This is a genomic window from Psychrobacter aquimaris, assembly GCF_016107525.1.
Lineage (GTDB): Bacteria > Pseudomonadota > Gammaproteobacteria > Pseudomonadales > Moraxellaceae > Psychrobacter > Psychrobacter aquimaris.
On the sequence record NZ_JABASR010000006.1, the window covers coordinates 1 to 199,424 of the forward strand.

Here is a 199,424-nt window from a genome sequence, read left to right on the forward strand (position 1 = left end):
TTCTTTGGGTTAGTATAACCTCTTAGCAGCTGTCCAATTTTATTATGCCACTACACTAGGACGTCTGATGGTTTTAGAGGTCTTATCGGTCAAACCTTCGAATACTTTACCAAAGCCTACCGTTGCGGTCGCAATAAGTGCCTTTTTAGAATTACCTTTATCATATAACTTGGTCGCGTATTCACCGATACACTCCCATGCTGGCCTACCAGAGGTTCCATCATTCTGATATTTTGTTCCGTTAGAAGTAATCATAGGAGAAGGCGCAGATAGGGACTCACAAGAGTTTCCAATAGATGACGCTCCACCCTCTAAACTAGAGTTCATTACTCCTCGCGTGTTTACTTCTGAATGAGCATTGTTAGGCTCACCATCAGTCAAAAAGTAAATACCATAACCGTCACACTGGTTTGGTACATCAGGTAGAGGAGATTGATATGTCAATTTATCCGGTTGTTTTTTAGTACTATCATCTGAGCGTGAAAAACCACTTGATGAATCATCAACCCAGTCTTGGGTATATTCTTTATAATAATAAGTAGTAGTAACCCCAGTCCACCAGTTTGTTTCTTCAGTAAGGCGATCATAATCCCAAGGAATACTTTGATTTTTATTAACGTTTTTTTCTTTATCAAAATTAGTACACTTGTAATACGTATGACCTTCAGCAACAGTTGTTTGAGAGCTGTAAGTATTACATTTAGAAGCGTTTATATTGTTTATATTTTTAGGCACTGACTTACCAATTTCTAGTTCTCTGGTCTCAAATTTACTCCTTTGAGTGGTTGTCCCTAGCATATAGGCACCCGCTTCTGCATAGGCATTGGCTATTGGCGTATATGTCGTTGCATCGAGGTCTTTTATTTTGTCAATAAGTATCTTTCTATTGACAAGCCTCAAATCGGCTACTGGTGTATCTATTTTGCCACCACCTGCATCCCGACCGCCAAAAAAGCTGCCTAAACCAATCTTATATTTAGTCAAATCGACATCACTACCGAATCCAGAAACGCTTTTAGGGTTAGCAAGCAAAGGAATAAGCGCCATTTTTAAACGTGATATGCGATCATAGTATTTCTTGCCATCTGTTCCCCACCTATATGTTACGTCGTATGATATAGTAGTATCTAAAGTACTCCCATCATCTTTGTAAATATCTACTGATTCGTCGCCGTTATAGTAAGAAGAATCAAAATCAACACTTGGGTAGTCGTTACGGATGTGAGAAATCTGCTTCTCATTCATGCTTAACGAGTTATCCAACATCATTAGAATCGAAGCATTTCCACCTATCGCACCCTGATAGATTTCGAGATCAGAGGTATGACCTGCGCTCGTTGCCATACAGCCCACGATGACAGTCGATATTAACTTCACACACCAGCCTTTGACAGCAGCATGGGCTTTATCACTTTTGATTCTTTGTAAGACTTTCATAATAGTTACCCATGTATGTTTAGTGTTGTAAAAATCGAGAACACTGTTTTTGTTAGCTGCCAGAGATACACTCAACACCAACAGGCTGATTTAGATAGGTTTGCTGCTGGGTTTGGAACGGAACGCTGAGTGCCGTTAGACAACTGTCTACGGTATCTGACCCTGTACGTGGTTTCTTCAGACAGCTTTCTATAGCAGACATTGGTTCTTGAGACAGGGCTGGTATGACTGAGGTGACATACCCAACAAAGGTAGTACACTCTATCGTCGTATTACCGCCGTTTTCTGGTTTGTCGAAGTTATTAGAAAACGTACCTACCACCTCTCTATTAAGAATGCCTTCCTCATCAGTAGCTACAGGTCGGACGAAGGTCATCTGCGTGATCACTCGACCTTCGCTGACATAGTCATTATCATCACTTGGATCACAGTAGCCGTTGTTTCTGTTGGTCAATAGTTCGCTATCTTTGTTAAGCTCACTAATCTCTAGAATACTAAAGAGCCTAGTACTGCGCGGTCGTACGCAAAAGCTCACTTCATGTCCCTCTCTTTGTGTCGCTGACATATAGCCTTTGAGCGTATCAACGTTACCACGACGCTCGCTTAGGATACGATCTTCTTTTTCCACTTTCATTAACGCGGCATCGTTTGCCTGAAACAAGAGTTTATTTACTTGATCTGCCGTTGCCACTTTTAAGTCCGTTGTACTTTGCCTTACCGCAATCGTACCCACTATCATAATCAGTATAAGAACAAACAGTACAACGATCAGTACTGCACCTGACTGACTGTGAGCAATAGGAAGTGTTTTAGGATACTTTATAGACAGCCGCTTTATCATAATCCACCTCTGGCATTACGTAATAGTATCGTACTCTCGTAGACGCTACGTAGATAAGTAGGGCCTGCAATAGCAGCTGGATTGAGCGTTGTACCTGTTTTATCTAATATGTTAAAGCTCAAGTCGCTATTAGACTGCTGGGTCGCTGTTGGGTTGTTAGAGCGTGACAATATGCCTATCTGCAAACTGACAATACGTTGGTCGGTTGCTAAATTGCCAGACGCAGGAATTGGCATGTAAGCGATATTTGCTCGATCAGGATAAGTGGCGAACCCCACACTATCTGATACCCCCAATAGCACTCTAAAATAATCGACATTGGGTATGATAATAGTGCCAGTCCCTGCTAAATTGTTAGCTTTTGTTGAAGCGGGTATGGCTGCCACAACAGGTGTTGTTGTAGTTACAGCTGGCACTTCCGGTACTATATATGTTGCGATATCAATACCACTAGCCTTCCCAGCAGTATCCTCATCATATTCATAGATTGCAGAAGCACAGGCCAGTCCTTCATCTCGCACAAAATAACGCTCAATCACATAGAAGTCTTTTGGTATACGAGACCCTTCACAATCAAATAACCCGTCGAGACCAGACTGATATTGAATGGTTAACTGATCACTAGCACCGATACTCAGATTACTGCTACTTTCTGTAGATGCACTACTAGATAGTAAGTCAGAGGATATAGTCTTTCTATCTAATACCAAACCTGATAAGTTGTCTGTTAGCCAGTTTTTGGGGCCATCACTTACAAGAGGTGTACCAGCCGGAGCAGTCAATACGACGCCACCTTGCGGGGTTAGATGGTTCATAAAAAACTCATCATGAGCGCTTGTTGACTTGGCACCATAATTGGTTCGTCTTAGGTGTTGCTGCATTTGAGAAAAGCCAAAAATAGCATTATCTTGTATTTGTGAGCTGGCCTCTTGACGACGACTATTCACTGAGCTGGTGTAAAAAATCTGCAATGCAGCAGCTGAAATCAGCAGACCAAGTACTAAGGCAATCATGAGCTCGACTAAAGTAAAGCCACTATCCTTTTTATGTACCAGTACAATCTTGGACCTTTTCTCAATAGAGTACGATGAGATTGACTGATAGTCCTGTAAACTCATATCATATCTCCATCATCATACAGGTGGACTTAGGATGGTAACTACCACCTGCTACCTTTACAACATCATCATCAGTAACTCGAGACGTCAAACAGTCTACATCTTCATCTGTACCAATAGTAGGAGTCGTATCTCCCCATGCTGATATCAAACAATATGAGTACATAATATTAGTGGCAGCATTAGCTCCTGAGCCACCAGTATTAGGACAAGGGTGCATCTGTATCTGAAAATCATAGTTCTGTAATTCAGCCTTGAGACTATAGCTTTCAGCTTCTGCTAGCTCTGTAGAGTTACATAACTGCGTCACTGTCACACCGTCCAAGCCACATTTTTTACTAGGTGCACTTGACGATGAATATGACTCATTAAGCCCAGTTGCATAATCTGTAATAGCAGCAGGGTTGGCATGAATTTGTTCTGCTATGTTTCGCATCATTACCAATGACTGGGAACGTTCAAACGATTCGTTAGTAGCTTTAATTGCTCGTCCTTGCAACGCGCTATAACCAAGTACGGCTATAGTAAGCAATAGCAGAGCCACCATCACTTCAATTAACCCCACCCCTGTCTGTGTGGATCTGCAACTCATTAACAACTCCCAGTATTCGTAGTAGTAATATTAGCAACCTTATTAAGACGAATTTCTCTAGGCGTCTCGTTGGTAGAGCCACTATCACAGATGGAATATAAAATATCGTCATCACCTGCAATTACTTTGTTAGGCTGAAAAGTAACCGTCGTTATAGCAATAGGAGGAGTATTTATAGTATTAACGGTCATAGTATTTTGATCATTTATATTGTAAGTAGATAATGTGTCACTATCATTTTGTAAAATAATCGTTTTAGGGTTGCTAGCGCTGTTATAGATAACAGCAATGTTTTGACGACGGATGATACTTTCAGCCTTTGCCTCTCTCAAAGCACTTTCTAAGGTAGCCGCAGTCGACTTCACTCTTTGGTTAGCCAATTGAGTACTAATACTAGGCGCTGCAATACCGACAATAATGGCAAGCACAGCAATCGTTACCATCAATTCAATCAGGGTAAATCCTGAGCTGGTTGCTCGTAGCTTACGTGGTAGATTATTTGTAGATGCATTCACATCAAATCCCTATTTATAACGGCAATTTTATAATAACTATTTTTTGTCTAATACTAATACTGAACCAAAAATATCAACAATGAATTCATATTTTCATATCATTTTTGCCAGTCTTTTTTATAGTTATTCAATCAAAATCCCGCAATTTTTGTTCCATAATATTTAACAAAAGTTTTGCATAGCAATAATAATAGCCATAGCAGTTATGCAAGCTATTTAGTAACTATCATTTTATGAGCGCTTCTATTGAGTGATAAGCACAATATATTGAGAATTAATAACAAATAGATATATATTAATTTAATAATATAGCGTTAAGGCAACATATTAGCAACATATTAGTAGTTTTCAGTAGAGAGGAACGGCTTTTAAGACTGATTTCCATGCGCCAAAGCATAGGCAGAAAGATGGTATTTATGATTGGCTTGATTATATGCCACTGTGACTGTTTCAGACGGGATAAGTAGTGTACGGGCCAATGCTTGCAAACTAGCGCCTGTGGTCGCAACATCATCAAACAATAATAAACGTTTCACAGGAGGCTTTTCGATTAACGCAAAAGCATTATCTAGATTACTCAGGCGCTCAGCACGTGTAAGCCCTTGCTGACTAACAGTGTCATCAATACGTGTTACACCATGCCATAAAGGTATCTGCCAATGCTTAGACAATTGCGCGGATAAAATACTGACAGGATCGAAGCCGCGTTTGACCAATCGTTGCTCGGTTGTTGGCATGGCGACAATCACGCTATTATCATGATGACAACCATGAGGACGTGGTAGCTGGCGTATAGCATGCAACAATAAAGGCAATTTGGTCATGTCTTCATGATGCTTAAAGGCTCTGATAGCTTGACGCAGTGGATACTCATAATAAGTCGCCGTTTGTATAGGTAGCGCAATACCAGCCGCAATGTCAACATTGAAGGGTTTCGGCAGCCACGCGATACTGTCATGACAATGTGAGCAGAGCAATCCGCTGTTAAGATGTTCATTGAGTCGCTGCCGAACATTAGCAAAAAATGAATGATCGTTTGGCAGGGTTTTTAGGGAATGCGGTATGGGGTCAGCCGTTGATGAACGGCTGATATTTGATGAGGAATTATTTCGGGATAGCTGATATTGTGAGGTGCTGCGATAAACACGGCATAACTGACAGCGTATATCCATATACTCTGCCAGCCATAGTCCAGTTTGATAAGGAGCTAAGCGCCGCATAAATAACCGTAATCGTCTATATTTCTACTAAAAACCTTTCCAATCATTCAGTACGATACCGAAACCAATAGAGGTGTTTTCATGGTTATAATCAATGATTGACTCGCCATAACCTTGGAACAATTGCACATAACCATTGACGTTTTCAGTTAATGGATAAATATAGTCAAGTTGTGCTGCACCTTTATTGGTGCTTGGATTATAGCGCAAAGTGCCACTTAGGCTTTGTCGATCAGGCAGGTCATATGAGAATTTGACATCACCGTAACCCATGTAGTCTTCAATATCAGGATTGTCTTCACTGCTGCTGCTCTCATTATTGACTCGAGCCCAAATACGCGGTACGACCGATAGCTTGCCCCACTCTGCCCCCGCCATCAGGTAAGCACGATTCCATGAACGTGATAACGGGTCATCTTGTCCATTAGAGTGATGAATGGCACCAGCGCCAAGCATACGAAGACGACCACCAAAAGGCAAGTCTGCCGTCACTGGCTGAGTCAAAAATATCTCAGGCTGATAGTCGGTGGCACGGAATGGTCGCGAGTTGTCTTCGTTGTAAACTTGCCAATGTGACTCTTGCGTATAACCAAACCATAAGTCAGCACTGCTATCAAATAAGTCTTCGGCGACTTTGGTCTTCAAAGATATCTGAAACTTCAGCTCCGTTTCACGTATATCATTAGAATCAAACGACTCTACATCTTGCGACGGTGTGCGTGGGTTTAAGTTGGGATCAAAGGTATAAAATAGTGGTAATACGTAGGTCGGACGGTATGGTCTGACGGTCCAAGTTCCACGCTCACTATTTTTATCGAGGTCATAAGACAAGCTGAGTGGGGTATATTTTTCGATGTCGGTCTGCGTGACTCCAATATTTTCTAAAACTTGTGCTTCTCTTTGCGTTAGCCCAACTGTGCCTAAACTTTCTGTCGTAGTAGGCCCGTTCTCGGCTGAACCAGTCGCTGTGGTATTCGCACCAGCAATGGTAGATTTCTCTTCTACAAAGACCACTTGCGGATTGCCTGAAAGCGTACTTTGAAATGTTTTTGCCAAATCTACTGGCTGCTTGGTCGTGGTGTAAGTCGGTGTTTTACCTTCTTCAGCGACTTTATCAAAGCAAGCCAAACGCGCAGCACTGGTCTGTACTTGGGTACATTCAAAAAATAATTTCGCTTGCTGAGCGATAAATTCTTTACTGACTACTTGGCGATCTTGCGCAGCTGTATTGGCATCCTGTGACACCTGATAATCTTCATACTCAAACGCTGCCTCCGGTACTGGTAACTCATTATAGCTCTGAGTTTTATCGGCAGCTTGGACTTGCACGGTAAAGCAGGTTAGCGCTAGACCAACAGCAATATTCAAATAATGCTTTTTCGTCTGAAGTAAAATATTTTGGCGCGCGGTAATAAGGGGCACAGTTCGGCGCTTTGCAGTGATATGGGAAAACATAAGTGTCCTTTGTCTAACTGACATTATCGCCAGCAGAGTATATGAGATAATGAGTATGACTATTAGCATCATCGCTAAAATAAGCGCAATGACATTCAGACATAGAAGTCAGCAATTACGATGAGTAATGCGCCTTCAGCATTGTTGCTTTATTGTAATGAAAATATGTGCACTATACTAGCGTTATCGCTGCACTATACCAATGTAAATATGAATAACCAATGCTAAACCAAATGCTTAGCGTCAGGATGACAGATAACCGTTGGTAAAAATAAAAGAGCCAACGTACTGTATGAATAGTACATTGGCTCTTTTGTATTGTTAAGCCTTTAGAAAAGACTTACTCATTTTATTAAGTATCAGTTATTAAGCATCGTCAATGTTTGTTCAAACTCTGAACGACCAATTTCGCCTACCTGTTGATTGGTCAATTGACCGTCTTGGTAATACAGCAATGCTGGCGGACCGAACAATTTATAGCGCGCTAAGATTGCTTTAGAGTCGTCAGTGGTTTCTGTGATATCCAGTCTCACCAGCTGCCAATCCTGCATCTGTGCGGGACGATTATGAAATAAGTTTTTATCCATAATACGGCACTCAATACACCATTCAGCAGTGACATCGACAAGCACTTTAGGGTTGGCGGCGATAATTGCATCTAACTCAGTCAGCGTCGTGACGGTTTTATCTGTTGTATTACTCATGGCTGATTGACCAATCGTCGTCTGCATCATCGGAGCAGCACTCAAAGATGCCAGCGGATGTAAGCTATCATCGTTACCCAATGCCGCGCCGATGATTAAACAAGTGGCCCAAATACCGGCGATTAACCCTAATGCTTGGGTCAGCATACGACCTTTACCCAACCAACTCCACGCCCACATCGCTACAACCATGAACCATAACGCCCATACCATCAGCATCACAGGCGAGATAAAGACACGCTCAATTAATAATAAAGCAACGGCAAAGAGTAATAATGCAAAACCTTGCTTGACCCAGTTCATCCATTCACCAGCCTTCGGCATAATTTTACCTTGGGTGGCACCAATTAAGATAAGCGGTGCGGATAAACCAAAACCCAGCATAAATAAAGCCGCAAAACCAAGTAGTGGACTACCAATCGTTGATACGGCAAGCAGCGCACCAAATAATGGCGCAGAAACGCAAGGCGATACTACGAGCGCAGATAAAAAACCAGCGATTAAACTACCGCCCGTACTACCAAGTTTGCTATCTCCTGCTTGGCTCAAGCCCTGCATTTTACTGCTAATAAATCTCGGTAAGCGGATGCTAAACAAACCCAGCATATAGAGTGCTAATAATACAAAAACGATAGCAAAACCAATCAAGATAATGGGGTTTTGTAACCAGCCGATAATGCCTAATGACTCACCAAACACAGCGATGACCGCACCCAAAATACCATAAGCTGTCGCCACACCAATGGCGTAACTGGTGGTGAGAATAACACCACGTTTCACCGTTGGGTTTTTCTCACGCGCAACGATATTGGCGACAATCGGTAACATCGGGAGTACGCATGGCGTCAATGCCAAACCTAACCCTGCTAAAAACAATAATGCCAATGCCAACCAAGGATGAGAAGCCAAACCAAAAGGATCGCTATCAGTGGCATTACCTCCAACAACGGTATTGTTGGTTGTCGCAGATACCTCACCTGTCGCAGTGCCATCTACCCCTTTTTCATCTGCACCAGAAATCGTATTGGTGGCGCCAAGCTCTCCATCTAAAGCCTCATCACCCAGCAACGCATAATCAATCACCCCATCATCAGTCAGCGCTTGTTCTGCTACCAGACTGTCGGCATTCGTCACATTTGCGGCGGCGGTGTTTTCATTATCCGTCAGACTACTATTAGCAGACTCTTGAGTAGCAGTGCTGGCGCTATTTCCTGCAATCTGTGCCGTTGTAGCAGCGATATCAATCGTCGTTTTAATTTTTTCAGGTGGATAGCATAGTCCTGCTTTGGCGCAACCTTGCCAGCCAATCACCACGTCAGCATCGTTCACGCTTTTGCCACTACTACTGCTCAAGGTCGTCGTAGCCACCATATTCGCTTGGTCAAATACCAGTACTTGCCCAAACGTTGGATCATCGATTGAAACTGGCTTTTGACTAAAGGTAAAAGGCGTAGCCGTCACACCAGATGGCAGCGTCAGTTTGATTTGGTCTTTATAAACATAATGCTCAGGCGTAATGTCAAAATTAATGGCCAAGCGCGTACCATTATTGGTCGATTGACTGCTATGACTGACTTGAAAAGCTTTGTCCACTGGCAAAAATTTCGATTGACCAGTACTTTTATCACTACTAAATAAATCACCGAGGCCAGCCGCTTGCGTGGTCATAGAGGTCGCGGTCAATCCTGTAGCAACCAATCCCGTCAGTCCAGTCGGTACAAGCCCTGTAAACAACGAGCTACTAGAGACAGCGAAGGCTAATAGATAAGATTTTTTGGACGAGCGATATACTATTAGCGATGGTTTTTTTGCTATTGTCTTGATGGACATGAAGAGCTACCTATTTATTACCTAATATTCTATTTATTACCAATATTTGAGTCGATCAGCTGGCGGTCTATTTGCGTGTCACCGCGATATCAACCGTGGTTTTGATTTTCTCTGGTGGATAGCACAGCCCAGCTTTCGCACAGCCTTGCCAGCCAATTATAATCGGTGCATTCTTTGCGCCTTTACCATTGTTGGTGGTCAGCGTCGTGGTTGCTACCATATTTTTTTGGGTAAAAACGGGGACTTTGCCAAAGGTTGGGTCGTCAATGGAGACCGGAGACTGGCTAAAAGTAAAGGGAGTTGCACTCACACCTTTAGGAAAACGTAGGGTAAGCTGATCTTTATAGATATAATGACCTGGCGTAATATCAAAATTAATAGATAAGCGCGTGCCCTTAGACGTCGCCTTGGTGCTACTGATCACTTGAAAGGCTTTATCAACGGGCAAAAACTTCGATTGCGAAGCACTATTATTAGCAAATAACTCGCCCAACCCTGCAGCTTGAGCGCTCATAGAGACCATCGATAACCCTGTCATCAATGACGTACTCATGATTGCAAATGCAAGTGCATGACGCACTTTAGAAACACGTTTTTTTGTGGTGACTGCTTGTGAATTAGGTAGGTTTGTGAACATGAATAATAACCTCTGCTGGCTGCTTTTAATGACAAATGATCGGGGCAATATGACTGGTATCAAACGTACAGCTTTATAGTGGAAAAATGGATGGCCTGATACTACCTATGAAATGCCACCTATGGAGTGCTACTCAATTTACTGACTGATAAAAAATATCAACCAATAAGGCATTATTGGTTGATATTTAGAGAACATTAGAGCGGTCTTAACCAATAAACATGCTATTGATTAAAAAATAGCTAGCGACCCATATTTTCATTACTCATCAGGCTAATGCTTATAATTGGGCATAAATATCAGCATCTTGACCTTCGCCGCCTTGCTGGCCATCTGCACCTAGCGAGAATAAATCATAAGGACGACCTTCACTGCCTGGAGCGACATATTGCATCTCGTTTTCCCAGCCATCTGTTGGGTAGCCACCTTTAATATAACCACCGTCTGGGTAGTTTTTGGCCTCTGCTGGCGGTGTGGTAAGTGCTTCTAGACCTTGAGCGGTAGTCGGGTAGCGCGAATTATCAACTTTATACATATCAAGGGCGTTAGATACTGTAGCAAGCGCTGTTTCAGTGGTCTTAACGCGAGCCTTATCACTTTGCCCCACCACTTTCGGAACAACTAAGCCTGCAAGAATTGCCAAGATCACAATCACGACCATAATCTCGATGAGGGTAAATCCAGACTGGTTATTACGCATACGCAGTGGCTTATTGGCACTCATATTACTTGCCTGAAACTGGTCGTCATTCATAGCACTTGTTGGCATGGTATTTACTTGAATTTTGTCAATTATAGTCATCGCTTTTGTCATCGCTTTTGGCATCAGGGTGATGTAAATAGTAAAAGTGGCGTTCAAGTAACATTAATGATCGGCGTATTAATGAGCACTGAAACGATTATCACTATAAACCATGATTTTATTTTTATCCAGCGCCGCCAGTATATTGTTATGAACCTTGACTTTTATAAGCATCAATATTAGTTAGGACGCGTTGATTAACATTGATAAGGATAACTTTTGACTGATGCTTACTATAGCTTGATGGCTGGTCTTACCATAGTAAAAACGTGACTCAGTCAACAATCTACAACAGTAAGCAAATCTTAAGAAAGCTAGCGCAAGATTTAGTAAGATGGCTACAATAGAAATGTGAGCGGGAGGCACACAGGCTCAGAGAATTTAAGCGCTCATTACCCTGCCAAATCATTCATATTTACGATTGGCAGCATCACTGCCATCACGATAATCATCACCACCACACCCATCAGCACTAGCATCAACGGCTCAAGTAGCGACAACAAGGTACTGATAAAGTTGGTGGCTTCCGCTTCCTGCATGTTAGCGGCGCGGCTGAGCATGTTTTCAAGCTCGCCTGAGTTTTCACCACTTTTAATCATTTGTACCATCATCGGCGGAAAGTATATGGACTTTTCTAGTTGACTCGATAAACTTGAGCCTTCTGTCACCCTATCAGCCGCAGTGATGATGGTTTTTTGAATGTGTAAATTGGTCGTCACCGCCGCACCAATATGCAGTGCCTCAATCAAAGGCACCCCCGAGCGTACCAATATCGCCAATGTACTGGCAAAACGTGCTGCATTAAGCCCTTTGGATAGCCGCGCCAATATCGGTAGTCTTAGCACAATGCTGTCTATCGCTAACTTACCCGCTTGCGTCTGCGCAAAACGATAAAACAAAAATGCCGTTCCGACCAATACTAGTAGCATCAGCCACCACCACTGAGTAATGAGGTTGGATAAGCTAAGGACAATTTGGGTAATGAGAGGTAGCGCTTGCTCGGACTGCTCAAACACTTTGACAATTTTGGGCACCACAAAACTCATCAAGCCCATAATCACGCCAATTGCCATCACCATCAGCACAATCGGATAGACCATCGCGCCTTGAATTTTCTTTTGCAATGCAAAGCGGTTTTCGGTGTAATCTGCCAACTGGTTAAGAATTAAATCCAAGTGACCTGACTTTTCTCCTGCCGCAATGGTCGCGATATATAGTGGTGGAAAACTGGCGGCTTGCTGTAACGCTCGCGCTAAGCTCAAACCCTCTAGCACATGCGAGCGCACGGCAAGCATGAGAGATTTGATGTGGGTTTTTGGTGATTGTTTGGCGACAGCGGCAAGCGTTTCTTCAAGCGGAATACCGGCTGCCAGTAACACCGATAGTTGACGGGTCAGCAATGCCAACTCGTAAGCAGACGGTTTTTTATAGCGGTTTTTATTCTGGTTTTGTCTATCATTGACGGCACTGACTTCAACGGGCGTCCATTGTTTATCACGCAGCTGCTGACGAACTTGTCGCGCAGAATCGCCTTCGAGCAAGCCTTTTTGCACACTGCCATGGTCATCTAACGCTTTATAGTGATAAGCGGGCATAGCAGCGAATATCCTAAGGTAGTCAATGAGAAAAGGTGATAGATAAGGACTCAGAAAAATGGGCTATTGAGACTTAATGGCTTAAAAAAGCGGCGTGGAGTCGCTACTGTCTGGCATCAAGCCTTGTAATAACAAAACATCTAAATGCTGCTGCTGCAGTTTTTTATCGAAATCATTGACCTCAGCAATGAGCATTCTCTCGATACGCTTATCACTGGCAAACACACTCAATCGTGCACAGATAACCGCCAATTGATAAATACGTTTTTTGCAATAACCGTCCAAACCTTGTAGCAATCTCACCATATGCGGCGTCTCTAGACTGGCGTATTCATAGTCACTCACGACCTGCGGACCAAGCGCCGTAACGCCATAACTGATAGACAGATGCGCGCAAAAATAGCAGCTAAATAAGTAGCCAACCACATGACCAATATAGTAGCCACGGTCATAGGTAAAACTACTCACGCCAAAGTGCCCAAGTACATAGCTATTTAGACTGCCTTGATCACGAATAGGCTTACTGTTCTTTAATTTGCCAACAGTAGCAAAGCATAGCGGGTTTCGTCCATCCTGAGTGGTCAGCTGCCAACCTGCTGGCTGCTGAGCTGGCATATGACGGACAATATCAGCGATGATATCATCGACCACATGCAGCTGCTGCCAAAGACGCTCTACTCCATCGGTATCCATCAAGCCGCGTTTATCAAGCTGCTGTGCCAGCAAGTATTGCTGATGTTCGGCGAATTGTAATTTGAGCGTTTGTACCAAATAAGTAGGCCGCGTGGCAGCGGATGCCATATATAACAATCGCGTACGCTCATGTTGGGTACGGTACAGTGCCACACGCTGCTCAGCAATATTGGTCTCGCTAGCAGTAGGCTGTTGCATATTGGTATTAGTGTTAGACAACTCATCAGCCTCAGCTTTGACTATTGCCTCTTTAACGACCGCCTCTTCAATATCTGGCAGCGTAAACAGTGACAATAACATGGCTTTGTCAGGTATCGCACCCGCCTTGTCTTTTTGACCACGTTTGACGTTGTTTGGATTCTTAATGCTTTGTTTTTTAGCGGACACAGCTGAGCCTTGTTGGCTATTGGCTCCTGCGCGTAGCTTTGCGATCGGTTCAGTCATAACATACCATCAGCAGCAAAAATAAATATCATTTAGAACAAACGATCTGACCACCATACAGTAACATATCTTACGCTAAAAATAAGCGTTTGCGCCTAGATGACTCATTATTCCATAGTACCTGAACACAAGCACATTGTCAGCTGTCCATCGTCAAAATAGTCCCTATCAACACCTGTCAACAATAGACGAAATATCTTCATAAAAGTCTCATACTTCACCATTAAAAAACAAAAAAGCGTTAAGGGCCTAATGGCAACCTTAACGCTTTTTTGGCGTGTTAACGATACGCTAAGCGATGTTTTGTTTTTGATATTGTTGGCGGTAGACTTTTGGTGATACGCCATAAATGCGCTTAAATGCTTGACTAAAAGTTGAGTCTGACGCATAGCCGACCAACTCACTGATACGGCCGATACTGTTTTGCTGCAAGCGTAGATATCGGGCAGCCAAGCGCAAGCGATAATCAATTAGATAGGTTAATGGCGGCATACCAACCGTATCTTTAAAGCGCTGCGCAAAGCTTGAGCGTGACATTCCTGCGACTTCAGCCAGCTTATGGATGGTCCAGTTTTGATTAGGGGCTTGATGCATCGCTGCTAACGCCTTGGTCAAAAACGGGTCTTTCATGGCTTTTAGCCAATTTTCTGTGGCCTCAGGCAAACTTTCAATATAAACCCGCAAACATTCAATCATCATAATACTTGCCCAATGATTGATAACCGCGGTCTTGCCCATGCGCTCACGCTCGGCCTCTAAAGTCAGTAATTTAATCTCGACATCAATAACTTCAAACCTACCATCAGACTCATCATTTATTTCAGGCAAAATCGGAGGCAGCACAGACAATAAAGGACGTATCATCTCTTTATCATACTTACATTCAATCAATATCAAAGACGAATTAGGATCACCATTACCATCGATATCAAGCGTATGTTCCTTACAATTGGTCAGAAACTCATCTAACGGTAGCGCATCGTCACCATTATGATCTAAGGCATAGCTCACATGCTTATGGGCACTGGGAATCATAATCATATCGCCAGCATGCGCCTGTCGCAGGCCATGGCCGACATCAATGCAAAAGCTCCCAGACATCACTAAATAAAACAAAATCGTATCTTGCCTAGTGATGGAATAAGACCAATTACCAGCCCCATTCAAACGATAATACTTGGTTTCAAACAAATGCACGTTTTGTAGCAATACGCTCAATGCGTCCATCAATCACTTCCTCAATAATATAAGATCCATATCAGCGCATCTTAGATAAACAATTACATTCCTACTATGCTCCTAGGCTTACTTAATCTATTCAATATATTTTTTAACTGACTTTTGACTTTCTTAACACTCGTATCATTTTCAATGGATCATTTCTTAGTGGAACGCCTAATGTGTCAACTGGCTTTAAGATCTTCTCATGATGCGTCACTAAAAGTATTGCATTCGTTATGCTACATAAAGGCGGTTAAAGAATAACAAAGCACGTACGGAGATAGCCAGCTTTTAGAAAAAGAAACCATAATAAAAATAAATGAGACAAAAGGCCAGTAAATCAATAGACAATCAAAGGGCTGATAAGTCTACAAATTTTAATCGCAGGGGGTAAGATAGATCAAAACCAATCATACAGACACAAAAAAAAGCCAAAAATGGCAAATATTATTATTTATAATAAGGTTTTTATAATGAGGTAAATCAAGAAGAGGATAATGCAGAATAAAATATGGGGCGACTGATGGGACTCGAACCCACGACAACCGAGATCACAACCCGGGGCTCTACCAACTGAGCTACAACCGCCATAACTATTGCCTGATAAGGCAAGATTTGCAGGCTAAATGGTGCGCCTGGCAGGATTCGAACCTGCGGCCACCTCCTTAGAAGGGAGATGCTCTATCCAGCTGAGCTACAGGCGCTCTTAGAGGACTTTTATATACCAAATCCAGCTTAAAATATAGTTTTTACTATATCAGAAACTAAACCATTATACATAAAAAAAAGCCTGTAAGGCTCTTAAAAATAGATGGTCGGAGTGATAGGATTCGAACCTACGACCCTCTGGTCCCAAACCAGATGCGCTACCAAACTGCGCCACACTCCGAAATTTCTATTATCACGATAGTTTGTTGATTAACTCGTTATTAGAAATGCAACTAACTTGTTAACGTTCCTTGCTATCGAGGTGCACATATTAAGGGGAAAAGCCGATGGTGTCAACACCTATTTTTAATTAATTTAAAAAAACTGCTAAATTATTTAAAAAACGCTCATTTATCATAAAAAACACTATGACAAATCCTTTTCTCCACGATGCTAAGTGCTACTTACTCATCGACAGCGCTCATTATACTCTATTCCAATCAGGAAGCAAGCTGCCGTTTATCGTACCAGTAAGAACATTGAACGGTACGAGCCACAATGGCGCAGGACTCACTTTCTCATCATCAGCAACATTATGGCTCTTATCATGGTTGTTAGGGCCATCAGTTTTTTTATAATCATGCACTTGTTGGCTGAGCGCAACTGGCAACCGCTCATTATCTTGTACTGGATAAACCAGCCACACCTGCCCTGCTTGATAGGCCTGAGCGTAACTCATCAATTGATAAGCATCGCTGGCACTAATGCTAGCTGTCTGCGATAAATGCTTCCATTTAATATCGATGACATGGCTATAGTGACCTTTTCCTCTAGCTTCGATGACCGCAGTGCCACTCTGATTTTGACAATTATCATCAGCATCAGTTTTATATATCAGCAAGTCAGGCCGTATAGATAGACATGCTCGCCCTTCTGCATCCGTTAGCCAGATACTTTGCGCTTGATATAACGGCTGATATTGTTGACTCACTTGCTGAAACATCGAGGCAATGCGCAGGCTTGCCCATTGCTCAAAGGCTTGATTCATATCAATCAGCAAGCATAAACGCGGAGAGGACAGATTTTGCTTGAATGGTTTATTTGGAGCAATACCATTACCTGTTGCCACATTGGACTGTCGTAGCAACCAATAAGCCATATCTAACAACTGCTGAGCAGCTTGTAGTTGCGGCGCTCGAAGCGGTTGAATGGCTAACTGACGCTTTGCTTGCTTGTATATCGACTCTAACTGTGTCAGCTCTTGATAACTCAATGCAGCTACTCGCTGCCAAGCCTGCAAAAATTTAGGCGCATCTGCTCTCGATAACGTTGATTGAAAAAATAAAGGCGTCAGCAAAATCAACGTACTCTTAATTAACCGATTACCTAGCATGTCTTGGCTCAATATACTGCTCTCACAGACAAACTTATGCGGCTGCATACTGTTATAGCGCAATTGTTCTTTGATGAGAAGTCGACCTTGTAGCGATGCTTGATTATCAACCTGCGTCTGATAGTGCTTGCTTGGTCGATAATGAGCGAGCCGCTGCAAAAACTGCGTGATAAGCCAGTCTGATAATGGCAGTACAGCTATCGATAGCGCCGCAAGTTGGCTGCTAAATTGGCCTAGATTTTTTGTATTGGGTAGCTTGTTTTTGGAATGACTGCTGTTGGTCAAATCCGATAGCATATCCTGCACCCATTGGCGAGTTTGCCTGATATCAAGGTGATGACTGGTATTCTGTGAAAGGTATGCCTGCTGTGGGACTTGGTCTCTAGACGTGTTTGCCGCTAGTTTGGGTAATATCTCAAGCGTCATGCCGCTGGGCAGTAAAATAATCCCTATGTAATGCCCTACTTTTAACTGCCACTGCCCTTGTCTGCGCTTAATGCTAAATACCGCAAACTCTTGCGCCATTAACCAATGGAAATCAGATACCTGTAAGAAATCATGCGCTGTCAGACGCTGGTGTTCAAACACAGTGATGGTATTGGCATCAAGCGCGTTAACGTCGGCACTGTTAATATTATGGGCTATGCCTTTATGATTGAAGCTTCTATTTAGCAACGCTGAGCACCTTATGGATATAAACGTTGATAGACAGCGGGTTTGGCAAACTCGCCTACCCCCGCAATGAGGTCGGTATTTATCTTATAGCCAGCGGTGCTCATAGACTGACCGAAAAATGCGTTTTGACCAGTAAACAGCTGATTTTGACTATTAGCATTCACTTGGTCATTCACACTGTTATTGATCGATGCGTGGCTATCATGAATAAACTGCGCTCGCAGTGGTTGCTGCTCATCTCTAAAAATATATTGTAAAGTACCTTCTTGCCCGCCAGTCGCTTGCATTAACTGCGGAATGATTTGTTCAATCAACACCGTTTGCAATTGTCCAAAATCAGTCACTGACCATAAAAAGGCATGACCCAATTGCGCTTCCATTCCCAATGTTTGAATAATGCGATTATTCAAACCGGTTAATAGCTTTGCCAAATCTATCGTTGCTGCTGGACTGTCAGTTTCTGAGTTTTGGGGTACTTGAATCATCGGTAATAACTCTGGCTGCGGTGGACAGTCGATAAAACGAAAGCGCCGACGTAATGCCATATCAAGTGGTGCTAACGAGTGATCTTGGGTGTTCATCGTAGCATAAATATCGACGTTTGCAGGGATGCTAAAAGCCCGTCCAGAATAGGCCAAATGAACGGTCATCTCGTTTGCCATGCCAGCCCGTTTGTCTGGCTCAATTAAACTAAGTAGCTCACCAAATACTCGTGACACGTTGGCGCGATTGATCTCATCGATTAAGATGGCGTAACGTTGCTCTGGATCATTTGCCGCCCGTTGGCACAGTTTTAAAAATGCACCATCTTGAATGACGTAACTCATTTGAGACGAGCTGTTCGTTGCATGATCGGACGCTGCCATGACAGGACGAATGCCTTCGACAAACTCTTCATAGCCATAGGCTTGATGGAAGCTGACCATAATAAAACGCTGCTGGCTAAAACCTTGATTTGGGTTAGATTGGCTTTGGTTGACACTGTTATCACGCTGCGCTTGCTGAAATTCGGCAAGTTGCTGCGATAGCTCTGTTAATAACTCAAGGCATTCTGGCAACAAATACCATGCACCGCTGTTGTCTTTATCAAAATAAGATTGGCTGGCACGGTTTTTATAAGTCACAGTTTTTGAATTGGTAGGGCTATGCATTTGTAGCACAGACCAAGCCGTATTGCTTAAGTTGTTCTCACGTGCATTCTGCGCCGCTTTCGCGACAAAAAACGCATGATTGACGATTTCAGGCACTTTTACCAAGTCTTGGTGTTTAGATTGAAAATCCAAAAGTACCAAGCATACGATTTCACGCCAGCTAAGCTCTTGCAATAGCTGCCCCAGCAAATCTGCCTCATCGGCTCTCGGCAGATAATCGGTATACCGCTTAGCAATTTGTAACAGTCGATAGGTTTTCCCCGTACCAGCAACGCCTGTATAAATGATATTGGTCGGCACATGAATTGACGTGTCAGGCATAGCTTCATCCAGCATATAAAAAGTAGATAAGAAAAATAATCAATAAGGTACGCTAAAATCTCATCATTATAGCGTGGCTGTCTCTATCGCATCCAGCAGCACTGTTTATCAAAGCATCTGAGTGATACGATATTGCTTTGATAAACAGTATTCTTAGCACCCAAAATGTCGTTACGTTAGTACTATTTTATAAGCGCAACAGTTCATGCTAATAATAGTAGGCAGACGACAGTTAATGTACCATAGTGAGCATGGCAGCTTACACAATAGACATCCTATCAGCTGCTATGATGAAATATATAACACCCAAAGCGCCATTTAATCTATCTACATTAAGGAATTTTGTATGTCAGGATTATTAAAAAAACTCCCTAGCAAGCTAACCAATAAATTGCCAGCCAAAGCCTCTGACAGCACAAGATCGCCCGTCGAAAAACCTAACAGCACGCTCAAGCCAATCAGCAATCAATTCACCAAGCTGTTATCTATTACCAAATACTTACCTGCAAGCGCACGCTCGAGCATCTTATCCAAAGCCTTTGGTAAAGTGGTGCCATACGTGGGCACAACGGGCGTCTATTATGAAACAGTCGAACCCAACCAAGTCATCGTGAGCTTAAACAACACCAAAGCAGTGCAAAATCATATTGGCTCTATTCATGCGGTCGCCATTACGTTACTTGCCGAAACAGCGACCGGTTTTATTTTGGGTTTAAACCTACCCTCTGACCGCGTACTATTAATTAAATCGTACTCAGTTAATTTTTATCGCCCGATTAAAAAGGGCCAAATTGCAGCAGTGGCGTCTTTATCGGATGAGCAGCGCTTAGATATCCTAAATACACCAAAAGGTGAAATGGTGATTCCGTGCGTCATTCATGACCGTGAGTCTGACAGTGATCGTGACCCTATCGTGGTTGAGATGACATGGGCTTGGATACCTAAGTCTGAATTAGAAGCACGCCGTCAAGGCAAAACCAGCGAAAAGCCGCTAGAATCTGACACTGAATCTGACACTGAATCTAAAACCGAAGCCGCAACCAAGCAAAACGACCAATAACTGGTTAAGAATACGTAAGGCATAATGTGCCATCTAGTTTGATGGGACATTATGTTTGTTAAATTTGTATAGCGCATTTAGAAAAATCGTGAAAAATAAACTTATAATAAGGAGACAACGATGTCCAAGATTACCCATAAATTGACCGCCCATTTAACTAAGGCTTTGCTAGTGAGCGCGTGCTCACTAGGTCTTACCATGACAGCTAATGCTGCACCAACGTCAAATACCGCAAATATAACTAAATCTAGCCCTGTGTTTCTTGGTGATGGTGGCAATTATCCTTTTTCAGAAGCAGTACGTGTGGGCGATACGCTATATATGTCTGGACAAATTGGTTTTAAAGATGGCAAATTGGTGAAAGGCGGTGTCAAAGCCGAAGCCAAACAAGCATTGGATAATATTAATGAAACCTTGTTAAAATACGGCTATCAGAAATCAGACATCGTCAAATGTATGGCGATGCTGACAGACATGGATGACTTTGACGATTTTAATAAAGTCTATAAAGCAGAATTGGCCAAACCTTATCCGGTACGTTCAGCCTTTGGCGTAGCTGAATTGGCGGCAGGTGCCAGTGTTGAAGTTGAATGCATCGCTGCAAAATAATAACGACGTAACACGTTAAATCATTAAGAGCACTGAAGTATTGAAAGCAGTAAAAGATGAGCATCAAATAACTGGCTACCAGAGCCAGTTATTTTTTTACCTGCTATACAGACCCTTTATCTGAGATAGATCAAACAATCACCAATGCATTCTAGGCATTTTATACAAGTATCGTGTCATCAACTAAGGCGCTCTCTTTCGTCACGCGTAGCACCTCTTCTAGCGTTGTACGACCTGCAATGACTTTATGTAGCCCATCCGCACGAATCGACGGTGTCTGCTGACGTGCGTACTCCTCTAGCTCATACTCAGCGGTATTACTATGAATCATACGGCGCAAGGTATCATCAACGGGCACCACTTCATATATTGCCGTCCGCCCTTTAAATCCTGATTGATTGCATTGATCACAGCCAACTGGTTTGGGTAGATTGATAGGTTTACTTGTCAAAACTTTAGCGCCATTCTCTGAAACTGGCACAATACCAATCTCAGTGAATAATTTAGCCTGTTCGCTATCAGCCACTTGCCAACCATGACAATGCGTACATAAAGTACGTACCAAGCGCTGGGCGACGACACCAATCAGCGATGACGACAATAAAAATGGCTCAACGCCCATATCTTGCAGACGCGTGACGGCACCAATGGCGGTGTTGGTGTGCAAAGTTGACAATACCAAATGCCCTGTCAAAGAGGCCTGTACGGCAATTTCTGCCGTTTCTAAATCGCGAATCTCACCAACCATGACCACATCTGGATCTTGGCGTAACATCGCACGCAAACTTTTGGCAAAAGTCATATCGACTTTATTATTAACCTGCGTTTGCCCAATGCCATCGAGCTGAAACTCAATCGGATCTTCAGCGGTCAAGATATTGCGGGTTTGGTCATTGAGGTCGGTCAGTGCTGAATATAGCGTCGTGGTTTTACCTGAACCTGTCGGTCCTGTCACCAAAATAATGCCGTGTGGGCGATGAATCAAGCGTTTTAGCTCAGTATAATCGTTATCAGACAGCCCTAAATACGTCATATTCAAGCGACCAGCTTGCTTGTCAAGCAGTCGCATGACCACTCGCTCACCAAAGCTCGATGGCAATGTCGATACCCGCACATCAACCTCACGACCTGCTAGCCTTAAGCTGATACGTCCATCTTGTGGCACACGCTTTTCGGCGATATCGAGCTTGGCCATGACTTTAATACGTGACACCAATAATGGCGCTAATTGGCGTTTTGGCGTAATGATTTCTTTTAATTCACCGTCGACACGAAAGCGGACGACCAAACGTTTTTCAAAGGTTTCAATATGGATATCTGAGGCATTTAAACGTATCGCTTCGGACAACAACGCATTGATGAGACGAATGATAGGCGCATCGTCTTGCTGATCCATCAGATCTTCAGTTTCAGGGACACTATCTGCCAAACTATCAAGATCGGGATGGTCTTCGAGTCCAGCGGCAATATGCTGCGACTCACCAGTATTGCCTGCATAAGCGGCATTCATGCGCTTTTCAAAGTCATCGGAGTTGATGCTTTCATAAGTGGGTATACCGCGTACACCTTGCTGCTGTAAAAATCGCACTGCCTCATTAATCGCTGATAATGGCGTGGCCTTGGTTAGCACCAAAGTTGCTGGCAGCTCAGGATCCATGGCAAGGATGACCAAAATCTGATGGCGTTTCGCAAAACTGTACGGCAGTTGCATCATAAAAGCGACCTGATAGATAAAGATAAACTCAGAAAGAAACTCGTGTCAAAGCGTGGCAAACGTATTATGCTTAACTGGCTAAACCGAAAAACACTACAAGTAAGATTGCATGATTTTGTTATAATAGCATTTTGTTTTACTCGCCATTAGGATTTTCAGTTATGTCAGAGAACACTAGCACTGCTACTCATCCGACTCCCCTTTTACAAGATACTTTTACGGTAGGGAGTCGTACCTTTTCTTCTCGACTGTTGGTCGGCACAGGTAAGTATAAGGATATGACTGAAACGGGCGCCGCCATTGGTGCTTCGGCAGCAGAGATTGTCACTGTTGCTATTCGTCGTACCAATATTGGACAAAACAGCAGTGAGCCCAATCTACTTGATGTAATTTCCCCCGATAAATATACTATTTTGCCCAACACTGCTGGTTGTTTCGATGCCGAGACTGCCATTCGTACCTGTAAGCTTGCTCGCGAGCTGTTAGGCGGGCATAATCTGGTTAAGCTTGAAGTATTGGGCGATGAAAAGACACTTTATCCGAATGTGATGGAAACGCTAAAAGCAGCCAAAGTATTGATTGATGATGGTTTTGAGGTGATGGTTTATACCTCAGACGACCCTATCGTCGCTCAAGAATTAGAAAGTATGGGCTGTGTGGCGATTATGCCACTTGGTAGCTTGATTGGTTCAGGTCTTGGTTTACTGAATCGTCACACCCTCAGCCTGATTATCGAAAATGCCAAAGTACCCGTATTGGTTGATGCAGGCGTTGGTACGGCCTCTGATGCAGCGCTGGCTATGGAGCTTGGCTGTGATGGCGTACTGATGAATTCAGCGATTGCCAATGCGCAAAATCCAGTCATGATGGCTCATGCCATGAAACATGCCATCTGGGCGGGACGAGAGGCATTTTTGGCGGGTCGTATGCCAATGCGCAAAATGGCGACTGCCAGCTCACCACAAACAGGGTACTTTTTTCAATAGCTATTAAATTTAATAACAATGATTGAGTTAATAGCATTTCATAAAAAGTCAGCTATAAAATAATAAGAAAAAAGTGAAGTAACTCTTACTCACCTTATCGTCATAAAAGGATTTATTATGCGGCTTCTCACAGCAGTCGACCAGTTGTTTTTGCTTCTTGAGTCGCGTAAACAGCCCATGCATGTTGGAGGTCTATTCTTATTCGAATTGCCAGAGAATTCGGATAGCGGTTTTGTTTGTCAATTGGTCAAACAGATGCAAGATTCTGATGTGTCGCCTACCTTTCCTTTTAACCAAGTGCTTGAGCATTTGGCATTTTGGAAAAAGGACAAAAACTTCGATGTTGAACATCACTTGCATCATGTTGCTTTACCAAAGCCTGCACGGGTTCGCGAGTTGTTGATGTATGTTTCAAGAGAGCATGGTCGGCTGTTAGATCGTGCCATGCCGCTGTGGGAATGTCATGTTATTGAAGGTATTCAACCAGAAAACGAAGGCGGCCCTGAGCGTTTTGCCCTATATTTCAAAATTCACCATTCGTTGGTTGATGGCATTGCTGCCATGCGCCTTGTCAAAAAGTCTTTATCACAATCACCGACAGAACCCGTAACGCTACCAATTTGGTCGTTAATGGCACGCCATCGTAATCAAGTCGATGCGATTTTACCCAAAGAGCGCTCCGCATTACGCATCATCAAAGAGCAAATATCTACCATTAAGCCTGTATTTACCGAACTGCTGGATAATTTGAAAAATTATGGCGATGACAGCTATGTCGGTACCTTTGATGCGCCGATGAGTGTGCTCAATAAACGCATCTCAGCATCACGGCGCATAGCCGCACAGTCTTATGATATTCAGCGTTTTAACGATATTGCTGAGCGACTGAATATTAGTAAAAACGATGTGGTGCTTGCTGTATGTTCTGGTGCCATTCGTCGCTATCTAATATCGTTAGATGCTTTACCTAGCAAACCTCTCATTGCTTTTGTACCAATGTCGCTGCGTACGGATGATAGTGTGGCAGGCAATCAACTATCCTTTGTACTGGCCAATTTGGGTACGCATTTAGACGATCCATTGAGCCGTATCAAACTGATTCATCGCAGTATGAATAATGGCAAACGCCGCTTTCGGCGTATGAACCAAGCACAAGTAATCAACTATAGTATCGTCTCATATGCCTGGGAAGGCGTTAATTTATTGACTGGACTGTTTCCCAAAAAACAGGCATTTAACCTGATTATTTCTAATGTTCCTGGTTCTGAAAAACCGCTATATTGGAATGGCGCGCGTTTGCAATCGTTGTACCCTGCGTCTATCGTATTCAACGGTCAAGCGATGAACATTACCCTTGCTAGTTATTTAGATAAGATTGAATTTGGGATTACTGCTTGTAGTAAAGCACTACCGCATGTACAAGAAATGCTTACGCTTATTGAAGAAGAGTTACAACTGTTGGAAACCACCAGTAAAGCGCTTAAGTTCCAAGGCATTACGGTTGAAGATAAAGGTAGCTATAAAGGTAATGATAAAACAAAAAAGCTGGCTCCATAACGGAACCAGCTTTTTAGTATTAAGTTGTCTCAATGATTATGCTTAGCTTAGGTGTTGCTTAAAACGCGTCACCCCATGTTGGGACAACCACTTGCATCAATGGCTTCAATAACTTAACGTTACAAGCAAAAATAGAGCCTGAAGTCATCGAGTTGTGCGCGCCTGTATGGTCAACCACCACACCACGTGCTTCAGTCACGATAAGCTCACCTGCTGCGATATCCCAAGGCTTGATAGACATCTCAAAATAACCGTCAAAACGACCTGCAGCAACATAGCATAAATCAAGCGCAGCTGAGCCTAAACGACGAACTTGACCGCCTGCTTCAGAGATCTTTTGCAAGCTTTCAAAATGCTGCTTGGCATAAGAAATGACTTCACCATTACGTTTACGCTCAAGCGGATGACCCGTAGTAAATAAACCACCGTCAATGGTTTTGCGCTCACTAACATTGATACGGCGTTGGTTTAAACGTGCGCCTTTACCACGACTAGCAGAGAACATCTCATCACGGACAGGATCATAGATCACGCCATGTTGGGTCACGCCTTTATGCTGCACAGCGATAGACACACAAAACTGCGGCACACCATGCACGAAGTTTTTGGTGCCATCTAGAGGATCAATAATCCAGCACCAATCCGCATCTTCACCGCGACCTTCTTGCATGCCAAACTCTTCACCCAAGTACGAGTGATTTGGATAGCTGGCTTTTAGGGTTTCAATCGTCAGCTCTTCGCTGAAACGATCAATACGCGTAACCAATCCATCAAGCCCTTTTGACTCAATATCCAACTCGATTTTGTGGCGGTTTTGATGCGCATATAAAATCTCTTTACCAACTTTTTCAGCAGTACGTGCTGCGATGACGACCATGGGTTCCATAAATAACCTATTTGCTTGATGAATGAATATAAAAAATAAGACTAACTCTGTGCCCACAACATGCCGATCAGCCGCCGCATCACACTGTATTTATACGATTAAAAAAATGCGCCATTTTAAAGCGATGACCGCATTATACTAAAATTGTTCGATAAAAAACGAAAAAAACCATGACGTTCGCTAAACCAACCCAAATTTTGGTGGTCATCACAAACTGCGTAAGTTGTAAAAAAGTCAGCACCTACGACTAAGTAGGCGTTCGCTCTATCGATCGAGCTTTTATCTATTTAACCAACACTCTGTCCAAATGACAGCTAAAAACCTTAAAAAATTTTAAAGATATAACTTACGATAGCAACTGTTTCAGCTGCCTTACCACACCTTTAATATCTAAACCACAATCAGCCATTTGCTCTGCTTGTGAGCCATGGGCGACAAAGCGATCTGGAATACCGATATTAATAATGGCGGGGCGGTTGTTTTTAAAGGCTGGCGATTCGTTAAGCAAATACTCATTTACCGCACTGCCCGCGCCGCCCATAATCATATGCTCTTCTAGGGTCGCGATGTGTGTAACACCTTGCTCTAACAGCTTTTCTAATAATGCAGTGTCTAAAGGTTTTACCCAGCGCATATTAATGACATGTGCCTGACAGCCTGATTCTATATCATTGTCAATCAAGCTTTCTACCGCTTGCTGAGCCGTCGCAACCATGGTACCAAATGCTAGTAGCGCCAACTTTTTAGGCGCATCATCATTACCTAATACCGACTCTACCACTGCCTCGCCAATGTTATAAGTCTGTGCCGGCGATGCGATAACTGCGCCAGTACCAACACCGCGCGGATAGCGTACTGCCGTGCAGCCTTGGTACTCATAGCACGTATTGAGCAAATGATAGCATTCGTTTTCATCTTTTGGCGCGGCAATCAGCATATTGGGCACGCAGCGTAAAAAAGCAAAATCGAATACGCCTGCATGCGTTGCGCCGTCTTCACCGACTAGGCCAGCACGATCAATAGCGAACATCACATCAAGGTTTTGCAAAGCCACATCATGAATCAGCTGATCGTAGCCCCGCTGCAAAAACGTCGAATAAATCGCCACAACCGGTTTAACGCCTTGGGTTGCCATACCAGCAGCCAGTGTGACGGCGTGTTGCTCAGCGATGGCTACATCAAAAAAACGCTCTGGAAATTGACGGGCAAAATCAATCATCCCCGAGCCTTCTTCCATGGCAGGTGTGATGGCAAGCAGCTTATCGTCTTCAGCGGCCTTATCACATAAGAATTGCCCAAATACTTGCGAATATTTTAACGCAGGTTTGGTGTTGGACACTGATTTTTCTGTGGCGACAGCCTGAGTATCATTCTTGACTTCGACAGGAAGCTTGCTGATAGCATGATAGCCAACTGGGTCTAATTCTGCTGGCGCAAAACCTTTGCCTTTGGTGGTATAAATATGGACTAAAACAGGGCCTTTCATCTGCTTGGCAAGTGACAATACCCGCAGTAGCTCAGGGATATTATGACCATCAAACGGACCAAAGTAGGTAAAACCAATCGCTTTAAATAAATTGTCTTCTAACTGCGGCACATCGCGCATCTCTTTGTGACGCTTACGGCGATCAAAGCCTTGCATATCAGGGCGCTGGCAGAGCACTGGCTCGCCTTCATCAGAGATATCGACCTGATACCCTGACTCCCACAGCATCGCTAAATGCCGTGAAAAACCACCGATAGAACAAGAAATCGACATATCGTTGTCATTTAAAACGACCAATAAATCCGCATCTTGTTGCACCGCATCATTCATCGCTTCAAATGCCATACCGCCAGTCATTGCACCATCACCAATGATACAAGCGACGGTTTGCGTGCGACCTTGATAACGCAGTGCTAAGCTCATGCCTAAACCAGCTGAGATTGAAGTCGATGAATGCCCAACACCAAAGGTATCGTAAACGGATTCTGCACGCTCAGGAAAAGCAGTCAAGCCATCTTTCGAGCGAATCGTCGCCAACTGATCACGGCGACCCGTCAAGACTTTATGAGCATAGGCTTGATGACCCACGTCCCAAACGATTTGATCTTGCGGTGTATCTAGTAGGTAATGCAGCGCAATGGTCAATTCAACCACGCCCAAATTGGCACCAAAATGCCCACCGCTTTGACCTGCTGAATACAATAGAAATAGCCGCAGCTCATCAGCCAACGTGATAAGTTGAGCGGTTGTCAGTGTATTAAGATCAGCTGGCGCTGCAATGCTATCCAGCAAAGGCGTATCAGGACGGACGCGTGGAATCACAGTATAAGTCTGCTGTAGATTCGACAGCTGGGCAGCAGAATCGACAGCTGGCGCAGATACGGACTGAGACTGTGGGAAATGAGGTGACTGCTGCATAAACCGTACGATACCTACCAATCTGCTGACAAGACAGCCTCTTAGCGCATAATGCTAACTAAGTGACGTCAATAATATCTACACCATTATTGATGTAATCGACCATATAACTGTTCATAAATTTATTCAGGCAGCCTTTATATAAACATATAAATAGCTGCGCGCCGCCGAATAGCACATACGCTACCGTCATAGACAGCGATGGAACATTGCTCTGACGCTTTCATAACAAGGGGTAATATTATGCCTGATTATTCTGCATCAATATCGGATGTTAGTGACGACATAGTAATGTAAGGGCAAAGACTTGTCACTGTATCCGTCAAAATAGTATGGCATAATAGCATTTATTTTTAATTGTCGCTTTAATCATCGTGCGTCGTTTGTGAACTTTGTGTGTTTTTATAAAAAAGACAATCAGCATGCACTATTTACAAACGGATTATACTGGCATCATCCTACTTTCATCATACAGCTAGGATGTCATCGCTGTTTTAATATGGTTAAAAAAGACCCTCTACCGCCACGCTTATCGGCTTATGCAGGATATTAATGTCATATCAATTTATTACTAGTGCCAAACTACCTACTCGTCACGGCGAGTTTGATATTCATATCTTCGAAAACGACGAAGGTCAAGAACATGTGATGCTGACTGTCGGTCTGCCTGTCGTCGATCAACATACGGCGGATAGCTCACCGAGTCAAACGGACACCACGCGAGCAGAAAAAACCATTCCATTGATTCGCATTCATTCAGAGTGCTTAACGGGCGATGCTTTTAGCTCATTAAAATGTGACTGTGGGCCGCAGCTCAACACGGCGATGCAAGCAATACAAGAGACTGGCTGCGGGGCTATATTATACTTACGCCAAGAAGGTCGCGGTATTGGTCTGACCAATAAGATTCGCGCGTACGCCCTGCAAGACCAAGGTCATGATACTTTAGATGCCAACCTCATGTTGGGCTTACCCGCTGATGCGCGCATTTATGATATGTGCGGGCCGATGCTAGCTCATATTGGTGTTGACGCCGTCAGACTCATCACCAATAATCCAGACAAAGTGGCTTATCTAACCGAGCACGGTATTAATGTCGTAGAACGCGTGCCTTTATTGGTTGGGGTGAACGATATGAATGCTGAATATTTAGCGACCAAGCGCGACCGCATGGGGCATTTATTAGACAAAGATTTCAATACCGCGTTACACCTTAATAAATAGACATCAATACACTAAATAAATAGATATTTTATGAGTATTCCAAATAGTGATAACCTTCCAAATCTGCCAGCGGCAGACTTAACAACGCCAGCCAATGACGACATCATGCGTGTGCGTGAATTTTTGGTCGATTTGCAGGCTCGTATCTGTCAAGCCTTAGAAGCGCAAGAGCGCGATGGTGGCGGTAATGCAACCTTTGTTCCTGATGACTGGGAACGCCCTGAAGGCGGCGGTGGTCGCTCGTGTGTCCTAGCAGATGGTGACGTGATTGAAAAAGCAGGTGTGATGTTCAGTCATATTCACGTACATAATTTGCCTGCTTCAGCCACTGCACGTCATCCCAATATCGCTGGTCGTAAAGCCCAAGCCATGGGCGTCTCATTGGTTGTCCATCCCAAAAACCCTAACGTCCCAACCAGCCATGCCAATGTGCGTTTGTTCGTTGCTGAAGCTGAGGGCGAAGACCCTATTTGGTGGTTTGGTGGTGGTTTTGATTTGACGCCATTTTATCCCGTACTCGCTGATTGCGTGCATTGGCATCAAGTCTGTCATGATCTGTGCGCGCCTTTTGGTGACAGCGTCTACCCTGATTTTAAGCAATGGTGTGATGAGTATTTCCACTTACGTCATCGTGATGAGCAGCGCGGTATCGGCGGCTTATTCTATGATGATGTCAATACGGAAAGTCGCGGCTGGGACTTTGAAACCTGTTTTAGTTTTATGAAGGCGGTCGGCAACGGTTATCTTGACGGTATCATACCCATCTTTGAGCAGCGTAAAAACGCCCCTTATACCGAAGCACAGCGCGAATTTCAGCTTTATCGCCGTGGTCGCTATGTTGAGTATAATCTTGTTTATGATCGCGGCACTCTATTTGGACTACAAAGTAATGGTCGTATCGAGTCCATCTTAGTCAGCATGCCGCCGCTTGCTAGCTGGCATTATCGTTTTGAGCCGACTGAAGGTTCGCCTGAGTTTGAATTGACCGATTTTTATCTAAAACCACGCGATTGGTTGACTCTATAGTTTGTGTGAATATAATAAAGACAAAGGCCTCTATTAGCTTGTCTTTAGAGAATATCAAGAAGGTCGGCTATCAACGCTGACCTTTTTATATGAGCGCAAATTTATATGAACGACAATCACTGACTCAAAAATTACGATGATATAACAACTAAATTTATGACCACTGCATAGATAACCGTTACAATAAGAACTATTGTTGGAAAAATCCTTTAGAAGCGAATGCGTTTCCAAAAGATCATGGAGTAATTTTTATAACAATACGCTTTATTCAAAAGCAGTGTTTAGAAGAAGCCTTTAAAGGCTGTTATTTAAAAACAGTATGTAAAGCCAGCGTTTATAAGCGCGTCTACTACTAGCCAATTTTACAGGAGTAATTCACATGGCACAGGTTCATACCAACCAATCATTAAAATCTATCTTTGGTATCACATTGATGGCAGCCGCCTTAGGTCTAACGGCGTGTAGCACTGCCACTGACCCTGACGTAAAAGCCCGTCAAGATAGTATGAAAAGCTATGGTGATGCGATGGGCGTCATGGGTGATATGATGAAAGCACCTGATACTTTTGATGCCGCCGTATTCAAAGAGCAAGCCGCATTTTTAGCAGAAAACGCTGCTACGCCTTGGAGTCACTTTGAAAATAAAGAAGCCGTTGGTAATGCCACTGATGCCGTTTGGTCGAATGCCGATGGTTTCCGTGCAGAAGCAGAAAACTTTCAAAAAGTCACTGCTGAGCTGAACGCTGCAGCACAAACAGCCACTAGCATCGATGATGTCAAACCAGCCTTTGGTGAAGTTGGCGCCAGCTGTAAATCATGTCATACTGATTTTAAAGCCAAAACTGACTAAATATTGCTAAATTGATGCCATAAAAAATCCGCCATGTCATTTGATGTGGCGGATTTTTATTTCGAAAATATTGTGTTAAAGACAGTTCTTTAAAATAACGCGCTAAACAAATTATTCTGTCGCAGCTGTAACATCCACTCGATTAATTGATCATTTGACTGGATCAACTGACATATTGGCTTATCAGCCGGTAAAGCTAGCCCATTAAATCTGCTTGTACAATTTCAATCCAGTAGCCATCAACATCTTTGATAAAGGCAACGTTTTTCATACTGCCATCTTCTGGACGTTTTTTGAATTCGACATTATTTTTATCAAACCAAGCAACCGATTCAGCGAGACTAGGCACACTAAAGCAGATATGTCCAAAACCTTGTGGCTCACCATTACCATCATGATAGCTAAAGTCAGCCTTCGTTTCGGTACCATAATTATGGGTCAATTCTAAGATACCGCGTTGACGGAATGCAAAGATTTCCAAATCATCACCCGCAGGCAAATTGTCGCGCTCGCTTTCGGTCAGTTTGGCTAAAAAATACAAATCAAAACCCATATCAGGGAATTTTTTTACCGCCAGCAAAGTCATGCCAAGGACACCAGTATAAAACGCTAACGACTTGGCAGGATCTTTTACCCGTAGCATGGTGTGGTTAAAAGTAAAACCTGTCGTCTGTGCTGAGATAGGCTGAACACCATCAGTATTTACGCTACTCGGCGGCTGCGCGATAAATGATTCGTTATTATTATCGGTGGCTGAGCCAGTATTTAATATAGACATAATTATCCTAATATTGACAAAATAGAGAGTTTAAAAACAAGCGCGTGAATATTTTTTTACGCGCTTGACCCTTTTATCATAATAAAAAATTGCGAAAGCATTGAGAGGGTTTTGTAAGAGCGCACACTTACCACGACCCATTTAACCGATGAATTAGCTGTCTAAGAAACGTACCTTGCCCGTCTCTAAATCATACTCCGCACCAACGACCAGCAATTGACCACTATTGGTTAAGTCCTCTAACGCCCGCGAGCCATGTTTGAGCTGGCTAACTGACATGCGTACATTGGCACGGATAGAACGATCAACCAACTCGTCTGCATCGACGTCTTGACCATTGGCAGTTGCAAGCTCATGCAAGTTATAGACGCTTGGGCGAATACGATCGACAATCGACTGCAAATTGGGCGAGTAATTTTTCTCAGGATTGATCAGTGTCTCGACACAAGCCGTGACCGCGCCGCAATGTGAGTGCCCAAGCACGACCACCAACTTCGTACCGAACTTTTCGGCTGCAAATTCAATCGAGCCAATCTGTGAAGGGGCAACGACATTGCCCGCGACTCGAATAACGAACAAATCACCCAAGCCTTGATCAAATACAATCTCAACGGGTACACGTGCATCAGAGCAACCCAGAATAATGGCCAATGGATCTTGATCCTTAACCAACTCAGGTCGTCTTTGCATCGTTGGGTCAGTGGTGGTCAGGCTATCTATATAGCGCATATTGCCTTCTTTTAAAAGCTCAAGCGCTTCTTGACCTGTTGTTGGACGTATATCGGTAGGCATGAGATATCCTTTATTATCAATAATATAAGAGTTATAAACAGCTTTACATACATGTATTCAAACATAGATTTGCGAATGGCTACTAACCTATCAGGCTCATTATATTTGTCGGCCACAAAGTAATTGTATAGGAATAAAAGCCAAAAAATGATAAAAAATTTTGTTTAAATGTCATTATACAAAAGCCTGTATCACTAGAAATATAGCAGTAGCTATCGCTGCCATGACGATACGACTCGCATAACTTATAACGAACTTGCACTAATTTATATCAAGGGTTTGTTATAATACGCAGCCACCAGACTGGGTTTGTACCCATCGCTGATACCCATATCAAATCACCTTGACGACAGTGTCCTAAATAAATAGCGGTACTGCGATGTCGGACACGTAGGAACAAACATTATGACCAATTCACCGCCCAATACGCACAGAATCTCTGTGTCATCTCCCGATGACAAGGTACTATTGCAACTGACTGGTCTAAAAAAAACCTATGATCAAACTGAAGTATTAAAAGACATCAATCTTGACATCAAGCACGGTGAGTTTTTAACGCTGCTTGGCCCATCAGGCTGTGGTAAAACAACATTACTGCGCCTAATCGCCGGTTTTGAGCAGCCAAATTCTGGAGCAATTTATCTAGACGGCGTGCAGATGGCAGGCTTGCCAGCGGATAAACGCCCCGTGAACACAGTGTTTCAGCAGTACGCCTTGTTTCCGCATATGAGTGTCGCGCAAAATGTCGCTTACGGGCTCAAACTCAAGAAAGTACCAAAAGATGAGATAAAAGCCCGCGTGCGTGAGATGCTGGCCATGGTACAGTTGGAGCATTTAGCCAATCGCAGACCACAAGACTTGTCTGGGGGTCAGCAGCAGCGTGTCGCCATTGCACGAGCCGTCATCAATCGTCCTAAACTGTTGCTACTTGATGAGCCACTATCTGCGCTCGATCATAAGCTGCGTTTACAAATGCAATCTGAGCTTAAACGGCTGCAACGAGAGCTTGGCATCACTTTTGTCTTTGTCACCCACGATCAAGAGGAAGCGCTATCGATGTCGGATCGTATTGCAGTGATGAAAGACGGCACGTTTCAGCAAATCGGTACGCCTATTGAGATTTATGAAACGCCCGCGAATTTATTTACCGCCAAGTTTATCGGTGAGACCAATTTGTTTAAAGCGGAAGTCAGAGGCGTTTATCCTGAGCAACCAGATCGCGACGGTCGCGTGACCAATGGCCGTATCGAAGTCGAAGTTTGTGAAGCTCAAGCGCAAGATGGCCCGACTACCTTACGCAATCTACGCCGTCCTAATTTTGCTAACGATGTACAAGTGGGCGATATCGTCAATTTATTGCTACGCCCCGAAGATTTACGTATTTATGACCCCAATGATAAAGAACATGGTGGCTTACTCGGGCGAGTGATTGAAAGCAACTATAAAGGCAGCACCTTAGATTCCATCATTGAATTAACAAACGGTCATATTATTAAGGCCTCCGAATTTTTTGATGAGGATGACCCAAGCTTTGATTACAAGTTAAATGAAGGCGTCAAAGTCTCGTGGGTCGATGGCTGGGAGTGGGTACTACCAGAAGACGGTACGCTTGATGATGAGGCAAATCGTCAATCTGCCAATTTAGCGGCTCAAAAGGATATTAGCTGATGGCACGTCCTAGCTTAGGCAGCAAAAGTCCTTTTCGTACCGCAACGCTATGGCTGATTTGGGGTTGGTTACTGATATTTGCGTTATTACCAAATATCTTGGTCATCGCTGTCAGTTTTTTGACCCGCGATAGCAGTGCTTTTATTAGCTTGCCTGTCAGCATCGACAGCTATATACGTATGATTGACCCGCTATATTTCGGTGTATTTATTCATTCGTTATGGATGGCAGGCATCACGACCATCATCTGTTTGTTACTTGGCTACCCTTTTGCCTGGCTGATATCCAAAGCCAAAACGCGTTGGCAGCCGCTGCTCATGATGCTGTTAATCCTACCATTTTGGACCAACTCTCTTGTGCGTACTTATGCACTCAAGTTACTGTTTGCCAATAACGGCTTGATTAATAAATCCCTACTGGCGATAGGTGTCATCGATGCTCCTATCGATATTTTATATACGCAAGGGGCGGTGATTGCTGGTTTGACGTATTTACTGTTCCCATTTATGGTGTTGCCGTTATACGCCGTATTTACTGACTTGCGCAATGACATGCTACTCGCCTCACAGGATTTGGGCGCATCAAAGACCCAGACTTTTTGGCATATCGTATTACCATTGACGACGCCTGGTATTATCTCAGGGGTATTATTGGTTCTGCTGCCGGCGATGGGTATGTTTTACGTCGCAGATATTTTGGGCGGTTCACGCAATTTATTGGTAGGCAATATCATCAAAAACCAGTTCTTGGATGCGCGTGACTGGCCATTTGGCGCAGCCGCCAGCGTGTTATTGACATTAGCAATGGCGGTACTATTACTCGCCTACCGTGCCAGTAGTCGCCGCATTGGCAAGACTGACTTTAATGAGGTGGCCTAATGTCTAATAGTTCACTGAATCATCAGCTGAATAGCTCGACGACTAAAAAAAGATCGTCTATTAAGATTGGCAGCATCGCGGCTAAAGGCTATCTTGGCCTCATTTATACCATGCTGTATTTGCCAATTATCGTCCTAGTCGTCATGTCATTTAATAAATCCAAAATCGGCTATAACTGGGGCGGCTTTAGCTTAAAGTGGTATGAGTCGCTGTTGAATAACCAAGCGATGCTCGATGCGTTTTGGCATTCTATTGTATTAGGATTGGTCGCAGCCACCGTCTCAACTTTAATAGGGACACTGACCGCCCTCGCGCTACATCGATATAACTTTCGCGGTAAAGGCTTACTAAATGGGCTGCTATTCGTATTGATGATGTCACCTGAAATTGTGCTCGCTATTTCATTATTAGCATTATTCTTATTGATAGGATTGCAATTAGGCTTTGTCTCGCTGCTATTGGCGCATATTACTTTTTGCTTACCGTTTGTAGTCATCACGGTGTTTGCACGATTAAGCAGTCTCGATGAACGCTTGATGGAAGCTGCACGCGACTTGGGTGCCAATGAATCAACGATGATACGTACGGTGCTTATTCCCGTCATTCTGCCTGCAGTGATGGCAGGGTGGCTACTGGCCTTTACCTTATCGCTAGATGATGTGGTTGTTTCTACCTTTGTCACTGGCCCTAGTTATGAGATTTTACCGCTACGAATTTATTCGATGGTACGGGTAGGACTCAAACCAGAAGTCAATGCCATTGGTGCCATTTTATTAGTTGCTTCGCTGATATTGGTCATTATTTCGCAGCTATTATTACGTCGACGCTAATTTATCACCGCGGATTAAATAATGACTTTGAATGAAAGTCAGTGCTATATCAATTATAATGAATTTTTCTCACCTTAGCGGTTAGGTCGTCTTATGCTAGAACTTCGTCATCTCAATACCTTAACCGCGCTGCGAGCACATGGTTCACTGGCAGCGGCTGCCGATGAATTGCACGTCACGGCGTCTGCCGTCTCACACCAGCTAAAAGAGCTGGAAAATTATTACGATATCAGCTTGGTCAATCGCCGAACACGCCCGCTCACTTTTACGCCAGCAGGTAAAACCGTACTGGCATTGGCAGATAGCATCATGCCACAAGTGACTCGCACCAAATCCAACCTTAAGCGCTTGGCCCATGGTCAAGCGGGTAGATTACGCCTAGCTTCTGAATGTCACAGCTGCTTTGATTGGCTCATGCCGATACTCAATCATTACCGCCGTGAGTGGTCTGATGTGGAGCTGGACTTTGCGACAGGCTTTGAGCCAGAACCGCACCACTTATTGATGGAAGATGATATTGATTTACTCATTACCACCAGCGATTTACCGATAGACGGTATCAGCTATCAGCCGTTATTCGAGTATGAAAGTCGCTTGGTGCTATCACCAACGCATGATTTGGCGGCGCAGAAATTTATTGAGCCAGATGATTTAATAAATGAAACTCTGATTGCGTATCCAGTGGAAGCCAAGCGCCTCGATATTATTGCCAACTTTATGACGCCAGCACAGGTGAGCTTTGATAGCATTCGTACCACAGAGTTGACGGCGATGCTGATTCAGTTGGTCGCGAGCGAGCGCGGTGTCGCGGCATTACCTGATTGGGTAGTCGCTGAATATGAGAAAAAAGGCTGGGTCGTCTCGCGTCCATTGGGTACAGGCGTGTATTGTCAGCTCTATGCTGCGACGCGCACATCGAGCCAAGATACCGCTTATATGCAAGGATTTGCGAGTTTATTAGAAGGGATAGTCAAACCGTTGTAGTGGTTTGTTTAACAGTGAGGCGTGGTAGATAGTCAGCGTGCCTGAGTCTTATGTCTTTATCTATACTTTCATAATCTACATTTTCATAAAACCAGCTTAAAAAAGTAAAATCCGATAGCGGTTGCTAGTAACGTCAATCCCACATGTAGCCCGACCAATCCCAAACCTGCTAGTAACTTACCAGCGTTGATAAAGGTAAAAACTTCTGCACTAAAAGTACTAAAAGTGGTCAATCCGCCCAAAAAACCGGTAATCACAAATAGTCGGACATTGGGCGATAGACCGCTGCCCACGCGCTCAAACCATACCAATGCCAGTCCTATCAAAAAACCGCCTAAGAGATTGGCACTGAGCGTGCCCAGTGGTATCCAACTGTGTAGTGGATTAAAGCGAGCCAACCATGCCCGCAGGCAAGCACCTATTGCAGCCCCTAGTCCAATAGCAAGCCACTGCATAGCTCATCCTTAGGTTTAATGAAGGTTAACAGATATAGTATTGAGCAAAGCCATCTTTACACTGCTGGTAGCTCAGTCATCGGCCAACGCGGCACACAGCTCACCGCCAAATCATCAGACTGTCCTGCTTGCAGGCGCTCATAACCGGCATAAGCAATCATCGCCCCATTATCAGTACATAACGCAGGCGGCGCATAATGCACAGTGGCATTTATTTTAGCAAGCTCACTCTCCAAAGTTTCACGTAAATGAGTGTTGGCACTAACACCGCCCGCAATTACCAATCGGCTCATTTCTACTTGCTTAAGTGCTTTGACGCATTTTTTCACCAGCGTATCAACGACTGCATGCTGAAAGCTGGCGGCGATATCAGCGCGAACTTGTGGATCGCTATCAGAGCTATTCCCTGAGCCTCCTGAACCATCTGTATCTTTAATAAGGTTATGCACGGCCGTTTTCATCCCGCTAAAAGAAAAATCTAATCCGCGATGTAGCATGGGTCTTGGCAAATTGTAAGCATTAGGATTGCCTGTTTCAGCCAATTTGGCAATATTGGGACCACCAGGATAAGGCAAACCTAGCATTTTGGCGGCTTTATCAAAGCATTCACCTGCTGCATCATCAATCGACTCACCCAATATTTCATATTGCCCGACACCACGTGCGGCGATGAGTAATGTATGACCACCAGATACCAATAACGAGACAAAAGGAAAGGCTGGTGGGTTGGCACCCATCAGCGGTGCTAGCAGATGTCCTTCCATATGATGGATACCAATGGCAGGAATATCCAAACCATACGCCAAACTGCGCCCAAATAATGCGCCCGTCATCAAAGCGCCAATGAGTCCGGGTCCCTTGGTATAAGCAATGGCATCAATCTCGCTTTTCTTTACATTACACTGCTCTAACAACTCATTAAGCAAAGGCACCAACTTACGAATATGATCGCGGCTGGCAAGCTCAGGCACAACGCCGCCATACAGTGCGTGCAGCTCTATTTGTGAATACAGGACTTGTCCAACCAGCCCTTGATTGTCACTATTCATCTGCTCACTGTCAAAAATCGCCAGACCTGTCTCATCACAAGAAGTCTCTAAACCCAATACTTTCATATTTTTGCCTTTATCATACTTTGGTCTGCGTATTATTTTTTACAACGTTGCCATCTTTTAGGGCGTGCCAAAAAACGTGCATAAAAAAACCGCCATTGTCAGTCACAATGACGGTCAGTTTAACAAATTTCAATGGTCAATATATCTTAATATACCGTATCAGCTAACTGCTTCAATCATGTAATCTACAGCCGCGTAAACTTGGGCTTCACTGACCTTATCAGTGGCTTGGGCTGGCATCTTATTAAAGCCTTTTGCCGAATGCATGTGCAGCGTCTCTGTGCCTTTAGCTAGACGCGGCTCCCACGCTGCTTTATCACCATATTTCGGCGCGTTCAGCAGCCCTCCTTCATGACAAACCTTACAGTTGGTCTCATAGAGCTTGGCTCCTGCATCCGCAGCCAACACTTCTGGCTCAGCAGAGAGTTCCTGCACTGGCTCGTCTTCAATGACCGTCGTTTCGGCATCTGCCACAGGTTTGACTATAGGTGTGTCTTCTACCACTACAGTTGTATCGGCAGGTTTATTGACAGTTGCAGGCTCTTCAACCGCTGCATTGTCACCACTACAAGCAGTTATTGATAATAGGACACTCAAACTGATGGTAGATAAGGCCAGTTTATTCATACGCTGCCGTTTATTCATCATGGTCACACCTCTATTCGATATTTCATGTTGATGACTGTTTATGACAGCGCATATTATGACAGCACATATTATGACAGCGCATAAATTTAAAACGTATCAAAACACAAACCGTTATTAGTTCGTAGCTGGTTCAGCGTCAGCAGTAGGCGTTGCCGCCGCATCAGCAGTAGGCATATCTGCACTATCAGCGACAGCCACATCAGTATCCGCATTGGCCGTTGCATCTGGCATATCCGTAGCAGTCGTACCTGCTTCAGCAGCTGCAGCGCCATCTACGCTGCCAGCAGCTTCAGTTACTGGGGCTGGAGCCGTTTCTGGGAACTCCATCTCTTCGGCTGGCGGTCCGTTTTTAAGCGCAAGTTCAGCGGCTTCATCAACGCGATCTTTTGCCAATACTTCATGCTCTTCCCCGCCACCACAAGCGCTCACGCTAACACCCAAAGCCATGATAAGTGCCGTGCTCAAAACCGTGTTCAATACTGTTTTTTTCATTCCAACATCCTCAATAAAATGCACATAAAATGGTTAATATGCTGACTATTATATGCAAATTATCATAGCATAAACTCCAGCCAAACCGTTATAGACAGTAGGGTTTTTTATTTACAGTGATTTTATACTTTGTATTTATAGGTTCATTGAAGCTGGAGCAAAAACATGAATCCTAACCACTTTTCTAACTATCTCTCCGCTTTTCGCCTTGCAACTTAATGATAAATATGGATTAATGTGCTAAAATAATTGACTTTATTGCTATTTTTTATTAAAATACCTGCCCTTGTGCTCGTGCGCAAGATTATCCTAGTTTGAGCTGATGCCTGTAATCTTGAGATATTACGGCTAAATACTAATACACAGCCAAACTAATGCCCTTATATCTCATCCTAATCGAGGAGTCTTCATGCCTGCAGTTAAGGTTAAAGAAAACGAACCAGTCGACATCGCTATCCGTCGTTTCAAGCGTGCTTGTGAAAAAGCTGGCGTATTATCAGACGTACGTAAGCGTGAGTTTTATGAAAAACCAACGCAAGTACGTAAGCGTAAAAAAGCTGCTGCCGTAAAGCGTTATAAGAAAAAATTACAACGCGAAACTATTCGTACTACTCGTATGTACTAATCGATAAGTCGATTAGCTAAGTACAAGTGCTACATTAACGCCACTGTTATCCATTGATATCAGTGGCGTTTTTTATGCTACAATTTTTATTATTATTGCTTAAAAATTTGAATAAATACCTCTTAACAAATAAGGATAATAACAATGAGCCAACTTAAACAAACTTTATCAGACAATGTCAAAGTTTCTATGAAAGCACGTGAGCTTGAACGCGTTAAAGTCTTACGCAACGTACAAGCAGTTATCAAGCAAATTGAGATTGACCGTCAAATAGAGCTGGATGATGCGCAAGTATTAGAGATATTGCAAAAACAGCTCAAACAACGCCATGAGTCATTGACTATTTTTACCGAAAACGGACGCGATGATCTGGCAACGAAAGAGCAGTTTGAAATTGATATCATCAATGAGTTTATGCCAAAACAAATGGATGATGCTGAACTTGCGGCCTTGGTCAATGCAGAAGTCGCTGCACAAGGCGCAACGTCTATGCGTGATATGGGCAGTGTGATGGGTGTATTAAAGAACAAAACCGCAGGACGCGCAGACCCCGCTCTTATCTCTAAGCTAGTAAAAGATGCGCTGCAAGGCTAGTACATAGTGTCATCGAAAGCTAATGACAACATCGTAACAATAACCGCCTAAGGCTCAAAGTCTTTGGCGGTTTTTACTGCTTTAATTTCTGCATTAATATTGGCAAGTAATGGACGGGCGCTACTGGCTTGAGCCGTGGTTTGTAGTTTTTCCGTCAATTGTTTGGCTTGCGTGAGCGACGTCAATGCACTTTCGTAACGACTACTCCACAGCTGGTCATGACTGCGATAGCGTAGCGCGTTAATGGTGGCAATATTTTTCAGGGACGCAGAATCGGTCGTTTTTGCCAGTTTTTCATTGGCCAATTGCAAGCTTTGCCACGCATAACGATCGCTTGGCTGCTGCTCGGTCAGGGGTTTAAGCAAGGCTTGGGCTTTAATTGGCTGATTGCTATTGGTGAGCGCTTCTGCTAAATAAAGACGCAGGTCACGACGCTCAGGATACAGACGCTGCTGGCTGGCTAATACGTCTGCCGCTTGTGACCATTTATTCTGTTCCGTTAGAATTTGGCTATGAGTAATCGACAGCAAAGGCTCTAAATTTTGACGCTGCGTAGGCGGTAATCGATTAATCTCAGCCAGTACCTCGCTTGCCTCTGTAAAGCGTTGCTGTTCGCCATACCAATTCATCAGAGCTAATTTGGCTCCTACGCTATTTTTAGCAGCCGTCATTAGCACTGTCTCTGAGGCATGTTTACCTGTACTCTGAACACGCCAGTAGAGCAAATCAAATAAAGCCTGATGTCGCTGCTGCTGGTTTAGTGACAATGCAGGATAATGCTGGGCTCGACTTTGTGCTTCACTTAAGCGCTCATTACTCAATGGATGCGAGCGTACAAAGCTTGGTAAAAACCGATTTTCAATTTGATTGAGCTGGCTGCGTTGATTCATCGTGGCAAAAAATCGCGGCATCGCCCTTGGGTCATAGCCCGCTTGGGTCATGATTTGCATGCCCACCCGATCGGCCTCGCGCTCATTATTTCGACTAAACGCCATGCTGCTATTCATCGTTGCAGTTTGGCTGCCCATCATGACTGCCGCCGCGGCATCACCATCGACTGCTGAGGCTGCAATCGCCGCCAGCATACCGCCTATCTGCATCAGCAAGGCTTTTTTGCGCTCATCAGCACCACTCTCGTAATGGCGCTGACTGATGTGAGCAACTTCATGAGCCACTACACTGGCAAGCTCATCCATACTACTAGCGGCCAATATCGTCCCTGTATTGAGACCAATAACACCGCCTGGTGCTGCAAAGGCATTGATACTTGGATTATCAATGATAACCAAACCCATGGGCGCTTGTTGCCTTGCTTGCGCATTGAGACGCCAAGTCATGTCTTTGACCGTTTCTTGAATCCAAGGATCATGCTCCATTTTGATGCGACCATTGACGTTCCGTAACGACCATTCGCCGAGCAGTTTGTTTTGATATTGCTCAGCGAAGCTCAAGCCTTGTCCGCGCAAGTTGGGCAAATCTAGCTCTTCTGAGCCGGTGGCTTGCCATGAGTTATAATTGGATGCCATCGCTTGGCTATTGCTACTATTGCCATAACTGCTATTGGCCGCTGTCGTCAGTGCCAATAAGACAGCTGACATTCCCACTCTAAGCGTGCTCGACACTGCGATAGATAAACCACTCTGTTTTCGCGGGCAGACGGGCGACTTGATCCCTTGCGAATAATGGGCGATCACATAGGTATTCAACTGATTCATAAGTGCTCTATCAAGCATCAACTGTCTATTAGAGTGGGACCTATTAAACTGGGGCAAGGGCGTATCCTCAAGTGAGTAATGACAACGTCTTCTCGACTATACGAGCTTGCTGATATAAGGTCAATTCTAGTCTGTATTCGACTACCAATAACTCAGCTGTCCGTCACTATTGTGCAACATGGCTTCAGCCAATCCCATATAAAATAGATATGGTCTCAGGCGCGCTCAGTCTACTATTTATAGTCCTTTTGCTCGCCTTCCTTGTATCCAAATTATCTTGCACAGACTACATGTGATTCTAATGAACCGAATGTGGCGTTGACTATATTCAACTGCAATTGCACACGGGCTATTTGGTATAATGGCATTTCATGACTATAGGGTCTGATCACTGCCGAGTGTCGTTTATGAATAACAGTCACTGTCAGTGCGAATTTGCGAATGTTTAACACGCCCTAGTACGAACCCAAATATTTATAAGGTTTATTTTATGTCTGCTGATAGTCAGTCAACCACCGTATATGCACCTTACTCTATAAGCTTATCAGCAAATTTTCCTGATACTGAACAGCAAGACATCAACAACCTGTTAGACTTGTTACCAGCACATACTGTTAATACAGATGATAAAGCGAATGAAACGCAGCCTATCGTTCATATCAAGCGTTTCGTCGATGGCCGCGGACTTTCTTGTCCAATGCCACTGTTAAAAACCAAAGTGGCACTACGTGACGTCGCAGCTGGCGAGTCGTTATACGTGGTCGCAACTGATGCCAACTCACAAGCGGATATCACCGCTTTTTGTCGACAAAGCCAGCAAGCAGATGCTGCAAATCAATTGCGATTAATCGTTAGTAGCATTACTGACCAGCCATCAGAGGATAGCTTATCAGCACAGTGTTTCGATACAATATATCACTTCATCATTACCAAAACTGATAGCAACTAAGCGTCGCTATACTTTACAATTACAACTATAAAGATTTTTATCTGACTCTTTGCGTCACTATTTAATCAAGGTCAAGAATATGGCTAATAATTCTACTGATACTGCAAAAACGAATAAAAAAGATGAGGCAGCTCCTATAAAAAACGAAGCACGTGATGCCGCATTAAAAGCTGCCGCACAACGTCCACCTTATGATGCCAGTGCTTTAGGCAATACTAGCACCCGTGACTTAGTGCCAGCGATGCCGACTCATTTGTCAGCGCCTGGGGTCAATTTGGGTGCCTATATCAATACTGTGCACCAAATCCCAATTTTGACACCGATCCAAGAACAAGAGCTGGCACATCGCTATTATGATGAAGGTGATGTGGAAGCGGCGCGTCTGCTCGTGATGTCGCACCTGCGTTTTGTGATTCATATTGCCCGCAGCTACTCAGGCTATGGCCTACCGCAAGCAGATTTAATTCAAGAAGGCAATCTGGGGCTGATGAAGGCGGTAAAACGCTTCGACCCCAACAAAGGTGTGCGCTTGGTTTCTTTTGCCGTGCATTGGATTAAAGCAGAAATCCATGAATTTGTGATTCGTAACTGGCGCATTGTCAAAGTTGCGACCACTAAAGCACACCGCAAGCTGTTCTTTAACTTGCGTAGTCTCAAAAAAACCAACAATCAGCTAACACTAGAAGAGGCTGATGCCATTGCTAAGGACTTAAATGTCACACGCAAGCAAGTGTTAGAAATGGAGTCGCGGCTTACCTCTTATGACGCCTCGTTTGAAGCGCAATCTAGCGATGATGACGATGGACGTTATGCACCGCAGCTATTTTTAGAAGATGGTATCGATCCTGCCGAGCAGTTAGAAGAAGAAGATTGGGAAGAAAACAACTCATCTGCATTGATCGCGGCAATGGATACCCTTGATGAGCGCTCACGCGATATCGTGGAGCAGCGCTGGCTTTCTGAGCAGAAATCAACCTTACACGAATTGGCAGCCGTCTACTCTATCTCAGCAGAACGCGTACGCCAAATCGAAAAAAATGCCATGGACAAAATCCGTGAGGCAATGACCATTGATAGCGTTATTTTGCCAGATGATATTCAGTAGCGATCACCTCTCAATAGTACTTGTCTTTCAACAGCGGTAGTTTTTAAATAATACGAGTTTGTCATGTTAAATTGGATAGGTATTGCGGCGATCAATATGGCCATTGCTGTCGCTTTAGGAGCATTTGGTGCCCATGGTTTAAAAAATTTAGTCAGTGGTCAGCAACTTGAATGGTGGCATACAGCGACACTCTATTTGTTTGTACATGCGCTCGGCTTGCTGTTAGTAGGTTTATTAATTCGCCTAAAATATCTCACGCAAACCACCGCATGGCTATTACAAATTGGCGTTATAATATTTGCTGGTAGCTTATATGCAATGACACTTGGTGCACCACTTTGGTTTGGCGCGATTACCCCTATCGGCGGTGTGCTAATGATTGTAGGTTGGCTATGGTTAGCGTTTTCAGCATTCAAGATGAACAATTTGGTCGCAAAATAGTCAGTCGAACAGACCACAAGTAAGCTACACTCTAGTACGCATAGAAGGATCTAAAATCATTAGGGAGTATACTTTATGAGTACCATTATCGTAAATGGTAAGAAATTACAGACTACCCATCAGACTGTGCAATTGGTCATCAATGAGCTTGGCCTTAGCCAAGGTCGTTATGCAGTAGAAGTCGATGGCGAGCTGATTCCAAAGAGTGAGCTTGCCCAATTAAGTATCGCTGAAGGTATGAATATCGAAGTGGTACAAGCGGTCGGTGGTGGCTAATTAGACAACATGATGATCTGTTGATTTGAAAATAAATGTGTTTAAAAATAAGTTTAAAAGAAATAACTGCTCATAAAAAAGACCTCAACGTAGCAAGCGTTTGAGGTCTTTTTCCTTTTTAGGCAGTGTCGTTTAGAGATATCTAAAATTGCGGCTATTTATACTAATTATTATTGTGTCAGCCGATAATCATCAAACCTTAGATATCTTAAACACCATAAACTCAAACTGCCGGAGCTGCGTCCTCTGCTATCAGATCTTCGTAACGTCCGTCACGTCCAGCACCCTGCGTCTTTTTGCTTTCTAAACGGGTTTTATACTTACGTACTTGTCTATCAAGTTTGTCTGCCATCTCATTAATGGCTTTATACATATCATCGTCAAGAGCTTGGACAAACATCTCTTTACCTGAGACTCGCATAATTGCTTCAGCCTTATGGCTCTTTTTAGCACCGCTGTTATCCAAAGATAAAATAACTTGAATACTTTGAATCTGATCAAAATGACGACCAACTTTCTCAAGTTTTTCTTGTACAGCTGTGTTCATAGCGTCGGTAACACTGATATGGTGACCACTGATAGAAACATTCATATTATTGTCCTTTTATTATGACTTACATTGTTGCTTACGATCAACAGATGAGCCAGCATTCCTGCTTTTTCACCCTGCCTTACCAACAATGAATGGTGTGTCTTTATTAATCAGCGCCTTTAATAATCTATACTGTTAGCAAAAATTGAACGTGTCCTTTTGTCGTCATTTTGACTAATGATATAAGTAAATACGCTAGATCGACACTTGGATTTCGTTGTTGGTATGACTCTAATTTGTCATGAATATCGAATAGTAGCAAGACAGTAAATTGTAATTAAATGTAATAAAAACAGTTGTTTCCTCAATGTTTCTATATAATCAAAAAATTTTATTTTTTATATCTTCTAAAAAACATACTAACAACAGCATTACCCTTCTGCTAACTCATTGAATTGTGACATTTAATACTTCTGTTTACGCTGAGTAGACGAACCAATATTCATTGCTTCACGATATTTGGCCACGGTTCTTCTGGCGATATCGATACCTTCGGAGAATAAACAATCTTTTATGCGACTGTCAGATAATGGCTTTTTGGCATCTTCATTGGCTACTAGTTGCTTAATCATGGCGCTAATGGCCGTTGATGAAATATCGCCGTCGGTACTACTGACGTGAGATGAAAAGAAATGCTTGAGTGAAAACAATCCCTGCGGTGTCAAAATTGTTTTACTGGTGGTTAGACGCGAGACGGTAGATTCATGCAAATCAACTTCTTCAGCAATGGCTTTTAAGATGAGCGGTTGCATGGCAGTCGCGCCATGCTGCAAAAACTCTTGCTGATAACGCACAATACTGGTCGCTACTTTTAATAGGTTTTGATTGCGCTCTTCAATACTACGAATAAACAATCTCGCATCGGTGAGGTTCTCACGCAGATATTGATTGTCGGGACTGTCATCACCGCGCTTCACCAAGTTGGCATATTCTTGATTGACTCTTAGCTTTGGCATGGTGTCAGGATTGAGGCGCACATACCAGCCGTCCTCTTGCGCCGATGTTTCTGAACTCGTACGACTATGATGACGACGTATAGGCGTAACCAACACATCTGGAATATCATAGCTTTCTGAAGATTGCATATAATCAGGCTGGCTACTTTGGAATAACAAACCAGGTGACGGATTCAAGGTGCGTAGCAAGTTAAGTGCGGGGGTAATCTGTTCAGGCGCGAGTCCAGTCCGCTCAGTCAGCGCTTTGATGTTATTGCTCACCAAATGCTCGCTAGCTGACAATAATGCTTGCGCTTCTTTTAGATAGTCAGTATTCGCATCGAGCTTGGACAACTGAATCGCTAGGCATTCACTGAGATTTCGCGCACCCACACCCAGCGGATCGCAAGATTGAATAATACGTAGGACGGCCATGACTTCATCGTGCTCAACAGATTCGTCCCATTGATAAAAACTTGCCATGGTATCGAAGCTTTGCAACAGCTCATCAATATCAAGCCGCACAAAACCCATGTCATCCATAGAATCCATCAGATAAGTTGCGATCAACATGTCCGCTTCTGAAAGATGCTTAAAGTTCAGCTGCCAGCGTACGTGATCTTGTATAGTGGCGGAAGTGCCGCCTTGATAACTATCAAAATCATCGTCATCTCCCTGATTTGAACGACTACCTAGGCTTGTCGCAGCAGACGCATAACTACTGGTTTCAAAACGACTATCATCATCGCTGTCCATCGAATAGTGGTCTACCGCGTCACCATCTATACTGGCTTGCTGTAATTTATCTAAGCTATCACTAAAATCCTCATCACTTTCAGAGTTGTGGCTATTACTCTCAGAGGTTGCACTAAATGAATCAGTACCAGTACTCTGATTCCAGCTATCAAGTGTCAATGACTCATCTACTCTATCGCCGCTGCCATACTCGTATTCATCTTCATCATCCTCAATACGTTCAAGCAATGGATTACTATCCAGCTTGGCCTGAACTTCTTGCGCAAGCTCAAGACTAGAGAGTTGCAGCAATTTAATGGCTTGCTGCATTTGCGGGGTCAGTTTTTGTGAGGTGCTCAGCGTGGTCGCCAATCCGAAAGACATACTCATGGGTGGCTTATTACACTCCGATACTGGTGATAGTCTATATATGTTGCCACTTAAAGTAGCGATTTAACGTTATCAGGACATGACGATAGCATTTTTCGTGGCAATTTTGCTATGATAATTTATAGACGGCCCGATACGCTTATTGCTCTCTACTTATAAAACCCTATAAATTTGACTGTTTTAGCATGAACCACTAAAAAATAAATAACCAAATCTTGTTGATAATAATAAGGCTATATAAAAAATACAAGGTAAATGACACTAAACCTTCGAGCCAATTGAACCACTCTTAACATTAACCGAGAATAATACGATGAATGACCAAGTAAATAAACCGCACCTTATCACTGCTGCGATTCAAATGAATAGCCAGCAAGACATCGAAAAAAACCTAGCGGCTATAAAAGCTGCCATCAGCGATGCCAGTCATCAAGGTGCCCATCTTGTTGTCTTACCAGAAAATTGCTGTAGCATGGGCGAGCAATTTGCCACCGCAGAGCGTTTTGATGCGCTATCAGCGACGATAGCAAACTATGCCAGTACTTACGGTGTCTATGTGCTGGCAGGCTCACTGCCCTGCTTTTATCGCCCTGATGGCGTTATCGTGCCTGATGGCAGACTGCGTCAAGTCAGTCAGCTATTTGCCCCTGATGGCACACAAGTGGCACGCTATGACAAAATTCATTTGTTTACCGCGACGGTAGCAGATAAACAAGGCAGCTATAATGAAGCAGCCACTTTTGAGCCAGGTACACAAACAGTCATTGCAGCGTTAGAGAGTGATAATGCTGCCTATCAATTGGGCATGATGGTGTGTTTTGATTTGCGTTTTCCCGCATTGGCACAGCGCTTACGTCAAGCAGGCGCTGATCTATTGAGTGCACCATCGGCATTCACTTATTTAACGGGTCAAGCACACTGGTCGCTGTTACTTCGCGCACGGGCGTTAGACAGTCAGTGCATGGTCATTGGCGCCGCACAAGGCGGCGACCATGTTTATAAAAACGGTGATATCCGTCAAACGTGGGGGCATACCACCATCACGGCTTTTGATGGCACGATTATTAACAGCTATGATGCAAGTGCACTAGATAAAACCACGGGTAACGAAAAAAACCAAGATTATGCCATGGTATTGGCATCATTAGACAAACAGACTCAACAGCAAGGCCGCCAAAAAATGCCCATTTTTGACTGTCATCGTTTGGCGTAAGTCAGTTTCAATACTGAATATTAAGTATTGAATATCGAGTGTTAGGTGGTATTTTTTTCAGTCCGTGTATGAGTCGCGCGCGGATGGGCGCGATCATAAACTTGCGTGAGTTTAGCAAAATCGACATGGGTATAAATTTGCGTGGTACTGATATCACTATGCCCTAGCATTTCTTGCACCGCGCGCAAATCACCACTGCCCGATAGCATGTGCGAGGCAAAACAATGACGCAATAGATGCGGATACATATTTTGTGCGATGCCAGCACGCGTAGCCGCAACTTTGAGACGCTGCTGCACTGCCCGTGTTGATAAACGTGTACCTAGTTTTTCACTAATAAATAGTGCGCTATCCATTTGCTCCACCCACAGATTACGATGCGGTAGATAACGGCTAATCGCTTCTGCTGCCTTTATACCTACTGGTACCAAACGCGTTTTATTGCCTTTACCTGTCACGCGCACGCGCAGGTCTGACAAATCCACATCGACCATATCCAACGCGACCAACTCACCTACGCGCAGACCGCTGCTATAAAGCAATTCAAACATCGCTTTATCACGTAGCCATAGGCGCGCTTGTTCGGGTGTATCAGGCATCTCTTGGTCAAGCAGCTGAGTGAGCAAATCAACGTCAGCGATAGACGGCAGCGGTCGAGGACTACGTTTGAGCTGATAGCCGGTCGTTGGGTTAATACGTGCCAAATCCTCTTCTATCAGCCAACCATAAAAATGACGAATGGCTGACAGCTCTTGCTGGACGCTGGCAAGTGCCAGTTTATCTTCATCCAAGCGTTGACTAATATGCTGGGCTAATTGGCGTTTATCGCAGCGCGTCCACGTCAGGCGTTTCCCACGTAAAAACAGCGCCAATTGGTTCAGTCCTGCAAAATAAGCGGTCAACGTATGCGGTGAGTGATTGCGCACTGACAAAGTGTTTAACCAACGATGCACTGGCGCCAACAAATCACGTAACGCGGCATCCGACTCTATGGCGGCGGCGTGCTCGACTGATAGCCATGCTTTTGACTCAGAATTTGACGTAGGCTCTATCGTCTGATTGTTTTTATTGGACATAGCCCTATTATCCATTATCCTTCTGGATTGGGCTTGATGCCCGCTTGCGCCATCAGACCATCTGGGCTAAATACGCCTTCGTAAACAAAGGCGGTCGGACCGGTCATCATCACTGAATAACCCGGCTGCCATTTGATGATCATACTGCCACCATAAAGCTGCGCGCGCACGTCTTCGCCTTCATCGAGCCAGCCTTCACGGATACCGATGGCCACTGCCGCACAAGCACCTGTACCACAAGCTTGAGTCTCACCGACACCGCGCTCGTAGACACGCAGACGAATATGACGCTGGTTCATCACTTGCATAAAGCCGACATTGACGCGGTCGGGAAAGGCAGGATGCGATTCGATGGCTTTGCCTAAAGTTTCAACGTCGGCATCGAGCACGTCATCAACTTTGATAACCGCATGCGGGTTACCCATATTGGCAACATAAAGCTGTACAGGAGTGCCATTTACATCGAGATGATAGGCGTTTTGGATTTTGGTCGTGGCTTTAGGGGTAAAAGGAATCTCGCTTGGTTCAAACTTAGGCTTACCCATATCGACTTCGACCCAGCCATAACGATCAGTAGTCAATGAAATGATGCCGCTCGCCGTCTCAACGCGCAGGCGCTGTTTAAATGACAGTTTACGTGCTTGCACAAAACGGGCAAAACAGCGCGCGCCATTACCACACTGCTCAACCTCTGACCCATCAGCATTAAAAATGCGATAACTAAAATCAACGTCAGGACGCATCGGTGGCTCAACGACGAGCAGTTGATCGAAGCCAATACCCAAATGACGGTCACCCAATAGTTGTACCAAATCCTTGGTTAACTCTAAGCGCTGGGTCACCAAATCGATGACCATAAAATCATTGCCCAGACCATGCATCTTCGTAAATTCTATTAGCATATCCTTGTTATCCTATCCTATTTTTATGTATGCCTTATATTAGCACGCTGTCAGATACAATCATAACTATCACCGCTATCAAATATTAAGTTAACACGATGCTAAATCCATCTTGTACAACCAAACTGATATCTTGTATTAAAGCATGCCATAAAAAAGCCCATCGTCATAAAGACAATGGGCTTTTTATCTAGCGCATGTCCTCAATCTGAACAGAAGCGTCTAAATGGGCTGAAAATGTCTAAATCTGTTGGTCACCGATTTATTTACCTTGCCACAATAATTCGTCTGCATATAGTGCTTCAATGGTTTCACGTTTGCGAATCAGTTGATGGCTATCATCGGCTACCATTACCTCACTAGCACGCGGGCGTGAATTATAATTGCTACTCATGGTAAAGCCATACGCACCAGCGCCTGTGATTGCTAAAACATCGCCTGCTGCGAGCGATAATAAACGGTCTTTCGCTAAAAAATCACCAGTTTCGCAAATAGCGCCAACAATATCCCATGGCTGCGTGCCTTCAGTATCGATGCCATTCTCCGGTAAGATACTAGGAATCACGGCCATTTCAGCTTGATATAATGCCGGACGAATCAAGTCATTCATTGCCGCGTCTACAATGGCAAAATTCTTATGCTCAGTTGGTTTGAGTACATCGACTTGGGTTAAGAGCACCCCAGCATTTGCCACGATACTGCGACCCGGCTCAAAGAATACCGTTAAGCCAAGCTCGCTAAGTTTCGGTAATAAAGCTTGGGCAAACTCATCGATAGATACTGGTGTCTCATCAATATAACGCACACCCAAACCACCGCCTAAATCGATATGACGCAGCTCGATACCTTTATCACGTAAGTTGTGTATCAGCTCAATCACTTTATCCAATGCCGCGACAAATGGCGCAACTTCCGTCAACTGCGAGCCAATATGACAGTCAATACCGACGATATCGATATGGGATAATTGCGCCGCTTGCTCATAGACGGCCACCGCATCTTCGTGAGTGATACCAAATTTATTGTCTTTTAAGCCTGTTGAAATATAGGGGTGAGTCTTGGCGTCGACATCGGGATTGACCCGTAGTGAAATTGGCGCAGGTTTATCCAATTTCTGTGCCACATCATTAATTAAAGTCAGCTCGCTGATTGACTCGACGTTAAAGCAGCCAATGCCTTGGGTCAGGGCATACTCGATATCGCTATGAGTCTTGCCCACTCCTGAGAATACAACGCGCGACGCCTCGCCGCCTGCCGCCAATACGCGCATTAACTCGCCACGAGAGACGATGTCAAAACCTGCCCCTGCTTGCGCCAATACACCAAGTACCGCAAGATTAGAGTTGGCTTTTACGGCATAACAAATCTGGTGCGTTAGACTGTCAAAGCTATCAGTATAAGCTTGATAGACATCCAAAATGGCTTGTTTTGAGTAGACATAGCACGGCGTATCGTAGTGTTTAACCACGTCATCAATACTCACCTGCTCCATATATAATGCACCATCGCGGTAATGCAGCGCGGGTAAATGGGCAGTTAAAGCTTGAGGATTAACATACAAGCCTTGATCAGTTTGGGTCGTGACGGATTTGCCAGTTTGTTGCTCAGAATGACTCATATAAACATCTCTAATTTCATCAGGTTACAAAGTTAAAAAAATCTTAGGGTGCACACCGAAATCTCGTTGACGGCATTAAGTTTTTAATCAAAATCAATAATCATTAGGGTCTTCACTGGGTTCTGGTAGCTTAAATTCATCCATTCCTTGATGACTATCATCTTGTATAGAGCGGCTACTACTCAGTATGCCAGCGCTATCCGTATCCGTAGCTCCTTGAACCGTCTGGCTGCTAGCGTCGGTGAGGTACAGATTGCCTTTTTGTCCGCAACCCGTCAAACCCATCATAACCACCCCACTGATGATAAAAGTGGAGATAACACGGTGGCCAAGACCAGCGACATTAGCGTGCTCAGTTTTTGAAAAGCGGTTGATAGTAAACATAGAATAGAGGACCTGTAACTTTGCAATGGCATGAGGATGATAAAAAAGAACGAGTCATAAAAGCGATAGGTCAAATCCTATAGAAAGCTAAATAAAAGCTACCACCATCGCTAAAAAATGAAAATATGACTGCTTTGAATAATAGCATTATTACATAATGCTGTGTGCATACTGAATATCCCTAACCAATAAATTTGATCGGGTTTGGTTTTGCTAAGCTTTACTAGGCTGTGCGACTGCCATTTACTGAGCGTGCGTTGATACTAATGGTCTTAATGTATCGCTATCATAGTTAAATAGCCTCTTATATTTACTTGGAAAAATTTCCTTACAATTTATTATTACCTATTACATTTCGCTGTAGTAGCCGACAAACACTAGCCACACTCAGTGTACATTTGTATTGTATATACGACATTTTGTCTATTTAACCCTTATAGTTATCGTGGTATAGCCATAAAACTATGGTACATTATGTTCAGACCTTGCGACTGTGTTGAGGCGCTAGTATGCGACTCAACAAGCACTTATCAATAGTGCCAGCCCAAGAGTGACCAGAATCAGCAATATACTTGCTTGACCTATGTCGGCATGGATGCGGCTGGTTTTTGTTTATTCAACCGGTACTCGTCTGTGATGAGTCACCATTTACAAAATACAATCTAAGGACAGAGTATGAGCGCCAGCCTAACCACCACTTTTGATGACAAAAATACCGAAACATCAAACCTAATCAATCCCACTTTAGTCCTCAACTGCGGTTCCTCTTCTATCAAATACGCGCTGATTAGCGAAGACAATTCTATTCGTATCACTGGTTTGGCCGAAAACTTAGGACTCGATACTGCTCGTATCAAACACACGACATTAAATGGTGATAAGCTGGAAATCTCTATCTCAGGTGGTCGTCATCAGTTAGCCCTACAAAAAATTCTTGAGCTATTAGAACAGTATCATTTCATCGCCGTTGGTCATCGCGTGGTTCATGGTGGCCGCGAGTACTCTGAAGCGGTTCGTGTCGACGAGCATGTACTGGACGAAGTAAAACGCTTAAAAATACTCGCGCCCCTACATAACCCTGCTCATGCTTTAGGTATCGAAGCGGTACAGGCGATTTATCCTGATATTCCTCAAGTAGTCGTCTTTGATACAGCCTTTCACCAAACCATGCCACCCGTTGCTTTTCGCTACCCACTACCAAAAGCCCTGTACGAAGAACACAAAATCCGCCGCTATGGCTTTCATGGTACGTCTCATGCCTATGTCTCAGAGCGTGCCAGTGAAATTACTGAGTCTAAAGGCCCACATGGCTGGCTTACAGCGCATCTGGGTAATGGCTGCTCGGCAACTGCCGTTTATGACGGCAAAAGTTTCGATACCAGTATGGGTCTAACCCCGCTTGAGGGACTCATGATGGGTACGCGTAGTGGTGATGTTGACCCAAGTCTACACATACACCTAAAGCGCCAGCTCGGTATGAGCTTGGAAGAAATTGATGCCATGCTCAATAATGAAAGTGGTCTATTGGGTGTCTCAGGATTGTCTAATGATTTACGTACGGTCGAACAAGCGGCGAACGAAGGTCATGCAGATGCCAAACTCGCTATCGAGATGTTCTGTTACCGCGTCGGTAAATATCTTGCCAGCTTAAGCTGCGCGCTGCCAGAATTCACAGGCATTGTCTTTACGGGTGGTATCGGCGAAAACTCAGTCACCACCCGTACCAGTATCTTAGAAGTGATGCGTCATTTTGGCATCAAAGTAGACGCTGACAAAAATGCGAGCTTGTTTGGTGGTAGCGAAGGCAGCTTCCACGCAGACGATAGCAGCATCGAGCTGTGGGTTGTGCCAACCGATGAAGAGTGCCGCATTGCCCAAGAAACACGTGAAGCATTGGGCTTACTCTAAGCTCAACACTTTTTATAAGTTGCTTATCAGCTTCTAGTCGTTTTATGAGCTTTTATTCATTATATGTCTTGAGTTGTTTTTTCTGCACAGCGCTTCTTATAAAAAGCATATGGTGAGAAGCGTGACGTTTTACTCATTCTAGCAAGGATGAAGTGAGCTTTAAAAATATAATAAACCGTAGGATACTTTATGCAAACCATTTTACTTGTTCCCATTAGCCGTGGTATCGGCGTGACATCAGCAGCACTGGGATTGATCCGTGCTTTTGATTACAACGGTATCAAAGCGGGCTTTATGAAGCCGTTTTTGCAAGACGATACATTGGATAAGCAGCGCAGCTTAGACAGCTCAAGCGCTTTAACCATGCATGCTTTTGGCTTAAACCCACCTAAATCTATCAGTCGCCAGCGCGTTGAGCGCATGCTGGGTGATGGCAACCTTGATGACTTAATGGAAGAAGTGGTCGTCAATTATCACACCCTTGGCGATGACTATGATGTGGTCATTTGCGAAGGCTTGGTACCAACGACTGAGACTTCTTATGCTTCACAAATCAACCGTGCAATTGCCCATGCGCTAGATGCCAAAATCGTTTTTGTCAGCACTGCTGATACCAGTAAACCTGCCTATCTGGCCGACAAGCTTGACGTCCATGCCCGCGAGTTTGGCGGCATGGTAAGTGATCGTACGCTTGGCTGCATCTTGATGCGTATACATGACTTGCCAAATACGCAAAGCACCTTAGAAAATCAAATCGTTGCCCCTGGTGAAGCGGTTGTGAGTTTGGATGAAGGCTTTATGCAAGAAGTCCAGCGTCTATCACCACATTTTAATACCGAACAGTTCCGCTTAATCGGAGTGGTGCCATTCAGTGATTCACTGTCGGTGCCTCGTACGTGGGATATCGCCACTGAGCTTGATGCCAAATGGCTCAATGTCGGTGAAGCTAAGTCACGCCGTATTAACCGCATTAGCCTAACCGCACGCTCGGTTGCACGCGTCGATGAGGTGTTTAAACGTGGCACTCTTATCGTCGTACCAGGTGACCGTGATGATTTATTATTGGCAGCTGGACTGGCTTGTATCAATGGTATCCCGCTGGCAGGATTGGTATTAACCGGTGGCGTCGAGCCGAGTGCGACAGTCGCTGAGCTATGGCAATCTGCCCTCAAAACAGGCATCCCTGTCATGAGTGTCGAAAGCGACAGCTATGAGACCGTACAAAGCCTCATGCACATGAGCTCAGAGATTCCAAGTGATGATACCGAGCGTGCGGAAGAAGTGGCTCGTTATGTCGCCGCCCATTTAGACCTTAGCTGGATCAAAGACTATTTTAGTCAAAATCATGAGCCGCGCCTCTCACCGTCTGCATTCCGTCATCAAGTGGTTAAAAAAGCGCAAAACGCCAAAAAACGCATCGTACTACCAGAGGGCTCTGAGCCTCGTACGGTTGAAGCAGCTTGTATCTGTCAAAGCCGTGGTATTGCCAATTGTGTACTGCTCGCTAAGCGTTCTGATGTCGAGCAAGTCGCCAAGAACCGCGACTTAGTGTTGCCAGAAGGTCTAGAAATCATCGACCCTGACACGCTTGATATGAGCAAATATATCGCCGCAGTGGTCGAACGCCGCAAAGGCAAAACTGGTGCAGATGTCGCTGCTGAATATTTAAAAGATACCGTATATCTAGGCACAACCATGCTACAGATGGACGAAGTCGACGGCCTCGTTTCTGGGGCGATTCATACCACCGCCAACACCGTCCGTCCAGCGTTTCAGTTGATTAAGACTGCACCGCAATACTCGCTCGTGTCGTCAGTATTTTTTATGCTGCTGCCTGAGCAAGTGGTTGTCTACGGTGACTGCGCCATCAATCCTGATCCGAATGCCGAAGAGCTAGCAGAAATTGCCATTCAATCAGCACAGTCTGCCGCCGCCTTTGGTATCGATCCAAAAGTCGCGATGATTAGCTATTCTACAGGCTCATCAGGAACTGGCGCGGATGTCGAAAAAGTCACCCGTGCGACCCAAATCGTCCGCGAACGTGCGCCACACCTAAAAGTCGATGGACCGCTACAGTATGACGCCGCTTCTGTCATGAGCGTCGGCAAGCAAAAAGCGCCTGACTCACCTGTTGCTGGGCAAGCAAACGTCTTTATTTTCCCAGACCTCAATACTGGCAACACCACTTATAAAGCCGTACAACGTAGTGCCAACGTTGTCAGTGTTGGCCCAATGCTACAAGGTTTGAATAAGCCAGTAAACGATTTGTCTCGTGGCGCCTTAGTCGATGATATTATCTACACCATCGCCCTTACTGCTATTCAAGCCGATAGCGACGCGATTTAATTGCGTTAAAATCTATGAGTAATCGCTCTATAAGTAACCGACTATCAAAATGATGGTCGGTTTTTTATTGGCTATGTTTATAAATGACTTTTTAGAAAAGTTTTCATAACGCATAATTAAGTGCTCATTTCACCTAGTATTTCAGTGCTTTTAATGACAGATGCCCGCTTGCCCTCTACAATAGCGCTATCATCGAAGCATTTAACTTAAAAAAGGTCAGCTGACAAAAGGGTGAAATGCATCAACGATAACGTGCATCTTATCCATTTTTACGCACTTATTTATGCCAAATACCAGTAAAAACCCTCAAGAAAATATACCTGCGCCAGCCATTCGCGCTTATCTTGGCGGCTCATTTGACCCTGTACATAACGGTCATCTACAAATGGCGATGACTGTTTATCAGCATTTGCTACCGATAGCCAAGCAGCAACAGCGCGCGCTGCACGTGTCACTATTGCCCAATGCGCGCTCCCCTTTTAAAGAAAAAAGCACCCATCCTAAACACCGTCTGGCCATGTTAAAGCTTGCGACACTCAATACACCGCTACAAATTAGTGAGCTTGAGCTCTGGCAAACACCGCCTGTTTATACCATCGATAGTGTATGCACGTTGCGCCAACGTTATCCGCATGACAGTTTAATATTCATCATCGGGATGGATAGCGCGCTGAGTTTGAGCAAATGGAAAAATGGCTTAGAGCTTACCGATTACGTCAATCTATGGATTTTTAATCGTGACAACAACTTTGTTATTAATAAAAATATCTTTGATATGAATACAAATTTTATTAATAAAGGGGTAATGACTCAGGATTTATCTGTTTTGCACACTCACTCACAATCTCAGTTACCCAAACAGCTGCAACCTCTCCTCATCGATGCGCCTATTGACTTATTAAAGCCTATGCCTCAAGCACTGACCGATAGCCGTCTCTTGAAAAACCCCCATCAAGGCCACATTTATATAGACTCGCGTCCTATCGCCACGATATCCAGTACACAGATACGCCAACAGTTGCAGCCAACAGAAAATCGATCGAATATAATACCCGCAGCTGCAAGGCAAATGACATCTGTAGCACCAATAAATGATATCATAGGCGATACTGCACCCAATCCATTAGCTAAATGGCTAAATCCTGCTGTTTATCAATATATTATCGCCCATCAGCTATATTCTGCTGCTCAATTCCGTTAAAATCGCCTTATCTTTGTCATTTTGCCTATCCTGTCTCTATGCGTGGCTGACGACATATGATGAGTCGGATAAGACAAATTGACGTTTTACCTTTTTATTTTTAATATTGACGATTCAAGAGATCAAAATTTATGACCAACACCATGACTGAAGAACGCTTAAAAGAATGCTTAGCCGTTGTTGAGACCGCTCTAGACGATATGAAAGCGAAGAACATCACTGTAATGAATGTAGAAGATTTGACTGACGTAACCGAACGCATCATTATCGCTGACGGTACCTCTAAGCGTCATGTACGCGCGATGGCTGACAGTGTCGGCGCTGAAGCGAAGCAAGCTGGCTTTATGCCACTTGGTCGCGAAGGTGGTATAGACTCTGACTGGACATTGATTGATCTGGGTGCTGTCGTCGTGCATGTAATGACGCCACAAGCCCGTGAGTTCTACGACTTAGAAGGCCTATGGTCATCACCTGAGCAATTGGCTGAGCTGGTCGCTGTACCGCGTGAAAAGAAAACCGCTGGTCGTCGTAACAAAAATAAATAAGCTTGTCAGTGACGATACTCGTTCAACATTGAAAAACGTACCGCCAAAAAGACCAGATGATTATTCTGGTCTTTTTTTTGTTCCGATATTTGGGCGTACTTGTGATGATAAAAAACTATGATGCGCTGTAATCTGTGAATTTTTGAATATAAGCTTAAATCAATGGGCTTATAAAAGTTGTATAACAGGACAAAAAGTCGATTTTTTCCAATTATTCCTATCTATTGGACAATATACTTAGTGGCAGTTATTTATCCATTAGGAACAACTATGAAAAGAGCAAATTACTACAATATCGAGCCTGAGCTAGTTAACTACTTGGTGGATCAAGAAGCACTGATCAAAAAAAAGGTAGAGGCGAGCTTTGGGTTAACAGTTTGGGAACTGGTGAAGTTAAGAGCGTCACAGTTAAATAAATGTGCTTATTGTTTGGCTATGCATAGTGCGCAAGCCCTAGAATACGGTGAGAGTATGAACCGAATTATTGCCCTTAGTGCATGGCAAGATGCGCCTCTTTACAATGATAAAGAACGTACAGCATTAGCACTTTGTGAAAAATTGACCCTATCACAGAATATTGATGATGACTTTTATCTCGCTCTTACTAAGGTATTTGATCAACAAAGCTTAGTTACTCTAACTGTAGCTATTAATGCTATAAATAGTTGGAATCGTATAGTCAAAATGTTTAAACCTACAGTCAAGTTTAATGAACAATAACCTATTACTTGAGCTTTATAGCCCAACAGGCGATATTGCTAATTATATACAAGCAATTTGGTTTGCTAACGCTCCATTTTCAGGGGAGAGCTGGCTCCCCTGCGATGGCGCGACAGGAGTTATATTCTTGATTTCAGGTCAGCTTGAATTAGCAGGAATAAGATTGCAACTGCCCTACTTTATGCAAACCATATCAACACAATCAAAAAAAGTAACGTTTACCAGTGGCACCGTTTTTTGCGGGATCAGATTTAAGCCTGCAGGACTTGCTCATCTACAAAAGGTTAACCACGCCCTAGTTGCCCCTGCAACCCTTACAAAGATTGCGCAAGGGCTTGATCAAGACGCTAACTTAGATTCGTTTATTGACTTGCTGTCGACGTATCTCAATGCGCCAAAAAAACCTCACCATACTATTGAGCAAACACAACAGTTAATTCACAATATAATTAACCTTACCCCGCTCAATACGGCCTACGACAATAGCCCTAAAGGTAAACGTCAGTTAGAACGTTACGTTAAAAACACCTGTGGGATCACTGCAAAACATCTTGCACGCATTTATAGAGTCAGACAAGCCAAACAATTTATCAAAGCGGACCCACAGTTGAGCTTGGCGCAACTGGCTCTTGAGTGTGGGTTTACTGATCAATCTCATTTAAACAACGAGTTCAATGCCATTTTACGAATAACCCCTGCAAGATATAGAAAGCTCATTCATAAATGAGATACTGCATTTTTTATGTAAAAATAAGCAGTTCTGTATCAGTACACGCACTGATAAATATTCTGAAAATGGTTCAAGATTAGGCTAAGATATCAGCAACCAGTCAGCCTTACTGCCTCAAAAAACAACCAACCATCAGAGCGGCTTATGAGCACAGAACCGATGATATCTACGCTACCAGCAACGGCACAAAGCAAGCCAGACTTTAACCAAGACCTGCCACTACATATCGCCAACTTAACCTGCGTCCGCGCTGGTAAAGCGATGCCATTTGCACGCGAAGAAATGAGCGCCATCGATAAATCGCCAATCAAAGCACCCGTCGCCGTCAACTTTATGGGCTTGACCACCGATGAGCAAGCCGATCGTAAGCATCATGGCGGCCCCTTAAAAGCCGTGCATCAACTGGCACCAGCGACTTACGACAAGATCAATGCAGAATTTGATTTAAAAGTGCGTGTCGGCACGCTCGGCGAAAACCTCACGACCGAAGCCGTCAATGGTCTGTCTGAGATGGATGAGTCTAACGTCTGTATTGGCGACGTTTATCAGTATGGCGACGACAAAATAAACGGTGAAGATAGCTTGCAACTGCGCATCGTGCAGCCGCGCCGCCCGTGTTACAAGATCAACGACCAAATCGGACAATTTACTAAAGTGCCCAATATCGCGGCATGGGTCAGCAAGCAAGGTATCTCGGGCTGGTATTTTCAAGTGGTGCGTGATGGGATGATTAACGCTGATTTGCCGGTCTACTTAGTCGAACGTCCTTATCCGTTTGCTACGTTAGAAAAGCTGTGGCAATTGTCTAACTCAAAAGAAAAGTTTGATGCTGAGGTGATTGAGCCATGGCTGGCAATTGAGTGTTTGGAGGAAAGTTGGAAAGTAATGCTTAGGAAGAAGATCTATAAAGGTTAAAAGACAATGAAAAACATAAGTAATTGGAAGTTTAAAAAATGGGTAAATTGGATTGAAAATTCCCCTTCCGATATGCCTACTGATATTTGGAATTATATTAATTTAGAAATTTATCCTGAAGATATAGAGATAATATCAACAATCTTGTTGCCAGTTACTTTTGAATATAAAGGAATTATTTTACTCAATATCGAAGGTATCTACGAGAAAGAAATCAGTGAGATGTATGATAAAGGTTTGCCAAACATGGCTAGCAAAGTTGAAGCTCAGGAAAGTATGAACAGATTAGTGGTAGACGATGTTTTCTTTAATACAGCTGATAGATCTAGTAATGAAACAATAATGAATGTGGCAGAGCTTATAAAGCATAATTGGGAGTATCATCTGATGAAAAAATATCCTAATAGACATTTCATAGTTGAGATTGTAGGGGAAAGTTTTTATCCTGTAGTAACCTTCTATGAGCCGTGACAATAGAACTGTTTATTATTCTATCTTTAAACAGGCTCAATTCTAATAGCATCTAAAAAAACATATTGATAATTTTCGATAATTTTAACCATTTTTTTATCAATATTGCTAACTAGCAATGGGACAGAAGGCTTAGCTACTAAACTATAATATGGCTGAGTTAAATCATCAGTATCATATACATATAGCCCTTTTTTTGTATAAAAAATAAATTCCTCAAGATTAGTATTATTAACAAATACATCTTGCTGTTCTATACAAAAACTACCAATGCTACCATTGTCTTCTAGACGGTTAAAATAGTCATAACAGTTCTCATAATTTTGCTCTTTTAGAATATTATTGACCAAAACCGAGGTCGTACCATTGCTAAAGAATGTGGCTAATTTACCTTCCTTATCAGAAGCAAACCAAGTTAAATCCCAGCAATCTAAGCTCTCTATACTTATAGACATAATTGAATCCGGTTCACTAAATTAAAAGATAATCTTATAGCTATCAAATTTAATATAAGAAACTATAGCGTATTTTATATTATCATTCCTAAACAGAGCATTTCATGGTAAAAAACATATTCTTAGCACTTGGCTTAGCCCTGCCTTTGATTGGCTGTGTGACCACGACCTCACCAGTGGCAACGACCAAAAACTACAGCGTCGACAGCGACACCTATCAATCGACTGGCAAAAGCCAGCGCATCAAAACCATCGTCCTGCACTATACGGTCTCAGACAATGAGCGCTCAATCAAAACATTGACCACTGGCAATGTGAGCGCGCACTATCTCGTGTTAGATAATGACGACGATAAAATTTATAACCTTGTACCAGAATCTGATCGTGCATGGCATGCAGGCGACGGTGGCTTTTCAGGTAGAACTATCCTCAACGATACTTCTATCGGCATCGAAATCGTCAACGCAGGGATTAAACCTGAATATCGAGACGCACTAAAGAATGGCAATATGGATTACCATCCTTATGAGCATTATGTTGCATTTGATGAATTGCAGATTAAAAAGGTCGCACAACTGGTACAAGATATCGCCAGACGCTATGACATCTCACCCAAAAATATCATCGGTCATGCAGATATGGCACCCTCGCGCAAGATAGACCCGGGTGCAAAATTTCCGTGGGAGCGACTATATTTCGATTACGGTATCGGCGCTTGGTATGATGAAGCGGACAAGCAAGAAATTATGAATCGGCGTACCTTGGTCGCGCCAAGCGTGCAGGAGATCAAGCAAGCCTTTCGCAAGTATGGTTATCAAATCAATAATAGCGACGAGTGGGACAAGCCCAGCCGTGATGTGATTTATGCGTTTCAATTGCATTTCAGACCGCAGCAGCCAACCGGTAATATGGATAGCGAGACCTATGCGATATTGCAAGCGCTAAATATGAAGTATGCTGGTCGGGATGATTTCTACTAAAATTAGGTATTAGCCATTAACAACCAACAATCTATCCATAACAACAATGAAAAAGGACATATTATGAGCACTCTATTTAGCGTCAATTTGAATAAACTCGCCTTAATCAGAAACTCTCGTGGCACAGATTATCCCAATCTGCTGTACTTTGTGAAGAAGTTGATTGATCTGGGTGTCAAAGGCTTTACTGTGCATCCGCGACCTGATGAGCGTCATATCAGATACCAAGATGTCTATGATATAAGTGCCTTTTTAAAAGATTATGAAGACATCGAGTTCAATATCGAGGGCAACCCGAACGAGCAGTTTTTATCGCTGATTCGCGAAGTCAAACCGCATCAATGCACCCTCGTACCCGACAGCGAAGACCAACTGACCTCCGATCATGGTTTCGATATCATTAAGCATAAAGATATGCTGTCAGCATTGAGTCGTGAGTTGCAAGGTTTTGGCACACGCTGCGCGGTATTTATCGATCCTGATATCGAGCAAATCAAAGCGGTCATCGATAGCGACGTACAAACGATAGAGATATATACCGAAGAATGGGCGCGCGCCTACAGTAATGGTAAGAACGACGACAATATGAATGTCGATGAGGTCAAGCAACGCTTTAGCGACTGTATTAACCTCGCCAGTGACAACGGCATTCGCGTCAATGCCGGTCATGATTTGAATTTAGAAAATTTAGCCCAATTGCTCAGTCTTGGTAATATTGCTGAGGTGTCTATCGGTCATGCATTTACGATTGAATCACTAGAGCAAGGCATGGATAATGTGGTGCGTCAGTATTTGACGATTTGTGCTTAACTCGCATTAATAAGCAAATAATTTGGTCTTATCTACATTGCTAATATCTACATCATCAAGCAGACTCTAATATCTAATAATAGTAAAAAAGGAATCTTTATGTATCAAGCCTTTCAAAAACACCTACAACAAGAAATCAGCGATATCCGCGCGGCAGGCCTGTATAAAAATGAGCGCGTTATTACCTCTCCGCAAGATGCGCTCATCACGATCGCCGACGGCCGTGAAATGCTGAACTTCTGTGCCAATAATTACCTTAGATTGTCTGACCATCCTGAGATTAAAAAAGCAGCTACCGAGGCCATTGAAGACTCAGGTTATGGCATGTCATCGGTACGTTTTATTTGTGGTACGCAAGATTTGCACAAGCAATTAGAGGCGGCGATTTCTCAGTTTTTTAATACCGAAGATACGATTCTTTATGCGGCCTGTTTCGATGCCAATGGCGGTGTCTTTGAGCCACTGCTGACCGCCGAAGATGCCATTATTTCTGATTCGTTAAACCATGCCTCAATCATCGATGGTGTGCGCCTGTGTAAAGCCGCGCGTTATCGCTATGCCAATGCGGATATGCAAGATTTAGAGACTCAGCTACAAGCGGCACAAGCACAGCGTTTTCGTTTGATTGTCACCGATGCCGTGTTTTCAATGGATGGTAATGTGGCGCCGATGGATGAGATTTATGCGTTGGCACAAAAATATGATGCCATGATCATGATTGACGAGTGTCATTCAGCAGGCGTCGTCGGTCGCACGGGTGGCGGCGTGACTGAATTGTTTGATCTACGTGGTGATATTGAGCTGATCACAGGTACCTTGGGCAAGGCATTTGGCGGTGCGATTGGCGGCTTTACGACGGGTAAAAAAGAAATGGTTGAGATGTTGCGTCAACGCTCACGCCCGTATCTGTTTTCAAACTCTATTCCGCCCATGATCGCGGCCGCTGGGTTAAAAGCGTTTGAGATGCTAGCGCAAGACAATACGCTACAAGACCAATTGCATGAAAATACCGCCTATTTTGTGAAGCAAATGCAAGATGCCGGCTTTGATATCAAGCCCACCGAATCGGCAATCTGTGCGGTGATGCTTTATGACGCCAATGTCTCGCAGCAAATGGCAGAGGCGCTGCTTGAAGAAGGCATTTATGTGATTGGCTTCTTCTACCCTGTCGTACCCAAAGACGAAGCTCGCATTCGTGTCCAGCTCTCTGCCGCCCATACTCGCGAGCAGCTAGACCAGTGTATCGCCGCCTTTACCAAAGTCGCTAAGCAAATGAAAGTGATTGATTAAGCATGGTTCGGTATTTATCTAGATTCAACAATAAAATGCAACACCGTTAAATAAGAGAAAAGTATGAAAGCACTGGTTAAAGCCCATGACAAAAAAGGCATCTGGATGCAAGACGTGCCAGAACCGACCGTCGGCATCAATGACGTAAAAATTAAAATTAAAAAGACCGCCATTTGTGGGACAGATTTGCACATTTATAAGTGGGATGAATGGTCACAAAATACCATCAAGACGCCGATGATTATCGGACATGAATACGTCGGTGTCATTAGTGAAATGGGTGATGGCGTCAAGCATCTTGAAGTGGGTGACCGCGTCACAGGCGAAGGCCATATCGCTTGCGGACATTGCCGCAACTGTCGCCGTGGTAAGCTACATGTGTGCGAAAACACCATAGGCGTGGGCGTTGACCGCGATGGCGCGTTTGCCGAATATTTGGTGATACCTGCCGATAATGTCATCAAACTCGATGAGCGTATCAGCGATGAGATGGCCGCCATTATGGACCCCTTTGGCAATGCCACTCATACCGCCTTATCCTTTCCGGTACTTGGTGAAGATGTGCTGATTACGGGTGCAGGGCTGATTGGGTCAATGGCAACCGCAATTTGCCGCTTTGCTGGGGCGCGTAATATTGTGGTCAGCGATATCAGCGATTATCGCCTAGAGCTTGCCAAAAAAATGGGCGCGACGATGACCATCAACCCAGCCAAAGGCGAAACCATCGAAGGCGCTATCGATACGTTAAAAATGCACGGCTTTGATATTGGGCTTGAGATGTCAGGCTCGCCTCAAGCCTTTGATTCGATGATTACTAACATGTATAACGGCTCTAAAATTGCTCTGTTGGGTATTTTACCTAACACCACCACGGTGGATTGGAGCAAGATTATCTTTAAGGCGTTAACCCTAAAAGGCATCTATGGGCGTGAGATGTGGGAGACGTGGTATCAGATGGAGCAAATGCTGATTAGCGGTATTGATCTATCGCCAATCATTACCCATCGCATGCACATCGATGACTTTCAAGAAGGCTTTGATATCATGGAAAGTGGACAATGCGGTAAGGTGATTTTAAGCTGGGATTGATTTTGGCGATTCAGTATTTAAGAAGTCGTGGCTAGCTTTTAAATTATCACAACTCGTAAAACGGCGCTGATTTCAGTGCCGTTTTTTTTGGATATTTAAAAGTGATAAGATTCATGAGTTGATTGCTGAAGTGTGAAGAGCGTTTAGAGGATGAGTAATTTTGATTAAATCACTCTGTATAAAAAAATGATCTTAATCGATATTTTTATTTTTTAACACATCATATGATGTTATAATTTATAAAAATTACATGGATGAAACTAATATGTACCAAGCACCACAGTATGAAATCTTCAGCGACCTAGATAGCCGCAACACAGATGGTGAGCTTATAAACAATAGCGAAGCTGTGGAAATTTTGAAGAATAAATTCGGTTTTACTCCTCAAGTCATTTTTGATGCTATTCAGAAAGCTGATCAAAATTTCAATATGAAAACTAAGGTAAACTGTGCAAGCGGTATAGCGCGTTGGGGTGACATTGGGGAAAACATAGCCCTACAATTAATTTCTAACGAAATCGAATTTAGCCGAGGTCAAGGACAACCTACATTAACCATCGTTGATAACAATATTCAAATTATTATCATGTCCAGTAATGACGCTTTAGGTAATATGAATTTGCCGATTTCCTCCAACTGTTCAAAAGGTATTGAGACGAAACACAAAATTGATATAAATAAATATAGAAATATGACTAGCGAGAAACTAGAAACTTGGGTTCTATATTATCCTTCAAGAAAACACGAAATTTATCAGGATGATGCTCCAAGTCTAATTTATGAACTTGCAAGACCAATGTCTTATATAGTAATGGATGATGGAAAAATTTTTCCAACTGACCATGATTGTAGATTGATGTTTTCTTCAGATTCAGAAAATGAGGTTCAGTCATATATGAGTGAGTTTGCTGATGAATCAGTGAACGAGGACTCGTTTGAAATTGGGTATAAAAATGCGAGCAATGAAGAGTAACTTTGAATTCAATAAGCGCCGTCTAAAAATAGCTAAAGACTTAAAGGGGAAAACAAATAAAGATCTAGCAAATATATTGTCATGTACTGAAGCTACAATTTCAAATTATTTGAACGAGAATAAACCTTCAGTACCTGATTTCGAAAAAGTAGTTAAGTTAAGTGAGTCATTAAACCTACCTTTTGACTTCTTTAACTCCACTTTCAAAACACAAGTAGTAGATGAGCAAATTTTCTTTCGTTCATATAGCCGTATAAAAGCTCAGTACAGAAACTCTGCACTTGCTTACAGTGAGTTTGCAATTCAAACCTTGGAGTATTTTGACAAAACAATATCTAATCTTCCCATTTTCCAAGGCTTCGATATTGATACTTTGGTTAATGAGCCTGAAAAAGCTGCTTTAACACTTCGTGGCGATTGGCAATTAGGTATTCTACCGATTAAAAACATTATTGCCCTACTCGAATCACATGGTATTGCAGTATTCCGTTTGCCAATGGAAGTAAAAGAAGTTGATGCATTCTCTTTTTATCATGATGGGCGACCTATAGTATTTTTGAATACAGCGAAGTCAGCAGAAAGAATGCGCTTCGATGCTGCGCATGAACTTGGTCACTTAGTTCTGCACAGTGATGATAAAAATGTACTTGAAAATATGAAGGACAAAGAGCACGAAGCTGATAGGTTTGCTTCCAGTTTTTTAATGCCGAAAGAAGCATTTGTAGTTATGGCTCCAAACAATCTAAATCTGCCGAATCTAATCAGCTATAAAAAATACTGGAAAGTGTCTCTTGCGGCTATGAACTATAACTTACACACTAATGGATTATTAACTGATTGGCTTTATCGTTCTAATTGTATCGAGTTTAGTAAACAAGGATATAATAAGTTAGAACCTGAACCTATTGAACGTGAACGACCGATTCTACTTAATAAGATTATTAAGGTTCTCTTAGAAAAAGAAGGTAGGAATTTTTATGAGAATATTGATTTTGGCTATCAAATTTTAGATGATATAACGTTCAAGTTAATTAGTGAAAACACTAAGCCTAGACTGAAGTTACTCTAAAAGCATTATTCAAAACACAAAAAAGGTGAGCTTTACGCCCACCTTTTTTTATGCTTACAACAATATTCTAAACGAACTTAGCCTATCTAAACCAAGCACGAGCGTTACGGAACATACGCATCCACGCGCCGTCCTCATCCCATTCTTCTGGTTTCCAGCTGTGGTTATACGCTTTTAGATTACGCTCAGGATGCGGCATCATGATAGTGACGCGACCGTCGGTGCTACATAGACCCGTGACACCGCCGAGCGAACCGTTTGGATTGAGCGGATAGGTCTCGGTTGGATGACCTTGGCTATCGACATAACGCATGGCGAGCTGACCATGGTTTGCCATACCGTCGATCTCTGTATTGTCTAGCGTGGCATAGCCTTCACCATGCGCCACCGCGATTGGCAAGATGCTGTCTTGCATGCCTTTGAACAGAATTGACTTGGTACGCTCGATTTTGACATTGACCGTACGCCCTTCAAAACGCGCAGATTTATTAGCGATGAAGCGTGGGAAGTTTTCTGCACCTGGGATGAGGTCTTTTAACTGAGCCATCATCTGACAGCCGTTACAGACACCCAAGCTAAAGGTATCAGGACGGGCGAAGAAGCGCACAAACTGCATGCGTAACTCATCATGGAACAAGATAGAGTTCGCCCAGCCAGAGCCTGCGCCGAGTACGTCACCATAACTAAAGCCACCACACGCGACCAGACCGTCGAAGTCACGTAGATTGATGCGACCGCTGAGTAGATCGCTCATGTGTACATCGACCGCTTCAAAACCCGCTTGGGTAAAGCCTGCTGCCATTTCCGTCTGACCGTTGACACCTTGCTCGCGGAGGATTGCGACTCTTGGTTTATTCTCACGACTGGCTAAATACGGCTCTTCGACCTTTTGATTCAGATCAAAGTTTGGCGCAGCGATCAGACCTTTATGGCTAGCATCAGCAATCAAGTCATACTCTTGCTGTACGCACGCTGGATTATCACGGCGGCGCGCGATTTGATAGCTGACCTGCGTCCATGCTTGCTGTAACTCAGTACGGCTAAAGCGTAGAGTATCATCACCCATGAGCGTTGGCGTTTGAATCAGTAGACTGTCTTCTTCAGAGCTTTGGCCGACGAGGCTGAGCATATCGCTGACGTTAAATTCTTCTGCCAATTGCATGAGAGCGGCGACGTTTTCTGGCAATACTTGGATGACCGCACCCAGCTCTTCACTGAACAGCTGACCGAGTAAGTTATCATCAGTCAATGACAGCTTGATACCTTGACGGCTGGTGAACTGCATCTCTGCGATAGTCGCCAGTAGGCCGCCATCACCGATATCGTGATAGGCGCTGATGACGCCTTGCGCGTTACCCGCTTGCACAAAGTTAAAGAAGTCGATCAAGTCGCTTGGCTGCGCTAGATCTGGGCAGTCATTACCGAGTTGGCTAAGCGTTTGCGCTAGGATTGAGCCGCCTAGACGCAATTTGCCTTTAGACAAGTCAATACGGTAAAACGCGCTGTCGCCATTGATGAGCTCAGGCGTTAGCGTTTTTGCCACATCAACGACAGGCGCAAACGCCGTCACGACCAAGCTCATTGGCGAGACGACTGATTTATCCGTACCATCTTCGTCATTCCAGTTAGCACGCATAGATAGCGAGTCTTTACCGACTGGGATAGCGATACCGAGTGCTGGACATAGCTCTTCGCCGATTGCGTGTACGGCATCAAACAACGCAGCATCTTCTGCATCATCGCCACACGCTGCCATCCAGTTCGCTGACATGGTGATATCAGACAACTGAGCGATACGCGCACCAGCGATGTTAGTAATGGCTTCACCGACTGCCAGACGTGCAGAGGCTTTTGGACTGATAAGGGCAACAGGCGTACGCTCACCAACACTCATGGCCTCACCAGTCATCGGCTGACCATCTAGCGCCACTAAGCCAGAAGCCGTCACCGCGCAATCTGACACAGGCACTTGATAGCGACCCACATACTGATCACGCACGACCATACCTGTGATGGAACGGTCACCAATGCTGATCAAAAATGATTTGCTAGCGACGGTTGGATGACGCAAAACATCTTTGATTGATTCAGCTAGATTAACGTCACTAAGTTCTAATACTGGTAACGTGCGCTCAGAACGCTCAAAGCTACGCTGCATTTTTGGTGTACCACCGAGCAGTACCTGCATCGGCATATCGACTGGTTGCTCAGCCAATAGCTCGTCATCAACGATTAGCTGACGGATATCTGTCGCCTCACCCAAGATGGCATATGGGCAGCGCTCACGGGCACAGATCGCATCGAACTGATCTTTGCTCTCTGGGCGAATCGCGAGCACATAACGCTCTTGCGCTTCGTTTGACCAGATTGCCATTGGCGACATGCCCGCTTCCAATGATGGAATCTTACGCAAGTTCAGATGCGCGCCCATTTCATGGTCATTGACCAATTCTGGCATCGCATTAGACAGACCACCTGCGCCTACATCATGTAGTGAGACAATTGGGTTGCCGTCTTTACTGTTATTACTGGCGTCTACATCATCACCAGCAAGGGCCCAGCAGCGATCGATAACTTCTTGGCAGCGACGCTCCATCTCAGCGTTATCGCGCTGAACCGAGGCAAAGTCCAAGCCTTCATCAAGCTCGCCACTATCGACTGACGATGCTGCCCCGCCGCCTAGACCGATTTGCATCGCAGGGCCACCAAGGACGATGAGTAAATCACCTTTTGTAATCGCATTTTTTTCAATCAAATTGCGTTTAATATTGCCGTAACCACCTGCCAACATGATTGGCTTATGATAGCCGCGCATCTCGCTACCATCTTTTGCCGCAGAGGTATCTAACTGAAAACTACGGAAATAACCGCATAGATTTGGACGACCAAATTCGTTTGAGAAGTTGGCGCTACCTAATGGTGCTTCGGTCATGATTTCAAGGCTGGTTGCCATACGATCTGGCGTACCATACGCTTGCGTGCTCAGTTGACCTGATTGCTCCCACTTCTCGCTAAGCTCTGGGATATGCAAATGTGACACATGAAAACCTGCTAGACCCGCTTTTGGCTTACCGCCGCGACCCGTCGCGCCTTCGTCACGAATCTCACCGCCAGAACCAGTCGCCGCACCTGAATACGGGGCAATTGCTGTTGGGTGATTGTGCGTCTCAACTTTCATCAAGATATCGATTTCTTCTTGGTGAAAGTCATAGGGATGGATTGCATTGGCATCCATCGCGTCCGTTGGGATAGGATAAAAACGCATGCCATCAGAACCCGCCATCACAGCAGCGTTGTCTTTATATGCTGATAAAATACCTTGCGGATTAGACTGGTACGTGTTTTTGATCATTTGGAACAGTGATTTTGGCTGTACTTCGCCATCAACTGTCCACTGGGCATTGAAGATCTTATGACGGCAATGCTCTGAGTTTGCCTGTGCAAACATCATCAACTCAACGTCCGTTGGATTACGCTTTAGCTCATTGACATACGCATTCATCAGATAGTCGATATCTTCACTTGATAACGCAAAGCCGAACTCGGTATTGGCTGACTCTAGCGCTGACTGGCCTTGTCCGATGACATCGATGTGATTCAGTGAGGCTGGTGCTTGATCGTCAAACAACTTACTGACATCATTTAAGTCATAGACCAAGCTCTGGGTCATACGGTCAAACAACAACTGCTCAGCGTCTACTGGTAGTTTTTCGCCTGCGTCACCATCAATTGTTAACGTATAAACAACGACACGCTCAACGCGATTGATTTTGATTTCACAGTTATTAAAGATATCGGTCGCTTTACTTGCCCATGGCGATATCGTACCAAAACGTGGCCCAACGATGACTTGTAGTTGGTTGTCTTGCGGCGTATCTAGCGTTGTTGATGAGTCAACCGCCAGTAAATCTAGCGCTTTCTTATGCTCGTCACCGCTCAATTCGCGTGATAGCACATAGACTTGCTGAGTCGTTATTTGACTAACATTTAGCTCGGTTTTTTGCTGGAACTGACTGATGAGTTGCTGCGTCTGAAAATCGGTAAGAAACGGTTGTCCGGCGATGGTCATCATAAAGGCATAATCCGTAAGATCAAGGCATCTCTGCCATGCTAAGTAAATGGTCTGGGTATTATAACAAGAAGACCTATAATAAGCAGGTCTAAACCGAGATAAATTGCTGATAAGTTGTGCTGTGCCGCTACTGGATATTTGTCAAATGACAAGCTTGCACTAAGGTCTATTGGTCACAGTTTTAAACATGTACTGACAAAATAGCCCCCTAAATACCTAGCGTCACAATTTTTACCTAACCCTTATACTCCTTACAAACACTCACATCGCATTACTGGGTACCTATATAAATGTAGGGTCAGAACTCGGTATTCTATTTGCAGTTGTTAGGGCGACGATTATTTCTAATACCTTGAATACGTTTAGCTCGAATAAAAACTACTACTATAAGCACTCAACTATTTAAGCACTATCATTCAAACATTATAAAGAAAAGGAAATCCTCTATGAGTAGACAAGACCATATCGATAAAGTACAAGCACTGGTAAAAGAAGTAAAATTTGCCATGATGACGACTCGTACGCATGAGGGCCATCTACATGCCTGCCCAATGACGACGAGCGAGACAAGCATTGGTGCAAAAGAGATTTGGTTCATCGGTGATAAAAGCACTGAAACTGTTAGCGACCTCGAAAAAGACCCACAAGTAAACTTGGCTTATGTCAGCCAAGACGCGAAAGACTATGTCTCAATCAACGGTAAGGCAGAATTGGTAGAAGACCAAGAGAAGCTTGATGAGCTATGGTCACCAATCTACAATGCGTTCTATGAGCAAGGTAAAGAAGATCCAAACGTACAGCTAATCAAAGTCGTGCCACATGGTGCCGAGTACTGGTTAAGCGGTAACTCAGTGGTTAATATGTTCAAAATGACCACTGCTGCCGTAATGGACGGTAAAAAAGCGACTAACTTGGGTGAAAACAACTCAGTGACGCTATAAGCTACATAAATCATAAATAGCAAAATACAAAAACGCCAGTGGCTAATGCGACTGGCGTTTTTGTTTTTGCTAAAGTGTGTTGTATTGTAGATTTAGCCGCTTTGCTTTAAGTACGGCCAAGCAGCTCTTAGATAAATCATCATTGACCATAACGTCAAAATAACAGCAGCAACCATCAATACATAGCCGATGGTTTCAAGCGATTGCCAGTTGAGCAGTAGCACGGTAATCGCCACCATTTGAAACGTCGTTTTTAGCTTACCGACATAGGATACTGCGACGCTGGTGCTTTTGCCCAGCTCTGCCATCCACTCACGCAGCGCTGACACTGCGATTTCACGCGAAATAATCACAATCGCGGCGATTGCCATAATGATATTAGGATGCCATTGCACCAAGATAATAAGTGCGGCTGCAACCATCAATTTATCAGCGACAGGGTCTAAGAAGCGCCCAAACGCTGACGTCACATTGAGCTTACGGGCAAAATACCCATCAAGCCAATCCGTAATTGCCGCAATGATAAAAACGCTGGTCAAGAGTAAATGGCGTAACAAGCTATCACTAAACTCGCTCATGCCGACCCGCGCAATCACATTGTCTGAGATAGCAGGCATACCAATCCCCATCGCAGGTGGCCAATAAGCAATCGCGACAAATAGCGGAATCATTAAGATCCGCGCGATAGTAAGATTGTTAGGCAAGTTAAAAATACTCTTGGTATTTTGCGTGCTTGGCGGCTCCTGCGTATGCAAATGCGTATTCTCAGTCATGGCAAACCCAGTTTCATATAGACTTAATAATGGTAGATAGCTTAGCATTTTTCGTGCAAGTCGTCATGCCATCTCTTTGGCTATTCAGTTATCAGTGATATTCGAATTTACCCATCATTTATAAATGACTGCGACCTATTAATAGCATTGATCATTATTAGGCATAGAGGCATTAAAGAAAAACCTTTATTCAAAACAATAATATAGATTTAGCCTTCTCATCTATCTGCTCTAAACGTAATGTCATGTAACCAAAATAGCCAAACAGTGGTCAATTGGGTTATGATGGCGATTGCAATAAAACACTTGTACACTTAAATATGTAAGTGAATATATTTATTACTTGAATGAGTCACGACTACCCCAATCTTATTAAATACAGTAGAAAAACGCAGAATAACAATAAGTCACCACCGCTGTCCCTGTAGTGCCAGCAATGAGTGCTACATGACTAGTTTTCCTCAGCCCACGGCTCCTCCTCCGTGGGCTTTTTTTTGCCTACAATTCATTTCTAGATAAATATTTATATATAAATGCAAAAACTCAAACAATCTGATCATCAGGTGAACATAATGATAGTCGGCAGCCTCCAAGTAAAAACCCACCTAATGGTGGGTTTTTACTGGTACAAATTATGCAGCAGCAGTGGCTTAATAATACAAACAAATATATTCAAAGCCGTACATCACTCAGCGTCATCGCCGTTATCTTAATTGGTACAGCGCACAACCATGCGGTACCAGCAGTACAATAGAATTTATTGTTATGATAAGACACGATCTGGGCAGTAAAATCATTGTCATTCTGATCTCTCATCGCCTCTTCGTCGCTACTATCATCTACTGCACACCAAATCTCTTGATAACCATGCTCAAGCATCGCACGTGTCAGTTCACTTCCTCTAAGCACTATATTCACCTTTAAAACCACGTACTATTTTATATATCATAATATGTGAATATAACTGTTTCTTATAGATTTGGATAGCATTATTTTTGGTTTCAACCGTAAAACTACCATACAAAGTTTTATTAATAATTAGTTACAGCTTTATATCGCTATAGACAAGCTCAGTTTTTTTAACTGGTATGGCGCATTGCCATTCAACGCCTTCTTTACAGGAGAATTTATCATTTTCAAAAGAAATAATGTGCCTTAGCGAATCATATTCAGCGCTATCGATACTAGCCATCGCCTGCTCGTCGCTCTCATTACTGACCGCGCATAAAACCTGCTTATCCCCTCGTGCGAGCATGGCACAAGTCAGCACACTACCTCTTAATCTGGTACTCATAAACTATCCTGTATTTTCAACAATTTATATATTTCTTGCTATATCATATAGATATAGAGATACTATATAGTATTGATTTATAGTCTCTTTAGTATTTAAGTGTATATGCACGTTAACTCATCGCACCCATCGCTTAGTGTTTTTTAACTTTAAAGGGCTCTGAGAATTGCAAAATCAAAAAGCCAACGACCGATAATATAATGGCAATCTCATAACGACCGTAAGCCACCGAAATACCGATGGCGCCCGTATTCCATAAGCTCGCTGCCGTGGCAGTGCCCTTTGAGCCTTTTTCATTTTTAAAAATCGCCCCACCACCGATAAACCCCATACCTGTGATGATGGCATACATGATTCTCGCTTCACCAGTAGCATCATAAATATCCATACCAACCAACATAAACGCGCATGAAGCAATGGTTACCAGTGGAAACGTCCTTAACCCCGCGCCGTTGTCTTTCATCTCACGATTAAGGGCAATCGGTAATGACAATATAAAGGCGATGCCCAACTGGAAAAAATGATAGCCCATCAGCTCTAAATCTATATCGAATCCAAACATCGTTATCACCTTTTCACATTAAGAAAAAACCCTTAAAGTCCAGTTTCGGATAGCGCAGTCGCTAAGTAAACTTTCGCCATCATTTTGCTTTGTTGATTGCCTCAACCGTCTGTTGCGCCATTTGATAGCAACTTTCGATATTGCCTTGTCCGCACCAATCACCACTGACAATCCATTGATGAGACTCGTCTATTAAGATGCCTAATGCTTTTTTATCACTATCAGTGACAGTGGCGGCATAGCGCCAACGATGGCAATCTATTTGGCTAGGAGCATGGTCATCGTTCCAATTCAATGCCTGCTTGGCAGCTGTTAATAACTGCGTTTTGATCGTCTCCATATCGTCATCGACATGCTGCTCTGACCAGTCGTTGCGCGCATGAATAGTGACACTGGGTAGCAGGTCATCGCGAGCAAGTTTTTGATGCTCGATAAATATTTTATCGAGTATAAAGTGATTGAGATAAGCCACATCCCAGCGTGGCGCTGCTTGAGCGCTTAACATTTTTGGTAATGTATCAAAATTATCCCAACCCAGCATCAGCGTATAACACGCCAGCATTGTTGGCTTAGAAATCTTGGCTTGCTCAGCAAAGCCGCTCTCTGCTATTAACTCTATGGTTTGACCGTTTGGCGCGGTACATATCACCCAGTCAAAGTGCCCTAGACTCACACCAGTCTCGTCAAATAGCTCAGTTTTTTTATCAACCTTTTCCGCTAGAGAATTATCATATTGAGCCAATGGCGCAACGCGGGTTTTAAATTTTATAGTGCTGTACTGCAACTCATCAGCCAGTGTACGCCCCCAACTGGTCATTTTTGGTGTACTGATATAGCGGGCTTGCGTGGTGTTCCATTGCTCTTTGATGTGAATATCAGGCGATTGAGTATCATTATTCGCTGGCGTGAGCTCAACCACGTTGGCGCACCATGGCTGTAGCAATCCCGTCTCTAACCAAGGCGTAATAAATTGCTTAAAACTTGCCGTCTTGGCCGTAAAAAACTGCGCCCCAAATGCCCATTGCCAGTTTTTACCAGTGGGGCTATCAGTACGATATCGAGTGGCTAAACGCCCTACGCTACGTGACTTTTCAAAGACAGTAATTTGCGGTAAGTGTGTTTGCGCACTATCTTGTGCTATGTTCTGAGCAAAGGCGCGCTCTAATAATGTGGCGGTAAACAGTCCCGTCAAACCACCACCAATGATAGCAATTTTTGGTGATTGTGTAGTGACAGCGTGCAAAGAGTGATTGGTCATAATGACAGTAGGCCTTATATAATGTGCGATAAAAAGGGAGTGATGACAATGGCAGGGGTATTTTAAATAATAGGATTATAGAAGATATTCAATCTTTAAAGTCTGCTGATATCAATATCGTCTGCGTAAAAAAGCCATGCTAGTTTTCATAACATGACTTTTCTGAACGCTAATCGTCTATTTACTGAACGTGCTTTTAATCGATAATTTAGCCTACTCTCCTCGCGCAGCTTTGACTACCTCAACCAGCTGATTAATCACCGAGCTATCCGCAAGAGTAGACAAATCACCCAAACCAACATATTGTCCTGCCGCAAGGTTACGTAAAATACGGCGCATGATTTTGCCCGAGCGAGTTTTGGGTAACGCTTCAACGATATGAATAGCATCCAAATTGGCAATCGGACCAATCTCAGCGCGAACATGTCGATTCAGCTCAGCCTTTAGCGCCTCTGTCTCTTTTTCACCCGATTTCAAAATGATAAAGGCACAAACGCCCATGCCGCGAATCTCGTGCGGCATCCCGACAATGGCGGCCTCCGCTGTCGCAGGATGCGCGACCACGGCGCTCTCAATTTCTGCTGTTCCCAGGCGATGCCCTGCGACGTTAAGCACATCATCGACGCGACCCGTGATCCAGTAATGTCCATCTTCGTCACGCTGCGCCCCATCACCAGTGAAATAATAACCGGGATACTCACTAAAGTACGTCTGTAAAAAACGCTCATGGTCATTATAAATGGTACGCATTTGCCCCGGCCAACTGCTGTTAATTGCTAGGTTTCCTTCAGCAGAGCCTTCTAGCATAGTACCGTCACTATCAACAATCTCTGGTTTGATACCGTACAAAGGATTCATCGCTGCGCCCGGCTTGAGGGCGACCGTGCCTGGTATCGGTGCCATAAGGATGCCGCCTGTCTCAGTTTGCCACCAAGTATCTACAATCGGACACTTGCCACCGCCGACGATATGATAATACCAGTCCCATGCTTCGGGATTGATCGGCTCGCCGACTGTTCCGAGTAATCGCAAACTTGAACGATCAGACTCCCGCACAAAGACATCGCCCTCCTTCATCATCGCTCGAATCGCCGTCGGTGCAGTGTACAGAATGGTCACATCGTGCTTATCGATAATATGACCGATGCGTGCCCATGTGGGGTATTCTGGTACGCCCTCGAACATCACCGTCGTCGTACCATTGGCAAGCGGTGCATAGGTTGCATAGGTATGACCTGTGATCCAGCCTACGTCCGCAGTACACCAGTAGACGTCATCGTCTTTAATATCGAACACATCTCGAAAAGTAGAGAGAGCATAGGTGATATAGCCGCCCGTGGTATGCAGCACACCTTTAGGTTTGCCAGTAGAGCCAGAGGTATACAACAAAAATAGCGGGTCTTCGGCATTCATAACTTCTGGCTCGCAATGTTCTGACTCGCCATCGACCAAGTTATGATACCAAACATCACGGCGACCACTCATCGGTACAGAATTGCCCGTACGATGAACGACTATGACGTTGGTCACGCTATCAGTGCCATCCATATCTAGTGCCCGATCGACATTGGCTTTGAGCGGCGTATGCTTATTACCACGTAAGCCTTCATCAGCCGTAATGATGATTTTTGAGCGACTGTCTATCAGGCGATTGCCCAAGCTCTCAGCAGAGAATCCACCAAAGACCACGGAATGCACAGCGCCAATACGCGTACATGCCAGCATCGCTATCATTGCCTCAGGTATCATCGGCATATATAGGGTCACGCGATCACCTTTTTTGACCCCAAGCTTACGCATGGAATTACCCAAGCGACAGACCGCTTCATACAGCTCTTTAAAGGAGATGATTTTGTGCAGCGAAGGATGATCGCCCTCCCAAATGATGGCAGGCTTGTAAGGATTTTTTTTGACATGGCGGTCGAGACAATTGACAGAGATATTCAATTCGCCGTCCTCGAACCATTTTATGCGAAAATCATCCAAATCATAATTAACGTCGCTAATTTTGGTTGGTTTTTTTATCCAATCGATCAGCTCGGCACGCTTCGCCCAAAAGGCAGCATTGGCCTCAGGTGATTCGATGGATTTCTCGTAATCTTCGCGGTATTGTTCAGCGGTGGTATTGGCAGCAGCGATAAATTCGGCCGCAATGGGGAATGATTTTTGAGTCATCGTATTTGTCCTTTTTAATTATTATGACCTGCACGCATAACTGTCGAAAACGACGGTATGTACAGGTGATAAGAGTCATCGTCCATAATGTGTGACACTCACGGTTAGTTTGACAAATAAGCAGAACGGTTGCAAGGTATCAACAGCCATTCATAACAATATGCCTATACAGCGGTATACTTGCTCACCCATAATATAATGTATTAATGAGGAGCAGTTTTGCATCGATTCGCATTTAATCTTGATATTGGCTCATTTAAAAGATGTTTTTATTTTGGCATCAATAAAGGTATCACCGTCCAGATATCAGATAACGATATGACATTTAATCCTTGTAACCTTGTATGAAATATGGACAATAGCTACACGCGAGATACAACGCCAAAATACACACTGCAACAAACCATATTATTGACCTGCTGCTATAAAGATAAGCCATCGGCTCTGTTGTTGATTTGATGACGGATTTGGTGGCTGGCTTTTTAAACCTATTATTTTATGAGACTACCATGAGCAATCACCGCAATGCATCACAATACACCCACTATGATGTCATCATCATCGGCGCTGGCGCGTCAGGGCTATACTGTGCGCTCACAGCGGGTCGCCGTGGTCGCCGCGTACTGGTATTAGACCATGCCAATAAGGCGGGCAAAAAAATCCTCATGTCAGGTGGTGGACGCTGCAACTTTACCAATTACTATGTCGAGCCTGAGCACTTTATCGGTGCCAATCAACATTTCTGTAAATCAGCGCTCAGTCGTTATCCCAGCTGGGAGTTTATCGGTATGGTGGCAGCACATAAAATCCCTTACCATGAGCGCGAACACGGTCAGCTATTTTGTGATGATTCAGCGCAAGATATTTTGACCATGCTCCTCGCGGAATGTACGGCAGCTGGCGTACAAGTAAAGCTGAATGCGCAGATTGACAGTGTACAGACTGTTGAAAATGACAAGAATGCCAAATTTGAATTACTGACCACCAAGCAGCTTAGTAAAAAAGAAAAGCAAGAGAGAAAAGAATCGACAAATCAAACCACACTGCCGCAAACAGGCTACCGCTGTGAGTCGCTCGTGGTCGCTACTGGCGGACTGTCTATTCCAACGATGGGAGCCAGCGGTTTAGGATATGAATTGGCGCAGCAATTTGGACACACGCTGATCGCAACCGATGCCAGCTTAGTGCCTTTTACCTTTACTGATAAAACTGGTGAGCTTATCCGCGCTTTGGCTGGTATTAGTTTGCCGGTCATCGCCAGCAATGAACGCATCTCTTTTAAATTGCCTATGCTGTTTACCCATCGCGGCCTCTCTGGCCCCGCTATGCTACAGCTATCGAACTATTGGCACACTGGCGAGACCATCAATATTAACCTGCTACCCGAGGTAGATGTCACCGATATTTTGCTTACACGCAAAAAATCACATCCACGGCAACTGATCCGCACTGTCTTGGCAGAAAACACGGACAATGCACTACCAAAAAAACTACTGGCAGCACTACAAACGCACTTGTGGGACGATATCAAAGACACCGAACTTGCCAATATTAAAGATGAGCGGCTGATAGAGCTTGGTGCAACTTTGAATGGCTGGCAGCTCAAACCCTCTGGTACAGAAGGCTATCGTACCGCTGAGGTAACACGTGGCGGCGTGAAAACTGATGAAGTCTCCTCAAAGACTATGCAAAGCAATTTGCAAGATGGCTTATACTTTATCGGTGAAGTGCTGGATGTTACCGGTTGGCTTGGCGGCTATAACTTCCAATGGGCATGGGCCAGTGGCTTTGTCTGCGGTGAAGTGGTTTAGCCTCATTTAATAATAACGATGTAGCATTGTTTCATGATAAACAGTGTTTATCGGCAGTGTCATGGTCGAATGTTAAACACGCCCTAGGAAGTCACTATTTTTATTCCACTTAAGTTGTCTTTTATCTACATTAGCTCTTGATAACTATCAAAATAAACACAATATAGATAGCTATAAATGTAGAATAACTTAACAGAAATTTTTTATTACAAAAATATGTTTTGTCTTATGAGGTAACAAATGCGTCCAATCAAGAATATTCATGGTGATAAAGCACCGCATTGGGTAGGTGACGGCTTTTATGTAAAAACCTTAATCAATCACCTTGATGATAGCCCTGATTTTAACTATAGCCATACCGACCCGTTTTTATTGTTTGATTACGGCACACCAACGACCTTTGACCCGAACCCTAATTATAAAACACAGCCTCATGGGATCGGACAGCATCCACACAAAGGCTTTGAAACCGTCACTATCGCCTACGAAGGTGAAATCAGTCATGCCGATTCAGTAGGCGGACAAGGGACTATTCAAGAAGGCGATGTGCAGTGGATGACCGCAGGTCGTGGCATCATGCACGAAGAGTTTCATTCGGAGGCTTTCGGTCAGCGCGGCGGCGTCTTTAGTATGGTGCAACTGTGGGTTAACTTGCCAAGTACGCACAAACTGACCGACCCAAACTATCAAAGCATCAAACGGGTAGACATGCCTATCGTTGAGTTGATCGACAGCCACAATCTTGACCACCAAACGACGATTGGTAAGGCGGCTATCATTGCTGGTACTTGGCAAGAAATAACAGGCGCGGCAAATACTTTTACCCCGATTAACTTATGGGATATCGAGCTGCATACTGCGGGCGCGACGACGCTAAAAGTACCCAATACTCACAATACGCTACTGCTGATACAAGAAGGTGAATTACTGGTCAATGGTACGTCAGTTAGTGCCGGTAATTTGATTCAATTTGATGCGCCAACTCAGCACCGTACTGATATGCAAGCTGAGCAAAAACCGGCTGCTGATACTATTGAACTGCTTTATCCTGCTACCGAAAACGGTGAGCAAGCACCTGTCAAACTCTTACTACTCAGTGGAGAACCTATCGGCGAGCCAGTCGCAGGTTATGGACCCTTTGTAATGAACACTCAAGAAGAGCTTCGCCAAACGTTTCGGGATTACCAAACGGGCAATTTTATTAAGTAGTTGAAATTCAGGCATTAAAAAAGCCACCTGACGGTCTTCGTCAGGTGGCTTTTTATTATGCGCTTATGTATGAGCTGACAAGGGTATATTTGACACGCCTTAAAGTTAGCTCATCATAAGGGCAACTGATCATCCATTACGCTTGGTTAAGAAATGGATAATCCGTATAGCCTTCAATACCACCACCATAAAAAGACTCTGGGTGCTGCTCATTGAGCATCGCCCCTGTGCGGATACGCTCAGCCAAATCAGGATTGGCAATATAGTCACGGCCGAAAGCGACGGCATCGATGTAGCCTGCTTTGATATTTTTCTCTGCTTTTCCAGCAGTATACCCACCAGCAGCGATGATCATATTATCAAAGGCATCACGGACACGCTGACGAAATGCATCGCTATAAGGGGTGCCACCTGCCCAATCCGGCTCTGACAGATGTAAATACATCACACCACGCTTGTTGATCTGCTCAATCAGCCAAATGTTTTCGTCTTCGTTGTAGCCTGCTTCTACATTGTTGAAAGTACCTAGCGGCGAGATACGAATACCAACATGATCAGCATCCCACGCATCAACACAAGCATCGATCACATCAAGTGTTAAACGCGCACGATTCTCACGGCTACCGCCATACTCATCATCACGCTGGTTGGTTTGCTCAACCCAAAACTGATGCAATAGATAACCGTGTGCACCATGAATCTCTACCCCATCAAAACCTGCTTCTTTAGCATTTTTAGTGGCCTGAGCAAAATCAGCGATGACTTGCTTAATCTCATCAAGTGTCGCTGGACGTGGCGGCGTGGCGTCTACACGAATGGCTTGATTGTCGCTATCGCGAAGTGAGGTACGAATACCAACATCAACATCAGAAGCAGAAATGGGGGCTTTACCATCCGGTTGTACGCTTTTGTGCGACACCAGACCGGTATGCCAGATTTGTACCACAATTTTGCCGCCTTTGGCATGGACATTATCAACGATAGTTTTCCACGCAGTGATTTGCTCTTGGGTATGGATACCCGGCGCGCCCGCGTAACCTTTCGCCTGAAAAGAAACCTGCGTCGCTTCAGTAATGATTAATCCAGCGCCCGCGCGCTGTGAATAATACTCCCCCGCAAATGGAGTTGGTACATCACCCGGTTCAATTGAACGAACACGGGTCAGCGGCGCCATAATGATACGGTTTTTTAAGGTCTGCGTACCCATTTTTACGGGTTCAAATAAATTATCGTGTGCCATAAAAAGCCTTACTTTGTTTGTTTTTATGAGTTGGTATTCATTATTATGATACTTATTACTCTTAAGTAATTTGATCAAACTCTGAAAACCTTCTAAGTTATTGGGTCAATAGAATGCATCGTTGCTTCGCTAATAGCTTAACTAGAAATAAGTGAAACACTACATTAACCAGCCATTTTCTTAATGAGGAATAGCTGCTTATATTCAAGTATAATTTACAAACAGATACATTTAATAAAGTTAATCTAAACTATTGGCATTGGATTTGGCAGTAACCTTCTCCATTGAAAAACATAAATAGCAGAATATTATTAATTACAAATAACTTGTACTCATAACCTCTCAGTCAAAAATCTACTCATCACCTATCCGCCTGAACGATGAATCAATCAAAGACCTTTATGACTTGAGCATCTTTTTAATAGACAACTCTAAAGATAGATACGTACCAAATAATATCACCATCGAGCCAATAATCGCTGGTGTGTCCAACGCTTCACCAAGCAGCAGATAACCAAAAATAATGGCAAAAATCGGAATCACCAAGGTAATACTGGTGGCGCGCATAGGGCCAATGCTTTTTATCAATTGATTCATAAAAATCAGAGCAATGGCGGTTGAAAATACGCCAATACAAATGACAGAAACCCAAGCAGTAAGGCTAATGCTTTTGCCATACGGGAATTCGTAGACCGCTATCGGCAGCATGATAATACTGGCAATGATAAGCGAACCTGCGGTAATAGCGACTGGTGAGACATTGTATAAGTAGTTTCTAGTGATATTGGCACCGACGGCATAACCGACACAGGCCAGTAACGCATAGCCCATTGGTAGCAACCCTGAACTTGACTCAGCACCCTGACCGCTACCGCCAAATAAATTTTCACTCATCAAAATAATCACACCGATAACACCGATGACTAAACCGAGAATTTGCTTTCTTGACAGTCTGTCTTTAAAAAAGGTGCTGGCGATGAAACCGCTCATCATTGGCACAGACGCATTGAGCACCGCCAATACTCCAGCGTTTACCGAGCGCGCTGAAAAAGCAAACAGGATAAAAGGAATAGCCGCAGAAAATAATCCAACCAGCGTCAACACTTTCCAATTATCCCGTATGCCCTCTCTGTTTTTTGGGCTGATTAAAACAAAAATCAGCATGGTCAGCCCAGCCAAGACCACACGCAGGCTCGCAAAAGCCAACGAGCCAAATTCAGGCACACCAATACGATAAAAAATAAAAGACAGCGACCACATAAAGGACAGTGTCATAAAAATAATGAGGTCGCGGTTAGACATGAGTGAATCCTATCAAGCGTTAGACGACTGCTCCTGACTTATAAAATGGCTGTTTATGAACTTCTCATTATCAAAAATTCATCATAAAAGCGCATTTATAAAAGGCTGAGTCGTAAAAAGTATCGTGTGATAAAAAAAACCTCGATGATAACTTTTTAATCGCTCAATGGGTGTTGTATTTTTTGTATTTATAGCCAATTTCTTCTACAAATTAACTTTATCCAAAATAAAATCAATGTCTTTATCGCCTCGCCCTGACAAATTGACCAAAATCGTCTCATCCGCTGACATATCTTTGGCGATTCTCATCGCATAGGCGATGGCATGTGCCGACTCTAAGGCAGGAATAATACCCTCAAGGCGCGATAATGCCATAAAGGCTTCTAAACATTCTGCATCAGTCGCCGACTCATAAGTGGCCAGTTTTAAATCTCGCAGATGCGAATGCTGAGGTCCAACCCCCGGATAATCAAGTCCTGATGCAATCGAATGTACGGGAGCTGGCTCACCTTTTTCATCGAGCAGCACGTAGCATTTAAAACCATGAATCTCGCCTTTCACGCCCAGTGACATCGTCGCTGCATGATTGGGGGTGTCCAAACCTTCACCAGCTGGTTCCACGCCGATTTTTTCTACATCTGCATCATCAAAAAATCCACTGAACATACCGATAGCATTAGAGCCGCCGCCAATACAAGCGACGACCTTATTAGGCAGCTTACCCGTTGTCGCTAAGAACTGCGCCCGTGCTTCATGTCCGACCACTGACTGAAAATAGCTGACCATTTCAGGATAGGGCGCGGGTCCTAGCGCCGATCCAATCGCAAACATGCTGGTATCTAGCTCATTAAGATAGGTCTCAAAGGCGCTATCGACCGCTTCTTTTAGCGTACCAGCGCCGCGCGATACAGGAACAATATTGGCACCCAAAATCTTCATACGGCTGACGTTTGGATGCTCCTTTTTAATATCGACCACACCCATGTGAATCTCACATTCTAATCCCATCAACGCCGCTGCTGTTGCCAACGCCACGCCATGTTGCCCCGCGCCTGTTTCAGCAATCACTTTGGTTTTGCCTAATTTCTTAGCTAATAACACTTCACCCAAACAGTGATTAATCTTATGCGCGCCCGTATGGTTTAAATCTTCACGTTTAAAATAAATCTGCGCGCCGCCGCAATGCTCCGTCAAACGCTGTGCATGATAAATAGGACTTGGGCGACCAACATAGGTCTCACGCAAGCGTTTCATCTCAGCGATAAAATCGTCATTTTTAATGATTTCACGAAAGCCTACTTCGATTTCTGCCATGGCTTTGGCAAGCTCAGGATGACCAATCTTGCCACCGAACTCTCCGTATAAGCCATCACTATTCGGTAATATTGATTGATGTAAACCGTAGCCATTGTTGGTATTTTGCGTTGTCATAGTTAAGCCTTATTATTGTAAAATGAGGATTAGTATTGGCATTTTTTCCGAATTATGTAGCATGTTTGATGATAAAAATATTTTTATGTATTTACGTTCTAGTACATTGAAACAAGATAGTAAGGGAAATTTCTTATTTGGTCAAGTTAAGGAATAAATCTAACAGAGTGGAACGGCTGATGAGTTTGGACGCGTCAAAGGGCACAAAAATATATACGTGCAAGATGGTGCATTAATCCCCAGTAGCGCTGGCGTTAATCCGTACGTGTTTATCACAGGATTTAGCGTAATATGGCGACTACTTTAAGAGAAGGTTTTGGGTAGAGCATTGAGGTTTTAGAATTTGGTTTTATATAAATGTTTTCAAACATTGGTTAAATAGTTAGTTACGCTATCTCTAACCTAACCTAACCTATGCACGCTCAAATTGTGTGGACAACCAGTTGACGATCCTAAATTTAGAGATATAGTTGGATTACCACCAAAGTATATGATGTAAGGATAGTTATAATGAAATATATCAAACACTTTGTAAATTCTTATGGAGAACATACTTGGGATTTTACGTACTACTATGATGAAGTAGTTCCTAAGATACTTAAACGTAGGGAGGATTTAAGCCCGATTTTATCAAGTGATTTAAACGGAATAGATAATAGAGAGAAGACGCTTAATAAAGGCATAATCAAGACGATTTATTATGATTTAGAAAATGATAGAATTTCGTTGAAGATCGAGCAAAGACAAGGCAGAAATTTAATAGAAATTATCTATTCTGATATTGTAAATATTAATATCAATTGTTGTATATTACCAATCACCATAATGGTACATGAAGTAGACGTAACGCCTGATAGCAATATCATACATTCACTATTTTTATTAGGTGATACAGAAATAGTTTTTGAATGCAAAAAAATAGAATTGAAGACTATGCCTCTTGAAAAAGTCACAAGTTAAGCTCGAAATTAACTATAGTTGCTAATTTTTCGCTGGCAGTATCCTTAATCTTCATTCTAAGAGAATAATGCAGTCAACGATTACTCGGTGGGTTACGCACTCGCTACACCAAACTTCAAATCTCATTAAGTTCTAATTCATACTATCAATGGTTAAACTGGGGAGAGGTTTAGCCCTGATAGTAGCGGTATCCTAACGCCGGCGATGGCGTTGCGGACTATGGCTGGGGGTGGTCGCTCGGATGTTGGAACGCCACCGGACAAACTAGTCCGCACGCCATCGACAAGTTAGATACAAGCGGATAGCAGGATAAGCTCCAACAACTATCCATTCCTCCAAAAAACTACAAATTACCTTCTCCAAAATATAATCAAAATACCCCGCTCTACCCCCAATATTCAAACCCTAAAAGCATCTTCCCTACCACACCCATTGAATTCAAATCTCGCATCAGCAACAATACCAGTATCTATTTATAATACTCAATCTAGAAAAACCATTCGAGAAAAAGGATAAATAATGAAACTGCGCATTTTAAAATCTGCCGTGACCAACCCTTGGTTTAACCTTGCGACCGAGGATTGGATATTTAATACGCTCGACCCAGACTCGCACACGCTATTTTTATGGCGCAATAGCGAGACCGTGGTCATTGGGCGCTCGCAAAACCCATGGGTAGAATGCAAAATCGATAAGATGGAAGCAGACGCGGTGTACCTTGCGCGGCGGCAGAGCGGCGGTGGCGCGGTGTTTCATGATTTAGGCAATACCAACTTTACCTTTTTATCGCCCAAAGATGACTACGACCAAGACGCGAACTTCACCATCATCATCAATGCGCTAAAAAAATTGGGCATAGAGGCAGATTTATCTGGGCGTAACGACATGCAAGTCGGTGATAAGAAAATATCAGGCAGCGCTTTTAAACATGCAGCGGATCGCAGCTTTCATCACGGGACGTTATTGGTCAATGCCAACATGCAAAAGCTCGGTGAGTATCTCAACCCGCATCCACTTAAACTAAAAGCCAAAGGCATTAAATCTGTACGCGCGCGCGTTGCCAACTTGGTTGAGTTTAATAGGGACATCGATCACGAGACGTTATCTGAGGCGATTATCGAAGCGTTTTGTGAATACTATCGCGACAAAGATTATGGCGACACTACGCCAGTAGAAGAATTGGATGAAGCGACGCTCGCAAAAGAGCCATCATTAAATAAATACTATGAGCAAATGGCGGACTGGAATTGGCGCTTTGGTAAGACGCCTGAATTTACCCATCACATTGAGACACGATTTGATTGGGGCATTATTGATTTGCACCTTGATGTGAAGCAAGCAGTGATACGCGATGTGGTTATCTTCTCTGATGCGCTAAACGTTGAATTAATTGACCTATTAAAAGACACATTGACGGGCATTAAATATGACAAACATGAGATTAATGCCAAGCTTGCTGAATTAGGTAAGGCTCATGCTGAACTGGCGGAGCAGATTGAGGATTTTGGGGAATGGTTGGCTTCTGAGATGGAAGGTTAGGAATACTCTTAAATGCACTGGTAAGATGGGTTGCACCTTTCTAACCCATCCTACACTTGCTAAATCAACGCTTATTTATTTAGAATATATAAATCATTCATTTTTTCACATTTACCTAATACAGATGACTTTAGCGTAGCATCAAGCTCTATAGCTTGAAGAAAGTTATCTATCCCATTGTTAACACAATTATATAAGGCAAATGTATCAACTAATTTAGTTGGTTTCGGGTAATTTTTTTCTTCAATTGAAATCTCTTTGTCTGAAAGACTTATATTTTGATAAAATGCTAATCTAAAATGCTTATTGCTATTGAAGTGTTTATGTTCAGCAGCACCCATATGTAAATGAGCACATCTAGCATTCCAAAGATCAATAGAAGTAAAACTTACAGCTGTTAGATCACAGTAAGTAAGTATCTATCCAATTACGAAAGTCTGAACCATCTGAAAACTCCGTTGATGATGTTAGCCAGCCCAGCTGATCTAAGTAAGTGAAGAACAGTGTTAAACTTTGTTTTTCGTATCCACGCTGATTCAGAATTGTCATAGACTCACTGAAAGAATTAATCATTTCTTTAAGCTTTTCCATAAATATTATACGCCTTTTTGATTTACACATTTATAAAGCATAGGGTAAATTATTTTTTTGTGTTTCCTAAATCCCCGCCGCAACCTCTGCTCCATCACGAATCGCACGTTTGGCATCCAACTCAGCAGCAAGTTTTGCACCACCAATTAGATGGTATTGCGCATCTGGTGCATCACCGACGTTTGGCATCAGCTCAACCACTGACTCTTGACCCGCACAGACAACGACGCTATCGACACGTAGCAACTGGCTTTGACCTTGGTTATTGGTGATCCAAATACCTTCATTGGTGATCTTATCGTACTGAGCACCTGATACTTGGATGACGCCGTGTGATTTGACATGGGCACGATGTACCCAGCCCGAAGTTTTATTGAGACCACTACCCAAGCGACCTTTGCTACGCTGCATCAAGTACACTTGGCGGATAGGTTTGATGGCTTCAGGCTTAATCAGTCCACCATCAGTTTGATAGTTAGTATCATTTGTCACGCCCCACTCTTCACGCCACTCTTCGATAGATTGCGCTTTTGGACGATAGCTTGGGTCTTTTAGTAATTCAGGGCCTAGCTCATCTAATGGCTGACCATGCTTGGCAGTCAGATATTCACTAACATCAAAACCGATACCACCAGCACCAATGACCGCGACAGTATCACCGACAGATTTCTCGCCAGAGAGTAATTCAGCATAGCTCATTACTTGTGGCAAATCCGCCCCTTCAAGTTTGCCAGCTAAGCTTCTAGGTACAACGCCTGTAGCGACGATAACGTGATGGAATTTGGCTTTCTCGAGCATGGCTTTCTCGACTTTGGTATTGAGTTTAATCTCAACGCCTAAGTGCTCAAGCTCATTAATATAGTAGCGAATGGTTTCAAAAAATTCTTCTTTACCAGGGATGACTTTGGCGTAATTAAACTGTCCGCCCAAGATGTCTTTTGCTTCAAATAACGTGACGTCATGACCACGTAGTGCGGCGACATGAGCGGCTGACATGCCAGCGACACCGCCACCGATGACGGCAACTTTTTTAGGTTTTTTGGTTTTCTTATAAACCAATTCTGTCTCATAACACGCTTGTGGATTGACCAGACAAGTCGAGCGTTTATTTTCAAAGGTATGGTCAAGACAGGCTTGGTTACAGGCGATACAGGTATTGATGCGATCGGCTTGACCATTTTTAGCTTTATTGACCCAATGGGCATCGGCTAAAAATGGACGCGCCATTTGAATCATATCAGCCTGACCACTAGCCACGATTTCTTCTGCCGTTTCTGGCATATTGATACGGTTGGCTGCCATCATCGGGATATTGATATGCTTTTTAATTTCAGCAGTGAAATCAACGAAAGCGGCACGCGGTACGCTGGTGACAATCGTCGGTACACGCGCTTCATGCCAGCCGATACCGGTATTCATGATGGTCACGCCAGCTTCTTCTAGCGCTTTGGCAACGGTAATTACTTCATCCATCACATTGCCGTCTTTGACCAAATCGATCACTGACAAGCGGAATAAAATAATAAAATCTTCACCAGCAGCTTCGCGTACGGCTTTGACGACATCGACCGCCAGCTTCATACGACCTTGAATATCACCGCCGTATTCGTCGGTACGTTGATTCACATGACGCGATAAAAACTGATTGAGCAAATAGCCTTCTGAACCCATGACCTCCACACCATCATAACCAGCTTGCTTGGCAAGTTTGGCCGAACGGGCATAATCTTTGACCGTTTGCTCGATGTTTTTAATGCTCATCTTACGCGGCTTAAATGGTGAGATTGGTGACTTAATCGGACTGGATGAGACGACAAATGGATGATAGCCGTAACGACCACTGTGCAAGATTTGCATGATGATTTTGCTGTCATATTTATGCGCCGCACGGGTCACACGCTGATGGTTTATTACGTCAGCTTTGGTATTCATAGTGCCACCAGCAGGGAGTAACCACCCTTCGCGATTGGGCGAAATACCGCCCGTAATCATCATCGCCACGCCGCCTTTGGCACGTTCAGAAAAATACGCTGCCAGCTTACCATAGTTATAAAAACGGTCTTCAAGCCCCGTGTGCATTGAGCCCATCACCATGCGGTTTTTAAGCGTCGTAAAGCCCAAGTCTAATGGCTCAAATAAATGCGGATAGTGTTCGTTGGTGCTGGCAGTCTCAATGGCATTGGCAGTACGGCTGGCGGACATATCATTTTCCTTATGAATGGTTTGTGGAAACGCTTGTTAAAGCTGGCTGGGCTTTTTAAAAGTTAAGATTTTTAAAAATTAGGCTCTTTAGAAATAGTTAGGCTATAGGACTTAACATCACTGGTATCGTAACACACCGCTATTATCATCAGCTATGCAGACAAGCGACTGATGAGTGAACACTATGTGCATTCGGCTGATTGCTCGTGTGGTCCAATATCAGAAAGCGCTAAAAACATACTCGCTTTTCACAGAGCATTGTCTATAATGGACGAACAAATATTTACCGTGAGTCATCTATCGGCGGGTTGCTACAAGGAAGATCAGCAAAAATATTAACGGCTTATCAAACAGTGATAAATAGCGAAGCCAACTTTATAGCAGGTTTGTAGCGTATTCACCGAATTATAAAAGCAAGATAAAGGACTATCCCTATGACAGACTTCCATACCGGTCTTGGCAAAAATGCTGCCAACCATCAACCACTTACCCCTATCGACTTTATTATCCGTAGCGCGCAAGTTTATCCTGATAAGACTGCCATTATCTATGACGATTTAACACATAATAATCTGACGCAAACGTGGCAACAGACCTACACGCGTTGTCGGCAATTGGCGGATGGTCTACGTAAATTAGGCATTGATAAAAATGACACAGTTGCAGTCATGATGCCAAACACTCCAGCCATGATCGAATGCGCTTTTGGGGTGCCCATGTCAGGCGGTGTGCTTTGTACACTTAACACCCGCCTCGATATCAACGCCCTGACCTTTTGTCTGCAACACTCAGAAGCCAAAGTGTTGATTCTAGACAGCGAGTTTGCTGAACATGCTGAAATTATCGATGAAACCTTTCCAAATCTAATCGTGATTCATGCGACAGATGCAGCGCTCGATATTGAACGTTTTGGGCAAATGAGCTACGAGGCATTAATCGCCAGCTCAGATAGTTTGGATAATTGGGAAAAACCAACAGATGAATGGGATGCTATCGCGCTCAACTATACCTCTGGCACGACGGGTAAACCCAAAGGCGTGGTCTATCATCATCGAGGTGCGACGCTCAATGCCGTCTCCAATATTTTAGATTGGGATATGCCCAAGCACCCTATGTATCTATGGACACTGCCATTATTTCATTGTAATGGTTGGTGCTTTCCTTGGACGATTGCTGAGCGCGCGGGCGTCAACGTCTGCTTGCGCAAGATTGACGCTGATTTGATTTTGCAGCTGATTACCAAGTATAAAGTCAGTCATTATTGCTCAGCACCGGTGGTGCACAATATGATTGCTGGCGGCAAAGCTGAATATAAAGACGCCATCAATCATGAAGTAAAAGGCTGGGTCGCTGGTGCGCCGCCGTCTGAAACCATGCTCGCCGCCATGGAAGCAATGGGTTTTCATATCTCGCACGTTTACGGTCTTACCGAAGTCTATGGTCCGGTCACCGTCTGCGCTGAGCAGCAAGAATGGGATGAGCTGGATGTCGCTGCTCGTGCGCAAAAGAAATCACGTCAGGGCGTAACGTCACACTTAATGACTGGGTTTGAGCTGTTTAAACAAGGTACCACTGAGCCGGTTGCCGCTGATGGCGAAGAAATGGGTGAACTGGCACTGCGCGGCAATATGGTGATGAAAGGTTATCTAAAAAGCCGTAAAGCCACCGAAGAAGCCTTTGCTGATGGTTGGTTCCGCACCGGTGATTTGGGTGTTAAATATCCTGACGGCTATATCAAAATCATGGACAGGCTTAAAGATATCATCATCTCAGGTGGCGAAAACATCTCAAGCATCGAAGTCGAAAACATCTTATATAAAATGCCAGAAGTCCAGAGCTGTGCTGTCGTTGCCGCGCCGCATGATAAATGGGGCGAAGTACCGGTGGCATTTATCGAGATTCATGAAGGCAGCACCTTACAGCGTGACAATGTGATGGAGCATTGCAAGCAGCATTTAGCGGGTTTTAAAGTACCCAAATATATTGTCTTTGCTGAAATCCCAAAGACCAGCACTGGTAAAGTTCAGAAATTTGAGCTGCGTCAAGCAGCCAAGTCATTAGCACACGAAACGCCAAAAGTAACAGCAAGCGCTAAGTAAGCTTTTATCATTAATATTAATAATACGGAAGTATCGTTAATATTAATGAAACATCATTGATGAAAATTGATAAAAAATGGTCAGCCTAACTGAATTAGGCTGACCATTTTATTGAGCTAAAAAAACCAAGCCAATATTAATTAAGCTTTGGCTCTAGCCATTGATATACCAACATCCCCACTATCATTGCTGGGATAAAGACATAGGCCTGCCATTGTCCTGTGCCGAGCAGCACGATACCGGGTCCTGGACAAATACCGACCAAACCCCAGCCGATACCGAACAGCATCGCGCCAATCAGCAGTTTTTTATTAATGGTGGTTTTGGTTGGCATCTCAATTAACGACCCAATCCAGCTGGTCTGTTGACGCTTAGCCAATTGTACACCGACTATCGCCACCATTAGACCGCCGCCCATCACCAGTGCTAAAGAAATATCCCATGCACCAAAGACGTCCAAAAAGCCCTGTACTTTAACAGGATCGGTCATGCCTGATATCAGCAGTCCAAAACCAAATAATAACCCTGCCAGTAATCCAATTATATTTTTTAGCATGTTTTTTCTCGCACCTAATGTGTTAATCCAAGCTGTTATAACCATCCGATATAAACAATATTCATCGCTATCTTCGCAACGTACTGTCTATGTGATTTTTAAATCAAACCCAAGACATGACGACCAAGATAAACGGTCACAATACCAAACAACATAAAGGTCACTGTCGCCGCCATCGAACGTGGTGAAAGTCGCGCATTACCGCAGATACCATGTCCACTGGTGCAACCTGAACCCAAACGTGTCCCAAAACCAACCAGTAATCCTGCCCCAATGAGCAGTGGCAAAGAGCTACTAATCTCTATATCGGGCAACGGTTTTACCAGACCATAAAGTAATGGTGAAATAACGAGACCAAATATAAATAACACCTGCCACATCTCGACGCGCTTGGGTTTAAGAAGACTTGAGAAAATACCACTAATACCCGCGATACGACCAATGCCCAATAGCAAGATAACCGTCGCAACGCCTAGCATCAGCCCGCCTACCAAGGAAATTGGCGTAAAGGTCTGCCAATCTATTTGTATACTCATAATATTTACCTAAGCCAATTTTTATCAAAACAGTTTTGAATTTCATTTTATATAAATACATTATATTATAAAATATAATAAATAGGTAAAAAAATACTGAACCCTCGTTACATAGGCTCAGTATTCTTTTTATTTAAAAAACATCTTATGAATTAAAGATATTATTTAGCCAATACTTTATCAAGTGCGCTTTCAAAACGTTGTACTGCACCGTCTACATCGGTCAATTTATCCAGACCAAATAGACCTAAGCGGAACGTTTTAAAGTTATCCGGCTCACCAACTTTTAGCGGTACACCAGCAGCAATTTGCATGCCTGTTTCGGCAAAAGCACTGCCTTTATGCATATCATCACGCTCAGTGTAAGCAACCACGACGCCTGGCGCTTCAAAACCTTTCGCCGCGACGCTTTCAATGCCTTTAGCGGCTAATACTTCACGAATACGGTTGCCCAATTGCCACTGCGCATCACACAATGTATCAAAGCCGATTTTTTTGGCCTCATTAATAGTATCGCGGAACTGACACAAACTATCGGTTGGCATGGTGGCATGATATGCGTGACCGCCATTTTCATAGGCGCGCATGACATTTAACCACTGCTTTAAGTCTAAGCTAAAGCTATCCGATTCTGTATTGTCTACTTTTTCGATTGCCGCAGCGCTTAGCATTACTAAGCCTGCACACGGAGTGCTGCTCCAACCTTTTTGCGGGGCGCTGATGAGGACATCAATACCCAAATCTTTCATATCCAACCACACACAACCTGAAGCGATACAATCAATGACCAATAAACCGCCAACGCTATGTACAGCCGCGCTTAGCGCTTTGATATAGTCTGATGATAAAATAATACCCGATGAGGTTTCGACGTGCGGCGCAAAAACTACTGCTGGTTTCTCTGCTTTAATTTTAGCAACGGCTTCATCGATATCAACGGGTGCAAATGGTTTTGGTGACTCGCCATCTTCACGATGTGCCGTCAATACCGTAGACGACTTGGCGATTTTACCTTTTTCTAAAATTTGCGTCCAACGATAGCTAAACCAACCGTTACGGATAATAAGGCAATCTTCATCATTGGCCAATTGGCGCGCAACGGCTTCCATTCCATAAGTACCAGCACCGGGTACAATCACCACCGCTTCGGCGTTATACACAGATTTTAGGTCGCTAGATAGGTCATTCATCACTTGTTGAAAGACTTTTGACATGTGGTTTAAGGCGCGGTCAGTATAGACCACTGAGTATTCTAATAAGCCGTTTGGATCAATATCTTGACGTAATGCAGTCATAGGAAGCTCCTAGTTTATAGTTAGATAGTTTAATTTTTCTCAAGCATTGGCTATAGCAAAATCCAGATACTCTCTTAAACCAACCTGCCTTAATACCGCTAACCAATCTAGACACCTACTGTTCGCCAACTTAGCCAAATAATGCTTCTATTAGATAACATGGTTGTTAAATAACGTTTTTGTTAAATAACGTTTTTGTTAAATAACATGGCTGTCAAATAGCATTGCTGATTAATAGCATAGTCGTTAGATTGCATAGCAGCTAGATACTACTATAGGTAGTATTAACTGAGTATTAATATTGGGTAATAGTCGAGAGCATGACGCAGGGTTGACGATATAGCACTTTATCCTAGCGCTATTGCCGTTGGTGATTGTGTTTTGCACGCAATGTTTTTATTGATTTTAGACAAAGTCGTACAGAACAGGTGCGCCATTATAGGGGCTACGCGGTGGTAGGCTAATAATGGTCGCTAACAACTGATGAGATGAATAGGCATCAAGCGAGAACATATACACTAGGGTTTTTAGAGAATAACCGCTCGCGTATAACAAAAGATTATCGTCGCTTAATATACTCATAACAGCTTGATATTAGCACTGATAATGCAGGTTGACAACGATATGTTTGCGCAATAATAACGTTTGCGCCACATACGTTTTTTTGATCATTAAATAACGGCTATCGACGTCCACGATGAGCATCTTGCAGCCCAGATACCACAAACTCTAGCAGCTCACTATCCCCTTCACGGGCAGCCTTGCGCATGAGCTTTGATGGTGCGTGGGTTAGCGTCTGCGTCAGGCGGCGTGACAGCTCGACGATAATATCTTCAGGACTGGCATTGTCCTGTTGTAGCTTGGCGATGGACTCATGCAGGAGTTTATCTACTTGGTCATGAGTACGCTCGCGATACTGCTGAATGTCTTTACCGACTTGGCGCACTTGAAAGCTGCGATCCATCTCAACGACCAATTGGCTAACGAGCAGTTCCGCATCGACTGCCGCTTGCCTACGCTGTTCGATATTGCCAGCGATCACGTGTTGTAGATCATCGACAGAGTAAAGATAAACATCATCGATACGACTAATGGTCGAGTCAATATCGCGCGGTACTGCTAAGTCAATCATCAACATGGGCTGATAACGACGTTGTTTCAGCGCGCGCAAAGTCATGGTTTTATCGATCAACACATCCATACTACCGCTACAGCTACTAACGATGTCGGCTTCTGCCAAAACTTGTGGTAACTCTTGCAGAGGTCTGACTTCTACCAAGTGACCTGCGCGGCGCAGCTCCACTGCCAGCGCTTCAGCGCGTTCAGGATTACGGTTGCAAATAATCACGCGACCGACGCCAAGCCCAGCAATGTGGGTGGCGACCAAACGGTTCATCTCACCTGCCGCAACAACCAACAAAGTACGACTGGGCAAATCATCAAATATTTGCGTCACCAATTTGGCGGCCGCATAGCTGAGCGATACCGCTTGTGCACCAACCTTAGTCTCGTTACGTACGCGTTTGGCAGCAGCAAATACTTGATCGACAATCCAGCCAAGCTGATTACTCAAAGCTTTTTGTTCTTGCGCGAGCTGTACTGAGCGCTTAATTTGACCGAGTATCTGCGGCTCACCCAATATCATAGAGTCAAGCCCTGCAGCAACTCTAAGCCAATGGGTCAGAGCGTGAGTGTCGCGGTGCACATAAAGATAGGGATCGACCTCAGACAGTGACAACTGCTTAAAGTCAGCAAGCCACGCTTTAATTTTTAAGATATGAGCACTAATGGCCGCCGAAGATGTCTGAGCACCGACCGCGCCATGAGTAGACACAGAGGAAATATCTTGCGGCTCTACTAGCTGCGGGACGAGCGCATAAATCTCTGTACGATTGCAAGTAGAAACAATCACACTGCCATCAGTAAAGGCCTCTAATTGTTTGAGAGCGACATTCACATCGTCACCTACAAGCGCCAAGCGCTCTCTCAGAGCGACTGGTGCAGTTTTGTGATTGACCCCAATGACCACTAATCTCATTATTGATAGACCATAAACATGACGCTCACCTGCCAGCCACGCTATCTCATTATTCTTGAAAGACAGTTGTAGACGACAGCGCTGAAAGGAAGACCCTAAAAGCCGATCATTATATCATTATTGCCAGCTTTAATTAACACTCAGCCATCGATGATAGCTATTTGCTTGTATCTGGGCACATGAGTAACAAATCAACTACCGATACGATTGTTAAAACCAATATCTGTGTTTTAGCGATTGCTCATAGAAATAGACATAAATCATTCGCTTACTTGACGTTAACTTGTTATATTTTCACAATATTTAGGCGGCGATTCATAACCAATGAAAGACTTCATTGATACAGGTTATCAGCCAATCCTATTTTGTTAGAAAGGATTTGGTAGAGTGGCTGCTACTCATGATGGAGTAACACGGGCACTATTGTTTATCCCATCGATCTGCTTTTATAATGTCAGGCATGGGTACTCGTTACCAATACTTAGGGTGTGTCCTCATTTTAAAAATGGAGATAAAAGTGAGAACAGGCCCTAGTATGAAATTATTAAAATAAAATTGTCTTATCGATATAGATAAACAATGGGCGAATACGGTTATCTATGATTTTTTTTGGGTCATTATTTCGATCACAACTTGCACATGACGACCAATCTAATCTGCGCGCGCTATTGCATGCGGTTATCGAACGTCTGTGCCAGCGTTATAAGCTAACCTTGTCGTTGGCCTTTTGCTTATGCTTAGGATCATCTTCCGTTCACGCCAGTCATCCTGATATCTCAATAGAAGCCCACGTACCCAAAATATCCGTTGCTGATAAGAATGACAAGGCAGTCAGTAGCGACGGCATTAATGATAACAGCTCAACGATACAGGCAACTGCTCCTACAAACGCACAGCCAGTAGAAAATGTCGCCAATATTAATGGATTAGCACCAACCACCTTATGGCAACCTGAACTCAAAGAGCCCAGCTTGTATGCTCTGTTGGATGCAGAATTTGCAGCAGATCGCGGTGATAAACAACGAGCGATTACTATCTATAAACAGCAAGCGTTTAAAGACGATGCAACCGCCGTATTTGAAAGAGCGCTCAGCCTTTCTTTACGCACTGAAAGGGTGGAGAAATCATTACAATTTGCCAAGTCATGGCAAGACCAAAATCCTGATCATGTGCCTGCTTGGTTTTATGTGGCGCATTTGGCCCTGCGAGCACACGATTATCTCTTAGCTGGCGAGACCTTGAATCGTATTTTGCGTTATGACCCTCGAGCAGACTTAAGCGAAATTCTTATCGGTATCTATCCAAACAATGATGAGGACAAACGTGAATTGCTTGCCGCTTTGCAACCACTAGATAGCGAGCAAAATGCCTCATTATCCGTATTGAAAGCAGGATTGCTTTACCAATTTAACGAGCCTGAGATTGCCATTGTCCATATCAATCGTGCGCTAGAACGCCAGCCTGACTATGAACCTTTTATTACGCTAAAGGCTGACATACTGCGCAAAATCGTCACGGCTGAAACAGTCGTCAATTATGTGAGCCAAGCACGCCTGCGTAATCCCGATAGTAAAAGTCTCTATCTATACGAGATTCGTTATTTGCTTGATTTAAAGCAAAGCCAAGACGCGTGGCAATTATTGCTAGACGCCCATGATCGCTTCGCTGATGATGCCGAGATTACTTTGCTGGCGGCATTGGTGAGCTTGGATATCGAAGAATATGACAGTGCCGATGAGCTACTCAATATGCTCGCAAAAAACCCCGCTTACCTTGATCAGGCTTACTATTACCTTGGTATCAGTGCCGAGCGTCAGCAGCGCTTTGACCAAGCCAAATACTATCTCAATGGTGTCATGCAAGAAGACTTGGTATTAGAAGCCCGTAGAAAAGTAGTGGCTTTTGAATTGCTTAACGACGATGTAGATGCGGCGATTGCTACTTTGGAAAAACTGCGTAAAGACTTTAACGTCTTTGCGCCAGATACCTTTGTGATGCAAGCCGATATTTTATGGCAGCAAAATGAGACCGAAGAAGCACTGCGCCTACTAACCAAAGCTGCTCGCAAGTATCCTGATAATGAAATGCTACTTTTTGCACGCGCCCAGCTCCTTGATGACAAAAACGACTATATCGTTAAGCGCACATTACTCAACCATTTACAGGCATTAGATCCTAACAACTTATCCTACCAGCTCAGTTATGCGCAACTATTGCTAGCCAATGAACGTAGCTCTGCACAAGGATTGGCATTGGCCACCGCCATCATTCAGATTCACTATGATGACCCACGTTATGATAATGAACTGCATCTGCAAGCGCTGAATGTGCTGGCTGGCAATGCATTGGCCAATGAAAGCTATCAACAAGTCATCGACTACCTACAAACCCCTTACGACGTGTTTCCTACCTTACGCTCTGGTACTTTGCTACTGCGCGCTTATCAGGGTTTAGGTAACAATGAAAAAGTCGAGGCATTACTCGCAGACTTGCAGCAGCGCTTCTCATTTGGACAGCACAACATCAGCGACCGTATACAACTCTACTGACCCGCCGTTTTATAGTGGATAAACTGTTAGGTGCTATGCTTACAAGGCACTCATAAGATGCTAACAGCCACGCATAACTGAGTAACATACAACCATTAAGCTAACCTTTTTTCGAAACAATGATTTCGTAAATTTGTCTATTTTTGAGGAAACATCATGTCAGTATTGGTCAATGCTAATAAGCCTAATAAATTGGCGCTATTCGCTGCCGTGACAACCGCGCTCGTCATCACGTCTGGTTGTCAATCACTAAAAACAGCCAACGCTACTAACCAACCCAGCGCGACCTTACAAGGTCAAAACGCTGAGCAGCCGCAAAAGCTTGAGAGCTTCAATATCACTGGAAAAATTGGTGTGACAATGCCTGCCAATGACACCACAGGCACTCAAGGTGGTAGTGCATTCTATGCATGGGGACAGCAGAATGATCGCTTTGCCATTGAGCTAATCGGTGCGCTCGGTATTGGTAAAACCAACATCGAATACAATGGTCAAACCGCCACTTTAGTCAGCGAAAAAACAGGCACCTTAACTGCTGATGATCCTGAAACTTTGCTCAAAAAAGCCACAGGTTGGCAAGCACCTATTTCACAAATGCCCTATTGGATATCTGGTCGCCCAGCGCCTTCCGATAGCGCACCACAGCTCGACGATCAGAATCGTTTAATCAGCTCAGTTAATGGTGACTGGAGTGCCAGTTTCGCTTACAAAGGAACTGACAAGTTACCCAGTAAAATCAGTGCCGTACAGCCACAAGGCAATAAAGTTGTGATGACGATCAATCACTAGTCCATCACCACTAAAAAATTAACCAGTATTGCTCATTACCATAGCCATTTATGACTGTACCTTATGATTAAAAAACATGATTAAAAATATAGCCGAAGCATCTGACTCTACTATCACGCGTTTGTCCCCTGCAAAAATCAATCTATTTTTGCACATTACTGGGAAACGTGCTGACGGCTACCACAATTTGCAAACGGTATTTCGTCTGCTTGATTGGGGCGATTATTTGCATTTTTCGATTGTGGATGATGCCGCTATTCCTACTACAGATAACAGATTAGATGCTACCAAACTCTGTCATCAACTTCTAGTATTGGCTGGTGCAGAGACTATAACTGCTGATATAGAGGACAACCTAATCTTTAAAGCAGCGCGTGCATTGTTAGCGTCTGCCATACAGTCAAACACTCTACCTGAGCAGTTAGCACAAGTGCATATCGCTTTAGATAAGCATTTGCCGATGGGTGCAGGCTTGGGTGGCGGCTCATCCAATGCTGCGACGACTTTACTTGCACTTAACGAGATTTGGCAGCTAAAATTGACTCAAGATGAGCTGATAAAAATTGCTGCCACTATTGGCGCAGATGTGCCAATCTTCATCTTTGGTCAGGATGCGATTGCGATGGGTATTGGTGAGGAGTTAACGACTATGGATTTGCCAGAGCAGCAGTATTTAATACTGACGCCTGATGCCCATGTGAATACTACCCAGCTTTTCGCGCATCCGAAACTACAACGAGATATCGCCGCGCTATCGATTAAAACCATCAAAAACCAGTCCAATGATTATGTACAATATTTAAACACGCCTTATCAAAATGTCTTTACCCCAGTAGTCACCAGCCTCGCCCCCGCTGTTGCAGAGGCTTTAGATTACTTGAAAGGATTAGAGGCGCAAGCACTGGGTACAGCACGGATGACGGGCTCAGGTAGCACAGTATTTTTGCCTTTGGATGCAAGTGTGATATCTGATAAAGCGCGTTTGGCAAAGTGGATTAGAAAGGCGCCCTGTCCTGCCTATTTAGTTCGTAATCTATGAGTTAGATTTGAGCTGTAGTGTGAAAATAAAATCATTATAAATACAGCGTAAAGGTTTTTATTGACCCAATACCCGTTTTATTTTTGACCTATTTTTTAATAAAAGCCATAAAAAGGCGCAAATGGCTTGCAAAATCTGAAAATTTAATTATAATAGGTCGCCTCAATAGGGGTATAGCCAAGTTGGTAAGGCATCAGGTTTTGATCCTGACATCCGTTGGTTCGAGTCCAGCTACCCCTGCCATTTTTTAGTACGAAGCGTTTGATATGCAATGATTATAAGCGGTTTATAAATAGCCACTTATCTTATTGACGTTGACAACGTCATCCCAGTTTCGGTATAGTTCGCAATGAACACCGCTAGGGAAAAGTTATGTTTTAAATGGTTCATCCGTTTATAATATAGCGAACAGGTCGTGACGCTATTCTAACAATGACTTTTATTAAAAGTTGCTATTAGATATCGACGTACACAGCCTAGACATTACAGGGGTATAGCCAAGTTGGTAAGGCATCAGGTTTTGATCCTGACATCCGTTGGTTCGAGTCCAGCTACCCCTGCCATTTTTTAGTACGAAGCGTTTGATATGCAATGATTATAAGCGGTTTATAAATAGCCACTTATCTTATTGACGTTGACAACGTCATCCCAGTTTCGGTATAGTTCGCAATGAACACCGCTAGGGAAAAGTTATGTTTTAAATGGTTCATCCGTTTATAATATAGCGAACAGGTCGTGACGCTATTCTAACAATGACTTTTATTAAAAGTTGCTATTAGATATCGACGTACACAGCCTAGACATTACAGGGGTATAGCCAAGTTGGTAAGGCATCAGGTTTTGATCCTGACATCCGTTGGTTCGAGTCCAGCTACCCCTGCCATTTTTTACTGTAATAGTAGTCATCAAAACTTTTCACCACTCTTTTCTGAATTTGAGCAGTTTGACACTGCTTAGCGGTCGCTGCTTGAGTCAATCAATAGGACTTCTGTCATGCCTTATTTGGCGATTTTTACGGGTAATGCCCACCCTGAATTAGCAAAAACCGTAGCCGATCATCTCCATATACCTCTTGGTAAAGCTGACATCACGCGTTTTTCTGATGGCGAAATCGCCGTAGAAATCAAAGAACACGTGCGCGGTAAAGACGTGTTTATCATGCAGCCTACTTGTGCACCCACCAATGATAACTTAATGGAAATCATGATGATGGCCGATGCGCTGCGTCGTTCTAGTGCGGGTCGCATCACAGCGGTTATGCCCTACTTCGGTTATGCCCGTCAAGACCGTCGTCCGCGTTCAGCTCGTGTGCCTATTTCTGCTAAAGTCGTCGCTGACATGCTAAACATCGTGAGCATCGATCGCGTGATGACCGTTGATTTGCATTCAGATCAGATTCAAGGTTTCTTTGATATTCCTGTTGATAATATCTATGGCACGCCTGTATTACTAAACGACCTACAAAAACAAGATTATGACAACATCATGGTTGTTTCACCTGATGTTGGCGGCGTGGTTCGTGCGCGTGCCATGGCTAAGCAGTTGGGCGATACCGACATGGCCATTATTGATAAACGCCGTGCCCGTGCCAATGAGTCACAAGTGATGCACATCATCGGCGACGTTCGTGACCGTGATTGTGTCATCGTCGATGATATGGTTGATACGGCAGGGACTCTGTGTAAAGCTGCTGAAGCATTGAAAGCAAACGGTGCACGTCGCGTTTTAGCCTATATTACGCACCCTGTCCTATCAGGCAACGCACTGCAAAATATCAGCGAATCTGCGCTAGACGAAGTGGTCGTGACCGATACGATTCCATTGTCTGACGCGGCAAAAGCCTGTAGCAAAATCCGCCAAGTAAGTATCGCACCGATGCTTGCTGAAAGCTTACGCCGTATCAATAATGAAGAATCTATCAGCGCCATGTTTGACGCTTAGATTTTTACTGAGAGCCTTGCCCTACTTTCTTTTGGCGATGCTCGTTATAAAATACTGCTCAAGCTTAAAAAAAGCGTCAAGTATCTTTACTTGACGCTTTTTTTGCTTAATGATTTTGTACAGTCATTTTGCGTAGGTCTTTATTATTACTACAAAATCACGTATAATGCGCGCCTGTGCTGACCGTTTGTTTGATGCAATCAGGTTGGCATTCTTAAAAGTGCTGATCATGCCCAAAATAACGAACACAATGATAGTAATTATCATGAAACCGTTGTTGTGAGCAAATGGCTAAAATTGTACATTATGAGTATTATTAGCAATAACGAATATGAGCAATGACACCTTTTAGCTATCATCACGTCTTAGTGGATTGGTCGCAAATCCACTTTTTTATGACCAGACACTTTCTCATTCTTTTTATAGGATTATATCCATGAGCATTAACCATTTTGAGCTAAACGCAGTTGATCGTTCTGCTGAACAACAAGGTAAAGGTGCGAGCCGCCGCCTACGTAAGCAGAATCTAGTTCCTGCTATTATCTATGGTGGCAACGAAGAGCCAACATCAATCTCTATCAAGATTAACGAGCTAGTAAAGTCACTTGAATTCGAAGCATTTTTCTCACACATTTTGACTATCAATGTTGACGGCGTAGAGCACCAAGCTGTTATCAAAGACTTGCAACGCCATCCTGCTAAAGGCTTCCCAATGCATGCTGACTTCCAGCGCATTGTGAAAGGTCAAAAAATCCACATGAACGTTCCTGTGCATTTCACTGGTCGTGAAGATGCGCCTGGTACCGCTGCTGCTGGTGTTCTATCAACGCTAGTATCTGATATCGAAATCATCTGCCTACCTTCACTACTACCTGAATATTTAGAAGTAGACGTATCTGGTATGGAAATTGGTGATTTGTTCCGTTTATCAGACATCAAGCTTCCTGAAGGTGTTGTCATTCATGAGCTTGAGCTAGAAGACGGCCATGACCGTACTATCGTTAACATGCAGCCACCAACCGTTGAAGAAGTTGACGCAGACGCTGAAGAAGTTGATGCTACTGACGTACCTGCTACTGAGCAAGGCACTGAAGACAAAGACGGCGAATAATAAACCGCCGTTACATAGAGCACGCGACTTAGCATCTACTATGTAATATAAGGTTTGTTTAGTCAAAAAACAGCAGGTGATAAATATCTCCTGCTGTTTTTGTAAGTACAGTTTGAAAAATAAGAGATGTGTTATCAACAAATAGCACAATCATAAATCTTATGCCTCATTTATTAAATTTAAGCAGGGTATTTTTATGGCCATAAAGCTTATTGTCGGTCTTGGTAATCCTGGTCAGCAGTATATGTTTACACGTCATAATGCAGGGTTTTGGTTTGTCCATCACTTGGCTCAACAGTTCAATATTACCCTCTCCCATGATAAAAAATTTCATGGAGTAACTGGACGTGGGCAGATTCATGGGCATGACGTGCGTCTATTGATGCCGCTCACCTTTATGAATAAGTCTGGTCAGTCAGTGGTGCCGATGGTTAAGTTTTATGGCATTGAAAATAATGAATTACTGATCGCCCATGATGAGCTCGATATTCCAGCCGGTAGTATCAAACTGAAGACGGATGGCGGTCATGGCGGTCATAATGGTCTGCGTGATATTACCCCTCATATCGGCAACGACTTCCATCGTTTGCGTATCGGTATTGGTCATCCTGGTCACAAGTCTAAAGTTAGTGGACACGTCCTCTCAAAAGCTGCGCCCGATGAACAGATTGCCATTGATAGCGCTCTGACAGCAGCGTTTGAAGCGCTACCATTATTACTAAATGGCGATATTGAAAAAGCACGTTCACAAATTAATGGCTTCAAACTGCCAGAATAAAATCATGCTTTAACCATAATAGCCTTTTATTTTAGCAAGTTATCCCCCATTAACCTTTTGATTTGAATCATTAATCTCAGTTACGCTAAGGAAGCAACCTATGCTACTTAATATGCTTAAATGCAAATTACACCGTGCGCGCGTCACCCATGCCGAACTTCATTACGAAGGCTCATGCGGTATCGATGGTGATTTATTAGATCTTGCTGGTCTGCGCGAAAATGAGTCTATCGATATCTACAATGTGACCAATGGCAAGCGCTTTCGCACCTACGCTATCCGCGCTGAAGCGGGTTCTGGTATCATCTCGCTAAATGGTGCGGCGGCTCACATGGCAGATTTAGGCGACATCGTTATCATCTGTGCCTATGCTCATTTTGATGAAGTAGAAGCGGCAACCTACCAGCCAAAACTGGTGTATTGCAACGAAGATAACACCGTAAAAGACACAGCAAACATCATTCCGGTACAAGTGGCTTAAAGCACCAGAACACCGAAGATTTTTGGATAAAGCAAGGATAAATAATCGACTAAGCTGTTGAAGTTATTCTTATTATCCAACCAAAACCGCTATGCTAATATGAGAGCTGAATCTCCATTCTGATTCAGCTTTTTTTATGCCATTTTTATATGGCAAATTCACATTTTATACCACTCTTAAAAGATGAAGTCGTCAGAAAAATAAATGTCAGTGCTATGTTTTTAGGCTAAATGAATTTGACACGGCTAAGCGTATTTTTAGGTTTGGTATTAACACTAATAAGGAAACAGACTGATGTGGTTGGCAGTTATTGCAGTATTGATCGGACTAGCTATTCTTGTTTGGAGTGCAGACCTTTTTGTTGATGGCGCCACTGCCTTGGCAAAAAAATTCAACGTCCCCAGTTTCTTAATAGGTGTGTTGATTTTGGGTGTCGGTACATCCGCCCCTGAGATGGTCGTGTCAGTATTGGCGGCACTAGAAGGCAGCCCTGATTTGGCATTAGGCAACGCTTATGGCTCAAACATCATCAATATTGCGCTGGTATTGGGTGCAACCGTATTGATTAGCCCTATTATCATTCGTAAGGGCATCATCAAGCGTGATTTACCTCTATTAGTATTGATTACTATGGTCGCCGCATGGCAGCTGCGTGATGGGCAATTAGACCAAGCAGATGCGATTGTGTTGATAGCGCTGCTGGTGGTGACTTTAGGCATTCAGATTGTACTAAGCTTACGTGAAGGCAACCATGAGCACGAAGGGGAACCCATAGCTGAAAGCGTCGATGCTGAACATATCGAACAAACCCTAACACGGGGACTAATCAGCTTAGTTATCGGCATGCTTTTACTGGTCATTAGCTCGCGAGCTATAGTTTGGGGTGCAGTAGAATTGGCAACGCTGTGGGGCGTGAGCGAACTGGTGATTGGATTGACGATTGTTGCTGTGGGGACCTCGTTACCTGAGCTGGTATCGAGCCTATCAGCCGCCCGTAAAGGCGAACACGACATGGCACTGGGTAATATTATTGGCTCTAATATATTTAACACCTTAGGCGTCGTTGGTCTCGCAGCGCTTATAGCGCCAATCACAGTCAGTCCAATTATCTTATCACGCGATATAGTGGCGATGGGATTGGTCACCTTATTACTCTTGGTATTGTGCGGGTTTGCCTTTATGAGTAAGCGTCCATTCGGTCGCACTTCTGGATCGACTTTGGTCTTATTCTTTGTCGGCTATACTTTATGGCTGATACAAACCGTCAACCTGTAACGCTTAGAGTGTATTAACAGACCTAAAAATCTATGAACAGACTATGGCGATGATAATGTGGTCTATTTTCCTTGCTTGCGATTTCTAATCACCCGCCATAGTCCTTCATTCTCTGTTTTTGGCATTTTTAAGGTAATGGTATTCGATAGCATATCTTGCACTGCGAGACCACGTGGGTTAAAGAGGCAAAAAGCATAGTTAAAGACAAAGCCCAAAAAGGCACTGGTCAACAGAACAGCACGCGAGCCATCGATGACACTACCAATGATACCAAATATAAGTGGCATGATACTGGCCGCTAAAATCCGCTTAAATGACTGTCCCCATGTTAGCAAATGACCATTACTATTGATCGTCTTTAACCGCCAAGTCTGCATACCTAATGTCTGCCCACCGCGACGCCAAAATATCCCATAGAATCCGACTAACGTCAGTATAAAAGACGGCGTCATAACAACGTTTTGATACCACGTTGGCAGCGATTGCGCTTGAGAAGAGTCTGTACCGGTATTCATGGTCAGCAATGTACCAATCACGGTTAGCAAGGTACCGACCAAAAACAACAACGCTAAAATCAACATGCCATCATAGAGAATGGCTGCCATACGGGTGCCAGGTTTAGCAATCGCTAGCTCTTCACTTTCAGAGGCATGGCGTGCTGATGCTTTAGTTTTAGCATAAGATTTGGTAGGTCGTTTAGGTAAACTTTTTGACATGGTACAAGCTCATAGCAAGCAGTGAATAGTGGCTCTATTGTACCGTAATTCACTGTACTATCGTACATTATCCTAAGATGCCGTAAGTCATATAACAATGTGGTATAACCATGTCGTATGACTCATCAGCTCATAAAACTATAACACAGAAATTGCAGACATAAAAAAATCGCCAAATTGTCATAAGACAGGCGATTATTTTAATGTTTCTTTAACTGGGTTAAAGAATTGATGATGCAAATGGTGCGCTTGGAGAGATTCGAACTCCCGACCCCTTAGTTCGTAGCCAAGTGCTCTATCCAACTGAGCTACAAGCGCGTACTTTGCACATCATTTACTGCGTTGTTAAGAAACAATTGCAGCAAATTAGGTTGGTTATTATATAGATAATTTCGCTTGTGTCAACATCTTTTTTTATTAAAATCAAATTATTTTTTGCTTTAATAAAATAGAAGATTATTAACGCTTTTATATCGCGTTACTACTCTACTAAAAACCGAATAAATGGAGGTGAAGGAGGGATTCGAACCCTCGATACGCGCAAACGTATGGTTCCTTAGCAGGGAACTGGTTTCAGCCACTCACCCACTTCACCAAACGATGTAAGACTTTTTAAGTTCTAAAAAATAGTATTATTGCTGATAATACGTCTTATCCCGTGGGCGAGTATTATAGCAAAGCCAAAACGAATTGCAAGCACTGTCTACGAATTTAATGCAGTTTTTATCATATTTATTTGTTTACATGGTTTCATAGCCTCTTGAGCAGCTCAAATATCAATAAAAACTAGTAAAACGATATTTAAGTTAGTCAGCACGCTCTGGGTTGTTGTTAATTGATTAATTAATGGATTGTCTATGTACCATCTCTCGCCTACTATGGCTTTTTTAGCAGTGGGTGTCTATAGTATTTGTTACTCATTTTAGATTATGTCAAAGGAATTTTTATGCGACCAGTGGTACTGTGTTTTTCAGGATTAGACCCCTCAGGCGGCGCTGGATTACAAGCGGATATAGAGGCCATCGGTCAAGCAGGTGCGCATGCTGCCATTGCTTGTACAGCTATTACCATACAGAACTCGCAGCAAGTCTTTGGTTTTGAAGCTTGTGCAGCAAATTTGGTAAAGGATCAGGCCACCGCAGTACTCGATGATTTGCCTGTTGCAGCTATTAAGTCAGGTATGTTGGGTACGACTGATAATATCGCTATGCTGACTCAATTGTTTGCCGAGCGCCTTATCACCGCTGATACGCCATTTGTATTAGATCCCGTATTGGTTGCCAATAGTGGTGGCAGTTTGGGCGATGAAAAGACGCTCGTTAGCGCATTTAGAGAGCTGTTACCATACGCGACCCTTATCACACCGAATACTCATGAGCTACGCGCATTAAGCGGTGAGCAAGACTTACATATTGGCGCGCAAAAATTATGCGCTCAAGGCACTTATGCCGTATTGGTAAAAACCTCACACGACTTTGATAGCGGCGATATAGAGCAGTATTTGTATATAAAGGGTGAGATGGTACATAAAAGCACCTTGCCGCGCTTAACAGGCGAATTTCATGGCTCTGGCTGTTCGCTTGCCAGCTTTATCGCTGGACGCTTAGCAATGGGTGATGCGCTTATCGATGCAGTAAGGGCCGCAGACAGCTGGATTACCCAGACGCTGCGTGCCGCTGATGCACCGCACCCTAATAATGAGCAAGCCCAATTAATACCCAATCGTTTTATAGACTTTCAGCATAACCGCTAAATGATCAATAAAAAAAGGGCGCTCTATATCTCGTAGAGCGCCCTTTTTTAGATAGCTATTGGTAATATTAGATAGCAGCTTTCAAGTGACCATTAATCCAGCTCAACCCAACATCGGCATGAAGCTCGCGGCAAAGCCACCAATAAACATCTCAAGCAAAATAAAAGCAATGAATGCGACCATTGGTGATAAATCAATCATGCCCAAGTTTGGCGTGATTCGACGAAATGGTGCCAAGATTGGCTCCGCTAAATTGACAATGATACCAATAATCGGATGCTGAGATTGGGTAAATACCACAATCCAGCTGACAATGATGGAACCAATGACGAGATAGCGACACATACGTAAAAAGTCTAATACCAAGCTGATAGTACCAGTGAAAAATAACGGTACAGGAGCGATACCTTTATGTGTCAGTGCTGCTTTTCCAGAGATATCGATCAAACGAATCAAAAACATCAAGACGATAGCCGCAATACTGATACGCCCTTGCCCGACGGTTGGAAAAATACGCCCAAACACGTCGACAATGTGCGTTGCTTTGTAGGCAGGCGCAATCATGGGATTGCTGGCATCCATCCCTGCAAATTGCAGCATAAAGCGAATAAACACCAACATCATGGCGAAGGTGGTGACCAAATCAAAGATTTGAAATAACATGTTGTTCATGAAGTGCTACTCAATGTGACATTATTAACAGGTTTTGGGATGACGACTGTCATTACTAGGTGCTTGGTATTGGTGCTTAATATTGGTGCTTAATATTGGTGCTTAATATTGGTGCTTAATATTGGTGCTTAATATTGGTGCTTAATATTGGTGCTTAATATTGGTGCTTAATATTGGTGCTCAGGCGCGTCATTCGCTTTTAGCAAATAACGCGCCTGAGATATGGATGATTATTTACTCATCTCTTCACTCAAGGCTTGGCTACGGTCATAGCAGGCCTGCATAGCCTCAACGATTTGACCACCGATATCATTGGCTTGCATTGACTCAACAGCGGCTTGGGTTGTCCCATTTGGCGAGGTGACCTTGCGACGCAATTCGGCAGGTGCATCCTCACTATTCATCGCCATTTTTGCCGCGCCTAGCATGGTTTGCATAGCGAGCGCTGAAGCCTGCTCTTTATCCAAACCTAAAGCCACTGCCCCGTCAATCATGGATTCAATGAAGTAAAACATATACGCTGGCGCTGATCCTGATACGGCGGTTACCGCATGCATGTGTTCTTCATTATCGACCCACATGACCAATCCTGATGCTTCCATCACCGCCGTTGCTAACTGCTTTTGTTCAGCAGAAATATTATCAGTACCGTACAGACCCGTTGCGCCCATTTGAATCATTGCAGGGGTATTTGGCATCGCACGGACGATATTGTCATAGCCACCCAACATGTCAGATAAAAGCTCAGTCGACAAACCTGCTGCCACTGAAATTACCAACTGCTTGTCTAAGACATCCGCAAAGCTACTGACTACCGCTTTCATCACTTGCGGCTTGACCGCCAGCACCACAATGTCAGCATCGATAATGGCAGCTTTTGCATCAGCAGTTGGATCAACCGTATTCAGTCCTTTAGCAGCCAATTGCGCGCGCGCTTCACTGCTAGGATCAGCAACGGTAATTAAACTCGGTTTGACACCGCAGCTAACAAGCCCGCTAATCAAAGCCTGCGCCATATTTCCGCCACCGATAAAGCTGATTTTCTTATTATCTAATACTGACATACATGTCTCCTATTCAAAAATCCAAAGGTACTCAAACTAACATAATGATAGGTAAAATGACACTCAGTTTACCATACTGCTACTGGCATCGTTTGATAAATTGACGGCATCTAACCCTGTCATACGCTCCGTTGAACCACAGAATTGCCATGGACTATTGCACAACCAAACGGTTAGATTAACAAGGGAATTATATAAAATCAGTGATGGGGACTAATATGTTTTTCATTCGTAAAGCCAACCCTGAGGATTATGCAAATATTGCTACCATTCACTTCAAAAGTTGGCATGCCGCCTATTTAGGTTTGCTACCAGCGTCCTATATCAATGATAAAAACACCTTATGTAAAAAGAAAAAAATGTGGCAGGGGTTGATGGCGCATCCTGATGTTATTGTCTGGATAGCATATGATGCTCATCATAATAATTTGGGGTTTATTGGGTACTTCACTAATCATAAAGATTATGAAATTACCACATTGTATGTTTTGCCCGACTATCAAGGATTGGGTATAGGTACTCAATTAATGACAGCATCATTACAAGCCCTCTTAGAATCTCATATCAATGCCCATTTTTCTTTATGGGTATTAGAAGCTAATGTAGCTGCTATTGATTTCTATCAAAAATTTGGCTTTGTAGGTAATGGCGAAAAGAGTGAAGAATGCTACAAAAATATGCAAATAATAGATATTAAAATGGTCAGAAAGCTTAATGCCCTGATGCCCTAGCCCTAGCCCTAGCCCTAGATAGCTTGACCTCCTAAAAGGTTTAAGTCACAAACATTAAAAAGCGTTATTTATGCTTAGACTGTTACTAATAACACTGTCGAAACTGCCAATATTGTCTGGTGTGTCTGTCAGCGATTTACTCACCCCTAACACCCAGCTCTCAAAAGGTGATACCAGCAATAATGGCCACTCTTTATCCTGCTGCACGGACACGGCGCTGACCACCACCAAACTCTCGCGTAACCATACAGGCACGCCAAGCGTTTGATATAGTTTCTTACCCGCTTGTGGACGTGATGCCAAGGCAGTTTGCACACGCTGCTGACGACCTAATGGCGCAAAGGTAATCTCAAGACTGTCATCATCACCTTGATAGCTGTCTAATAGTTCTGCCAAGATATCTGGCATCATCTGCACCTGCCAAGTGAATTTATTATCCCTGCGTAAGGTAACTGACACAGGCTGGGCAGACATTGTATTAATATCAGCCACAACAAGATTAGATAAGGGCTGCAGCTGTTTGACAAGCGGCAATGCTAACCACTTGAGCCACTCACTGCTTAAACGGTAAAGCTGCTGACGGTAGCGGCAAATCGTATAGGACTGCTTGCGACCTTGCCAAAAAAGCGCCGTTTGATGATCAGGATCATCACGTTGGCTTAGCATGAATACATCATCGACCAGCTGCTTAGCAGGCGGTAATGGTTCATCTTGACCCAACCAATGATGCAATAGTTGACGCTGACGATAAATGGGTAATGCTTTTAGCTTGTCTATATTTAGCACGCGATGTGCAGGTGGTAACTGTGATGATACTACCTCGGTCTGCTGCAAATCCTCTACCGCTTGCGCATTGATTATTAATTGGGCGTCACTCAATAGCTGCGCGCTACGGGCAATATTATCAATGACATTGGAATTATAGGTCGCCAATACTGGCATGATGTCGAGGCGTAGCCCACTACGTACATTATCACCAGCATCATTGGTCGGGTCATCGATATAAGGCAGCTTTAGGCACTGAGCATAATTGCTGATATTGGCGCGTTTGACCGTCAGCCAAGGTCGCCATAGTGCCATACGCTGTGCGCCCTGCGTTTGGATACGCCACGGCTGCATACCCGACAGACCATTCACCCCAGCGCCTTGAATCAGACGCATCAGCACCGTCTCTGCTTGGTCATCGGCATGATGCGCTAAGAGCAATACATCATCTTGATTGAGTTGCGCTCGCATGACGTCATAACGAGCTTGCCTTGCGGCTTGCTCATCATGACCATTCACTTGCGCACGCAAAATCCGACACGGTATCTGCTGCGCTTTTGCCCAATGAGCGACATGTGTCGCCCAAGTACCACTATCTACTTGCAAACCATGATTAACATGCAGCAACTGCGGTAAAAATGGCAACTTACCTTGGCGATAGAGCTGGACACACAGCGCAGCCAATGCTAATGAATCACGACCACCACTACAAGCCAGCCAAAGCCGTCGACCGTGCAGCTGTTCACCAAATTCAGCCATGCTGCTCAATAAGGCTTTTGCCAGATCGGCATCGACAGGCAAGTCTGCGATTGGCTTAATAGGATGCGAGAGAATTGCACTGCTGGTCATAATCAGCCTTATTTATTTAGCATGCATACATGAATTGACGTATAAATGAATGAGCCTATACATCAGTTACAGCATCAGTTACGACGTATATTAACAGCCACAAAAAAACGCGCCATAAAATGACACGTTTTATTTTAGCATTAAGACTAAGTCTCTAATAAGAAAAGCTTTGTATTCATTAATAGAGGCTTAGTAACAGAGGTGTCGTAGCAACCAATTAAGCAGGCAACATCACTTCTGAGTTAAAAGTTTTCAGCTTCTCATAACGCAGCTCACAACGCGCGTGTGCGTCTAAATCTTTAATCTCATCTAATTGCTCGGCAATAAGTGCTTTCAAGGCCATCATGACTGGTTGCGGCTGAATATGAGCACCTTCACCTTCTTCAATGACAGCATCAATTAAGCCCATTTGATATAAATTAATCGCGTTTAATTTCAAGGCTTCACTGGCGTCCTGTGCTTTCTCAGCTGTTTTCCACAGAATGGAGGCACAACCTTCCGGAGAGATAACCGAATAAATACTATTTTGTAGCATATTGACTTTATCACCAACACCAATTGCCAACGCACCACCTGAGCCGCCTTCACCGATAATGGTCACGATAATAGGCACTTTTAGGCTAGAGAAAACGGCGATACTTTCGGCAATGGCTTGCGCTTGTCCGCGCTCTTCAGCACCAATACCCGGATAAGCGCCTTGGGTATCAACAAAGGTCATCACAGGGATGTTAAAACGCTCAGCCATTTTGACCAAACGAATTACTTTGCGGTAGCCTTCAGGATTGGCCATGCCAAAGTTATGAGCAATACGCTCACGGGTGCTGCGACCGCGATGTTGACCAATCACCATCACAGGCTGACCATCAAAACGCGCCAGACCACCAAGAATGGCTTTGTCATCGGCATAAGCACGGTCACCGTGCAACTCATCGAATTCGGTAAACAGCTGATTAACATAGTCCATAAATAATGGACGCTTGGCGTGCCGTGCAAGCTGCACACTATCCCAGACAGTGCTCATAGACGCTTCCCTTTAATAATTATACTTAATGTATTTATGTTTAAGAATAATATCGTTATCAATTTTCAGATAATGAAAGTACAGTTGTAAACTCAATAGAAGCTATAGTAGCACATCTTAAATGGCATAACATTACTGACAAAGCCGCTTTTGTTACGTTAATCTGTAGCATACTCATTACAATAGTAACGGCATCGTGTTGATCGCTCAGTGCAAAGCAGCGCTGTCTAGGCCTCAACCACGCTCAGCGTCACGCCCCATTTAGCAAACTGCTCAATCTCAGTATGCAGATCCGGCAATAAGAAAGCATAGTGCTCACTGCTATCGGCAACGGTGATTTGCCAGCAATTATCATCCATGGCTTGTAACTGTAATTCTGGTAACTCATAATCGCTGCGGCTGTGATGCGCCAGTACAGCCAAACGTAGCAGCAGACAGAGATAAACGAGCTGATTACCACCGATAGTACAGGCCTGCTCTAACATATCGGCCTTGAGCTTACGACGATGATTGAGCATCAGCTGTGCCATGCGTTTTTGATCGACTTGCGAAAACCCTGGAATATCAGAATACTCAAGCAAATACGCGCTGTGCTTATGATAACTACTATGACTGATTGCCAACCCTATCTCATGCAAGAAAGCAGCACGCCTGAGTAAATCACAATCATCATTGGTAAGGGCGAGCTTCTCCTTCACTTGCTCAAATAAATGACGACTGGTTTTCACCACTTGTTTGGCTTGTTTTTTATCACCTGAATAACGCTTAATCAGCGCCAGGACACTGCGGTCACGAACATCTTCGCTAGCAAAGCGGCCAAGCATGTCGTACATCACACCCTCACGTAGTGCACCATCTGAGTAAGTAATGGTGTCTACACCCAGCACTTTCATCACCGCACGCAATACCGCAACCCCTGCTGGGAAGACTGCTTTGCGGTGTTCCTTAACGCCTTCTAAATCGATGTCGTCGACGTTGCCAATCTTAAGCAACAGTTTCTCTAACTTTTTGACGCCTTTATAAGTGATGCGCTCTTGCTCATCAGCCCAGCCCTTAGATACCAGCACATTACGTACTGCTTTAATCGTCCCACTCGAACCAACCACACTACTCCAACCCAATTTTTGATAGCGACCCTGAATTGCTAACACTTCTTTGCGAGCGGCTGATATCGCATTATTAAAGGCTTCTTTCGTGATTTGACCATCCGCAAAGTACTTTTGGGTAAAGGCCACACAGCCCATCTGCAAACTCTCGGTCAACAGCGGATCGAACTCTTGACCAATGATAAACTCTGTCGAACCGCCACCGATATCGATGACCAAACGCTTGTCACTACTGGCATTGGTGTGTGACACACCCAAATAAATCAAGCGCGCCTCTTCTCGTCCCGCGATAATCTCAATGGGCTTGGGTAAAATTTTATTGGCACGGGCAATAAAGTCATTGGCGTTTTTGGCTTGGCGTAAAGCGTTGGTCGCAACCACGCGAATGCGTTCGGGTGGCACCGAATCCAAACGTGCCACAAATCGGCTCAAACAGTCGAGACCTCGCTGTTCAGCTGCCGCACTTAAGATATTATTCTCATCCAAGCCTGCGGCGAGCTGTACTTTTTCAGACATAGAAACTACTTTTCGCACCTCACCATGGTCAAGACGCGCAATGGCCAGATGAAAACTATTGGAACCGATATCAATGGCTGCCATCATTTCATCATCAGCAAGTGGCGGATTTGTAAGGTAGTCAATAGGCATAATAGGAATCGTTACCGTGTTAGATAAAAGGGAGAGGATATGGGTTAAAAATCAGACGATTGAGCCATATAAACAGCACAGCTACACCAAATAGTGCCATCTATACAAAGATGCTCACGTATTTGACGCAATTTTCGCCATTAAAGCATTTATGCCAAACACTGGCAAGTGACCCAAATTCTAATTAAGCAGCAAGCGCATCACTAACAAAATAAAAAATGCGCCATAAATAGCCATTGCTTGTGTTAAGGATAGCGTTTTGCTACATTAAAAACGACCAATATTATAATAAATAACAGTTACTTAATGAAAGCATATCCGTTTCAGTAAAACAGAAAGCCCCCTAATTACTCGCCCTAATATTTATGCTCAATAAACGATTAGCAAGGAAGCTAAACAGATGAATCAAACTACCATACAAAACACCACTAAAAATGCTGATGCTCAAGCTGTCAGCAATGCTAAACAAAACATGATAAAAACCGTCAGTCCAACGAAGCAAAAATTTTATGACTTCTATTTAGCTGAGCACCAAAATATGGCTTGCCGACGATTGCACTTTGTCGGTAGTAGCTTTGGCTTATTAGGATTGGCAAAGTCGGTCAAAACTCGTTCGCCAAAACCATTAATCAAGGGCATCGCTGCTGGATATGCTTGCGCTTGGGTCGGTCATTTTTTCTTTGAAAAAAACAAACCTGCCTCGTTTAAATTTCCGTTAAAGAGCTTCGCCAGTGATTTTCGTATGTATAGCGATGTGCTACGCGGCAATTTGAGCCTGAGAGATCGCAAATTTGATCGAGCATAAACAAGATGTTTGTACTATTCGCCAAGTCTGGCACTTATGACTCTAAATGAACGGAATACCTATAAATGAATACATTAACTAAAGCGTATGTGGCTGAGTGTAAAAAGGCTCTTGATGTAGAGCAAACTCACAGTTTGTCAACGACTGATAATTGGGCACACGTCAATAGAGAGCTCGTCCATCAAGACTGGGATATTCTCTACAAGAAACTGGCAGTATATGCCGATGAAACTGCTGTTGATCACGTTGATGTTCAGCGGCTAATGCAAGAGCACTTTGATATAGCTTGTAGGTTTTATACTCCGTCCAAAGAGGCCTATATAGGGATGGGAATATTTTATAAAGAAAATGCAGATATGCAAAAATTTCATAATTCTTATCACCCCGAACTGGTTGATTATTTGGGCGATGCCATTGTTCATTATGCTGGTCATAATTTATAAAATAATACAACCAAACTGGGCATGTCGTGATTTAAGACGTGTCATCATTTAGATTATGCCGCTTAAAACGATTAAATTTTGATTCCAAAAAAACCAGCATGCTCGCTGGTTTTTTTGTGACACATGATAGGCTATAACTTACTAAACTACGCCTTTGCCATTTCGGCAAATATCTCATCAGCAGCTTTGATCGATGCATCAATATCTTCATTGCTATGCTTAATAGACATAAAGCCCGCTTCATAAGCAGAAGGTGCCAAATAAATACCACGATCGAGCATGCCATGGAAGAACGTATTAAACACCGTCATATCGCACTCTGTCACGTCATCGAAGTTCTTTGGCGTGTCAGTTTCATTGTCTTTAACAAAGAACATGCCAAACATACCGCCCAATTTATTGGTACGCATGTTGATGCCATGTTTGTCAGCCGCCGCTTGAAAACCGTCTACTAGACGATCAACTTTCGCTGCTAACTCATCATAAAAACCGTCTGCCGTTAAGTCTTCAAACATCGCAATACCCGCACGCATCGCGAGTGGGTTTCCTGATAACGTACCAGCTTGGTAGACACCGCCAAGTGGTGCAATGCAAGACATCACTTCTTTTTTACCACCGAAAGCACCCACTGGCAGACCTGCACCGATAATTTTGCCAAAGCAAGTTAAATCAGGGTCGATACCGAAATGCGCTTGTGCACCGCCAAGTCCGACGCGAAAGCCGGTCATGACTTCATCAAAGATAAGCACTGAACCGTTGGCAGTACACTCTGCACGCAACGTATCATGGAATTCTTGGGTCGGAATGACCATATTCATGTTGCCAGCGATCGGCTCTAAGATCACGCAAGCGACTTCTTCGCCCCATTTCTCAAAACAGTCTTTAATCGCTTGCGGATCATTATAAGGAATGGTAATGGTGTGCTTGGCAAAATCAGCTGGCACACCTTTTGATGTTGGCTCGCCAATATCTAGCATGCCCGAACCTGCTTTTACCAATAAGCTGTCTGAATGACCATGATAGCAGCCTTCAAACTTAACGATTTTGTCACGTTGAGTATAGCCACGAGCCAAACGAATCGCACTCATCGTCGCTTCTGTACCAGAGCTGGTCATACGAATCATCTCAACGCTTGGGACAATTTCGCAAATTTTATCGGCAACCGTTGTTTCAAACGGCGTTGGCGTACCAAAACTTAGACCATCATCAGCCGCTTTTTTGACCGCATCAATGACTTTAGGGTGTGCATGACCCAAAATCATTGGGCCCCAAGAGCCAACATAATCGATATAGGCATTGTCTTCGGTGTCATAAATTTTGCTACCGTTAGCACGGTGCATAAAAATAGGCGTGCCACCGACACCAGCAAAGGCACGGACTGGCGAGTTTACGCCGCCAGGAATATGTTTGCGGGCTTGCGCAAATAGCTGTTCGTTTTTAGTGCTCATCATTATTCTCTACTTATTGGTTCTGTCTTATTTTATTAAAAATAACTTTGCTGCTTGTTTTTAATGCTTGGCAGATTTTTAAAGCACATTTAATAAATTATGCTTTTTTCACCACTGACGATTTTAATTTCATTGGGCCAAAACCATCAAGTTTACAGTCAATATCATGACCATCAGACGCATCGGGCAGCAGGCGAATACCTTTTGCTTTTGTACCGACTTTAATAACGGTCGATGAGCCTTTGACTTTTAAGTCTTTAATCACGGTGACGGTATCGCCATCTTGCAGCTCATTACCGACCGCATCACGAATGACCGCATCTTGCTCTTCAGCTTGCGCCGCATCGGTTTCAGCCGCGGTCCACTCATGAGCACACATAGGACATACCAGTAACGCACCATCTTCGTACGTATATTCAGCATCGCATTTTGGGCAATTGGGTAAGCTCATAATTTCCTCGTCAGCCGTGATAAATTGGGTGTATTCTAGAGCTAACATTGTACCGCAACTCACCAGCTTTAACCAATCGCTTCGGTTGTAAATGCTGTACTGTGCCCAATGTATACATTCGCTCATGTCTTACAGCAGACCTTTTTTATCACACGGTGTTTTGTGGTACTCTGCTTTAACTAATTTTGGTTCGATGGCCATATGTCTTTAAATGGCAAAAACCTCAATATCTACTTTAGCAATTACTTTAATAACTCAGTGTTCATCACAATATCTGAGGCTATACTACTTATAACGATAGCTACTTATGAATAGGATAATAATAATGACTCAATCAAGCGTATCGACACTCTCATCAACATTGCCACAATTTGTTCAACTAACAATTCAAGGTGAAGATGCGGAAAAATTCTTACAAGGTCAGCTCACATCTGATGTCACCAAGCTCGGACTCAGTTATCAAGCAACGGCGCTTAGTAATTTAAAAGGTCGCATTGACTTTGGTTTGTGGATAAAAAAACAAGATGAAAAGCATTATGATGTGGTTATCAGTGCCGATTGTGCTGAGGCTTTTCAAGCCCATTTAAAAAAGTTCGGTGCCTTTTCAAAGTTTGACACCAGTGTGCCCGCGCCCATTTATCCTTGCGTGCTCGATGAAGTGCCAACCTTTAGCCATCAGGAAGACCACAATACGCCAGCAGATACCCAAGCGTGGATGCAAGCGAGTCTTGCCATTGGCAACTATTGGATAGTTGCTGCCACGCAAGGTCTGTTTCAGCCACAAGAGCTGCGTCTGCATCAGCGCGGTGGTATGGACTATGATAAAGGCTGCTATCTTGGTCAAGAAGTGATTGCCCGTATTTATTTTAAAGCAGCACCAAAAGCGTTTTTACATTATGTCAGCGGCGCAGGTGATGTGCCAGCAGCCGGCGACAAGCTAGAAAAAATCCATGTGGTTAATGCGATTGCCGATGACAATATTAATGGTAATGGTTTTAAAGCATTGGTCGTTGCCCGTCCAGAGCATTTAGCGGATAGTGAGCTTACGATATTAGACTTACCGCCAGCACTGCAAGCCGATGTTGCGCGCCAAAAATAGTACGGCATAATGAATGACGCGAAACAAGCAGTACTCTTCAAAACATTTTTACTAAAAAAGCAGCAGAGCAATCTATGACTCATATTGCGGTACTCGGAGCGGGCGTGGTGGGCGTGACCACCGCATGGTATCTTCGCCTAGCAGGCTACGATGTGACCGTCATTGAGCGTGAGCCAGCCGCCGGTATGCAGACCTCATTTGCCAATGGTGGGCAGATATCTGTCTCGCACGCAACCCCTTGGGCCAATCCAGCGGCTCCAATGAAAGCACTTAAATGGCTGTTTCGCGAGGATGCACCACTACTGTATCGCTTGCGTGCTGACAAAGCGCAATTGAAATGGGCAATGCAGTTTTTGCAAGAGTGCCGTGCAGATAAAGCAGATGCCAATCTGGTACAAATGGTACGTTTAGGTTTGTATTCACGAGACGCACTACAACAGCTGCGTGCTGATATTGGTATTGATTACGAGCAGCAAACGCGCGGTATCATGCATTTTTATACCAATCAAGCTGAGTTTGATGCCGCCATTGCGCCAACGGAGCGCATGCAAGAGTTAGGCTGTGAGCGCCATATTATCGATATAAATAATGCCGTTAACCTAGAGCCTGCGCTTTACCCTATTGCTCATAAGCTAAAAGGCGCTACTTATACCAGCCGTGATGAATCCGGTAATGCCCATTTATTTACCCAGCGTTTAGCACAGCGCTGCATAGATGCTGGTGTACAGTTTTTATATGATACCGAGATTCTGGCGTTAAACACTGACGCCCATTTTGCTCGCCCGCATGTGCATAGTATTACCATTCAACCCAAGGGCGAAAACGCGCAAACCTTTAGTGCAGACGGCCATGTACTGGCATTGGGCAGCTATAGCGTATCACTCATGAAACCGCTGCATATTCATCTACCTATTTTTCCCGCCAAAGGCTACTCGGCTACTTATCAAATCAACCCCCGTGCCCCTCATCTAGCACCCTTTGTCAGTCTCATTGATGATGAGTTTAAGCTGGTGACATCACGCCTTGGCGACAAATTACGCGTCGCTGGAACAGCAGAATTTAACGGCTACAATTTGGATTTAAATAGCACCCGCTGTGCAGCCATTACCCGCCGTGTGCAGCAGTTATTTCCCAAAGGTATCATCGCCAATTCTGTGCAATATTGGACAGGGCTACGGCCGATGACCCCATCGAACGTACCGTTGATAGGACGCGCGCATAGAGGTCAAGTCCGTCATGGTAGTCATAATGTGGATGCTGGTTTTGATAATTTATGGCTCAATACTGGTCATGGTACGCTTGGTTGGACCCATGCTTGCGGTTCAGCAAAGGCGATCAGTTTATTGATACAAGGTGAGACACCGCCAGTCGATTTTGATTTTGTTGGCTTAGGAACGTAAAAATTAGAAACGTAAAAAAGGCGCTGATATAAGCACCTTTCTTATTTATATTAAAGACTTTTATTCTAGAGTTATTTTATGCAGCGCTCCCTGATTCAATGTCGGAATTAACATTAGAATCAATGGTCTCCAAATCAACCACTTCTGGCGCGATTGCTTGCAGTTGTACCGGTACGCCATTGACTGCCGCATTGCCACTTAGCTGATCGATTAAGGTATCGTCCGTCAAATCATTGACACTGACGCCAGCATGCGCTTGAGCGATTTTTTGTTTTACTCCTTTACGGCCGTGACCCCAACCATGGGGAATACTCACCACTCTAGGCATCAGCTCATCCGTCACCTCTGCAACAATAACTACACTACCGACGCGCGAGGTAACTTTTACATTCTGACCATCCTCAATACCATATTCTTTTGCTGTTTCAGGATGTAGCATGAGCGTACAGCGTGGCTTACCTTTTACCAAGCGATAGCTGTTATGCAGCCACGAATTATTACTGCGTACATGACGACGACCGATCAATAGAATTTGCTTGTCATCATAACCCTGCACCATTTCTTGTACCCGCTCTAAATCTGCTTGATAAAAATCGACATTGAGATGAATTTTTTTGTCTTTATGTTTTAACGCTTCTGGCAACATCCTTTTGAGAGCACCTAAATCAATACCATGCGGACTTTTCTTCAGTTGCTTTAGATTTAGCCCCTTATAAGGCCCACGCTTTAGACCCTGATCGAGCACAAATTTCGGTCCCAAAACTTTTACTAGCAAACGTTCAGCTTTGGTTGCAAGTGCGGCTTTTTTATCCAAGCGTTTCGCCAGCTCTAAGTAGATTTGCCAGTCATGCTTGGCACTTCTTTTCTTAGTAAACAATGCCTTTGAATATTTGGCGACGTTATGGACGGCAAAATTGTTAAAGGTGACGTCATAATGATCGCGCTCTAGTGGCGATACGGGTGGCAAAATGATATGAGCATGACGGCTGGTTTCTGTGACAAAGTAATCAATAGCGACCATAAAGTCTAAGTTGGCAAAAGCGGTATCTAACTTTTCACCATTCGGTGTACTGAGTACAGGATTGCCCGCGACAGTCATAAATCCTTTTAACTGTCCCGACCCTTCTACCAACATCTCATCCGCCATTGCCACGACGGGATAATCGCCATTAAAATCAGGCAAGTTACTCACGCGACTATGGCGCTTACCTAAATAACCTGGGCCTGAGTTATTGACCACATCGACCGCAGGATTGGGGAACATCAGACCACCCACTTCATCCAAGCGACCTGTGACAATATTAATCAGCATAATCAGATATTGACTCAGTAAGCCAAACTCTTGCACTGATACGCCCATGCGGCCGTAACAGACCGAGCTTTCGGCTTCACAAAACTCTTTGACCAGTCGTCTGATCTCATTTGCGGTAATGCCAGTAATATCAGCAACGGACTCGGCGCTATAATCTTTAGCAAAGTCTGCAATGCTTGCAATCTCTGGCGCGAGCGCCGCCGCTCGATTATTGTTAGCGCATGCCTTGTCCGCATACCCTTGGAGATAAATTTCATTAAGCATGGCAAGCAAGAGCAAAACATCAGTCGCTGGACGAATAAAGTGATGCTCACTAGCAATGTCGGCGGTTTCGGTGCGCCTTGGATCAATCACCACCACTTTACCATCACGTGCTTTGATGTCTTTTAGTTTTTGACGCATATTTGGCGCGGTCATAATACTGCCATTAGATGCCAGCGGATTGCCACCAATGATAAGCATATATTGGGTACGATTGACGTCAGGTACAGGGATGCGCAGCATATGCCCGAACAGATGCATGCTCACAATATGGTGCGGTAACTGGTCGATGGACGTCGCAGAAAAGCGACTGCGCGTTTTGATACTAGTTAATAGATGCTTAATGGTTAACATGCCGCCCAGATTATGGACATTAGGATTGCCTAGATAAATACCGAAGGCATTTTGACCGTGTTTTTCTGTACCGACTGAATACCGGCTGCCACCTTATCCAACGCATCAGCCCAGCTAATCTCTTTCCAACCGTTAGCCGTTCTCTCAACGGGATGACGCAGGCGATCACTGTCTTCATGCAAGTCTTGCAAGGCGGTCGCTTTTGGACAAATATAACCTTTAGAAAATGGATCGTCTTTATCGCCTTTAATCGATAATACCTTTTTACCATCGTGCTTGATGACAATACCGCACATCGCTTCACATAAGTTACAGGTTCTAAAATGTGTTTGTTCATCCGTGTGACTCTTTTCACTACTCATGGCGGCGCTCCCTGTTATTTTTTATTATAGCTTCCACTATATAAATTCCGTTTTATGAAGTTAATAAACTGACTCATCTTAAAAATCTTGAGAATTAGCCAAAGTGCAACATTGATAAGCTGAATAACTAGCCATTTATTCTAAGCCTGTCTTTGGTGAAAAAAGGACTAAAGACTCCATCAAAGTTTTTGCACAACATCTCAATGGCTTGCTGCCGTGAATAACGCTGTTGATGACAGCCCAATATCAATTCATGTACTTGGGCGGCAGCGATATCGACACAGAGATGAACGTCAGATTCCTCAAAAGAGCACTTAGCTGACTGTAATCCTTGCATAAATATCTTGCTCCACTCCTCTCTTATCTCTGTGATTAGACCTCCCAAGCCTTTGCATTCTATTTTTGAATCAAAGCGCAGACTGTCTTCGATTAGACGTTGAAATAAAGTGATGTTTTGAAAGGCGGCATCAAAAATCAATGTTAGGCATTCCTGACAACGCTCATTGAAATCCTCTTTAGACAGCGTTGGATAGTCTTCAAGCATATCTACCCACGCCATGCGCATCGGCGATAAATAGTTGTCTTTAAGCTGCTTGCTTAACACCTGCTGCAACGCATCTAAACTATCAAAATGATTATAAAAACTTGGCTGAGCAATACCTGCACCTTTCGCGATTTTATTCATACTCATACCACAAGTGCCCTCTACGCTATACAGCTGCAAGGCACTTTTCAGTAAGGCATGACGCGTTTTTGCCTTTGCCAGCTCGCGATTTGTTTCCGATTTTGTAGCACTTACACTATCAAGTACATTCACCATCAATCTGCCCCAGCTTGATCTACAAGACAATTATTATTTCAGCTATAAGGCTATAGCCATTTAAACAAGAAGTCTATCACTAAATATTTGACCCTACTCATTCTTAATGATTCGTTTTAACACTCACATTAAAGCAAGCATAAAAAAATAGCCGTCATATCTATGATGACAGCTATTTTTTTGCTTTTATTATTCCTAGATTTAAAGCGTTTTGCGACGTCATTTTTTATAAATTATCGCTAGACTTGTTGATTGTCGTTACGTATGTCACTGATAAAGCACTCTATTTATTACACAAATAGCCAATGCATAACATAGTTGTGTAGATATCCATAATGGAGCAACACTCTCAACATTGCATATACAGACATGGCAATGGTGAGCGCTTATATTAGATATCACCAGTCAGCCGATCAACATCTATTGACGGCATCTGAGTAGAAGCTCGACTAAAGACAGATGGAATAATTGTCTCAATAACTAACTTTATAATAAAAGAAGGAAAATAAGAATGAACGAACATACTCTAAAAGGTGAATGGAACCAAATAAAAGGCTCAGTAAAACAAAAATGGGCTGAGCTTACTGATGATGATTTATTACATGTCAAAGGTAGCCGTGATAAATTGGTTGGTAAAGTCCAAGAACGTTATGGTCATAGCAAAGATGCTGCTGAACGTGAAGTAGATGCATGGCGTCATGAACATAAGTACTAAGTTATTTTAATTCTGAAAAGCAAAAAACCGTATATTTTTTATACGGTTTTTTTATTGCCAGCCCTTAAAACAAATAGCGATTACTTTATTGATTGGGCATTTTTCAAAGTCCAGACACGATAAAACCGCATAGCAATCAACTGTTATGCGGTTTTATTGTTAACCATCCATGTTACCTATCACGACTGTTTCTCATGCATCCTTGCATAATATTCAGCATATTGTGATACTGGGCATCCTGCCCTTTTTACTACAACTACCAGTATTAACTACTGATAGCAGCAAAGGGTATGTGTCCTTACTCCACTTATCATTATCATCCTGATGCTAATAAGTGAATCATTATCCTTAATGCGGTTCACTCAATCCTTGAGTCACATTCCTTAATGCCGTATGACTATAATGCCTAATTCCTAACCTGATGTTAAGTCGCGTGAGCGTCATTACGTGTAAGCATATGCTTACATTGCCCGCATTTTTGACAATGATTACAACTTATTAACGCAAAAGACACTTACCATCAAGTTTTGTCCCTTATCATAGATAATGTAAGAAAATATTTCAAAGCGCATAATGGTAATGTATACAGTGTTAGTAAGCACGCGTTTCTTATGAAGATGAATAATCTACAGAGTCAGAGTGTGTAGGTGCTTGGCTATCACCAGCAATGATGCGACGGGCAATCTAAAAATATTATAGGATATTGGATCATGAAAACCCTAGAGCCTTTCTCATTTAAGACCGTTATATCTGCTGGTCTTGCGGTTGCATTATTGGGTACTACAGTTGGGTGTGCCGTCGTCGGTTCAGGTTATGACAATTACCCAATATATGGTGGTAATGATGATTATGGTAATGATGATTATGGTAACGCTGATTACAACCGCATCAGTCAAAAGCTACGCACTGATCTACGCCGTAAAGGCTATCAGGTTATGGATATTAAATCTGATAACTACCGCGGCAATCGCGCAATGACCGCTTATGCCAAAAAGAACAACCAAGCTTACGAGCTGAAATATACTTATCCCGATCTAAAACTTATTAGCTCAAATAAAAAAGCTTGGTCTAATGTTTGGCAAGATAATAAGTATGAAAAAGACCATTATAAGAAAGATGAATATAAAAATAGTGACAAATATAAGAATAATAAGCGCTACAAGAATGATGATGTCGAAGATAGTATTAAAAGAGAGTCGCGTTATCCAGCAATCAAGCAACGTGCAATCAATAAAATACAAGGCATGGGCTATCGGGTTAAAGATATTGAGCTGGAAGAAAAGAACGGGCGCGGTGTGTTTGAGATCGAGGCCAAGCGCGGGTCGCAGGAGTATGAAATACGACTTGGCTATCCAAACTTAAATGTGATTAAGGTTGAGAAAGACTGATTTCATTGGCTATCTCCTGCTAACAGTCATTTACACAGCATCAAGCTAAGTCTTTGGCGTCATTATTGAATTGATGCCTTTGGCACGATGCTCCCGCCTTAGATGGATTTATTATTTTTTTGGATACACCACTATTCTATATGCTGCATTCTTAACAACAATAGTCACCAAAGTATTATTAAGATAATAGGATTACTTATTATGAAAATATCAGCCTTTTCAGCTTTAAAAAGTGTTTTTTCTGTGGGTGTGGTGGTTGCCTTATTAGGCGCCACCGTTAGTTGTACCACTGTAACGCCCAGATATGACAATCATAAAGGCTATTATCCAAATGGTCATCAGGGTAACGGGAAGTATGAGAATAATGGGCGTTACAATAATGGCAGCTATAAAACAAATAACGGGCGCTATGATAATAAAAAAGATCAGCATAAAAATAAGAATAAGCATTATAAAAATAAAAAAAGTCAGCATAAAAAGAATAACGGCCGCTACAACAATGATGGTCACTATCAAAACAGCCATTACCGTTATAAGTAAATTGACAGTATTGAAGAACTCATAAAAATACGGGTGTAGTCTATCGGCTACACGTTTAGAGAGTAGCTATGCATGTCACTTCTACTAGCAGCATACAGCTTTTAATTATCTTAGAATTGATGAAAATTGCTCGTACTTAATACTTACTTGTACCTAATAATTGCTTAAATTTCCTTTGAGTACGTACCACTAAGTTTTTTGGCATCGTTGACTACTTGATGCCTTTGGTCAAATAAGCCAGCCCTTGGTTTATTTGACCATTTTTTATAGCATGACTTTTTATAGCAAGATTTAGTATGGCATAGTTGCCGATGCCGTTAACATCATAAGAGGATATTATGAAAAAACATCATTTATTAAAAACCACCGCTGCAACCGGTCTCATTACAGCGCTACTGACCATAACGACTGGCTGTGTCACCGCACCGGGGTATAATGCATACGGCGACCTTTATGAGGACATTTATAAAGACAGTAAGGTCTACAAAAAGCATAAGAAGACTATCAACTCTATTGATAAAGAGCTTTATCAGCCTGCTATTGAGCAAAGAGCCGCTAATAAAGTCAGCAATATGGGTTATCAGGTCAAAGACGTCAAATACAAAAAAGGTGACAGTAAAATAAAAGTAAAAGCCCGTCGCGGCGGTGAAGATTACAAAATCGAGCTTGGCTATCCGAGCTATAACGTGATTAAAATTAAAAAAGACTGATAGCTTGGCCTAAAAGGTTAGCAGCTCAATCACATCATAGGCAGGCGTTTCATAAGGATGCGCCTGCTTTAACGCCTCGATAACTTGCTTAATATCAGCATCAGCCACCACCATTTCTACCCGCCATTCCTCAACGGTTTCAAGTTTATCATGCGCTCCAATATTTGGGTTACTGCCTACCAGTGGCATAAACTGCCCTGTTCCCTGCACTTGCCAACAACACTGTTCATAATTGCCAAGCGTCCCAGCGCCCGCTGCAAATAAAGCTAACTTTACTGGCTCTAACGCTGCATTTGGAATAAAAACGGTAAGTTTATACATAACGTGTCCTTTTTTTGGTTGTCTTTACTTCTTAGATAGCGACGGATGATCTGTCCACACATAACGCAATAACCACTCTTTTGCCTCGCCTGCGTAATCAATACCAATACGCGGACGCAGCGATACTGGTGGCTTGCAATCATCCTCTTCTACCCAAACGGCAGACACTGGATGAATAGATTTGCCATACAAGTCACGCTCGATTTGTAAACGCTTGGTCAGCTTACCAGGACCAGCAAACTGCTTAGGATGAATAAGTTGTTGGTCTAAGCTCAGCAATTGCTCCTCTCGCAGGCGATCACTACCCTCTGCCAAAAACCCAGCACGTATCAGTACCGACTCAGGCGAGTCTATAGAACCACTGATTAAATTGAGCATATGATGGACACCATAAGTCAAATACACATAAAAAATGCCACCTTGCTCATACATGATTTCAGTGCGCGGCGTTCGGCTACCAGCATGTGAATGACAGGCAGGATCGCCCTCACCGATATAAGCTTCAGTCTCAGAGATGCGCATGCGTAGCGTTTTTTGCACACCATCACTGTCTGTAAGCTGACGGCACAATACCTTACCAACCAAGTCAGCAGCCACTACACAAGTAGGACGAGTAAACCATGATGGCTCTAAAATAGTAGGCTGCGTCGTGGAAGTTTCAGGCGTTGACATTAGTAATGACCTTTTATACTTTTTATATTATTGAATAATTAGGGCATGTGTAACATTTGACCATGGCACTGACAGTGCCGATTTGTGACTGTTCCACATACCCTAATAAGTTAGCATAAAAATAAAGCAAGATATGGCGCACAGTGTTTAAGGAATGTTCAAATAAACCTTGCAAGGTCGGTATAGCATTAAAAAAGATGATTTCTGCTGAATGAATAAGCATAAAAAAGGAAGAATGAGGTAACATTGGAATGAGGAATGAAACGTAAACTTAGACAAAAAGGAAGTCAAAAAATGAAAGGGATTACACGCTTCTCGAATAGCTTGATGGAAAAATATTTACCAGATCCATTTCTGTTCGTCATTATTTTAACCTTGGTTATTTTTGTAATGGGCTTAGGTTTAACCGACTCTTCACCGGTACAGATGGTGGCGTTTTGGGGTGAAGGCTTCTGGGCTTTGCTGGCATTCTCAATGCAAATGGTCTTGGTGCTAGTAACTGGTTTTGTATTGGCAAGCAGCCCCATATTCAAAAAAGGATTGGGTAAACTTGCCAGTTTCGCAAGCTCGCCAGGTAGTGCGATTATACTGGTCACCTTAGTATCGCTTGCAGCAAGCTGGATTAATTGGGGATTTGGCTTGGTCATTGGGGCATTATTTGCCAAAGAATTGGCGAAGCGTGTCGAAAATGTTGATTACCGTTTATTGATTGCCAGCGCCTATTCTGGATTTATCATTTGGCATGCCGGATTCTCTGGGTCGATTCCATTATCCATTGCAACAGCAGGCCATCCCTTCGTTGATAAAATCGGTGTTATTCCAACAAGTGCAACCATTTTTGCTAGCTATAACCTAATTATCGTTGCAGCATTGGTGATTATCGTCCCTTTATTAAACCGTCTGATGATGCCAAAAAAAGAAGATACGATTACGGTAGATCCAAAACTTCTAGTAGATCCTATCCCTGAGGAGCTGCCAGCCAAATCAGATATGACACCAGCAGAACGTTTAGAAAACAGCTGGATTTTATCAATGGTCATTGGCGTATTGGGCATCGCCTTTATCGTGTATTATTTTGCACAGAACGGTTTTGCTCTAACGCTCGACTTGGTTAACTTTATGTTCTTGTTCCTTGGTATTATATTTCACGGTACACCTCGCAAATATTTGATTGCGGTTCAAGAAGCGGTTAAAGGTGCAGGCGCTATCATCGTCCAATTTCCTTTTTATGCAGGCATTATGGGAATGATGACAGCTTCGGGGTTGGCAGGTGTGATGTCAGAAGCATTTGTCAACGTTTCAACAGCGGAGACGCTACCACTTTTTGCTTTCCTCAGTGCAGGACTCGTCAACTTTTTCGTTCCTTCAGGTGGTGGACAATGGGCAGTACAAGCGCCGATTATGTTAGAAGCGGCGGAAATGTTGGGTAGTGATCCGTCGCGAGTTGCTATGGCTGTGGCATGGGGTGATGCTTGGACAAATATGATTCAGCCGTTTTGGGCATTACCAGCACTGGCGATCGCAGGTCTAAAAGCCAAAGATATCATGGGCTTTTGTGTCATCGTGCTGATTGTCAGTGGTGTTGTGATTGGTTTAGGATTATTGTTTTTATAATAAACTCTAGAACTCTAACCGTACCTGTCTTAACGATAAGGTTATTTTTAACTGTAGAAACAATAGAGTGAATCAAATAGCAGTGGAGCTATCAATCGCTTTGGTTACTTTGGAAACTGCTTTGGTCAAGAGCTATTCAGAATAGCCATATTTGATAATAATGACTGCCTTTAGGCTCGACCCTTTATATTAGGAGTCGTAAGATAAACACTAAAACCCCTTTAAAATCACAAAAAAACTGAGCACATGGCTCAGTTTTTTTATATTATAAAAATATCTTGGTTAAATGGCTTAGCTTAATGGCACACCAATACGGTTAGCCACTTCTTCATAAGCTTCGATGACATCGCCTAATGATTGGCGGAAGCGGTCTTTGTCCAGCTTCTTCTTGGTCGTCTTGTCCCAAATACGGCAACCATCTGGTGAGAACTCATCTCCTAAGACGATACGGTCATGGAACACCCCAAACTCTAGTTTGAAATCGACCAGTATCAAATCACCCGCATCAAACAAAGCTTTTAATACATCGTTAACTTGATGAGTCAGTTCTTCCATCTTAGCCAACTGCTCTTTGGTGGCCCAGCCAAGAGACACAGCAAGTGACTCATTCACCATCGGATCACCCAGCGCATCATCTTTATAAAACAGCTCATACGTAGGCGGTGTCAATGCTTGGCCTTCTTCTAAGCCTAAACGGCGAACCAAGCTGCCCGCAGCAAAGTTACGAACCACGCACTCAACTGGAATCATCTCTAAACGCTTGACCAATACTTCATCTTCAGATAATTGCTTTTCAAAATGCGTTTCGATACCAGCATCAGCCAATTTTTGCATGATGAAAGCATTAAAACGATTATTGACGACGCCTTTGCGTGCTAATTGCTCAATACGTTTTCCATCAAGCGCTGAGGTATCATCGCGGAAATGTAAGATCAGCAGGTCGTTGTCTTCTGTTTCATAGACAGATTTGGCTTTACCTTTATACAGCAGTTGTTGCTTTTGCATTATGGGAGTTCCTGTTCGTTCAAGCTTATGTGGTAAAAACGCGCAGCGACCGCTGATTTTTGTATGACAGAATTAATAATATTTACATTAATCACTGTAAAATGTCAGCGGTACAAATAGGGAAATAGGTTTAATTCGAAGGACTACTAACAGCACGCTCAGGCTTCGGTAGCTGGTACTGATTACCTGATTCGTTCTGTAGTTTCAGCGTATTTGCACCCGCATTAGGGGTTGCATATAAAGGTACAAAAGGAGCTGGCTCTTTGTTAGCGGGCAACTCTATTGGCACAAGCTTCTTGCTTTGCTGATACTCTAAGCTACCATTGTCACGCTTACCGAGTAAGTTTTTGACACTTTGGCAGCCGCTCAGTACTAAGGTGCTTCCCAATATTAAGGTCAGCATTGCAGGGAATATTTTTGCAGTCGGTGATGATGTTTTCATCATATTATCTCTCTGAGTTAGCATTTATACGCATCATTTTATAATAAGTTCGCACGCACCAAGGCTTCATCAATAGTGGCATGATGTTGTTCAGCCAACCATACCAAAGGCAGACGAATTCCGGTATCTATCATACCCATTTTATGAAGCGCATATTTGGCTGGGATAGGACTTGACTCAATGAACAAGTCACGGTGTAAATGCTTGACCACATCATGGACTTTATGAGCCGTGTCAAAATCACCACGAAGCGCCGCTGTAAAAGTCTCGCTCATCGCTTTTGGGGCGACGTTGGCAGTGACTGAGATATTACCCTTACCACCGAATTGCATCAAATCAAGCGCCGTACCGTCATCACCAGATAGCACAACGATTCTATCGCCAACCGCTTTAATCAATTGCTCACCGCGAGCGATAGAGCCTGTGGCATCTTTAATCGCGACGATATTATCGATATCAGCCAAACGTTCTACCGTCTCTTGTGCAATATCAACGACCGTACGTCCTGGCACATTATAGAGCATCTGCGGGATATTCACCGCGCTCGCGATAGCCTTATAATGTTGGTACAAGCCTTCTTGTGGCGGTTTGTTATAATAAGGCGCAACCAATAAGGCACAATCTGCACCAGCATCGGCAGCATCTTGGGTCAGCTTAATGGCTTCCATCGTGTTATTGGCACCTGTTCCAGCAATCACTGGTACACGACCTTTGACGTGCTGAACAAAGTAGCGAATGACATCGCTGTGCTCTTGCATAGACAATGTCGCTGACTCGCCAGTAGTACCAACGGCAACGAGACAATGCGTGCCTTGCTCAATCTGCCAATCTATGAGATCCGCCAGACGTTTATAATCAACCGTGCCGTCAGGATGCATGGGCGTTACCAAGGCTACCATTGAGCCTTGTAGTCGGGTTTTGATCTCGTCGTATGCTGTGCTCATAACCGTGCCTTACTGTATTATCCTAGCTTTTTTCAAAGCTGTCACATGATAGGTCGTTTGCAAGTGTCAATTATTATGTCTATGTCTGCACTCATACTGAGTACATTCATGGGCACCATTGGCAATATCTTGCTTGATATTAATGCTAAGTATTTTTTTATTATCCATATTTTTCTATGATAAAAGCGGTCGCAATGTAGATGCTCAAAGTCGTCTTAACCTTATTTTTGCCAATGACCGACAACGCTTATTTAATACTAAAAATAGAATAATAAAAACGCCTGCTAGTGTAGCATATTTTGATTTGACCGCTATCAATCAATTAACGTTCATTCAATTGAATTGATGATATGCCATCAGAACCTATAAACCAATAGCCTTATTATTCAACTATCAGTTTAGCGCAATGAATCAGCGCTGATAAGCCTTTTGAGTCGTATTAACGAATCGTCAACACATCGATAGTGGGCCGATACAAGCGAAAAGGCAGCCCGCGTGTACCAATACCGCTACTGACAAAGATTTGCGCACTGCCATGTTGGTATAAACCCTGCTGCTTACCCATGCGGCTATTATTTAACAGAGTTGACTGCTCGCTACTACGCTCGATATTTTTTTGTTTTTGTGCCAACCATATATTTTTTTGAATCGCTTTTGCCGCACCAGTAATCAATAGTGGTCGTGGTTGTAAGGATTTTGGCAAATCGCTAATACTATCAAATCGTGAAGCCAAGATGATGACGGGCTTAGTGGCATTAGCAATTTCAGCACCAAGCGCGGCTTTATCAGACGCATTTGCATCTTCAATATCAGCAAATTGTTTAGGGACATCTTGCCAGCCGCAAAGCACAGCAATGGTTGGACTGTCTTCCAAACTTTGCTGTCTAAAGCCCTCTTGATTATTTTTAGGATAGCTTGCATCGGACGTTACTGAAAGCGCATTAGTAGCCCCAGTACATTTGAGTGGCAGCGACGTACACTGCTGACCGATATAGCTGATATCGAGTACATCAAAGGCACTGGACAACGTATCTTCTAATAGTGGCTGTCCTTGCTTGGTCGTGTTGATCGATTGATAACGCAAGTCTGAGGTACTCATCACTGTATAAATAGGCTTATTAACCCCTTTAAACAACATGAGCTGACCCACCAAGTCTGCACTTGGATAATATAACCAATCGCCCGTAATCAGCACAGCATCTGCGGGTAACGCATTAATGGTAGCAACCAATTTACGGATATGGCGCGGCTTGCCGCTATACAAGCCAATGCGTAAATCAGCCAGTACAGCAACCGTCAGCGGTGTGGATAAATCTAAGTCGATTGCATGATGATCTAAGCGTAAACGATTGGGTTGTACCACCACGGTATAAAAATATAACCCCATTGCAAATATAGCCACTAGCACTGGTGTCAATGATAGCTGTGCCAGTATCGGCAACACTTCTTGCAACCAACCTATCACCAACAGTAAAGCCCAAACGGGCATAGTATAAGCGGCATAATATAGTGCCAACTTAAACCAAATACGCATAAACCGTTTGGTAGGATTGGCATTGAACGTTTGTAATCCTGACCACAGTATAATATATGCAAGCAATGCTGCTGCCGTAGAGATACTTAGGATATAAAGAGCATGGTCAGTCATAATTACCTGATGGTTACGGAAGAGTATGAGCCTATCAAACGGCTTACCCTATATTAGAACGTATAAAGCAATAAATAAATCGCTCAATGTATAAGTTAATGACAGTGTTGGAGCGTTTTGAGTCATTGGATAAAAAAATCAGCCATTATAGGGGTCGAGCTCTATCATAGACAAGTAGAATTATTGACGCGCCTGTTATGTCATGCTCAATTGCCGCTCCGATTCCCCCTATCACTCTATCTATCCATACTTATTCAATACGTAACCCAATGATCGCGGGGATACCTTGGCGGATAATTTCAATGGTCACTACACCCTTTTTGGGCAATGATGAGATAGCACTTGAAAAATCCGTGACCTTTTTAATCGGCTTTTGGTGAAAATTGGTAATCACATCACCTGCCAAGATACCTGAGCGCGCCGCCAATCCTGTTGGGTCAACCGTGGTAACCAAAATACCCGTCTTATTGTCCACCGCGATTTCTGCTTGCTCATCGGCAGTCAGATTACGTAAACGCAAGCCTAACTGCACCTCATCATTCTGCTGATCGCCGCCTTGTGCTCTCACATCATTGGGCGCATAAGTAAGCTTGCCGCTGATGGTCATCTGCTGACCATTACGCTGAATCTGTACGCGGAAGCTATCGCTCGGTTTGGCACGATTGAGCAGGTTTAATAAATCTGAGGCGCGCATAATTTGCACATCATTATATTGCAAAATGATATCGCCAGGTTTTAGACCAGCTTTTTGTGCAGGTGAGTCTGGTGATACCCTTGTCAGTAGTGCACCTTGAGGACGATCTAGATTATAGGCTTCCGCCAAATTGCGATCGATGTCTTGCGGATAAATACCTAAATAAGCACGTACCACTTCGCCATCGGTTTTTAGCTGCTCGTAAATATCCATCGCCGCATCAATCGGAATGGAAAATGACAGACCCATGTAACCGCCAGTACCACTAAAAATACGCGAATTAATACCAATCACTTCACCGCGCTGGTTAAATAGCGGACCGCCTGAGTTACCCGGGTTCAATGCCACGTCTGTTTGGATAAATGGCACGCTGGTATCACGTGAAAAACTGCGTGACTTAGCACTGACAATGCCCGCCGATGCTGAGTAATCAAAACCAAATGGCGAGCCGATGGCTAGTACTGGTTCCCCTACTTTCAAAGCATTCGAGTCGCCGATAGGCAAAGCGGGAAATTGGTTGCCCGAGACTTTTAGTACAGCCACATCAGAGCGCTCATCACTACCAACCAAGGTTGCATCAAGCTCCCTTCTATCGTTAAGAGTGACAGTGATTTTATCAGCGCCCTCCACCACATGATGATTGGTCAGCATATAACCGTCGGCTGTGACAAAAAAGGCCGTGCCATAAGCATGCTCAATCGCTGGCGTGGCGGCCTGATCAGGAATACGTAAACGATCACCAAAGAACTGCCGTAACAATTCGGCTGTTTGGGCTTTGGCAAGCTCAGCCTCGCTGACGGTTTTGGTGACATTGACACGGGCAACGGCTGGGGTGACCTGCTGTACCAAGTCAGAAAAATCCGCCGTAGTGACAGCAGCTTGAGCGCTCGCCATGGCTATGGCAGTGACGCCAGTAACCATCGAGGTACTGATAGCAATCGCCAGCGCACTATGTTTTAACCAATGCGGCACACGAAACTTAGATTGCACTATAAGCATATTGATAGGCATGTTGTCCTCCAGATAAGTAATCGTTGTTATTTTTAATAGTTAGGTTTTGGCTAGTGACGTGTATACGATGTCTTAATCTTAACCAATGACACTTGCATAGCGATAGGTCAATGGAATATTCATCCACATCCGTATATGACAGACTTTGCATCGGCACTTGCTGTTATGCTTGCCAACCTTTTTAGTCACTATCTAGTCATTTATTAGATTACTGTTTTTTATACCCTTATACCATCGCCCATTCGCCTTTCCTTCTACAAAAACCCCAAAATAATGGTGATCCTCGCTACGTGCATGATAAAGGCAGCTACTGTATGATAAGTCATCGTGCTATTTTGTCATTATTTCGATCATGCAGGATAACCTAAGGCGCGGTTATTTGACCCATTTATTGTATATTTTTACCACTGCCCACTGATATCGTGGTAAATGCAGCCTTGCTCAGCATCAAATAAAAGCATGTTATGATAGCAAGCCAAATAACTTTAAAAGCAAACTAAAGTCTATAAAAATAATTATTGACTATTACTTTATAAAGCTGGCTATTATCACCCTTATTTTTCATCTTTTGCATAACTAGAATAGTGCTATGGTCGACTCAAGATAAATAGATAAAAAAAGGCGCGTGACAGTACTATCAATAATAGGCTGAGCGAGCTTGATGCCATATACGATTTATATGAGATTGACGGTTTTTTCTAGAAATGCTTTTGTCTTTACTACTCTATCGTAGTTATATCATATCTGGCTCATGTTGTGATTCATGATGGATACCATTGTCGTCGCTCACGTTCTATAGAGATTTTTCTCTATAGAGAGTAGCGTCAACTTATTACTATACTACTGGCAGCCGTTACTCTGAAACAGCGGTTGATAGCTATAAAATACGACAAGATTATAAAAGGATCAATTTATGGATACCGCCCTATTATTATCTGGCGTGGTTGGGATTGGCATCGCCGCCCAATGGTTGGCTTGGTATTTGAAGCAACCGTCCATTTTATTTTTGTTACTGATTGGCATTATTGTGGGCCCAGTGCTCGGTGTTTTCGATCCTGACTTGGTGCTCGGGGAGCTGATGTTCCCCTTCATCTCTTTGGGCGTGGCGATCATTCTATTTGAAGGCTCGCTGACATTAGAGTTCGATGAGATTAAACAGCATGGTACCGTGGTACAAATGCTGGTGTCGGTCGGTGTACTTATCACCATTGCTATCGTGGCGTTATCGACTTATCTCTTATTCGATGTCGATCCACTGATTGCTTTGCTGTTCGGTGCGCTAGTGTGCGTCACGGGTCCAACGGTGATTATGCCGCTATTACGTAGTGTGCGCCCCAATAAGACAATCTCTAATATCCTTAAATGGGAAGGTATCATCATTGACCCAATCGGCGCTATTGCCGTGGTTTTGGTCTATGAATATATCATCTCTGGCGGCGAAGCCAGTAGTATCTTATTGTTTGCCAAAATCGTAGTATTAGCGACAGCGCTTGGTATGGCAGGCGCTTGGCTGCTTGCCTTCCTGATGCGTCGGCATATGATTCCTGAGTTTTTACGCAATGTATTTACGCTTGCCTTTGTCTTGGTGTTATTTTCAGTATCGAATCATTTAGAGCATGAGTCTGGGCTATTGACAGTCACCGTATTGGGCGTGGCATTGGCGAATTGGCCAAAATTCCCACGCGACACGATTTTAGAGTTTAATGAATCTTTAACCATTCTTCTTATCTCTGTGCTGTTTATCATCCTTGCAGCACGTGTAGAGCTGGAAAGCTTACTTAGCGTTGGTTTTGCCGGTCTGGTGTTACTTGCTATCGTGATGTTTGTGGCGCGACCATTATCCGTTTGGGCATCGGCTATTGGCTCCAACTTAAAGACCAATGAAAAGCTGATGATTAGCTGGATTGGGCCACGTGGTATCGTCGCTGCAGCTATCTCATCACTGTTTGCTATTCGTCTGCAAGAGTATGATATTCAAGGTGTTGAACTGCTTGTGCCCTTAGTATTCATGGTCATTATTGGCACAGTTATGATTCAGGGCTTGGGGGCAAAAATAGTCGGCAATTTGCTTGGCGTCCGTGAACCTGAGACCAATGGTATCTTGATCGTCGGCTCAAATCCCATTGCGCTGTTGATAGCAACTTCTCTAAAAGATCAGGGCTTTGATGTCATTGTCGCACACAATAACTACACCAATATTGCCCGCGCACGCATGAGTGGTCTGCGTACTTATTTTGGCAATCCTATCTCTGATCACGCCGATCATCATCTTGACTTGATTGGTATCGGTCGTCTGTTTGCCATGAGTATGGACAAAGAGATGAATACCTTATCTGAAATTCATTATCGTCATGAATTTGGTGAGCGCAAATTGTACCGTCTCAAATTCAGCGGCGAAAAGGTCAAAAGCGAGCGCGATGATAAGCAAGGAAACTTCCACTCGCAGTGGCTATTTGGTAAAGACGTCACCTATACCAAACTTGCCAGCATGCTATCGAAAAAAGCCCGTATCAAGATTACCAACATCACCGACAGCTACAGCTTTGAGCAATACAAAGCTGACAATAAGCAATTCGTGCCGCTGTATACAATCGACAAAGAAGGCAAGCTGCACGTCATTACCGATAAGTTTGATGGTGTCGTACCACGTGATCGCAAGCTCATCTCACTGGTGGTGGAAGATGAAGTACAGCCAAAACCTGTCGACGTGACACCTAAACAAGAGCAAGCGCGCATGGCTGCTGATGCCAGCTTTGAGTCCAGCTCAAAAGCGCCTGAAAAGCGTAAAGAAAAAGAGCTGAGCGATGATAGTGCTGATGCAACAGCGCAAACCACTGATAGCGACAGCACTAAAGAAACAATCGCTGAGCAGAAAATCACTGAGCAGAGAGTCGCTGAGCAGAGAGTCGCTGAGCAAAATGCAGATAACGAGGTATCAAACCATTCGAGCGACAGTGCTGAATCTAAAACCACGCCAGACACCTTAAATGACAAAGTGATAGCGTCAAAAGATGAGTCTATTGACGTCGTTAATAAAGGCGTCATGTCAGCTAATTCAACAGCGACCTCGAAGGCAACTCCTAAGAATAAGGTGTCTAACAGCAGCAGTACGAATGGTAATGGCAACGCACCTAAAACTAAGAAAGGCGCGCTTGATCCAAATCGTCTACCCGATTCTGGTCAAGATAATACAGCCAATGCAAGCTCTGATGTCGATATTAATAAAGACAACATTAACAAAGACAATGTTCAAGAAATTTCAGATAATAAAGCTGTGAATAAGCAGGATAAATAATCGTTGCCACAGCTTTGATTTAACACAGTTTTGACAATATCTTGACAACTGCTTTAATACTTTATAAAAAATAATAGTTTATAAAACACGAAAGCCCCAACGAAATGTTGGGGCTTTTTATTTGGATAGGTGATGACTTTATAAAATCGGTTACTAAACATCAAATCTGTTTTGTACCGTCTGCCATACTCGCGCGCTCACCTCATCGGCGCTGCCTGATGCGTCAATACGCTGTATCCGTTCGGGATGCTGATTCGCAAGCGCGCTAAAACCTTTATGTACCCAAGTAAAAAATTCGGTCGCTTGCTGCTCAAAGCGGTCGGCCGCACTACGTTTATTGGCGCGCGCCATGCCTTCTAATACGGGCAAATCCAGCCACAATGTCAACTCGGGTAGTTGCGGCACAAACTGCTCGATAAGAGATTCAATTTTGACTTGTACCACCGCATCACCATGTGCCCGCCCGAAGCCCTGATAAGCAATGGTGGAATCGGTAAAACGGTCGCATATTACCCACGTCCCGCGTTGCAGCGCTGGCAAAATCACTTGCTGCATATGGTCGCAGCGCGCCGCAAATAGTAGCAATAGCTCTGTATCATCATTGATGTCGGTCGCAGGGTCCAATAATATAGCACGCAAACGTTCTGCAAACGGGCTACCACCCGGCTCACGGGTACGCAGATACGCAATATTGTTATCTTCTAAGCGTGTGCACAGCTGCTCAATGGCGGTCGTTTTACCTACGCCTTCAGTACCTTCAAAACTGATAAAGCGCCCTCGATTGGGCGCGATGTCATTGATTATTTTGGGCTGACTTGCTTTCGGCTGGACTGTTTGAGATAAGTGGTCTTGTATAGATGCTGACATGATATGACCTTATGTCATGGATGAGCGTTATATCGTTATATAGACAGTTGCATAACGCTCATTTCACGATAGGTTTGAAAAAAGATAGAGGATTAAATTACTGCGGTGGTGTTTGCGATTTCTTTTGACGCATGACGCTTAGGTAGTCTTTTACCGCTTGATTGTGCGCCGCCAAGCTATTGGTAAATTTGTGCCCGCCATTACCTGTCGCCACAAAGTACAATGCGTCACTATCTGCAGGATGCAAGGTCGCTTCGATAGAGGCAGCAGATGGCAAGGCAATTGGCGTAGGTGGTAAACCATCTATTTGATAGGTGTTATAAGACGTTTTTTCATCAATGTCTTTGCGGCGAATGTTGCCGTCATAGCGACTGCCCATACCATAGATGATGGTCGGATCGGTCTGCATCCGCATACCTTTATCCAAGCGATTTCTAAATACTGCAGAGACTAAAGGACGCTCTTCTGCCACACTGGTTTCTTTTTCGATAATAGAGGCCATCACTAACGCCTCATAAGGCGTCTTATAAGGTAAATTGGGCGCACGGTTTTCCCACGCTTCAGTCAATACTTGCTGTTGACGCTTATATAAATCGGTCAGTACCTGCTTATCAGTGCTGCCTTCACCATAATAATAAGTGTCAGGTGCAAACCAGCCTTCAAGATTGTGATTGACGATAGGGTCGTTACTATTGATCACTTCACTTGGCAATATACCGACCAAATCCAACGCTTGAGCAATACCAGCATTGTCTCTATCATTGCCACTATCGTCGGTCAGCACCTCTTTTTTGATGCCTTTATTATCCCGTAAAGTCTGATATAAATCTTTAGAGGTTCTGCCTTCGATGATTTGCACCTTTACCATCGATGCTTTTACCCCTTGCGTGAGCACTTGTAGCGTTTCAGCAAAGGTCGGGTTTTCTGGTAATCGATAAATACCAGCATGTAAGGGGCCATCGACTTGTGTTTTCATATAAAGCTTGGCAATCGTGGCAGAAAATAGCGGGATTTGCTGTTGCCACTGCGGCAGTAGGCCGTAATAGCTCTGACCCTGCTCAATTGTGACCATTTGCTTTGGCTGCTCAATCCGCCCAAACAATGTCTGATAGACCATCACTAAGAAAAACGCAGCGATAAGCGCCAACACCAGTAACACCTGATAGCCACGCTGCATAAAAAATGATTGGTTGTCCACTTTATATGTGCGTGGCTTACTATCTCCGCTGATGAGTGACACATCTGTCGCTGGCGCTTCCTCTACCCCATCGACCACTGGTTGCGCGTCCGGTAGCGTGGTATCGACACGCTCCTCAACACTGCTATCTGGTCTATTCGATGGCGTTTCATTAGGACGTTCAGGAGGCGTTTCAGATGTAGGCTTGCTCATGGCAACTCGCGAGGCAGAAGTTTGCTAGAATTTAGCACTGAACCGTGCGATTTTCAATGGTATTTGCTTAGCTTATCAATTATCTTGGTATTTACGCCTGCTTATATGGGCTAATATTACTAACTTCTTTTGGTATTTTTACTTTTCTCTAATAACGAAAATTGGTTATGAATCTACATTTTAATCAAAACCTTGCCAAAAATTATAAGTCGCCTAGTCAAATCATTAGAGTGTTGAGTGAGGATTGGGTTGCTAAGCAAAGTTACTGCCCTAATTGCAGTTCCGAACCATTGGTTGAATTTGCTAATAACCAACCTGCCGCTGACTTTTATTGTGCAAATTGTAATGAGCAATATGAGCTCAAAAGTAAGCAAGCAAAGTTAAGCAACATTATCAATGACGGCGCTTATAACACCATGATTGAGCGTATCAATAGCGACAATAATCCAAGCTTTTTCTTTTTAACCTATTCGCCAGAATACAGAGTTAATAACTTTTTAATCATCCCTAAGCATTTTTTTAAACCGGATATGATTGTTAAACGCAAACCTTTATCAGCCAGTGCTAAACGCGCAGGCTGGGTCGGCTGTAATATCGATTTGAGTAAAGTGCCTGAATCAGGAAAGGTATTTTTGGTTAAAAACCAGCAAGTTATACCACGCGATAATGTCACCGAGCAATTTCAAAAAACTTTGTTTTTACGCGCGCAATCTACGACTTCACGTGGTTGGACGTTAGATGTTTGGCAATGTATCGATAGACTAGAAGATAGATTTTCTCTCAATCAAGTTTATGCGTTTGCCGACTTATTAAAGCTTAAACATCCCGAAAACAATCATGTTAAAGATAAAATTCGTCAGCAACTACAAGTGTTACGCGATAGAGGTATCATTCAATTTACTGGTCGTGGGCAATATCGTAAATTATATTAAACGCTTTTCGTTATAACGTTCAGCTCTAGGTTGCCCTTTTTAAATACGATTAGAATCGCTTAAAATCTCACCACCTCACCCGATAATAAAGTCAAACGGTTCATTGGCATCACACCGCGCAGTGCATTACAAAAGAATAGCTTGCTTAACTGTGGCAAATCCTCATCTTGCAATGACCTGATAATGACGGGATGTTTGCTATTAGATAAAGCGTCGATAATAACTTGCCGCATCACACCAGCCACGCCTGATTGAGCCATCGAAGGTGTATACCATTGACCAGTGATTAGATAGTTTGCATTGTCTTCATAAAGCGGTAGCGTAGACAATTTTTCTGATGACGTTTTTTCTGATGATAGTGTTGATAAAGGCGAGTCTGACAACTGATAAAATACATTGCTCATCGTACCTTCAACCCAACGACCACTCATATCGCGTAGCAGACCTTCGCCGATGCTGGGTTTGATATTGTCTTCCAATACTTGGGCTTTGATGCCTTGTAACTCACCACTTGCCAGCACATTATCAAGGCGATTGAGGCTTTTGAGTCCTGCTAATGGTGGCGGTAAGCAGGCAAGCTGCGAAGATAGGCAAATGGCAGAACTGATAGGCTGCATCGGGATTAAGCACCCATCAGGCAAGCGTAATCGCTCAGTCGTAGCAACGGTCATCGCAGAGGATTTTAGCCAAATCTCACAAGCGCTACCAGACGTGGTTGGCATATAGCCATAACCACGGACATCTTGCACGGCGCGAGTCACCATCAACTTCAGCATGCCTTGTTGTAGTTGCTCGGCATGCATCTGCAATATCGCCAATACAGAATGACTGTCTAATTCAAGTTGTAAAGCTTCAGCATGGGACATAAGGCGCTGCTGATGATGAGTCAACCACAATATCTGCCCATCAATGACCCCCATAGTGGTAAAAAATCCATCGCCATATGCCAATCCACGATTGTCTAATGATACTGTGCCTGAGCCATCCGTCGTAGCACTTAATGGATGTATGCATAGCCAATTACTGAGCGGCATCATAGCTGGCACAGCTTATTTATTATCTGTTTGGGCAGCAGATTTATTGATGACCAGCATACAACTATAGAACTCACATTTCGCCAGTTCTATTTTTTGTCCACCGATGACTTTATTTTTGATAATTTGACCACTAAGCATATCAGAAATCAGTTGTCCGCCCTCATCACCCACCAGTTGACGCGCAAGCTTATGCGCTTTTTCGGCATGGTTTTGGCTTATCTCCTTTTCTTTATCGGAGTCGGTAGGATTGGCAAAGTACCAGCCAAGTTCGAGATATTTTTCAGAATCAATCAGATCCAAATACGGCGCATCGGTATCCATAAAGCGATATTTGACGGCTGGATTACTGGCATAGTCGAGGCTGTTCTCATCAGTGCTCATGACCTTACCAAAAGTCGCTTTGATCTCATCTAAATCATCGACGTTCAGTGACGCTACATTTTTAGTACCCCATCCCGAAACGTCATATTTCACTTGCGTACCTTGCTGAGCAGTAGCGCCGTCTAGATCGGCATTCGTCGCCGCACTGTCCTGTGCTTGAGCATTGTCAGCGACGGTTTGCTCGCTCATATCTGCATTGGCACCTTGATTTTGGGCGTCGTCTTTACTGCTATCACAGCCACTGAGCGACACACCAACTGCCATTATCGTACCGACCAAGAGGGTCTGTAGGCTATTATTCAACATGGGCAATTTACTCACACTTTTAGATGATTCTCAAAATAGTATTAACGAGCAGGCAGATGGGCCGCTGATAATGGACAATATATTTTATAAATAAGCTTTCTTATCACTGGGTTTTGACAGTTCAATTCCTTATAGTTATGCAACTGCCGAAAATATCAATATAAAATTTTCATACTCTCTAGTTTACCCAACTGCTTAACACTTGACTACCCTTTACGTTACGGATAACGCTCCCAGACAGTACAGATTTGTTAAAGACCTAACCTATCAAAAAACCTACCTATTCAAGTGTTTACTCGTTAGAGAGCCAATTTGTCAAACATAGTGTTATCCCTTATGATGATTGCCTATTAAGACCTTTCTACTAATCAATTTTTGCCTCTTACTGCAAGCGAATCCATTATGACCCAGCATTTTATCGTTATCGGCAATCCCATTGCCCACAGCAAATCCCCTGAAATTCATACGTTATTTGCAGCGCAGACGGGCATTGAGATTAGTTATCAGCGTCAATATTGTCCCGATGATGCAGCAAGTTTTACCGCTGTTATCGAAGCATTCTTTCAGGGCGGCGGTGTTGGAGCAAATGTGACTGTGCCTTTTAAACAAATCGCTTATGACTGCTGCGCGGCGCGCGGTGGCCTGTCTGAACACGCCAAGGTTGCAGGCGCAGTCAATACACTGCTACTAAATAAAACACTGTTACAAAGTGGTGTGCCACTCATCGAAGCATTGTATGGCGATAATACTGATGGACAAGGATTGGTCAATCACATGTTAAGTTTGGGTTGGCCACTAAAAGATGCTCGCGTAGCACTCATTGGTGCAGGCGGGGCAGCACGTGGGGTGATATTGCCATTGATTGAAGCAGGTATTGCCAGTCTTACTCTTGCCAATCGTACGTTAAATAAAGCAACGGCACTCGTCGATGAGCTGAGCGCGGCCAGCCCTGTTATTCATGAGCAGCAGATTGAAACTTGTCGCACGGCTGAATTAGACGGACAGTTTGATATCATCATCAATGCGACCTCTATCGGTTTATCAGCGGATACGCTACCACTGAGCGACAATCTAAACGGTCACTACGCTTACGATATGATGTATGGACGTGAGCTGCCATTTTTGCAGCATTTTTCTGCACGTGGCGCGCAGACCTCGGACGGTTATGGCATGCTCATCGGGCAAGCAGCGCTAAGCTTTGAGCGTTGGACGGGTCACGCTATTGATGTTGTGCAAGCAACCAAGACTCTCCACAGTCGTTAACTGCAAATCTATATCGAAAAAGCCGCATGAACTCAGCTCATGCGGCTTTAATGCCTCTCTTTTTATTTTATTCAAAGCGCGCCAGCAGCCAGTTTTCCATACGCCTTAGTGGTACACGTAAATTGGTTGAATGCATCACTACTCCGCCACTCAAACCAACCAAGCAGCCAATCACTGTATCGAACAAGCGGGCACGAATCACGTCATAATAAGCTTGCTCAGAAAGCGGCAAACCACTGCCATATTCCGCAATAAATATCGTCAGCGGTGTAATAAATATCACTGCCAAGCCATAATGCCGATCAACCAAATTTTCAATACAGAGCATCATTATCAAGATTGCCAACGCTATGCCCCATATCGACAACCCCCAAGACAACATCCAACTCGCCAGAATTACGCCCAATATTGTGCCGAGCAAACGATGTATTTGCTTAATCCACATAGTACGTAAATGAATACCTTGAATAATAATAAAGCAGCTAATTGCCGCCCAATATGGATTGGTCAGATTCAGGGTTAATGCTATGAGTAAGGTTAGGCTAACAAAACCAGCCACAATAATACTTTCACTAATCGTATCTGGCTCATAGCTATAAATGGGCGTAGGACTGGACGGGCGCGTCGCTAATAAAAACAGCGAATACAGCAGCGCCATGATCAAGGCAAAACCACTACCCAGCATCACCAGACCCGTAGCTGGCATAACGTCCTCTAACGGCAGTGGTATAAATAACGCAATCGCACCTGCCATCATTATAAACAATCCTGCTGGCGGCGGCTGACGATAATAGCGTCCAAGAATGATGATACCAAAGGCCATTAAAGTAAATATCGGCAATTTCAATACGGGGACATGCTGCGCAATCAAACCCAGCGCAAAGCACAGCGACATGGCAAAGCCCCATGCCATCACCGTCACCAAGCGATAGGGCAACTTGCCAGCTAATGGTGTATTTAAAATAACCATCGCTCCCAAAGATGCTTTAATACCTGACGATAAAGCATCAAAATAAGCACCCACAAACACAGGGAAACTAATGGCGATCGCGGCAATAATCGGCATGTGCCACGGTCTCTTACTACGGTTCACTGTCAACAGATGCGCCAGCTCCCCATTAATTAAAATCTTCATGCGAGCAAATAACGCTGTCAGCCAAGATACTCGCTTTGTCTCGTGCTTTGATACACTCATAATTGGCTTTCCTTATCTCGTCAATGCACTTAAATATCATTTTCTACTAAAAAAAATTTCATTAAACAGCGCTTTAACGATGAATATCAATAAAAATCTGATTGGCAATTAATAACTTAATGTTTTTATTTTACATATAAATTATGAATATTTGTTATTAGTTATATATTTGTCGCTATAGAAGATTTATACTGACATTAACGCCACAACAGCTGTTTTTTATCAGGGACGCCTCAACGGTAATCTAAATGGACGAGCTGTTTTTAACAAATCTGTATGACAATCAGTGATATTGTCTATCTTCATCTCTAAAACTAAACAACCGTTTGTATGAAACGTGGCTCAACTACTGAGCTAACCATCTATGATAGCGAATAATTAAAGAGAGCGACTATGTTAACTTACAAAGCACCTTTACGTGATATCAAGTTTTTAATAAATGATGTTTTTGACTTTCAAACCCATTACAAAGACCTAGATAATGGTGAAAATGCGGATCCTGAAACGGTCGATATGATTTTACAAAGCTTTGCTGACTTCGCTGAAAACGTTTTAGCCCCTTTGTACCAGCCAGCTGATGCAGAAGGCTGTCATTTTGACAATGGCGTGGTTACCACCCCTAAAGGCTTTAAAGAAGCTTACGATCAGTTCGTAGATGGCGGTTGGCAAGGTATTTCGTACCCTGAGGAATTTGGCGGTATGAACTTGCCCATGTCAATCAACCTCATTAAGTCTGAAATGATGGGCACTGCGAACTGGCCTTGGGCGATGTATCCTGGTCTATCAACCGGCTGTATCAATACCATTATGCAATATGGTAGCGATGAGCAAAAAGAAACCTATCTACATAAATTGGTTGAAGGCTCTTGGGCTGGCACTATGTGTTTGACTGAACCACAATGTGGTACGGATTTGGGTCAAGTTAAATCTAAAGCCATTCCGCAAGACGATGGCTCTTATAAGCTTAGTGGCACCAAAATCTTCATCTCAAGCGGTGAGCATGATTTAACGGAAAACATCGTGCATATTGTGCTTGCGCGCCTGCCAAATGCTCCAGAGGGCACACGCGGTATCTCATTATTTATCGTACCGAAATTTTTGCCAACTACTGAAGGCGAAATTGGCGAGCGTAATGGCGTGACTTGTGGGTCGATCGAACACAAAATGGGTATTAGCTCATCAGCGACTTGTGTCTTAAACTTTGATGATGCGGTTGGTTATCTCATTGGTGAGCCGAACAAAGGCCTCAAAGCTATGTTCACCTTTATGAACACGGCACGTATCGGTACAGGTATCCAAGGTCTAGCACACACTGAACTGTCATTCCAAAATGCGCTACCGTATGCAAAAGACCGTCGTTCTATGCGTACATTATCAGGCACGAAAGAGCCTGAAAAAGTTGCTGATGCTATCATCAACCATGCTGACGTACGTCGTATGCTATTGACCCAAAAAGCCTTTGCAGAAGGTGGCCGCTCAATGATTTATCATTCTGCGCGCTATGCCGATAAAATGGCACAGGGTATCGCTAACGGTGATGATGAAGAGTTTGAAAAATGGGATGACAAATTGGGTTTCTACACACCAATCCTAAAAGGCTTCTTAACTGAGCTAGGTATCGAAGCGGCCAAACACGGTCAGCAAGTATATGGTGGTCATGGCTATATCAAAGAATGGGGCATGGAGCTGATTGCTCGTGATGCTCGTATCGCCACCATGTACGAAGGTACGACTGGTATTCAAGCATTGGATTTACTCGGTCGTAAAGTGATCTTGCAGTCTAAAGGCAAAATCATCCGCGATTACACCTCAAGCATCATGAAATGGTGTGGCGAGTATGCGCTTGATAAAGACATGCGTAAATTTGTTTGGGCGCTCACCAAGCTATGTGCTGAGTGGAACACACTGACCGTACGCTTGATGCTAATGGCACGTAAAGACCGTGAGATCATCTCTGCTGCATCAGACGATTTCTTGATGTATTCAGGCTATGTGATGATGGGTTATCATTGGGCGCGTATGGCAGCAGTCGCTTACGACAAGCTTGAAAATGGTGGCACTGAATCACCAGAATTCTACAAAGCTAAGATCCAAACGGCTGAATTCTATTTTGATAAGCTGCTGCCACGTACTTCAGGTCACGCCGAAGCCATGGTCGCACCAAGCGATAGCATGACAGCGATGGAAATTGAGAACTTCGCTTTTCTAGACTAAGATTGCATCAATAATCAACAAAAAAGCGCCTATCATTTAGGCGCTTTTTTGTGTTTAACTGAAAGCAGGCTGACGAAAAACAATAAATAGTAGATAGCTAAATCAGGAGTATCTCATGCTACCAACCCATTATAAGACCGCTTCATTAGCCGCTCGATATATACAAGCATTGGTCGTTAGTACCGCGCTAGTCAGCATAGCCACCAACAGTGCTATTGCTAAAAGTAGCGATACTCCTCTTCACTTTGCAAAAGGCGCCATTAGTAGCATCATCACTGGCAAGTTGAACACCCATGAAAATGAGCGGTGGTATCGTTTTAATGCAACCAGTCATCAATATACCGTGATTAATATTGCACCACTTACTGGCACGCCCGAGACTGCTAACGTCGGCGTGTTACATATGCCTAATGGTACGCAAGATGGCACCAAAGGCGGTATCATTTATCAAGGCTGCTTGCCCACAACGGGAGAATATCGCTTACGTATTGCCCGCAACTTGATGGCGACTGAAGGTAAAACGGCTGGTTATAAAGTCGAAGTGATGATATTACCCCAGTATGCCAGCAAATCGCTATGTGAGTACTTATAGCGATTTATGGGTAGTCACTTTGGACGATATTCACATTTTTAGCTACCCAGCATTTTTTTATGATACACCGCGCTAATCTCTTCAACTTCTACGCATATCTGTAACGCTGCGCGCCCTGACTGCTGTTCACTCAGCGTATTCTCTATGACTACCGTCAATAGCTCAGCGAGCTGATTGCGAACGACCATATCACGACCACTCATGAGCTTTAGATTCGCATAAATAAAGCCAGACGCCTGCTCATCATCTTCAACCCCCACCAAAAATGTCTCAATAGGCACGATACGTGTTTTGATTTCAGCAGGCTGTTTAAACTGACCACTGTCCCATAATGCTTTATTTAACGCTTTAAGAAATGATTCTTCATGAGCAATACTGACATTGGGCGTCATTTGAATGGTTAAATGTGGCATGAATATGTCCTTATAAAATATGAGTGAGGGGCAAGGTATCAGCTATCGTCTCAGGCTTGCTTGAACAACCCGTCAGCGGCAATGATTTTTAGTTAGCAGTAATTTTTTAATTATCAGTATTTAATTATCAGTATTTAATTATCAGTATTTAATTATCAGTATTTAATTATCAGTATTTAATTATCAGTATTTAATTATCAGTATTTAATTATCAGTAATAGTACTAAAGCAAGCAGCAAGGGTGGCAGCTAATTGTGCTGGTGGCAGCTCAATTTCTAAACCACGACGACCACCACTGACATAAATCGTTGTCTGCTCTGCAGCCGAGCTGTCTATGATAGTCGGCAAGCGCTTCTTTTGTCCCAATGGGCTGACGCCGCCTAGCACATAGCCCGTACTACGCTCTACCTGCTTAGGATCCGCCATTTGCACTTTTTTGCAGATCAGCAATTTATTCGAAGATAGCGCCTTAGCCGTTTTTTTAAAGTTTAACGTTTTATCCACGGGTAAGATAGCAACGGCAAGCGCACCAGTCTCTGTCGACACCACCAAGGTTTTGAACACTTGTGACACATCCACGCCTAGCTTTTCTGCCGCCTCTAAGCCAAAAGAGGCGGCATTACTGTCATGGACATAGTCGTGTAATTGATAGTTCAGAGCGCGTTGTTTGGCAAGATTAATCGCTGGTGTCATAATATTTCAGCTTATATCAATGATATTCATGGGTAGATTTAAACATAATTACTCTATAGTGACTCTTGGTTGTCGCCGAACTATTATTGCGCTAAATACATTAACTTTCAATTATTTGAGCTTATTAAGAGCGACTTAACTCACTATATAGTAACCAGACCGTATTAATATTAGCAGTATATACAGACACTATATATCGCTTTGATGGCTTTTATGGCATCATAAGCGCAACATATTTGACTATTTTTGATACTGATTATGATACCGAAGTTCTTAAAAAAACGGATTTTTAAAGCGCCAGTCACAACCGACAGCGCTTCTAATACTGACGTCAATCCAATCGCCCCCAAGCCTTATTCCAATGCGCCGATTAATCAAATTTATCGCAAGCTATCGGGGCAGCTACTCGATGTCGCTGTTAAACCTAAGTTATTGGGTGAATTACCTGAGTTCGATACAGACGATCAAACGCTCAGATTTTATGTGTTGCAAGATTATTCGCGCTCCAACAGTATTTTGATTGACCTGCAGACGCAAGAGCACAATTTACCACCAGCATTGGTTGGGGTACATGATGCCGCCCATAATATCAAAGAAAACGCAGCCATCATATTTTTGAACCATCCAAGCGCCAAAGACAGTCAGCTATCGCCGCGCCTGTCACGTTTGGTGTCTGCTGTATTGCAATATCCAGAACTAAAAGTACGTTTGGTGCCCGTCTCTATTTTATGGGGACGCGCCCCAGAAAAAGAGGATTCACTGTTTAAGCTGCTGACCGCTGACAACTGGCAAGATCCTAGCATCACCAAGCAGCTCTTTAATATCGGGGTAATGGGACGTGACACCTTTGTACAGTTCCATCCACCTCAAGATCTACGTACCCTTATCAATGATAGCCTTAAAGGTGATGAAGAAGGGTTTTCTATTTTTGATTCACTAGCCGTTGATTCAAAAGAGAACTCTATAAAAGAAGGTGATGTAAAAGAAAATTCTGCAAAAGACAGCAATTTAGACATCACCAGTAGCGTGGGCGATGCTGACGAAGCACCAAACTATGCTTTGGTAGCGACCGCTGACAGCAATCGTGAGCTGGTACGTATGCTACAGCAGCGGCTTACGGTTTATTTAGACAAGCAGCGTGCCAGTATGCTCGGTCCTGATTTATCAGACAGGCGTAATTTGGTAGATAAGCTGGTGTATTCACCAGCTATCAAACATGCGATAGAGGCAGAAGCAGTAGAATCTGGTATCAGTGTACGTGAAGCCCGTGTCTTGGCTAAAGGTTATGCCAATGAGATGGTCAATGACTATTCACATTCCATCGTGCGCGGTTTTTATAAGTTTTTAACGTGGTTATGGACGCAACTCTATGATGGCGTAGAAGTCCATCATTTCGAGCGCGTACGTGAGCTTGCGACTGACTATGAGCTGGTTTATGTGCCTTGTCATCGTAGCCATGTCGATTATCTATTGCTATCTTATGTCATCTACAAGCGTGGTCTGAGCATTCCTTATGTCGCTGCTGGTGACAACCTAGATGTACCCGTATTAGGGCCATTATTACGCGGCGCGGTTGCCTTTTATATACGTCGTAGCTTTCGTGGCAATGCACTTTATACCGCCGTCCTCCGCGAATATATGCACACCCTTATTACGCGTAACACACCGATTGAATACTTTATCGAGGGTGGTCGCTCGCGTTCAGGACGTTTATTACCACCGAAGATGGGCATGCTAGCAATGACAGTGCACAGTCAATTACGTCATTCTGAGAAGCCAGTGGTTTTCATTCCGACTTATATCGGTTATGAGCGTATTATGGAAGGTGGCACCTATGTTGGTGAGCTAAAAGGCAAGCCAAAAGAATCTGAATCTTTACTAGGCTTACTCAAAGTTGGTCGTAAAATTGAGCGTATCTTTGGTAATGTACATCTAAGCTTTGGCACACCGCTGCATCTTAGCGACTTTATGACAAAATTCGATGTGCCAGCCAATAGCTTGCCGACGGATCGCACCGATACCCCGCTCGATGATAAAGCCAGCGCGATGGTCGATAACATCGGCGTCAAAATCATGCAGCACATCAATAAGGCGGCGGTTGTGACGCCCGTTTCGTTATTATCATTGGTATTATTATCAGCGCCTAAAGCGGCTTTAGATGAAGAAATCTGTCGTGAGCAAATTGCCCTTTATCAAGGTCTTGCTCAGCAGTTGTCCTACTCAGATGATACCGTCATTACAGATATGAGTCCGCAGCAAATCATTGATTATGGTATCAAACTAAAGCTCATTGAACGTACGCCGCATATCTTAGGCGACATCATTCAAATTGCCGGCAAGCAAGCGGCATTGCTCAGCTATTTCCGTAATAACATCCTTCATGTCTTTATTCTACTTTCTTTCTTATCAGCATTAGTGGCGCGTAACGGCCGTATCGAACGCAGTCGTTTGGACAATATTGCTAAGCAACTCTATCCATTTTTACAAAGCGAGCTGTTCTTATATTACCCAGCACATGGCTTGGCTGATACCTTGAACAAAAAAGTCGACAGCCTACTCTCGCATGGTCTAATTGTCGAATTGAGTGATGGCGTACTCAGCGTCCCTGAGTCAAACAGCAAATGCTATCAGCAGCTGCAAGTGCTAGCGACGCCTGTCGGACAGAGCCTTGAGCGTTACTTTATGACACTTGCCCTACTCGCCCAGCAAGGCTCAGGCAATCTAACCGAAAGCGAAGTCGTTGATCTGTGTCATCTGCTGGGTCAGCGCTTATCTGTACTATATGCAGACGATATTCCTGATTTCTTTGACCGCGCCTTATTCACCAGCTTCATCAGCGCCTTGACTCGTCTTGATTACTTGCAAAAAGATGATGAAACTGGCGTTTTGACCTTTGATCATCGTATTAATGATATTGCTCGTCATGCTAAGTACGTGCTAACGCCTGACATGATGCAGATTTTGCAGCAAGTCGCCAGCTTAGATGAAGAAGAAATTACTCATGCGATTACTGAGATTAGTAATAAAAAGCAGCGTAAATTTGGCCGTAAGCGTTAAGCTTTGCGATTATCGTAAAAAAGAGTCAAGCATAGAAGCTTGACTCTTTTTTTATGAAAAAACCTATCAACTTACAAAATAGAATAAGTATCGACATATAGCCAAAGGCAAATATGGCACCAGTAACAGGAGCAAATGACCTACCTGTGTCTGAAGTCACTTTCATCATAGCCTGTTGCTGTGCCTCGCTTCTTTCATCCGACGTAAAAAAGCCATTGCCATCTAGATCAAAAACATCAAGCTTAGCTTGTAGATAGGCATCGGTAAAGTAAACACCGATTTGAACCAGCAACCACACCACAACGATACCAATAAAAAATATTTGCCAAGAAGCCAGATGAGATTTCTGTGAAAACTGATGCTTATAGACCATCACAATAGGTAATACTATCATTGCAAATATAGATAATAGTTGTGATATTTCGAGTGTTTTTCCCATGATTTGTCTCTTAAACAATAAAAAAGGCATAACCTAAGTTATGCCTTTTTTTTGCAAAAATAATGGACTATCTATGGTTTTTTATTGGATTTACTCTAAGTCGAAATCTTTTTATATTTCATACGCTTAGGAGTGGCAGCATCACCCATCGTCTTTTTGCGATACGTTTCAAACTCAGAATAGTTACCATCGAACCAAACTGGGCCTTCATCTTCGAACGCCAAGATATGAGTCGCGATACGGTCAAGGAACCAGCGATCATGCGAGACGACCATGACCGTACCTGGGAAGACCTGAATCGCATCTTCTAGCGCACGTAAGGTTTCAATGTCCAAATCGTTTGAAGGTTCATCAAGGAGCAAAACGTTCGCGCCCTGCTTCAACGTCTTAGCTAGCTGTAAACGGTTACGCTCACCACCTGACAATTGACCGACGTGCTTTTGCTGATCTGAGCCTTTGAAGTTAAAGCGACCGATATAAGCACGACTTGGCGTGGTGTAATCGCCAACCGTAATAATATCAAGACCGTCAGACACTTCTTCCCAAACGGTTTTGCTGTCATCTAAGTTGTCACGTACCTGACCAACATAGGCAACTTTAACACTTTCGCCCAAATCGACTGAACCCGTATCTGGCGTATCACGTTCGGTAATCATATTAAATAGCGTGGTTTTACCCGCACCATTTGGTCCGATGATACCGACGATAGCACCAGCTGGCACGTTAAAGCTTAGGTTTTCATAAAGCAGACGATCACCAAATGATTTGGAGATGTTATTCACTTCAATGACTTTATTACCTAAACGTGGACCGGGCGGAATATAAATTTCAGCTGTCTCATTACGCTGCTGGAACTCTGTTGAGTTCAACTCTTCAAAGCGCTGTACACGAGATTTAGACTTGGCTTGTTGACCTTTTTGATTTTTGCGAATCCAATCCAGCTCTTTTTTCAGTGCTTTAGCAAATGATTCTTCTTGCTTATTCTGCTGCTCTAAACGCGTGTTCTTTTGCTCGAGCCACTCAGTATAGTTGCCTTCATACGGATAACCATGGCCACGATCCAGCTCCAAAATCCACTGAGCGACGTTGTCTAGGAAATATCTATCATGGGTAATGGCAACGATTGTACCGCTGTAGTTCTGCAAGAACTGCTCTAGCCATGCAACAGATTCGGCGTCCAAATGGTTGGTTGGTTCGTCAAGTAACAGCATGTCAGGGCGTGACAATAGCAAACGGCATAGTGCCACACGGCGTTTTTCACCACCAGACAGCTTACTAACATCCGCATCCCAAGGTGGCAGACGTAAGGCATCAGCCGCTTTTTCGAGTTGGGTATTTAAATTATGGGCATCCCATGCTTGGATGATGTCTTCCATCTTGCCTTGTTCTTCAGCAAGCTTATCAAAGTCAGCATCAGGCTCAGCGTATTCTGCATAAATGGCATCTAAACGTGCGAGCGCATCTAATGCTTCACGCATACCGTCTTCGACGTTACCACGTACGTCTTTGCTGTCATCAAGCTGTGGTTCCTGCGGCAGATAACCAATTTTGGTGCCAGTTTGCGCGCGTGCTTCACCACTAAATTCAGTATCCACGCCCGCCATAATGCGTAGCAAGGTTGATTTACCTGAACCATTGATACCCAAGACACCAATTTTGGCACCTGGGAAAAATGATAAGTTAATATTTTTTAAGATTTCACGCTTAGGCGGAACAAGTTTTGACACGTTGTTCATCGTGTAAATATATTGAGCCATTAACACTCCGATAGACTGCATAAAAGAGGCGAGCAAATCATACTTAGCAATGATGCCAAGCGTGCTGCACCTCAAAATCAGGGTTACAAATTATAAGCCATTATCGCATTGTGGCGCATACCCTGCAAGCCAACAGATTGTTTTAACGATTGTTTTACGGCTTTTGTCACAGAGTACTCAGCTTTCTAGCTAAAAGCGGTAACGAAACCTACTATTGAACCGTTTCGCTTAACATTCTGACTTATAACTGTTTTAGGGGCTGTCCTAGATAACTAGTTCAGTTCCTGTTTAACCCATTGTTTTAGCTGATGTAATTGACGTTTTGGATCACTGTAGTTAAAACGCCACTCACATTCCTTTAAAAATAGATGGAAATGCTCTTTTGGGATGCCATTATATTTACGCATATGCCGTTTGGCTTGGCTCCAAAAGTTCTCTATTCCGTTGATATGGTTTCTGTCTTGTACAAACTCTTTTGAATGATTGATACGGTAATGGGTGAACTCACTGATATCAAGTGCGTTGTAACTTCTAAAGGAGTCAGTGTAAACAATACTATCAGGCTTTACTTTCTCTCTTATAATAGGGATTAAGGTATCGGCTCTGGCATTAGGGATAATACATGCGTAGACGCTACCATTACGCTTAAGCAGTCCAAACACAGGCACTTTGTTACCAGCACCGCGACCACGTTTGCCTTTGCGTCTGCCGCCAAAGTAGCTCTCATCAACTTCTATTTCGCCTTCTAGAAGGCCAGGTTCCTGACTATTTTCATAAATCAGTAGTCTTAGCCTGTGAAAGTAATAGCTAGCTGTTGTTTTATTAACACCCGCTAAGCTTGCTGCTGTTCTTGCGGTACAACCGGCAACAAATAGTTCGATAAGCTTAGTTTGTTTGTACCAACTTAATCTGCTCTTTCTCATATGACTATCCTAGATTATTTTACTTATCTAGGACAGCCCCCTGTTTTATAAAGACCACAAAAAATAGCATCAAAACTTTCGCAAATTTAATCAATAGCCGTTAGCATGTTAGGATAGCTTAACAAATTCGAGCGCCCTGACCTAAGTGATATCCGCTAAATTGGCGCACAGGTGAACACAATATTAATGATGTCAATCATTTTGATAGTATTAACAAAGGTACTGATAATATGACCAACGGCTATCGCCCTGAAATGATTCAACATGCATTTATCGATTTTATTGGATCACACTTACAGCCGTTTTGGTCTTTCACTGTTCCAAAGCTGCGCCTTGTTGCGCGATATACCCTTAGCGATGACTTAATAGCGCTCAGATTTGAGACCAATCATGCTTTTCGACGGCAATTAGTGGGTTCGCAACTTGGTTGGCAGGGTGGGCAACATCTTAACTTAAGCGTTCTTATTGAAGGTGTGTATCATCAGCGCAGCTATTCATTATTAGGTTTGGCGCACCAACCGCTCTGGTGGCACGACGTTACTACTGGCAACAGTATTAATAGTGGCGATAGCAAAAAGAAACCCCCTTATCTTGCGGTTACTATTGCTATTAAGCCACAAGGCTTGGTTTCGGATTATTTAACCAAACATATGGCACTTGGCAGTGTCATCAACAGTAGTGTTCCCAGTGGCTCTTTCACTTTGGCACAAACATCTATAACGGTACAGACAAAATCTGCTGCTGAAAAATCTGCTTCTTTATTATTTATCGCGGGTGGCAGCGGTATTACGCCCATGTTAGGACTCATCACGCAAGCACTGGACAACGGACATCAGGTGACGTTGCTATATTACAGTCGCACTGAAATGCTCCCGTTCAAAAACCAATGGCAACAACTGAGCATAGCTTATCCAGCTTTCACCTATCATCTGATCAATACCGAGAAATCTGATACTTATTTGGCTGGCAAGCGACACTTGAGCGTAGACAGTTTGTTGGCATTAAACCTGCCACTGGCAGATACGCAAATATTTGCATGCGGGTCACAGGCTCTGTTGACTGGCTTATATAAAGCAGCGGCAAAGGTAACCTTACCGCACAATAAAAACCTGCGCGATAATATCATTGTAGAAAACTTTGGTCATGCGTTGCCTGATTTCGATTTTGATAACAAACAAGCGCTCGATAGAAAAAAACACGCAGCACAACACACTGTTTATTTACGGGCGAGGCAACGGCAGTTTGACAGTAGCACGACAATATTGAATGCCGCAGAGAACGCAGGAATTCGCTTAGCACATGGTTGCAGACAAGGTATCTGTCAGTTGTGTCGCTGCAATAAAATCAGCGGCGTGGTCAAAAATATCCACACAGGAAAAATGAGCAGTGATGGTTATGAATCTATTCAAACTTGCATCAACATTGCCATGACTGATGTGGTGCTAGATATTTAGCAACACGGTGATAAAAATGAATACTCATAACGGCTCATAAGATAGAAACACAGCCTGCTGTTACCTTATAGCCTACGGTAAAAACTTAAACAACTTATTGAGCCGAACCCAGTACCGACTCTCCGTACCATTTCGGTTAAGGATTATTTATGCGCTTGCTACCACCCGTCACTACTGCACAATCTACTGTACCAGTTTTGACCCCACTAACTGATGCAAAACAGCAGAAAGCAAAGCAGTTGACTCGCTACCCAACGTTGACAGGAGTGCCCTTACCGAAGGCGCAATCTGATGCCCTCGCTCATGAATTAAATGTGCTTTACCGAAGCGTGATGGATTCGTTAGGTAGTGATGACGCACGATACATTAAACGAATGTATGCCGCGGTAGTCTATAGTGAAATGACAGCGCGTGGCTTACTGGCAGCGGCTGGATGCATGCAGTCAAAACGTAAAATAGTCGCGACTTGGTTATTGGGTACCTCACTACTGAGTCTCAGCAAAATTCTAAACAATATGGAACTTGGGCATAATGTCATGCATGGTCAGTATGACTGGATGCAGCACCCGTATCTCAATAGCCAAAAGTTTGATTGGGACATTGTCTGTCCTGCCCCCTTGTGGCAACACTCTCATAATTACTTGCATCATACTTTTACCAATATCGTTGGTCGTGACCATGATGTTGGCTATCACTTAATTCGCGTGACTGATGAGCAACCTTGGACGCCAAGCGACCGCCACAATATGTTTAAGACAGCGATATTGGCTCTAGGTTTTGAGTGGGCGGTCGCCTTTCATGATATTCAAATCAGTGTCGACGAATACGCAGACTCCCCTGATCGACACCAAACCATGCAACAGAAATCTCGCGCATTATTTGCCAAAATCGCCCGGCAAGTGGGCAAAGATCATATTGTGCTACCCACGTTAGCAGGGCTGACATTAGGTCGAAGTAGTGCTATGACGACACTGAGCGGTAATGTTACTGCCAATATCGCTCGTAATCTGTGGACATGGGCGGTGATATTCTGTGGACACTTTACCGAACAAGCACACATCTATACCCATCTCGATGCCGATGAGACTAAAGGCGACTGGTATGTGCGTCAAATTCTTGGCTCCAGCAATATTCAGGGCAGTAAGCTGTTTCACATTTTGACGGGTAATTTATCGCATCAAATCGAGCACCATATTTTCCCTGATATGCCAGCCAGTCACTATGCTCGTATCGCACCACAATTACAGGCGATATGCCGCAAGTACAATCTACCCTATAATACTGGGCGCTTTGGTACACAATTCCGGCAAATGCTGGGACGTATCCGCCACTTTAGCAAGCCAAGTGCGGAAGAATGGCAGTCTTATTTACACTCACAAACTACGTCAATCGCTGAAACAAATCATGCCGTAACAGAAAGACCAAAAGAGCTGCCCGCTATACGTGGATTGGGTAAGTATCTTCCCCCTGTCATGCGTCAAGCCTTATTTTATGCTTGATGTACAGCTCATATGGAGATCACTGGCAGACCTCTTTAGTCTTAACATTTACGCTATCGACTCTTACGCTAAAGAACTATAAATGTGAATCGAAAGGACTCATACTTTAGTGAATAATCTATTTGGTCATTCAAGCTTTTTTCATTTAAAAATACGCTTGATCCATCCTAAAAAAAACCAATAATATTTAATGATAATAATCAATAATAACGGAGAACATCCATGAAAAATCAAGACTCTGAACAAAACCTAACCATCACCCATGATGAACAGGCTAATCGCTTTGAGACCTCTATTGACGGTCATACTGGCTATATTAGCTATCAAGAGCGTGACGATACATTAGTTTATGATCATACTATCGTACCTCAGGAGCTAGGCGGGCGCGGTATTGGTTCAGCATTGGTCAAGCATGCCCTCAACTATGCTCGTGAACAGAATAAAAAAGTGATACCACAGTGCTCATTTGTCTCGTCATATATCAGCAAACATCCTGATTACCAAGACTTGCTATAGTCCACTCTTTAGCGATGAGCCATAGAAAATGTAGTATGCTAGTAGGCATTATAATTTCTTTAGAAGTATTTTAAGCATTTATTATGGTTCAGCTTGGCTAATAAAATTGAAGCGTTAATACGCTACTACCCTCCTATTTATTTGCTATCGGCCCTCGTATATTTATCTTCGAATATATGGCAAGATAGCAAATATAGGCGGGTTTTCTGACCTATAATGCCGATAGAATAAAAGGTCTTTACAGTGATGTAATAGCGTCAATGATATAGCTGAAAAAGAGGATTGAAGTTTCGTAAAATAGCTTTGACAGCTACAATGTAGTGCCTGATATAGTTTTTAATAAACCAAACCAACATAATAATAAAGGTGATTAATATGAGTAGTTTATCTGATAAGCAAGTAAATTTGCAGCTAGAGGAATTGCCCGGTTGGCAGCGCGAGGGCAATGCTATCGTAAAAACATATCACTTTAGCGATTTCGTCGAAGCCATAAGCTTTATGAATCAAGCAGCGTTCCATGCCGAAGCGCTCGAGCATCATCCCGAATGGCGCAACACTTATAACGTGGTAGAGGTGCGCTTGACTACTGGCGATACTGGCGGTATTACCAGCCATGATATTCGTCTGGCTAAACGGATGGAACACATTGTCCAGCCGAAACGTTTATAGTGATGTGTTTGTTTTTATAATGTTTATAAAAATTTTTCATTAGCAAATACATTATTAAATACAAAAAAAAAGTCCTCAATTGAGGACTTTTTTATTTAACAATCTACAGGTATTAATTACATCTTGCGGCTTACAAATGCCACAATAAATAAAATGACAGCGACAGCTAAGAAAATATATGCCAAATTAGCAGACAATCCTGCGACACCGCCAAAACCCAACAAACTTGCTAACAATGCGATCACGGCAAAAATAATAGCCCAGCGAAACATAACCTTCTCCTTAAAAATTATTATTAGAAAACCAGATTTTTAGATTGATATAAAGGACAATTATTAATAAATAACCATCATTATTAATGAGTGTCTTGCTCTCTCTAAGATTCCTTTTTCTTTACTTTTTGTTTTTTTAATACTTATTAGTTTTTCAACCATTATTACTGCTTACGACCATAGATTAGCAATATTTATCTCTAGAAAACGTTCATTTTGGTAATGATATCGGTAGGTTATGTAACCTTTGTAGCAAATCTTAACATCGAACCTTTTTTCCATCCCTTTATGGGAGTTATGTGTATAGATGGTTAGTTATCACTTAGCCATCAACATTTTCATCATATAATCTGCTATAAACAGTAACTTACAAGTCATTTTTACTGGTCAAAAATACTTTAATATATCTTTTTCAGGCAGATATAAGTCATGATTCATTTAGTCATGACTTATATATATAGTTAACCTGATTTCTATCAAAAAATCAGACTTCAAATTCTGACTGTTAAATGGCAATGAATTTTAAACGTCACACAACTCATCAAAATAGCTATTAAGGATAATAAATATGGATACCAATACTAATACGGATACCTCAAACAATACACGACAGCGCAGCGATGAAAAGCGTCCTTACGCGGTCATCTTATATGGTGCAACCAGCTTTGTTGGTCAAATTACAGCACACTATTTAACAGAGTTTTTATCTAATACTAAAGACAAAGATGGCGCCGATGTCACGTGGGCGATTGCTGGGCGTGATGAAGCAAAACTGAACGAATTGCAATCTAAACTTGGCAGCACCGTCGATATTATTCTTGCTAATAGTGACGATGCGGACAGCCTTGATGAGATGACCAAACAAACCCAAGTCATCATTTCAACCGTCGGCCCTTATCTCAAATACGGTGAGCCGTTGATCAAATCTTGTACCACTCATGGGACAGATTATGTCGACCTCACTGGTGAAGCTATCTTTATCAAAGATATGATGGACAAGTATCAGGACGCGGCAAAGCAAAGCGGCGCTCGTATTGTCAACTCGTGTGGCTTTGATTCGATTCCATCGGATTTGGGCGTCTACTTTACCCAAACCCAAGCAGAAGAAAAATTTGGTCGCGCTTGTGATGTGATTCATATGCGTGTCAAAGCGGCGAAAGGCGGTCTATCGGGTGGCACCATTGCCTCGATGGCGACTATTTTTGAAGAAGTTGGAAAGGACAAGTCACGTCGTAAGCAGGTAGCAAATCCTTATCTACTCAACGATGATAAAGATGCGCCAAACGTGCGCCAAGCTAATGTTAGTAAGCCAGAATACGATAGTGAGCACAAACGCTGGCTTGCGCCTTTTGTCATGGCCAGTATCAATACCCGTATCGTGCATCGCACCAACCAATTGCTTGGCTATGAATATGGTCGTGACTTTAAATATGACGAAGCAATGTGGATGCAAGATGGTGTGAAAGGTCAATTATCAAGCTATGCAATGAGCGCCGGCTTGTTTGGATTTGCCACTGCTATGATGGTCAAACCGAGCCGTGAATTATTAGCTAAGCACGTGCTACCCAAGTCAGGTTCTGGTCCGTCTGCAGAAGAGCAAGCAAACGGCTACTTTGACATTCGCCTCTTTGGGGAAACGGCTAATAAAGACACCATCAATACAAAAGTAACGGGTGACAAAGATCCAGGTTACGGCAGTACCTCGCGTATGCTAGCTCAAGCAGCGTTATGCTTAGCACAAGATATCAGCAAAGAAGAAATTGCTGGTGGTTTTTGGACGCCAGCCTCTGCCATGGGTAAGCATCTACTAGCGCGTTTAGAAGAGCATGCGGGTCTTAGTTTTGAAGTTGTCGATTCGTAAGATTACCCATTTATAAATCAAAGCAATCTACTTCTTAATATCTAATTAATGACCGTATCTTAGCAACGAGATACGGTTTTTTATTGCCTATTTTTTCTCATTATTCAGATTGCAATCTTTTGAGCGATTGTTAATAAATAATAATAACGTGATTCTTTGGTAAACGATATTGGAACTTCTTGCCTTTTTAATACATTAAGCTACACATTTCTAGAATAATGTCACAGCCATATTGCAGTGAATGACGTAGGATAAAAAAGGTTAGGCAACTTTTTACCCCATATCTTTTTACCCCATATTGCATAGCAGCTTTGAGAGGAATAATTGGCTCATTAATATTCCATTTAGACTTTAAACGCGTCAGAGTAATTTTCTAATGCAATAAAAATCATATTAATAAAAATTAAGTTTTATTGATTTATCATAAACTTGGAATAAATCAATAGCCCCTCATCTAATTAAAAGGACATGACAATGACAATGAAAATGAATATATTGACCGCTGCTGTGATGACATCTGGTCTTGCTATGTTTGCAAGCTCTGCTAATGCTGCTATGACTACCGATAGCCATGGCAATGTTGGCTATGACAGTTATGAGGAGTGTGTCACCGCTGTCAAAGACGGTTCGGCCAAATTTTATACCCCTTATACTTATCAAAACCCAAAGCGCCAAGCAGGTGAAGCGACTGTCAAAAAAATGCGCTTGTCTGAAGTAATGATTCCTCAAACAGTGGTCAATGCAAACAACTTAACAGCCAGTGATTACTCAGCAGGTGCTTGTGATTTAGGGGTTGGGCAGTCAAATGGTCGCTATGGTGTTTCGGGTGCATTGGTTGGAAAATACGTCCCAATCGCCGCTGATATGCCTGTCAACGTCTATATGGATAAGGCTGGCAATCCAGTACGTTTAAGCATGCAGCAGTGCGATAACCACTTCGGTGCCAAGTTTCCAACGCCTATTATGAGCGAAACAAAAGAAGCTACAGCACCAGAAGCACAACTCGCGATTATCGAAGATCGCCGTGTAGAGCCTGTCATCGTTGAAACCACACGTGTTATCCGCCCTACTAAATATAGTGTCAAAGAAGTCATCATCGTACCGAACGATCAAATCAAGCGAGTAAACACAGCGTCAGGTACAGCCATTGCTATCGAAGACGAGGCTAATCGTACTGTAATCGTTGGTGAAGAAGCAGATGCGGATGTCATCGACAATACTGAAATCAATCAAACTTTCCCAATCATTCGTGTTCCTAGTAGCAGCACTCAACAACGCGTCGTTGATCCAAACACTGGCAAGTATATCGTTATTGAATAAGACTTTAATGAAATACAGACGAACCAAATTCGTTTAGACATCGTTGCTATAAAAATTAGAGATAGGAAAATTAGAGATAGGAAAGTAGAAAATAATACTATTTTCCTATCTGACAATAACCATACAATAGTTGCACAAAGTCACCTGCTAACATCCGTCTGTTAGAATTTTAATCTATGGACTACTGAACTAACGCTTGTTTAGTTGGTATTCTTCCCTTTAGATTTTTATCACTGATTTAGGTCAGCTTATAAAGCTCTTTATCCAAATCCATCATGATAGTCTCTTAATGGTTATCATGATTTTATTTTGTCTATCAATTAAATGTTAGATATATTAAATATATAGATTTGAATTACTAAATGAATGTGTGATATGCAACTGCTGTATACAGCAGTTAGCAACATAAGCGTCAAGTTTGAAATTTTTTAAGCTGACATTATAAGATTGTAAATTAAGGAATTGATTAATGAAAAAAAATACTCTATCTTTATCGCTACTGATTGGCGCTGCGCTCACTATCCCAAGTTTGGCGATGGCAGCACCTGCTGATACTGCGGCAGTAGATGTGCAAACAGCGGCTACCGCAACCACACTTGAGATGGAAGGTGACAATACAAATAATGCTTCAGTAGACAATCAGTCTAGCCCATTTCAGATTAGTGAGACACAGGTTATCTCAAGAGCAAGCGCTAATAATGTTAACAACAGTGCTAATCAACAGCCGATGACTACTGAGCTTCAAGCTGAGCAAGAAGCAATGGATGCCGAGCAAGAGCTGATTCAAGATTCTGAAGAAGCGATGCAAGAAGAAGACTCGTTAGATACACAAGAAAAATTACAAGAAGCTGAAGAAGCCACAGAAGAATTATAGAATACAAAATAAAGTACGATATGAACCCCGCTGTTAACTGAAATCACGCAGAAGAGGTTATTCAGCGAGTTAAGTTTTGAGTAGTTATTAGTGTTCATTAACAATTTCTATTTTTAGATACATTCCATAAAAAAGGCAGCCTAATGGCTGCCTTTTTTATCACTATTGATATTAACTATTTTTTGGTTTTAGTCACGCCAGCTTCCTGTAACAGCGCCCCAAACGTACCCATTTTGCTAGGTGCTTCTGCTTTATCAGCCCTTGGCGCTTTGCTACGATCGTTATTAGCATTGTCTTTATCCTGACGATTACCGCGAGATTTCGACGGACGCTTATCAGTCGCTGGACGGCTACTGTTTGGGCGTTTGCTATTTGTATGATCGCTACGTGGACGACTGACTTTCTCATCATTACCAGTACTTTCAGCCGATTTCGCTGCTGGGCGCGCAGGCTTTTCAGATTCTGGCTTCATACTAAAGCCAATACGACCACGTTTTTCATCGATAGAGATGACACGTACCGAGACGATATCGCCCGGCTTGACGCGATTCATCGGGTCTGCAACGAAGTCGTTGGCCATCTGAGAGATATGTACCAAACCGTCCTGATGGACGCCAACATCAACGAAGCAACCAAAGGCTGTCACATTAGTCACCACGCCTTCAAGCTGCATGCCCTCGCTCAAGTCTTTAATACTGTTAACGTCTTCACGGAAGTTAGCAGTCTTAAATTCAGGACGTGGGTCGCGTGCTGGTTTGACTAGCTCCTCGATGATAGCAGTTACACTAATATTGTCATCATTAGCAGCCAGTGCAGTGCTATCTATCGTATTTAATATGCCGTCATTACCGATGACTTCTGGCAATGCCTTACCAGTTTGTACCAATAAGCTATCGACCAGCGCATAGCTTTCTGGATGCACACCAGTGGCATCAAGGGGATTACTACCACCATGGATACGCAAGAAGCCTGCTGCTTGCTCAAAGGTCTTAGCGCCTAAGCGTGGGACATTTTTCAATGATTCACGACTGTCAAAAGCACCATGCTCTTTACGATAGGTCACGATTTGCTGCGCGACGTTTTTATTCAAACCAGCGATATGTGCCAAGATAGCAGGGCTTGCAGTATTTACATCAACGCCAACCGCATTTACGCTATCTTGCGTGACTTTATCAAGACTATCTGCCAATTGCGTTTGGTTGACATCATGCTGATATTGACCAACGCCAATGGCTTTTGGATCAACCTTGACCAATTCTGATAAAGGGTCTTGCAAGCGACGGGCGATAGAAACCGCACCGCGTACAGAAACGTCTAAATTACCAAGCTCATCAGTGGCAAGCTCACTGGCTGAATAAACAGACGCACCTGACTCATTGACGATAACTGATTTGGCTTGTAATTCAGAGTTGGCAGCCAAAATTTCTTTAATCATCGCATCTGTTTCGCGGCTCGCTGTACCATTACCAATAGCCACTAAATCAACGTTGTAAGTACTTAATAATTCATCGATGACTTTTTTGGCTTCATCCATTTTATTATCAGGGGCAAATGGATAAACGGTTGCGACGACAGGCTTGTCTTCGTTATCTAACATGACGTGACCTTGAGCATCGACGATGGCCATTTTTACGCCATGACGAATGCCAGGATCAACGCCTAAAATTACTTTGCGGCCGGCAGGCGCTGACATTAATAAGTGCTGTAAATTATTGGCAAAGACATCAATCGCATCGGCCTCAGCAGTCAGACGTTTTTCCGTCAATAAACGATGTTCGATATGCGGACGCCATTTGTCTTTCCATAAACTGGTCGCAGCTTCTGTCAAAAATTCTTGACGGGCATCAGGTGCTTTGGTATCAAGCTCAAAATGCTTAATGATTTTTTCGATAAAGGGTGCGTCTTCGCCTTCGATTTTAAGACCTAAGACGTTTTCTTGACGACCACGTAGCATCGCTAATAAACGATGATTCGGCAGACGCGCAAGGCTTTCGCTATGCTCGAAGTAATCTTTGAATTTCTCGCCGACTTCGCGTTTTTCTTCACTGGCAACGGCAGATACGATACTGGCAGTTTTAGCAAAGCCACTGCGCAAGTTGTCTAGCAAAGCCAAAGCCTGCGTCCATTCATCAACGATGATGGCTTGTACGCCAGCCAATTGCTTGGTGATATCGCTAAAATCAACTTCGATCTCATTACCACTATCATCGGTAATGCTCGATTGTACTTGATAGTCTGCTAATGCGTCAGTTGGCGTGACTTCTTGCGTCAAGACGGCTTGCGCTGCCACATCAAGACCAGCAGCACGTGCCTTGGCGGCAGGAGAGCGGCGACGCGGGCGGTATGGCAAGTAGATGTCTTCAAGCTCAAGTTTCGACGTCGCATTATCGATACGCTTCTGTAGCTCGTCATTCAAATTACCCTGCGTGCTTAGCAGCTCAGTAATTTTGAGGCGACGGGTTGCCATGTCACGCTCATAATTGAGTGACTTCTCAAGCGCTCGTAATTGCGCATCGTCAAGATTCTGCGTCTTTTCTTTACGATAACGGGCAATAAATGGAACGGTCGCGCCTTCATCGTAAAGTTTGACAAACGCATTGACTTGAGCAGTCTTAATGCCAAGCGCGCGAGCAAGCTTGTCGTGAATATTCGCGTGTGTGGTTGCATCCAAAACCTGTGCATTTGTCGAGGTTTGAGATGGCGTTAAGGTATCAGTGCTACTCATAGACGTATCAATCGTTGAGAAATGTAGTTTTGCATTATAGCAAAAGCTGCATGAATAAAAATCCTTTTTATCTTTTCGTTATTTATCGCTAGTTTTATGACGAAAATCGTCTCATATCATAGGTTCTGTCGCTTTATTAAACAAACGCATACAGCATTTGTCCTGATGGGTGATGCAATTAGTGGTGCAATCTTATACACTAAAGTATCGAAGGCGCAAATATTGGTACGCGCTGACGCATTGAACAATAGTATTCAAATTTATGATGGATTGAGACGGACCTTTACTTTTGACCACTCATTGAATAAAGACAGTTTTTTTGTATAGTCGATTCAAGATAATTTAGCGATGAGGACAGCACGTTAAAATACTATAAATAGTAGACTCAACGAACCTGACACCGTATTGTCTTTATATCATTTTGACTATATAACCTTTAGCCTTGACTGTTAACGATAATTTCTACTAATAATAATTTTTATAAGAGGATGCCTGTATGTCTGAAAATAACAGCCCTGATACCTTAACTCAACGAATTTTAGTCGTTGATGACGATGCACGCTTGCGTTCTTTATTACAGCGCTTTCTAGAAGACGACGGTTTTGTCGTTCGTACCGCTCATGATGGTAGTCAAATGGATAAGCTGTTGCAGCGTGAGCTTTTCTCATTGGTGGTACTCGATTTGATGCTACCAGGCGAAGACGGCATCAGTATCTGTAAGCGTCTACGCGAAGACAATGGTGACATCCCTATCATTATGCTGACAGCTAAAGGTGGTGATGCCGATCGTATCGCTGGTCTTGAAGCGGGTGCCGATGATTATCTGCCAAAACCCTTTAACCCAAAAGAGCTGTTGGCTCGTATCAAAGCGGTATTACGTCGTCAAAATCGCGAGCTGCCTGGCGCACCAAGCCATCAGCTTGAAGTGGTTGAGTTTGGACCGTGGACGCTTGATTTATCGACACGTACGCTTAAACGTGACGGCAATGTTGTCACTTTAACGACAGGTGAGTTTTCGGTGCTAAAAGCACTGGTGCAGCATCCACGTGAGCCGTTGACACGCGATAAATTGATGAACCTTGCGCGTGGTCGTGAATGGGGTGCGATGGAGCGTTCTATCGACGTACAGGTATCACGTTTGCGTCGTTTGATTGAAGACAACCCTTCACAAGCGCGTTACATCCAAACCGTTTGGGGTGTAGGCTATGTATTCGTTCCTGACGAAGCTGAAGTAGAAACCGTTAAAAGTGAGTAACTTTTGACTATGTGTGTCCTCATTTTGAAAGTTTCGATTATCGATTGAATTGAGGACACACGCTAATATCATTTCCTTTTAATATAGGTCGTGTTTGATTACTCACAAATACGGCCTATATGATGAGTGTCTCTGTGAAAAAACCTATTATTTTTCAAAACATACCCTGCACCTTAGTGACAGGGTTTTTGGGTGCTGGCAAGACCACAGTGATTAATCAGCTGCTTGCTATGAAACCTGCCGATGAGCGCTGGGCATTACTAATCAATGAATTTGGTCGTATCGGTATTGATGGTGCGCTGCTGGCAAGCGCGCAAGATAGTAAGCCTGAGCAAGATAATATTGCGATACGCGAAGTCAGTGGTGGCTGTATTTGTTGTACCAGTCAGCTGCCATTACAAATTGCTATCAGTCGGCTACTTAGTGAGCATCATCCACAGCGGTTGCTCATCGAACCTACAGGGCTTGCTCATCCACGTGAGCTTATCATGCAACTCAGTGCACCGCATTGGCAAACAGCGCTCAATATGCAAGCAGTAATAACGGTATTGAGTGGCGTACAATGGCAGCAAGACAAATATCGTCATCATGACGGTTTTCAAGCGCATGTCCGTGATGCCGATGTGTTGGTCATTAATCGCTATGCTCAATTAAGCGATAGCAAAAAACAAGCACTGCAACAATGGATAGCCAAGCTCAATGCACAGGTAAAAATTATTTGGGCAGTATCTGAGCAGATATCTCATGATACAAATGACTCATCCAATATTCTTTTATCAGAATCAAGCGTGTCAGAGCTGAAAACCCAGCTAACCAAGCCCAGTCAGGTTATCTCGAAACAACGCACAGTCAATATTATTCACCCTCAAAAATCGATTATTAGTTTGCAACCGCAGAGCAATGCCCTATCGATATCGACCACCTTGTCATCCGACGCTTTTACAAACAAAGATGATGCGCAGACCGACACAGATATTGAGCTACCTTATCGTTATCATGAGAAACAACAAGAGTTACAGTTGGCGGGTTGGAGACTGCCAGCGTACTACATATTAAAAGCGGATGAGTTACAGAGTTGGTTATTAACGCTACCGAACTGGCAACGTATCAAAGGCGTGGTTCATACGTCTGATGGCTGGCTACAAATCAATTTTACCCCTGACAGCTTAACCACCAGTACGGTCAGCGCACAAGTTGATAGTCGGCTAGAGATTATATTACAGTTGGATGCAAATACTAATAACGACAACGATACAGCGGTAGAAAGCGACCGCTCAGAAGAAAAAGATAGGACAGCATTTTTATCTTCTATAAAGACGCTACCTTCTATCGATTGGGATACCTGCGACCGTGAACTAATGGCACTGGTTATTTGACACACTCCCACCACTTTCGCCAAGCTCAAGTGGGGGATTCTAAAAGCAGATGCTCTTAGGCGACTTTCTCACGAAGGTCGCAAGTTTTCTGTTTCAACGGGCGACCTTTACTGCATCCTCCCTCCGCAGACAAAACGGCATGTCCTGCCGCTAATATGTTACGAGCTGCATTAAAATCAGCGTTCGCAACATACATGCATTTGACGCACTCAAATTTAGACTGAGTTTGTCTGTTATCGACAGCGATATGCTGGCATTCAGAGCAGGTTTGGCTGGTGTAGCGTGGATTTACTTTGATAAGTAAGCCGCCTTGCCAGTGTTGCTTATACTCAAGCATATCGACCATCATGCCCCAGCCTTGATCTAGGATTGATTTGTTTAATCCTGACTTGGCTTTGACATGACGACCTTTGTTCTCCACCGACCCGCTGGCTGATTTCGACATATTAGCGACCTTTAAATCCTCACAAGCAATCATGGCGTGGTTTTTGCTGATGCGGGTGGTGATTTTATGCAAGTAGTCATGGCGAATATTAGCAATGTGGCTGTGTAGCTTTTGAATCTTGCGGTTTTGCTTTTTCCAGTTTTGGCTAAACAGAACCTTTCTGCTTAATTGACGCTGTAATTTGGCAAGTTTAATTTGATTGGCTTTAAAGCTGTTTTTCGGTTTGATGTACTGACCGTTTGAGGTGGTGAGTAGTTTACTGATACCCATATCCAAACCAATGGCGCTTGTGGCAGGGTGACGTGGGTTCTCATCCAGTTCGCGCTCTGTGCCAAACGACACGTACCAGTGCCCTAATTTCTTGCTAATGGTGACATTTTTAATCGTGCCAATAATGTCTTGCGATTTCCTAAACGTCACCAAGCCCACGCCATTAGGCAGTTTTACTCGATTGCCTTCAACACGACAGTATTTATCAAACTGAACCAAGCGAATGGAGTCACGCCCATCTGATTTGCGCTTAAATTGTGGCATCAATGGTCGTCGTTGAATCTCTGTGCCATCAGCCAATTTAAAGAACTTAGGTTTGCGAGGTTTCTTTTTATTTTCTTTTAACCTGGCATGTACTTTAGGATCAAAAAAACGCGACCAAGCCGATGCCAGATCACGTACTTTTTGTTGTAAAGAGACAGCATTTGAGCTGGTTTTTAAGAACTCGAAATCAGGGTTGCTTTTTAGATCCATGATTTTATTAACGAGGTTGGTGGCATTGATAAACGCATCTTTAGCAAACATCTCAAATGAGATTGCCAGCACTTGATTCCAAACAAAACGTGCAGAGCCGACAAGATTATTTAAAATAATCTCCTGCTCCGTATTAGGCTCCAGCCTAAATTTATACGCTTTGTTGATTTTCATCTAACACTCTTTATAAGTTACAAGGTATTATAATAATTAATTATTCTACCAGATTCAGGCGCATATTATGTAATTTAAACATTAAAAATGATGCGAAATTCACCGCCACCCTAATGTCGGATGGCGTCCTCTTTCGCGGTTTTGATAGTAATAGACAAAAAAAGGGCAGACATTGCTGTTCGATATAGCAATGCCTGCCCTTTTTCTTTTTTAACGTAATTGACTGTCTTTGCTACCGCGCCGGTTGAACAGCTCAGCGGCTCTCGCCTCTTGTTCAAGTTCTGTCTGACAGCTGACGCAATGCTGAATACCAGGCACTGCTAACCGCCGTGCTTCTGGAATAGGCTTGCCGCATTCATCACACGTCTCGGCACTGATGCCAGTTGGCAACGCACGTCTTGCCCGCTCTAATGCATCATTTACCGTTGCATCCATTTGCTCATGCTCAGCACCATCTCTTGACCAACCACCTGCCATAACTCTATCCTATTTACGATAATTAGATATTACAAATCGCTTTAATAACAAATAGATGGGGTTGTTTATAATTAATTGCAACCTACTAGAGCATGCCTCAATCTGAAAGTATGCGAATAAATACGCTAAATAATGACATTTCCTAGCAAAAAATCACATGGCTAACCTTTTGGCTGTAGCTCAACCACTTGCCCGCGTACCCCGATACTGGCATCACTCATCAGACAAACATAGCCTGCCATGATATCTTCAGGTGTTTTTAGGCTCATAGGACTCTCTCCTGGATAAGCATGGGCGCGCATATTGGTACGAGTGCCACCAGGATTGACACAGTTAAAACGTAAATTAGTTGTATTCTGTGTCTCTTGGGTAAAGATATCACTCATGCCTTCTACGGCTTGCTTGGACAGCGCATAAGCACCCCAGAACGCGCGAGGATGTGTACCGACCGTGCTAGAGGTGAAAATAACAGAGCCATTCTCAGCATCTTTAAGTAGTGGTAGCAGTGCTTGGGTGAGCATAAACGTCGAGGTAAAGTTCACCTTCATAACTTGTGCAAAAGTATCGACGTCATACATCTCAAGTGGGGTTAGCTGCCCAAGCATACCCGCATTGTGCAAGATGCCATCGAGCTGACCGACTTCTTTATTAATCAACCCCTCTAACTGCTGCATTTCAGCATAGGTTGCCCCTTCTAGATTCATCGGTAGCATGGCAGGCTGTTTGCCACCAAGACTTTCAATCTCATCATAAACATATTCAAGCTTGCTGCTGGTACGTCCCAATAACAGGACTGTCGCTCCATAACGAGCATAAGTCAGCGCGGCAACGCGGCCGATACCGTCACCTGCCCCCGTGACCAAAATAGTCTTACCATCTAAACAATTATCAGATGGTACAAAGTTGCGAATATCATTATGAGTTAACGGTTGAGTTAGACTTTGAACGGTTTTCTGGTGGTCTTGCTGACTAGCTGACTGGTTAATATTGTCACTCATGGCATTGCTCACTGCTTATCGTTTAATAGTTGGGATGCTAAGTATTTATCGTGTTTCTTTAAAAACATAGAGTGTGGCGGACTCGATTTATAATTTTATTTATAAATAGTCAAATTTACCAGAAGAGAGCAACAGTTTATTTAATTGCTCAGGCGTATCAGTAATATAATCTGCACCCCATTTCTTTAGGTTTTTTTGATCTTCAGGCGGAATATAACCATAAGCAGCTAGAATCGTCGGCATGCCAGCGGCATTACCAGCTTCGATATCACGGATATGATCGCCAACATAAATCACGCTTTCAGCGGCGCCGCGAGGGATACCAAGCTTCTCTAACGCCGCATACATAGGCTCTGGATCGGGTTTTGAGCGAGACACATCATCAGGACAGACCAAAGCAGAACAGCGCCCGTCTAACTGCATCTTGTCTAGTAACTTCTCTGCCAGATAACGCGGCTTGTTGGTCACAATACCCCATGGCACCCCTTTTTCTTCAAGAGCAGTCAACACATCTTCTAATTCAGCGAACACACAACTATCGACGCATATCTCAGCTTCATAATCATCTAAAAACTGTTGGCGAAACTCCTGCAAAGCTTCTTCGCTAACCTCAATTTGATCGTTATGACGTAGCATCAACTGTACCATCGCTGAAGCACCAGCAGAAACTTGCTCGCGAATTTCTGCTTCAGGGGGTGCTTGCCAATCATTTTCGCGGCTCATTTTACCGATAATACGGACAAAATCAGCAGCCGTATCGATTAATGTCCCATCGAGATCAAATAAAACCGCTTTTACAAATTGGCTCATAGTGAATGCTCTTAATATAGATAAGGTGTTGAGTGAAATAATATGACATGAAAACAACCAAATACGGCATTCAGCTTAAGCCAGTGGCTTGTGTACTGCCATCATGTAATTAACATCGACATTTTGAGCCAGCCAATAACGCTTGGTCAGCGGATTATAATGCAAGCCAATGATATCTTGACGTGTGAATCCCGCATCAATTGCCATTTTATCTAATTCGGCTGGCGTGATAAATTTGGCATAGTCATGAGTGCCACGATCGAGCAAACGCAACACATACTCTGCGCCAACGATGGCAAACAGATATGATTTAGGGTTTCGATTGATCGTCGATAATACGCAGACACCGCCTGGTGCCAATAACTCAAAGCACGCCTGCACAATCGAGCTGGGATCAGGCACATGCTCGAGCATCTCCATGCAAGTCACTATATCGAACTGACCTGCATGAGTTTTGGCTAGTTCTTCTACTGGGATATGCTGATAGCGCAGCGTCTCATGTAAAGCGCTTTGCTCTGCATGCAGCGCTGCCGCTTTTAGGTTTTCGGTACCTAAATCAATCCCTGTCACATCCGCACCGCGACGTGCCATAGACTCTGACAATATACCGCCGCCACAGCCGACATCGAGCACTTTTTTTCCAGCCAAGCCGGTTTCAGCCGTTTTATGAATATCTGTATCAGCACTGTCATTTTGATAACTGCGCTTGACGTTTTCTTCTATCCAATTTAGACGCAGTGGATTTATTTCATGCAAAGTCGCAAAGGCACCCGTCTTACTCCACCATTCGCTTGCCAACTTATTAAACTTGTCGACTTCGCTAGGATCTACATTAATGGCGGTAGCCGTTGTATCATCAAGACCGCTGTTTGCTTGCTCATTCAAAGAAGGCGAGGAAGATAGAGCTGAGCTCATTGCATTTTTCCTTTATTGTCATTATCGTTGTAATCATATACAGTGCACAATTATGTGCCTAATATTAGCATGAGAGCGGCAGCTTTGTCGTGAGTACATCGTCACCGATTGTGAATGCTCTTAGCAAACGTTCATACTTTCTGTACCGTTTTTTTAGAGGATAGATGCCTCAAACAGCTTAAAATCTAAATAATAAGACGCTAAAAAAATTCCAAAAAACTTGGTGAAATAAGCCTTAAATAATGGCTCACAGCTTTACAACCATTAGTTAAGAATCGGATTCACAAGCGACCATGTTTTACGTTATTATAGTCGATACGTCACTATAGTTCGATTATACTCGACGCTGTCTCGTTTGGGCACTTTAAAAACCTGTGCGCTATACCCAAAACCATACGATACTAAAACATCTCAACAAACCCTAAGTTTTCACACCTCAAGGATAAAGTATGAAACGTGTCATCACACTGACTGGTCTGGCCATGGCCATTGGACTTGCCACTATGGGCGCACAAGCTGCCGACTATGTCGCCGGAAAAGACTATCGCGTGCTAGACAATCCAGAAAAAATCAGCGGTGATGCTATCATTGTTCGTGAGTTTTTTTGGTATGGTTGCCCGCATTGTAACGTTCTTAACCCACATATGGAAAAATGGGCTAAAAACAAAGACAAAGACGTTGCCTTTTTCAAAACGCCAGCAGCGCTTAACCCTGTCTGGGAAGCGAACGCTCGTGGTTTCTATGCCGCTCAGCTGCTAGGGTTTGAAGACAAGACTCATGACGCATTATTTGATGCCATTCACAAAGATGGTAAGAAAATCTTTGACCAATCATCATTAAGCAAATGGTATGCATCGAAAGGCGTTAATGAGAAGAAATTCAATAGCCTTTATAATTCATTCGCCGTTGGTACAAAAATTGGTCGTTCACAAGCAGGCGCTAAGCGTTATCAGCTCTCTGGTGTGCCAGCAGTCGTCGTGCAAGGCAAATACGTTGTAACTGGTGAAAGTGCCACTGTACCTAAAGTCGTTGACTATTTGGTTGACAAAGTTCGTGCTGAAAAGAAATAGGTTAAGTACTAATATAAATTAGGTACCGTTATAAATTAGGGACTAGCATTTATCTGCAAGTGTCATTTGTACCTAAATGCTCTTACCCATAAAAAAGCCAATCACTTGATGATTGGCTTTTTTTATTTGCAGACTAAATTAATTTATAAGTGGAGATATTGTATAAATAGTGGTCAAAGCTATTTAGCCGCTATCACCTTATTATTTTTCTTTTTTCAATTGCGACAAAATAGTGACTTCACGAATATAACTGGCTAAATCTGCTTTAGACTCTGCCATCAGCTCATCGTCTTGGGTATGTTTGGCGTACTCAATCCATAACAGTAATTGATACATACTATTTTGTTCAGATGCTTGGTATTGTTTAACGAACTGCTTAAGCGTCCCTTCATCATTAATATTTAAACGCTCAAACCAACTTTCTATTTTTGAGACCTGTTCTTTAGGGAAAAACGCATCAAATAATGCTTTTACCAATTCGTGGCGGTTTTCTTCACTAATCAGCTTACCAACGCGCTTGGTTTGGCGAATACGAGCATTAGCGCTGGTGATATCGGCCAATGCCATGAGTTCTGCCATAAAATAGTCACTAGCTGGCAGATTTTTGAGTTGCTTTTTCGATAAGCTGGCAAGTGGTATCGACAACTTCTGCAAGCGCTCATGGGCTTTTTTAAGTTCAGTGCGCGAGACGCGCATATCCTGTTCTTTCCAGTCAATCATAAAAGCTTTCCAAAATAATAAATAATAAAATTAACAGGGGCATGCTCTCATTTTAGGAATAGTCATAAAAATGAAGATATGCCCCAGTGTTTACCAATAACTACCAACGATTTTTTTCACGATGTTTCGCCAGCACTTTTATACTTTGCGGCACAACATTGGCAAGACGACGTTGTAAATTATCGGTGATGAATACTGAACGATGCTTACCACCAGTACAGCCAATAGCCACTGTCACTGTATGGCGGTTATTGTGTAAAAATTCGGGCAACCAACGGGTTAAAAACTTATCTATATCATCAGTCATCTCAGCCACTTCTGGATAGTCGGCAAAGAATGCGGCAACTTCCGTGTCTAGACCTGTCGAAGTACGCAGTTCAGGGTTCCAATGTGGATTCGGCAAAATCCTCACATCAAAGACAAAATCTGCATCAATAGGACTGCCATATTTAAAGCCAAAAGACAGCAGATTAATCACAATCTGATTGTCCACGCCGACATGTTCACGCAAGCTGTCTTTCAGTTGATGAATATTCAAATTGCTGGTATCAATTCTGATATCGGCATGACCTGCGATAGGCTCTAACAGCTCCACTTCTTTTTTAATCGCGGCAGGTAGATTAAAAGCAATGTGCTTGGCATTATCACTATCGATATCCTGTGACATCAGCGGATGTACGCGGCGTGTCGCATTAAAACGTGCTATCAAAGTGCTTTCTTGCGCGGTCACATACACCACTTTGACCGCATGCGCCCCATATGTTTTCTTTAAGGATGCATGCATCTCTGCAAACTTGGATAGATCCGCTCGCGGTGTTCGAATATCAACACCAAGCGCAATACGACGAATCCCACTTTCATTGACCAATTTATGCGCAGCATCCGGCAATAAGGATAACGGTAAGTTATCAATAGAATAATATCCTAAATCTTCTAAAATATTTAATACTGAGGTTTTACCTGAGCCTGAACGCCCTGATACCACCAGAATACTGAGCTTATCGGTTGCTATTTTACACGCTACCTGCTCAGATTGACTGTTATTTTCACCCTGACTCACATCCATGATTCACCCATTCTAGTCCATTGCATCCTGAAAATTACTATGTCACAACGATTGATCCACCGTCACCAATTGATTGTCTAACAAACGTGCGCGTCCTAGCCAAGCAGCGACTAAAATCATCAAACTCTTATTTTCTGCATTAAAAGTTACAGTATCATTAGCGAGTGACTCTAGCGTATCGGTTTTAATGTCTAAATAATCAATAATGAAGCCAGCATCCGTAATACGCTGATGCGTTTCTGCTAACAACGACTGAACAGCTTGTTGGCTCTGTTCGCCTCTCTCTAGCTGCTTTGCTAAATATTGTAGCGCTTGATGGATAACAGGCGCTACCTCACGTTCAGTAGCACTTAAATATTGGTTACGTGATGAAAGCGCCAAACCATCTGCAGCGCGGACAATAGGTGCCCCTATAATTTCAATGGGATAACTTAAATCACGTACCAATTGCTTAATAATCGCTAATTGCTGATAATCTTTTTGTCCAAAAATAGCCATATCCGGTTGTACAATATTGAACAGTTTAGAGACGACAATACCAACACCGTCAAAATGCCCAGGGCGTGATTGACCACATAATTGAGTGGTAATAGCTCCCGCGAGAACGGAGGTTGGCGGCGGTAAGACTGGGTACATCTCTTCAATACTGGGCGCAAACACATAATCAGTATCGACCGTTGCTAGCTTAGCGACATCCTCATCCAGCGTGCGAGGATAACTATCAAAGTCCTCTCCCGCGCCAAATTGAGTAGGGTTGACAAAAATACTAACCACCACGATATCAGCCTGTTGCTTGGCTATTTTCACTAATTCAAGATGACCAGCATGCAGATTGCCCATCGTTGGCACTAAAGCGATACGCTGTGGGCTATCTTGATTGTCATTTTTTTGTCCACGATAAGACTGTAAAGCCGTACGCAATGCGGAGATATGATGATGAATGATTGGCATGGTTAACTATTCTTCTACTGATAATCGTAAAAACTAAAATGTTAGCTAAACTGGTGCTGCTCGGTTGGAAAACTGCCTTCACGTACTGACTGCTGGTAAAGGGCAAATGCGCCTTCGATACTGTGCGCGCTATTACGCTCATCGGTCAAAAAGTCATGAATAAAGCGCGGGACACGGCCGTGTGCCATACCTAGCATGTCATGCATGACCAACACTTGACCATCTGTATCTGCGCCAGCACCAATCCCAATAACTGGCACTGCGACGGCTTCCGTCACTGCTTTTGCAAGCTCAGCAGGTACGCACTCTAACACTAACAGCGCAGCACCTACCGCAACGACTGCTTTCGCATCAGCAAGCAATTGATCAGCCGCTTCGTCACCACGACCTTGGATTTTATAACCACCAAACACATTGACTGATTGCGGTGTTAATCCTAAATGCACACAAGTAGGCGTCCCTGCTTGCGCCAAAGTCGTGATTAAATCGCAAAGCTCACTACCACCTTCAATCTTAATCACATGCGCGCCCGACTGCATCAGCTGACGACTATTGGCAACCGCTTCTGGCAGGGTCACATAGCTCATGAATGGCAAGTCAGCCAATATCAGCGCGTGTTTATTGCTACGGGCAATATTGGCTGTATGATAAGCCATGTCATTGACAGTCACGGGTAACGTTGAGTCGTGACCTTGCACCACCATGCCCAAGCTATCCCCAATTAGAATCGTATCAATTTCGGCTTTTTCCATCATTCGTGCAAACATCGAGTCATAACAGGTCAAGCAAGTGAACTTGGTACCGTCTTTTTTAAACTTATTTAGAGTAGATAATGTCGTCATATGACCCTCAATTAATCTGCAATGCCTTTAATTATCAATATTGCTACTATCAGAGCTAGACTTGAAATACGTTAGATGAATCTTTCAAACATTTAACATCTATCACTCAGCATCATTTACTTATAATCAATCGCTTGATAATAATGTTAAACCTGTCCAATCGCGACTTTGTGAATAGTCACTTATCAACTTACCGGCGATGGTTAAATTTGGCGCCAATTCTCGCAGTGGTATTAAGACAAAATTGCGCTCACTTAAGCCAGCGTGCGGTATTGTCAGTGTTGGATCAGTAATCTGTATCTCACCGTATAACAAAATATCGACATCCAAACTACGCTCACCCCAACGCCGTATTCGTGCACGCTTAGCCTCTTTTTCTAACTGTTGACAGTAAGCAAGCAACTCAAAAGGCAGCAATATCGTCTCAAACCCAGCGACGGCATTAACAAAATCAGGCTGATCTTGCGGCCCCATAGGCGCTGAAGCGTAAAACGAAGAAACTCGAACCGCACGTATTTGCTTATGCTCTTGCATCGCTGCGATTGCCTGCTGCAAATGTTCTACTGGTGAACCCAAGTCGTTAGACAAATTGCTACCCAGACCTACGTAGCAGGTTACCCAATTCGCGTTGCCCGCATCGTTAGTAATATTAGACATTGTCAGTACTAGGCTGGCGACGGCGACGTTTCGATGGGATAGGGCCTTTATTGTCATTCACACTACTCGTACCAACATTGCCATTTGCAGCTTGGCTGGTTTTAGCAGACTTTGCTTCTGTCGCTTTGGTTGGTTTTTTAGCGCTTGCAGGTGTCGTAACCTTCGCCACTTTCTTGCGCTCAGCCGTTTTTTTAGCCGGAATATCTGTTTTATTAGTAGGCTGGGCTGCGGGCTTAGGTGCTTTTTTTGCATACTTTGCTACAGCTTTAACATCGTTGTTAGTCGTTACTTGCGTCTCTGTATTACTAGCAAGATTTATACTATCTACACTCGGCTGACGACGGCGACGCTTATGCGGTATCGGCTCATTATTCATACTGACGAGCGATGGCGATCTTGCTACCGAGCGAGCCACAGATGAAGGCATAACCTCTGACTGTGTTGCTTTTGGCTGCTGAGCTTGATTTGAGCGATCAGGTTTACTGTCAGCCTTACTACTATAAGAGTTGGCATCAGAACTGGCATCCTGATTTTTTAGTGCTTTCTCAGCCGATACATTCTTATGGGCAGGTTTTTTCTGCGCCGCCTCTTGACGACTATCAGGCTTATCGCCATTTGATAGCTGCTTTTTTAATGGCGGCACGACTTTTTCATGCTCGATTACAAAAAGTGGTGCAGGCTTGGAATGATGGCGTTTATTTGCCGCTTGGTTGCTGCTATTGGCAAGAGATAGCAGTCGTAACTGAGCAAGCTCATGACTATCTTGACTTACTTGCTGCGATTCATAGTGCTTGTTGTTACTGCCACCAGATTGCTTAACAGAGTCTGATTGACTGGCAGCGCGGCGACGGCGTGCTGGAATATTTGACGGGTCATTTACCATATTCTGATCATTCCTACCCTGCTCAGCAGTATCATTGGCTTTGCTGTGCTTGGTATTTTTTTGATGAGATATTGAGTGATCGATGCTATTTGACTCTGAATTTTGATGATTACGCCCACGACCACGCTGCGCTTGTTGCCCTTTTTTATAGGCACCGCGACGAATATTTTCATCAAAATCATCAATGGCTTGCTGCTGCTCTCGTTCAGACAATGTCTGATAGGTCTGCCACCAATCGCCCATACCATTGGTCGACTCTGATAACGGATGCTCAGCATCACCGCATTGCTCACGCAATAACAAAAAGTCAAAACCTGCGCGAAAACGTGGATGCTCAGAGAGCTGGACGATTTGTTTGCTACGCGGGGCTGCAAGTCTTGGCTGCAATATCCAGATATCACGGATAAACTGCTCTGCAAATTTAGGAATCGCGGTCTTGATACGTTGACGATCAATCACTTTACCAGCGGCGTGCATTTGCGCTTCAGCAAACGGCATATTGCGCTTCTTGGCTTTTGCCAACTGATGCAGATAGTTTTCCCATAATAGCGCGGCATAAAAGAACGCCGGATTGATACTTTTGCCCGCAGCAATACGTTTGTCGGTATTAATAGCGACTTGATTGACCAGTGCACTTGGCTCAGACGGTGGATAGATAATTAAGCTATCAATCGCCCCTGACTCAAACAATAGCGGCAATAATGGCACCAGATAACCACCAGTAAACATCTTCTGGGTTTCATCATAGAGACGATGCGGTGATATTTGCTCAAGCAATGCCCAGTTGCCATCATGAAACTGATCGGCTAACTCGTCATCAAACTCAAAACCGAGCTTGGCTTTGAAACGTAAAGCACGCAACAAACGTACTGGATCTTCTTCGATACGCACTGGCGCATGGCCGAGCAGACGAATGATTTTATTATCAATGTCGTCAAGCGCACCGCAAAAATCATGAACCACGCCTTTAAGTGGTTGATAATAAAGCGCATTAATAGAAAAATCACGACGAGAGAAGTCTTGTTTGATATCACCCCAAACATTATCACGCAGGATCATACCGTCTTGATTGGTATTAGCATCATTGGTTGGTGGACCACGGAAGGTAGCAACCTCAATCAACTCACGGCCTGAATACACGTGCGCCAACTGAAAGCGGCGACCGATAATGCGGCAGCGCTTGCCAAAGACGTCTTTGATCTCATGCGGCTTGGCATCAGTGACAGCGTCAAAGTCTTTTGGACGTAAACCCAATAAGGTATCACGCACGCCGCCACCGACGATATAGGCATCAAACCCAGCTCGGTTCAAGGTGGCAATCACTTCAGTAATGGAATTGGGTAATTCAGATTTATTCAGTTCTAACTGCTTGGCGGCACGCTCGGCCATGCATCTACTCCTCGCCGGTATTCTTTAACCACCCCTGATGAACACAGCGTTTATCAGGCGGATGTACCTGCTAGTTTAACAAATTTTGCGCCTAGTAGGTGTGTTATGACTGATACTTACGTGCTATTTTGTCAATATTGGGGTTAATTAAAGCAAAATACTGCCCTTAATCTTGTACGCGTAAACGTCCTCGATTTTTCTCAACCGTTTTTGCACCGATACCTTTGACCTTTGCTAACTCATCCACTGTCTTAAAATCACCAAACATCTCACGATATAAAATAATCGCTTGGGCTTTGCTGCTGCCGATACCGTTTAATGAAACGAGCTCGCCTTCACTAGCACGATTGATATTAATGGTGGCTTGGTCACGTACCTGTATTTTGGCACTTTCTTGCACCAATAGATATTCATAAGCCCTTTGAGGACTATCAAAACAAGGCGCAGCTTGAACACTGTTCAACATAAAGACCGCCAATATTAGACTGAAAACAGCCATATTGACTAAGCTAAAAAATGAGACCTTATGATAAACGTTCATGACGATCGTTCATGTTGTTTCGCCGCTTCCCACAGTGCATCCATCTCTGCTATATCGCTGTCTTCTAAACGCTTGCCAGCCGCAGCTAACTGCGCTTCAATATAACCAAAGCGTGATTTGAATTTATGCACACACGTTAAGGTAGCTACTTCTGCATCAAGATTGAGTTTACGGGCGACATTGACCAGCGCAAACATACAATCACCCAGCTCTTTTTCAATATCACTAATATTGGCTTTGCTTATGTCATATTCAGCAGCGTCTTTTGATTTATCTATCAATTCAGCCTTTAACTCGGCAATCTCTTCATCTAGCTTATCAAAAGCACCGCCAACGCCCTCCCAGTCAAACCCTAACTTTGACGCCTGTTTTTGTACATCTTGCGCTTGCATAAGCGCACTGCCCGCCTTGGTATTGTCTAAACGACGTTTGGGTTTGCCTCGTGCCTCGCGCGATTGCTGCTCCTCTGCTTTAATCTCATCCCAGCGTAATTTTACTGCTGCATCGTCTTTTAAAGTTTCGGCTTCAAACACATGCGGATGACGACGAATCAGCTTTTCTTGTAAAGTGGCTATAACATCGCTCATATTAAAGCGACCTTGCTCCGCATACATCTGACAATGAAACACCACTTGCAGCAGCACATCGCCTAGCTCGCCTTTGATATCCTCATCGTCATTACTTTGTACCGCTTCGCCCAGCTCATAAGCCTCTTCGATGGCATACGGAATAAGACTGTGATTAGTTTGCTTTTTATCCCACGGACAGTCAACACGTAGCCGTGCCATCAAAGCCAATAAATCGTCTAATTCACCACTAGCAGGTGGTGTACCTTGTACCGGTTGGGGGGCTGATATGTTGGCTACTGGGTTACTCATAAGGCAGGCTCCTGTTTAATAGATGGCTTGGGGCGTGATGACTCTTTTATAAAATATAAAGCGGATGATAAGGTGGCATTGGTGGGTTATTGGCTTATAATTGCGTGGTCTGCCTCGTTATTTTACCACCACTTATCTGCAAGGAACCTTATTATTATGTCAACTTCTATGGCCACAGGCTACCAGCCAGCAACTGAATTTTATCCTATGAGCATTGGCTCGTTTAAAGCTTATGATATTCGCGGCGAGCTTGGGGTGACCCTAGATGATGCCATCGCTTATCGTATCGGTCGCGCCTTTGCTCAGATTTTGTCTCAGCGTTATCACGCCGCCGTGACGGACGATCAACAGAGTGAGCTTGCCGTACTAAGACCTGCCATCGTCATCGGTAGCGATATCCGTCATTCAAGCGAGCCGCTAAAACAGGCCGCTATCTGCGGTATGATAGATGCCGGTGTCGATGTGATTGATTTGGGCATGAGCGGCACTGAAGAGGTCTATTTTGCCACCAGTCATTATCAGGCCCTAGGCGGTATCGAGGTCACTGCCAGTCACAATCCCATCAACTATAACGGCCTAAAACTAGTCAAAGAGCACTCAAAGCCCATTAGCGCCGATGATGGTTTGGCAGAGATTCAGGCACTGGCAGAGTCTGGGCAATTTACTACTAAAAACCGATCAGGAATGTTGCAGTTATTAACCAATAAAAGCGCTTATGTCGATCATGTCATGACTTTTATTGATACCGATAAGCTCAAATCGCTTAAATTAGTGATTAACTCAGGCAATGGCAGTGCGGGACCCGTGGTTGACTTATTGATTGATAAGCTTGCACAAGCTGGTGCGCCAATTGAAGTGATTACACTGCATCATGCCCCTGATGGCAGCTTCCCAAATGGCATTCCCAATCCTATGATTGATGCCAATAGAGTGGCCACTCAGCAAGCGGTTTTGGCAAACAAAGCCGACCTTGGGATTGCCTTTGATGGCGACTTTGACCGCTGCTTTTTGTTCGATGAACAGGGTGAATTTATTGATGGCAGTTACATCGTCGGCATGCTTGCCCAAGCATTTTTGAATAAGTACCCAAATGAGTCAATCGTCTACGATCCACGGGTCATTTACAATACTGAAGCCGTGATTAAAGAACATAACGGTAAGGCTGTCATCAGTAAATCTGGACATTCATTTATTAAGCAAGTCATGCGTGACTCTGGCGCTGTTTATGGCGGCGAGATGTCTGCACACCACTATTTCCGTGACTTTTTCTATTGCGATAGCGGCATGATCCCTTGGTTATTAACCATTGAGCTGTTGTCTGTCACTGGTAAGACTTTATCAGAATTGGTTACTGGATATATTCAAGCCTATCCAAGTTCAGGCGAGCTTAATTTTCGGCTCACAACAAATGATGCTCCAACGATTATTAGCGCTATTGAGGAAAAATTTAGCAGCGAAAATCCGACCAAATCGACGCTTGATGGCTTAAGTCTTAACTTCGGCGAGTGGCGCTTTAATCTGCGAGCCTCCAATACCGAACCACTTATCAGATTAAACATTGAAAGTCGTGGCAATGAAGAATTGTTAGCTATTAAAATTCGAGAGATTCAACAGTGGCTAGCAGCGCAAGGTGCTATACCAGCGTAAATGAATACGATTTAATATGGGTGATTTCGATTAAAAATCAAAAAAAAGCTCGCTGATAATTATCAACGAGCTTTTTTGATGACAGAAAAACTGAAATAAAGCTATTTAGACCGACCAATGCCCATATAGTCACCTACCAGACTATCGATCTGCAATCGTGTCAGTGCATTTTGCGCATCAAATACTGGCATCGCGTGTTGATTAAGCTTGGCAATATCTAGTTGATCTTGTGGCGACCAACTAATGATAAAAATCGCCTGTGCGGCACTTAGCTGCTGATAAGGATTATTAATCAATTCAAGCAATGGCTGCTGCTTATAAAGCGCAGCAAGTTCCGTTTGCGCTTTATCACTATAAACCAGCGTGCGAATATTGTAAGACCATAATAACGCTAGTAATGGATGTATGGCTGAGCCTGCGGTACGTCCTGAGCCTGATTTATAACTACCGCCCCAAATCATCACCGTTTTATTGTCAATAAATCCATCAAAATATTGCCAGAATTTGCGGAATATCAGCTCTTTTTGATCTTCGTTAATGTGCATGACTGACTGCAACAGCGGCATATCTAAACTGTGCATTTGGCTGGACTGCTGTAACTTCGCCAATTCGGTGGGTAGTGTGTTACCACCAAAGCCCCAGCCTGCTTGCAGATAACTGCTGCCGACCCGCGCGTCTAGCCCCATGATACGACTGACTTGCTTGATATCTACCTGTTGACTGTCCGCCAAGCGTGACATCTCATTCATAAAACTCACTCGCGTCGCCAGCATCGCCATGATACTGCTACGGGCAAACTCTATCGTTGCGATATCAGCGTGATGAGCGGCACGCGCATGCTGCATTAACGGCTTCAATACTTCTAGATGCTGGCTACTGTTGGCTGTTTTTTCACCAAGTAACCATAGTGAAGGACTTAGCATTGAGCTATAAACATCACCGTCTTGCAAGAATACAAACGGCACATAGTAGACCCACGCGCGCTGCAAATTTTGCGCCAGTGCTGAGACAACCCCTAGTTTCTCAGTGCCACTTATAATCACGGGTAACGATTGCTGATGGCTGTGGTTGAAAGCGGTAATCCAGCTGGCTTCTGCCCATACTGGCTTGATACTGTCTAAAAACAACCAATAAAGCGCAATGGTGCTTTGGTCGTCAACCTTACCAATCTCATTGCTCTCATTGCTCTCATTGCTCTCATTGCTCTCATTGATGTGACGACTGTCACTAAAATTTGTCGTTTCATAATATTGTATTAACGTGTCAGCGCTAGCTGGTAATGCTGTACTGATAATAACCTGCTGCTGCTCATACATCTGCCATAGTGCTTGCAAATGATGCTCAAAGCCGTATTGTTGTATTTGCTGCCTCAATAGCTCAATATCTGCATAAAGATGCACGCGCTGACCTAGACTTGCCAGCACCACGGCGCTAGTAATGGCTTCAATGCTATGACCGATAAGCACACAAACTTGCTTGCTTGCAGTGCTCTGTGGTTTAGATTCATGCGTATATTTAGGTGTATTGTCATTTATAGAAACAGCGCTCATGCGTTCACCTTTAATGATTATCGACTTAGTAGCAAAGCGATCAAGACAGCTGCTGAATATGTTTTAACAGCTGGTTAGTGGAGCTGTCAAACTGACTCTCACCTGCTTGCTGCATGGCTTGATGTACGGACTCTGCCATTTGCTTACCCATCTCAACGCCCCATTGATCAAACGGGTTAACATCCCAAATGCTGGCCATGACATAGACTTTATGCTCATAAAGCGCAATCAGCGCTCCCAAACTATGCGGCGTCAGCTCATCGATCAGCAATGTCGTTGACGGCTGATTGCCACGGTAATATTTATATTTATCCGCGGCAGAAGCTACTTGAACCTCAGTCTCTTGAAGCGCGGCATTACCAAAAGCCAGCACTCGGCTCTGTGCTAGACAATTGGCTAAAGACAGCTCATGCTGCTGCTGTAATGGCGCGTTTTGCGATTGACCACTATAGCGGCGCACACAAGCAATAAAGTCACAAGACACTTGCTGTGTGCCTTGATGTAGCAGCTGATAAAAGGCATGTTGCGCATTGGAGCCAATCTCGCCCCATAAAATCGGGCAAGTATCATAATCAATATGATCACCGTGTTGGGTAACTGATTTACCATTACTCTCCATCTCAAGCTGGGTTAAGTAGCTTGGTAAATAGCTGAGACGACCATCATAGGGCAACACGGTATGAGCATTTACCTGTAAAAAGGTACTGTTCCAAACAGCAAGCAAACCCAACAATACTGGTAAATTTTTTGTAAAATCAGCCTGAGCAAAGTGCTCATCCATACTATGAGCCCCAGCCAATAATGCTTTAAACCCAGCCATGCCAATACGAATAGCAATAGCAAGACCAATCGCTGACCATAAAGAAAAACGACCGCCAACCCACTCCCAAAGCTGTAGCTGATGCTCAGGATGAATACCCCACACACTCATTTTTTCGCTGTTAGCGGAGATACCAATAAAGTGGCGGCGTAGCACACTGTCTTCAGTACCTGCACGCAGCTTGGCAGTGGCAAGCAGCCATGACAAGGCTGTCTTAGCATTAGATAACGTGTCAACCGTGCCAAATGACTTGGACGAGATGATAAACAAGGTCGTTTCAGGATTGAGGTGCTTGAGTAAATTATCAAGCTGAGTACCGTCCATATTAGAGACGAAATGTACTTCAATGTCGGTATCTGCCCACTCATCCAGCGCGGTCGTCGCCATAAGCGGGCCAAGGTCAGAGCCACCAACGCCAATATTAACCACATCCGTAATAGCTTTACCAGAAAATCCGCGCCATATACCACTACGGACACGTTCAGATAAACGTGCTACTTGCGACAGACTATCATGCACATCAGCGACGACATTTTGCCCATCAACGTCTAGTTTGGCAGACTCTGGCAATCGTAGTGCTGTATGCAAGGCAGCACGCTCCTCGCTGGTATTGACCATCGCACCTTGCATAAGTGCATCAATTCTTGTGGGCAATTCACAGCTATTTGCTAAGGTTAATAATTTTTCTAGCACAGCATCGTCAATACATTGCTTGCTATAGTCCATATATAGTGCACCAGCTTGGGTGCTAAAACGGATCGTGCGCTCAGTATCTTGCGTAAATAGTTTATCCAGCGACCATGGCTGTGCCGCTAATTCTTGCAATTGCTGCCAGTACTTAGAATTTCGAGCACTACTATACTTGTTATTATCTTTCGTATCGCTCATTGATTACTCTTCATTTGCTAGTTGCTGCTGAGCAAAATAGATAAATGCTTGCATGTATGAGCGCATATCGCCTGCATCATAGCTGTCGCCGCGCATGGTTGTGACATTCACGCCGTATTCACTAATCAAGGCATCAATGGCATCGGTCAGCTGAATTTCACCACCGACCGAGGCTTTGGTATTGGCTAGATAGTCAAAAATGTGATTACTAAAGACATAACGACCAACGACTGCTAATTTTGAGGGTGCATCAGCTAAGTTTGGCTTTTCTACAAATCCTGCCACCTTAAAGCTGGCATTTATATTTGCTTCATCATCTTCACTAAACGCTTCATTCAATTTGGCAATACCATATTTATGCACATCTTCATCAGCGACTTTATCAACCAATATCTGTGAATGATTATCTTCAGCAAAAGCATCAATCATAAAGGCTAAGTTATCATCAGCCATATCACCCGTAAAAGGATCGAGTACCACATCTGGAAGCAATACGGCAAAATCATGCTCACCAATAATGGGACGCGCAGCGAGTACCGCATGTCCCAAACCTAACGCCTTACCTTGACGTATCATCGAAACTGTCACATCTTCTGGTAACCAGTTTAAGCTATCGGCTAGCTCATCTTTACCTTTATGACGCAGCTGACTGTCCAGCTCGGCATTGATATCGAAGTAACTTTCAATCGCGCTCTTTTGTGCATGACCAATCAAGACAATATGCTTAATACCAGCAGCAATCGCCTCTTCAACCACATAGTGAATAGCGGGACGATTACCAAGTGGCAATAGCTCTTTTGGCACGGATTTAGACAATGGCAACATACGTGTACCGAAGCCTGCAACAGGGATGACGGCGTGAGTTATTTTTTTCATACTTCAATAATCCTATAAACTTAATATCTATAATTAGCAATTATAAAAAGCTTTGTCTAGGGTTCACTTCAAAGCTTACTCAATACTTCATGTGTGGCTAAGTTTTCTTTTAAATTCAGCATATCTACTTGAATGTTATCTGGTATTCCCGGAAATAATGCTTGCTTTGCGCTTACTTGTTGCTGAAGATTAGGCATAACTAGGCGAGATTTTTGGTAGAGTATATCTACGTGCCATAAGCGCCAAGCTTCCCAATAATCCAAACGAGCTAAAGCTGCTTCACGATTATAAACACCGAATTTTTCTGAGGTCATTAGGGAATTAGGACGATGACTAGCAATGGTTAACGGTTTTTTAATAACTGAGATTCCTTCATTACCATATACTAGCTTTAACCGTTCAAAGAACTCACTATCAGCGCCTGTGCGTACTATATGCCATAAGCCAGTTTCTTGTTTGACAGTCTGCAAACGAAACATAGGCGAAGCTGGATTTTGCCGCATAAAAGGATATATTTGACGAACATAATATTGACCATTATGATCTAACCTCAACCAATGTGAGGTCGTCACAATGATACTAGCATCCTCTAACAATGGTTGCACTTGCTCTGCAATTTTTTGTGGATGCGCCCAATCATCAGAATCTTGACAAGTTAAGAACTCACCAGTTGCATACTGCGATCCAATGCTTTTAGCCGCAAACGTCCCTACATTTTGTGGTAGAGCAATAACCTTAATAGTGTTATTGTCGTTACTTAAATACTGTAAACGCAGCAAGGTGTCATCTGTACTGGCATCATCAACCACTATTATTTCTAAGTTAGGCCATGACTGCTGTAACAGGCTATTAATACAGCTCTCTATCGTTTCACTGGCATTATAGGTGGTAACAATAACGGTCACTTTATGCAGCTGATTATGATCTTGAAATTTTTTTTGGTTATTCGATTGCGTTAATGCGCTTAGATTACTCACCGTGAAAGGCTGCGCTTCATCGTATAACCCTATTTGATTAAGCTGATGATGAGCAAACATTTGATTTAAATTGGCAAGCTTATCTAATAACTTATTACTAGAACTACTGTTAATAGTTAAATTATTATATAAACACCTATAATTAGTATAATCATGCTTCAAAGACTCTAGTAAACTAATATCAAGACTTAAGTCATATAAGCTGTACTTATGCTTTAGCGCTATATATAGGCCTTGATAGTAAGAACTATCTAAGCCGCCCGACTGTTCTTTCAAAAAATTAAATATCACTTCAGGATAGAAAGATATTGTCTCTTTAATAAACTCATGATGAAATTGACGGTATCGTTTATGATATAAGAGTTGTTCTATACGGTTTTTGGCCATATCGTCAGTTAAATCTTGACGTTTGATAGCAGCGATAGTAGACACTACCGTATGGCGCGGCGTCTTTACTGGCAACCATGATGAATATTCTAAGACAGTATGATACAAGCCTAAACGTGCTGCATACCAACGCCGTTTAGCAGTGGTATAACGCAGCCTAGGCTTTAACGCTGCTAAAGCATGAGTAAACTGTCTGTTTCTAACATATGAAAAGTATTTCAAATAAAAGCCTAATTAATAATCTGAACCAGATAAATCTCGAGTATATATTTTATCCAAGCTGTCTGCTAGCTCTTCTGAAAGTCGGTTAACTACTATGATATCTGACCTGCTCTTAAACGTATATAAGTCGTTTACAATCTCACATTCTAAGAAACTAGCTTCGTCAGACTTGGGCTCATAAATAATAACTGTAGTACCTAAGCATCATTGGTTAATAAGATATCAATATTTTCTGTAACCGCACAGTCTGCCACTATCTGCGCAAACCTCTGACTGCTCACCAACAACGATACGTGAAGGATAAAGATTATCGTACAGCGCCTTACTTTCTCGTAAAAACTCAGGAGAAAATAATAAATTCTCAACTCCAAGCTTCTTTTTAGTACGTTTAGTAAAACCTACAGGAATGGTAGATTTGATGATGATCATGGCATCAGCATTGACTTTCAATACATCATTAATGACAGCTTCGACGCTACTGGTATCAAAGCATTTGGTGTCTGTATCATAGTTGGTAGGGGCTATCATTACATAATCAGCACCCGTATAAGCCTGTATTTTATCTGTGGTTGCAAATAGCTCTTTGCGAGCTAGAAAGCTCTCTATTTTTTTGTCATCGATAGGTAACGACGCTGATTAATTTTATCTACTTTATCTTTATCAATATCTAAAGCGGTCACTGTATGCTGTTGGGCCAGTAAGACAGCATTCGATAGACCAACGTATCCTGCACCTACGATAGTTATTTTCATAAAAAACCTACTTATTATTTTTGATTGTCAATTTTCAAGTCTGTTTAAATAAGGTTTTATGTTCTACCATATTGATCTTTAAATCGAACGATATCATCTTCACCTAAGTATGATCCAACCTGCACCTCTATCACCTCAAGATCAACCTTGCCAGGGTTTTCCAAACAATGCGTAGATCCCAATGGTATATACACAGCCTCATTTTCAGTAACTAGATTTTCGTTACCATCAACGATGACTCTCGCTGTACCTGATACCACTATCCAGTGCTCAGCACGGTGATGGTGCATTTGTACAGAAAGCTTTTGACTGGGTTTGACCGTGATGCATTTGACTTGATAACGATGCCCACTGTCAATAGAGTCATATTTACCCCAAGGCCGATACACCTCGCGATGAACACTATATTCCTGACGTTTATCAGCCTTTAGTTGGTTGACAATACGCTTGACTTCTTGCGACTTATCTTTGGATGCGACTAGTACTGCATCTTTAGTTTGAACAACAATAGTATTATCCAAGCCCACTGTCGCTACTAATCCTGTCTCTGCAAATATATAGTTATTATGACTATCAACTGTCAGCACATCGCCTGTTATGACATTGTCATCTTTATCTTTATCAGAAACTTCCCATAAAGACGACCATGCACCTACATCGCTCCAACCAGCATCCATCGCAATGACAACTGCATTAGTCGTTTTTTCCATGACCGCATAATCTATTGACTCGGCAGGACAGTCAAAGAAACTCTCCTTATCTACGCGTATAAAATCCAAGTCAATATCAACACTTTGCATGGCGTTATTACAAGCATTATATATGTCTGGACGGTGACTTTTTAATTCATTTAAATAGTTTTGTGCTTTGAAGGCAAACATACCACTATTCCATAGGTATTTGCCACTATCTAGATAGGCTTTAGCTGTAGACAAGTCAGGCTTCTCAACGAACTGCTCAACTGTAAATCCTGATTGCCCACTAGCACTAGCATTGGGATTATATTTAATATACCCATAACCCGTCTCAGGAACCTGAGGCACAATACCGAAAGTAACGAGCTTATTTCGTTTCACATGTACTTGCGCTTGTACCACAGCTGTACGAAATGCATCCTCATCCAAGACCACATGGTCAGCCGCTAAAACCAGTAACGCAGGATTGTCTTTGTGCTTTGCTGCGTAAATAGCGGCAAGCGCAATCGCTGGTGCGGTATTTTTACCTGTAGGCTCAAGAATAATATTATGGTCTAATTGCCCTATTTGTCGCAGTTGTTCAGCAACGATAAAGCGATGCTCTTCATTACATATAACTAATGGCGGTAAGCACTCCAAACCTTTTAGGCGGAGAATGGTTGCCTGCAACATCGTTGTCTGACCATATAGCTTTTGAAACTGCTTCGGAAAGAGCTCACGTGATAATGGCCATAATCGGCTTCCCGTTCCACCTGCAATAATTATCGGTAGAATCATAATACTTATCCTAAATTGATTGGTACGCAGTTACTGATACTAAAAATACACTTTTTTATTTTCGTGTACATGAGCGTCATGGAGCAAATCATTTATCGTAAACCATCGATATTGGTGGTGCTGATCTACAGGAAGCGTATCAAAGCTAACCTCCACAATCAGCTGGTATCCTAGAGCTATATAGTACGTTGATATTTCACTATCAAACACGCCTAAAAAGCGTGTCTCATCCATCAAGAACTCTTGACCCAGCTCAGTATACGTCAAACGCTTGAATGTCTAGGCCAAACCTTCATTTTTACAAATACGACCACTAGGTACAAACCAATACCCCTGCGCTGGGCGATTATTCCTTCTACCCCATAACATCTGATCTTGAGCATTTTTAATCATCAAATCAATCGATACTAGTGGCATTTTTTGGACAATAGTTTGTAAATATTTTTATCTAAATGCATTGGATTATTTCCTAAAGCTTTCTTGATTGTCTAAAAACCAGTCATAAGTTTGCTTAAGACCTTGCTCTAAACCAATGCTGTATTGCCAGCCTAGTGATTTTAAACGATTGACATCCATCAATTTACGAGGTGTACCATCAGGTTTTGAACTATCCCACACAATTTCACCCGTATATCCTACGACCTTGGCAATCGTCTCTGTTAGCTCTTTAATCGAGCGGTCAACTCCTGTTCCGATATTAATGTGGCTTAACATCGGTTCTGTATATTTGTCATAAATTTTTTTATCTAAATTCATGACGAAAATACTAGCAGCTGCCATATCATCAACATATAAAAACTCTCTCATCGCTCGTCCAGTACCCCAAGCGATAACTTGAGGCAGTTGGTTAATTTTTGCTTCATGGAAACGCCTCAATAAAGCTGGAATAACATGACTGTTTTCTGAATGAAAATTATCGTTAACACCATATAAATTGGTCGGCATAACACTACGATAGTCGCGTCCATACTGTCGATTATAACTTTCAATAAGTTTAATACCTGCTATCTTAGCGATTGCATAAGGCTCATTTGTTTCTTCTAAAGTGCCTGTCATTAAGGCCGTTTCTTGCATCGGTTGTGCAGCAAACTTAGGATAAATACAGCTTGAACCTAAAAACAGTAGTTTTTGCACGTCATTTAGGTGCGCTGAATGAATAATATTTGCTTCAATCATCAGGTTTTCATAAATAAAATCAGCAGGATAGTTATTATTGGCCTGTATTCCTCCTACTTTAGCTGCAGCAAGATACACCTCGTCTATTCTATTTTTATGAAAAAAGTCTAGCACTTGTGATTGATTGACAAGGTCAACCTTACCTCTATCACAAGTAATGATTTCAACATCATTACTGAGTGATAGTTGTCTAGTAATGGCTGAACCCACCATTCCCTTGTGTCCTGCGACAAATACCTTTCTCATATTTATTGCTCTACAGATAGTGGAATCTCATAACCATGTAACTTTAGTAATGCATGGCGCTTAGCCGCTTTTAGGTCTGCTCGTACCATCTCTGCACACATTTCTTGTACCGTAATCTCTGGAGTCCAGCCAAGCTTTTCTTTCGCCTTAGTTGGATTACCGAGCAAGGTTTCTACTTCAGCTGGACGGAAGTATCTTGGATCAATCCTTAGAATCACATCATCTACATTAAGGGCTAGTGCGTTATCACCTGATATTTCAGTGACGATACCAACTTCATCGACGCCTTCACCTTCAAAGCGTAAGGTAATACCTAGTTCAGCTGCCGACCAGTTAATAAATTCTCTTACGCTATGCTGCACACCCGTTGCGATGACGAAGTCTTCTGCAACGTCTTGCTGTAGCATCATCCACTGCATACGTACGTAATCTTTGGCGTGTCCCCAGTCACGCATAGCATCAATATTACCCATATAAAGGCACGATTCTATACCTTGAGCAATATTTGCTAGTCCACGAGTAATCTTGCGAGTAACGAATGTCTCACCACGTCGTGGAGATTCATGGTTGAACAAAATCCCATTGCAAGCATACATACCATAAGCTTCACGATAGTTCACTGTAATCCAGTAAGCATACATTTTTGCTACAGCATAAGGTGAGCGTGGATGAAAAGGTGTCGTCTCACTTTGCGGGGTTTCTTGTACTAAACCGTAGAGCTCAGAAGTGCTGGCTTGATAGAATCTAGTCTTTTTTTCCAATCCCAAAAATCGAATCGCTTCTAGCAAACGTAGCGTACCAATAGCATCGACATCAGCAGTATATTCTGGTGATTCAAAGCTCACCGCTACATGACTTTGAGCACCTAGATTATACACTTCATCTGGCTGTACTTCAGATAAGATACGCGTTAAATTAGAGGTGTCAGTAAGATCTCCGTAATGAAGGTATAGTTTCTTATTCTTTTCATGAGGATCTTGATATATATGATCAATACGCTGAGTATTCAAGGATGAGGCACGTCGTTTAATACCATGAACTTCATAACCTTTTTCGATTAAAAGTTCCGCAAGATAACTGCCGTCTTGCCCCGTAATTCCTGTGATAAGTGCTTTTTTCATTAGATTCCTAAATTAAAAAAATTTAATTTACAAAATTTATATTTGGTTGTTAAAATCAGATTTTTTATAAACTCATATAAAAAATTACACCAATACTTAAATTTAAACCAATTCAAAAATACAGAAACCTCACCATTAAGTACGCTTAAACTTGGTATAATTTCTATGAATATTAGACCTCTTGCAAAAGTCAGATATTAAGCTCAAGATTTACCAGTCCTGCG

Annotated in this window: 174 protein-coding genes, 8 tRNA genes and 1 pseudogene; 78 read left to right on the top strand and 105 right to left on the bottom strand. The window is 43.3% G+C overall.

Features of this window, described 5'->3' with window-relative positions:
* Positions 1-42 precede the first annotated feature (42 nt).
* From JFC10_RS06550 to JFC10_RS06635, 18 genes are all read right to left on the bottom strand, one after another.
* Entirely contained in the window at positions 43-1,437 is a 1,395-nt protein-coding gene (locus JFC10_RS06550) for a hypothetical protein (protein WP_198332184.1), read from the bottom strand.
* Positions 1,438-1,489: 52 nt separating this feature from the next.
* Positions 1,490-2,278: a pilus assembly PilX family protein gene (locus JFC10_RS06555; protein WP_198332185.1), complete on the bottom strand. Its 789-nt coding sequence runs from the start codon at positions 2,276-2,278 to the stop codon at positions 1,490-1,492.
* Positions 2,275-3,396 carry a PilW family protein gene (locus tag JFC10_RS06560; protein ID WP_198332186.1) on the bottom strand — a complete coding sequence of 374 codons (1,122 nt, stop codon included), beginning with the start codon at positions 3,394-3,396 and terminating at the stop codon, positions 2,275-2,277. The genes JFC10_RS06555 and JFC10_RS06560 overlap by 4 nt, the downstream gene beginning before the upstream one ends.
* Before the next feature lies 1 nt (position 3,397).
* Complete coding sequence (gene pilV, locus JFC10_RS06565) at positions 3,398-3,988, bottom strand: type IV pilus modification protein PilV (RefSeq protein WP_198332187.1); 591 nt, start codon at positions 3,986-3,988, stop codon at positions 3,398-3,400.
* A complete protein-coding gene (locus JFC10_RS06570; RefSeq protein WP_198332188.1) occupies positions 3,988-4,503 on the bottom strand; it encodes a prepilin-type N-terminal cleavage/methylation domain-containing protein in 516 nt (171 codons plus the stop codon). Before JFC10_RS06570 ends, pilV begins: the two co-directional genes overlap by 1 nt.
* A gap of 368 nt (positions 4,504-4,871) precedes the next feature.
* The gene (locus JFC10_RS14865; protein WP_227685777.1) at positions 4,872-5,723 is read right to left on the bottom strand and encodes a ComF family protein; all 852 of its coding nucleotides are present in this window, start codon (positions 5,721-5,723) and stop codon (positions 4,872-4,874) included.
* Between the two features lie 27 nt (positions 5,724-5,750).
* Complete coding sequence (locus tag JFC10_RS06580; protein WP_198332189.1) at positions 5,751-7,178, bottom strand: phospholipase A; 1,428 nt, start codon at positions 7,176-7,178, stop codon at positions 5,751-5,753.
* 359 nt (positions 7,179-7,537) lie between these two features.
* On the bottom strand, positions 7,538-9,712 hold the full coding sequence (locus tag JFC10_RS06585; RefSeq protein WP_198332190.1) for a cytochrome c biogenesis protein CcdA: 2,175 nt from the start codon (positions 9,710-9,712) through the stop codon (positions 7,538-7,540).
* 67 nt (positions 9,713-9,779) lie between these two features.
* The gene (locus tag JFC10_RS06590; protein ID WP_198332191.1) at positions 9,780-10,349 is read right to left on the bottom strand and encodes a protein-disulfide reductase DsbD domain-containing protein; all 570 of its coding nucleotides are present in this window, start codon (positions 10,347-10,349) and stop codon (positions 9,780-9,782) included.
* 280 nt (positions 10,350-10,629) lie between these two features.
* On the bottom strand, positions 10,630-11,073 hold the full coding sequence (gene gspG, locus JFC10_RS06595; RefSeq protein WP_198332295.1) for a type II secretion system major pseudopilin GspG: 444 nt from the start codon (positions 11,071-11,073) through the stop codon (positions 10,630-10,632).
* Between the two features lie 470 nt (positions 11,074-11,543).
* Positions 11,544-12,746 carry a type II secretion system inner membrane protein GspF gene (gene gspF, locus JFC10_RS06600; RefSeq protein ID WP_198332192.1) on the bottom strand — a complete coding sequence of 401 codons (1,203 nt, stop codon included), beginning with the start codon at positions 12,744-12,746 and terminating at the stop codon, positions 11,544-11,546.
* A gap of 81 nt (positions 12,747-12,827) precedes the next feature.
* Positions 12,828-13,883 (bottom strand): hypothetical protein, encoded by a 1,056-nt coding sequence (locus JFC10_RS06605; protein WP_198332193.1) that lies wholly within the window; start codon positions 13,881-13,883, stop codon positions 12,828-12,830.
* A 291-nt stretch (positions 13,884-14,174) separates the two neighbouring features.
* Positions 14,175-15,110 carry an AraC family transcriptional regulator gene (locus JFC10_RS06610; protein ID WP_198332194.1) on the bottom strand — a complete coding sequence of 312 codons (936 nt, stop codon included), beginning with the start codon at positions 15,108-15,110 and terminating at the stop codon, positions 14,175-14,177.
* Positions 15,111-15,616: 506 nt separating this feature from the next.
* Positions 15,617-15,692: transfer RNA gene (locus JFC10_RS06615), tRNA-His, on the bottom strand.
* Positions 15,693-15,731: 39 nt separating this feature from the next.
* Positions 15,732-15,808: transfer RNA gene (locus tag JFC10_RS06620), tRNA-Arg, on the bottom strand.
* 108 nt (positions 15,809-15,916) lie between these two features.
* Positions 15,917-15,993 (bottom strand) — tRNA-Pro (locus tag JFC10_RS06625).
* Positions 15,994-16,236: 243 nt separating this feature from the next.
* On the bottom strand, positions 16,237-17,820 hold the full coding sequence (locus JFC10_RS06630) for an McrC family protein (RefSeq protein ID WP_198332195.1): 1,584 nt from the start codon (positions 17,818-17,820) through the stop codon (positions 16,237-16,239).
* A gap of 11 nt (positions 17,821-17,831) precedes the next feature.
* On the bottom strand, positions 17,832-19,292 hold the full coding sequence (locus tag JFC10_RS06635; RefSeq protein WP_198332196.1) for an McrB family protein: 1,461 nt from the start codon (positions 19,290-19,292) through the stop codon (positions 17,832-17,834).
* A gap of 346 nt (positions 19,293-19,638) precedes the next feature.
* On the opposite strand from JFC10_RS06635, the gene JFC10_RS06640 reads away from it, so the two are divergent.
* Both JFC10_RS06640 and JFC10_RS06645 read left to right on the top strand, forming a co-directional pair.
* Positions 19,639-20,352, top strand: a complete 714-nt coding sequence (locus JFC10_RS06640) for a DUF4442 domain-containing protein (RefSeq protein WP_198332197.1) — start codon at positions 19,639-19,641, stop codon at positions 20,350-20,352.
* Positions 20,353-20,472: 120 nt separating this feature from the next.
* On the top strand, positions 20,473-20,961 hold the full coding sequence (locus tag JFC10_RS06645; RefSeq protein WP_198332198.1) for a RidA family protein: 489 nt from the start codon (positions 20,473-20,475) through the stop codon (positions 20,959-20,961).
* A gap of 160 nt (positions 20,962-21,121) precedes the next feature.
* Here JFC10_RS06645 and gspE read toward each other — a convergent pair whose 3' ends face one another.
* Positions 21,122-22,675: a type II secretion system ATPase GspE gene (gene gspE / locus JFC10_RS06650; protein WP_198332199.1), complete on the bottom strand. Its 1,554-nt coding sequence runs from the start codon at positions 22,673-22,675 to the stop codon at positions 21,122-21,124.
* Between the two features lie 161 nt (positions 22,676-22,836).
* On the opposite strand from gspE, the gene JFC10_RS06655 reads away from it, so the two are divergent.
* The gene (locus tag JFC10_RS06655; protein WP_198332200.1) at positions 22,837-23,661 is read left to right on the top strand and encodes a thiazole synthase; all 825 of its coding nucleotides are present in this window, start codon (positions 22,837-22,839) and stop codon (positions 23,659-23,661) included.
* A gap of 117 nt (positions 23,662-23,778) precedes the next feature.
* Entirely contained in the window at positions 23,779-25,218 is a 1,440-nt protein-coding gene (locus JFC10_RS06660; RefSeq protein ID WP_198332201.1) for a WS/DGAT/MGAT family O-acyltransferase, read from the top strand.
* Between the two features lie 58 nt (positions 25,219-25,276).
* Here the strand turns inward: JFC10_RS06660 and JFC10_RS06665 are convergent, their stop codons facing one another.
* Both JFC10_RS06665 and dxs read right to left on the bottom strand, forming a co-directional pair.
* On the bottom strand, positions 25,277-26,104 hold the full coding sequence (locus tag JFC10_RS06665; RefSeq protein ID WP_198332202.1) for an inositol monophosphatase family protein: 828 nt from the start codon (positions 26,102-26,104) through the stop codon (positions 25,277-25,279).
* A gap of 346 nt (positions 26,105-26,450) precedes the next feature.
* Entirely contained in the window at positions 26,451-28,508 is a 2,058-nt protein-coding gene (dxs, locus tag JFC10_RS06670; protein WP_198332203.1) for a 1-deoxy-D-xylulose-5-phosphate synthase, read from the bottom strand.
* A gap of 552 nt (positions 28,509-29,060) precedes the next feature.
* Here dxs and ribA point away from each other — a divergent pair.
* The 3 genes from ribA (at position 29,061) to JFC10_RS06685 (ending at position 31,608) form a co-directional block, all read left to right on the top strand.
* On the top strand, positions 29,061-29,732 hold the full coding sequence (ribA, locus tag JFC10_RS06675) for a GTP cyclohydrolase II (protein WP_198332204.1): 672 nt from the start codon (positions 29,061-29,063) through the stop codon (positions 29,730-29,732).
* 30 nt (positions 29,733-29,762) lie between these two features.
* Positions 29,763-30,758, top strand: a complete 996-nt coding sequence (gene hemF, locus JFC10_RS06680) for an oxygen-dependent coproporphyrinogen oxidase (protein WP_198332205.1) — start codon at positions 29,763-29,765, stop codon at positions 30,756-30,758.
* 379 nt (positions 30,759-31,137) lie between these two features.
* On the top strand, positions 31,138-31,608 hold the full coding sequence (locus JFC10_RS06685) for a c-type cytochrome (RefSeq protein WP_193011292.1): 471 nt from the start codon (positions 31,138-31,140) through the stop codon (positions 31,606-31,608).
* A 196-nt stretch (positions 31,609-31,804) separates the two neighbouring features.
* Here JFC10_RS06685 and gloA read toward each other — a convergent pair whose 3' ends face one another.
* Positions 31,805-32,386: a lactoylglutathione lyase gene (gene gloA / locus JFC10_RS06690; protein ID WP_198332206.1), complete on the bottom strand. Its 582-nt coding sequence runs from the start codon at positions 32,384-32,386 to the stop codon at positions 31,805-31,807.
* A 153-nt stretch (positions 32,387-32,539) separates the two neighbouring features.
* The gene (locus tag JFC10_RS06695) at positions 32,540-33,178 is read right to left on the bottom strand and encodes a carbonic anhydrase (protein ID WP_193011294.1); all 639 of its coding nucleotides are present in this window, start codon (positions 33,176-33,178) and stop codon (positions 32,540-32,542) included.
* A gap of 405 nt (positions 33,179-33,583) precedes the next feature.
* On the opposite strand from JFC10_RS06695, the gene potA reads away from it, so the two are divergent.
* The 4 genes from potA to JFC10_RS06715 all read left to right on the top strand — a co-directional run bounded on the left by potA (position 33,584) and on the right by JFC10_RS06715 (position 37,538).
* Positions 33,584-34,846 carry a spermidine/putrescine ABC transporter ATP-binding protein PotA gene (gene potA / locus JFC10_RS06700; RefSeq protein WP_198332207.1) on the top strand — a complete coding sequence of 421 codons (1,263 nt, stop codon included), beginning with the start codon at positions 33,584-33,586 and terminating at the stop codon, positions 34,844-34,846.
* On the top strand, positions 34,846-35,724 hold the full coding sequence (gene potB, locus JFC10_RS06705; protein ID WP_198332208.1) for a spermidine/putrescine ABC transporter permease PotB: 879 nt from the start codon (positions 34,846-34,848) through the stop codon (positions 35,722-35,724). Before potA ends, potB begins: the two co-directional genes overlap by 1 nt.
* Entirely contained in the window at positions 35,724-36,554 is an 831-nt protein-coding gene (gene potC, locus JFC10_RS06710; protein WP_198332209.1) for a spermidine/putrescine ABC transporter permease PotC, read from the top strand. The genes potB and potC overlap by 1 nt, the downstream gene beginning before the upstream one ends.
* A 93-nt stretch (positions 36,555-36,647) precedes the next feature.
* Positions 36,648-37,538 (top strand): LysR family transcriptional regulator, encoded by an 891-nt coding sequence (locus JFC10_RS06715; RefSeq protein ID WP_198332210.1) that lies wholly within the window; start codon positions 36,648-36,650, stop codon positions 37,536-37,538.
* An 83-nt stretch (positions 37,539-37,621) separates the two neighbouring features.
* Here JFC10_RS06715 and crcB read toward each other — a convergent pair whose 3' ends face one another.
* From crcB to JFC10_RS06735, 4 genes are all read right to left on the bottom strand, one after another.
* On the bottom strand, positions 37,622-37,993 hold the full coding sequence (gene crcB / locus JFC10_RS06720) for a fluoride efflux transporter CrcB (protein WP_198332211.1): 372 nt from the start codon (positions 37,991-37,993) through the stop codon (positions 37,622-37,624).
* A gap of 56 nt (positions 37,994-38,049) precedes the next feature.
* Positions 38,050-39,108 (bottom strand): tRNA (adenosine(37)-N6)-threonylcarbamoyltransferase complex transferase subunit TsaD, encoded by a 1,059-nt coding sequence (tsaD, locus tag JFC10_RS06725; RefSeq protein ID WP_198332212.1) that lies wholly within the window; start codon positions 39,106-39,108, stop codon positions 38,050-38,052.
* A gap of 159 nt (positions 39,109-39,267) precedes the next feature.
* A complete protein-coding gene (locus JFC10_RS06730) occupies positions 39,268-39,756 on the bottom strand; it encodes a c-type cytochrome (RefSeq protein WP_198332213.1) in 489 nt (162 codons plus the stop codon).
* 114 nt (positions 39,757-39,870) lie between these two features.
* Positions 39,871-40,248 carry a hypothetical protein gene (locus tag JFC10_RS06735; protein WP_198332214.1) on the bottom strand — a complete coding sequence of 126 codons (378 nt, stop codon included), beginning with the start codon at positions 40,246-40,248 and terminating at the stop codon, positions 39,871-39,873.
* Between the two features lie 409 nt (positions 40,249-40,657).
* On the opposite strand from JFC10_RS06735, the gene rpsU reads away from it, so the two are divergent.
* Both rpsU and JFC10_RS06745 read left to right on the top strand, forming a co-directional pair.
* Positions 40,658-40,873, top strand: a complete 216-nt coding sequence (rpsU, locus tag JFC10_RS06740; RefSeq protein WP_010195908.1) for a 30S ribosomal protein S21 — start codon at positions 40,658-40,660, stop codon at positions 40,871-40,873.
* 144 nt (positions 40,874-41,017) lie between these two features.
* Positions 41,018-41,467 carry a GatB/YqeY domain-containing protein gene (locus JFC10_RS06745; RefSeq protein ID WP_193011303.1) on the top strand — a complete coding sequence of 150 codons (450 nt, stop codon included), beginning with the start codon at positions 41,018-41,020 and terminating at the stop codon, positions 41,465-41,467.
* Positions 41,468-41,514: 47 nt separating this feature from the next.
* Here the strand turns inward: JFC10_RS06745 and JFC10_RS06750 are convergent, their stop codons facing one another.
* Entirely contained in the window at positions 41,515-43,182 is a 1,668-nt protein-coding gene (locus JFC10_RS06750) for a M48 family metalloprotease (protein WP_198332215.1), read from the bottom strand.
* A gap of 490 nt (positions 43,183-43,672) precedes the next feature.
* On the opposite strand from JFC10_RS06750, the gene JFC10_RS06755 reads away from it, so the two are divergent.
* The 4 genes from JFC10_RS06755 (at position 43,673) to thiS (ending at position 45,953) form a co-directional block, all read left to right on the top strand.
* Positions 43,673-44,131 carry a sulfurtransferase TusA family protein gene (locus JFC10_RS06755; RefSeq protein WP_198332216.1) on the top strand — a complete coding sequence of 153 codons (459 nt, stop codon included), beginning with the start codon at positions 43,673-43,675 and terminating at the stop codon, positions 44,129-44,131.
* 241 nt (positions 44,132-44,372) lie between these two features.
* Positions 44,373-45,236: an RNA polymerase sigma factor RpoH gene (rpoH, locus tag JFC10_RS06760; RefSeq protein ID WP_198332296.1), complete on the top strand. Its 864-nt coding sequence runs from the start codon at positions 44,373-44,375 to the stop codon at positions 45,234-45,236.
* 63 nt (positions 45,237-45,299) lie between these two features.
* Positions 45,300-45,677, top strand: coding sequence for a DUF423 domain-containing protein (locus JFC10_RS06765; protein ID WP_198332217.1), 378 nt, complete (start codon positions 45,300-45,302; stop codon positions 45,675-45,677).
* 75 nt (positions 45,678-45,752) lie between these two features.
* Positions 45,753-45,953 (top strand): sulfur carrier protein ThiS, encoded by a 201-nt coding sequence (thiS, locus tag JFC10_RS06770; RefSeq protein WP_045443372.1) that lies wholly within the window; start codon positions 45,753-45,755, stop codon positions 45,951-45,953.
* Positions 45,954-46,176: 223 nt separating this feature from the next.
* Here thiS and hpf read toward each other — a convergent pair whose 3' ends face one another.
* Together hpf and JFC10_RS06780 are read right to left on the bottom strand one after the other, a co-directional pair.
* Positions 46,177-46,545 (bottom strand): ribosome hibernation-promoting factor, HPF/YfiA family, encoded by a 369-nt coding sequence (gene hpf, locus JFC10_RS06775; RefSeq protein WP_193011309.1) that lies wholly within the window; start codon positions 46,543-46,545, stop codon positions 46,177-46,179.
* A 404-nt stretch (positions 46,546-46,949) separates the two neighbouring features.
* The gene (locus JFC10_RS06780) at positions 46,950-48,605 is read right to left on the bottom strand and encodes an RNA polymerase factor sigma-54 (RefSeq protein ID WP_198332218.1); all 1,656 of its coding nucleotides are present in this window, start codon (positions 48,603-48,605) and stop codon (positions 46,950-46,952) included.
* A gap of 313 nt (positions 48,606-48,918) precedes the next feature.
* Between JFC10_RS06780 and JFC10_RS06785 the strand changes: the two genes are divergently transcribed.
* The gene (locus tag JFC10_RS06785; RefSeq protein WP_198332219.1) at positions 48,919-49,818 is read left to right on the top strand and encodes a nitrilase-related carbon-nitrogen hydrolase; all 900 of its coding nucleotides are present in this window, start codon (positions 48,919-48,921) and stop codon (positions 49,816-49,818) included.
* Positions 49,819-49,859: 41 nt separating this feature from the next.
* Here the strand turns inward: JFC10_RS06785 and JFC10_RS06790 are convergent, their stop codons facing one another.
* The 4 genes from JFC10_RS06790 to lptM form a co-directional block, all read right to left on the bottom strand.
* Positions 49,860-50,894 (bottom strand): tyrosine recombinase XerC, encoded by a 1,035-nt coding sequence (locus JFC10_RS06790; RefSeq protein WP_198332220.1) that lies wholly within the window; start codon positions 50,892-50,894, stop codon positions 49,860-49,862.
* A 14-nt stretch (positions 50,895-50,908) separates the two neighbouring features.
* On the bottom strand, positions 50,909-51,796 hold the full coding sequence (gene dapF, locus JFC10_RS06795) for a diaminopimelate epimerase (RefSeq protein ID WP_198332221.1): 888 nt from the start codon (positions 51,794-51,796) through the stop codon (positions 50,909-50,911).
* A 262-nt stretch (positions 51,797-52,058) separates the two neighbouring features.
* Positions 52,059-53,414 carry a diaminopimelate decarboxylase gene (gene lysA / locus JFC10_RS06800; RefSeq protein ID WP_198332222.1) on the bottom strand — a complete coding sequence of 452 codons (1,356 nt, stop codon included), beginning with the start codon at positions 53,412-53,414 and terminating at the stop codon, positions 52,059-52,061.
* Between the two features lie 93 nt (positions 53,415-53,507).
* Positions 53,508-53,798: an LPS translocon maturation chaperone LptM gene (gene lptM / locus JFC10_RS06805; RefSeq protein WP_198332223.1), complete on the bottom strand. Its 291-nt coding sequence runs from the start codon at positions 53,796-53,798 to the stop codon at positions 53,508-53,510.
* Between the two features lie 675 nt (positions 53,799-54,473).
* On the opposite strand from lptM, the gene JFC10_RS06810 reads away from it, so the two are divergent.
* The 8 genes from JFC10_RS06810 (at position 54,474) to JFC10_RS06845 (ending at position 62,634) form a co-directional block, all read left to right on the top strand.
* A complete protein-coding gene (locus JFC10_RS06810) occupies positions 54,474-55,706 on the top strand; it encodes an acetate/propionate family kinase (RefSeq protein ID WP_193012059.1) in 1,233 nt (410 codons plus the stop codon).
* Between the two features lie 189 nt (positions 55,707-55,895).
* The gene (gene pta / locus JFC10_RS06815; protein WP_198332224.1) at positions 55,896-58,052 is read left to right on the top strand and encodes a phosphate acetyltransferase; all 2,157 of its coding nucleotides are present in this window, start codon (positions 55,896-55,898) and stop codon (positions 58,050-58,052) included.
* A 283-nt stretch (positions 58,053-58,335) separates the two neighbouring features.
* The gene (locus tag JFC10_RS06820) at positions 58,336-59,253 is read left to right on the top strand and encodes a nicotinate-nicotinamide nucleotide adenylyltransferase (RefSeq protein WP_198332225.1); all 918 of its coding nucleotides are present in this window, start codon (positions 58,336-58,338) and stop codon (positions 59,251-59,253) included.
* Between the two features lie 131 nt (positions 59,254-59,384).
* Positions 59,385-59,798, top strand: coding sequence for a ribosome silencing factor (gene rsfS / locus JFC10_RS06825; RefSeq protein ID WP_198332226.1), 414 nt, complete (start codon positions 59,385-59,387; stop codon positions 59,796-59,798).
* 270 nt (positions 59,799-60,068) lie between these two features.
* Positions 60,069-60,518, top strand: a complete 450-nt coding sequence (locus JFC10_RS06830) for a carboxymuconolactone decarboxylase family protein (protein ID WP_198332227.1) — start codon at positions 60,069-60,071, stop codon at positions 60,516-60,518.
* Positions 60,508-61,245 carry a helix-turn-helix domain-containing protein gene (locus JFC10_RS06835; protein ID WP_198332228.1) on the top strand — a complete coding sequence of 246 codons (738 nt, stop codon included), beginning with the start codon at positions 60,508-60,510 and terminating at the stop codon, positions 61,243-61,245. The genes JFC10_RS06830 and JFC10_RS06835 overlap by 11 nt, the downstream gene beginning before the upstream one ends.
* Positions 61,246-61,407: 162 nt before the next feature.
* Positions 61,408-62,163 (top strand): MOSC domain-containing protein, encoded by a 756-nt coding sequence (locus tag JFC10_RS06840; RefSeq protein WP_198332297.1) that lies wholly within the window; start codon positions 61,408-61,410, stop codon positions 62,161-62,163.
* Between the two features lie 6 nt (positions 62,164-62,169).
* Complete coding sequence (locus JFC10_RS06845) at positions 62,170-62,634, top strand: hypothetical protein (protein WP_198332229.1); 465 nt, start codon at positions 62,170-62,172, stop codon at positions 62,632-62,634.
* A gap of 26 nt (positions 62,635-62,660) precedes the next feature.
* On the opposite strand, the gene JFC10_RS06850 is transcribed toward JFC10_RS06845, so the two are convergent.
* A complete protein-coding gene (locus JFC10_RS06850; RefSeq protein ID WP_198332230.1) occupies positions 62,661-63,089 on the bottom strand; it encodes a hypothetical protein in 429 nt (142 codons plus the stop codon).
* Between the two features lie 104 nt (positions 63,090-63,193).
* Between JFC10_RS06850 and JFC10_RS06855 the strand changes: the two genes are divergently transcribed.
* The 6 genes from JFC10_RS06855 to JFC10_RS06880 all read left to right on the top strand — a co-directional run bounded on the left by JFC10_RS06855 (position 63,194) and on the right by JFC10_RS06880 (position 69,300).
* The gene (locus tag JFC10_RS06855; protein ID WP_198332231.1) at positions 63,194-64,069 is read left to right on the top strand and encodes an N-acetylmuramoyl-L-alanine amidase; all 876 of its coding nucleotides are present in this window, start codon (positions 63,194-63,196) and stop codon (positions 64,067-64,069) included.
* Positions 64,070-64,132: 63 nt separating this feature from the next.
* The gene (locus JFC10_RS06860) at positions 64,133-64,879 is read left to right on the top strand and encodes a pyridoxine 5'-phosphate synthase (protein ID WP_198332232.1); all 747 of its coding nucleotides are present in this window, start codon (positions 64,133-64,135) and stop codon (positions 64,877-64,879) included.
* 99 nt (positions 64,880-64,978) lie between these two features.
* A complete protein-coding gene (gene kbl, locus JFC10_RS06865; protein ID WP_198332233.1) occupies positions 64,979-66,169 on the top strand; it encodes a glycine C-acetyltransferase in 1,191 nt (396 codons plus the stop codon).
* A 63-nt stretch (positions 66,170-66,232) separates the two neighbouring features.
* Entirely contained in the window at positions 66,233-67,258 is a 1,026-nt protein-coding gene (gene tdh / locus JFC10_RS06870) for an L-threonine 3-dehydrogenase (protein WP_198332234.1), read from the top strand.
* A 265-nt stretch (positions 67,259-67,523) separates the two neighbouring features.
* Positions 67,524-68,231 carry a hypothetical protein gene (locus JFC10_RS06875; protein WP_087814541.1) on the top strand — a complete coding sequence of 236 codons (708 nt, stop codon included), beginning with the start codon at positions 67,524-67,526 and terminating at the stop codon, positions 68,229-68,231.
* Complete coding sequence (locus JFC10_RS06880) at positions 68,212-69,300, top strand: XRE family transcriptional regulator (protein WP_114701314.1); 1,089 nt, start codon at positions 68,212-68,214, stop codon at positions 69,298-69,300. Before JFC10_RS06875 ends, JFC10_RS06880 begins: the two co-directional genes overlap by 20 nt.
* A gap of 82 nt (positions 69,301-69,382) precedes the next feature.
* Here the strand turns inward: JFC10_RS06880 and purL are convergent, their stop codons facing one another.
* A complete protein-coding gene (purL, locus tag JFC10_RS06885) occupies positions 69,383-73,372 on the bottom strand; it encodes a phosphoribosylformylglycinamidine synthase (protein ID WP_198332235.1) in 3,990 nt (1,329 codons plus the stop codon).
* A 446-nt stretch (positions 73,373-73,818) separates the two neighbouring features.
* On the opposite strand from purL, the gene JFC10_RS06890 reads away from it, so the two are divergent.
* Complete coding sequence (locus JFC10_RS06890; RefSeq protein ID WP_198332236.1) at positions 73,819-74,313, top strand: pyridoxamine 5'-phosphate oxidase family protein; 495 nt, start codon at positions 73,819-73,821, stop codon at positions 74,311-74,313.
* Positions 74,314-74,405: 92 nt separating this feature from the next.
* Here JFC10_RS06890 and pgsA read toward each other — a convergent pair whose 3' ends face one another.
* The 6 genes from pgsA to acs form a co-directional block, all read right to left on the bottom strand.
* Entirely contained in the window at positions 74,406-75,086 is a 681-nt protein-coding gene (gene pgsA / locus JFC10_RS06895) for a CDP-diacylglycerol--glycerol-3-phosphate 3-phosphatidyltransferase (protein ID WP_193011837.1), read from the bottom strand.
* Between the two features lie 672 nt (positions 75,087-75,758).
* On the bottom strand, positions 75,759-75,995 hold the full coding sequence (locus JFC10_RS06900; protein ID WP_227685773.1) for a hypothetical protein: 237 nt from the start codon (positions 75,993-75,995) through the stop codon (positions 75,759-75,761).
* 133 nt (positions 75,996-76,128) lie between these two features.
* A complete protein-coding gene (locus tag JFC10_RS06905; protein WP_198332237.1) occupies positions 76,129-76,380 on the bottom strand; it encodes a hypothetical protein in 252 nt (83 codons plus the stop codon).
* 133 nt (positions 76,381-76,513) lie between these two features.
* Positions 76,514-76,942 (bottom strand): MgtC/SapB family protein, encoded by a 429-nt coding sequence (locus tag JFC10_RS06910; protein WP_055123559.1) that lies wholly within the window; start codon positions 76,940-76,942, stop codon positions 76,514-76,516.
* A gap of 79 nt (positions 76,943-77,021) precedes the next feature.
* Positions 77,022-78,200, bottom strand: a complete 1,179-nt coding sequence (locus JFC10_RS06915; protein WP_198332238.1) for an NAD(P)/FAD-dependent oxidoreductase — start codon at positions 78,198-78,200, stop codon at positions 77,022-77,024.
* Positions 78,201-78,413: 213 nt separating this feature from the next.
* On the bottom strand, positions 78,414-80,375 hold the full coding sequence (acs, locus tag JFC10_RS06920; protein WP_198332239.1) for an acetate--CoA ligase: 1,962 nt from the start codon (positions 80,373-80,375) through the stop codon (positions 78,414-78,416).
* Positions 80,376-80,884: 509 nt separating this feature from the next.
* Between acs and JFC10_RS06925 the strand changes: the two genes are divergently transcribed.
* Positions 80,885-82,186, top strand: a complete 1,302-nt coding sequence (locus tag JFC10_RS06925) for a BaiN/RdsA family NAD(P)/FAD-dependent oxidoreductase (RefSeq protein WP_198332240.1) — start codon at positions 80,885-80,887, stop codon at positions 82,184-82,186.
* Positions 82,187-82,426: 240 nt separating this feature from the next.
* Positions 82,427-83,395, top strand: coding sequence for a pirin family protein (locus JFC10_RS06930; protein ID WP_198332241.1), 969 nt, complete (start codon positions 82,427-82,429; stop codon positions 83,393-83,395).
* A 136-nt stretch (positions 83,396-83,531) separates the two neighbouring features.
* On the opposite strand, the gene nemA is transcribed toward JFC10_RS06930, so the two are convergent.
* The 3 genes from nemA to trpB all read right to left on the bottom strand — a co-directional run bounded on the left by nemA (position 83,532) and on the right by trpB (position 87,368).
* Positions 83,532-84,635 (bottom strand): alkene reductase, encoded by a 1,104-nt coding sequence (gene nemA / locus JFC10_RS06935; RefSeq protein WP_198332242.1) that lies wholly within the window; start codon positions 84,633-84,635, stop codon positions 83,532-83,534.
* A gap of 399 nt (positions 84,636-85,034) precedes the next feature.
* Positions 85,035-85,937 carry a DMT family transporter gene (locus tag JFC10_RS06940; protein ID WP_198332243.1) on the bottom strand — a complete coding sequence of 301 codons (903 nt, stop codon included), beginning with the start codon at positions 85,935-85,937 and terminating at the stop codon, positions 85,035-85,037.
* Positions 85,938-86,141: 204 nt separating this feature from the next.
* The gene (gene trpB, locus JFC10_RS06945) at positions 86,142-87,368 is read right to left on the bottom strand and encodes a tryptophan synthase subunit beta (protein ID WP_198332244.1); all 1,227 of its coding nucleotides are present in this window, start codon (positions 87,366-87,368) and stop codon (positions 86,142-86,144) included.
* 217 nt (positions 87,369-87,585) lie between these two features.
* Between trpB and JFC10_RS14995 the strand changes: the two genes are divergently transcribed.
* The 3 genes from JFC10_RS14995 to JFC10_RS06960 all read left to right on the top strand — a co-directional run bounded on the left by JFC10_RS14995 (position 87,586) and on the right by JFC10_RS06960 (position 89,867).
* On the top strand, positions 87,586-87,675 hold the full coding sequence (locus tag JFC10_RS14995; RefSeq protein WP_320157971.1) for a hypothetical protein: 90 nt from the start codon (positions 87,586-87,588) through the stop codon (positions 87,673-87,675).
* Between the two features lie 203 nt (positions 87,676-87,878).
* Positions 87,879-88,328: a hypothetical protein gene (locus JFC10_RS06955; protein WP_198332245.1), complete on the top strand. Its 450-nt coding sequence runs from the start codon at positions 87,879-87,881 to the stop codon at positions 88,326-88,328.
* A gap of 519 nt (positions 88,329-88,847) precedes the next feature.
* Positions 88,848-89,867, top strand: coding sequence for a lipoate--protein ligase (locus JFC10_RS06960; protein ID WP_198332246.1), 1,020 nt, complete (start codon positions 88,848-88,850; stop codon positions 89,865-89,867).
* A 71-nt stretch (positions 89,868-89,938) separates the two neighbouring features.
* Here JFC10_RS06960 and JFC10_RS06965 read toward each other — a convergent pair whose 3' ends face one another.
* From JFC10_RS06965 to JFC10_RS06975, 3 genes are all read right to left on the bottom strand, one after another.
* Positions 89,939-90,208: a hypothetical protein gene (locus tag JFC10_RS06965; RefSeq protein WP_198332247.1), complete on the bottom strand. Its 270-nt coding sequence runs from the start codon at positions 90,206-90,208 to the stop codon at positions 89,939-89,941.
* Positions 90,209-90,269: 61 nt separating this feature from the next.
* Positions 90,270-90,416, bottom strand: a complete 147-nt coding sequence (locus JFC10_RS06970) for a hypothetical protein (protein ID WP_198332248.1) — start codon at positions 90,414-90,416, stop codon at positions 90,270-90,272.
* A 108-nt stretch (positions 90,417-90,524) separates the two neighbouring features.
* Positions 90,525-92,660, bottom strand: coding sequence for an NADPH-dependent 2,4-dienoyl-CoA reductase (locus JFC10_RS06975; RefSeq protein WP_198332249.1), 2,136 nt, complete (start codon positions 92,658-92,660; stop codon positions 90,525-90,527).
* Positions 92,661-93,094: 434 nt separating this feature from the next.
* Here JFC10_RS06975 and JFC10_RS06980 point away from each other — a divergent pair, with 434 nt between their 5' ends.
* Positions 93,095-94,759, top strand: coding sequence for an AMP-binding protein (locus JFC10_RS06980; RefSeq protein WP_198332250.1), 1,665 nt, complete (start codon positions 93,095-93,097; stop codon positions 94,757-94,759).
* Positions 94,760-94,895: 136 nt separating this feature from the next.
* On the opposite strand, the gene JFC10_RS06985 is transcribed toward JFC10_RS06980, so the two are convergent.
* From JFC10_RS06985 to hemA, 4 genes are all read right to left on the bottom strand, one after another.
* Complete coding sequence (locus JFC10_RS06985) at positions 94,896-95,315, bottom strand: DUF6691 family protein (protein ID WP_193012662.1); 420 nt, start codon at positions 95,313-95,315, stop codon at positions 94,896-94,898.
* Positions 95,316-95,413: 98 nt separating this feature from the next.
* Positions 95,414-95,851 carry a YeeE/YedE family protein gene (locus tag JFC10_RS06990; protein WP_198332251.1) on the bottom strand — a complete coding sequence of 146 codons (438 nt, stop codon included), beginning with the start codon at positions 95,849-95,851 and terminating at the stop codon, positions 95,414-95,416.
* A gap of 161 nt (positions 95,852-96,012) precedes the next feature.
* The gene (locus tag JFC10_RS06995; protein ID WP_198332252.1) at positions 96,013-97,146 is read right to left on the bottom strand and encodes an aminotransferase class V-fold PLP-dependent enzyme; all 1,134 of its coding nucleotides are present in this window, start codon (positions 97,144-97,146) and stop codon (positions 96,013-96,015) included.
* A 682-nt stretch (positions 97,147-97,828) separates the two neighbouring features.
* Positions 97,829-99,184, bottom strand: coding sequence for a glutamyl-tRNA reductase (gene hemA / locus JFC10_RS07000; RefSeq protein WP_198332253.1), 1,356 nt, complete (start codon positions 99,182-99,184; stop codon positions 97,829-97,831).
* Between the two features lie 599 nt (positions 99,185-99,783).
* Between hemA and JFC10_RS07005 the strand changes: the two genes are divergently transcribed.
* The 11 genes from JFC10_RS07005 (at position 99,784) to JFC10_RS07055 (ending at position 109,147) form a co-directional block, all read left to right on the top strand.
* The gene (locus tag JFC10_RS07005) at positions 99,784-101,733 is read left to right on the top strand and encodes a tetratricopeptide repeat protein (RefSeq protein ID WP_198332254.1); all 1,950 of its coding nucleotides are present in this window, start codon (positions 99,784-99,786) and stop codon (positions 101,731-101,733) included.
* A 156-nt stretch (positions 101,734-101,889) separates the two neighbouring features.
* Positions 101,890-102,522, top strand: coding sequence for a lipoprotein insertase outer membrane protein LolB (gene lolB, locus JFC10_RS07010; protein ID WP_193011409.1), 633 nt, complete (start codon positions 101,890-101,892; stop codon positions 102,520-102,522).
* Positions 102,523-102,598: 76 nt separating this feature from the next.
* Complete coding sequence (ispE, locus tag JFC10_RS07015; RefSeq protein WP_198332255.1) at positions 102,599-103,561, top strand: 4-(cytidine 5'-diphospho)-2-C-methyl-D-erythritol kinase; 963 nt, start codon at positions 102,599-102,601, stop codon at positions 103,559-103,561.
* A 167-nt stretch (positions 103,562-103,728) separates the two neighbouring features.
* A tRNA-Gln gene (locus JFC10_RS07020) sits at positions 103,729-103,804 on the top strand.
* Positions 103,805-104,048: 244 nt separating this feature from the next.
* Positions 104,049-104,124, top strand: a tRNA-Gln gene (locus JFC10_RS07025).
* A 244-nt stretch (positions 104,125-104,368) separates the two neighbouring features.
* Positions 104,369-104,444: transfer RNA gene (locus tag JFC10_RS07030), tRNA-Gln, on the top strand.
* Between the two features lie 110 nt (positions 104,445-104,554).
* Complete coding sequence (locus tag JFC10_RS07035) at positions 104,555-105,502, top strand: ribose-phosphate pyrophosphokinase (RefSeq protein WP_193011411.1); 948 nt, start codon at positions 104,555-104,557, stop codon at positions 105,500-105,502.
* A 436-nt stretch (positions 105,503-105,938) separates the two neighbouring features.
* A complete protein-coding gene (locus tag JFC10_RS07040) occupies positions 105,939-106,613 on the top strand; it encodes a 50S ribosomal protein L25/general stress protein Ctc (protein WP_193011412.1) in 675 nt (224 codons plus the stop codon).
* 196 nt (positions 106,614-106,809) lie between these two features.
* Positions 106,810-107,391 carry an aminoacyl-tRNA hydrolase gene (pth, locus tag JFC10_RS07045; RefSeq protein ID WP_198332256.1) on the top strand — a complete coding sequence of 194 codons (582 nt, stop codon included), beginning with the start codon at positions 106,810-106,812 and terminating at the stop codon, positions 107,389-107,391.
* 100 nt (positions 107,392-107,491) lie between these two features.
* Positions 107,492-107,872, top strand: coding sequence for an aspartate 1-decarboxylase (gene panD / locus JFC10_RS07050; RefSeq protein ID WP_045443274.1), 381 nt, complete (start codon positions 107,492-107,494; stop codon positions 107,870-107,872).
* 294 nt (positions 107,873-108,166) lie between these two features.
* Positions 108,167-109,147, top strand: coding sequence for a calcium/sodium antiporter (locus JFC10_RS07055; RefSeq protein ID WP_060490271.1), 981 nt, complete (start codon positions 108,167-108,169; stop codon positions 109,145-109,147).
* Between the two features lie 62 nt (positions 109,148-109,209).
* Here the strand turns inward: JFC10_RS07055 and JFC10_RS07060 are convergent, their stop codons facing one another.
* The 3 genes from JFC10_RS07060 to JFC10_RS07070 form a co-directional block, all read right to left on the bottom strand.
* Positions 109,210-109,863: an RDD family protein gene (locus JFC10_RS07060; protein ID WP_109591084.1), complete on the bottom strand. Its 654-nt coding sequence runs from the start codon at positions 109,861-109,863 to the stop codon at positions 109,210-109,212.
* Between the two features lie 241 nt (positions 109,864-110,104).
* A tRNA-Arg gene (locus JFC10_RS07065) sits at positions 110,105-110,181 on the bottom strand.
* 187 nt (positions 110,182-110,368) lie between these two features.
* Positions 110,369-110,458 (bottom strand) — tRNA-Ser (locus JFC10_RS07070).
* Positions 110,459-110,809: 351 nt separating this feature from the next.
* On the opposite strand from JFC10_RS07070, the gene JFC10_RS07075 reads away from it, so the two are divergent.
* The gene (locus JFC10_RS07075; protein WP_109591082.1) at positions 110,810-111,616 is read left to right on the top strand and encodes a hydroxymethylpyrimidine/phosphomethylpyrimidine kinase; all 807 of its coding nucleotides are present in this window, start codon (positions 110,810-110,812) and stop codon (positions 111,614-111,616) included.
* Positions 111,617-111,718: 102 nt separating this feature from the next.
* On the opposite strand, the gene JFC10_RS07080 is transcribed toward JFC10_RS07075, so the two are convergent.
* Entirely contained in the window at positions 111,719-112,288 is a 570-nt protein-coding gene (locus tag JFC10_RS07080) for a YggT family protein (protein WP_060490268.1), read from the bottom strand.
* A gap of 230 nt (positions 112,289-112,518) precedes the next feature.
* Entirely contained in the window at positions 112,519-113,352 is an 834-nt protein-coding gene (proC, locus tag JFC10_RS07085; protein WP_198332257.1) for a pyrroline-5-carboxylate reductase, read from the bottom strand.
* 218 nt (positions 113,353-113,570) lie between these two features.
* Here proC and JFC10_RS07090 point away from each other — a divergent pair, with 218 nt between their 5' ends.
* Positions 113,571-114,083 carry a GNAT family N-acetyltransferase gene (locus JFC10_RS07090; RefSeq protein ID WP_198332258.1) on the top strand — a complete coding sequence of 171 codons (513 nt, stop codon included), beginning with the start codon at positions 113,571-113,573 and terminating at the stop codon, positions 114,081-114,083.
* Between the two features lie 54 nt (positions 114,084-114,137).
* Here the strand turns inward: JFC10_RS07090 and tilS are convergent, their stop codons facing one another.
* The 3 genes from tilS to ppx all read right to left on the bottom strand — a co-directional run bounded on the left by tilS (position 114,138) and on the right by ppx (position 118,472).
* Complete coding sequence (gene tilS / locus JFC10_RS07095) at positions 114,138-115,697, bottom strand: tRNA lysidine(34) synthetase TilS (RefSeq protein ID WP_198332259.1); 1,560 nt, start codon at positions 115,695-115,697, stop codon at positions 114,138-114,140.
* Positions 115,698-115,914: 217 nt separating this feature from the next.
* Positions 115,915-116,718: an acetyl-CoA carboxylase carboxyltransferase subunit alpha gene (locus JFC10_RS07100; protein WP_198332260.1), complete on the bottom strand. Its 804-nt coding sequence runs from the start codon at positions 116,716-116,718 to the stop codon at positions 115,915-115,917.
* Positions 116,719-116,945: 227 nt separating this feature from the next.
* Positions 116,946-118,472, bottom strand: a complete 1,527-nt coding sequence (ppx, locus tag JFC10_RS07105; protein WP_198332261.1) for an exopolyphosphatase — start codon at positions 118,470-118,472, stop codon at positions 116,946-116,948.
* A gap of 400 nt (positions 118,473-118,872) precedes the next feature.
* On the opposite strand from ppx, the gene JFC10_RS07110 reads away from it, so the two are divergent.
* Positions 118,873-119,277, top strand: coding sequence for an Mpo1-like protein (locus JFC10_RS07110; protein ID WP_198332262.1), 405 nt, complete (start codon positions 118,873-118,875; stop codon positions 119,275-119,277).
* 65 nt (positions 119,278-119,342) lie between these two features.
* The gene (locus JFC10_RS07115; RefSeq protein ID WP_010196086.1) at positions 119,343-119,720 is read left to right on the top strand and encodes a TipAS antibiotic-recognition domain-containing protein; all 378 of its coding nucleotides are present in this window, start codon (positions 119,343-119,345) and stop codon (positions 119,718-119,720) included.
* A 146-nt stretch (positions 119,721-119,866) separates the two neighbouring features.
* Here the strand turns inward: JFC10_RS07115 and hemL are convergent, their stop codons facing one another.
* Both hemL and JFC10_RS07125 read right to left on the bottom strand, forming a co-directional pair.
* Complete coding sequence (gene hemL / locus JFC10_RS07120) at positions 119,867-121,168, bottom strand: glutamate-1-semialdehyde 2,1-aminomutase (protein WP_198332298.1); 1,302 nt, start codon at positions 121,166-121,168, stop codon at positions 119,867-119,869.
* Between the two features lie 97 nt (positions 121,169-121,265).
* Positions 121,266-121,619, bottom strand: coding sequence for a zinc ribbon domain-containing protein YjdM (locus JFC10_RS07125; protein ID WP_226914243.1), 354 nt, complete (start codon positions 121,617-121,619; stop codon positions 121,266-121,268).
* Between the two features lie 325 nt (positions 121,620-121,944).
* On the opposite strand from JFC10_RS07125, the gene ygfZ reads away from it, so the two are divergent.
* Both ygfZ and JFC10_RS07135 read left to right on the top strand, forming a co-directional pair.
* Positions 121,945-122,718: a CAF17-like 4Fe-4S cluster assembly/insertion protein YgfZ gene (gene ygfZ, locus JFC10_RS07130; protein WP_193011100.1), complete on the top strand. Its 774-nt coding sequence runs from the start codon at positions 121,945-121,947 to the stop codon at positions 122,716-122,718.
* Between the two features lie 74 nt (positions 122,719-122,792).
* Positions 122,793-124,118, top strand: a complete 1,326-nt coding sequence (locus JFC10_RS07135; protein ID WP_198332263.1) for a D-amino acid dehydrogenase — start codon at positions 122,793-122,795, stop codon at positions 124,116-124,118.
* A 76-nt stretch (positions 124,119-124,194) separates the two neighbouring features.
* Here the strand turns inward: JFC10_RS07135 and JFC10_RS07140 are convergent, their stop codons facing one another.
* From JFC10_RS07140 to JFC10_RS07145, 3 genes are all read right to left on the bottom strand, one after another.
* Positions 124,195-126,045 (bottom strand): molybdopterin oxidoreductase family protein, encoded by a 1,851-nt coding sequence (locus JFC10_RS07140; protein WP_265089967.1) that lies wholly within the window; start codon positions 126,043-126,045, stop codon positions 124,195-124,197.
* A 29-nt stretch (positions 126,046-126,074) separates the two neighbouring features.
* A complete protein-coding gene (locus JFC10_RS15000) occupies positions 126,075-126,407 on the bottom strand; it encodes a hypothetical protein (RefSeq protein ID WP_265089966.1) in 333 nt (110 codons plus the stop codon).
* Between the two features lie 127 nt (positions 126,408-126,534).
* Complete coding sequence (locus tag JFC10_RS07145; protein ID WP_198332264.1) at positions 126,535-127,227, bottom strand: TetR/AcrR family transcriptional regulator; 693 nt, start codon at positions 127,225-127,227, stop codon at positions 126,535-126,537.
* A 511-nt stretch (positions 127,228-127,738) separates the two neighbouring features.
* Here JFC10_RS07145 and JFC10_RS07150 point away from each other — a divergent pair.
* The 4 genes from JFC10_RS07150 to JFC10_RS07165 all read left to right on the top strand — a co-directional run bounded on the left by JFC10_RS07150 (position 127,739) and on the right by JFC10_RS07165 (position 130,580).
* The gene (locus JFC10_RS07150) at positions 127,739-127,942 is read left to right on the top strand and encodes a CsbD family protein (RefSeq protein WP_193011096.1); all 204 of its coding nucleotides are present in this window, start codon (positions 127,739-127,741) and stop codon (positions 127,940-127,942) included.
* A gap of 710 nt (positions 127,943-128,652) precedes the next feature.
* Complete coding sequence (locus JFC10_RS07155) at positions 128,653-129,330, top strand: PepSY domain-containing protein (RefSeq protein WP_198332265.1); 678 nt, start codon at positions 128,653-128,655, stop codon at positions 129,328-129,330.
* Positions 129,331-129,531: 201 nt separating this feature from the next.
* Positions 129,532-129,870 carry a hypothetical protein gene (locus tag JFC10_RS07160; protein WP_198332266.1) on the top strand — a complete coding sequence of 113 codons (339 nt, stop codon included), beginning with the start codon at positions 129,532-129,534 and terminating at the stop codon, positions 129,868-129,870.
* A 338-nt stretch (positions 129,871-130,208) separates the two neighbouring features.
* Positions 130,209-130,580, top strand: a complete 372-nt coding sequence (locus JFC10_RS07165; protein WP_198332267.1) for a hypothetical protein — start codon at positions 130,209-130,211, stop codon at positions 130,578-130,580.
* 9 nt (positions 130,581-130,589) lie between these two features.
* Here JFC10_RS07165 and JFC10_RS07170 read toward each other — a convergent pair whose 3' ends face one another.
* Both JFC10_RS07170 and JFC10_RS07175 read right to left on the bottom strand, forming a co-directional pair.
* A complete protein-coding gene (locus JFC10_RS07170) occupies positions 130,590-130,901 on the bottom strand; it encodes an NGG1p interacting factor NIF3 (RefSeq protein ID WP_193010978.1) in 312 nt (103 codons plus the stop codon).
* A 24-nt stretch (positions 130,902-130,925) separates the two neighbouring features.
* Positions 130,926-131,573 (bottom strand): DNA-3-methyladenine glycosylase, encoded by a 648-nt coding sequence (locus JFC10_RS07175; RefSeq protein ID WP_198332268.1) that lies wholly within the window; start codon positions 131,571-131,573, stop codon positions 130,926-130,928.
* Between the two features lie 294 nt (positions 131,574-131,867).
* Here JFC10_RS07175 and JFC10_RS07180 point away from each other — a divergent pair, with 294 nt between their 5' ends.
* Entirely contained in the window at positions 131,868-133,187 is a 1,320-nt protein-coding gene (locus JFC10_RS07180) for a short-chain fatty acid transporter (RefSeq protein WP_198332269.1), read from the top strand.
* 291 nt (positions 133,188-133,478) lie between these two features.
* Here the strand turns inward: JFC10_RS07180 and purC are convergent, their stop codons facing one another.
* The 5 genes from purC to JFC10_RS07205 form a co-directional block, all read right to left on the bottom strand.
* Positions 133,479-134,192, bottom strand: a complete 714-nt coding sequence (purC, locus tag JFC10_RS07185) for a phosphoribosylaminoimidazolesuccinocarboxamide synthase (RefSeq protein WP_193010975.1) — start codon at positions 134,190-134,192, stop codon at positions 133,479-133,481.
* A 130-nt stretch (positions 134,193-134,322) separates the two neighbouring features.
* A complete protein-coding gene (locus JFC10_RS07190; RefSeq protein WP_226914216.1) occupies positions 134,323-134,637 on the bottom strand; it encodes a hypothetical protein in 315 nt (104 codons plus the stop codon).
* Positions 134,638-134,672: 35 nt separating this feature from the next.
* Positions 134,673-135,578: a 4-hydroxy-tetrahydrodipicolinate synthase gene (gene dapA, locus JFC10_RS07195; protein WP_193010973.1), complete on the bottom strand. Its 906-nt coding sequence runs from the start codon at positions 135,576-135,578 to the stop codon at positions 134,673-134,675.
* Between the two features lie 439 nt (positions 135,579-136,017).
* Positions 136,018-137,226 carry a metallophosphoesterase family protein gene (locus JFC10_RS07200; RefSeq protein WP_198332270.1) on the bottom strand — a complete coding sequence of 403 codons (1,209 nt, stop codon included), beginning with the start codon at positions 137,224-137,226 and terminating at the stop codon, positions 136,018-136,020.
* 250 nt (positions 137,227-137,476) lie between these two features.
* Positions 137,477-138,841: a Do family serine endopeptidase gene (locus JFC10_RS07205; RefSeq protein ID WP_227685841.1), complete on the bottom strand. Its 1,365-nt coding sequence runs from the start codon at positions 138,839-138,841 to the stop codon at positions 137,477-137,479.
* Positions 138,842-139,844: 1,003 nt separating this feature from the next.
* Between JFC10_RS07205 and JFC10_RS07210 the strand changes: the two genes are divergently transcribed.
* Positions 139,845-142,226: a cation:proton antiporter gene (locus tag JFC10_RS07210; RefSeq protein ID WP_198332272.1), complete on the top strand. Its 2,382-nt coding sequence runs from the start codon at positions 139,845-139,847 to the stop codon at positions 142,224-142,226.
* A gap of 153 nt (positions 142,227-142,379) precedes the next feature.
* Here JFC10_RS07210 and tmk read toward each other — a convergent pair whose 3' ends face one another.
* The gene (gene tmk / locus JFC10_RS07215) at positions 142,380-143,093 is read right to left on the bottom strand and encodes a dTMP kinase (RefSeq protein WP_198332273.1); all 714 of its coding nucleotides are present in this window, start codon (positions 143,091-143,093) and stop codon (positions 142,380-142,382) included.
* Positions 143,094-143,190: 97 nt separating this feature from the next.
* Entirely contained in the window at positions 143,191-144,483 is a 1,293-nt protein-coding gene (mltG, locus tag JFC10_RS07220) for an endolytic transglycosylase MltG (protein WP_198332274.1), read from the bottom strand.
* 167 nt (positions 144,484-144,650) lie between these two features.
* Between mltG and JFC10_RS07225 the strand changes: the two genes are divergently transcribed.
* On the top strand, positions 144,651-145,415 hold the full coding sequence (locus tag JFC10_RS07225) for a DpnI domain-containing protein (RefSeq protein ID WP_198332275.1): 765 nt from the start codon (positions 144,651-144,653) through the stop codon (positions 145,413-145,415).
* Between the two features lie 59 nt (positions 145,416-145,474).
* On the opposite strand, the gene JFC10_RS07230 is transcribed toward JFC10_RS07225, so the two are convergent.
* Positions 145,475-146,452 carry an aminotransferase class IV gene (locus JFC10_RS07230; RefSeq protein ID WP_198332276.1) on the bottom strand — a complete coding sequence of 326 codons (978 nt, stop codon included), beginning with the start codon at positions 146,450-146,452 and terminating at the stop codon, positions 145,475-145,477.
* A gap of 12 nt (positions 146,453-146,464) precedes the next feature.
* Complete coding sequence (locus JFC10_RS07235; protein WP_198332277.1) at positions 146,465-147,139, bottom strand: hypothetical protein; 675 nt, start codon at positions 147,137-147,139, stop codon at positions 146,465-146,467.
* A gap of 402 nt (positions 147,140-147,541) precedes the next feature.
* On the opposite strand from JFC10_RS07235, the gene aroE reads away from it, so the two are divergent.
* Positions 147,542-148,402 (top strand): shikimate dehydrogenase, encoded by an 861-nt coding sequence (gene aroE, locus JFC10_RS07240; RefSeq protein WP_193010964.1) that lies wholly within the window; start codon positions 147,542-147,544, stop codon positions 148,400-148,402.
* A 67-nt stretch (positions 148,403-148,469) separates the two neighbouring features.
* On the opposite strand, the gene JFC10_RS07245 is transcribed toward aroE, so the two are convergent.
* Positions 148,470-149,597 carry an FUSC family protein gene (locus tag JFC10_RS07245; protein WP_198332278.1) on the bottom strand — a complete coding sequence of 376 codons (1,128 nt, stop codon included), beginning with the start codon at positions 149,595-149,597 and terminating at the stop codon, positions 148,470-148,472.
* A 393-nt stretch (positions 149,598-149,990) separates the two neighbouring features.
* Between JFC10_RS07245 and JFC10_RS07250 the strand changes: the two genes are divergently transcribed.
* Both JFC10_RS07250 and JFC10_RS07255 read left to right on the top strand, forming a co-directional pair.
* Entirely contained in the window at positions 149,991-151,811 is a 1,821-nt protein-coding gene (locus JFC10_RS07250; RefSeq protein WP_198332279.1) for an acyl-CoA dehydrogenase C-terminal domain-containing protein, read from the top strand.
* Between the two features lie 115 nt (positions 151,812-151,926).
* Positions 151,927-152,403 carry a hypothetical protein gene (locus JFC10_RS07255; RefSeq protein WP_198332280.1) on the top strand — a complete coding sequence of 159 codons (477 nt, stop codon included), beginning with the start codon at positions 151,927-151,929 and terminating at the stop codon, positions 152,401-152,403.
* A 38-nt stretch (positions 152,404-152,441) separates the two neighbouring features.
* On the opposite strand, the gene JFC10_RS07260 is transcribed toward JFC10_RS07255, so the two are convergent.
* Positions 152,442-152,816, bottom strand: a complete 375-nt coding sequence (locus JFC10_RS07260; RefSeq protein WP_193010961.1) for a 5-carboxymethyl-2-hydroxymuconate Delta-isomerase — start codon at positions 152,814-152,816, stop codon at positions 152,442-152,444.
* Positions 152,817-153,020: 204 nt separating this feature from the next.
* Positions 153,021-153,509, bottom strand: coding sequence for a Cys-tRNA(Pro) deacylase (gene ybaK, locus JFC10_RS07265; protein WP_198332281.1), 489 nt, complete (start codon positions 153,507-153,509; stop codon positions 153,021-153,023).
* 258 nt (positions 153,510-153,767) lie between these two features.
* Between ybaK and plsB the strand changes: the two genes are divergently transcribed.
* The gene (gene plsB, locus JFC10_RS07270; protein ID WP_087813859.1) at positions 153,768-156,566 is read left to right on the top strand and encodes a glycerol-3-phosphate 1-O-acyltransferase PlsB; all 2,799 of its coding nucleotides are present in this window, start codon (positions 153,768-153,770) and stop codon (positions 156,564-156,566) included.
* A 25-nt stretch (positions 156,567-156,591) separates the two neighbouring features.
* Here plsB and JFC10_RS07275 read toward each other — a convergent pair whose 3' ends face one another.
* The 3 genes from JFC10_RS07275 to JFC10_RS07285 form a co-directional block, all read right to left on the bottom strand.
* On the bottom strand, positions 156,592-157,005 hold the full coding sequence (locus JFC10_RS07275) for a hypothetical protein (RefSeq protein WP_087813860.1): 414 nt from the start codon (positions 157,003-157,005) through the stop codon (positions 156,592-156,594).
* Between the two features lie 95 nt (positions 157,006-157,100).
* On the bottom strand, positions 157,101-158,762 hold the full coding sequence (gene ettA, locus JFC10_RS07280) for an energy-dependent translational throttle protein EttA (protein ID WP_045443195.1): 1,662 nt from the start codon (positions 158,760-158,762) through the stop codon (positions 157,101-157,103).
* A 272-nt stretch (positions 158,763-159,034) separates the two neighbouring features.
* Positions 159,035-159,685 (bottom strand): IS1595 family transposase, encoded by a 651-nt coding sequence (locus JFC10_RS07285; RefSeq protein WP_087813862.1) that lies wholly within the window; start codon positions 159,683-159,685, stop codon positions 159,035-159,037.
* 230 nt (positions 159,686-159,915) lie between these two features.
* Between JFC10_RS07285 and JFC10_RS07290 the strand changes: the two genes are divergently transcribed.
* The 4 genes from JFC10_RS07290 (at position 159,916) to JFC10_RS07305 (ending at position 163,823) form a co-directional block, all read left to right on the top strand.
* Entirely contained in the window at positions 159,916-161,139 is a 1,224-nt protein-coding gene (locus JFC10_RS07290) for a flavin reductase family protein (RefSeq protein ID WP_087813863.1), read from the top strand.
* Between the two features lie 149 nt (positions 161,140-161,288).
* Positions 161,289-162,638 carry a fatty acid desaturase family protein gene (locus tag JFC10_RS07295; protein ID WP_087813864.1) on the top strand — a complete coding sequence of 450 codons (1,350 nt, stop codon included), beginning with the start codon at positions 161,289-161,291 and terminating at the stop codon, positions 162,636-162,638.
* A 222-nt stretch (positions 162,639-162,860) separates the two neighbouring features.
* Positions 162,861-163,154 carry a GNAT family N-acetyltransferase gene (locus JFC10_RS07300; protein ID WP_087813865.1) on the top strand — a complete coding sequence of 98 codons (294 nt, stop codon included), beginning with the start codon at positions 162,861-162,863 and terminating at the stop codon, positions 163,152-163,154.
* 375 nt (positions 163,155-163,529) lie between these two features.
* A complete protein-coding gene (locus JFC10_RS07305) occupies positions 163,530-163,823 on the top strand; it encodes a 4a-hydroxytetrahydrobiopterin dehydratase (RefSeq protein WP_087813866.1) in 294 nt (97 codons plus the stop codon).
* 116 nt (positions 163,824-163,939) lie between these two features.
* On the opposite strand, the gene JFC10_RS07310 is transcribed toward JFC10_RS07305, so the two are convergent.
* Complete coding sequence (locus tag JFC10_RS07310) at positions 163,940-164,095, bottom strand: DUF1328 domain-containing protein (protein ID WP_021814049.1); 156 nt, start codon at positions 164,093-164,095, stop codon at positions 163,940-163,942.
* A gap of 568 nt (positions 164,096-164,663) precedes the next feature.
* Between JFC10_RS07310 and JFC10_RS07315 the strand changes: the two genes are divergently transcribed.
* The 3 genes from JFC10_RS07315 to JFC10_RS07325 all read left to right on the top strand — a co-directional run bounded on the left by JFC10_RS07315 (position 164,664) and on the right by JFC10_RS07325 (position 168,150).
* Complete coding sequence (locus JFC10_RS07315) at positions 164,664-165,956, top strand: saccharopine dehydrogenase family protein (protein ID WP_087813867.1); 1,293 nt, start codon at positions 164,664-164,666, stop codon at positions 165,954-165,956.
* A gap of 474 nt (positions 165,957-166,430) precedes the next feature.
* Entirely contained in the window at positions 166,431-167,276 is an 846-nt protein-coding gene (locus JFC10_RS07320) for a hypothetical protein (RefSeq protein ID WP_227685771.1), read from the top strand.
* Between the two features lie 469 nt (positions 167,277-167,745).
* Positions 167,746-168,150, top strand: a complete 405-nt coding sequence (locus tag JFC10_RS07325) for a hypothetical protein (RefSeq protein WP_087813868.1) — start codon at positions 167,746-167,748, stop codon at positions 168,148-168,150.
* A 175-nt stretch (positions 168,151-168,325) separates the two neighbouring features.
* Here JFC10_RS07325 and JFC10_RS07330 read toward each other — a convergent pair whose 3' ends face one another.
* Entirely contained in the window at positions 168,326-170,875 is a 2,550-nt protein-coding gene (locus JFC10_RS07330; protein ID WP_087813869.1) for a Tex family protein, read from the bottom strand.
* A gap of 496 nt (positions 170,876-171,371) precedes the next feature.
* On the opposite strand from JFC10_RS07330, the gene ompR reads away from it, so the two are divergent.
* A complete protein-coding gene (gene ompR / locus JFC10_RS07335) occupies positions 171,372-172,130 on the top strand; it encodes an osmolarity response regulator transcription factor OmpR (protein WP_055123637.1) in 759 nt (252 codons plus the stop codon).
* Positions 172,131-172,252: 122 nt separating this feature from the next.
* A complete protein-coding gene (locus tag JFC10_RS07340) occupies positions 172,253-173,506 on the top strand; it encodes a CobW family GTP-binding protein (protein ID WP_176392996.1) in 1,254 nt (417 codons plus the stop codon).
* Positions 173,507-173,561: 55 nt separating this feature from the next.
* Here the strand turns inward: JFC10_RS07340 and JFC10_RS07345 are convergent, their stop codons facing one another.
* The 5 genes from JFC10_RS07345 to ubiG form a co-directional block, all read right to left on the bottom strand.
* A complete protein-coding gene (locus JFC10_RS07345) occupies positions 173,562-174,869 on the bottom strand; it encodes an RNA-guided endonuclease InsQ/TnpB family protein (protein WP_087813871.1) in 1,308 nt (435 codons plus the stop codon).
* A gap of 210 nt (positions 174,870-175,079) precedes the next feature.
* Entirely contained in the window at positions 175,080-175,346 is a 267-nt protein-coding gene (locus JFC10_RS07350; RefSeq protein WP_087813872.1) for a DksA/TraR family C4-type zinc finger protein, read from the bottom strand.
* A 161-nt stretch (positions 175,347-175,507) separates the two neighbouring features.
* Complete coding sequence (locus tag JFC10_RS07355; protein WP_198332282.1) at positions 175,508-176,344, bottom strand: YciK family oxidoreductase; 837 nt, start codon at positions 176,342-176,344, stop codon at positions 175,508-175,510.
* A 99-nt stretch (positions 176,345-176,443) separates the two neighbouring features.
* Positions 176,444-177,154, bottom strand: coding sequence for an HAD family hydrolase (locus tag JFC10_RS07360; protein WP_087813874.1), 711 nt, complete (start codon positions 177,152-177,154; stop codon positions 176,444-176,446).
* Between the two features lie 75 nt (positions 177,155-177,229).
* The gene (ubiG, locus tag JFC10_RS07365; protein WP_087813875.1) at positions 177,230-178,069 is read right to left on the bottom strand and encodes a bifunctional 2-polyprenyl-6-hydroxyphenol methylase/3-demethylubiquinol 3-O-methyltransferase UbiG; all 840 of its coding nucleotides are present in this window, start codon (positions 178,067-178,069) and stop codon (positions 177,230-177,232) included.
* Positions 178,070-178,518: 449 nt separating this feature from the next.
* Here ubiG and JFC10_RS07370 point away from each other — a divergent pair, with 449 nt between their 5' ends.
* Complete coding sequence (locus JFC10_RS07370; protein ID WP_045443155.1) at positions 178,519-179,139, top strand: thiol:disulfide interchange protein DsbA/DsbL; 621 nt, start codon at positions 178,519-178,521, stop codon at positions 179,137-179,139.
* A 201-nt stretch (positions 179,140-179,340) separates the two neighbouring features.
* Here JFC10_RS07370 and yjgA read toward each other — a convergent pair whose 3' ends face one another.
* The 8 genes from yjgA to mazG all read right to left on the bottom strand — a co-directional run bounded on the left by yjgA (position 179,341) and on the right by mazG (position 187,066).
* On the bottom strand, positions 179,341-179,859 hold the full coding sequence (gene yjgA / locus JFC10_RS07375) for a ribosome biogenesis factor YjgA (RefSeq protein WP_045443152.1): 519 nt from the start codon (positions 179,857-179,859) through the stop codon (positions 179,341-179,343).
* Positions 179,860-179,959: 100 nt separating this feature from the next.
* The gene (rapZ, locus tag JFC10_RS07380) at positions 179,960-180,925 is read right to left on the bottom strand and encodes an RNase adapter RapZ (RefSeq protein WP_087813876.1); all 966 of its coding nucleotides are present in this window, start codon (positions 180,923-180,925) and stop codon (positions 179,960-179,962) included.
* A 42-nt stretch (positions 180,926-180,967) separates the two neighbouring features.
* Positions 180,968-181,876 carry a pantoate--beta-alanine ligase gene (gene panC / locus JFC10_RS07385; protein WP_087813877.1) on the bottom strand — a complete coding sequence of 303 codons (909 nt, stop codon included), beginning with the start codon at positions 181,874-181,876 and terminating at the stop codon, positions 180,968-180,970.
* Positions 181,877-181,917: 41 nt separating this feature from the next.
* On the bottom strand, positions 181,918-182,718 hold the full coding sequence (gene panB / locus JFC10_RS07390) for a 3-methyl-2-oxobutanoate hydroxymethyltransferase (RefSeq protein WP_198332283.1): 801 nt from the start codon (positions 182,716-182,718) through the stop codon (positions 181,918-181,920).
* A gap of 126 nt (positions 182,719-182,844) precedes the next feature.
* Complete coding sequence (gene folK / locus JFC10_RS07395) at positions 182,845-183,375, bottom strand: 2-amino-4-hydroxy-6-hydroxymethyldihydropteridine diphosphokinase (protein WP_198332284.1); 531 nt, start codon at positions 183,373-183,375, stop codon at positions 182,845-182,847.
* Positions 183,368-185,647 carry a polynucleotide adenylyltransferase PcnB gene (gene pcnB / locus JFC10_RS07400; protein ID WP_198332285.1) on the bottom strand — a complete coding sequence of 760 codons (2,280 nt, stop codon included), beginning with the start codon at positions 185,645-185,647 and terminating at the stop codon, positions 183,368-183,370. Before pcnB ends, folK begins: the two co-directional genes overlap by 8 nt.
* A 166-nt stretch (positions 185,648-185,813) precedes the next feature.
* Positions 185,814-186,113 (bottom strand): ComEA family DNA-binding protein, encoded by a 300-nt coding sequence (locus JFC10_RS07405; RefSeq protein WP_320157970.1) that lies wholly within the window; start codon positions 186,111-186,113, stop codon positions 185,814-185,816.
* 71 nt (positions 186,114-186,184) lie between these two features.
* Positions 186,185-187,066: a nucleoside triphosphate pyrophosphohydrolase gene (gene mazG, locus JFC10_RS07410; protein ID WP_198332287.1), complete on the bottom strand. Its 882-nt coding sequence runs from the start codon at positions 187,064-187,066 to the stop codon at positions 186,185-186,187.
* 156 nt (positions 187,067-187,222) lie between these two features.
* Between mazG and JFC10_RS07415 the strand changes: the two genes are divergently transcribed.
* Positions 187,223-188,713, top strand: coding sequence for a phosphohexomutase domain-containing protein (locus JFC10_RS07415; RefSeq protein ID WP_320157969.1), 1,491 nt, complete (start codon positions 187,223-187,225; stop codon positions 188,711-188,713).
* A 101-nt stretch (positions 188,714-188,814) separates the two neighbouring features.
* On the opposite strand, the gene JFC10_RS07420 is transcribed toward JFC10_RS07415, so the two are convergent.
* From JFC10_RS07420 to gmd, 8 genes and pseudogenes are all read right to left on the bottom strand, one after another.
* Positions 188,815-190,263: a UDP-glucose/GDP-mannose dehydrogenase family protein gene (locus JFC10_RS07420; RefSeq protein WP_198332288.1), complete on the bottom strand. Its 1,449-nt coding sequence runs from the start codon at positions 190,261-190,263 to the stop codon at positions 188,815-188,817.
* A 40-nt stretch (positions 190,264-190,303) separates the two neighbouring features.
* The gene (gene pgi / locus JFC10_RS07425) at positions 190,304-191,971 is read right to left on the bottom strand and encodes a glucose-6-phosphate isomerase (RefSeq protein ID WP_198332289.1); all 1,668 of its coding nucleotides are present in this window, start codon (positions 191,969-191,971) and stop codon (positions 190,304-190,306) included.
* A 3-nt stretch (positions 191,972-191,974) separates the two neighbouring features.
* Positions 191,975-192,847, bottom strand: a complete 873-nt coding sequence (locus tag JFC10_RS07430; protein WP_198332290.1) for a UTP--glucose-1-phosphate uridylyltransferase — start codon at positions 192,845-192,847, stop codon at positions 191,975-191,977.
* A 68-nt stretch (positions 192,848-192,915) separates the two neighbouring features.
* A complete protein-coding gene (locus JFC10_RS07435; protein ID WP_198332291.1) occupies positions 192,916-194,211 on the bottom strand; it encodes a glycosyltransferase family 2 protein in 1,296 nt (431 codons plus the stop codon).
* 489 nt (positions 194,212-194,700) lie between these two features.
* Positions 194,701-195,185: pseudogene (locus JFC10_RS07440) on the bottom strand (2-dehydropantoate 2-reductase N-terminal domain-containing protein); the annotation flags it as partial.
* Between the two features lie 56 nt (positions 195,186-195,241).
* A complete protein-coding gene (locus JFC10_RS07445; protein WP_198332292.1) occupies positions 195,242-196,657 on the bottom strand; it encodes a mannose-1-phosphate guanylyltransferase/mannose-6-phosphate isomerase in 1,416 nt (471 codons plus the stop codon).
* Between the two features lie 462 nt (positions 196,658-197,119).
* Positions 197,120-198,079 (bottom strand): GDP-L-fucose synthase, encoded by a 960-nt coding sequence (fcl, locus tag JFC10_RS07450; protein WP_227698020.1) that lies wholly within the window; start codon positions 198,077-198,079, stop codon positions 197,120-197,122.
* 2 nt (positions 198,080-198,081) lie between these two features.
* Complete coding sequence (gene gmd, locus JFC10_RS07455) at positions 198,082-199,200, bottom strand: GDP-mannose 4,6-dehydratase (protein WP_198332293.1); 1,119 nt, start codon at positions 199,198-199,200, stop codon at positions 198,082-198,084.
* Positions 199,201-199,424: the final 224 nt, after the last annotated feature.

Bases quoted from the DNA above. Each gene is read 5' to 3' on its own strand.
- JFC10_RS06550 (WP_198332184.1), bottom strand. From the start codon at position 1,437: ATGAAAGTCTTACAAAGAATCAAAAGTGATAAAGCCCATGCTGCTGTC.
- JFC10_RS06555 (WP_198332185.1), bottom strand. From the start codon at position 2,278: ATGATAAAGCGGCTGTCTATAAAGTATCCTAAAACACTTCCTATTGCT.
- JFC10_RS06560 (WP_198332186.1), bottom strand. From the start codon at position 3,396: ATGAGTTTACAGGACTATCAGTCAATCTCATCGTACTCTATTGAGAAA.
- pilV (WP_198332187.1), bottom strand. From the start codon at position 3,988: ATGAGTTGCAGATCCACACAGACAGGGGTGGGGTTAATTGAAGTGATG.
- JFC10_RS14865 (WP_227685777.1), bottom strand. From the start codon at position 5,723: ATGCGGCGCTTAGCTCCTTATCAAACTGGACTATGGCTGGCAGAGTAT.
- JFC10_RS06580 (WP_198332189.1), bottom strand. From the start codon at position 7,178: ATGTTTTCCCATATCACTGCAAAGCGCCGAACTGTGCCCCTTATTACC.
- JFC10_RS06585 (WP_198332190.1), bottom strand. From the start codon at position 9,712: ATGTCCATCAAGACAATAGCAAAAAAACCATCGCTAATAGTATATCGC.
- JFC10_RS06590 (WP_198332191.1), bottom strand. From the start codon at position 10,349: ATGTTCACAAACCTACCTAATTCACAAGCAGTCACCACAAAAAAACGT.
- gspG (WP_198332295.1), bottom strand. From the start codon at position 11,073: ATGAGTGCCAATAAGCCACTGCGTATGCGTAATAACCAGTCTGGATTT.
- gspF (WP_198332192.1), bottom strand. From the start codon at position 12,746: ATGCCCGCTTATCACTATAAAGCGTTAGATGACCATGGCAGTGTGCAA.
- JFC10_RS06605 (WP_198332193.1), bottom strand. From the start codon at position 13,883: ATGACTGAACCGATCGCAAAGCTACGCGCAGGAGCCAATAGCCAACAA.
- JFC10_RS06610 (WP_198332194.1), bottom strand. From the start codon at position 15,110: ATGGACGCATTGAGCGTATTGCTACAAAACGTGCATTTGTTTGAAACC.
- JFC10_RS06635 (WP_198332196.1), bottom strand. From the start codon at position 19,292: ATGCCTGACACGTCAATTCATGTGCCGACCAATATCATTTATACAGGC.
- JFC10_RS06640 (WP_198332197.1), top strand. From the start codon at position 19,639: ATGTCAGGATTATTAAAAAAACTCCCTAGCAAGCTAACCAATAAATTG.
- JFC10_RS06645 (WP_198332198.1), top strand. From the start codon at position 20,473: ATGTCCAAGATTACCCATAAATTGACCGCCCATTTAACTAAGGCTTTG.
- gspE (WP_198332199.1), bottom strand. From the start codon at position 22,675: ATGATGCAACTGCCGTACAGTTTTGCGAAACGCCATCAGATTTTGGTC.
- JFC10_RS06655 (WP_198332200.1), top strand. From the start codon at position 22,837: ATGTCAGAGAACACTAGCACTGCTACTCATCCGACTCCCCTTTTACAA.
- JFC10_RS06660 (WP_198332201.1), top strand. From the start codon at position 23,779: ATGCGGCTTCTCACAGCAGTCGACCAGTTGTTTTTGCTTCTTGAGTCG.
- JFC10_RS06665 (WP_198332202.1), bottom strand. From the start codon at position 26,104: ATGGAACCCATGGTCGTCATCGCAGCACGTACTGCTGAAAAAGTTGGT.
- dxs (WP_198332203.1), bottom strand. From the start codon at position 28,508: ATGCAGCAGTCACCTCATTTCCCACAGTCTCAGTCCGTATCTGCGCCA.
- ribA (WP_198332204.1), top strand. From the start codon at position 29,061: ATGTCATATCAATTTATTACTAGTGCCAAACTACCTACTCGTCACGGC.
- hemF (WP_198332205.1), top strand. From the start codon at position 29,763: ATGAGTATTCCAAATAGTGATAACCTTCCAAATCTGCCAGCGGCAGAC.
- JFC10_RS06685 (WP_193011292.1), top strand. From the start codon at position 31,138: ATGGCACAGGTTCATACCAACCAATCATTAAAATCTATCTTTGGTATC.
- gloA (WP_198332206.1), bottom strand. From the start codon at position 32,386: ATGTCTATATTAAATACTGGCTCAGCCACCGATAATAATAACGAATCA.
- JFC10_RS06695 (WP_193011294.1), bottom strand. From the start codon at position 33,178: ATGCCTACCGATATACGTCCAACAACAGGTCAAGAAGCGCTTGAGCTT.
- potA (WP_198332207.1), top strand. From the start codon at position 33,584: ATGACCAATTCACCGCCCAATACGCACAGAATCTCTGTGTCATCTCCC.
- potB (WP_198332208.1), top strand. From the start codon at position 34,846: ATGGCACGTCCTAGCTTAGGCAGCAAAAGTCCTTTTCGTACCGCAACG.
- potC (WP_198332209.1), top strand. From the start codon at position 35,724: ATGTCTAATAGTTCACTGAATCATCAGCTGAATAGCTCGACGACTAAA.
- JFC10_RS06715 (WP_198332210.1), top strand. From the start codon at position 36,648: ATGCTAGAACTTCGTCATCTCAATACCTTAACCGCGCTGCGAGCACAT.
- crcB (WP_198332211.1), bottom strand. From the start codon at position 37,993: ATGCAGTGGCTTGCTATTGGACTAGGGGCTGCAATAGGTGCTTGCCTG.
- tsaD (WP_198332212.1), bottom strand. From the start codon at position 39,108: ATGAAAGTATTGGGTTTAGAGACTTCTTGTGATGAGACAGGTCTGGCG.
- JFC10_RS06730 (WP_198332213.1), bottom strand. From the start codon at position 39,756: ATGATGAATAAACGGCAGCGTATGAATAAACTGGCCTTATCTACCATC.
- JFC10_RS06735 (WP_198332214.1), bottom strand. From the start codon at position 40,248: ATGAAAAAAACAGTATTGAACACGGTTTTGAGCACGGCACTTATCATG.
- rpsU (WP_010195908.1), top strand. From the start codon at position 40,658: ATGCCTGCAGTTAAGGTTAAAGAAAACGAACCAGTCGACATCGCTATC.
- JFC10_RS06745 (WP_193011303.1), top strand. From the start codon at position 41,018: ATGAGCCAACTTAAACAAACTTTATCAGACAATGTCAAAGTTTCTATG.
- JFC10_RS06750 (WP_198332215.1), bottom strand. From the start codon at position 43,182: ATGAATCAGTTGAATACCTATGTGATCGCCCATTATTCGCAAGGGATC.
- JFC10_RS06755 (WP_198332216.1), top strand. From the start codon at position 43,673: ATGTCTGCTGATAGTCAGTCAACCACCGTATATGCACCTTACTCTATA.
- rpoH (WP_198332296.1), top strand. From the start codon at position 44,373: ATGCCGACTCATTTGTCAGCGCCTGGGGTCAATTTGGGTGCCTATATC.
- JFC10_RS06765 (WP_198332217.1), top strand. From the start codon at position 45,300: ATGTTAAATTGGATAGGTATTGCGGCGATCAATATGGCCATTGCTGTC.
- thiS (WP_045443372.1), top strand. From the start codon at position 45,753: ATGAGTACCATTATCGTAAATGGTAAGAAATTACAGACTACCCATCAG.
- hpf (WP_193011309.1), bottom strand. From the start codon at position 46,545: ATGAATGTTTCTATCAGTGGTCACCATATCAGTGTTACCGACGCTATG.
- JFC10_RS06780 (WP_198332218.1), bottom strand. From the start codon at position 48,605: ATGAGTATGTCTTTCGGATTGGCGACCACGCTGAGCACCTCACAAAAA.
- JFC10_RS06785 (WP_198332219.1), top strand. From the start codon at position 48,919: ATGAATGACCAAGTAAATAAACCGCACCTTATCACTGCTGCGATTCAA.
- JFC10_RS06790 (WP_198332220.1), bottom strand. From the start codon at position 50,894: ATGTCCAATAAAAACAATCAGACGATAGAGCCTACGTCAAATTCTGAG.
- dapF (WP_198332221.1), bottom strand. From the start codon at position 51,796: ATGCTAATAGAATTTACGAAGATGCATGGTCTGGGCAATGATTTTATG.
- lysA (WP_198332222.1), bottom strand. From the start codon at position 53,414: ATGAGTCATTCTGAGCAACAAACTGGCAAATCCGTCACGACCCAAACT.
- lptM (WP_198332223.1), bottom strand. From the start codon at position 53,798: ATGTTTACTATCAACCGCTTTTCAAAAACTGAGCACGCTAATGTCGCT.
- JFC10_RS06810 (WP_193012059.1), top strand. From the start codon at position 54,474: ATGAGCGCCAGCCTAACCACCACTTTTGATGACAAAAATACCGAAACA.
- pta (WP_198332224.1), top strand. From the start codon at position 55,896: ATGCAAACCATTTTACTTGTTCCCATTAGCCGTGGTATCGGCGTGACA.
- JFC10_RS06820 (WP_198332225.1), top strand. From the start codon at position 58,336: ATGCCAAATACCAGTAAAAACCCTCAAGAAAATATACCTGCGCCAGCC.
- rsfS (WP_198332226.1), top strand. From the start codon at position 59,385: ATGACCAACACCATGACTGAAGAACGCTTAAAAGAATGCTTAGCCGTT.
- JFC10_RS06830 (WP_198332227.1), top strand. From the start codon at position 60,069: ATGAAAAGAGCAAATTACTACAATATCGAGCCTGAGCTAGTTAACTAC.
- JFC10_RS06835 (WP_198332228.1), top strand. From the start codon at position 60,508: ATGAACAATAACCTATTACTTGAGCTTTATAGCCCAACAGGCGATATT.
- JFC10_RS06840 (WP_198332297.1), top strand. From the start codon at position 61,408: ATGATATCTACGCTACCAGCAACGGCACAAAGCAAGCCAGACTTTAAC.
- JFC10_RS06845 (WP_198332229.1), top strand. From the start codon at position 62,170: ATGAAAAACATAAGTAATTGGAAGTTTAAAAAATGGGTAAATTGGATT.
- JFC10_RS06850 (WP_198332230.1), bottom strand. From the start codon at position 63,089: ATGTCTATAAGTATAGAGAGCTTAGATTGCTGGGATTTAACTTGGTTT.
- JFC10_RS06855 (WP_198332231.1), top strand. From the start codon at position 63,194: ATGGTAAAAAACATATTCTTAGCACTTGGCTTAGCCCTGCCTTTGATT.
- JFC10_RS06860 (WP_198332232.1), top strand. From the start codon at position 64,133: ATGAGCACTCTATTTAGCGTCAATTTGAATAAACTCGCCTTAATCAGA.
- kbl (WP_198332233.1), top strand. From the start codon at position 64,979: ATGTATCAAGCCTTTCAAAAACACCTACAACAAGAAATCAGCGATATC.
- tdh (WP_198332234.1), top strand. From the start codon at position 66,233: ATGAAAGCACTGGTTAAAGCCCATGACAAAAAAGGCATCTGGATGCAA.
- JFC10_RS06875 (WP_087814541.1), top strand. From the start codon at position 67,524: ATGTACCAAGCACCACAGTATGAAATCTTCAGCGACCTAGATAGCCGC.
- JFC10_RS06880 (WP_114701314.1), top strand. From the start codon at position 68,212: ATGCGAGCAATGAAGAGTAACTTTGAATTCAATAAGCGCCGTCTAAAA.
- purL (WP_198332235.1), bottom strand. From the start codon at position 73,372: ATGATGACCATCGCCGGACAACCGTTTCTTACCGATTTTCAGACGCAG.
- JFC10_RS06890 (WP_198332236.1), top strand. From the start codon at position 73,819: ATGAGTAGACAAGACCATATCGATAAAGTACAAGCACTGGTAAAAGAA.
- pgsA (WP_193011837.1), bottom strand. From the start codon at position 75,086: ATGACTGAGAATACGCATTTGCATACGCAGGAGCCGCCAAGCACGCAA.
- JFC10_RS06905 (WP_198332237.1), bottom strand. From the start codon at position 76,380: ATGAGTACCAGATTAAGAGGTAGTGTGCTGACTTGTGCCATGCTCGCA.
- JFC10_RS06910 (WP_055123559.1), bottom strand. From the start codon at position 76,942: ATGTTTGGATTCGATATAGATTTAGAGCTGATGGGCTATCATTTTTTC.
- JFC10_RS06915 (WP_198332238.1), bottom strand. From the start codon at position 78,200: ATGACCAATCACTCTTTGCACGCTGTCACTACACAATCACCAAAAATT.
- acs (WP_198332239.1), bottom strand. From the start codon at position 80,375: ATGACTCAAAAATCATTCCCCATTGCGGCCGAATTTATCGCTGCTGCC.
- JFC10_RS06925 (WP_198332240.1), top strand. From the start codon at position 80,885: ATGAGCAATCACCGCAATGCATCACAATACACCCACTATGATGTCATC.
- JFC10_RS06930 (WP_198332241.1), top strand. From the start codon at position 82,427: ATGCGTCCAATCAAGAATATTCATGGTGATAAAGCACCGCATTGGGTA.
- nemA (WP_198332242.1), bottom strand. From the start codon at position 84,635: ATGGCACACGATAATTTATTTGAACCCGTAAAAATGGGTACGCAGACC.
- JFC10_RS06940 (WP_198332243.1), bottom strand. From the start codon at position 85,937: ATGTCTAACCGCGACCTCATTATTTTTATGACACTGTCCTTTATGTGG.
- trpB (WP_198332244.1), bottom strand. From the start codon at position 87,368: ATGACAACGCAAAATACCAACAATGGCTACGGTTTACATCAATCAATA.
- JFC10_RS06955 (WP_198332245.1), top strand. From the start codon at position 87,879: ATGAAATATATCAAACACTTTGTAAATTCTTATGGAGAACATACTTGG.
- JFC10_RS06960 (WP_198332246.1), top strand. From the start codon at position 88,848: ATGAAACTGCGCATTTTAAAATCTGCCGTGACCAACCCTTGGTTTAAC.
- JFC10_RS06965 (WP_198332247.1), bottom strand. From the start codon at position 90,208: ATGGGTGCTGCTGAACATAAACACTTCAATAGCAATAAGCATTTTAGA.
- JFC10_RS06970 (WP_198332248.1), bottom strand. From the start codon at position 90,416: ATGACAATTCTGAATCAGCGTGGATACGAAAAACAAAGTTTAACACTG.
- JFC10_RS06975 (WP_198332249.1), bottom strand. From the start codon at position 92,660: ATGTCCGCCAGCCGTACTGCCAATGCCATTGAGACTGCCAGCACCAAC.
- JFC10_RS06980 (WP_198332250.1), top strand. From the start codon at position 93,095: ATGACAGACTTCCATACCGGTCTTGGCAAAAATGCTGCCAACCATCAA.
- JFC10_RS06985 (WP_193012662.1), bottom strand. From the start codon at position 95,315: ATGCTAAAAAATATAATTGGATTACTGGCAGGGTTATTATTTGGTTTT.
- JFC10_RS06990 (WP_198332251.1), bottom strand. From the start codon at position 95,851: ATGAGTATACAAATAGATTGGCAGACCTTTACGCCAATTTCCTTGGTA.
- JFC10_RS06995 (WP_198332252.1), bottom strand. From the start codon at position 97,146: ATGACTGCATTACGTCAAGATATTGATCCAAACGGCTTATTAGAATAC.
- hemA (WP_198332253.1), bottom strand. From the start codon at position 99,184: ATGAGATTAGTGGTCATTGGGGTCAATCACAAAACTGCACCAGTCGCT.
- JFC10_RS07005 (WP_198332254.1), top strand. From the start codon at position 99,784: ATGATTTTTTTTGGGTCATTATTTCGATCACAACTTGCACATGACGAC.
- lolB (WP_193011409.1), top strand. From the start codon at position 101,890: ATGTCAGTATTGGTCAATGCTAATAAGCCTAATAAATTGGCGCTATTC.
- ispE (WP_198332255.1), top strand. From the start codon at position 102,599: ATGATTAAAAATATAGCCGAAGCATCTGACTCTACTATCACGCGTTTG.
- JFC10_RS07035 (WP_193011411.1), top strand. From the start codon at position 104,555: ATGCCTTATTTGGCGATTTTTACGGGTAATGCCCACCCTGAATTAGCA.
- JFC10_RS07040 (WP_193011412.1), top strand. From the start codon at position 105,939: ATGAGCATTAACCATTTTGAGCTAAACGCAGTTGATCGTTCTGCTGAA.
- pth (WP_198332256.1), top strand. From the start codon at position 106,810: ATGGCCATAAAGCTTATTGTCGGTCTTGGTAATCCTGGTCAGCAGTAT.
- panD (WP_045443274.1), top strand. From the start codon at position 107,492: ATGCTACTTAATATGCTTAAATGCAAATTACACCGTGCGCGCGTCACC.
- JFC10_RS07055 (WP_060490271.1), top strand. From the start codon at position 108,167: ATGTGGTTGGCAGTTATTGCAGTATTGATCGGACTAGCTATTCTTGTT.
- JFC10_RS07060 (WP_109591084.1), bottom strand. From the start codon at position 109,863: ATGTCAAAAAGTTTACCTAAACGACCTACCAAATCTTATGCTAAAACT.
- JFC10_RS07075 (WP_109591082.1), top strand. From the start codon at position 110,810: ATGCGACCAGTGGTACTGTGTTTTTCAGGATTAGACCCCTCAGGCGGC.
- JFC10_RS07080 (WP_060490268.1), bottom strand. From the start codon at position 112,288: ATGAACAACATGTTATTTCAAATCTTTGATTTGGTCACCACCTTCGCC.
- proC (WP_198332257.1), bottom strand. From the start codon at position 113,352: ATGTCAGTATTAGATAATAAGAAAATCAGCTTTATCGGTGGCGGAAAT.
- JFC10_RS07090 (WP_198332258.1), top strand. From the start codon at position 113,571: ATGTTTTTCATTCGTAAAGCCAACCCTGAGGATTATGCAAATATTGCT.
- tilS (WP_198332259.1), bottom strand. From the start codon at position 115,697: ATGACCAGCAGTGCAATTCTCTCGCATCCTATTAAGCCAATCGCAGAC.
- JFC10_RS07100 (WP_198332260.1), bottom strand. From the start codon at position 116,718: ATGAGCACTGTCTGGGATAGTGTGCAGCTTGCACGGCACGCCAAGCGT.
- ppx (WP_198332261.1), bottom strand. From the start codon at position 118,472: ATGCCTATTGACTACCTTACAAATCCGCCACTTGCTGATGATGAAATG.
- JFC10_RS07110 (WP_198332262.1), top strand. From the start codon at position 118,873: ATGAATCAAACTACCATACAAAACACCACTAAAAATGCTGATGCTCAA.
- JFC10_RS07115 (WP_010196086.1), top strand. From the start codon at position 119,343: ATGAATACATTAACTAAAGCGTATGTGGCTGAGTGTAAAAAGGCTCTT.
- hemL (WP_198332298.1), bottom strand. From the start codon at position 121,168: ATGAGCACTAAAAACGAACAGCTATTTGCGCAAGCCCGCAAACATATT.
- JFC10_RS07125 (WP_226914243.1), bottom strand. From the start codon at position 121,619: ATGAGCTTACCCAATTGCCCAAAATGCGATGCTGAATATACGTACGAA.
- ygfZ (WP_193011100.1), top strand. From the start codon at position 121,945: ATGACTCAATCAAGCGTATCGACACTCTCATCAACATTGCCACAATTT.
- JFC10_RS07135 (WP_198332263.1), top strand. From the start codon at position 122,793: ATGACTCATATTGCGGTACTCGGAGCGGGCGTGGTGGGCGTGACCACC.
- JFC10_RS07140 (WP_265089967.1), bottom strand. From the start codon at position 126,045: ATGTTAACCATTAAGCATCTATTAACTAGTATCAAAACGCGCAGTCGC.
- JFC10_RS15000 (WP_265089966.1), bottom strand. From the start codon at position 126,407: ATGAGTAGTGAAAAGAGTCACACGGATGAACAAACACATTTTAGAACC.
- JFC10_RS07145 (WP_198332264.1), bottom strand. From the start codon at position 127,227: ATGGTGAATGTACTTGATAGTGTAAGTGCTACAAAATCGGAAACAAAT.
- JFC10_RS07150 (WP_193011096.1), top strand. From the start codon at position 127,739: ATGAACGAACATACTCTAAAAGGTGAATGGAACCAAATAAAAGGCTCA.
- JFC10_RS07155 (WP_198332265.1), top strand. From the start codon at position 128,653: ATGAAAACCCTAGAGCCTTTCTCATTTAAGACCGTTATATCTGCTGGT.
- JFC10_RS07160 (WP_198332266.1), top strand. From the start codon at position 129,532: ATGAAAATATCAGCCTTTTCAGCTTTAAAAAGTGTTTTTTCTGTGGGT.
- JFC10_RS07165 (WP_198332267.1), top strand. From the start codon at position 130,209: ATGAAAAAACATCATTTATTAAAAACCACCGCTGCAACCGGTCTCATT.
- JFC10_RS07170 (WP_193010978.1), bottom strand. From the start codon at position 130,901: ATGTATAAACTTACCGTTTTTATTCCAAATGCAGCGTTAGAGCCAGTA.
- JFC10_RS07175 (WP_198332268.1), bottom strand. From the start codon at position 131,573: ATGTCAACGCCTGAAACTTCCACGACGCAGCCTACTATTTTAGAGCCA.
- JFC10_RS07180 (WP_198332269.1), top strand. From the start codon at position 131,868: ATGAAAGGGATTACACGCTTCTCGAATAGCTTGATGGAAAAATATTTA.
- purC (WP_193010975.1), bottom strand. From the start codon at position 134,192: ATGCAAAAGCAACAACTGCTGTATAAAGGTAAAGCCAAATCTGTCTAT.
- JFC10_RS07190 (WP_226914216.1), bottom strand. From the start codon at position 134,637: ATGATGAAAACATCATCACCGACTGCAAAAATATTCCCTGCAATGCTG.
- dapA (WP_193010973.1), bottom strand. From the start codon at position 135,578: ATGAGCACAGCATACGACGAGATCAAAACCCGACTACAAGGCTCAATG.
- JFC10_RS07200 (WP_198332270.1), bottom strand. From the start codon at position 137,226: ATGACTGACCATGCTCTTTATATCCTAAGTATCTCTACGGCAGCAGCA.
- JFC10_RS07205 (WP_227685841.1), bottom strand. From the start codon at position 138,841: ATGGTTACTGGCGTCACTGCCATAGCCATGGCGAGCGCTCAAGCTGCT.
- JFC10_RS07210 (WP_198332272.1), top strand. From the start codon at position 139,845: ATGGATACCGCCCTATTATTATCTGGCGTGGTTGGGATTGGCATCGCC.
- tmk (WP_198332273.1), bottom strand. From the start codon at position 143,093: ATGTCAGCATCTATACAAGACCACTTATCTCAAACAGTCCAGCCGAAA.
- mltG (WP_198332274.1), bottom strand. From the start codon at position 144,483: ATGAGCAAGCCTACATCTGAAACGCCTCCTGAACGTCCTAATGAAACG.
- JFC10_RS07225 (WP_198332275.1), top strand. From the start codon at position 144,651: ATGAATCTACATTTTAATCAAAACCTTGCCAAAAATTATAAGTCGCCT.
- JFC10_RS07230 (WP_198332276.1), bottom strand. From the start codon at position 146,452: ATGATGCCGCTCAGTAATTGGCTATGCATACATCCATTAAGTGCTACG.
- JFC10_RS07235 (WP_198332277.1), bottom strand. From the start codon at position 147,139: ATGTTGAATAATAGCCTACAGACCCTCTTGGTCGGTACGATAATGGCA.
- aroE (WP_193010964.1), top strand. From the start codon at position 147,542: ATGACCCAGCATTTTATCGTTATCGGCAATCCCATTGCCCACAGCAAA.
- JFC10_RS07245 (WP_198332278.1), bottom strand. From the start codon at position 149,597: ATGAGTGTATCAAAGCACGAGACAAAGCGAGTATCTTGGCTGACAGCG.
- JFC10_RS07250 (WP_198332279.1), top strand. From the start codon at position 149,991: ATGTTAACTTACAAAGCACCTTTACGTGATATCAAGTTTTTAATAAAT.
- JFC10_RS07255 (WP_198332280.1), top strand. From the start codon at position 151,927: ATGCTACCAACCCATTATAAGACCGCTTCATTAGCCGCTCGATATATA.
- JFC10_RS07260 (WP_193010961.1), bottom strand. From the start codon at position 152,816: ATGCCACATTTAACCATTCAAATGACGCCCAATGTCAGTATTGCTCAT.
- ybaK (WP_198332281.1), bottom strand. From the start codon at position 153,509: ATGACACCAGCGATTAATCTTGCCAAACAACGCGCTCTGAACTATCAA.
- plsB (WP_087813859.1), top strand. From the start codon at position 153,768: ATGATACCGAAGTTCTTAAAAAAACGGATTTTTAAAGCGCCAGTCACA.
- JFC10_RS07275 (WP_087813860.1), bottom strand. From the start codon at position 157,005: ATGGGAAAAACACTCGAAATATCACAACTATTATCTATATTTGCAATG.
- ettA (WP_045443195.1), bottom strand. From the start codon at position 158,762: ATGGCTCAATATATTTACACGATGAACAACGTGTCAAAACTTGTTCCG.
- JFC10_RS07285 (WP_087813862.1), bottom strand. From the start codon at position 159,685: ATGAGAAAGAGCAGATTAAGTTGGTACAAACAAACTAAGCTTATCGAA.
- JFC10_RS07290 (WP_087813863.1), top strand. From the start codon at position 159,916: ATGACCAACGGCTATCGCCCTGAAATGATTCAACATGCATTTATCGAT.
- JFC10_RS07295 (WP_087813864.1), top strand. From the start codon at position 161,289: ATGCGCTTGCTACCACCCGTCACTACTGCACAATCTACTGTACCAGTT.
- JFC10_RS07300 (WP_087813865.1), top strand. From the start codon at position 162,861: ATGAAAAATCAAGACTCTGAACAAAACCTAACCATCACCCATGATGAA.
- JFC10_RS07305 (WP_087813866.1), top strand. From the start codon at position 163,530: ATGAGTAGTTTATCTGATAAGCAAGTAAATTTGCAGCTAGAGGAATTG.
- JFC10_RS07310 (WP_021814049.1), bottom strand. From the start codon at position 164,095: ATGTTTCGCTGGGCTATTATTTTTGCCGTGATCGCATTGTTAGCAAGT.
- JFC10_RS07315 (WP_087813867.1), top strand. From the start codon at position 164,664: ATGGATACCAATACTAATACGGATACCTCAAACAATACACGACAGCGC.
- JFC10_RS07320 (WP_227685771.1), top strand. From the start codon at position 166,431: ATGACAATGAAAATGAATATATTGACCGCTGCTGTGATGACATCTGGT.
- JFC10_RS07325 (WP_087813868.1), top strand. From the start codon at position 167,746: ATGAAAAAAAATACTCTATCTTTATCGCTACTGATTGGCGCTGCGCTC.
- JFC10_RS07330 (WP_087813869.1), bottom strand. From the start codon at position 170,875: ATGAGTAGCACTGATACCTTAACGCCATCTCAAACCTCGACAAATGCA.
- ompR (WP_055123637.1), top strand. From the start codon at position 171,372: ATGTCTGAAAATAACAGCCCTGATACCTTAACTCAACGAATTTTAGTC.
- JFC10_RS07340 (WP_176392996.1), top strand. From the start codon at position 172,253: ATGAGTGTCTCTGTGAAAAAACCTATTATTTTTCAAAACATACCCTGC.
- JFC10_RS07345 (WP_087813871.1), bottom strand. From the start codon at position 174,869: ATGAAAATCAACAAAGCGTATAAATTTAGGCTGGAGCCTAATACGGAG.
- JFC10_RS07350 (WP_087813872.1), bottom strand. From the start codon at position 175,346: ATGGCAGGTGGTTGGTCAAGAGATGGTGCTGAGCATGAGCAAATGGAT.
- JFC10_RS07355 (WP_198332282.1), bottom strand. From the start codon at position 176,344: ATGAGTGACAATATTAACCAGTCAGCTAGTCAGCAAGACCACCAGAAA.
- JFC10_RS07360 (WP_087813874.1), bottom strand. From the start codon at position 177,154: ATGAGCCAATTTGTAAAAGCGGTTTTATTTGATCTCGATGGGACATTA.
- ubiG (WP_087813875.1), bottom strand. From the start codon at position 178,069: ATGAGCTCAGCTCTATCTTCCTCGCCTTCTTTGAATGAGCAAGCAAAC.
- JFC10_RS07370 (WP_045443155.1), top strand. From the start codon at position 178,519: ATGAAACGTGTCATCACACTGACTGGTCTGGCCATGGCCATTGGACTT.
- yjgA (WP_045443152.1), bottom strand. From the start codon at position 179,859: ATGATTGACTGGAAAGAACAGGATATGCGCGTCTCGCGCACTGAACTT.
- rapZ (WP_087813876.1), bottom strand. From the start codon at position 180,925: ATGGATGTGAGTCAGGGTGAAAATAACAGTCAATCTGAGCAGGTAGCG.
- panC (WP_087813877.1), bottom strand. From the start codon at position 181,876: ATGCCAATCATTCATCATCATATCTCCGCATTGCGTACGGCTTTACAG.
- panB (WP_198332283.1), bottom strand. From the start codon at position 182,718: ATGACGACATTATCTACTCTAAATAAGTTTAAAAAAGACGGTACCAAG.
- folK (WP_198332284.1), bottom strand. From the start codon at position 183,375: ATGTCTAATATTACTAACGATGCGGGCAACGCGAATTGGGTAACCTGC.
- pcnB (WP_198332285.1), bottom strand. From the start codon at position 185,647: ATGGCCGAGCGTGCCGCCAAGCAGTTAGAACTGAATAAATCTGAATTA.
- JFC10_RS07405 (WP_320157970.1), bottom strand. From the start codon at position 186,113: ATGTTGAACAGTGTTCAAGCTGCGCCTTGTTTTGATAGTCCTCAAAGG.
- mazG (WP_198332287.1), bottom strand. From the start codon at position 187,066: ATGAGTAACCCAGTAGCCAACATATCAGCCCCCCAACCGGTACAAGGT.
- JFC10_RS07415 (WP_320157969.1), top strand. From the start codon at position 187,223: ATGTCAACTTCTATGGCCACAGGCTACCAGCCAGCAACTGAATTTTAT.
- JFC10_RS07420 (WP_198332288.1), bottom strand. From the start codon at position 190,263: ATGAGCGCTGTTTCTATAAATGACAATACACCTAAATATACGCATGAA.
- pgi (WP_198332289.1), bottom strand. From the start codon at position 191,971: ATGAGCGATACGAAAGATAATAACAAGTATAGTAGTGCTCGAAATTCT.
- JFC10_RS07430 (WP_198332290.1), bottom strand. From the start codon at position 192,847: ATGAAAAAAATAACTCACGCCGTCATCCCTGTTGCAGGCTTCGGTACA.
- JFC10_RS07435 (WP_198332291.1), bottom strand. From the start codon at position 194,211: ATGGCCAAAAACCGTATAGAACAACTCTTATATCATAAACGATACCGT.
- JFC10_RS07445 (WP_198332292.1), bottom strand. From the start codon at position 196,657: ATGATTCTACCGATAATTATTGCAGGTGGAACGGGAAGCCGATTATGG.
- fcl (WP_227698020.1), bottom strand. From the start codon at position 198,079: ATGAGAAAGGTATTTGTCGCAGGACACAAGGGAATGGTGGGTTCAGCC.
- gmd (WP_198332293.1), bottom strand. From the start codon at position 199,200: ATGAAAAAAGCACTTATCACAGGAATTACGGGGCAAGACGGCAGTTAT.